Source organism: Burkholderia pseudomultivorans (genome assembly GCF_902499075.1).
In the GTDB taxonomy this organism is placed as follows: domain Bacteria; phylum Pseudomonadota; class Gammaproteobacteria; order Burkholderiales; family Burkholderiaceae; genus Burkholderia; species Burkholderia pseudomultivorans.
On the sequence record NZ_CABVPP010000001.1, the window covers coordinates 1 to 229,452 of the forward strand.

The following is a 229,452-nucleotide window of genomic DNA, read 5'->3' on the forward strand; positions in this document are numbered from 1 at the left end:
GTTAGCGAAACAACGATGAGGTTAACAGAGCGTGCAGCGGGTTAACAGCCCTCGTAACTCTTTTTGTTAGAGCTTTTAAGAGCCATTCGATACGGAGATTCGGCCATGTCCGCCCCTCTTCTTCCCGTGCGGCTCGTGCTCAGCGACGACGGTCCGTTCGTCGCCGCGGCCGTGCTCACGCAGCGCGACGCGCGTACGACCGCGCCGCACGCGCATGCGCGCGGACAACTCGTCGGCGCGCTGAGCGGGCTGCTGTCGATCGGGCTCGACGATCAGGACTGGGTCGTGCCGGCGATCCATGCGATCTGGATTCCGCCACACTGCCGGCACGGGCTGCAGTCGTTCGGGCCGTTTTCGGGATGGTCGGTGTTCGTGGCCGAGGCGCGCTGCGGCGCCTTGCCGTCGGAACCGCGCGCGATCCGCACGACGCCGTTGCTGCGGGAAGCCGTGCGGCGCGCGGCGAGCTGGGATGGATCCGAGCTCGACGCCGCACAGACGCGAATCGCCGAAGTGATCGTCGACGAAATCGCCGCGTCGGAGGCACAGTCGCTCGGCCTCGTGCGGCCGCGCGACCCGCGGCTCGTCCGGATCACCGATGCGCTCGCGGCCGATCTGGCCGACAACCGCCGGCTCGAAGACTGGGCGCGCTGGGCCGGGATCGGCGCGCGCACGCTGAGCCGGCGCTTTGTCGCGGAGACGGGGCTGACGTTCGCGCAGTGGCGTCAGCAGGCGCGGCTGATGCGCGCGCTCGAGAAACTGGCCGACGGCGTGCCGGTCACGACGATCGCGCTCGATCTCGGCTACGACAACGTGAGCGCGTTCATCGACATGTTTCGGCGTGCGCTAGGGACGACGCCGGGGAAGTATGGGGAGCTTGCGCGACTTGAAACCAGGAAGGACGGAAGTTCGTCATGATCCGCGTGCAGCGCGGGGGGGCGATCGGATCGACGTCGCCGACTCGGTCCGTTCAATACGTCCCGTTTCCCTTCTCCACGACCTCACCCTCCTTCCTCTTGAACCGCGCCGCCAACCGCTCCGAGCTCCTTGCCAGCAGCGTTGTATCGACACCGACCTCGACATACAACTCCGGCGCCTTCCTCGCCGCCTGATCGCCCGAATCGCGCCATCGATCGCCGCCTGCAGCGCATATTGGCCGAACTCCGCCAAGGAACCGCCGCATCCCAATCGTGCATCATCAGGAATTGCAGCAAGTCGAAAGTCTCTGGTCAGCCGACACAAGGCCCTCAGTGACTACAGTATGCTGCCGGCGCCAACCCTTGAAAGCATTCTTGGAAGCGTAGCGCGGTTCAGTCTCCGATTTCCACAGACATACTACCGATTAGGGTGCACCCACATTCGGTCCGATGACCATGTAGTGCCACGCGTCGACCATCGATGGTGAAGGTTGGGTGTGAACCGCCCCGGGAATCGTGGAGGCTGGTTGGTTTAAGTTAATACGGGTTCAGCGGCAGCTGTTTCAAGTTGCCGATAGTAGTTTGCCTCAGCTTCGGCGGGCGGGATATAGCCGAGAGGTTCCATCAATCGATGATGATTGAACCAGACCACCCACTCCAGCGTTGCCAGTTCAACGGATTCCCGCGTTTTCCAGGTGCGGCGATGAATCAGTTCGGCCTTGTACAAGCCGTTGATGGTTTCAGCCAAGGCGTTGTCATAGCTGTCGCCCCGGCTGCCGACCGACGGTTCGATGCCCGCTTCGGCCAGCCGTTCGCTATAGCGAATGCTGACGTATTGGGACCCTCTGTCCGAATGGTGGATCAAGGTCCCGTCGTCGCCCGGGCGTCGCGCGTAAAGCGCCTGTTCAAGTGCATCCAGAACGAAGTCCGTGGTCATCGAGGTGCTGACGCGCCAGCCGACAATACGGCGAGCAAACACGTCGATCACGAAGGCTACGTACAGCCAGCCCTGCCACGTCGAAACGTAGGTGAAATCCGAAACCCAGAGCTGGTTCGGCCGTGCCGCCTTGAACTGGCGATTGACCCGATCCAGTGGGCGCGGGGCTATGGCATCAGGAACAGTCGTGCGAACACGCTTGCCTCGCATCACGCCGCGCAAACCCAGTTGCTTCATCAACCGTTCGACCGTGCAGCGCGCCACCGCGATACGCTCCCGGTTCATCTGCTTCCAGACTTTATCGGCGCCGTAGACCTGCATGTTGGCCCGCCACACGCGCTCGATCTCCGGCCGCAGACGTTCATCGCGGATTGCGCGAACAGAGCGCCGCGACGGATCACGAAGCTGCGCGGCATGGCGTCGGTAGCCCGACGGGGCAATCCGCAAGACCTTGCAGATCGGCTCGACCCCGAAAGTGTCGCGATGCTGATCGATAAAGGCCTTCAGGACTTGAAACGGCGGTCGAGCTCCGCCTGGGCGAAAAACGCGCTCGCGACCTTGAGAATCTCGTTGGCACGACGCAACTCCTTGACTTCGCGCTCCAGGGCCTTGAGGCGCTCGCGCTCGTCTGAGGTCACGCCATCGCGCTCACCGTGGTCGATCTGGTCGCGCTTGACCCACTCGTGCAGTGTCTGCGGTGTGCAGCCGATCATCGGCGCAATCGATTCGACCGCCGCCCACATCGACGGATGTTCGCTACGCTGCTCGCGCACCAGACGCACTGCGCGCTCCCGGACTTCCGGCGAAAACTTGGTTCCCTTCTTGTTCATGGCTCCATTCTCTCAAGAGTTGGAGCCTCCACAAAATCCGGGGCGGTTCAACCAGTTTGCTATCCTGTTCGGAGAGCGATTTACGCAGGCGCGTGGATAACGCGTTGTTCAACCGCCTCGCCCACAAAAATGCGGACAGGTTCTGGGTATCCGACACACAAATTTACGCGAGCGTATCGTCCGCAGACCAACGGTAAAGCTGAACGCTTCATCCAGTCGGCTTTACGTGAGTGGGCCTATGCATGGACGTACCAAAGCTCGGCTCATCGCATCGAAGCCTTGGCGTGGCAGCATCACGACAACTGGCATCGAGCTCATAGCGCCATCGGCGGCGTTGCGCCGATGGCGAGACTTCCTGCGTCGAGAAACAACCTCTTGACGCTTCACAACTAGCGCATGCCTCCCTTCGGCAGCCGCCCGCATCTAGCGCTCGACGAGAGAGATCGTATCGGTCATCGCGGTGTGAGGCGCCACGCGCTCCAAACGGGGGGCTGGATGGCGCAACTTTGTTCGATATAAACGAAAATCGCAGCAAACGGAAATTGATGCCGCCCTTTGAACACCGACATGTCCGGTCCGTTCAATACGTCCCATCCCCCTTCTTCCCAGTATCCCCCTCCTTCCCCTTGAACTGCGCCGCCAACCGCTCCGCCCCCCTCGCCAGTAGCGTCGTATCGACGCCGACCGCCACAAACAGCGCCCCCGCTTCGAGATAACGCCGCGCGGCCGCCTCATCCGCGCTGAGAATCCCCGGCGCCTTCCCCGCCGCCTTGATCGCCCGGATCGCGCCGTCGATCGCCGCCTGCACATCCGGATGCCCGGGATGGCCGAGATGCCCGAGATCGGCCGCGAGATCCGCCGGCCCGATGAACACGCCATCCACGCCTTCGACGCGCGCGATCGCATCGACCGCATCGAGTCCCGCGCGCGTCTCGACCTGCACGAGCACCGCCATCTCTTCATTCGCGCGATGCAGGTAATCGTCCACGCGATTCCAGCGCGACGCGCGCGCGAGCGCGCTGCCGACGCCGCGAATCCCGTGCGGCGGATAACGCGTCGCCGCCACCGCCGCGCGCGCTTCGTCGGCGCTCTGCACCATCGGCACGAGCAGCGTCTGCGCACCGAGGTCGAGCACCTGCTTGACGATCACCGGATCGTTCCACGGCACGCGCACGACCGGCTGCGACGGATACGGCGCGATCGCCTGCAGTTGCGCGAGGATCGTCGGCACCGTGTTCGGCGCGTGCTCGCCGTCGATCAGCAGCCAGTCGAAACCGGCGCCCGCGACGACTTCCGCGCTGTACGCATTGGCCAGGCCGAGCCACAGCCCGATCTGCGCGTCGCCGCGCGCGAGCGCGGCCTTGAAGGCATTCGAAGGAATCTGCATCGTGGGTTCACCCGAAGTAGCACTGAATCGTCCCGAGCGGGCCGTAGTCGACGCTGAACGTATCGCCCGGCCGCGCCGCGCACGGCCGCGTAAACGATCCGCCGAGCACGATCTGGCCCGGCTCCAGCGCGACGTCGAAGCGCGACAGCCGGTTTGCGAGCCACGCGACGCCGTTCGCCGGATGGTTCAGCACGCCGGCCGCGACGCCGGTTTCCTCGACCACGCCGTTGCGCGACATGATCGCCGCGACCCAGCGCAGGTCGACGTCCTGCGGCTTCACGGGCCGTCCGCCGATCACGACGCCCGCGTTCGCCGCGTTGTCGGCGATCGTGTCGAACACCTTGCGCGGCCGCTGCGTGTCGGGGTCGATCGACTGGCTGCGCGCATCGATGATCTCGAGCGCGGGCACCACGTAGTCGACCGCGTCGTACACGTCGAAGATCGTGCAGTCCGGGCCGCTCAAGCGCTTGCCGAGCACGAACGCGAGCTCGACCTCGACGCGCGGCACGATGAAGCGGCCGGTCGGAATCGTGCCGCCGTCGTCGAAGAACATGTCGTCGAGCAGCGCGCCGTAGTCGGGCTCGTCGATCTGCGACGTGTTCTGCATCGCCTTCGACGTGAGGCCGATTTTGTGCCCCTTCAGCGTGCGCCCTTCCGCGAGCTTGAGCGCGACCCACGCGCGCTGGATCGCATACGCGTCGTCGATCGTGATGTCGGGATGGTCGAGCGAAATCTGGCGGATCTGCTTGCGCTCGCGCTCGGCGTCGTGCAGGCGCCGGGCGAGCTGGTCGATGGTGGCGGTATCGAGCATGGTCGGGTCGGAATCGGGGTCAGTCGGCCCGCTTGTAGCGGGCATGGATGTTGTTGTGCTTGTATGTGCCGCTTTCGCTGAACTCGGTCAGCTCCATCGACAGCGCAAGATAGCGCTTCGCGTACAGTTCGGCGAAATGCGTCTTGATCGCATCGAACAGCGCGTTGCACGCGGCTTTTTTCTGTGCGTCGCTGCGGCCCGAGCCGATCTTCAGCGTCACGTGGACGAACGCGTCGTCCGCGGTGCCGTCGGCGACGCAGTAGTCCTGCAGCTCGATCGCGCGCGAGCGGATGCCGCCGATCGGAAACACGCCGCCCTGCGCGATCAGCGTCGCGTTGATCGTGCGCAGCAGCGCCGGAATGCGCGCGTCGTCGCGGATGTTCGCGGTGTATTCGACGACGATATGTGGCATGGCCAATCTCCTGTCGAGGGCGCTTCAGCCCTCAGCGCAGCGGAAAAATCGCATTGATCTGCCCCGTCCCCGAACTCGCGAAGTAGTCGGTAACGATCTCGACCGGCTTGTCGTAACGGTCCCAGCCGAGCAGCCCGAGCAGCATCGCGGTGTCGTGCATCCCGCCCTCGCCGTGGCAATGCGTGTTGTACTCGGGCAGCATCGCGCAGAACGTCTTGAAATCGCCCTGCTTCCACAGCTCGACCACGCGCAGGTCGACCTGACGGAAAAATTCGCGGCTGATCTCGTGGATCGATTCCTCCGGGCTGCCGTTGTCGTTGAAGCGGTGCGACAGCGATCCGCTCGCGAGGAACGCGACGTTCGAATCGCTCTTCTCGATCGCTTCGAGCAGCGCTTCGCCGAAGCGGCGGCTTTCGTCGAGCTGATGCCACGCGCACCAGCCCGCGATCGACACGACCTTGAAGTGCTGGTCGCCGTTCATGTAGCGCATCGGCACGAGCGTGCCGTACTCGAGTTCGAGGCTGTCGATCTCGTGCGCGCGCGTCGCGATCCCGCGTTCGCTGGCCGTTTCTGCGATCAGCCGGCCGAGCGCAGGGTTGCCCGGATACGCGTACGTCATGTCGCGGATGAAATGCGGCAGCTCGTTGCTCGTGTACGTGCCCGCGAACCGCGCGTTGCAGTTCACGTGATAGCCGGCATTGACGAGCCAGTGCACGTCCGACACGACGATCGTGTCGACGCCGAGCGCGCGGCAGCGCTCGCCGATCAACTGATGGCCGCGGATCGCCGCTTCACGACAGCCATGATGCTTGCCGGGGAACTCCGACAGGTACATCGACGGCACATGCGTGATCTTCGCGGCGAGGGACAGTTTGCCCATCATGAGTCTCCTTTTGTTCTTTCGGCAGATCGCCCCGCAGCCGTCACATGCCCCAGCGCGGAATATGATGCGAGCCCATCGAGATGCAGACGTTCTTGATCTCCGCAAACACCTCGAAGCTGTACTCGCCGCCTTCGCGTCCGGTGCCCGACTCCTTCACGCCGCCGAACGGCTGGCGCAGGTCGCGCACGTTCTGGCTGTTCACGAACACCATGCCGGCCTCGATGCCGCGCGCCAGACGATGCACCTTGCCGACGTCCTGCGTCCAGATGTACGACGCGAGCCCGTAGGCCGTATCGTTCGCGAGCCGCAGCCCTTCTTCCTCGTTCTCGAACGGAATCAGGCACGCGACCGGCCCGAAGATCTCCTCCTGCGCGATGCGCATCCGGTTGTCGACGTCGGCGAATACGGTCGGCCGCACGAAGTTGCCGTTGCGCAGGTGATCGGGCAGGCCCGCCGGCTTGTCCGCGCCGCCGGCGACGATTCGCGCGCCTTCCTGCTCGCCGATGCGGATGTAGCCCGTCACCTTCTCCCAGTGCTGGCGCGTGATCATCGCGCCGAGCTGGGTCGCCGGATCGGACGGATCGCCGACCACGAGGTTGTTCGCGCGGCGCGAGAACTCCTGCACGAAGCGATCGTAGATCGTGCGCTGCACGAAGATCCGCGAACCCGCGGTGCAGCGTTCGCCGTTGATCGAGAAGATCGTGAACAGCGACGCGTCGAGCGCACGATCGAAATCGGCATCGTCGAAAATCAGCACCGGCGACTTGCCGCCGAGCTCCATCGAATACTTCTTCAGGCCCGCGCGCTCCATGATCCGCTTGCCCGTGACCGTGCCGCCGGTAAACGACACCGCACGCACATCCGGATGCCGCACCAGCGCGTCGCCGGCCGTCGCGCCGTAACCCTGCACGACGTTCAGCACGCCGCGCGGAATCCCCGCTTCGAGCGCGAGGCGGCCGAGCTGGTCGGCCGTCAGCGGCGACAGCTCGGACATCTTCAGCACGGCCGTGTTGCCGAGCGCGAGGCACGGCGCCGTTTTCCACGTCGCGGTCATGAACGGCACGTTCCACGGCGACACCAGCGCGCACACGCCGACCGGCTGGTACAGCGTGTAGTTCAGCATCTGGTCGTCGACCGGATAGGTGCGGCCGTTCATCTGCACGCAGACTTCCGCGAAGAAGTTGAAATTCTCCGACGCGCGCGGAATCAGCTGCTTGCTGGTCTGCGCGATCGGCAAGCCGGTGTCCTGCGTCTCCAGCGCCGCGAGCGCCGGCACGTTCTTCTCGATCAGCTCGCCGAGCTTGCGCATCAGCTTCGCGCGCTCCTTCGCGGGCGTATTGGCCCACTTCGGGAACGCTTCCTTCGCCGCGCGCACGGCCGCGTCGACTTCAGCCTCGCCGCCCGACGCAACCTCGGTGATCGCTTCGCCGGTCGCGGGATTCAGCGTCGTGAAGGTCTCGCGGCTGTCGACCTCGCGGCCGTCGATCCAGTGCTTGATGGTCATCTGCTCTCCTTGTGCGACGGGCTCAGCCGGCGCGATAGTAGTCGTGCTCGCCGACGATCGTGTTCACGAGCCGGCCGATTCCTTCGATCTCGGTGACGACCTCGTCGCCCGGCTTCGTATCGGCCAGCCCTTCCGGCGTGCCGGTCAGGATCAGGTCGCCCGGCGCGAGCGTCATGAAGCCGCTGATGTGCTCGATCAGCGCGGGCACGTCGAAAATCATGTCGCGCGTGCTGCCGCGCTGCGTCTCCTCGCCGTTGACCGTCGTGCGCAACGTGAGATCGTTCGCGTCGCCGATCTCGTCGCGGCTGACGAACCACGGCCCGAGCGGCGTGCAGGTGTCGCGGTTCTTCACGCGCAGGTTCGGCCGGTAGTAGTTCTCGAGATAGTCGCGGATCGCGTAGTCGTTCGCGACCGTGTAGCCGGCGACGTAGTCGAGCGCCTGCGCGCGGCGCACGTTGCGCGCGGGCCGGCCGATCACGACGGCCAGCTCGCACTCGTAGTGCATGTGCATCGCGTCCGCCGGACGCACGGTGCGCGACCGGTGGCCGATGAACGTGTTCGGCCCCTTCAGGAAGATCAGCGGCTCGCTCGGCGCCTTGAACGCGAGTTCCTTCGCGTGGTCCGCATAGTTCAGGCCGAGCGCGAAGGTCGTGCGCGGCGCGACGGGCGGCAGCCACGCGACGGCGTCCTCGGCGACCACGCGCCCGGTATCGAGACGGATCGCGCCGTCGCCGGCCGGCTCGGCCGCGTGCAATGCGCCGTTGTAGATCACGCGTGCGGTCCTCATCGTGCGCCCTCCTCGATCAGCGTGTGCCGCAGCGTGCCGATGCCGTCGGCGGCGATCTCGATCGCGCTGCCCGCGCGGGCGCGCGGCGCACCGCCGGCGACGCCGAGCAGCAGCACGTCGCCCGCGTCGAACGACATGAACGACGTGATGTCGGCGATCAGCTCGCGCACCGGGCGAATCAGCGTGGCGGTCGATGCGGATGCCGCGACTTCGCCGTCGATCCGCACGGTCAGCCCGATCGCGTCGACGTCGGCCAGCGCGGCGGCCGGCACGATGGCCGGGCCCAGCGGGCAGAAGCCGTCGCGGCACTTGAAACGCACGGCCGGACGGTAATAGTCGGGATGCGGCACCGACACGTCGCTCGCGAGCGTGAAGCCGTGCACGTAGCCGAGTGCGTGCGCGGCCGGCACGCGGGTCGCGCGGCGCGCGAACACGACGGCCACCGACGCGCCGATCTCCAGCGCGTCGACGCCGGCCGGCACGACGACGGCTGCGCCGTCGGCCGCATGCGTGTTGGCCGGCTTGATGTAAAGGATCGGCGCCTGCGGCGGACGGCCGTAAGGCGCCGCGTGGACGGCTTCGCCGAGCGCGTCGAGCGCAGCACGCTCGTTGAGCAGCGTACCGTAGACGGTACCGATCGCAACCGGAAGCGGCGGTGCCGCGGCGGTCGTGCAATACAGCTCCATGCGTCATTCCCCTGCCGCGCGTCGCGGCGCATCGTCAATAGTTAACATCTTAAGTAAACAATCGGACGCTGACAACCTCGATTACCCTGATACGCGAATCGAGCCACCGCCGGCTGCTAAGATTCAGGCATCCTCGTCTACATCCGACCCCGATGAACCGTACGCTCGACCATCGCAATCTCGCCATGCTGCTGCTCGAGGCCCGCGAAACGCTGATGGGCATGTTCCGCCCCATCCTGAAGGAATTCGCCCTGACCGAACAGCAATGGCGGATCATCCGCGTGCTGGACGGCGAACCGTCGGAAGCGCTCGAAGCCGGCCAGATCGCGCGGCGCTGCTGCATCCTGAGCCCGAGCCTCACCGGCGTGCTCGAACGCATGGAGCGCGACGGCCTGATCACGCGCACGCGCGCGCAGGAGGATCAGCGCCGGCTGCTGGTCAGCCTGACGCCGCAAAGCAGGAAGCTGGTCACGGAAATCGGTCCGCGCATCGACGAGCAGTACCGGCAGCTCGAAGCGCGTTTCGGCCAGGACGGCCTCGAGGACATCTACCGCGCGCTCGACCGGCTGATCGAACTCGGCAGTAGCGCGTGATGACGCGACGACACCTGTTCGCCCGTCGGCAAACCCGGTGCCACCGACGGGAACCGGCTTCGCGCGGCGCACGCGCTCAGTGCAGCGCGCCCCGCATCAGTTCGGTCACCGCGATCCCGCGTGACGTGCGCATGCATTCCTCGACGTAGTCGATGAACGGCAGCGGCTCGAAATCGATTTCGTCGCGCACGCGGCGGTTGTCGAACACGCGATCGACCGTCGAGAATTCCGCGAAACGGCGCAGCGCCTTGCCGATCACGCGTTCGAGCGCCGGATCGCGCCGACCGAGCACGTCGCGCACCACCAGCGGCAGATCGGCCGGCGCGCACGCCGCATAGCGCGGCGCCCCCGTCATGCCGGCCGCCTCGTCCATCGCGCGCACGATCTGCGCGACCTGCGGCGCCTCGTCGCCCGCCGACACGTGGTAGACGTCGTGCGCGAGCGTCGGCTTGACGGCCAGCAGCATCGTCGCGCGCGCGACGTCGTCCACCGACACGATATCGATGCGCGTCATCGGTCGCGCGGTGAAGCGGCGCGCCGCGTGTGCGACACGGAACATCCAGAACGAATTCGGCGCAGGCCGCGTGCCGAGCACCGTATGGCCGACGACATGCGACGGCCGCACGACGACGAGCGGCAGCCCGAGCGCGCGCAGACGCCGCTCCGTTTCGGCCTTCGCATGCAGATAGCCGGCCGCGAGCACGGCGCCCGGCAGCCGTTCGCCGTCGCCGGTCGCATCGGCCGCGACCGCATCGTCGGCCGGCTGCTCGTGCACGATCCCGCCGCGGCCCGCATGGGCGAACGCGGTGCCGACGTAGACGAAGCGCTGCAGGCGCGGCGACCGCGCGAACCGTTCGGCAAAGCGCAGCGCATCGGCGAGGTCGGCCTGCAAGTGCGCGCCGTCGGCCGGCGACGCATGGCCCGCGCAGTGGATCACGTGCGTCGCGCCCGCGAGGCGCGACGCGTCGGCCCCGTGCCAGACGTCGCCGAGCGCACCGACGATCACGTTCGCATCGCCGAGGCGCGACGCCCAGTACGGCGCGAGCCCGGCGCGCAGCGCCGCTTCGCGCAGCCGCGCGACCGCATGGCCGCGATCCTGCGCGCGCACCACGCACACGATGCGCTCGAGCAGCCCCGCGTTGACGAGCGCGGTCAGCACGGTGCTGCCGATGAAGCCGGTCGCGCCGGTCAGCACCAGCCGCTCGACGTTCGCCGCTGCGACCGGTGCGCTGGCCGGCGACACGAGGCTCGTGCGCCAGTTGAGCGACAGCGCGGTTTTCCAGATCAGCACGATAGTCTCCTTCGAAGAATCGGCCCGGCGGCACGATGAACCCGGATACGGGTTGCCCCCGCCAGTCGGCCGGGCCGGGGCGACGCGCGCCCCGGCGCTGTCCCGACCGGGCAAACGGCCCGCGATCGCGTCGATCGCGTCTCTGGCACGAGGCGGCCGCCGCCGCGGACGCGGGTCCGCAGCGCAGAATCGGGAAATTCCCAGTGTGGGGCCCGATCGAACGCAAGTCTGTCCCGAAAGTTTCGTGAAAGTGTGTGGATTTGTACGCGATTGTCGGAGTCTGTCATGTGCACCGGCGCCGACGCGCCGCGATCGATGCCGGCAACCGCGGCAGCGCGACAGATCGACGCGTCCGGGCGGGCCGGAGTCGTCGGATCTCTCGAACCGGCATCGCCGCCCACCTCACCCACCTCGCCCGCCGGCCCCATGCCCGCGCCTGTCCGCCGCCCACGGCCGCACGACCGTGTATCGTCAGACATCGTTTCATATGAAACGCCAATGAACGCGCCGCAGATTTATCGAGGATTATCACTTGCGTTTCACCGCAGTCTATCTAGACTGTTCAAGTCAAATCGATCGAGTTTGTCATTTCTTATAGGAGACGATCCAATGCGCCTCACCATTCGGATTAATGGCAGCGAATCGGCAACCCGGCAATCCTTCGCGGTACTGTGGGTCGACACCGACGAAGGACTGTGGTCGCGCGAGGCACATCAGGGCATCGATCTTCCAACCTGGGGCAAGGTCCGCGACGTCGAGGGCGCGATGGCGCTCTGCGCGGCCGATGGCGGGAACGCCGTCTGCAAGCTGCAAGGGCTGTCGTTCGATGCGACGCAGCGCGAACAGGGCACCGCGGTGCTCGCCGGCGATCATCCCGACGGCGCATGGCGGCTGCAGGAAGTCGATCGCTGCACGACCCAGCCGGAATATCACGAATTCATTTCGGTTGCCCGATAATTCCCCGACCCAATCGTCTGCGGTTTTCGGGTTTATTCCCGTATCGGAAATATTCTTTTCGATATTCGAAATAAAAAAAGCGCTCCGCGGCGGAGCGCTTTTTTATTTTTCGATTTAATTGTTATTTGGGGACGGAGATGAATCCGTTGTCGGCCGCGGAACTGCGCGCCGCGAGAATTCCCTCCGAGCCCCGCCCCATCGGGCCTCACCCCTTCGCACGGACCGCGCCGGCGATTCGCTACCCCGCCGACCGAATCGAGCCGTCCGGCACGCTTTCCGCACTTTTTCGCAACGATCGTCCGACCTGCCTCCGCACGACAATCATGCGTGCCGGAGCACACTTTCCCCACATGATGTTTACTCATTTATTACAATCGCATTATTCCGAATCAACCGCCGCCGACGGGCGGCCCGACCCGGCCATTGCATGAGCGTAAAAAAGAAGACCCACCCCGCCGATCCGTACGCAACCGCGACCAAGCATCCGATGCTCGCATCCCGCCTGCCGATGTGGCGCTCGAAGCTGATCGTGATCATCGTGTTCCTCGCGTTCGCCGCGCTGATCGCGCGCGCGTTCTGGGTGCAGGTCGCGAACCAGGATTTCTACGTCGGCCAGGGCCAGAAGCGCTACCAGCGCACGATCGAGCTCGACGCGATGCGCGGGCGCATCGTCGACCGCAACGGCGCGATGCTCGCGGTCAGCCTGTCGACCTACGAAATCTGGGCGAACCCGAAACAGGTCGCCGACACCGACTACCCGCAGATCGCGAAGCTGCTCGACATGCCGCTCGCCGAAGTGAAGCGGCGGCTCGGCAACGACAAGACCTTCGTGCTGCTCAAGCGCCAGGTCGACGCCGATACCGCGGGCCGGCTCGACAAGCTCGCGATCGACGGCATCACGCAGATCGCCGACTCGAAACGCTTCTATCCGGAAGGCGAATCGGCCGCGCACGTGGTCGGCTTCACGAACGTCGAGGACCAGGGCCAGGAAGGCGTCGAACTCGCGGCGAACCAGCGGCTGTCGGGCACGTCCGGCCAGCGCGAGGTGATCCGCGACCGGCTCGGCCGCATCGTGTCGGACACGCGCCCGCTGGTGCCCGCGCAGCACGGCGCGACGATCGAGCTGACGATCGACCGGCGCATCCAGCAGCTCGCGTTCAGCCAGCTGAAGGCGGCGGTGATCGAGAACAATGCGCTGGCCGGCAGCGTCGTCGTGCTCGATGCGCAGAACGGCGAGATCCTCGCGCTCGCGAACTACCCGACCTTCGATCCGAACGACCGTGCGCGCCTCACGGGCCAGCAGCTGCGCAATCGCGCGGTGATCGACACGTTCGAGCCCGGCTCGACGATCAAGCCGCTCGTCGTCGCGCTGTCGATCGACGAGCGCAAGGTCACGCCGAACACGATCATCAATACGTCGCCGGGCACCTACAAGATCGGGCCGGCCGTGATCCACGACACGTCGAACCACGGCTCGCTGACCGTGTCGCAGGCGCTGCAGAAGTCGAGCAACGTCGCGCTCGCGAAGCTGGCGCTGAACCTGCCGGCCGAAACGATCTGGAACAAATATCAGGAATACGGAATCGGCCGCGCGCCCGAACTGACGTTCCCCGGCGTCGCGTCGGGCCGGCTGCGCGGCTACAAGCGCTGGCGCCCGATCGAGCAGGCGACGATGGCGTACGGCTACGGGCTGTCGATGTCGCTGCTGCAGATCGCGCAGACCTACACCGCGTATGCGGGCGACGGCACGCTGCATCCGGTGTCGCTGCTGAAGAACGGCACCGACCAGCAAACGATCGACGCGCATCGCGGCCATCGCGTGACGTCGCCGCAGACGGCCGCAGCGATTCGCTCGATGCTGGAGATGGCGGTCGGCGAAGGCGGCACGGGGCGCCGCGCGCGCGTCGACGGCTACCGGATCGGCGGCAAGACCGGCACCGCGCGCAAGCAGGTCGGCGCGACGTATGCGAAGGGCAAGTACCGCGCGCTGTTCGCCGGCATGGCGCCGATGAGCAACCCGCGCCTGATCGTCGCGGTGATGATCGACGAGCCGCGCGGCAAGGGCTACTACGGCGGCACGGTGGCCGGGCCGGTGTTCTCGTCGGTCACGAGCGGCTCGCTGCAGTTGCTCGGCGTGCCGCCCGATGCGCCGGTCGAAGCCGATAAGGATGCGCCGGTCAGGAAGGGACCGGTGCCGCAGAAGACGGCCGCGGCCACGCATGCGAGGACGGCAACGACGCCGCAGGCAGGCGCTGCAGCGAAAACCGCGGGCGCCCCGAAGTCCGCCGCACCAGTCGAAACGGCCGCGCAATCCGGCACGGCCGTGCAGAAGAAAACGGCGGCCGGCTGACACCACGCCGCCTGGCACGCGGCGCGACGCCGCGCGCCGTCAATGCGACGCCGCGACCGGCTTCGCCATCCGGCCGAGCACGTGCTCGGTCATCCCGCGCGCGAGTTCGGTCTCGCTCACGAACACGGTGCCGACACCCTCGCTCGCCAGCAGCGCGGCTTCGTCGCCGCTGTTCGTGCACAGCGCGACCTCGAGTGCCGGATTGAGCGTGCGCGAGATCTCGACGATCTGCCGCACGTCGAACACGTCGGGCAACGTGACGACCAGCATGCCCGCCCGTGCGATGTGCGCCTGCACCAGCACGATCGGCTCGATCGCGTCGCCCGACACGGCCGCGACGCCGCCCGCGCGCAGCTTCTCGACGATCTCGCGGTTCTGCTCGACCACCACGTACGCGATCCCGTGCTCGTCGAGCGCATGCGCGATGCGCGTGCCGACCTTGCCGTAGCCGACGATCACGACCTGCCCCGTCAGGTGCGTGTGCGGCGTCGACATCGGCAGTGCGGCAAGCGGATCGTCGCGCGCCTCGAGCCGGCGCGCGAATGCCGAGCGCTTGCGGATCCACGCGAGCCCGGGCTCGATTGCCGCGAACGCGACCGAGTTCAGCGCGATCGAGATCAGCGCGACCGCGAGAATCAGGTTCTGCCCTTCGGACGACAGCAGGCCGAGCGAGTGCCCGAGCCCGGCGAGGATGAACGAGAATTCGCCGATCTGCGCGAGCCCCGCGCCGACGATCAGCGCGGTGTTGAGCGGATAGCGGAACGCGACCACCAGCGCGACGGCGGCGAGCGTCTTGCCGATCAGCACGATCGCCGCGACTTCGATCACGTGCAGCGGTTCGTCCAGCAGCACCTTCGGGTCGAACAGCATGCCGACCGAAATGAAGAACAGCACCGAGAATGCGTCGCGCAGCGGCAAGGTCTCGTCGGCCGCGCGCCGGCTGAACTCCGACTCGCGCATCATCATGCCGGCAAAGAACGCGCCGAGCGCGAACGAGACGTCGAACAGCTTGGCCGCGCCGAACGCGATGCCGACCGCGGCCGCGATCATGCACAGCGTGAACAGCTCGCGCGAGCCGGTGCGCGCGACGAGCCACAGAATGCGCGGAAACACGCGCTTGCCGACCACCAGCATCAGCGCGATGAACGCCGCGACCTTCAGCATCGTGATGCCGAGCGCGCTCCAGAGATTGCCGCCGGCCGCGTGCTCGCCGCCCGGCAGCGTGCCGCCGAGCAGCCCCGCGACGGGCGGCAGCAGCACCAGCACGAGCACCATCACGAGATCCTCGACGACGAGCCAGCCGACCGCGATGCGCCCGTTGACCGTCTCGACGAGCCCGCGCCCTTCGAGCGCGCGCAGCAGCACGACCGTGCTCGCGACCGACAGCGCCAGCCCGAACACGAGCGCCGCGCCGACGCTCCAGCCCCACGTGAGCGCGAGGCCGCCGCCGAGCAGCGTCGCCACGGTGATCTGCACGATCGCGCCCGGCAGCGCGATCTTGCGCACCGCGAGCAGATCGCCGAGCGAGAAATGCAGGCCGACGCCGAACATCAGCAGCATCACGCCGACCTCGGCGAGTTGCTGCGACAGCGACAGGTCGCCGACGAAGCCGGGCGTGCCCGGACCGATCACGATCCCGGCCAGCAGGTAGCCGACGAGCGGCGGCATTTTCAGCAGCGATGCGAGATAGCCGAAGATCATCGCGAGACCGAAACCGGCCGCGAGCAGTGCAATCAGGCTGACGTCATGAGGCATCCCCCCTCCCAAGGTCTTGTAACTATTTAGTAAGGTTCAAGAACGAAAGGATAAGGGATGAGGCGGGCAAATGGCACGCCACCGCGAAAAATTCACGCGGTGGCGCGATGGCCGGGGTACAACCCCGGCCGGCAGGACGGCGGCGCATCGGCGATGCGCCGCCGCGATTCGACGGTCCGGAACGGCGCGCCGATACACCGGCGCCCCGCCCGCTTCCGTCAGCGCGCGGCCTGCGGGAAGCGCGCGCCCGGCGGCGGCTCCGGCCGTGTCGACGGCACGCTCTTGCGCACCTTCGCGACCTGTGCGGCCGTCACGGTCGCCCCGGTGTTGCCCCAGCTCGTGCGCACGAAGTTCGACACGTCGGCGACTTCCTGGTCCGACAGCCGCCAGCCGAACGGCGGCATCGTGAACGTGGACGGTGCGGTGTGCGTGCCCTCCAGTGCGCTGCCCTCCAGCACGACGTGGATCAGCGAGGTCGGATCGTCGCCCTGCACGACCGGGTTGCCGGCGAGCGCCGGGAACACGCGCGTGTAGCCGTGGCCGTCGCTGCGGTGGCAGGCCATGCAGTTGTCGCGATAGACGGCCGCGCCCGGCTTGCTCGCGTCGCCGGTCTGCAGCGCCTTCGCGGCGGCCGCGTCGTACACGTGCGGCTGCTCGCCCGGCACGCGCGGCGGCAGCGTCTTCAGGTAGCGCGCGATCGCGTTCAGGTCGTCGTCGCTCATGTGCTGCATGCTGTGGCCGACCACGTCCGTCATTCCGCCGAACGCGGCCGTGCGCAGCGTGCGGCCCGTCTTCAGGAACTGCACGATCTCGGCTTCGGTCCAGGTGCCGAGCCCGGTGCGCGGCTCGCCGCGCAGGCTTGTCGGCACCCAGCCGTCGATCGCGCCGCCGCCGGCGAGGAAATCGGGGCCGTCCGCATCGGTCAGCCCGCGCTCCTGCATCGTCGGCGCGCGCGGCGTGTGGCACGCGCCGCAGTGGCCGAGCCCCTGCACCAGATACGCGCCGCGCGCGATCACCGGATCGCTGTACGGCGCCGCATCGAACGGCTTCGGCGACGGCGCGAACAGCTTGCGCCAGAACGCGAGCGGCCAGCGCATCGACAGCGGCCATACGATGTCGACCGCGCGATTCTCGTGCTCGACCGGCGCGACGCCATGCATGAAGTACGCGTACAGCGCCTTCATGTCGTCGTCGGTGAGCCGCGAATACGACGGGAACGGCATGGCCGGATACATCGTGTCGCCGTTCTTGCGCACGCCCTCGCGCACCGCACGCGTGAAGTCCTCGTACGTCCAGCCGCCCAGCCCGGTTTTCGGGTCCGGCGTGATGTTGGTCGAATAGATCGCGCCGATCGGCGTGTCGAATTTCAGCCCGCCCGCGAACGGCTTGCCGCCGCTCGCGGTATGGCACGCGATGCAGTCGCCCGCGCGCGCGAGGTATTCGCCGCGCTTGACGAGATCGGCGTCGGCAGAACGCGCCGCAGGCGCGGCCGCCGGGCCGGATGCCGGTGCAGGCGTCGTCGCCGGCTGCGCGCCGGCCGCGCCGCTCGCGAGACCGAACGCGGCCCACGCGGCGCCCGTCGCCAGTGCGCGCTGCAGCGGGGAAAGGCGGCGCGCGGCAGTGTGATTCACGGTCCTCTTCATACGGTCACCAGCGGGGCGGGGTTTTTCAGGTATTGCTCGCGGATCGCACGCGCGGACCAGTAGGCCAGCGCCGCGACGATCCCGGTCGGGTTGTAGCCGATACCCTGCGGCAACGCCGACGCGCCCATCACGAACACGTTGTGCACGTCCCAGCATTGCAGGTAGCGGTTGAGCACGCTGGTCTTCGGATCCGTGCCCATCACCGCGCCGCCGACGAGGTGGGTCGTCTGGTAGGCGCGCGAATCGAAGTGCTTGCCGAACTCGCGCGTCGATACGCTGATCGCCTTCGGCCCCATCGCCTCGGCGATCTTCTTCATCTGCCCGGTCACGTACTGCGCCATGCGGATGTCGTTGTCCTTCCAGTCGAACGTCATGCGCAGCAGCGGCTGGCCGTACGAATCGCGATAGGTCGGGTCGAGGTCGAGGTACACATCGCGGTACGACATGTTGGTGCCGTGCGCGTCCATCGACACCGTATGCGCGTAGTTGTCCTTGACCGCCTTCTTCCATGCCGAACCCCACTGCGGCGTGCCGGGCGGCGTCGCGATGCCGCTGATCGGCTTCACGCCGGCCTGGTTCACCCACAGCGGCGAGCCGCCGACGAAGCCGAGCGGACCGTGGTCGAAGTTGTCCGCGTTGAAGTCGTCGACCGCGACGCCGTTGCCGCCCGCGCCGATGAACGGGTTCGTGAAGGTGTCCTTGTCGAAGAACGCCTTGATCGTCGACAGGTTCTGGTACGCGAAATTGCGGCCCACCACGCCTTCGCCCGAGATCGGGTCGTACGGCTTGCCGATGCCCGACAGCAGCAGCAGGTGCACGTTGTGATACTGGAACGCGGCGACGATCACGAGATCGGCCGGCTGCTGCACTTCACGGCCGGCCGGGTCGACGTAGGTGACGCCGGTCGCGCGCTTCTTCGTGTCGTCGAGATCGACGCGCAGCACGTGGCACTTCGAACGCAGCTCGAAGTTCGGCGCCTGCTTCAGCGCGGGCAGGATGTTCAGGTTCGGCGACGCCTTCGAGTACATGTAGCACGCATAGCCGCTGCAGTAGCCGCAGAAGTTGCACGGCCCCATCTGCACGCCGTACGGATTCGTGTACGGGCCCGACGTGTTCGCCGACGGCAGCCGGTACGGATGCAGTCCGAGCGACTGGGCGGCGTCGAAGAAGCGCTGCGCCGAATAGGTGTTGAGCTGCGCCGGCAGCGGGAAGTGGTCGCTGCGGTTCGCCTCGAACACGTTGCCGTCGCCGACCACCTTGCCGCCGACCTTGTAGGCCTGACCCGACGTGCCGAACACCTTCTCGGCGAAGTCGAAATGCGGTTCGAGTTCGTCGTAGCTGACGCCCGTGTCCTGGATCGTCATCCCTTCGGGGATGAACTTCCTGCCGTAGCGCTCTTCATAGTGGCTGCGCAGGCGCAGCTCTTCCGGCGTGATGCGGAAATGCACGCCCGACCAGTGCAGCCCCGCGCCGCCGACGCCCTCGCCCGGCAGGAACGCCGCGAGCTGCCGATACGGCAGCGCGGTGTCGTTCACGCCGTGGCGAATCGACACGGTCGTCTTCGACAGGTCGAGGAACAGCTTCTTGCGGATGTTGTAGGTCAGCTCGTCGATCGTGTTCGGATACGCGCCGTCCGGATAGGTGTCGCGATATTCGCCGCGTTCGAGCGCGACGACCTTCAGTCCCGCTTCGGTCAGTTCCTTCGCGAGAATCGCGCCGGTCCAGCCGAAGCCGACGATCACCGCATCGACATGCGGCTTTTTCTCTGCGGCCATCAGCTGCGCTCCCCGTTGATCGAGACCGGGCCGTACGGATACGGCTTGCCGTTCTGGTTGACGAAATCCATGAAATCCGCGCGCGCGCCCGGAAAGCCGATCATCTTCCACGCGGCCATCCCGCGATTGCCGCCGTGGACCGGATCGCAGAAATAGCCTTCGCGCGTGTTCTGCAGCAGCTGGCCGAAGAACACGCCGGGCGGCACGTCGTCGATCTGCGCGGCGCCTTTCTCCAGGTCGCCGAGCACCGCGTCGCGGGTCGGCGCGTCGAGATCGGCGAACGCCTTGCCGTGCGCCTTCTCGCAATAGCGGTTGACGGCCGCGATGCCGAGCCGGTAGATGTCGCGCGGCACCAGCTTCAGCTGATAGCCGAGCTCGGGCACGCCCTGCTGGAACGGGCCCTGCATGTACCACGTCGCGCCGTGCGCGTAAGGCGTTTCCATCTGGCGATCGATGAATTCGGGCACGCCGGCTTCCAGCGCGCCGGGGCCTTCGGCATCGGCCGGAATCAGGCGGTCGGCGGCAGCCTGGACGAACGCCCATTCCTTGGCGTCGAAGAAGGTCGGCTTGTACGGCGCGCGTTCGGCATCGGCCGCCGCAGGCGCATTGCCGGCCGTCGTCGCAGACGGCGACGACGAGCGCAGGTCGCAGCCGGCGACCGACGCGATCGGCACGAGGGCGACCGACGTGCGCAGGAATCGGCGGCGCGAGTTGGGTTGGTCAGTAGACATGGTCGGATGTTGATCGTTGGGGATCGTGGTTCGCACACACGCATGCGTTGCGGTGTGTCCGGCGTGACAGCCATCGGCCGCCCTGTTCTTTCTATGTTGCGAACAACCTCGATACAGGCGCCGACCGCGATGTGCGGCGGCGCCGTCATGCAGCCGCCGTGCGCCTGATCCGGAGGCGCCGGCGGATCGACCTCTTCGCGGGCCTGGTCGTCGGACCGACCGCAGCCTGTCGGCCGAAGTCCGTCCGCTGTCGTCATGACCCTTGTTCAACTTAGACGCCGCGTTTGCCGACGGCAAGCGCAACGTGCACGACCCTCATTCCGGGTCTGGCGACAGGTGCCGCGCATTATAAATGGAACCGGTTCCATTTCGATATGACCGAGACGCAATTCATTGAATCGAAAATCGCAACAATTGGAAAACTGCGATATCAAGATACGCAAAGATGCGCAGGCTGCCGACGCAGGACGGCGGGATGGGCGCCCGCCTGCACCGGCGATTCGTCAACGCGCGTTGTCGCCGAAAGCGCGCTGCTTCGCATCGCAATGCGGCGGGCGATCAAGCCGCTACCGCGCGCCGCCCTTCACCCCGGCCAGACCATCGACGCAATGGACAGCGAAAGCGCCGCGCAAAGCGGCGAATAGCACAGCGTATCCATCCGCGCAAAGCGCGATCCGCGAATCCGCTTGAAGAAGCCGACGTAGCGGAAATCGCCGACGGCCCGCACCGCGAAGATCAGCGCGAGCATCACGACCGCCAGGCCGATCGCGCCGGGATGCAGGTCGGCGCGCAGCCAGCCGGCGCGTGCGGCGACCACGCACGCGCCGCCGAGCAATGCCGCCGCGACGGCCAGCGTGCCGGCCGCACTCGGTTTCAGCAGCGGTACGCCGTCCTGCTCGGGAATCGCCGCGCGCTTGCCCAGCCGGCCGCCGCACGCCCAGTAGACGTGCACGAGCGCAAGCACGCAAAGCGTCGGCACGCTGAAATACGCACCGGTCATGTCGATAAGGCTCCTCGGATCGTTGTTTGTCTGTCGCCGGAAGCGCGCCGGCGCGCGGCTTCGGTTCCGCGTCACGCAACACGATACCGAAACCGCGCAGCGCATGCATTGCGACGCCCTGTCGCAATCGGCCGCGCGCCGTGGTGCGGCGCAGTGAGGATCGTGCGCAGCGTGCATCCGCCGGTGTGCGCGTCCGGCTTGCGCGATCGCGCGTCGCCGCGCTGCACGGCAGCAAGCGCCGCGGCACGTTCGCGATCGTCGCGCCGCCTCGCTTGACTTCCGTTCGCGCACCACTACCCTTTTATTCCAGTGCTGCAGTCGGTGCGCCGTGCGCTCGGTCGTATCCGTCTGCCGAAGGAGTCGTCGATGAGCGAAGCCCACGAACGCCGCGCGCTGCTGCTGCATCTGGGCGACGTGCTGCGTACGGTCAGCTGCCTGCTCGAGAACGAGCGCGACGACGCGTTCGTCGGCGAGCTGGTCGCGACGCGTCCGATGCTGTCGGACCTGCCGCTGCTCGAGCACGTGTTCGCACGGATGACAGTGCGTGAATTCGCCGACGCCGTGCCGCACGCATTCTGCCTGTGGCCGCGGCTGTTGCTCGACGCACCGCTCGATCGCGACGCGCTCGCCGTGCCGGTCTGCGCGCACCTGTTCGCCGGCAATCCGCTCGGCTGGACGCGCTATGCGGCGGCGCTCGCCGGCGACGTGCCGTGGTTCGGCGCCGGCATCCGGCCTGCCGGGCCATCGTCGCCGAGCGTCTGACGCGCATGACGCGCAGCGCCGGCACACAGCACAACGATAACGAAGGCCCATGGAGGTGACTCATGCTGATCGGTGTGCCCAAGGAGATCAAGAACCACGAATACCGCGTCGGCCTCACGCCGGCCGGCGCACGCGAGCTGACGCGGCACGGCCACAAGGTGCTCGTGCAGCGCGGCGCCGGCACCGCGATCGGCCTGCTCGACGACGACTACACGGCAGCCGGCGCGGCGCTGTGCGACGGCGCCGACGAGCTGTTCGCGCGCGCCGACATGATCATCAAGGTCAAGGAGCCGCAGCCGGCCGAATGCGCGATGCTGCGGCGCGGCCAGATCCTCTATGCCTACCTGCACCTCGCACCCGATCCCGAACAGGCGGCCGCGCTCGTGAAATCCGGCGCGGTATGCATCGCGTACGAAACCGTGACGGGCTCCGGCGGCGGCCTGCCGCTGCTTGCGCCGATGAGCGAGGTGGCGGGACGCATGTCGATCCAGGTCGCGGCGACTCACCTCGAAAGCCCGCGCGGCGGCCGCGGCATGCTGATGGCCGGCGTGCCCGGCGTGCCGGCCGCACACGTGGTCGTGCTCGGCGCGGGCGTCGTCGGCACCGGCGCGCTGCAGATGGCGGTCGGCCTCGGCGCGCGCGTTACCGTACTCGACACCAACGTCGGCCGGCTGCGGCAGCTCGACCTGATCTTCGCGAACCGGATCGCGACCGTCTGCTCGAACGCGCAGACGATCGACGAAGCGGTGCGCGACGCCGACGTCGTGATCGGCGCGGTGCTGGTGCCGGGCGCGTCGGCGCCGCGGCTCGTCACGCGCGACATGATCGCGACGATGCGCGCGGGCGCCGTCGTCGTCGACGTTGCGATCGACCAGGGCGGCTGCTTCGAGACCTCGCATGCGACCACGCACGCGGCGCCGACCTATGTCGTCGACGGCGTGGTGCACTACTGCGTCGCGAACATGCCGGGCGCCGTCGCGCGCACGTCGACCTTCGCGCTGAACAACGCGACGCTCGGCCATGCGCTCGCGCTCGCCGACAAGGGCTGGAAACAGGCAATGGCCGACGATCCGCACCTGCGCGCGGGCCTGAACGTCTGCGACGGACAGATCACGTACGAAGCGGTTGCGCAGGCGCTCGGCCTGCCCTACGTGCCGGCCATCGACATGCTCGCGTAGCGCGGCCGAAAGAGGCAGCCCGCTTCACGCTCGCCGTCGCGCCGCGTTCACGCCCCCTTCTTCGGCCGCGCCCGCTTCGCTGCGCCGCTCTCGCCCATCGTGCGCGCCAGCAGCGGCCGCAGTTGCGCGAGCGTGCGCGTATTGAGCACATCCTGCCGCGTCAGCCAGCCGCGCCGCGCCTGATCGACGCCGTAAGCGAGGTTGTCGAGTTCATCCGCGCCGAGCGCATCCGAGCCGATCGCCACCGGCACACCGGCCTTCGCCGCCTCGCGGCACCAGACATCCGCGAGATCGAGCCGCTGCGGCTGCGCGTCGAGTTCGACGAAACAGCCGCGTTCGCCGGCCCGCGCGATCACGCGCGGCACGTCGAGCTCGCACGCGTCGCGTTCGCCGAGCAGGCGGCCGGTCGGATGCGCGAGGATCGTGAAATGCGGATGATCCATCGCGCGCAGCATGCGTTCGGTCTGCGCGTCCCGCGACAGGTCGAAGCCGTCGTGCACCGCGCCGACGACGAGGTCGAGCCGGCCGAGCACGTCGTCGGGCACATCGAGGCTGCCGTCCTCACGTATCGCGGCCTCGACGCCTTTCAGCAGCACGAAGTCGTCGAACGCTGCGTTGACGCGGTCGATCTCGTCGATCTGCCGCACCAGCCAGTCGAACCCGGCCGCGCGCCGCCCGCCGCTCGCCGGCACGCGATCGGTGACGGCCAGATACGCGAGCCCCCGCGAGCGTGCGGCGTCCGCCAGCGCGCGCAGACCGTCGCGACCGCCGGACGCATCGGTATGCGCGTGCAGGTCGCCATGAAGATGCTTGCGCTCGACCAGCGCCGGCAGCGTGCCGCCGCGCGACGCTTCGATCTCGCCGCGATCCTCGCGCAATTCGGGCGGCACCCAGCGCAGGCCGATCGCCTCGTAGACCGACGCCTCCGTTTCGCCGGCGATCCGCTCGTCGCCGCGAAACACGCCGTATTCGTTGATCTTCAGGCCGCCGGCCTGTGCGATCCGGCGCAACGCGATGTTGTGCGCCTTCGAGCCGGTGAAATAAACGAGCGCCGCGCCGAACGCGGCGGCATCGACGACGCGCAGGTCGACCTGCAGGCCGCTCGCCAGCACGACGCTCGAACGCGTCTTGCCGTGCGCGAGCACGCGCGCGACGTCGCGGTAGCCGACGAACGCATCGGCCACCGCAGCCGCCTCGCGCGCGGTGACGAGGATGTCGAGATCGCCGACCGTTTCGCGGCGCCGGCGAAAGCTGCCGGCCGCCACCGCATCGCCGACGCCGGCCACCGCGCGCAGGCAGTCGAGCAGTGGCATCAGCGATTGCGTCGCGGCCGGCAGCAGGAATCGCTGCGGCGTGCGCTGCAGGCGCTCGTCGAGCGCTTCGAGCAGATGGGCTTCGGTTTTCGCGCCGAAGCCGGGCAGCGCGCGCACATGCCCGTTCTTCGCTTCCGCGCGCAGCTGTTCGAGCGTATCGACGTGCAGCGCGTCGTGCAGCGCCTTCACGCGTTTCGCGCCGAGGCCCGGCACGTCGAGCAGTTCGACGATCGCGCCCGGCAGCGCGTGGCGCAGCGTCTGCTGCAGCTCGCAGGTGCCGGTCGCGGCGATCTCGCGCAGCTTCGACGCGAGATCGGGCCCGATCGATGGAATCTGGCCGAGATCGCCGCCGCTCGCGATCATCGACGGAATGTCGCGACCGTAGTCGGCGATCGTGCGCGCGGCGTTGCGATAGGCGCGCACCCGGAACGGGTTGGCGCCCTGGATTTCGAGCATGTCGGCGATTTCGGCGAACACGGCCGCGCACTCGGCATTGTGGATCGGCATGGCTCCCTTCCGCGTGGATGACGCCGCGCATCGTCCGCGTCGACGCATGTTGCCGACGCAGGACGCCCGTTCGTCATCGTACGCCCACCTTGCGACGCGCGCAGCGTCGAGGCGCCGCAACGGCCGTGCCCGGCCCCGTCACAGCGACGCGCGCGGCGTCGTCGCGTACCGGCGCTCGTAGATCGCCTGGCAATGCGTGCAGCGCTCCGCGGTCGGCCGCGCGAGCAGCCGTTCGTAGCCGACCGGCGCATCGCAGTCGATGCACTCGCCATAGCTGCCGTCGCGCATCCGCTGCTGCGCGCGCGCGATCGCGCGCAACTCGGCCAGCTTCATTCCGATCAGCGCGTGATCGACGTCGACGAACAGATCCGCGTTCGCTTCGTCGCCCTCGTCCGGCGACGCGCCGGCGAGATCCGCATAGGACTCCGACGCGCGCTGGTCCTCGCTCGTGCGAATTTCCGCACGCAGCGCGCGCTCGCTTTCGTCCAGCCGCTGCTGCAGCGTCTGCCGTTGTCGTTCGTCGAGCGCCATCGCCATCTCTCCTGTTCCGGGTTCCGCGCGAGACACAGGCGACGCGCGTCGGCCGCACCGGTGGCCGACGCGCAGGCCCGACCTGCGCCGCCGTTTCCGGATGCCCGCCCGGCTGGAAAGCGCCGGACGCATTCGACGCAGCATAAACCCAACCGCCGCGCATGTGTTGACCGGCGTCAGACGCGGCGCAACATGCGCGGCAGCGGCGAATAAACGGGGAACGGACGAGCAAAGGCTACGCGCGCTGCACACGACGGAAGGCAGCGCCCGCCGCCGTGCCGCACGCGATCAGCGCACGTCCTCGCCGAGCCACTGCTTGCTGATCGCACCGTACTCGCCGTCCTTGAACATCGTGTCGAGCGCCGCGTCGATCGCGTCGCGCAGCTTCGGGCTGTCCTTGCGCACCGCGACGCCCATCCGCTCCGGATAGAGCAGCGGCCCCGCCGGCTTCGCATCGATGTGCTTGTCGCGGATCGTCAGGATGCCCGCGATGCGATCCGTCACGAAGCCTTCGATGCGGCGATTCTGCAGGTCGATCAGGATGTCGGGCAGCCCCTTGTAGGTCTTGACCTGCACATCCGGCCGGTTCTTGCGCAGCCAGCCTTCATAGGTCTCGCCGAGCGTCACGCCGATCACCTTGCCCTTCAGCTGCGCAAGGTCCTGCACGCTGCTGCCCTTCGGCACGAACAGCTGCGCGCCGGAACGATAGTAGGCCTGCGTGAAATCGACGGCCTTCAGGCGCTCGTCGGTGATCGCGAGGCTGCCGATGATCGCGTCGTACTTGCCGGCCAGCAGCCCGCCGACGATGCCGTCCCATGCCGTCATCACCGGCACCGGCTTCGCGCCGAGCCGGCTCGCGACGCGGTTGCCGATATCGACGTCGAAGCCGCTCAGCTTGCCCGACTCGTCGATGAAGCTGAACGGCGGGTACTTGCCGGTCAGCGCGAACGTCAGCTTGCCGGTCTGCTTCACCTTGTCGAGATCGTCCGCATGCGCGGCCAGGCTGGCGGCGCCGAGCAGCGCCGCGCATATCGTCGTCATCAGTCGTTTCGTCCACTTCATCTTTCGTCTCCTGAATGGTTGATGTTCGTCGTTGACGCGCAGCACGCACGACGCGCTGCGCGAACGGCTACCGCGGCGCGACTTCGAACAGCGCGGCGGCGCCCTGCCCGCCGCCGATGCACATCGTCACGACGACGCGCCGCACGCCGCGTCGCGCGCCTTCGAGCAGCGCATGGCCGACCATGCGCGTGCCGGTCATCCCGTACGGATGGCCGAGCGCGATGCTGCCGCCGTTCACGTTGACGGTTTCGTACGACAGGCCCAGCGTGTCGACGCAGTACACGACCTGCGACGCAAACGCCTCGTTCAGTTCCCACAGATCGATGTCGGCGATCGACAGGCCGGTGCGCGCCAGCAGCCGGTGCACGGCCGGCACCGGGCCGATGCCCATTTCGTCCGGCCGGCAGCCGGCCACCGCGCACGCAATCAGGCGGCCGAGCGGCGCGACGCCCAGCGTGCGCAGCATCGCGCCCGACACCACCGCGCAGGCCGCCGATCCGTCGGCGAGCGCGCACGCGTTGCCGGCCGTCACGGTGCCGCCGTCGCGTACGGCGGCGAGCGTTGCGAGCGCATCGGCGTCGGTGCCCGGCCGCCCGCATTCGTCGGCGCTCACGCGCACCTCGCGCGGCGTGCTGTTGCCGCTCGCCTTGTCGTGTTCGAGCTTGCGCGCGTCGACCGCGACGATCTCGTCGCGCATCAGTCCGGCCTGCGCCGCTTGCGCCGCGCGCCGCTGGCTGAGCGCCGCATAGTCGTCCTGCGCGCGGCGCGACACGCGGTAGCGGCGCGCGACGAGGTCGGCGGTGTCGACCATCGGCATATACGCGTCGCCGTGCCGTTCCAGCAATTGCGCGTCCTGCTGCCGATGCCGGTTCATGTGCGCGTTCTGCACGAGGCTGATCGACTCGACGCCGCCTGCGACGATCGCGTCGGCTTCGCCGCCGGTCACGCGCGCGGCGGCCAGCACGATCGACATCAGCCCCGATGCGCATTGCCGGTCGACCGTCATGCCCGGCGTCGTCACCGGCAGGCCGGCCGTCAGCGCCGCGAGCCGGCCGATGTTGTAGTACTGCGTGCCTTCCGGCAGCGCGCAGCCCAGCATCACGTCGTCGATGCGTTCGGGATCGAGGCCGCTGCGCGCGACCGCCGCGCGCAGCGCATGCGCGGCCAGTGTCGGCGCCGTCGTGTCGTTGAACGCGCCGCGAAACGCACGGCCGATCGGCGTGCGGGCGTAGCCGACGATCCACGCGTCGGAGCTGGGATGCGTCATGCGGCCACCTCGTCGACCGTGAAATCGGCTTCGGTCAGGTTGCGGATCTCGGCGACGCTCGCTTCGCCGAGCCGCTCGACGAGCCGCAAGCCGTCGTCGCCGCAGGCGAACACCGCATGCTCGGTGATGATCGTCGCGACGCGGCGCCGCGCGGTGAGCGGCAGCGTGCACTGCGCGACGATCTTCGGCCGGCCGTTCTTGTCGACGTGCGGCATCGTCACGATCACGCGGCGCGCCTTCTGCGCGAGCTCCGCACCGCCGCCGATGCCGGCCACGAGACTGCCCGGCACGAGCCAGTTCGCGAGGTCGCCGTGCGCCGACACCTGCAGCGCGCCGAGGAACGTGATGTCGATCAGCCCGCGTCGGATCATCCCGAACGACGCGGCGCTGTCGACGATCGCGCCGCCCGGCACCACGCATACGTAGCCGCCGCCCGCGTCGATGAGCTGGCTGTCGGGCGCGTCGTCGCGCGGCAGCGCGCCGACGCCGACGATGCCGTTCTCCGAATGAATCCAGGCCGCCGACGCCGCGTCGAGGTAGGCCGGAATCAGCGTCGGCAGTCCGATGCCGAGGTTGATCAGTTGCCCGCGCGCCACCTCGCGCGCGGCGCGGCGGGCAATCACGTGGCGCGGGTCAGCGCCCGATGGGCCGGTATTCATCGTCGTCTCCGTCGATCTGGATCAGGCCGTGCACGTGGATGCCCGGCGTATGGATATGGTCGGGTGCAAGCGGCGCATCGTCGATCGCGCGCGCTTCGACCAGCACGCGATCGGCGGCCATCGCCATCAGCGGCGAGAAATTGCGCGCCGCGCCGCGATAGCGCAGGTTGCCGTACGCATCCGCGCGGTCCGCGCGCAGCAGCGCGAAATCCGCGCGCAGCGCCGGCTCGAAATACAGCGTGCGCCCCGCGACCGAAATCGTCTCGCGCGCCGCGCCGAGTTCCGGCGGCAGCTCGATGTCGGTCACCACGCCCGGCAGGCCGACGCCGGCCGAGCGGATCCGTTCGGCGAACAGCCCTTGCGAGAAGAACTCGACCTGCAGCGTGCCGGCCAGATGCGCGCGCCGCGCGGGCCCGCTCAGGCCGAGGTGGGTGGTCAGCAGGCGGCGCACGACGCCCGCCTCGATCAGCCGCGAGACGCCGTAGCCGTCCTGGTTCGCGTCGTTCTTGATGATCGTCAGGTCGCGCTTGCGCTGCCGCTGCAACTCCGCGAGCAGCGAGAACGGCGTGCCGGGCGACCCGAATCCGCCGACCATGATCGTCGCGCCGTCCGGAATCGGCGCGACCGCGTCGGCCAGTTGCATGAGCTTGCTCATCGCCGCGCGCCTCATCGGCCGATCGTGCGGAACGCGCGGTCGAGCCGCTCGACGATCTCGTCGCACTGCGCACGCGTCGTGATCAGCGGCGGTGCGATCAGCGTGTGATCGCCGGTCTCGCCCATCAGCGACTTGCGCGGGTAGACGATCACGCCTTGTTCGCGTGCCGCGCGCGTCACCTGCTCGCCGAACCGCAGCGCGGGATCGAACGGCGCCTTCGTCGCGCGATCGGCGACGTATTCCATCGCGAGCAGGAAACCGCGCCCGCGCACGTCGCCGATGAATGCGTGGCGCGTCGCGAGATCCTGCAGCAGCCCGCGCAGATAGTCGCCGGTCGTCGCCGCGTGCTCGACCAGCCCTTCGCGCTCGATCACGCCGATCACGGCCAGCGCGGTCGCGCTCGCGAGCGGGTTGCCCGCGTATGTATAGCCGTGCTGGAACCCGCCCGACGCGAGGATCGGATCGGTCAGCGCGGCGCGCGTGACGATCGCCGACGCCGGGTAATAGCCGGCGCCGAGCCCCTTCGCGACGCACAGGATGTCGGCCTCGACGTTCCAGTGCTGGAAGCCGAACCAGCGCCCGGTACGACCGATACCGGTCATCACTTCGTCAAGTATCAGCAGGATGCCGTGCCGCGAACAGATCTCGCGGATGCGCGCGAAGTACGCGTCGTGCGGCACTTCCGCGCCGGTGCTGGCGCCGCCGATCGGCTCCGCGACAAAGGCGGCCACGCGATGCGCGCCGATCTCGCGGATCGCTGCGTCGAGCTCGTCCGCGCAGTCGAGCGCATGCTCGACTGCGGTCTTGCCGGCCGGCACACGGTACTGCGTCGGCGACGCCACCTTCGGATACAGCTGGAACATCGGCTCGAACGGCTGCGTGAGCGGCGTATAGCTCGTCATCGCGAGCGCACCCATCGTCGAGCCGTGATACGACGGCTTGCGGGCGATGAACACGTTGCGTTGCGGTTCACCGCTGCACACCCAGTACTGGCGCGCGAGCTTCAGCGCGGATTCGACCGACTCGGAACCGCCGCTCGAGAAGAACACGCGATCGAAGCGTCCGCCGGCAAGCTGGACCAGCTTTTCCGCGAGATCGACCGCGGGCTGGTTCTCGAACTGCGTGCGGTACGCGAACGCGACCTTGTCGAGCTGTGCGAGCATCGCGTCGCGAATCGCGGGATGGCCATGCCCAAGCTGCGCGACGATCGCGCCCGAGCACGCGTCGATATGGCGGTTGCCGTCGGTATCCCACGCGTAGATGCCCTCGGCGCGTGCGATGGTCGGCAGGCTCACGGCCGACTGATAGAAGAGATGGTCGCTCATTGACGTCCTTTTTGGTTGTGTGCTCGGCTGATGGCCGCGCGCAGTCAGCGGATGTCGGCGAGAAACGCCTGGGTCCGCTCGTGCGACGGCTGATGAAAGATGGCCGACGGGCGGCCCGACTCGACGACGCGGCCGTCGGCCATGAATACGACGCGATCGGCCACGCGCTCCGCGAAGCGCATCTCGTGCGTGACGATCATCATCGTCATGCCGGCCTTCGCGAGCCGCTCCATCACCGCGAGCACGCCGCCGACCATTTCCGGATCGAGCGCCGACGTCGGTTCGTCGAACAGCATCGCGTCCGGCTTCAGCGCAAGCGACCGCGCAATCGCGACGCGCTGCTTCTGGCCGCCGGACAGCTTGCCGGGATAGACGTCCTGCTTGTCGAGCACGCCGACCATGTCGAGCAGCGCGCGCGCATCGTCGCGCGCCTGCGCGGCCGGCTGCCCGAGCAGCTGCATCGGCGCGAGCGTCAGGTTCTCGAGCACCGTCAGGTGCGGAAACAGGTTGAAATGCTGGAACACCATGCCGACCTTCATCCGCATCGCGTTCAGGTAGCGCTCCTGCGCGCGGTGGCTGCGGCGCGGATCGTTGACGAGGCTGCCGAGCACGCGCACCTCGCCGCGCGTCGGCGTCTCGAGCTGGTTCACGCAGCGCAGCAGCGTGCTCTTGCCCGACCCGCTCGGGCCGATCAGCACGACCACCTCGCCCTTGTGCACGTCGAGCGAAATGCCCTTCAGCACCTCGAGCGCGCCGTAGGTCTTGTGGATGTCGCGCAGTGCGATCTGCGGCTGGCCCCCGTTCATGCGCGGCCTCCCTTCAGGATCAGTCGCTGTTCGAACTGCCGCAGCAGCACGCTCGTTCCGGTCGTCAGCAACGCATAGATCATCGCGCACGCAAAGTAGAGTTCGAAGGGCCTGAAGGTCGCGCCGACCAGCTGCTGCGTGCGCATGAACAGCTCGGCGAGCGTGATCGTCGATACGAGCGACGTGTCCTTGGTCAGGATGATCAGGTTGTTGCCGAGCGGCGGCACGATCAGCTTGAGCGCCTGCGGCAGCACGACCAGCCGCATCGTGCGCGCGGCGCCGAAGCCGAGCGAACGCGACGCCTCGATCTGGCCGTGCGGAATCGCGAGGATGCCGGCGCGGATCGTCTCCGCGTTGTACGCGCCGACGTTCAGCGCGAGCCCGATCACGCCCGACGTGAACGGCGACAGCTCGACGCCGAACTGCGGCAACCCGAAATAGATGATGAACAGCTGCACCAGCAGCGGCGTCGAGCGGATCAGCCAGATGTAGGCGCCCATCGCATCGCGCAGCACGCGGTGGCGCGACAGCCGGCCGAGCGCGGCGGCAAGGCCGATGACGAGGCCCGCCACGGTGGCGAGCAGCGTGAGCTGCACCGTCACGCCGGCGGCCTCGAACAGCATCGGCAGGTACTTGAGCACGAGGTGGATATCGAACATGGCGTGTCTGGCCAGCCCGCATCGCGCGCGGCGATGCGGTGCTGAAGATGTCTCCGCAGGATAGTTGACCGATTTGATTCATCATCTGACGAACCTCCGAAAGGCCCGCAACAGAAGGAACCGGCGTGTTGTTTGACTGGCTCGCAGTCTGGCTATGAATTATTTTTCGGTCAATATATGATCTTTTTTAATCAATTGATTGACCGGAGCGAACATGCGGACCGACTTCAGCCTGCGCGACATCGAGATCTTTCATGCGATCGCGACCGCCGGCTCCACGCGACAGGCGGCCGTCCAGCTCGGCATCACGCAGTCGGCGGTCAGCCATGCGCTCGCGCGGCTGGAGGACAGCCTGCACATCCGGCTGTTCGCACGCGAGAACCAGCGGCTGCAGATTTCACCGGCCGGCCGCTACATGCTCGACGAGGCCGTGCAGTTGCTCGACCGGCTGAACCGGATCGAAGAGGAGATTTCGCTGTTGCAGGACAACGGCGTCGCGTCGCTGCGGATCGGCTGCGCGCCGGGGCTGTGCCACCGCTTCGGCCCGCGCGTCGCGCAGCAGTACGTGCACGCGCATCCGGGCACCGGCGTTGCGCTCGACGTCGCGTCGAGCGGCCGGCTGATCGCGGACGTGGAAGGCGGTCGCCTCGATCTGGCGATCGTGTCGTACGAGATTCACGAGCCGGGCCTGATCTTCGTGCCGGTATTCGGTGCGAAGATGGTTGCGCTGCTCACGCGCAGGAACCGGCTCGCCGCGCGCAAGCTGCTGACGTACGACGATCTTGCGGGCCAGCAATACATCAAGCCGATCCAGTCCGATCACCTGATCTACGACGATTCGAGCGACCGGCGCCGGCTCGGCTACGAGCTGCGCGTCAGCATGAGTTCGCTCGGCGAGGTGATCCGGCTTACCGAAGGCGTCAGCCTGCTCAATGCGCTGACCGCCGCCGATCTGTGCGCGAATCGCGACCTGGTCGCGCGCGCGTTCGACTCCAGCCAGTGGTTCAATTTCTATCTCGTGCACCAGCACGCGCTGAAGGACAATCCGGCCGTGCAGGACGTGCTCGCGATCGCGAAAGCGTGCGCGCGGGACACGGCCGACGGCACCGCCTATCCCGACGCGTTCGCGATTCGCTGACGGCGCACGGCCGCAGCGCGATCGCGCTCAGAATGCGTTGCGGCCGATGAAGCCGCGCACGATCGTCAGCAGGATGATCTTCATGTCGAACCAGAAGCTCCAGTTCTGCATGTAGAACAGGTCGAACTTCACGCGCGCGGCCATCGCCTCGACCTTGCGCGTCTCGCCGCGATAGCCGTTCACCTGAGCCCATCCGGTGATGCCGGGGCGCACGCGATAGCGATACATGTAGCAGTCGATCAGCTGCCGGTAGAAGTCGTCGTGCTCGATCGCGTGCGGCCGCGGGCCGACCACCGACATCTGCCCGAACAGCACGTTGAAGAACTGCGGCAGCTCGTCGAGCGACGTGCGCCTGAGGAAAGCGCCGACGGGCGTGATGCGCGTATCGTTGCGCGACGCCTGTCGCAATACGCCGGGCTGTTCGCGATGCACGCGCATGGTCCTGAACTTCAGGATGTCGAATTCGCGGCCGTCGACGCCCTTGCGGCGCTGCCTGAACAGCGCCGGCCCCGGCGACGACAGCTTGACCGCGATCGCCAGCGCCGCGAGCAGCGGCAGCAGCGGAATCAGCACGCCGATCGCGAACAGCCGGTCGAACGCGAACTTCGCCCACAGCTCGGGGGCCGAGCGCGGCGTCGTCGCGAGATTGATCGCCGGCATGCCGAGCACGTCGGTCGCCGAGCGATCGACGACGGCCATCTGCCGGACATCGGGCAGCAGCCGCAGCTCGACGAACTCGTCGCGCAACTCGCGCGCGATGCGCTGGATCCGCCACTCGTGCGACATCGGCAGCGTGAGCCACACCTCGTCGATCTCGCCGTCGCGAATCATCCGCCGCAATGCGTGCCAGTCGTCGATCACGGGCACGCCGCCGATGTCGGCCGCCGCACCCGGCGCAGCATCGTCGAACACGCATGCCGCCGCGTACGGGCCGTGCGGCGCGAGCCGCATCCGTTCGATCGCGACGCGCCCGTAGGCGGTCGCGCCGACCACCGCGACGCGGCGCTGCCGCGCGCGCGCATCGCCGCGCTTCACCACGATCGCGCGCAGCGCCATCCGGCCGAGCAGCAGCGCCGCGTCGCCGGCCAGCACCGTCTCGACGATCCAGCGCAGCGTGATCGTGCCGCCGCGGTTCATGATCCACATCGCGCCGGCCACCGTCAGCGCGCTCGCGCAGACCACGGCGATCGCCACGCGGGTCAGTGCATGCCCGCCTTCAGCGGCCGACGCGCCGGCCCGCAGGTCGCGCAGGCGGTGCGGCAGCAGCGCGACGGTCAGCACGCAGAGCAGCGCGATCGCCCCACGCCGCGCATCCGACAGTTCGCCCCATGCGAGCCCGGCCGCCGCCTGCGCCGCGAGCGCGCCGGCCAGCACGAGCACGACGTCGGCCGCCGCGATCGCGGCGCGCCGCATCGTACCCGTTCCTCCCGCCATCGCCCCCATCGTCACGCACCATGGGCATGGAATCCGTAACGCACCTCCGCCACGCGGGGGCGAACCGACAGGGGCCGCGCACTGTCGCGCACGCCGAGCAGCCTGCGATAGTCCGAGCGAATCATGTCGTAGCACTCGCACGCATGGTGTTCGAGGCCGTGACGGTCGAGCACCGTGATGCGCCCGCGCCGCTGCCGGATCAGCCCGGCATCCTGCAGGCTGCCGGCCGCCTCGGTCACGCCTTCGCGACGCACGCCGAGCATGTTCGCGATCGTCTGCTGCGTGACGGTCAGCTCGTCGCCGTCGATGCGGTCATGCGCGAGCAGCAGCCAGCGGCTGAGTTGTTCGCTGACCGAGTGATGCCGGTTGCACAGCGCGCTGCGGGAAATCTGCGCCATCACCGCCTGGCAGTAGTTGAGCAGCAGCCGGTAAGTCGCCGGCGAACGCTCGAACTCCGTGCGCATCACGCAGGTCGGCACGCGGTAGGCCATCCCTCCGATTCGCACCTCGATCCGGTTCGACATCGCGATGCCGCCGACCAGCGTCCCAAGACCGACCACGCCCTCCCGGCCGACGACCGCCACCTCGACCATCGCGCCGTCCTCCATCAGGTGCTGCACCGACATCATCGCGGTCGTCGGGAAATGCAGGTGGCGCATCGGCTCGCCGACGCGCTCGAGCATGCCGGGCTTGATCCTGACCAGCTCAAGATGCGGTGCGATGGCGCGAATGCTGTCCTCCGGCAGCGCGTCGAGGATGGCGTTCGCCGAGTAGCTCGATTGAAGATGAAGCATGTCTGTATCCCTCTTATTGTCCGCGCCGCGTACTGCCGGCCGGCGGAATTCGTTTTCGTCATGCGTGCCGCGGGTGACCGGCGGTTGCGGCCAACAACCCCGAACCCAGCCTGACGACAGCTTGTCAAGTCCGAGTCCGGTCGATCACACCGTTTCGACACGCCGGCCTCAATAAGCGATTTACGTGCCAATACCGGCTCGTCCTTAATATGTAAATCACCGGCGATTTAGGTCGCCAGAATGAGTCGACGCAGATCAAAAAAAGCGTCTCATTTCCGGACACTCGCCGCCGCGGCCGACACATCGGCCTATTCGACTGATCAATAAGCAAGCACCCTTAGCGAGCCGGCCATTCGACGCGACAGGCTTTTCGTTCAAATACTTACATCTGATTTTCAATCGTCTCCGTGACGTTCCGGGTCGTCGGCCGACGTGCTTCACCCTGCTCACACAGTCGTTTGAAACTGTCTCAAAACTGAATCGCGACTCTAATCCAGCAATGTGTTATCTGTCGCACAAATAACACGCAAACCATTGATTTATATGAGTAAAATTTCCACACCGACATAAATGTCAAATAATGTTTGATGTTGCTTTTTTGTTTTCCGACTATCTCGATGAGGTTCGCCGATTGATGCGCGAGCGTCGTTGAATACATTCCCATCGCGCCATTCCAAACCAGGATGATTAATTCCGCAAAACCTCGGAAACAGCATTTCTGATAACGTTTGCACGCGCACCGAAATCGTCAAACACTGTGAAATAACATAATGCGGGATTCGCGAATTTCGATGCCGTGCTAGCCTTTACGCACCACTCGCTTTCAAATATTCACGAACCACAGATCCGCACGCGCGTGCGAATTCCCGTTGCGGAATCTCGGCGCGACGCTGCGCGACTGCCACCATACGAGGATGTGTCGTGACCCTACAGGCCAATGACGCCGTCGCCCGCGCGAACGGCATGATCGAGCTGTCCCACAGCTTCGACGCCAACCGGTTCCTCGCCGCGCTCGACCGCGACGACCGTACGGCGCTGATCCCGCAACTGCAGCTCGTCCACCTGAAATCCGGTCAGGTGCTGTGCGAACCCGGCGAGTCGCTGGCCGCGGTCTACCTGCCCGTCACGACCGCGATCTCGCTGCAGTACGTGTCGTCCGGCGGGATGACGCTGGAGGTCGCCCAAATCGGCAGCGAGAGCGTCGTCTGCGACGACGTGATCGGCGGCAGCGGCCGGATGCCGTGTCGCGCGGTCGCGTGCCGGGACGGGTTCGTGTACCGCCTCGACCGGCGCGTGTTCGCCGCCGCGTTCGACGCGTCGCCGGTGATTCGCCATCTCGTGTTCGTCTGCGTGCGGCTGCTGATGGCGCAGGTGTCGCAAATCACGTTCTGCAGCCGTCATCACGTGCTCAAACATCAGTTATGCAGATGGTTCCTGCTCGCGTACGACCGTTCGCGCAGCATCGAGATCCAGGTCACACACAGCATGCTCGCGCAGATGCTCGGCGTGCGGCGCGAGACGGTCACGGACGCGGCCGGCGAAATCCAGAAGCTCGGGCTGATCCGGCAGTACCGCAGCTCGATCGTGCTCGCGGATCTCGCCGGTCTCGAGAAGATGTCGTGCGGCTGCCGCGCGATCGTGCGCGACGAGATGAAGCGCATCCTGTCGGCCGACACGGGCGTGCCGGCCGCCGCGCGCGCGTGACGCGCGCAACGCTTCGGCGCGCACGCACACGCGGGGTCAGCAGATTGTAGGGTGGCGAACAGAACGCAACGGCGGCGAATGGTCTACTGATGTCGGACTGCCGGGGGGATGTCAGCGCGTTGCGCCGTGTCTGCCCGCATCGACGCAACCACGCACGCCGGAGCAGCACGTGAAAAACGAAATCAGAACCATCCTCAAGCAGGTCGCCCATCTCGAAGCTGCGGTCGATTCGATCGGCGACGGCGACGACCTCTACGAAGCGGGCCTGTCGTCGCTCGACACGATCCAGCTGATGCTCGCGATCGAGAAGCAGTTCAACATCGAGATTCCCGACGAGATGCTGAATCGCAACCTGTTCCGCAGCATCGACGCGCTCGCGGACACGATCGCCACCCTCCAACGCACCGAGCATTCCGCATGAGCGCGCTGCTTCCGGAACTCGCGGCCGACGACGAATCCCGTCGGCTCGACGAGGCCGCGCACGCCGTCGCGCAGATCGCCGCCCGCCACGCGGACGCGGTCGACCGCGACGCGCGCTGCCCTGTCGAGGCGATCGAGGCGATGCGCGCGCGTCGCCTGCTGAGCGCGATGGTGCCGACTCGGCTGGGCGGCGCGGGCGCATCGCTTGCGGACATCGCGTCGGCATGCTCGATCCTCGGGCAGGCCTGCGCCTCGTCGGCGATGGTGTTCGCGATGCACCAGATCCAGGTCGCGTGCATCGTCGATCATGCGGCCGACCACGGCTGGCACAAGCTGTTCCTGCAACAGCTCGTGCGCCACCAGTGGCTGCTCGCGTCGGCCACGTCGGAGGATGGCGTCGGCGGCAACCTGCGCGCGAGCCAGTGCGCGCTGGAAACCGACGGCGGCGAATTCCGTCTGCACAAGTCCGCGCCGACCATCTCGTACGGCGAGTATGCGGACGGCATCCTCGCGACCGCGCGGCGCGACGCGCAGGCGCCCGCCTCCGAGCAGGTGCTCGTCACGCTGATGCGCGACGGCTATACGCTGACGCGCCGCGGTGAATGGGACACGCTCGGCATGCGCGGCACCTGCAGCAACGGCTTCACGCTCGACGCACAGGGCGCCGCCGTGCAATGCCTGCCGGTGCCGTTCGCGCAGATCGCCGAACAGACCATGGTGCCCGTGTCGCACATTCTGTGGGCCGCCGTGTGGATCGGCGTCGCGGGCGACGCGTTCCATCGCGCGCACCAGTTCTTCCGCGCGCAGGCGCGCCAGACCGACGGCGCGCCGTCGCCGGCAACGCGGCGCATCGCCGAATCGCTCGCGCTGATGCAGGCGATGCAGGCCCGCGTCGACAACGTGCTGCGCCTGTATGCGAACGCGTCCGCGCGCTCGTGGTCGGCCGGCATGGCCTGGGCCGCCGAGATCAATACGCTGAAGACCTACGTCTCGACGACTGCGCTCCAGGTCGCGCACGAGGCGATGATGATCTGCGGGATGGCCGGCTACAAGCAGGGCACGCCGTTCAGCGTCGGCCGGCATATTCGCGACCTGCACGCGGCGCCGCTGATGATCAACAACGACCGCATTGCCGCCAACACTTCGAGCCTGCTGCTCGCGCTGCGTCCCGCGACGCTGGAGAAACTCACGTGAACGACCGCCTGTCCGTGCCCCCCGCCGCTTCCGCCCCTGTCGATGCGCCGCTCGACCGCGCCGGCGTCAACCCGCTGCGCGACGAGCTGATCGACGCGGGCCTGCTGGTCTCGACCGGCATCCAGGGCCTGTTCGGCCGCAGCGCCTCGTTCGAGCGCGTGGTCGAGGCGCTCGACGCGTTCGTCACGCGCCTCGGCGCCGACCAGCAGGCCGAAGTGCTGCGCTTTCCGCCGGCCATCAGCCGCCTCGAATTCGAGCGCAGCGAATACATGAAGAGCTTCCCGCAGCTTGCCGGCAGCGTGCATTCGTTCTGCGGCGACGAGCGCCAGCACCAGCGGCTGCTGCAATGCCTCGATCGCGGCGAGGACTGGACGGAAAACCAGAAGCCGACCTATGTCGTGATGACGCCGGCCGCCTGCTATCCCGTCTATCCGGTCATCGCGCGCGAAGGCGCGCTGCCCGCCGACGGCCGCATCGTCGACGTGTTCTCGTACTGCTTCCGCCACGAGCCGTCGCTCGACCCGACCCGCATGCAGCTGTTCCGGATGCGCGAGTACGTGCGGATCGGCACCCCCGAGCAGATCGTCGCCTTCCGCCAGACCTGGATCGAGCGCGGCACGCGGATGATCGAGGCGCTGCGGCTGCCGAACGCGATCGACCTCGCGAACGACCCGTTCTTCGGGCGCGGCGGCAAGATCGTCGCGAACAGCCAGCGCGAGCAGAACCTGAAGTTCGAGCTGCTGATCCCGATCGAGCACGACGGCCGGCAGACCGCATGCCTGAGCTTCAACTACCACATGGATCATTTCGGGCTGCTGTGGAATATCCGGACCGCGACCGACGAAGTCGCGCACACCGGCTGCGTCGGCTTCGGCCTCGAGCGGCTCACGCTCGCGCTGTTCCGCCATCACGGTTTCGACATCGATGCCTGGCCGCAGGAGGTCCGCGACGTGCTGTGGGGATCGCCATGAAATTCGTTTCCCGCGACGGCGAAGACCGGTCGTTCGAGGACGTGCGCCATCGCGCACGCCACTACCGGCCGCATCCGCTGCACGGCCACGAGATGGTCTGGAAGCAGACCAACTGCTACGTCGACATGTGGCTCGAAGTGCTCCGGTGGTGGGGCTTCAATCCATACGCGGCGCTGCCGTTTACGATCGCGCTCGATTTCGAGGGCGACGAGTTCACGTTCTTCAAGTTTCCGCACGACGAACTGGAGCGGCTCTACGGCATCGTCGTGCAGGAGCACTCGATCTACGAGCCGCTCGACCGGCATGTCGAGACGCAGGTCGCGCGCGGCCATCTGATGATCGTCGAAGTCGACGCGTGGTTCCTGCCCGACACGCGCGGGATCAGCTATCGCACGCAGCACACGAAGACGACGATCGGCATCGACGCGATCGATCGCGCGCATCGCCAGCTCGGCTATTTCCACAACAGCGGCTACTACGTGGCCGAGGGCGTCGACTACGACGGGCTGGTCGGCGACGGTTCGCCGATGGCACTGCCGCCGTATGTCGAATGCGCGAAGCGGCGCTTCCCGCCGCTCGACGAGCGCACGCTGTGCGAGGTGTCGCTCGCGGCGCTGCAACGCCACCTGCGGCGCCTGCCGGTCGTCGATCCGATCGCGGCGTTCCGGCAGCAGTTGCACAGCGATGCGAGGACGCTCGCCGCTTCGCCGATCGAGCGCTTCCACGCGTATTCGTTCAATTCGGTGCGGCAGCTCGGCGCGAATTTCGAACTGTTCGGCCACTACGCGCGCTGGCTGCAGGCCAGCGGCTGCATCGGGCCGTTCGCCGAGATCCGCGCCGCGTGCGATCGCATCGCGTCCGAGGCGATGGTGCTGGAATTCCGGCTCGCACGGGCGTGCGCGCGCGGCAAGGAAGAACGCGGCGACTCGACGCTCGAGGCGATCCAGGCGGCCTATGCGGATATCGTCGCGTGTGCGCGGCAGATCGCGCCGCCGCTGCAGCACGCGGTGCCGCTTCGCCATGACGCGGCGTTCGCGCCGCTCGCGCGGTGACGCGCGCCCCTGCTGCCCCCGCCGCATCCGCGTGGTCGATGCTGGCGACGGCCGCGGGCGCCGCGCGCGCGCCGCGCGAACTGCCCGACGGCGCCGACTGGATCGCGGCCCCCGTGCCCGGCACGGTCGCACAGGCGCTGATGCTCGCGGGCCGGCTCGACGAAGCCGGCACGCTCGACGAGCGCGACCATTGGTACCGGCTCGAACTGCGCGGACACGGCGCGCGCCTGCTGCGCTTTCACGGGCTGGCGACGCTCGCCGAAGCGTGGCTCGACGACACGCCGATTCTCCGCTCGAACAGCATGTTCGTCGCACATGACGTGCCCGTGTCGCTCGACGGCACGCACCGGCTGACCCTCTGCTTCCGTGCGCTCGCGCCGCACCTGCGCGACGTGCGCGCCACGCGCCGCGCGCGCTGGCGCACGCGGCTCGCCGAACCGGCCGGGCTTCGAACCGTGCGCACGTCGCTGTTCGGCCACATGCCGGGCTGGTTTCCGCCGTACGTGCCGGCCGGCCCGTGGCGGCCCGTCGAAGTAATCGATCCGGCCGCCGGGCCCGCCGTCGTCCATTGCGACCTGCATGCGCGCGTCGACGGCGACACCGGATGGCTCGACGCGGAACTTGCGTTTGCCGCACCGCTGCCCGACGCATTCGCCGCCCGGCTGTCGTGCGGCGAGCATCACGCGACGCTCGAACGCTGCGCCGCCGACCGGCTGCGCGCGACCGTCGCGGTGCCGAACGTGCGCCGCTGGTGGCCGCACACGCATGGCGAGCCGGTGCTTTACGATGTCGCGCTGCATATCGGCGCCGAACGGCGCGCGCTCGGCGCCACCGGTTTCCGGACCATCGAAGCAGACCCGGGCGCCGACGGCAAGGGCTTCGGCCTGCGCGTCAACGGCGTGGCCGTGTTCGCGCGCGGCGCCTGCTGGAGCAGCGCCGCGCCGCTCGCGCTGCACGCCGACGACGCGGCCTACCGCCGCCTGCTCACGCACGCGCGCGACGCCGGCTTCAACATGATCCGCGTCGGCGGCACGATGAGCTACGAAGCCGACGCGTTTCATGCATGGTGCGACCGGCTCGGGCTGCTGGTCTGGCAGGACTTCATGTTCGCGAACTTCGACTACGCGCTCGACGAGCCCGCGTTCGCGGATGCGATCGACCGCGAAGCCGAACAGTTCCTGACGCGCCACCGCGCATCGCCGTCGCTCGCGGTGCTGTGCGGCGGCAGCGAGATCGCGCAGCAGGCCGCGATGTCCGGGCTCGGGCCGAAGCAGCGCTTTCTCGAACTGACCGCCGACCGGCTGGCCGGTCATGCGGCAGCGCGACGGCCCGATGCGATCTATGTGCCCGACTCGCCCGACGGCGGCGTGCTGCCGTTCCTGCCGCGCGAGCGCGTGTCGCACTACTACGGCGTCGGCGCGTATCTGCGTCCGCTCGACGACGCGCGCCGCGCGGACGTGCGTTTTGCGAGCGAATGCCTCGCATTCGCGAACGTGCCGTGCGACGCGATGCTCGACAGTCTCGGCCGGCCGGGCGTGCACGAGCCGCGCTGGAAGGCGGCGGTGCCGCGCGACCCCGGCACGTCGTGGGATTTCGAAGACGTTCGCGACCACTATCTGCACACGCTGTACGACGTGGCGCCCGACCGGCTGCGGCGCGAGGATCCGGCGCGCTACTTCGAGCTGTCGCGCGCCGCGATCGCGGACGTGATGCGCGACACGTTCTCCGAATGGCGCCGCACCGGCTCGCGCTGCGCCGGCGCGCTCGTCTGGCAGTTGCAGGACGTGATGCCCGGCGCCGGATGGGGCGTGATCGACGCGACGCACCGGCCGAAATCGGCATGGCACGCGCTGCGCCAGGTGTTGCAGCCGGTGCAGGTGCTGCTCGTCGACGAAGGCCTGAACGGCCTGGACCTGCATGTGATCAACGAGCGCCCGGCGCCGCTGTCGGCGGCCGTCGAGCTGATCGCGCTGCGCGACGGCCGCACGCCGGTCGCACGGGCCGGCTGCCCGGTCCGGATCGCCGCGCACGATGCAGTCCGGATCGGCTCGGCCGAGCTGCTCGGCCGCTTCTTCGACTGGACCTATGCGTACCGCTTCGGCCCATGCGAGCACGACACGGTCGTCGCGACGCTGCGCGCCGACGACGGCACGCTGCTGTCGCAGGCGTTTCATTTCCCGTCCCGCACGCATCCTGCGGTATTCGCGCCGCGCGAACTCGGGATCGAGGCCTGCGTGTCGCGCAGCGGCGACGTGTGGCACGTCGATATCGACACGCGTCATGTCGCGCGTCACGTGCAGATCGACGCGCCGGGCTTCGTGCCGCGCGACGACTGGTTCCATCTCGCGCCCGGCACGCCTGCGCGCGTCGCGCTGATGCCGCTGGACGACGGTGCGGCATCCGGCGCGCCGCCGGCCGTCGAGATCCGCGCGGTCAATGCCGCGCGCACCGTGCGCGCGACACAGGCCGACTGACGCCGGCCGCGCGCGGCGGGCCGCCGTCAGTCCGACGAGCCCGTGCCGCGCGGCCGCTCGATCCCGTAAGCCTCCATCCAGCGATAGAGCGTCGCGCGCGATACGCCGAGTTCGCGCGCGGACGCCGCAACGCGGCCGCGCGTGCGCAGCAGCGCGGTTTCGATCGCCTCGCGCTCGATCGACTTGCGGATGTCGGCCACCGACGGCGACGCGGCGTCGAGACAGTATTCGAGCTCGAGGTCGTGCGCGGTGATCAGGCGCCCTTCCGTCATCACGACCGCGCGGCGCACGCGGTTGATCAGCTCGCGGACGTTGCCCGGCCAGTCGTGCTTGTAGAGCGCGGTGATCGCATCCGTCGAGAAGCCGCGCACGCGATGGCGCGCATCGCCGCGAAAACGCTCGAGCATGTGGTGCGCAAGCAGTTCGATGTCCTTGCCGCGCGCGCGCAGAGGCGGCTGGTCGATGCGCATCACGCACAGCCGGTGAAACAGGTCCGCCCGAAACCGCCCTTCCTCCATCGCGTCGTGCAGGTCGACGTGCGTCGCGGACACGATCCGGACATCGACCGGCACCGGATCGCTGCCGCCCAGCCGGTGAATCGCACGCTCCTGCAGGAAGCGCAGCAGGCTCGCCTGGCTCTCGTGCGGCAGGTCGCCGATTTCGTCGAGCAGCAGCGTGCCGCCGTTGGCGGCCTCGACGTAGCCGATCTTGCGCGCATTCGCGCCGGTAAACGCGCCGCGCTCGTAGCCGAACAGTTCGGATTGCAGCAGATGCGGCGGAATCGCCGCGCAGTTGACCGCGACGAACGGCCCGTTGCGCCGCTCCGAGTGACGATGGATCGCGGCCGCGGTCAGTTCCTTGCCGGTGCCCGTTTCGCCGAACACGAACACGGGCGCGTCCGTGCGTGCGAAACGCCGCACCGTATCGAACAGCCGCAGCATCGCGCTGCAGGTGCCGACGATTCCGTGCTCGTCGGATTCGAGCCGCTCGCGATCGCGCGCGAACAGGCATTCCATGCCGTAAGCGTGGCCGACCGTATCCGCGATCCGCTGATGCGACGCGGGCAGCGTGATGTAGTCGAAGCAATAGTCGCGCAACAGCGCGCGCACGTTCGGCGACGCGGTCTGGCCCGCATCGACGAGTGCGACCCACACGACGTCGCGCATCGACGCGCAGGTGGAAGCGATGCTGCCGATCGCGTCCGCATGCCCGCCGCTGAGGTCGAGAATGCCGCAGGTGATTTCGCTGGCGGTGTCACGCAATTCGCTTGCGTGCGAGACGACCGAGACCTTCCAGTCGCGCCGAGCCAGTTCCTTGCGCAGCATGACGGATGGCGCCTGCGTCCAGTAAATCAGCGGACGCTGCCCGGCCGCACTCCCCCCGCCGGCGCTCTTATCGCGCGTTATTGGCATATTCATAACGAACCGTCACTTTCTCCGCTCCGCGAATCGCTCGCGTGCGCTGCGTGTGGCGGCGCATGGCCGCCTGTCCGCGCTGCGTTTCCGCAGCTTTGGCGAAGATCGAAAATGCACACGGCGAGAGCCCCCGGAGGTCGAGCCGGATGTCATCCGGCCTCGTTGTCATCGTACTCGAAGGAAACACGCGGCCTCGGGAGCCACGGCGTTCCGGCTTTGATGCGACGCGCAGCAGTCGCCACACGTCGGCAAACGGGATTCCGTCCGCATTTGCGTCGCGTCGTACACGACAGCCGCGCCAATACCGAACCGGACGGCCGCCGATCCGTTTCCGGAACGACGCCCTGATTTCATCCGTTTCTGAATTTACACCCCGTCTCACGATGGTTTGTTACGAAAAGCAATACATCGAATCATTCGATTACGTCGGTGGCCGATACGTGAAGCGCCCCGTTTAGCGACTCAGATTTGATTATCTACGACCATTCGCGTCAATCGGTGGCAAATACTACTTTTCCGCGCATTGGGCCGCGACGATTGCCCGCGATTCACGGCGGAATCGTGTGAAACGCCCGCCAGCCGTTCCGCAAACCGAATAATCGCATGTGTCGCGCAGGGCCGCAGACGCACCGCAGGCACCCCTGCGGCGAATGTCCGTTACATCGTCGTAACCGGCTCGGCCTCGGTGTCGGGCACCGGTCGATCGCCACTCGCCCATCGAATCGCAATGGATTGCAGGCTTCGCGGGGCGACGCGCAAGCGGCGTGCCCGGGCGCTTCGTTGCGCGATGCAGCATCGGCGTTCGTCGACAGCGACACGCGCGACCGGCGGCCGGCGAGCGGGCGGGCTATCGAGCGGCCTGGATCGGGAGGGAGCGTTCCGAACGATCGGTTCGGTACGATCGGCAGGCCGGGCACCGTGGCGCAACGCCGACGGACGGCCTGCAGGCGACGCACGCTTTCGCGATCGCAGGCTGCGCCACGTCGCGATGCACGCCGGCGCGCCGGCATCCGCATGGCGCCGCGCGGCACGCGCTGCCCGTCGTGAACGATCGCAATCTTCAAGTGCTTCCCCGGTTCGTTCATTCGTGCCCGGCGGTGGCAAACCGCGTATCGCGCCGCCCCGTCCGGATGCATTCATTATCGAAAAGTCGCGGCGGCACCGATGTGTGCTACCGCACATTGCACCATTCTCGTGAAACGCCACCGGGCGGAACCGGAGTGTGAGTAGGCTTTCGAACAGACCATCGCGCGGCAAATCCGCATCATGACCGTCGTCGCGCCGCATCTTCGCATGAAGCGGCACGCTGAAGGCATCACGCGAGGACCGCATCATGGAATGGCATTGTTGTGAATTCGAACATCTGGGCGCCGTCGATCTCTACGCGATCCTGCGCGCCCGCAATGCAGTGCTGGTGGTCGAGGATGCGCATACGCATCTCGACATCGACGGCAAGGACGCCGGCGCACTGCACGTGTACGCACGCGTGCACGACGACGATACCGTCGAAGTCGCCGCTTACGCGCGCATCCTGCCCGGCGACGACATCGATCCGGACGTCGTGATCGACAAGGTGCTGACGAGCGAGGCGTGCCGCGACGACGATACGCTCGAACGGCTGCTGGAGCGCGCGCTCGCCGCCGCGCATGTCGCGTGGCCGGACACCGCCGTGCGCACGCACGTTCCCGCATCGCGCCAGGCGTTCTACAAGCGCTTCGGATTCCGCAAGGCCTACGGCCCGTATCTCGAACAGGGCGCGCCGTTCGTCGGCATGGTCCGGCCGGTGGACCGCGCGGCAGGCGCGCTGCGCACGCTGCTGTCGCGCGTCGTGACCGTGTCCGGAACCGGCAACGCCGACCCGCATGCCGATGGCCGCGCCCCCAGCCGGCAGCCGGCCGACACCGGAGCCAACCGATGACCCGCCTCCTTCGCCCGGTCCCCGAACCGGATCTGCCGCGCATCCTGCCCGTGATTCTCGCGGGCGGCTCCGGCACGCGCCTCTGGCCGCTGTCGCGCGAACAGCATCCGAAGCAGCTGATCGAACTGATCTCGAACGAGTCGCCGCTGTCGGCGACGGCGCGCCGCCTGAACGGCATCGAGAACGCATCGCTCGACAACCGCCTGCTGCTGGTCTGCGGCGAGCAGCACCGCTTCATGAGCGCCGCGCAAGTCGCCGGCCAGGGCACCGCGCCCGCGCGCATCCTGCTCGAGCCGAGCGCGCGCAATACGGCGCCCGCCCTCACGCTGGCGGCGCTCGACGCATGCGCATTCGCCGACGACCCGGTGCTCGCGGTGATGCCGGCCGACCACGTGATCGTCGATGCCGCCGCGTTCCAGGATGCCGTCGGCCGCGCCGCGCGCTATGCGCAGGAAGGCGCGATCGTCACGCTCGGCGTGCTGCCGCGCCGCGCGGAAACGGGTTACGGCTACATCCAGGTCGGCGCACCGCGTGCGGGCCGCCGCGGCGGCCAGGGCGGCTATACGATCGGCCGCTTCGTCGAGAAGCCCGATGCCGCACTTGCCGAGCGCTATCTGCAATCGGGCGACTACTGGTGGAACAGCGGCATCTTCATCACGCGCGCGTCGGTCTGGCTGAAGGCGATCCAGGCGCTTGCGCCGGACATTCATGCAGCCTGCGACGCGGCATGGCGCGCGGGCGTCGCCGAGGATCCGTTCTTCCGGATCGACGCGGCGGCGTTCGACGCGTGCCCGTCCGATTCGATCGACTACGCGGTCATGGAACGGCTCGCGGACAGCGGCAAGCTCGGCATCGAAGGCATCGTGGTGCCGCTGGCGGCGGGCTGGTCGGACGTCGGCACCTGGGACGCGATCTGGGAAATCATGCCGAAGGACCACCAGGGCAACGTCGCGCGCGGCCCGATCGTGTTCGAGAATACGCAGGACAGTCTCGTGCGCTCCGAAGGTCGGCTCGTCGCCTGCATCGGGATGAAGGACGTGGTCGTGATCGAAACGGCCGATGCCGTGCTGGTCGCGAACAAGCACGACGTGCAGCGCGTGAAGAACATCGTCGCGCGCCTGAAGATGGACCAGCGCCCGCAGGTGCGCGAACACCGCAAGGTGCAGCGGCCGTGGGGCCACTACGATTCGATCGATGTCGGCACGCGCTTCCAGGTGAAGCGGATCGTCATCGAGCCCGGCAAGCGGCTGTCGCTGCAGATGCACTACCACCGCGCCGAGCACTGGATCGTCGTGCGCGGCACCGCGCGCGTGACGCGCGGCGACGAGACGTTCCTGCTCAGCGAAAACGAATCGACGTACATCGCGGTCGGCGAAGTGCATCGGCTCGAGAATCCCGGCCGGATTCCGCTCGAGATCATCGAGGTGCAGTCGGGCGACTACCTCGGCGAAGACGATATCGTGCGCTTCGAAGATCAGTACGGCCGCGCGGTCGAGGCGGCGCCCGCCAAGCCTGCCCCGCTCGCGGCGCGCAACGAGGAAGCGTCCGAGCCTGCCGAAGCGGCAGTGCGCGATGGCGTTCGATAAAACACAAGGCGCGGGCGGCACACGCGCGAAGACGCGACGCAACGTGCGTGCCTCCACGCACGCGTGCGTCGCATCGTCAGTCGATGCCGCGCTGCGCGCCGCGCAACTGCCTGAGCGATTCGCGTACGCGCGGCAGCTGCGTCGCGTCGACGCCGACCGCGTCGGCCGCCGACAGCTGCGTCGCCGCTTTCGCGCACGCCGCCCCGCCGCAATCTCGCGCGCCGCCGATCTGCACCGGCATCCCGCCGATGCCCGACAGGCGGTTGTCGGCCAGACGGACCGCGGATACGTTTCCCCATAGGCGAATACCGCCGAAGCGCGCATTCGACACGCGGTTGCCGATCACGGCCACGCGCGTCACCGTGCCCGACCACGTACTGATGTCGATCGCGGCCTGCCCGGTAAGCGGACGCGGATCGGTGCGGTCGGTCGCGGTCTGGATGTTCTCGATCACGTTGCCCTCGACCAGCACGCCGGACGATCCGGCGGTGTGGTTGCTGTCCTCCTGCGCGACGAGCACGCCGGCGCTTACCTGCACGTTGCGCACGATATTGTTCGCGATCGTCACGTCCGCGCCGCCGACTACCGTGATGCCGCGCCCCCAGTAGTTGCCTTCGAGTACGTTGCCGGTAATCAGCACGTTGCGGGTCAGCTCGGGTTCGTTGTCGTAGCTGACCACCGCGATCATGTCGTCGCCCACGCCGCGCACGACATTGCCGCGCACCAGCACGTTGCGCGAGCCATGCGTGATGTGGATCGCGTCCGCGAGCGTCGAGCGGACCTCGTTGCCGACGATCGCGACGTTGGTGCCGCCGAATACGAAGATGCCGCCGCAACTGCCGCCGTCGATCGTGTTGTCGAGCACCTGCACGTCGCGCCCGGTCACCTCGAGCTTCGTCGCTTCCGGTGTCGACAGACGCGTGGTGCCGGTCCCGACCAGCGTGAAACCGGCGATCGTCGTGCCGTCGCCGCGCATTTCGATCACCTGGTCTTGGTCGTCGGTCGCGATCAGCGTCGCACCGTAGCCCGACAGCACGACACGCGGCTGCCGCACGACCAGCGAACGGCCGACGACATACCGTCCGGGCGCAAACACCAGCCGCTGGCCCGGCCGCAGCGCATCCAGTGCGCGCTGCAGCGCATCGGCCTGATCGGCGCCGTCGCGGGCGGGAGACACGTGCGCGTCCGGCACACTCTGCCGACTGGCTGCGGCCTCGCCTGCGCCGGTGGCTGCCGCCGCATTCGACACCGGCAGTCCGCCGGCCGCAGCGACGCCGAACGCGACGGCGCATGCAGCGGCCAATCGGCGGATACCCGCACCGCCGCCCGCGCCCGTCATCGGTCGCCCTTGCCGGTCGCACCGGCCGGCCGATGCGTCATCATCCCCGCATAGCCGGACGCGGCCTGATGGGTCTCCGCATTCCCGTAGCCATAGCCTTGCCCCGGCCCGTGCGCGAAGTCGTTCAGGATCACGCCGCGCACCGCCACCTGCACGTCCTCCAGCCGGCGCACGCTTTCGTCGATTTCCGCCAGCGTCGTCACGCCGTTGCGCGCCACCAGGAACACGATGCCGGCCAGCCGGCCGAGCGCCAGCCCGTCGGTGACCGGCAGCAGCGGCGAGCCGTCGATCACGATCATCCGGTACTGCGACGACAGGCGCTCGATCAGCTCCGCCAGCGCGGGCTGCAGCAGCACCTCGCCCGGATCGGCGACGATGCTGCCCATCGACAGGAAATCGAGACCGGGCCGCACATCGCGCTTGAGCGCCTCGTCCAGACGATGCGTGCCCATCACCACGTCGGACAGCCCCGGCGCGCGACTGTAGCGGAAGTGATCGTGCAGCGCGCCCTTGCGCAGATCCGCGTCGATCAGCAGCACGCGCTGGCTTGCCGCGGCGGCCAGCGCAGCCAGGTTCGATGCGATGTACGACTTGCCGACGCCGGTCGTCGGGCCCGAAATCAGCACGACGCGATTCGGCGCATCCGGCAGCGACAGCTGCAGCGTGGTGCGGAAATTGCGCAGGCTTTCGATCGCCGGATCGGGCGGCCCGCCGCGCAACGCGGCCGACGACGCGTGCGGCCGGTGGTGCGCGTCCGCGTTCGCAAGCCGCGGCGACTCGCCGCGCGGCACCGTCGCGATGACCGGCAGGCCGGTCGTCCATTCGATTTCGCCGGGATCGGACACCGTGCCGACGAACCGCTGCCGCAGCACCAGGTACGCCGCCGCCGCGAGCACGCCCAGCACCAGCGCAGCGGCGACCGCCACGCCGCGGTGCGGCTGCACCGGCAGATCGGCGACCTTGGCGCGGTCGACGATCCGCACCGTGCCGGTCTTGCTCGCACGCGCCAGCAGCATCTGCTGCCGCGCATTGAGCAGGTTCGTGTACAGCGCGGTATCGACCGTCACGTCGCGCTGGAGCTGCAGCACGCCCTGTTCCACCGCCGGCAGTTTCTGGATCTGCTCGCGCACCGCGGCCAGCGAACGCTGTGCGTCCGCGAGCTGTGCGTCGACCGCGACCACCGCCGGATGCTTGTTCATGAAGCGCGTCAGCAGCTCCTGGCGCTGCTGCTGCAGCGTCAGGATGCGCGTTTCGATATCGACCGACTGCTGGCGCAATGCCAGCGCCTCGTCGCTCGTATTGACCGAGCCGTGCGACGCGCGATACGCGTTGAAGCGCCCTTCGGCAGCTTCCAGCTGCGCCTTCAGTTGCGGCAATTGCGCATCCATGAAACGGATCAGCTTGTCCGCCGCCTCCGACTTGCGCTGCGTGTTCTGCGCCAGATACGCGTCGCCGATCGCGTTCAGGATGCGGCTGATATGCTCGGCATCGCTGCCGTCGAGCGTCGCGCCGATGATGTCGGACTGCTTGCCGCGCTCCGAAATCAGCACGTTCTTCTGCAGCCACGCGGTCGTCTCGGCCTCGCCGTGGCGAGTCAGGTCGAAACGCGCGCCCGGCTCGCCGTCGATCCCGCGCACCAGCAGGTCGATGCTTCCGTCCGGCGTCTCAGCGTGCAGCGCTTCGCCGATGCGCCCCTGCCAGACCGGGCCTTTCCGGCCGAACAGGCCCGTGCGCTGCAGCGTGTACGTCCCGCCGCGTCCGACCGTCAGCGCGAACGGCCGGTCGTACAGGCGTTTCGGCACGTCGAACGCCGCCACGTCGATCCGCTCCGTGCCGTACACGTATCCGCCCGGCAGCGGCGACGACAGGCCGTCCGCGCCGTTGACCAGCCGCCAGCCGATCAGCGGCACGTAACGCGGCCGCGCCTCGATGTACAGCTTCGTGCTGTCGACCGCGCGCGCCATCACTGCGCGCGACTTCAGCACCTCGATTTCGGTCGCGGCATCGGTCTTCAGGTCGAACATCGACGACGGATCGCCGGTCGGCGAAGCCGGCTTGGTGTCGGTCGGGCTCTGCTCGACCTGGAACAGCACGTCGCTTCGATACACGGGCCGCGCGCACAGCGCATACAACGCGCCCGCCGCGACGCAGATCAGCGCGCTGCCGACGATCATTCGCCGGCCGCCGTACAGCATGCCCCAATACCGGCGGAACGGATGCGGCGGCCGGGCCGTGGGCCCGCCACGCGATTCAGGCAAGGTCAGATGGCTCATACAACAGGTTTCCGTAAGACGCGACGAGTCGCGGTGACGAGGACCGGAACGACGTTCACGGCGAGATGGCCTTGGCCGTCAACGCGCCTTGCGCGGCCGACGGAATCAGCAGGTTGACGACGCGGGACCAGCGCACCAGCGACGACGCATCGACGAACACGACGTCGTGACGCCTGAGCGGGAATTGATCGGCCAGCGCCATCGACGCCGGCGATTTCGCGTCGAGGTGATAGACCAGCGGACGGTTGCCGGGCCCGCGGCGCACCACGTAAACCTGTCGCGCATCGGCCGTGTACTGGCTGACGCCGCCCGTATCGCCGAGCGCTTCGCCGAGACTCATGCGGCCGTCGGTGAGCGTCAGCGTCGCCGGCCGCGTCACTTCGCCGAGCACGAATACCTTGCTGTCGGTCGCCGGATGGACGCGCACCAGATCGCCGTCGCGCAGCAGGATCTTCGACGGATTCAGGCCCGACGCGATCATCGCCGGCAGGTTCACCGTCACCGTTTCGTTGCCGCGCGTGACGGTCACCGTCGAACGGTCCGCCGTCGGCGTGAAGCCGCCTGCGCGATCGATCGCCTCCGGCAGCGTCATCGGCAGGTCGTTGACGATCTGCAGCCCCGGCGTGCGCACCTCGCCGTCGAGATAGACGCGCTTGCTGCGATACGCCTGGATCCGCAGCGCAAGCTGCGGCTTGCGCACGTATTCGCCGAGCCGGCGCGTCAGCGCGTCGCGCGCCTGCGCCTCGGTCAGGCCGGCGACGTGCACGAGGCCCGCATACGCGAACTGCACGAAGCCGTTCGCATCGACCGTATAACCGGTCGTGACGGTCTTGCTGCTGGTATCGGCGACGCTTTCGCCCTGCGTGCCCGGCATGTTCAGTTCCGGGTGATCCCAGACGACGATGTTCAGCACGTCGCCCGGCCCGATCACGTACGGCTTCGGCACGCCGAACAAGCGGCCGATCTCCGCATCGACCTGCCCGCCGCGCGTCATGTGCTGGCTGTCGACGAGCTCGGGCGTGATCTGGATCAACTGCTCGCTCGATACGTTCTGCACGCCGTCGAGCCCGCCGGAGCCGGCCGCGTCCGCGCCGACGCGCGCATTCGCGCCATTGTCGGCCGGCGCCTGATACGTCATCCCCGGCGCAAACGCGCACGCGCTCAGCGCGAGCGCGGCGAGCGCCATCGCCGCGCGCGACCGCCACGGCAAACGACCTGCACCGGCCGTGCCGCCCGCGGCATCGCGTGGCCCGTGCGTCGAATTGTTTTGCGTGGTTGAAACCATGACACCCTCTCGAACTGTGCGCTAACCCGCCGATCGCGACGGAATACGGCATTACTCTGTTTCCGCGGCCCGGCCCGGGTCGCCACGCCACTCTTGCTCAGCCTCGCACGGCGCACCGTGCAACCCGACATGAAACGCTACCCGTCAATCGCGTACACGCTGCTTGCAGCCCTTGCCTGTACCGGCGCTCACGCACAAAACCTCGCCGACGACACGCCGGTGCGCGCGCCCGCCATCTCCGCCGCGCCAATCGTGCCAGCAGTGCCGCCGCCCCAGCGCTCCGCGCAACCGCCGGTGCCCGGCATCCCCGGCATGGCATCGGCCGCATCGTCGGCCGATGCCGCACTCGATGCGGCAACCGACACGCGCGTCGTACCCGATCCCGATTTGCGCGCACGCCAGAAGCTGCGCCGCCCGTTGTCGCTGATTCGGCCGCAGCGGATCGACGATCTCGCGCGAACCCGGCAAAACGCCACCGGCAACGTCTGGCGCAGCGACGCGCTTTATGCGTCGCCCTATGCGACGTCGTCCGATCCGCGTTCGCCGGATGCCGCCCGGTGATATCGCCGGGCCGCGTCGCGAAAGACGATGACAAATTGGACACCGTGCGCCCCGGGCGGATTGTGAGCGACCTCACCTAACGCACATTTCGCAGTGGAATCGGGCGCGCGCCGTTACGACCCGTGCACGGACACGTTGTCGAACGACCGCCGTGCGCCGTCCGATACCGGTCCGCCGGCGATCCGGCGCCGTGCCTCGCCCGCATCGCCGCCGACTGCGCCGATGCACAGCTCGATCACCGACTCCGAGCCCGCCGTACCGAACAACGCATGATCGAGATGCGCCATCGTATGCAGGCGCACATGGCGCGAGCGGCGGAACGCACGCTCGACGGCGCCGAAGTGACGACCGACATCGTCGATGCCGGGATCGAGCGCCCCGTATACGAGCAGCGTCCACACATTGCGCTGCGCGAGATGTCGCATCAGGCCGCGCGGCGTGTCGATCGGCGGCGTCCAGCCCAGCCGCGCGGCGACTTCCATCGCCGGCACGCGCACGCGCGCGAAGCACTGGCTTGCCAGCGCACGCACGATCGGGCGCAGGTCGCGCCGCTCCGCGAACAGCCGCTTCCATCTGCGCCAGTCGCGCCCCGACACGAGATAGCCGCGCGCCGAATTGTTCCGCTGCTTCTGCACCTCGGCGAGCGTCACGCCCGTCGGCCAGATGAACCGCGCCAGGTTGATCGCGATCACGCCGGTCAGCGCGGTGCTGCGCGTCGCCGCATGCAGCGCCGCATAGGCGCCCGAGCAGATGCCGGCCGAAATCACGTTGCGGTATCCCTGCGACTGCAGCCAGTCCGCCGCGGCGGCGACGTCGTCGATCGCACGGTCCGAATAAAGGATCCCTGATTGATCGTCGGGCGCGCACGGTCCGCTGTCGCCGACGCCGTTGATGTCGAAGCGCAGCGTCGTGATGCCGACTCGCGCCATTGCGCGTGCAAGCCGCACGCCGAAGTGGCCTTCGCCGCTGCGCGGATTCGCGGACGTGTTGACGATCAGCACGACCGGGCCGTCCGATTGCGGCGCAGCGGCCACGGCGGGCGCGCACAGCACGCCGACCAGCCGGTCGCGCCCCACCGCGACGATCCGCTCGGTCATGCCGTTCATCGCGAGCGTGGGCGCCGTACGGTCGTCCCACGGTGCGGGCGCTACCGGTTGCGCGAGATGCGTCGACGCCTGCTCGCCGATCCAGCGCACCGTCGCTTCGATCGCCGCACGCGGCAGGCGCGATCGCGTGCAGTCCAGCATCGTCGTCGGCCAGTCGGAGAACGCATCGAGCGCGACATCCACGCCGCGCGACTGCAGCGCCGTGCACAACGCGGGGCCGTCGCCGTGCGCGGGTTCGATCAGCAGCATCCTGCCCGGAACGAACGCCGCATTGCGCACGACATCGCACAGGTCGATCGACTTCAGCGCATCGGCGAAATCGGCGGGGAAGCGATGTCCGAGCACGTTCAGGCACGGTTCTTCGCGCTGCGCCAGGCGGATCGCCGGCGGCGCCGTGTCGACCCACTGCCGATGCACGACCGACAGTTCGCGCAGATAGGCGCGCCCGCGAACCACCGGCGCGAGCGCGACAATCGCGTCGATGCGCGGACCGCCGCCGAGGCCGGCCTCGGCCGCCGCGAGCGTCGCGAACAGCACGCCGGCGCGAATCCCGACCAGCGTCAGCGACGTGATGCCGTCCCGCGCACGCAGCAGCTCGATCGCGCGACGAACGCTGGCGACACAGGCGTCGAACCGCCCCGCGTCGAGTTCGTCGCCGGCCGAATCGCCGGAACCGGGATAGTTGAAACGCAGCGTCGTGATGCCCTTGCCCGCGAGCTGCTCCGCAAGCGCACGCGTCAGCTTGTGCGTCCAGATGGCCTCGTGGCCCAGCGACTCGCAGATGATCACGGCATGCTCCGCATGCCCTTCATGGAGCCAGCCCATACAGCCGTCAAACGCTATCGGCTTCACTCGGTACTCCTCGGATAAGTCTTGTTATCGAATGCCGGCAAATCGCTCCGGCTGGTCCGACCGAAGCCCGGGCCGCACGCACCGATGGCGCGCCCTCCCGCGGATTTGCCGGCGCACTGCCGGTCGCCTGCGCGGCGCTGCCGGCGCAGACGCGCATCGACACGGATGTCGCACAGCCCGTGTTTTCGTTGCGTTCGTGCGACGCGAATGCCGCCGCCGAACGCTTGTGCATGCCGGTGTCGCCTGCCCGATCCGCCGGTGCTCCGGTGCAGTTCGTGCGCTGCATCGGGCAGGCGGTTCCGCGCGCTCGCGTGTGCGGCCGGACGAATACCGATGACCGATTAGAGCATTCATGCCGCTTGCGCTTCGGTGCGCCAGATGACAGACGGATTCGGTCGCGCGGCGACGCAACGCGTCGTGCACCCGCACGAACTTTCGCGACGCGCGGAGCCCTTCGTCGTCGGCCGGAAGATCGCGTCGACGCCGCACGGCCGGTAGTTCTTGCCGCACCGCGCACGCCGGATGCGCACGATTGACCGCTTTTTCCGCGCTGCCCGGCCGTCGCTCCGCAAAGATCGTATGGATCGGTAGAAACACCGATGCTGTAGTCAGACTACATTAATACCATTGGTCGCAGCAGAGAATCGCTACATCCGATTCGACATCGGCGGACGGCCCGTGCACCGCGCCCGCCGATGCCTGTCGGGCCCAACCGGCCGCAACGATTCTCCGCACGGCCTGGCATGCCGAGCCGCAGACACCCCGCATCGCCAGCCTGGTGCGTCCGGTGCGAATCCACCGGACGCGCGCAGCGCCAGACTTCATCCGAACAACCGGCAACACGATCATGGAGAGCAACATGCGGGACACACTCTGGCCGGCCGCCGTGCTGGCAGCGACCCTCTGCGCCAATGTCCATGCGGGCACGGCCGATTTCACGTCATCCGCCGACAGCGTCGATGCATTCGCATCGGCCGCCGCACAGCGGCGCGCCGATCTGCTCGTGCGCAAGATGACGCTCGACGAGAAGCTGCAGTTCATTCATTCGAAATACGAAATGTCGAGCGTGCCCGGCGGCGGCGCCGGCTATATCCAGGGCGTGCCGAGGCTCGGCATTCCCGACCTGAACATGGTCGATTCGGCGACCGGTTCCGGCAGCACGTCGCAACCCAGCACGACCTTTCCGGCGACGATCGCGGTCGCCGCGAGCTGGGACCGGCGCCTGTCCTACGACTACGGCAAGCAGGTCGCAATCCAGTTGCGCGCGCAAGGATTCGGGATGGGACTCGGCGGCGGCACCAACCTCGCGCGCGAGCCGCGCGGCGGCCGGCTGTTCGAGTATCTCGGCGAGGATCCGCTGCTCGCCGGCGACCTGCTCGCGGAGCGCACGCTTGCCACGCAGCGTCAGAAGGTCATCGCGACCATCAAGCACTACGCGGGCAACGAGCAGGAGCACGGGCGGATGGGCGGCAATACGCAGATCGACGAGCGCACGCTGCGCGAGTTGTACCTGCTGCCGTTCGAGATCGCCGCGAAGCGCGGGCAGCCCGGCAGCGTGATGTGCAGCTACAACCGGCTGAACGGCGACTATGCGTGCGAGAACGCTCACCTGCTCAACGACGTGCTGAAGAACGAATGGGGGTTCCAGGGCCAGGTGCAGTCCGACTGGGGCGCGACGCACAGCACGGCCGCCGCGATCAACGCCGGGCTCGACGAGGAAGAGGACGTCGGGCCGACCGTGTACCTGACGCCGGCCGCCGTCAAGCAGGCGATCGCAAACGGCTCGGTGTCGACCGCGCGCCTCGACGACATGGTGCGGCGCAAGCTCGCGGTGATGATTCGCGTCGGCGTGATGGACGATCCGGCCCGCGGCGGCGGCACGATCGATTTCGCGGCAGCGAACCGCTTCGCGCAGTCCGTCGCCGAACAGTCGATCGTGCTGTTGAAGAACGACGGCAACCAGTTGCCGCTCGCCGCGTCGGCGCTGTCGCGCATCGCGGTGATCGGCGGCCATGCGGACGCGGCGGTGCTGTCCGGCGGCGGCTCCGGCAATACGCGCGACCCGGTCACCGGTTCGTTCGCCGGCTGCGGCGGCCTGACCTTCGGTTCGTCGACCGGCTGCGGCTGGTGGCGCAACCCGTGGCTGAAGGTCGACGTGCCGATCGTCGCGGCGATCCGTGCGCTCGCGCCGGCCGCGCAGGTGACGTTCGCGGGCAACAGCGACCAGCAGTCGCCGTTTCGCGCGTACACGCAGCAGGAGATCGACCAGGCGGCGGCGCTCGCCGGCCGCTCCGACGTTGCGATCGTCGTGGTCGCGCAGCCGGCCGGCGAGGATTTCGGCGACCTGCAAAGCCTGAACCTCGCAAACCCGTCGAACCAGGATGCGCTGGTCGAAGCGGTCGCGCGCGCGAATCCGCATACGATCGTCGTCGTGCAGAGCGGCAATCCGGTGCTGATGCCATGGAAGGACCAGGTGTCCGCGATCGTCGAGGCGTGGTATCCGGGCGAAGGCGGCGGCAAGGCGATCGCGAACGTGCTGTTCGGCGCGGTCAATCCGTCCGGCAGGCTGCCCGTCACCTTCCCGGCCCGCGACCAGGACTCGCCGACCTGGGGTGCGAACGGCACGTTCGACAACGATCCCGTCTATGCGGAAAAGCTCGACATGGGGTATCGCTGGTACGACGCGCGCAATATCAAGCCGATGTTCGAATTCGGCTACGGGCTGTCGTATACGCACTTCGCGTACTCGGGGCTGTCGGTGTCGCGGCAAGGCGACGGCACGCTGAGCGTGTCGTTCACCGTGCGCAACGACGGGCGCGTGGCCGGCGCGGACACGCCGCAGGTCTATCTCGGCGTCCCGTATAAAGACGAACCGCCGAAGCGGCTGGTTGGCTGGGAGAAGATCCGGCTCAATCCGGGCGACGCGCGGAAGGTTCGCCTGACCGTGTCGCCGCGGATGCAGAGCGTGTGGGATACCTCGCGCAACGGCTGGCGCTATGTGCCGGGCGCCACGGTGTATGTCGGCGCGTCGTCGCGCGATATCCGGTTGCAGGGACGTTGAGCGACCGAGCCGACGAAGCGGCGCGGGCGGGTCGTGACCGCCTGCGCCGCGGAAACAGCGGCGTCACGACGTCTGGCCAGTTGTCGCTCACAGTTGCGATTCGATCGGAAACAGCCCGAGAAACCACACCTCCATCCGGCGCGGCACCGACACTTCCGGTTCGTGATCGAATTCGGTGACCGTCCCGTCCTCATCGGTCTGCACCCACTTGAGTCGCTGCGTGCCCGCCGCGTCGGTGCCCAGTTCGACGCGCCATGCGATCCGGTCGAGCCGCGACTCGACGTCCGTCGCCACCTCGGAGGCAATCGCCGGGCTCTCGCAGTACACGCCGATCTCCGTATTGAGATTCAGCGAGCGCGGATCGAGGTTCATCGAGCCGATGAAGATGCTCTGGCGATCGAACACATAGGTCTTCGCATGCAGCGACGCACGCGACGAGCCGATCAGAACCTGCTTCGAGATGCTTTTGTCGCCGGACGGCCGTCGTTCGTAAAGCCGTACGCCCGCCTCGACCAGATCGCGGCGATAGCGCCGATAGCCGGCATGCACGGCGGCCACGTCGGTCGACGCGAGCGAGTTGGTCAGCACCGTCACGCGCACGCCGCGCGCGGTCATCGCCCGCAAGCGCTCGATGAAGTTCTTCCCCGGAACGAAATACGGCGACACGATCAGCAGCTCGTGCTGCGGCTGCAGCGCAAGCGCCCGCAGCTTCGGCAGCAGATGCCCGTCGCTGTCCTTCGGCTTGCGGGAAATCTTCGCCGGATCGTCGTACAGCACGGTCGCATGCCCCCACGACAATTCCGTGCCCTGCCCGTGGATGATCTGATCGAGCCTTTGCCGGGCCTTGAGTACGTATGGATTGTCCTCCATCGCCCTCAGGTAGTCGCGCAGCCGTTCGCGCTCCTCGTCCAGACCCTCCGACGTCGCCTCGTGCCCGACCAGCGCATCGATCGGATACGCATACGGGGAATTCCAGAACGCATCGAACTCGTTGGAGATGTCGTTGACGACCGGGCCGTGAACCACGACGTCCAGATCGCCGAAATCGAGCATCGACGATGCGCCGAAGTACTCGTCGCCGATGTTGCGGCCGCCGATGATCGCGGCCTGGTTGTCCGCGACCATCGCCTTGTTGTGCATGCGCCGATTGATGCGCGCGAACTCGAACACGGCGCCGAGCTTCTTGAAGTGGCGAGTCGCGACCGGATTGAACAGCCGGATCCCGATGTTCGGATGGGCGCTGATCTCGAGCAGCTTGCGATCGTCCGCGTTCGTGCCAAGATCGTCGAGCAGCACGCGCACGCGTACGCCGCGATCGGCCGCGCGGATGATCGCATCGGCCAGCTGATGCCCGGTCAGGTCGTCGTGCCAGATGTAGTACTGCAGGTCGAGCGAACGGTCCGCGCGATCCGCAAGCAGCACGCGCGCGTCCAGCGCATCGACCGGATCGCGCAGCACGTGGAACGCATCCTCGCCCGGATGCGCCTGTGCCTGCTGCCGGAACGCGACGCCGAGGCGCGTGTTCGCGGTGTCGGTAAACGCATGTGTCGGCGTGCGGCCGGCCTGCGGCGGCAGGCTGGCACACGCGACCAGCGCCAGCAGCGAAAGAATCGCACTCCACGAACGCAGCGTCGCCATGATTGCCGCTCCCCTGTCGGGCAAAGTCTGTTTGTTCTGGTTGCCGCCGGATCGACGCGCCGGTCGTCGGCTCGCCGTCGGGTTGGACCGTATCGTACGCGGATCGCGCCGCGTCAAAGCATACTTCGATTGATGTCGGCGCGGCGAGCGCTCGGTGTTTTCCCGAGGCCGTCCGGTTCAGCGATACGCAATGCCGCCCCCCCTAGTCCGTCGGCTGCCACAGCTTCTTGTCATTCAGGCAGCGGGCAATCGGAACGAGGCGCGCATGGCTGATTTTGCTGACGTGACTGTATTCGACGGATTCGAACACCATGCACGCGCATGTCAGATAGTCCTCGTTATGGACACCGGAATACACTTCCGATGGCGTCGTATTCGGATACATGTCCGACTGGCGAATGACGGGCCAGCGCCCCGCATTCCGGTCGATCCTCCAGTTCTGCTCGCCGTCCTGAAGCAGGACCTCGTTCTCCTTCGCGCCGGCCGACGACAGATCCAGCCAGCCGCATCGATCGCCCGACGCGTGCGCGGCGGTCGGGCCCATCAATACGAGCGACGCACACGACACGGCGCACCATTGCCGTATACGAAGAACGGACCGCCATCGGCTATCGCGCATCGCCACCTCGATCAGGATTTCGGAGCGAACTTCCAGCCGCGCCCGCTGTATTCCAGCGACACGTACCGGTCCCGCCCGTTGGATTGGTCATAACCGCCGAAGAACATCAGGTTGCCGAGCCGGCGATACGGCCCATACTCGGCTGCGTCACGAACCTTGTGGCCGTGCAGCGTCATGTCGATGGCGTTGGCCCAGTCCTCGAAACCCGACGCAACCCGAATCGAATACCTGACGTCCGTCCGGTACGAACCGGTGAGATCCTTGTATACGCTCCCGTTGATCTGCGACCGGTCCGACGAGTCGCCGACAAAGAAATCGGCCTCGAGCGAAGTGAAGCCGTCGTACACATAGCGGCCGAAGCACAGCGCCTTCGGCGTCCCGCCGGCCTGGGCGCGCACATACGGTTTCGCCCGCGGAGCAAGGTCGTAGATGCGCCGTTCATGCGGATAGAACTGTACCGGCCCGACATTCGGATTCGGCACGACCTTGCGGGTGACGAAGCCGATGTCGGCCAGCGCCTCCAGCAGCGCCAGCGTATATTTGGTCTGCGTGTACACCGGCGCGTCGAAATCGTAAGTGACCGGCCAGCGGCGATATTCGTCGCACACTTCGCCGCTCGTGTAGCGCAGCGCATCCTGGCGCGCGAATGCTTCGGCCTCGGACGCCGAAGGCGGGCTCGGAAACGCCTGCGCCCGAACTTCCGAAAGCAGGCCCGGGAATCGGGACCGGCCGAAATAGGCGGCGAGCACGAACGTAATGAGCAGAACGGCCAGCAGATGTCTTTTTTTGAATTGCCTCGTCGCCATCACGATGACTCACTCGCTGCGATTTTCGAAAGGATTCGTTGGATATCGGCATGCGCCGTCGCATCCCGTCATTCCGGCGCATCGGCGATTCTACTCAATTCGCTGTCGGGTCATCGTCCGAGCACCGTTCCGGGCACGTTGCAAGGCGCGCACGCGCACCGCTGTAAAATCCCGTCGTTTGAGCGGGCGCGGTTCATTCGTCGCCGCCGCATTACCCGATTGATTTCGTTATCGTTTTTGCCGCCCGGACCATGACCTATTCGCTTGCCGCCCCCTGTATCCGGGAACTGGAAATCCGCAAGAGCCGCTTCATCGCACACGCGATCCCCGTAGAAGACCGCGACGCCGCCATGCTGGAACTGCAGCGCCTGCGCGACGCGCATCCGACGGCCACGCACGTGTGCTGGGCACTGCTCGCGGGCGGGCAATCGGGCATGTCGGACGACGGCGAGCCGTCCGGCACCGCGGGCCGGCCGATCCTCGAAGTGCTGCGCCATCACGATCTCGACGGCGTCCTCGGCGCGGTCGTGCGCTACTACGGCGGCGTCAAGCTCGGCGCAGGCGGCCTGGTGCGCGCCTATACGGATGCGATCGCGTCGGCGCTGCTCGATGCCGAGCGCGTCGAGCGCATCCGGCACACGCGATTCGCGATCGAGATCGGCTACCCCGACGAGGCGCGCGTGCGCCGCTGGATCGAACAGGCCGGTTACGAACTGGTGGACAGTGCGTACGGGATGACGGTGAAGCTCGTGATCAAGCTGCCCGAGACCGCCGAAAGCGATGCGAAATCGGCGCTGTTCGACCTGACCCAGGGGCGCTCGGGTTTCCCGGAGCTGTAACGACGGCCACGATCGCGCGCCGATGCAGACGCGACCGTGCGCCGACGCTCAGTAAACCTCGGGCACGATCATGTCGTCCGGCACGGGCCGGCGAATGTAGTCCTCGTGGTGCTCACGCTGCGGCAGGTCGATCGGTGCGCGCGGCACCTCGTGATACGGCACCTGGCCCAGCAGATGGTGGATGCAGTTCAGCCGCGCGCGCTTCTTGTCGACGGCCTGCACGACCCACCACGGCGCTTCCGGAATATGCGTCCGCTGCAGCATCTCTTCCTTCGCGGCCGTATAGGCTTCCCAGCGGCGGCGGCTCTCGAGGTCCATCGGGCTCAGCTTCCACTGCTTCAGCGGATCCTCGATCCGGCTCTGGAAACGCAGTTCCTGCTCGTGATCGGTGATCGAGAACCAGTACTTGACGATCTGGATCCCGCTGCGCGCGAGCATCTTCTCGAACTCGGGCACCGACCGGAAAAACTCCTCGTATTCGTCGTCGGTGCAGAAATTCATCACGCGTTCGACGCCCGCGCGGTTATACCAGCTCCGGTCGAACAGCACGATCTCGCCGCCGGCCGGCAGATGCGCGACATAGCGCTGGAAATACCATTGCGTGCGCTCGCGGTTGCTCGGCGCGGGCAGCGCCGCCACGCGGCACACGCGCGGGTTCAGCCGCTGCGTGATGCGCTTGATCACGCCGCCCTTGCCGGCCGCGTCGCGGCCCTCGAAGATGACGACGAGCCGGTGCCCGGTGCTCACGACCCAGTCCTGCAGCTTCACGAGTTCGCCCTGCAGCCGGAACAGCTCGCGGAAATACTGCTTGCGGGCCTCGCGGCGCTCCGGCGAGAACAGCAGATCCTCGCCGCTGTCGAAACGACGATCGTCGAGCTCCATCTCGAGCTCTTCGTCGTAGGCATCGACCAGATCCTCCTCGAAACGGCGCTGGCGCGCCTCGAGCGCCTGCATGTCGGAGCGGTCGTCGGTCTCGGTACGCGTGTCGTTGTCGCCCATGGGGCCTCCTTCCATCACAATGTCGCAGCCAAACCGCGACATTATCTCAGCCTGACGCGTCAATTTGATGAATGTCACGCACCGCGGCGGTCGCCGGGATCCGGCCGCGCGCGCCAACGGTGAAGGCAGGATCCCGGACGCCCCTCACCTTCGCGGACACCTTGCCCCGCCCCGGCCGCAGCAGGCCGCGACCGGCTGTGCGAAGTCGACGGGCATCCGCGCACCGCATCGTGCATTCACGCGTCCGCTTCAAGTTGCGCACGCAACCTTTTCGAAAAACGTCCGCGCTGCCGCCTTTCATCCCGTCGCGCCAACGCATCGCAACCGTGCATCGCCGCATCCGCCCCGCACCCATCCATCGCGCAACGACCATACCCGGACATCACACCCTTCGCCCCCGCCGCTGTCGCAACGTGCAGGGGTATACGCGATGTTGCATCCGAAAAAAACTTTGCTTAGAGTGCATCCCATCGATCCGGCGGACAAAGACGTCCCACGATCGTGCGCAACGCGTGCCTAATAGCCGCGCTTCGCCGGCCTCCGAACAGGCCCCCCGATCCGCATTTCCGTTATCCGACAGCGTTGTCGGATGAACGAACCGGCAAAGAAGCCCTTGCCTCGCTCGTCGAGGCAAGGGCTTTTTTTTGCTTTCCGAAAACGTATGCCTCACCCGTCCCAGGAGCCCACCATGCGTCATGGCGATATTTCCAGCAGCAACGACGCCGTCGGCGTCGCCGTCGTCCAGTACAAGATGCCGCGCCTGCATACGCGCGCCGACGTGATCGCAAACGCGCGCGAGATCGCAGAGCGCGTCATCGGCATCAAGCGCGGCCTGCCCGGCATGGATCTGATCGTGTTTCCCGAGTATTCGACGCACGGGATCATGTACGACGCGAAGGAGATGTACGACACCGCGTCGACGATCCCCGGCGAGGAAACCGACATCTTCGCGGCCGCGTGCCGCAAGGCCAACGTGTGGGGCGTGTTCTCGCTGACGGGCGAACGTCACGAGGAGCATCCGAACAAGGCGCCGTACAACACGCTGGTGCTGATCGACAACCACGGCGAGATCGTGCAGAAGTACCGCAAGATCATGCCGTGGGTGCCCGTCGAAGGCTGGTATCCGGGCGACTGCACGTACGTCGCCGAGGGGCCGAAGGGGTTGAAGATCAGCCTGATCATCTGCGACGACGGCAACTATCCGGAGATCTGGCGCGACTGCGTGATGCGCGGCGCCGAACTGGTCGTGCGCTGCCAGGGCTACATGTACCCGGCGAAGGACCAGCAGGTGCTCGTGTCGAAGGCGATGGCGTTCATGAACAACTGCTACGTGGCGGTCGCGAACGCGTCCGGATTCGACGGCGTGTACTCGTATTTCGGCCACTCGGCGATCGTCGGCTTCGACGGCCGCACGCTCGGCGAATGCGGCGAGGAAGAGAACGGCGTGCAGTACGCGGAGCTGTCGGTAAGCCTGATTCGCGACGCGCGCCGCAACATGCAGTCGCAAAACCACCTGTACAAGCTGCTGCATCGCGGCTACACCGGAAAGATCGGTTCCGGCGAAGCGCCGAACGGCGTCGCGCAGTGCCCGTTCGAGTTCTATGCGAACTGGGTGAACGACCCCGACGGCACGCGCCAGGCTGTCGAGCGGCTCACGCGCGCGACGCCCGGCACGCCCGAATGCCCGATCGACGGCATTCCGTCCGAAGCGCCCGCGCATCGCTGAACGCCGCCCGGCCGTTCGCGCTGCGTGCGCGAACGGCGCCGTCCCACTCCGGAGTCTTCGTCATGCTCGGTGTCGCTCTCTTCTTCATCGGCGCGGTGCTGGTCGTCAACGGCGTTGCGCTGACCGGCCGCATCGAACCGCGCGATGCGGCCGGCCTGAACCTGCTGGTCGGGCTGCTCGCGCTGCTGATCAATCTCGCGGGCCTCGCGCAGGCGTCGGCGCCGGCCCAGTATTTCTCCAGCGCCGGCGGCCTGCTGTTCGCATTCACGTACCTGTACCTGGCGGCCGTCCAGTGGCGCGGGCTGCAAGGCGCGGGGCTCGGCTGGTATTGCCTGTTCGTCGCGATCAGCGCGCTCGTCTATGCCGGCACGTCGCACGACCTGCGGTTCGGCGCGATGTGGCTGCTGTGGTCGAGCCTGTGGTTCCTGTTCTTCGTCGCGCTCGGGCTCAAACGGCGCGTGCGCTTCCTGCCCGGCTACACGATCGCGATCGGCGTCGGCACCTGCTGGCTGCCCGGGATGCTGATGATGACGGGGAGGTGGTAATGACCGCACGCGATACACCGCTCGCCGCCGATCCGCTCGCCGGCCATCGCATCGCCGATGCGCCGTTCTACCAGTCGGCCGGCGCCGACGCCGACTGGTTCGAGACGGCCTGCCGCCAGCATCTGCCGGTCCTGCTGAAAGGGCCGACCGGCTGCGGCAAGACCCGTTTCGTCGAATACATGGCATGGCGCATGGGCTTGCCGCTGATCCAGGTCGCGTGCAACGACGACACGTCGGCCGCCGACCTGACGGGCCGCCACCTGCTCGACGCCAATGGCACCTACTGGGCCGACGGGCCGCTCACGCTCGCGGCGCGGCATGGCGCGATCTGCTATCTCGACGAGATCGTCGAGGCGCGCCCCGACGCGACGGTCGTGATCCATCCGCTGACCGACTCGCGGCGCGTGCTGCCGCTCGACCGTCTCGGCGAGGTCGTGCACGCGCATCCGGATTTCCATCTGGTGATCTCGTACAACCCCGGCTATCACGGCGAACATCGGCGGCTGAAGCCGTCGACGCGGCAGCGCTTCGTCGCGATCGACTTCGGCTATCCGGATGCCGCGCACGAAGCCGACGTCGTCGTGCGCGAAAGCGGCGCCGACCGCGATACCGCGCGCCGGCTCGTCGATCTCGCGCAGCGCACGCGCGCACTGGCCGGCAACGGGCTCGACGAAGGCGCATCGACGCGCCTGCTCGTGCACGCGGCGCGGTTGATCGTCGCGGGGCTCGCGCCGCTCGATGCGTGCCGGATCGCGATCTGCGATGCTGCCACCGACGATCCCGACACGCGCGCCGCGCTGCACACGATGGCCGCCGCGCACTTCGCGACATGAGCGCATTGCAGCTTGCCCGCTTCCTGCACGGGATGACCGCGCGCGAGACCGACGTGCGACTCGACGATGCGGCGCCGCGCGCGACGCTCGGCCATGCCGCGCTGCGCGTGCCGCGCGCGTTGCCGCCCGGCGCGCGGGTCGCGGCGGCCGCCCACGGGCTCGCGCACTGGCGCCATTCGCCGTCGGGCGAGCCGATCGACACGCTGACGCCGATCGGCGTCGCGATCGCCGGTGTGATCGAGGACGCGCGCGTCGAAACGCTGCTGGCCGCCGAGTGGCCCGGGCTCGCGACCTTCTGGGCGCCCGCGTTCGCGCCGATCGATCGCGAAGGGCTCACGTTCGGCCGGCTGTGCGCGCGGCTTGCGAAGGCGCTGTTCGATCCGTCCTATCGCGACGGCAACCCGTGGGTCGACAAGGGCGCGCGGCTGTTCGACGCACGGCGCGCGGCGCTCGACGACTACCGCGCGTTTCGCTCGATCGCGTCGCGGCTCGCGAACGATCTCGGTCAGATGCGCGTGCGCTTCGAGCCCGACGACGGCAGCTGGCTGCCGTATCGCGACGACAACGCGTGGCTGTGGGCGCAGCCGGCCGATGCCGCCGAACGCGCCGGCAACGAGGGCGTCGAAACGTCGGCCGCGACCGGCAGCGCGAACGGTACGCAGGACGACGAAGCGCCGTCCGCACCCGATGCGCGGCGCTATCCGGAATGGAATTGCCACACGCAGCGCGAACGACCCGACTGGACGACGATCGTCGAACGCGCGCCGACCGAATCCGCGCCGTCGCCTGCGCTGGCCGCGCTGATCGAAGCCGACCGGCGCGCCGCGAAGCGGATCGCGAGCACCCGTGCGGCAGAACCGATGCGGCGCATCGGCCGCCAGCTCGACGGCGACGCGCTCGACGTCGATGCGGCAATCGCGGCGCGCATCGCGCGGCGCGCCGGGCAGGCGCCTGATCCGCGCGTGTTCCGCCGCCGCATGCCGCACGATGCGCGCGGGCCGGTGCTGATCCTGCTCGACCTGTCGGCGTCGACGGCCGCGCAGGTCGCCGCGCTCGAGAAGCGCGCCGCGTTCGTGCTCGGCGACCTGTTCGACCGGCAGCGCCGGCGCTGGGCCGTGCACGGCTATACGTCGGACGGCCGGCATCGCGTGTACTACGCACGCTTCAAGGATTTCGGCGACGCGTTCGACGCAGGCCGCCGCACCGCGCTGCTGGCGGCCGATGCGGGCATGAGCACACGCACCGGCGCGGCCTTGCGTCATGCGCTGGCGCTGCTGCGCCGCGAGACGGCGTCCGAGCGGGCCGCCGTGCTGATGATCGGCGACGGCGAGGCCGCCGACATCGACGTGTTCGATCCGCGCTACCTCGTCGAGGATGCACGCCGTGCCGTGCGCCAGGGCCGCCAGCGCGGCGTCGCGATCGCTGGCCTGTCGTTCGGCGCGCCGCCCGGCTTGTCTACAATACTCGGCGGCGGCCCGCACTGCGTGCATGCGGCGAATGGCGACGCGTTGCCCGCGATCGTCGCGCGAACGGCCGGGCGCTTGACCGCCTGACGGCCTCATCAGCAGAAACAGGACAGACCCGATGAAGAGTGTGAAGGTTGGCGTGTTGTTCTCGCAGAGCGGATGCACGTCGCACCTTGGCCAGAGCCAGTTGCGCGGCACGCTGCAGGCAATCGCCGAGATCAACGAGACGGACGGCGCGAACGGCTGCGAGATCGTGCCGGTCGTGCGCGACGCGTGCTCGGACCCGGCCGTCTATGCGCGGCTCGCGGAGGAACTGATCGCGACCGAGCGCGTGAACGTGCTGTTCGGCGCATACATGTCGAGCAGCCGCAAGGCGCTGATTCCGATCGTCGAGAAGTGGGACAAGCTGCTGTTCTACCCGACGCTCTACGAAGGCTTCGAGTTCTCGCCGAACGTGATCTACACGGGCGCCGCGCCGAACCAGAACAGCGTGCAGCTCGCCGCGTTCATGACCGCGCAGTTCGGCGCGCGCGTGTATCTCGTCGGCTCCGACTACATCTACCCGTACGAGTCGAACCGCATCATGATCGACCTCGTCACGCAGCATCCGGAAGGCCAGATCCTCGGCGAGGTGTACATGCCGCTCGTCGCGTCCGAGCAGGATTTCGCGCCGGTCGTCGCGGACATCCGCGCGAAGGCGCCCGACTTCGTGTTCAGCACGCTGGTCGGCGACAGCACCGCCGCGTTCTACCGCGCATATGCGCAGGCCGGCCTCGATGCGCGCAGGATGCCGATCGCGAGCCTGACCACGTCGGAGATCGAGCTGCGCCAGATGGGCGCGGCGGCGGCCGGCCATTACACGTCGTCGCCCTATTTCCAGACTGTCGATTCGGACGTGAACCGGCGCTGCATCGCGCAGCTGAAGGCGCGCTTCGGCGACGACGCCTGCGCGTCCGCGCCGTGGGAAGCCGCCTATTTCCAGGTCCACCTGTTCGCGAATGCGCTCGCGCGCGCCGGAACCGACCAGCGCGACCGGCTCGTCGAGCACCTCGCCGATGCGGAATTCGACGCGCCGCAGGGACGCGTGAAGATCGACCGGCTCACGCAGCATACGTGCCTGTATCCGCGCATCGGCTGCGCGACGGCCGACGGCGATTTCACGATCGTGCGCGAGGCGACGCGGCGCGTGCATCCCGATCCATATCTCGTCACGCACTCGCTCGGCGACCGGGTGCACACGCCCGACGAACTGAAGGCCTGACGACGATGCGCGCCCGCACCCCGATCCGCTCGACGCCGCGCCTGCTCGCCGAACTCCGTTCGCTGCGCGTAATGGTGTACTACCCGGACGACGACAACGGCCTGCTGATCGTCGAGCAGCTGTCGCGCATCGGCTGCCCGAGCGAGCAGCGCTGGCCGCCGCCCGCCGCGCTGCCGGAGAGCGTCGATCTCGTGATCCTCGCGGTGCGGCCCGACCTGCTGCACCTGTCGATCCCGTGGCTGGAGGACGACGCGCGGCCGCCGCTGATCGCCGTGACCACCTACGAAAGCCCGACCATCCTCGAACTGATGCTGCGCATCGACGCGCAGAGCGCGGTCACGACGCCGGTGCGCTCGTTCGGGCTGCTGAGCGCAATGGCGCTCGCGTGCCACCAGGGCCGCCGCCACGACGAATACCGGCGCCGCATCGCGCAGCTCGAACAGCGCGTGATGTCCGCGCGCACGCTGCAGGAAGCGAAGACGCTGCTGATGCAGCACAACGGCATCAGCGAGGAAGAGGCCTACCAGCAGATCCGCTCGCAGGCGATGGAGCGGCGCGTGTCGATCAACCAGCTCGCCGAGCAGATCGTGCATGCGCATGCACTGCTGAAGCGGTGACGAATGAAAAACGCCGGGCACCGGCCCGGCGTCCATACCAAACCGTTCACGCGATCACCTGCAGGCTCGCGCGAACGACTCCCGTCAACGGATGATCCGCGTGACGCCGCGCCCGCGCGGGTCGGCCACCGCTTCCGGCGTCTTGCCGTCGATCTTGATCACCTGGATGTCGCCGCTGAAGTCCTGCCCCTTCAGCGTATAGCCGCGCGCCTCGATCTGCTTTGCAAGCTCGCCTTCGATCGGGTGGTACGGCTCCCAGAAGATCGTGTTCGGCGGCAGCAGCTGGTGATGGAAGCGCATCGCGCCGACCGCCTCCTTCAACGGCATCTTGAAGTCGTACACGTTGTTGATCACCTGGAAGATCGACGTGAAGATCCGCGAGCCGCCCGGCGTGCCGATCACCAGCGACACCTTGCCGTCCTTCGTCATGATGGTCGGCGACATCGACGACAGCGGCCGCTTCTTCGGCTCGATCGCGTTCGCGTCGCTGCCGACCACGCCGAACATGTTCGCGACGCCCGGCTTCGCGGAGAAGTCGTCCATCTCGTCGTTCAGCACGATGCCGGTGCCGTCGGCGACCACGCCCGAGCCGAAATAGCCGTTGATCGTGTACGTGTTCGACACCGCGTTGCCCCACTTGTCGACGACCGAGAAGTGCGTCGTTTCGGCCTTTTCCGGCATCGTCGTGCCGAGGCCCGGCTGCACGCTCTTGGTGTCCGACGGCTCCTTCGGGTTCACCTCGGCCGCGCGCTTCGCGATATAGGCATCGTCGGTCAGCTGCGCGACCGGCACCTTGTAGAAGTCCGGGTCGCCGAGATACTGCGCGCGATCGGCGAACACGCGCTTCTCGATTTCGGCGATCAGGTGGATGTACTGCGGCGAATTCAGCGGCACGCCTTCGAAATCCTGCTTGAGATCGGCCTTCATCTTCAGCAACTGCACGAGGCCGATGCCGCCCGAACTCGGGGGCGGCGCGGTGATCACGTCATAGCCGTTCCATTTCGCCTGCACCGGCTGGCGCCACACCGCGCGGTACTGCGCGAGATCCTCGGTGGTGATCAGGCCGTTGCCGTCGCCGGTCTTCATCGACGCGGCGATCAGCTCGGCCGTCTTGCCCTTGTAGAAGCCTTCCGCGCCGCCGTTCGCGATGCGCGTCAGTACGTCGGCGAGATCGGGCTGCTTGAAGTTCGCGCCGGCCTTCAGGCCCGAGAAGTACTTGTCGAAGTTGGTCTTGCCGCCGAACTCCTTCGACGCGTCGACGCCGCGCTGCGCGAGCTGCTCGTCGACGATGAAGCCGTCGCGCGCATAGTGGATCGCCGGCGCGAGCACCTGCTTCCACTTCAGCCTGCCGAAGCGCTTCTGCGCTTCCCACATGCCCGCGACCGTGCCCGGCACGCCGGCCGCGCGCGGACCGTACAGGCTCATGCCCTTGATGACGTTGCCGTCCTTGTCGAGGTACATGTCCTTGGTCGCGGCGAGCGGCGCGCGCTCGCGGTAGTCGATGAAGTAAGGCTTGCCGTCCTTGTAGATCGTCATGAAGCCGCCGCCGCCGATATTGCCCGCTTCCGGGTACGTGACGGCGAGCGTGAAGGCGATCGCGACGGCCGCGTCGATCGCGTTGCCGCCCTCCTTGAAGATCCGCTCCGCGGCATCCGCGCTGTATTTGTCGGCCACCGCGACCGCGGAACTGGTCAGGACCGCCGGCTGCGGCCCTTTCGCATAGACGGGTGCGTTCGGCAGGAAACCGATGCCGGCCGCCGTCGCCAGCGCGACAGCGGATGATTTGAAGCGATTCAGCGTAGTCATTGCATGTCCCCCATATGGATCTCCTTCAGGCAGGAAAGGCACCTGATCCGCTTATGGCCGCTGGCGCGCCGACAGCCATATGCCGGTTTCGTAGTATAGGGGGACAAAAAGGGTCGAACACGCGACCCGCGATAAAAGCCGTCGATTGTGTGCGTCCGGTCACGCAGCGCCGCCGGCGCACGCATGCTGCGGCGCGCCGAAAACGGCCGACGCGGGCCACGATTGCCTCGATGCACGAAACCGAAAGTTGCAAACTGCGCGGCGGCCCCGCCGCACATGCAAAAAATCTGCGGCGAACCGCTCCGCTGCGCGCACCGATCTGAGAAGATAGCGCCCCGCTTTCGCGCCGCATCATCGTTTCGTTCACACCGCTTCACGTTTCCTCGTCCCGTTTCCTATGGCATCACACAACGCGCATCATGCGTCCGGCTTCGCGGCCGGCGTCGCCGCCGCCGTTCTCGTCGCGCATACCGGCACGACCGGCCCGTGGCATGCAGGCCTCGTCGCCGCATTCGCGGCGGGCGTCGCGGGCGGCACCGCGCCCGACTGGCTCGAACTCGCGTGGTGGAGCCGCAAGCGCCGTCTATGGATCGCGCATCGCACCGTCACGCACTGGGGGATCGGCTGGCTCGCGCTGCTCGCGTTCGCGTGGCACGGGCTCACCCATCAGCCGCATCCGCTGTGGGCTGCGCCGCTGTTCGGCTTCGCGTGCGGCGGCCTGATGCACCTGCTCGCCGACTGGCCGAACCCGCTCGGCGTGCCGTGGATCTGGCGCCGTCATTCGCTGAACCTGTGGAACAGCGGACATTGCGACCTGATCGTGGTCGCCGCCGCGTGGGGCGGCGCGCTGTGGCTCGCGCAATCGCTGTGGACGCGCGCGCCGCTGCTGGAGCACTGGCTCGGCTGGCTGCATCGCGTATGACGCCGCCCGCTGCGGCGGCGTGTCGCCGCAGCGCGTTCGCCTTTCCCGCATTCGGGACGGGCGCCGCTTCCCTTTCTCGTCGCGGATCGCATCGAAAGCGGCATTGAAAGCCGTCCGCGCGTCCTCATCTGCCGGGATGCCGCGCCTGCGCGGCGCATGCACCGCGGCCGCCGCATCGCGTCCGGCACATGCCCGCGACGTCTGGCACACTGGCGATTCGCGCGCCGCGTATCCCGCCCGCTCGCACCCCATTTCAACGAACCGATGGACGTCACCGCCACCCGCCCCGCCACTCGTGCGCTCGACGTGTTCCACCCGGCCGTCGCCGCGTGGTTCCGCCGCACGTTCGCCGCGCCGACCGGCGCGCAGGCGCTCGCGTGGCCGCACATCAAGGCCGGCCGGTCGACGCTCGTCGCCGCGCCGACCGGCTCCGGCAAGACGCTCACCGCGTTTCTCTGCGCGCTCGACGAACTCGTGCGCGATGCGCTCGCGCACGACGGCGCGCTGCCCGACGCGACGCTCGTCGTCTACGTGTCGCCGCTGAAGGCGCTGTCGAACGACATCCACGTGAACCTCGATGCACCGCTCGCCGGCATCGCCGCGTCGCTCGCGCAGCTCGGCCTGCCGGTGCCGGAGATCCGCACCGCGGTGCGCACCGGCGACACCACGCAGGCCGAACGCGCCGCCCTGCGCAAGCGCGCGCCGCACATCCTCGTGACGACGCCCGAATCGCTGTACGTGCTGCTGTCGTCGACGTCGGGACGGCAGATGCTGTCGACCGTGCGATCGGTGATCGTCGACGAGATCCATGCGCTCGCGTCGTCCAAGCGCGGCAGCCATCTCGCGCTGTCGCTCGAACGCCTCGACGCGCTGACCGGCCGCGCGCTGCCGCGCATCGGGCTGTCGGCCACGCAAAAGCCGATCGACGCGGTCGCGCGCTTCCTGGTCGGCGGCCCGGCCGACGCGCCGCGCGACTGCACGATCGTCGACACCGGCCACGCGCGCGAGCGCGATCTCGCGCTCGAACTGCCGAACGTGCCGCTCGAACCAGTGATGGCGACCGACGTATGGGAACAGGTGTACGACCGGATCGCCGCGCTCGCGGCCGCGCACCGCACGACGCTCGTGTTCGTCAACACGCGGCGCACCGCGGAGCGCATGGCGCGGCATCTCGCCGAGCGGCTCGGCAAGGACGCGATCGCCGCGCATCACGGCAGCCTCGCGAAAGAACACCGCTTCGACGCCGAGCAGCGCCTGAAGCGCGGCGAGCTGAAGCTGCTGGTCGCGACCGCGTCGCTCGAACTCGGCATCGACATCGGCGACGTCGATCTCGTCTGCCAGGTCGGTTCGCCGCGCGGGATCGCGCCGTTCCTGCAGCGCGTCGGCCGTTCGGGTCACCACGTCGGCGGCATGCCGAAAGGCCGGCTGTTTCCGCTGTCGCGCGACGAACTGGTCGAATGCGCGGCGCTGCTCGATTGCGTGCGGCGCGGCGAACTCGACACGCTGCGGATTCCGCAGGCGCCGCTCGACGTGCTCGCGCAGCAGATCGTCGCCGAAGTCGCGTGCGCCGAATGGCAGGAGGACGCGCTGTACGCGAGCTTCACGCGCGCGGCGCCGTACGCACACCTGTCGCGCGAGCGCTTCGACGAAGTGATGAAGATGCTCGCGGAAGGCTTCTCGAGCCGCCGCGGCGTGCGCGCCGCGTACCTGCACCGCGACGTGGTCGGCGGCACGGTGCGCGGCCGCCGCAGCGCGATGATGACCGCGACGACCTCCGGCGGCACGATCCCGGACATGGCCGACTACGCAGTGCTGCTGGAGCCGCAGGGCATCCAGGTCGGCACCGTCAACGAGGATTTCGCGGTCGAGAGCCTCGCCGGCGACGTGTTCCAGCTCGGCAACCAGTCGTACCGGATCATTCGCGTGGAAACCGGCCGCGTGCGCGTCGAGGACGCGCACGGCCAGTCGCCGAGCATTCCGTTCTGGCTCGGCGAGGCGCCGGGGCGCAGCGACGAACTGTCGGCGGCGGTCGGCCGGCTGCGCGCGCAGCTCGATGCGTTGTTCGCCGAAGGCGAGCGGCACGCGCATGCCGGCGCAAAGGCGGCAAGCGGAGCGAAGGCCAAGGGCGGCGTGAAATCGGCATCGCCTGCCGGAATCGGGGCCGAGGCCGCGAGCGGCGCGCAACGCAGCACGGCCGTTGCCGATCCGGCCAATAATCCCGCCGCGGAAAGCCGCCTCGCGCCGGCGCTGCACTGGCTCGTCGACGCGCTGCGCGTGTCGCCCGACGCCGCACGCCAGATCGCCGACTACCTCGTCCGCGCGCGCGCCGCGCTCGGCGCGCTGCCGACGCAGGACACGCTCGTGATGGAGCGCTTCTTCGACGAATCGGGCGGCATGCAGCTCGTCATTCACTCGCCGTACGGCAGCCGCATCAACCGCGCGTGGGGGCTTGCGCTGCGCAAACGCTTCTGCCGCAACTTCAACTTCGAGCTGCAGGCCGCCGCGACCGACGACGCGATCGTCCTGTCGCTGTCGCTCGCACACAGCTTTGCGCTCGACGAAGTGTGGCGCTACCTGCGTTCGGCCAGCGCCGAGCACGTGCTGATCCAGGCGCTGCTCGACGCGCCGCTGTTCGGCGTGCGCTGGCGCTGGAACGCGACCACGGCGCTCGCGCTGCCGCGCTTCACGGGCGGCAAGCGCACCGCGCCGCAACTGCAGCGGATGAAGAGCGACGACCTGCTCGCGACCGTGTTCCCCGATCAGGTCGCGTGCCTCGAGAACGTCGTCGGCGAACGCGAGATTCCGCATCATCCGCTCGTCGACCAGACGCTCGACGACTGCCTGCACGACGCGATGGACACCGACGGCTGGCTCGCGCTGCTGCGCCGGATCGAAAGCGGCGCGATCGAACTCGTCGCGCGCGACCTGCCGGCGCCGTCGCCGCTCGCGGCCGAGATCCTCAACGCGAAGCCCTACGCGTTCCTCGACGACGCGCCGCTCGAAGAGCGCCGCACGCAGGCCGTGCAGTCGCGCCGCTGGAGCGACCCGGAATCGGCCGACGATCTCGGCGCGCTCGACGCCGACGCGATCGACGCGGTGCGCGACGAAGCGTGGCCGCTGGTGCGCGACGCGGACGAAATGCACGACGCGCTGCTGACGCTCGCCTGCATCGCCGACGACGAAGCGCAGGCGCACGAAGGCTGGCCCGCCCGGCTCGCGGAACTGGCCGAACGCCGTCGCGCGACGAAGCTCGCGACGCCGGACGGCGCGGCGCTGTGGGTGCCGGTCGAACGGCTGGTCTGCCTGCGCGCGCTGCATCCCGACGCCCGCGTCGCGCCCGCGCTCAAGATACCGGCCGCCTGCGCCGAACCGTGGGAAGCCGATGCCGCGCTCGTCGACGTGATCCGCGCACGGCTCACCGGCTTCGGCCCGCTGCCGCTCGACGCAATCGCGAAACCGCTCGGCCTGCCGCCCGCGGCCGTCGCGACAGCGCTCGCGGCGCTCGAGCGCGAGGGCTACGTGATGCGCGGCCGCTTCACGCCCGGCACGACGAGCGACGAATGGTGCGAACGCCACCTGCTCGCCCGCATTCATCGCTACACGGTGAAGCGGCTGCGCCGCGAAATCGAACCGGTCGAGCGCGCCGACTTCATGCGCTTCCTGTTCCACTGGCAACACCTGACGCCGGATACGCGCGGCACCGGCCGCGACGCGCTCGCGGCCGTCGTCGAGCAGCTCGAAGGCTACGAGGCCGCGGCCGGTGCGTGGGAAGACGCGCTGCTGCCCGCACGGCTCACCGACTACACGGCCGGCGGCCTCGACGACCTGTGCCGCTCCGGCAAGCTGGTGTGGACCCGCATCGGCGCGCCGGCGCGCGCGGCCGGCACGCCCGTGAAGACCACGCCGATCGTGCTGCTGCCGCGCCGCCATCTCGACGCATGGCAGGCGCTGCGCGATCCCGACGCGCAGCCCGTGCTGTCCGCGCGCGCCGCGCAGGTGCGCGATGCGCTGGCCGCGCACGGCGCGATGTTCTTCGACGCGTTGCTCGACGACTTGCACATGCTGCCCGTCGAACTCGAACAGGCGCTCGGCGAACTCGTGTCGGCCGGCCTCGTGAATGCGGACAGCTTCGCGGGCCTGCGCGCGCTGCTGAAGCCGGCAGTCAAGCGCAGCGCGACCTATGCGCCGCGCACGCGGCGCGGCGGCGCCCTGATCGGCGGCATGGACGACGCCGGCCGCTGGGCGCTCGTGCAGCGCCCGGCGGCGCCGCTCGACACGGCGGCGACCAAACGCGGCGCGCTCGCCGCAACCGATCCCGACGCGCTCGAACGCATCGCGTGGACGCTGCTGCGCCGCTACGGCGTCGTGTTCTGGCGGCTGCTCGAACGCGAGGCCGACTGGCTGCCGAGCTGGCGCGAACTCGTGCGCGTGCTGCAACGCCTCGAAGCGCGCGGCGAGATTCGCGGCGGGCGCTTCGTCGCCGGGCTCGCAGGCGAGCAGTTCGCGTTGCCCGAGGCGATTCCGATTCTGCGCGAACTGCGGCGGCAACCGGGCGACGGGCAAACCGTCTGCGTGACGGGTGTCGATCCGCTCAACCTCGTCGGCACGATGCTGCCCGGCGACAAGGTGCCCGCGCTCGCCGGCAATCGCGTGCTGTTTCGCGACGGCGTGCCGATCGCGTCGCTCGTGTCGGGCGCGTTCCATTACGCGCCCGACCTGTCGCCCGCCGCGCGCGAGGATGCGCGCCTGCGGCTCGCGCGCCGCTACTGACACCGGCTGACAAGCGGCACGCCGCGGACTACTGAACGACGCACCGCGTCGCTGCCGACAGTCGGGTAGCATCGGACGATTATTCATCGCGCGCATTACCGCGCCCACGACAAGATTTCCGGAGACTGCCGCAATGTCCTCGCATGCCGATTCGCCCGCCGCCCGTCACGCCGGCTCGCTGACGATTTTCCAGGGCGCCGCGCTGTATATCGGCGCGGTGCTCGGCACCGGCGTGATCGCATTGCCCGCGCTGGCCGCCGAGGTCGCCGGCCCGGCTTCGCTGCTCGCGTGGGCCGCGCTCGTCGTGCTGTCCGGGCCGCTCGCGGCCACGTTCGCGGCGCTCGGCGCGCGCCATCCCGACGCGGGCGGCGTGTCGACCTATGCGCGTCGCGCGTTCGGGCCGAAGGCGGCCGCGATCGTCGGCTGGTGCTTCTATTTCGCGGTGCCGGCCGGCGCGCCGGCCGCCGCGATGTTCGGCGGCGCCTATGTCGCCGCCGTGACGGGCGGCGGCCACACGACGGTCATCGTCACGGCCGCCGCGCTGATCGCGATCGTCTCGGCCGCGAATGCGTTCGGCGTGACCGTGTCGGGCCGCATGCAGCTCGTGCTGTCCGCGCTGCTCGTCACACTGTTGCTGGCGGCCGTGCTCGCGTCCGCGCCGCATGCGCGCGCGGCGAACCTGCATCCGTTCGCGCCGCACGGCTGGCTCGCCGTCGGACAGGCCGCCGCGCTGCTCGTGTGGAGCTTCGCCGGATGGGAGGCGATCACGCATCTCGCCGCGGAATTCCGGCGGCCCGCGCACGACATGCCGCGCTCGGCCGGCATCGCGGTCGTCGTCGTCGGCCTGCTGTATCTGTCGGTCGCCGCTGCGAGTGTCGCGGTGCTCGGGCCGTCCGCGGGCGCGTCGGGTGCGCCGCTCGCGGAACTGATCGCGGGCGGCCTCGGCGGGCATGCGCAGGTGCTGGCTGCGGTGGCCGCGCTATTGCTCACGCTCGGCACGATGAACGCGTATTTCGCGGGCGCGGCGAAGCTGGGCGCCGCGCTCGGCCGCGACGGCGCGTTGCCGGCATGGCTCGCGCAAGGCAGCCAGGTCGGCGGCGTACCGCGGCGCAGCCTCGGCGTGATCGCCGTGCTCGCGGCCGTCGCGCTGGCCGCGACGACGATCGGCGACGTCGGGCCGAAGCCGCTCGTGCTCGTCACGTCCGGATGTTTCGTGATGGTGTACGGGCTCGGCGCCGCCGCCGCGCTGAAGTTGCTGCCGCGCGGCGGCATCGCCCGTCGTTGCGCGTGGATTTCGCTGGTCGCCGTCGCGGGGCTGTTCCTGACCACCGGATGGTATTTGCTGTGCCCGCTGCTGCTCGCGGGCGGTGCGCTGCTGTATTTGCGCATGACCGGGCCGCACGACTGAGTCGACCGGCATTCGCAGCAGCGCGTGGGCCTGCTCGCCGCCCGACGCCGGTGCCGCCTGCACCGAACCGGCTCGCACCGGACACGCGCCACGGCGGGCGGTAGCGCACCGCCCATCGGGCCAGGCCGCCCCCAATCGCCGCGACGGCCGGGCAGACCGCCCGGCGAGCGCCACGATGGCCGCACGCCGTTGCGGCGAAGCGTCAGGCCGGCACCAGTTCGAAACTCAGCCGTTTGCCGAGCGCCGCGGCGGCGCTCGCGAGCGTCGTCAGCGTGAGGCTTGTGTCGGTTTCGTCGAGCAGCCGGTTGAGCGCGGCACGACTGGTTTTCATGCGCGCGGCCATCGCCGTTTTCGTGATGTGCTGCGCCTTCATTTCCTGCCCGATCTGCCACGCGATCACGCGCTTGATCGCGGTCGCGGTCGCGGCTTCGAGATGACCGTCTTCTTCGAGGAAGGCGTCGAAATCGCTGCCGATGTGGGCGTTGTTGGTGGTCGTCATGTCGTACTCCAGTGCATGGCGTTGCCGGCCGCGTGCCGGCTCAACCGGGAAATTCAGATGGCTCGCGCCAGCGCTTTCAGGCGGGCGAGCGTGACGTCGAGATCGTCCGAAGGCGTGGCCGACGACTGCTTGATGAACCCGTGCAGCAGGACCATCGTGTCGCCGACGACCGTAAACAGCACCCGGGCAATCCGGCGCGGCAGCATGATCCGGATCTCCCACAGATCCTGCGACATCTTCCGGACCAGCGGCATGCCGAGCGGCCAGCCCAGTTGAACGGTCTTGATCTCTTCGCCGATCGCCCTTCTCTCTGCCGGCTCGAGCGCCCTGATCCATTCGCGGACGGGTTCGTTGCCCGCCGCCGTCCTGAAAAAACGCACGCCGAGCGTGACCTGAATCTGCTGTCTCGCCATCGTCTTGTCACCGATCGTATCAAAATTGATACGATATGCCAAGCATGAAAAAGCCGACAGTCGACCGAACAGCCAATCCGGATCCGGCGGATTCGCCGGATCCGCCGCGTGCGCGTCAGCGCTCGCGCCGAACCGGCTTGCGCGCGCCGCGTGACGGCCGGCGCGCACGCGCATCGCCGAAGCGCGCCCGCGCGATCTCCCGCACGGCGTCGATCAGCGTACGCGCGACCGGCGACGGCTGCGCATCGGTTCGCAGGATCAGCCCGACCGGTTCGTCGGTGCCGGCCGACGGCAGCGGCAGGCGCGCCAGCACCCCGGCCGACAGGTCGTACTCGGCCGTATACAGCGGCACGAACCAGATCGCGTCGTTCTCCAGCGCCAGCGCGCGCGCGACCGACACCGACAGCACCTCGATGAACGCATCGAGCGGCGGCGCGCCGCATGCGCCGAGCAGGTGCTCGGCCGACTGCCGGATCAGCGTGCCGTACGGCGGCAGCACGACCGGGTAGTGCGCGAGTTCGGCCGCCGGAGCGGCGCTCGCGAGCAGCGGATGTCCCGCGCGCACGACCGCGACGAGCGGCTCGTTGTACAACTGCTCGAACGCGAGCCCGATCATCCGCTCCGGCTCCGACAGGCGTCCGATCGCGCATTCGATCGCGCCCGCCTTCAGGCGTTCGAGCAGGTCGGCGTTCGCGGCGGTCGCGATCCGCACTACGGCGCGCGGCCAGCGCGCGGTCAGCGCCTTCATCAGCGGGGGCGCGAGCGACGCCGCGACGGTCGGCAGCATGCCGATTTCCAGCGTCGCCGCGGCCGCGCCGCCTTCCCGCGCGAGCAGCCCGACGCCCTGCCGCAACGCAAGCACGCACGCGTTCGCGTGCGGCATGAACAGCTGCGCTTCACGGGTGGGCTGCGCGCCCTGCCGGCCGCGCTCGAACAGCTTCACGCCGAGGATCGCCTCCAGTTCGGCGATCGTCTTCGACACGGCCGGCTGCGTGATCGACAGGCTTTCCGCCGCCTTCTGCACGCCGCCCAACTGCGCGACCGCAAGAAAGCACTGCAGGTGACGGAACTTGACGCGGCCGTCCGCGATACGGTTATTCATAACGTGCGGTTATGCAAAGGACGATGAAGCACCATTTTGCATAACTTTCCGGGCAAGCCCAAGCGTTCCGCGCAACGACGCGGCCGGCCCGGTCATGCACCGCGCCGCAACGCATGGAAACCGGTCGGCTCCCAGATTCGCTTCGCGATCAGCAATCCGGTCCCGTGCTTCTGCCCGAGCGGCGCCGACGCCGACTCCGCATGCAGCGCGGCCGCCTTGCTGCGCAGCCGGCGCAGTTCCAGTTCGAGTTCCGCGGCGGCCGCTTCGGTCAGCATCCCCTGCGAGAACGTCATCGTCTCGCCGGGGCCGTCGAAGCGGCTGTCGAGAAAATCGCCGAGCGCGTGTGCATGGAAATAGCGGCGAATCGGGCCGCCCGGCAGCCAGTCGAAGTCGCGCGCCACGCGCACGCGGATCCGGTCGCCGGGCAGCAGCGCGACGACGTTCATCCGGTCGAGCATCAGCAGGTATTTCACGCACTCGGCCTTCGTCACGCGATAGGTCGACACGATGTCCTGCACGGTCCAGTAGTTGATCGCGCAGACGGCGACCAGCAGCAGCTTCTCGTCCGATACGAGCAGCGCCTCCTGCTGCTCGCTCAGCACGTGCAGCCGCGGCGCGGACGCCGACGCCTCCTGCACGAGCTCGGCCAGCGTGTAGCCGAGCAGCTGCGCGATCTCGACGAGGCGCTCCAGCGTGAAGCGACCGCTCGCGAACAGCCGCTTCACGCTGGTCTCGGACACGTCGAGCGCGCGTGCGACGTCGCGGTAAGTCATCCCCTGCGCCTTCAGCTGGCGCTTCAGCGTATCGATAAGTTGGGCGGTCTCGGTCATTCAAGTATCGAAAAATGATGCTTCGAGTCGGATATTAGGCTACTCGTGCATGCAAATGTACGATTTTAGATACTTGTCTGCATAATTCGCCCCGTGCTGTCACTCCCCGAGACGGAGCCGAAATGTCCACCCGAACCGAAACCGCCGCGTACGACCCGCATCGCGCCACGCCGCGCGATACCCGCGACACGGATCGCACGCTGCCGCTCGCGACCGTCCGCACGCTCGCCGCCAGCGCGCATGTCGGCGATCTCGTGTTCATCCGCGCGGCGACAGGCGCCCCGCGCGACCCGGCAGGCACGGCGGGCGCATGGGCCAATCGGTTCGGGATCGTCGTCGACACGTCGGGCGACGAGCCGGTGATCGCCGAGCCCGGGCTCCCGTGGACGAAGCTCACGCCGCTCGCACGCTTCGTCGCCCGCGCCGGCGGCGGACGCATCGCGCTGGCGCGTCGCACCGCCGCGCCGACGGCCGACGCGCAGCGCCGGCTGCACGGCACCGCCGAACGGCTGATCGGCGCACTGCTCGGCTCGCATTTCAACCTGCGCGCGCGCCGCGAATTCTGCGCGCGCTACGTGAGCGAAGTGCTCGGCGCCGACGGCACCGCGACGCCCGCGGCCCTGCTGCGCAGCGGCGCGCTGTCGCTCGAATTCGACGGGATCGTGTTCGATCCCGCCCGCCAGTAACGACGGGCAGGCGCAGGGAGACCCGATAACAACAACAACGACATACCAAAAAACAGCGACGGGCTGGCTAGAGGGCCGTGCACGGGGTCGTCGACGGTGACGACGACGCGAAGCCCGATCGCTTTATCCGCCGGACAGGCATCCTGTCCGGCGGCGTCTTTATTGGCGCGGCGCCTGAAAACATAACGAACGGTTATGCGATTCGCGAAAAAAGGTCATTTTGCATAACTTTCCGGATTGGCTAAAGTCCTGCCATCCACTTCGCGAAATACCTATCAGGAGACGCCCGATGGATTCCCCCACGATCCTCACGCCGCGCGACTGGCCGTCGCATCCCGCGTATATCCATCCCGAGTACCGTTCGTCGGTGAAACGCGGCCCGACCCGGCCGCTGATCCCGCTGAAGGAAAAGCTGCGCGACCAGTACGCGCCCGTCTATGGCGCCGAGGATCTCGGCGCGCTCGACCACGACCTGACGAAGAACGCGGTGAAGAACGGCGAGCCGCTCGGCGAACGCATCGTCGTCACCGGCCGCGTGCTCGACGAAGGCGGCAAGCCCGTGCGCAACACGCTCGTCGAGGTGTGGCAGGCGAACGCCGCAGGCCGCTACGTGCACAAGGTCGACCAGCACGACGCGCCGCTCGACCCGAACTTCCTCGGCGCGGGCCGCTGCCTGACCGACGACGAAGGCCGCTACCGCTTCCTGACGATCAAGCCCGGCGCGTATCCGTGGGGCAATCATCCGAACGCGTGGCGCCCGAATCACATCCACTTCTCGCTGTTCGGCGACTACTTCGGCTCGCGCCTCGTCACGCAGATGTATTTCCCCGGCGATCCGCTGCTCGCGTACGACCCGATCTTCCAGGGCACGCCCGAGGCTGCACGCGATCGGCTGATCTCGCGCTTCTCGATGGACATCACCGAAGAAGGCTATGCGCTCGGCTACGAATTCGACATCGTGCTGCGCGGCCGCGACGCCACCCCGATGGAGCGCTGAACCATGACGACGCTGAAGCAAACCCCTTCGCAGACGGTCGGCCCGTACTTCGCATACGGCCTGTGCCCGCAGCAATACGACTACGACCTGAAGAGCCTGTTTACGCCGACGATCGCCGCGCCGCACGCCGAAGGCGAACACGTGCTGCTGGTCGGCCAGGTGTTCGACGGCGACGGCAAGGTCGTCAGCGACGCGATCCTCGAGTTCACGCAGGCGGACGGCGCGGGCCGCTACCCCGCGTCGCGCGCCGACATCGCGAACTCGGGCTTCACCGGCTTCGCGCGCGTCGGCACGGGCACCGATGCGCAGCACCGCTTCGTCGTCGAGACGGTGAAGCCGGGCCGCATCGCTGCGGACGAAGCGCCGCACATCAACGTGACCGTAATGATGCGCGGAATCCTCACGCATGCGTTCACCCGCGTGTACTTCGACGACGAAGCCGCGGCGAACGCGACCGACCCCGTGCTGAACCTGGTGCCGGCCGAGCGCCGTGCGACGCTCGTCGCGAAGCGCGATGCGCAGCCGGGCCGGCCGACCGTGTACCGCTTCGACATCCGGATGCAGGGCCCGGAAGAAACCGTGTTCTTCGACGTCTGATGCACGCGCCGGCGCAAGCCGGCGCCGCACGGACCGCAACGCCGCGTGACGCGATGCCGATCAGGCCTCGCTGTCACGCGGCGTTTTTCGTTTCCGCCGACAGCATTCGATGCTGCGCCGCATGGCGTCCGGCTGCGACCGCCGAGATCGGCGCAACGGGACTTCCGACCCTTACATCTATGCAGCGTCGAAACGCATGCTGCAAACGCACATGCTTCACCGGCTTCGCGGAATTGACTAACGCGTTACGCGACGTATTCTGTGCTATCTGAAACGACTCGATCGAATTGAATCGAATAAGGAAATAATGACCAAAAAATGCGCGACACGGCCCAGGCCGCCGGCTCGCGCATTTTTTCTGACCGGGTGCCTTTGGCGCGGCTGCGAAATTCGGCAGGCGCGCATTTTTTTGCGCGGTCGCCGCGGCGGGCATGCGCCGCCGGATCCGGCGGCTAGCGGCGAATCTCCAGATACCGGCTCGGCGTGTCGCCCAGGATGCGCCGAAACGCCGACGCAAACGCGCTGGCGCTCGCATAGCCGAGATCGAGCGCCACGCGCGTCACCGGCTGCCCGTCGCTCAGGCGGGCAATCGCCGCGAGCATGCAGACCTGCTGGCGCCACGCGGCGAAACTCACGCCCGTCTGCGCGCGGAACAGCCGCGTAAACGTGCGGCGGCTCAGGCCCGCGTCGGCAGCCACGCGGTCGAGGTCGGCCGCGATCGACGGCGACGCGAACAGGTGTCGGCAGATCCGCGCCAGACGCGCGTCGACCGGCAGCGGCGCATGCAGCGACAGACGCGGCATCGCGGCGATTTCCGCGACCAGCAGCGCCATCAGCTTGCCCGCGCGCCCGTCGACGTCGTACATCGCCGGCAAGTCGATCGCCTCGTCGATCAGCTGCCGCAGCAGCGCGGAGACGCCGTAAACGCCGCAATGCTCCGGCAAGCCGGCCGCGTGCGCGGCGTCGTCCGACACGAAGGTGTTGAGCATCGTGACCGGCCCGCTCATCGTCATTTCGTGCCGCACGCCGGCCGGCACCCAGCATGCGCGCTGCGGCGGCACCAGCCAGCGGCCGTGCGGCGTCGACACGCTGATCGTGCCGCGCGACGCGAACGCGAACTGCCCGCGCGCGTGCGCGTGCTCCGGAAACGTCGTACCCGCCGCGTAATCGTTGGCGATCACGACCACGCTGCGCGGAATGTGTTCGTAGGGATCAAGCAGCGTATTTCTCATGGCCCGAATTCCATCATGAATGACCCGATATCGAAAGCGGGTCGCCTTCGACGATCTACGATCCCAGTGACGAGATCGTCGGCCATCATCCGGTGAAGGTGCTGATCGGCGAACACGATCCGGCGTTCGACGCCGCGCTGATGGCCCGCACCTATCTGCGGCGCTACCCGCTCGCGACCGTCGACGTGCTGCGCCATGCGGGCCACTACCCGATGAACGAAACCCTGCTCGCACTGGTTGCGGCGATCGAGTCCTTCCTGCTCGCCACGGCAGCGGAACCGGCCGGTCGCGCGTGACGGGCGCGGCATGCTGTCGGCGCGCGTCATCGCAGCATGAACGACATCGCCGACAGGCTGTTCAGCGTGCGCACCACGTGCTCAACCGACGGCCCGTCGAAACGCAACGTCACCGCATCCACGCGCGTCAGCGACGGCAGCACCGCGAACAGGTCGGCGATCGCGGCCGTCTGCACCCGCAGCGTACAGGCGGCCGGCGCGGGCCGATGCGCGCCCGCGCGCCAACCCGCCGATACCGCCTGCGCCACCGTTTCGCGCGCGGCGACGGCGATCCGCGCACAGGCGGCGGCGGGCGTCAGCGTGTCGCCGCTCGACGCGCCGCCGGCCGTCTTGACCGTCTCGAAGCGCGCGTCCGGAAACAGCGGCCGCGTTTCGTCGGCGAACACGTCGTCGCCGGTCGCAAGCGCGACATGCGTGCCGTACTCGCGCGCGAGCGCGCCGTACAGCCCGGCTTCGCCGAGCTCGACGCCGTTCAGCCACACCTGCGTGAACGCGAAGCTGTTGATGGTGTGCGCAAGCACGCCGCGCGTCTGCGATTTCGCGTGATAGCCGATCATGAACACGAGATCGGGCCGCTGCTCGAGGCCCGCCATCATCCCGAGCGTGCGCGGCTTGCCGAGCACCACGCGGGCACGTGCATCGAGCCCGTCGGGCAGCAGGTTGCGAAAGCCGCCGTGCGAATCGTTGACCCACACGGCCTGCGCGCCGCCCGCGAATGCGCCTTCGATCGCGGCGTTGGCCTCGGCGGTCATCCAGCGGCGCGCGCGCTCGTACTCGGGATTGCCGGCGCGCGTCTGCTCGACGGCGAACACGCCGGCAACGCCTTCGATGTCGGTCGAAATCAGGATCTTCATGAATGGTTCGAACGGTCTGCGTGGAAGAGGCGATCGAGATCGGGCAGCGCGTCGCGCAGCGACTGCCGCAGATGACCGTCGCGCCCGGCGACCGTCACGGCCTGCAGCAGCGCATCGGCGATCGCGTGCTCGACGCTTTCGGCCGCGGCCATGAACAGCGGATCGAGCGCGGCATCGGCCAGCAGCGCCGGCAGCGCGACATGCGTGGCATCGTGCGCGATCGTGTACGCGGTCGAGAACGCGAGCGCGAGGTCGCCGCTGCCGTGCCCGTAGACGGAGCCCGTGCGTGCGAGCCCCGCACCCGCACGGCGGGCGAGCCGCGACAGTTGCCGCGCATCGAGCGGCGCATCGGTCGCGAGCAGCAGGATGATCGAACCCTGCTCGGGCGGCGCGGCCTGCGCAGCGGCGGCCGCCTGCCGCCCGGCAAGGACCTGCCCGACCGGTACGCCGCCGAGCGTCAGCATCGGCAGCCGGCCGAAATTCGCGAGCACGAGCGCGCCGACCGTATACGGCCGCGCGGCCGCGACGGCGACCCGCGACGCCGAGCCGATCCCGCCCTTCAGGTCGAAGCACGACATCCCGCGCCCGGCGCCCACCGCGCCGCGCGCAACCTCGCGCGACGCGGCGCGGCACGCAGCGTCGTAATGCGCGGCCGTCACCGCGAATGCCTGGATGTCGTTCAGATAGCCGTCGTTGCACTCGAACACGAGCGGATTGACGGTCGACCAGTCGCGGCCGATCTGCGGATTCGCGGCGATCGCCGCGCGGATCTGCGCGTGCGCGACCGCGCCGACGCCGAACGTATTGGTCAGCGCGATCGGCGTATCGAGCGTGCCGAGTTCGTCGACCTGCACGAGCCCGACGCTCTTGCCGAAGCCGTTGATCACCGCCGCGCCGGCCGGCACCTTGCTGCGATACACGTCGCCCGGATGCGGCTTCACGACCGTGACGCCGGTCTGCACCGCGCCGGCGTCGAGCGTGCAGTGGCCGACCGTCACGCCCGGCACGTCGGCGATCGTGCCGCGCGGCCCGGCCGGCAGCGTCGCGCTCCACATCGTCTGCACGGCAACCATCAGCGGCGCTCCAGTTTCGGATCGAGCGCGTCGCGCAGCCCGTCGCCGAGCAGGTTGAACGCGAGCACGGTCAGGAAGATCGCGAGGCTCGGGAAGATCGCGACGTGCGGCGCGCTCACCATGTCCGCGCGCGCCTCGTTGAGCATCGCGCCCCACTCCGGCGTCGGCGGCTGCGCGCCGAGCCCGAGGAACGACAGGCTCGCGGCCGTGATGATCGAGGTGCCGATGCGCATCGTGAAGTAGACGACCACCGACGACACGGTGCCCGGCAGAATATGCCGCATGATGATCGTCCAGTCCGACGCGCCGATGCTGCGCGCGGCCTCGACATAGGTCATGTGCTTGAGCATCAGCGTATTGCCGCGCACGAGCCGCGCGAACGCCGGGATGCTGAAGATCGCGACCGCGCAGATCACGTTGATCATGCCGTTGCCGAGGATCGCGACCACGCCGATCGCGAGCAGGATCCCCGGGAACGCGAACAGCACGTCGGCGATGCGCATCGTGATGCGGTCCCACCAGCCTTCGTAGTAGCCGGCGAGCAGCCCGAAGAACGTGCCGATCAGCGCGCCGAGCGCGACCGAGAAGAAGCCGGCCGCGAGCGAGATGCGCGTGCCGGCGACGATCCGGCTGAAGATGTCGCGGCCGAGCGAATCGACGCCGAACCAGTGCACGGCAGACGGCCCCGCGTTCAGCGCGTCGTAGTCGAAATAGTTCTCCGGATCGAACGGCACGACATGCGGGCCGACGAACGCCAGCACGACGAGCAGCAGCACGAAGCCGCCGGCGACGAGCGCCACGGTCTGCCTGCGGAACTTGCGCCAGAATTCGCGCCACGGCGTGCGGATCGCGGTCGATGCGGGGGGCGCCGCGGTCGGGACAGTCGCGTTCATGCGCACCTCACTTGAACCGGATGGTCGGGTTGATGACCGCGTACAGCACGTCGACGGTCAGGTTGATCAGGATGAATTCGAGCGAGAACAGCAGCACGATCGCCTGGATCACCGGGTAATCGCGCATCGTCACCGAATCGACCAGCAGGCGGCCGAGCCCCGGCCAGTTGAACACGGCCTCGACGACGATCGAGCCGCCGAGCAGGAAGCCGAACTGCAGCCCCATCATCGTGACGACCGGGATCATCGCGTTGCGCAGGCAGTGCTTGAGCACGACCATCGGCTCGTGCACGCCCTTCGCGCGCGCGGTGCGCACGAAGTCCTCGTTCAGCACCTCGACGAACGACGCGCGCGTGAAGCGCGCCATCACCGCCGCGACCGCCGCGCCGAGCGTCAGCGACGGCAGCACATAGCTCTTCCACGTGCCGTCCGGCACGACCGGCAGCCAGCCGAGCTTCACCGAGAAGATCTCCATCAGCAGCATGCCGAGCGCGAACGCCGGAAACGAGATGCCCGACACCGCGAGCGTCATGCCGATGCGATCCGGCCAGCGATTGCGCCACACCGCCGACGCGATGCCGATCGCCATCCCGAACAGCGTCGCCCACGCCATGCTGACGATCGTCAGCATCAGCGTCGGCATGAAGCGCTCGCCGATCTCGGTCGACACCGGCCGCTTGCTGCGCGTCGACTTGCCGAAATCGCCGTGCGCGATCTTCACGAAGAAGCTCGCGAACTGCGTCGGCAGCGGCCGGTCGAGCCCGAGATCGGCGCGCACCAGCGCGACCGTCGCGTCGTCGGCTTCGGGGCCCGCCGCGAGCCGCGCCGGGTCGCCGGGCAGCAGGTGCACGAACAAGAACACCAGCACCGCGACGATCGCGAGCGTCGGCAGCAGGCCGAATAGGCGTTTGATGATGAAATTCAGCATGAGGGCACCGGATCCTGGCGGCCCGCCGCGCGTTCGACATGCCGCGCCGGCGAGCCGCGATGCGCGCGGACGCGCTTACTTCATCGAGATGTCGTCGATGTTGAACGAAGCGTCCGGCATCACGTAGACGCCCTGCAGCCGCTTGCTGCGCGCATAGACGATGCTCTCCTGCACGAGGAAGATCCACGGCGCATCGGCCCAGACACGCTTCTGCGCATCGGCGTACAGCTCGGCCTTCTTCGCGCGGTCGACGGTCTGCAGCGCCTTCGCGAGATCGTCGTCGAAGGCCGGATTCCGGTAGTACGCGGTATTGAACAGCTTCGGCGGCGCCGACACCGTCGCGAGCAGCGGCGCGAGCGCCCAGTTCGCCTCGCCGGTCGACGCGGACCAGCCGATATAGAACATCCGCACCGGCGCGGTCGCCGGATCCGGCGCGCTCTCGACCTTCGACACGCGCTCGCCCGATTCCAGCGCCTGCACCTGCGCCTTCACGCCGACCTGCGCGAGCTGCTGCTGCAGGAACTGGATCACCTTCTGCGACGTCGTGTTGTTGTAGCCCGACCAGAGCGTCGTCTCGAAGCCGTTCGGATAGCCGGCCTCCTTCAGCAGCGCGCGCGCCTTCGCCGGATCGTACGGCCAGGGGCCTGTTTTCGTGGAGAATTCGACGCCCGGCGGCACGACGCCCGTCGACGGCGTCGCAAAGCCCGAGAACGCGACCTTCACGAGCGCGTCCTTGTTGATCGCGTAGTTCAGCGCCTGGCGCACCTTCAGGTTGTCGAACGGCTTTTGCTGCATGTTCAGCGACACGTAGCGCGCGACGATCGACGGCCGCTCGACGATATCGAGCTTCGGATTGGCCTTCAGGTCGGGCACCTGCTCGTACGGAATGCGGAACGCCATGTCCGCCTGGCCGGCCTTCATCAGCGCCGCGCGCGTGTTGTTGTCGATCACGGGCTTCCAGTCGATCCCGTCGATCTTCGGATAGCCCTTCTTCCAGTAGCCGGCGAACTTCTTCACCTTCAGGTCGTCGGTCTGCTTCCATTCGACGAACTCGAACGGTCCGGTGCCGACCGGATGCAGCGCAATGTCGCGCCCCCACTTCTTCAGCGCCGTGGGCGAGATCATCACCGCGGACGGATGCGCGAGCGTGTTGATGATCGCCGAGAACGGCTCGCGCAGCGTGATCTTCACCGTGTACGGATCGACGACTTCGGTCTTCTCGATCACGCGGAACAGGTTGTAGCGCTTCAGCTTGTTCGCCGGATCGGTCACGCGGTCGAAGTTGGCCTTCACCGCTTCCGCGTTGAAATCGGTGCCGTCGTGGAACTTCACGCCCTTGCGCAGGTGGATCGTGTAGACCTTCGCGTCCGGCGACGCTTCATACCCGGTCGCGAGCACGTTGACGACCTTCATGTCCTTGTCGAACCCGAACAGGCCTTCGTAGAACGACTTGGCCGCGGCCTGCGACACGGTGTCGTTCGCGTCGTACGGATCCATCGTCGTGAAGGTCTGGTCGACGGCGATCACCGCGGTCTGCTGCGCGAGCGCGGGCAGCGCGGCCGTCAGCGCAAACACGCTCGCGCCGGTCGCGATCAGCGTGCGCAGGCGAAACATCGGGAACGAAAGCGATTGGTTCATGCTGGCTGGCTCCTGTGCAAGGTTCTGTGACGCGTGATGAATTCGCGGGACGACGCCCCCGCTTTGGAAAAAAACGCGTCGCAACGCGTGCGCGACGGCATGGCGCTGCGTCAGTACGCGCCGCCGACGCGATGCGTCGCGACGTAATGCCCGGGCCCGACCGCGACGAGCGGCGCGACGACGGGCTCGTCGCCGACCGCGCGGATCGGGCTCGGGATCTCGTCCGCCGCGAGCTGGCGCGGCGCATGCCGGCGCGCGGGATCGGCGACCGGCACCGCGCTCATCAGCTTCTTCGTGTACGGATGCTGCGGCGCCTCGAACACCGCGCGGCGCGGGCCGATCTCGACGATCTGGCCGAGATACATCACCGCGACGCGATGGCTGATGCGCTCGACGACGGCCATGTCGTGCGAGATGAACAGGTACGCGACGCCGAGTTCGCGCTGCAGGTCGAGCATCAGGTTGACGATCTGCGCCTGCACCGACACGTCGAGCGCGGACACCGATTCGTCGGCGATCACGACCTTCGGGTTCAGCGCGAGCGCCCGCGCGATCGCGATCCGCTGGCGCTGGCCGCCGGAGAATTCATGCGGATAGCGGCGCGCCGCCTCGGGCGGCAGGCCGACCTTGTCGAGCAGCCAGTCGACGCGCGCCTGCGCGTCGCGGCCGTTCGCGACGCCGTGCACGAGCAGCGGCTCCATGATCGAGAAGCCGACCGTCAGGCGCGGGTTCAGCGACGCGAACGGATCCTGGAAGATGAACTGGATGTTCCGGCGCAACGCCTGCAGGTCCGCGCCCTTCAGCGCGCTGATGTCGCGGCCGTCGAATTCGATCGAGCCGCTCTGCGATTCGACGAGGCGCAGCAGCGAGCGGCCGGTCGTCGACTTGCCGCAGCCCGACTCGCCGACCAGCGCGAGCGTTTCGCCGGCGCGTAGTTCGAAGCTCACGCGCTCGACCGCATGCACGTATTGCGACACGCGGCCGAACAGCCCGCTCTTCACCGGAAAGCGCGTGACCAGGTCGCGCACGCGCAGCACCGGCGGCGCGCCCGGATCGACGTGCGGCTGCGCATCGCCGTGCACCGGAACGGCCGTGCCGGCGCCGTCCACTTTCAGCAGCGGGAATTTCTCGGGCGCGTCGGTGCCGTGCATCGAGCCGAGCCGCGGCACGGCCGCGAGCAGCGCGCGCGTGTAGCGATGCACGGGCGCCGCGAAGATCCGCTCCGACTCGCCCTCCTCGACCTTCTCGCCGCGATACATCACCAGCACGCGGTCGGCCACTTCGGCGACCACGCCCATGTCGTGCGTGATGAAGATCACGCCCATCTTCATCTCGTCCTGCAGCCCGCGGATCAGTTGCAGGATCTGCGCCTGGATCGTCACGTCGAGCGCGGTGGTCGGTTCGTCGGCGATCAGCAGCGCCGGCCGGCACGACAGCGCCATCGCGATCATCACGCGCTGCCGCATCCCGCCCGACAGCTGATGCGGGTAGCGCGCAAACACGCGGCGCGCCTCGGGAATGCGCACGAGGTCGAGCAGGCGCAGCGCTTCCGCGCGCGCCTGGCCCGGCGATTTCGACTGGTGCAGCGCGATCGCCTCGCTGATCTGGTCGCCGACCGTAAACACCGGATTGAGCGACGTCATCGGCTCCTGGAAGATCATCGCAATGTCCGCACCGCGGATGCCGCGCATCGTCGCGGCGCCCGCCTGCGCGAGGTCGAGCAGCGCGCCGCCGCGACGCCGCAGCACGATCCGGCCGCTGGTGATCTCGCCGCCGCCGTGCTCGACCAGCCGCATCAGCGCGAGCGACGTGACCGACTTGCCGGAGCCCGATTCGCCGACGATCGCGAGCGTCTCGCCGCGATCGACGTGAAACGACACGTTGCGCACCGCGTCGAAGGTCGCGCCTTCGCGGCGAAACGTGACCGACAGGTCGTCGACCGCAACGACGCGCTGCTCGGGCAGCACCAGGCCGGACGGATTTCGGTTCGAAGTCATGCGTGAGCCTCCTGCGGCGCTCCGGAATCAACTCGCATCGTCGTCGCGATAGATGCCGACGACCGGCGTTTCGCCGACGCGCGCGTAGCCGCGATACATCCCCTCGGTGTTGAACGGCATCGCGACGTTGCCGTGCGCGTCGACCGCGACGATGCCGCCGCGCCCCGCGAGACGCGGCAGCTTGTTCATCACGACGTCGTGCGCGGCGTCGGCGAGCGACGCGCCGCGGTAGGCGATCTGCGCGGCGACGTCGTGCGCGGTCGCGAGCCGGATGAACATCTCGCCGGTGCCGGTCGACGACACCGCGCAGGTCGCGTCGTCTGCATAGCAGCCCGCGCCGATGATCGGCGAATCGCCGACGCGCCCCGGCTGCTTGTTGGTGATGCCGCCCGTCGACGTCGCCGCCGCGACATGCCCGTGCAGGTCGCACGCGACCGCGCCGACGGTACCGTGCTTGCGATCGGGATCGAGCGGCTCGGGCGGCTGCGCCGCGCCGAACGCGAACGTCGCGGCGTCGTGATCGAGCATCGTGCCGGCCGCCGCGCGCGCCTTGAGCCACTGCGCATGGCGCGCCTCGGTGTCGAAGTAGCCGGGCTCGACGAGTTCGAGCCCCTGTGCGGCCGCGAACGCGTCGGCGCCCGCGCCCGCGAACAGCACGTGCTCGCTCGCTTCCATCACGCGCCGTGCGGCGAGCACCGGATTGCGCACGCGCGTCGCGCAGCAGACGGCGCCCGCGGCAAGCGTCGCGCCGTCCATGATCGCGGCGTCGAGCTCGTGCCCGCCTTCGGCCGTGTATACCGCGCCGCGCCCGGCGTTGAACAGCGGGCAGTCTTCGAGCATCCGCACCGCGACGGTCACGGCGTCGAGCGCGCTGCCGCCGTCGGCCAGCACCTGCTGCGCGGCCTGCAGGATCGCGGTCAGCTCGGCGCGGTACTGCCGTTCGGTGTCGGTGTCCATCGCATTGCGCAGGATCGTGCCTGCGCCGCCGTGAATCGCGACGATCGCGGTCGAAGTCATGGTTTTTTCGGGCGAGGAATGGAAAGGTTGGCGGCCGGCACCGCCGCTTGCGGCTGCACGAGCCAGGGCAGCAGGAATTCGGTCATCTCGGCGGCGGACTTCGCGGAGCGGTGCGTGCGCAGCGCGACCGCATCGATCAGCGCCTCGATCGTCGCGAGCACGGCCGCCTCCGACGTCGCCGCGAAGCGCCGTTCGGCCTTCACGTACAGGTTCAGCGACGCGATCGGCGCGAGCGGCGAGCCGGGCCCGTCGGAAATGCCGAGCACGCGCGCGCCGCGCGCCGCCGCCCGTCGCGCCAGCTCGATCGTGTCCTTCACGTAGCGCGGAAACGCGAGCGCGATCACGAGATCGCGCGCATCGGCCGTATACAGCCGCCGCGCCGCGTGCGACGGGCCGCCGAGCAGCGCGAGCGACTGCACATTGTCGTGACACACCGACAAGCCGTGCTCCATCAGCCCCGCGAGAAACGCGCTCGAGCCCGCGCCGAGGATCAGCACGCGCCGCGCGCCGACGATCGCCTCGACCGCGGCCTCGACATCGGCCGCGTCGAGCTGCGCGCGGGTGCTCTCGATGTTCGCGACCGCCTGGTCGAACACTGCGTCGATCCAGACGGCGCCGCGCACGCCGGCCTCCTGCTCCTGCGCCGAACGCAGCCGCTCGACCGGCCCGAGCGTCGCCTCGAAACCGCGCACCAGCGCCGCGCGCATCGCCGGATAGCCGTCGAAGCCGAGCGCCTTCGCGAAACGGTTCGCGGTCGCGATCGACGCGTTCACCGCGAGCGCCAGTTCGTCGATCCGCATCGTCGCCGCGCGAAACGGGTTCGCCAGCACGAACTCGCCCATGCGCCGGTGGATCGGCGTCATCGACGGCATCGCCGACGCGATGCGTTCGGCGATCACGGGTTCGTCGTGGGTGACGTCGTGCTGAACGTGGGTCGTCATGAGCAGCGAGCGGTGCAAGATGGATGAAAATCAATTTACACAATTCACGGCGAAGAAAAAATTAATTTTCATCAGGGTTGTCACGCCCCTCGCCGCCGCAGCCGCGCTGCGCGGCCGTCGTCGAGCACCGCGGAGCCCCGACGCACGGGGGTTCGACACGAAATGGGCACGCGCGCCGCGCGCGACGTCGCGGCTCATGCGGGTTTTCCCGAACACGCCGATACCTTACAATCTGTCAGCCTGATCGCTGCACAACCCTTCTTGCAGTCCTGACACCGGGGTACACTCGACGCACGCCGTATCAGGGTCCGACGCGCGCCTTGCGCGGCCGGGCGGCGTTGCGCTTCGTTGCACCCACAACTGGATGCCAGCCATGCCAGATTCCCGTCCCTCGCCCCGCACGACGTTCAAGCCGCAGGTCGTCGTGCCGTCGCTGGCGCTCATCGGCGCACTGCTCGTCGTCTGCGCGCTGCTCCCGAACGAGGCCGGCGCGCTGTTCACCGCCGGTCAGCAATGGGTCGTCGCGCGCTTCGACTGGTTCTACGTGCTTGCCGTCACCGCGTTCCTCGTGTTCCTCGTGCTGATCGCCGCGAGCGACTTCGGCAACATCCGGCTCGGCCCCGACGACGCCGAGCCCGAATTCAGCTTCGTGTCGTGGACCGCGATGCTGTTCGCGGCCGGCATGGGCATCGGCCTGATGTACTTCGGCGTCGGCGAGCCGATGCAGCACTTCCTGAAGCCGCCCACCGTCGATCCCGCGACGCCCGCCGCCGCGCGCGAAGCGATGCTGATGACGTTCTTTCACTGGGGCTTCCATGCATGGGCGATATACGGGCTGATGGGGCTCGTGCTCGCGTACTTCGGCTTCCGCTACAACCTGCCGCTGACGCTGCGCTCCGGGCTGTATCCGGTGCTGCGCGAGCGCGTGAATGGCTGGATCGGCCACGCGGTCGATGCGTTCGCGCTCGTCGGCACGGTCGCCGGCATCGCCACGACGCTCGGCTACGGCGTGATGCAGATCAGCGCGGGCCTGCACACGGTCGCGGGCTGGGACACCGGCGGCAACGCGTTTCGCATCGGGCTCGTCGTCATGGTCGTGATCCTGGCGGGTGCGTCCGCCGCCAGCGGCCTCGACAAGGGCGTGCGCCGGCTGTCCGAGCTGAACCTGCTGCTGGCGTTCCTGCTGCTCGCGTTCGTGGCCGTCGCGGGGCCGACCACGTTCCTGCTGCGTGCGCTCGGCGACAACATCGGCCAGTATCTGTCGAGCCTCGTCGCGCTGTCGTTCCGCACCTATGCCTATGCGCCGCCGCGGGAGGAAGGCTGGTTCGGCGGCTGGACGATCCTCTACTGGGCGTGGTGGGTGTCGTGGTCGCCGTTCGTCGGCATGTTCATCGCGCGCATCTCGCGCGGCCGCACGATCCGCCAGTTCGTGATCGGCGTGCTGCTCGTGCCGACCGCGTTCAACCTCGTCTGGATGACCGTGTTCGGCAACAGCGCGATCTGGCTCGACACGCACGGCGCGGCCGGCGCACTCGCGCAGACGGCCACCAACGTCGACGCGCTGCTGTTCCGCTTCTTCGATTTCCTGCCGCTGTCGCAGCTGCTGTCGATCGTCGCGATCGTGCTGATCGCGGTGTTCTTCGTGACCTCGGCCGATTCGGGCGCGTTCGTGGTCGACCAGATCGCCACGCGCGGCGCCGCGCACTCGCCCGTGTGGCAACGGCTGTTCTGGGCCGCGCTGCTCGGCGTGACGGCGGCCGTGCTGCTCGTCGCGGGCGGGCTCGGCGCGCTGCAGGCGATGACGCTGATCGCCGCGCTGCCGGTCGCCGTCATCATGCTCGCGCTCTGCTACAGCCTGTGGCGCGGGCTCGCGGCCGACCGCGCGCACTATTCGCAGGACGTCGCGCCGGCAACCAGCTTCTGGACCGGCCAGCACTGGCGCCATCGCCTGACGCACATCCTGCGGCAGACGACCGAGGCCGACGCGCGCCTGTTCGTCGCCGAGACCGTCGCGCCCGCGCTGCGCAAGGTCGCCGACGAGCTGCGCGCCGGCGGCGTCGATGCGCACGTGCAGCGCGACAGCGACGACGCGGTGCGGCTCACCGTGCCAACCGCCGAACAGCGCGACTTCGTGTACGGCGTGCGCGTGACCGCGAAATCCGCGCCCGCGTTCCTGATGCGCGAGGCGGCGGAGCCGGAATCGGCCCGGCCGCACGTGTACGGGATCATCACGTTCTTCGAGGATGGACGACTCGGCTACGACATCGAATACCTGCGCGGCGACGAAGTGATCGCCGACGTGCTGCGTCAGTACGAGCGCTATGTGTCGCTCGCGGCCGACAAGCGCACGCACCTGCTGAGCCGCGCGCCGGGGCACGCGACGGAGGCGGAATGAACGCGCGCGCGATCGCGGCCGCGCGGCACGCGCCCGCAGTGCGCGCAGGATCCGTGCGATGAGCGGCATCCTGCACGATCGCACCGCCGACTTCGTCGCGCTCGGCACGCTCGTCGTGCTGTATCTCGGCGGCTTCGGCCTCGCGGTCTGGCGCATCCGCGCCGCTGCGCCGCGCGGCAAGCTCTACTGGATCGCCTGCCTGGCGCTGCTGGCCGGCGGCGCGTTCGCGGTCGCCGGCAACCTGACGCCGGTGCCGAACAGCGGCGCGATGCCGCCGGGCTTCGCGCTCGGCGTCGAGGCGATCCTGCTCGGACTCGTGCTCGTCGCCGCAGGCTGCGCGTGGCTGATGCTGCGCGCGCGGCGCGGCTGAGCCGCGTGCGCCGTCGGCCGTCTCGACATCGCGCCCGAACGGCGCGCACGTCATGCGCGCGGCCGCCCGGCCTGCCCCTTACCTCACCGCCGACGGCACGCGTGCCGTAACCAGCCAGCACGCCGCGTCGAACCGCACGTCGGCGCCCTGCACGTAAGGCTCGAACGCCGTGCGGACGGTTTCGACCACGCGGCGTCGCGTCGCATCGTCCACCTGCTGCAGCGCGAGGCCGACCGGCCCCAGTCGCGCGATGTAGTCGTTCGGCGCGGGCTCCGGCAGCGCGCATGCGATGTCGACCGGCTCGATCGCGATGTCGGCCCAGCCGCTGCCGGACAGCACCGAGGCGATCCGCTGCCGGTCGCCGAACGCGAACTGCCCGGGCGCGCCGGGCCGCCGCGGCGGCAGGTCCGGCAGCAGCGGCGCCGCGGCCCGCTCGGCGGTCGTCATGAACAGATTGTCGAGCGCGCTGCGCCACGCGACGAATCTCAGCTCCGCATCGATGCGCGCCGCGCGCCGCAGATTCGCGAACGCTCGGACCGGATCGTCGAAAAACATCACGCCGAAGCGCGACACAATCAGGTCGACGCTGGCGGGCGCGAACGCATGCGTCTGCGCATCCGCACATACGAAGCGCACACGCAGGCCGCTGCGTTGCGCACGCGCGTGCGCCGCGTCGATCATCCGCGCCGAGATGTCGACGCCCGTGCACTGCGCATCCGCGCCGAGCCGCCGCGCGATCGCGAGCGTGACCGCGCCCGTCCCGCAGCCGACGTCGAGCACGCTGCGCGCGGACGATGCGGCGGCCGTATCCGCGAGCAGCGTGCCGACCGGTTCGAACATCCGGTCGAGCGGCGCCTGTATGTCGACCCACGCGCGTCCCGACGGGCCGTTCCACAGCGCGGACTGTTCTTCGTTGGGCTGCGCCTGTTCCATCTCCGATTCCCCTTGCCTGCTGCGTTGATCGTGAATCAGACTGTGCCGCCTCAAGCCGGCTTGAAGTCAAGACTGTCGCGACGCTCGTTCCGGCAAGCATCGCCTCGCCTTCTTTTCATATTTCTTACATTCGCGCTGCGTATCGTTGACGACTTTTCCACGGTGCCTCCCATGCGACGACTCTTCCCGCGCGCGTTGCTCGCGCGCTGCGCGGCCCTTGCGGCCCTCGCCTCGCTATCCGCGTGTTCGAACCACATCGATGCACCGGCCGATCCGGCCAGCGCCGCGATCAACGTGCAGGCCGCGTGGGTCGAGATCGGCGACGCGAACCAGGCGATCGCGCGCGCGATCACGACTTACCAGCCCGCGTCGTCCGGCGATCCGCTGTGTCCGCAACTGGCCGTCGACGGGAAACTGTCGCGCATGACGCTGCGCGCGGGCGCCGCGACCGTGCCGCAGCGACCGACCGCCAGCGATCCGGCCGATTCGAAGCCGTCGAGCTTTCCGGTTTCCGTTTGCGAAGCGACGCTGCCGTCCGACGCGCAGTCGGCGAGCGTCGCGGGCCGCGCGCTGCCGCTGCCGAAAGCGCAGCCGCAGCGCATTGCGATCATCGCCGACACCGGCTGCCGGATGAAGAAGGCCGACAACGCGTGGCAGGCCTGCAACGACGCAACGGTCTGGCCGTTCGACACGATCGCGGCGAGCGTCGCGAAGCTGTCGCCGGATCTGGTCATGCATATCGGCGACTATCACTACCGCGAGAACGCGTGCCCGCCGGACATCGCCGGCTGCAAGGACAGCCCATGGGGCTACGGCTGGGATACGTGGCAGGCCGACCTGTTCCGGCCGGCCGCGCCGCTGTTCGCGAAGGCGCCGTGGATCGTCGTGCGCGGCAATCACGAGGAATGCGCACGCGCCGGCCAGGGCTGGTTCCGCTTCCTCGATCCGCACCCGTACGCGGCCGCCCGTTCGTGCGACGACCCGGCCAACGACAACGACGCGAACTACTCGGAGCCGTATGCGGTGTCGCTCGGCGGCGGCACGCAGGTGATCGTGTTCGACACCGCGAAGGTCGGCCGCAATCCGCTGAAGCCGACCGACGCGCAGTTCGGGATCTATCGGAAGCAGTTCCAGACCGTCGCGGCGCTCGCGTCGAAGGCCGGCATGACGACGACGATCTTCACGAACCATCATCCGATCCTCGCGTTCGCGCCGATCGCGGGCAGCACGCCCGCGCCGGGCAACCTCGCGCTGCAGTCGGTGATGTCGAGCCTCAACGCGCAGGCGTACTACCCGCCCGGCGTGCATGTCGCGCTGCACGGCCACGTGCACGATTTCCAGGCGATCAACTTCTCGTCCGGGCATCCGGCGACGATCGTGTCCGGCAACGGCGGCGACAATCTCGACGTCGCGCTGCCCGATCCGTTCCCGGCCGACCTGACGCCCGCGCCGGGCGCCGTGATCGAACGGCTGTCGCACAACAACAGCTTCGGCTTCCTGATCATGGAACGGCGCGCGGCGCCGGCGACGGGCTGGGTATTCCACGCGTATTCGGCGGCGGGCAAGCTGCTCGCGTCGTGCGACCAGTCGGGCACGACGCTCGCATGCGACAAGACGGGGTTCATTGCGCCGTGATCGACGAGGTTCGATACGCGCGTCGTTCGGCGCGCTCGCGCGATCGGTGCGCGGTCGTGACGAAGTCGCACACGGCGTCGGGACAGGTTTCCGCTGCGGCTGCGGGCGCGGTTCCTTTCGAAGTGCTCGCTCCGGCTGCCGTTTCGACTGCTTCGGTAAATTGGGCCGCAGCGCCGGGCCGGACTTCCGTCTCCGCGCTCGCCCGCCGAAAACGCATGCTGCTGGCATGCGCGGCCGCGACGCTTGCCGGGCTGGCGCTTACGGCAAGCGCCGCGCCGCCTTCGGAAACGGTGCTGCTGCCCGGCGCGCCGCCGTCGCGCGTGGTCGACATCGTCGGCAACGGCACACCGCAGGTCGCCGGCAAGATCGACGCGGCAACCGCGCGTTTCGCCCCCGACCCGACGCTCGTCGCGCTCGGCCGCCGGATCTTCTTCGACACGCGGCTGTCCGAGCCGCGCGGGATGTCGTGCGCCGGCTGTCACGATCCGGGCCGCGCATTCGCGCCGACGCTGTCGGCGGCTTCGCTCGCGGGGCCCAGCGTGCCGCAAGGCAGCCGGCCCGGGCACTTCAGCGCGCGCAACGCGCCGTCGCTGCTGTACGTGCGCTATGTGCCGCGCCGCCACTTCTATCAGGACGACGATGCGCCGGCGCCGTCGCCGTTCGGCGGACTGTTCGCCGACGGCCGCGCGGACACGCTCGCCGAGCAGATCCGCGGGCCGCTGCTCGATCCGGACGAGATGAACAACCGCTCGCCGGCCGCGCTGCTGCGCAAGGTCGACGCGACCGAACTCGCTCCCGATCTCGCCGCGCGCTTCGGCGCATCGGTGCGGCGCGATCCCGCGCAGCTCGTCCGCGCGCTGGGGCTGGCCGTCGAAGCGTATCTGCAAAGCGACGAGATGGCGCCGTTCACGTCGCGGTTCGACGCGTACCTGCGCACGCGCACGCCGCTCGCGCCGGCCGAAATGCGCGGTCTCGCACTGTTCCGGAATCCCGACAAGGGCAATTGCATGACCTGCCACACGCTGTCGGACACGTCGAGCCGCCCGGAACGCTCGCTGTTCACCGATTTCGGCTACGACGCGATCGCGGTGCCGCGCAATCGCGCGCTGCCCGCGAACCGCGACCCGCGCCGCTTCGACAACGGGCTGTGCGACACCGCGCGCCGTCTGCGCTGGCCGGACCCGACGCAATGGTGCGGCTACCTGCGCACGCCGGGGCTGCGCAACGTCGCCGTGAAACAGACCTTCATGCACAACGGCGTGTTCACGACGCTGCGCGACGCGGTCGCGTTCTACAACACGCGCTCGACCGACCCGCGCCGCTGGTATCACGGCGCGACGACGTTCGACGACGTGCCGGCCGCCTATCGCGGCAACATCAACGTCAACTCGACCCCGATGAACCGCCGGCCCGGCACGCCGCCCGCGCTGACCGACGCGGAAATCGACGACATCGTCGCCTTCCTCGGCACGCTGACCGACGCGCGCTACGCGCAGGTCGCCGCTGCCACGCCCGCCGGCGGGACGCCGGCCACACCGGGCGTCCCGCTCTCCCGCACCGCCGCCTCGGCGCGCTGACCCTGGCCGAACGGCCAGCGGCCCGTGCGCCGCTTGCGGCCGCCCCGAACACTGGTTATATTTACAGTACTGTATCGATGAACAGTGGAGTGTGCGATGGAACATCTGGTCCGTATCGTCAACGACACCGATCGCCAAGTGCTGGCATGGCTGCGTGCCCAGGTCGGCGACGCCCGCGTCGAGCGCGCGGCCCGTCAACTCGGGCATACACGCAAGCCGTTCCCGTCCGCCGTGTGCCGGTATCTGGGCATGAACGCGCCGGCCACGCTGCGTCACGCAAGCTTGCCGCGCGTCGCGCGCGACTTCTCGGTGGGCGATCGCTATCTGTCCCTGATTCGTGAACACCTCGCCGCGCATACGGCCGGGCGCTGAGAATGCGGCCGCCTGCGCCCGGCGGTTCGAGCGGGCCGGTCGAACGCCGATGCGGGCGAGCCGTCGCCCGTCGGCAGTTGCCCGATTCAGGCCGCCGCGACCGCTTCGCGCGCGAGGCGGCCGAGCGTTTCGATCGCCGCTTCTTGCGTGGCGTCGAACGTCTGCGGGCATCCGATGCGGATATACGCATCGAAGCGGTCGGAATTCGAGAAGATCGAACCGGGCGCAATCCGCACGCCATGCGCCAGCGCGGCGTCGAACAATGCATCCGAATGCACGCCGTCGGGCAGCGCGATCCACAGCAGCATTCCGCCCGGCGGCCGATTCATCCGTGTGCCGGCCGGAAAATGGCGCGCAATCGCATCGATCGTCGCGTCGCGCTGCACCCGCAGTTGTTCGCGGAACCGATGCAGATGGCGGTCGAACGCGCCCGAGCCGACAAATTCGGCCGCCACGGCCTGAAGCAGCGCGGCGTTGTGCCGGCTTTGCGCGAACTTCAGCATCTTCGCGCGCGCGTGCCAGCGCCCCGCGCTCATCCAGCCGAGCCGCATGCCGGGGGCGAGCACCTTGTTGAACGACGGGCAGTAGATCACCGTGCCGTCGCGATCCCACGCCTTGACGGGCTTTACGGTTTGCGGCGCTTCGACGAGTTCGCGGTAAGGCTCGTCCTCGATCACGGCCACGCCCCGGCTCGCGCACAACGCGACGAGTGCGGCCTTGCGCTCGTCGGGCATCACGCTGCCAAGCGGGTTCTGCAGGTTCGGCACGACGACCACCGCGCGAATGTCCGGATACGCGGTCAGCGCCACTTCGAGCGCCTCGACCGACAAACCGGTGGTCGGGCTGGCCGGAATCTCGAGCGCACGCAGTCCGAGACTTTCGAGCAACTGGATCAGCCCGAAGAACGCCGGCGATTCGATCGCGATCGTGTCGCCGGGCCGCGCGACTGCGCGCAGCGCGAGATTCACGGCGTCGACGCCGCCGCTCGTCGACAGCACGTCGTCCGGCGACACGGCCACGCCGTACGACAGCGCGCGCTTCGCCATCGCCTGCCGAAACTCGAGCGAGCCGCCGACGCGCCCCGCATCGGTCAGCAGCGTCGGCTGGCGGCGCAGCAACCGGATCGCCAGCGCCTGCAGGCGTTCGGTCGGATACAGCGCGGCCGACGCGGACGCGCCGCCGAGATTCAGTGCATCGACCGCCGCATTCCCGCGGTCGATCACGCGCGACACGCGCTCGTGCAGGCCCGCGAACGGCGGCTCGACCGACAGCGGCGGCCCGTCGGTTTCGGGCAGCGCGTCGAGCGCAAGCGACGCGCGGCTGCGCACGAAGTAGCCCGAACGCGGCTTCGCCTCGCACCAGCCGGTGTCTTCGAGCCGACGGAACGTCTGGATCGCCGTCGACAGGCTCACGCCGTGCTGCGACATGAACGCGCGCACCGACGGCATCCGGTCGCCGGGCAACAGCGTGCCGGCCGAGATGATGCGGCGGTAGTGCTCGGCGAGCCGTTCGTACAACGGCTCGCCGGCCATCGGCAACAGGCCGCGGGATGCGTCGGTAAAAGATGTCATGCGGGCCATCGTGCCCGCGCAGCGCCATGCCCGCCAGATACAGATTCGGGGGAAACCCGCCGATACAGCGACGCAAAACCGCCGGCTGCATCGCAACAGATTCCCGTCCCCTGAATCTGTCGCGTCCGCGTCCGTTTCCGTAACCTGACTCCAGGTTGCCGCCTCGCCGTCGCGGGGCCGCGCGACCGGAACAATCGGAACGGGATCCGCCATGCGAACGCAAGACATCCGGCTCGACGCCGGGCAAAGCCACATTGCGTGGTTCGACAAGGGTAGTCAGGTGGTCGTGCTGGACGGCGCGCTCGCCGTCACGTTGCGTCACGGCGGGCTCGACTGGCTGCCGGACGCGCCCGCGGGCCTCCGGCGCGTGCTGGCCGAAGGCGAATGCCTGACGATCGAGGCCGACGGTCATGTGACGCTGGCCGCCAATGGCGCCGGCACGGTCCGTGCGACGGTGGCGGCGGCGTCTGCCGATCGCCATCGCCCGCTCGGCCGGTGGCTGGCGATCCTGCGCGGGCTGCCCGCACAACTGCTCGGCAGCCTGCGGGTGCGCGCACGCCGCTGACGTCGCGGCCGGTCGCGTCGCGCGAACGTCAGCCGCTTTGCCGACGCCCGCGGCGCGCCGTCCCGCGCTGGAGCGGCCATTCGAACAACGCCATCCCGGCCAGCATTGCGCCGACGAACGCGATGCCCTTGACCGATCCCAGGCCGATCGACACGATCGCCGGCCCCGGGCAGAACCCCGCGAGCCCCCAGCCGACGCCGAATGCCGCGCTGCCGGCCACGAGGCGCACCGTAATCGCGCGCGCCGTCGGCATCTGCATCGGCAGACCGAGCCACGAACGCGGCCGGCGCTTCGCCCATGCGAATGCGAACACGGCGACACCGGTCGCTCCCGCCATCACGAATGCGAGCGACGGATCCCAGCGGCCTGCGAGATCGAGGAAGCCGAGCACTTTCTGCGGATTGGCCATCCCCGACACGATGAGGCCGATCCCGAACAGCAACCCGGAGACAAAAGCGAAGGCGGCCGGCATGTCACCCTCCGATCACGTGACGTCGCACAAACACGGTCACGAATCCCGCAAGCATGAAGGTCGCCGTCGCGACCACCGACCGCACCGCGCCGCGCGACAGCCCGCACACGCCGTGGCCGCTCGTGCACCCGCCCGCATAGCGCGTGCCGATCCCGACCAGCAGGCCGGCCGCGAGCAGTTCGGGCCAGCCGGTGTCGACCTGCGGCGTCACGGCTTCGCCTGCGATGCGCATCGCCAGCGGCGCGGCGATCAAGCCGGCGACGAACGCCGCCCGCCAGCCGCGCTCCGCAAAGCCCGACGCGAGCAGGCCGCCGACGATGCCGCTGATCCCGGCGATCCGTCCGTTGAACGCCACCAGCCACGCAACGGCGAACCCGATCAGCACGCCGCCGGCCAGCGACAGCCACGGCGTGAAATGAAGCGCATCAAGCTGCATCGCGCTCCCCTTTCGCGGCCGGGCCGCAGAACTGCTCGTACAGCACGCCCATCACCGCGATCGCGGCGGGGCTGTCGAGCGTGTAATGAATGTTCTTGCCTTCGCGGCGCGTACGGACCAGCGCGTGGTCGCGCAGCACGCCGAGCTGCTGCGACAGCGTCGGCTGGCGGATGTCCAGCCGCGCCTCGAGCTGGCTCACGCAGCGTTCGCCCTGCGACAGCTCGCAGAGCAGCAGCAGCCGGTCGGGATTCGACAGAACCTTGAGCAGCGCGCACGCGGATTCGGCGGCCGCCCGCATTCGATCGGGGTCGGGAAAATCGGCGGAGAATTCGACGGTCATCGGCGGGCGAAACAACAATTGCGAAACAAACATTATATAGATTCATATAACATCCGACCTCGCGGCTCTTCCGAACCATATCTGAACCCGCCTGAACGCCCGGCTCCGCTCAAACCTGCTCGCCCGCGATGGCGTCCGCCACCGACGCCCGCTTCGCGCCCGCGCCGAGCGCGAACACCGCGATCCCGGCGATCACGCACGGCGCCGCGACGACCGCGAACGCGGTCGGCAACGGCAGCCCCATCGCCAGCATCGCGCCGCCCGCCATCGACCCGACCACCGATCCGCCGCGGCCGATCCCGTTCGCCCAGCTCACGCCCGTGGTTCGGCACTCGGTCGGATAGAACGCGGCCGACAGCGCATTCGCGCCGACCTGCGAGCCCGACACGCAGAAGCCGGCCGCGAACACGGCCAGCGCGGCGCCCCAAGGCGATGCTGCGCAGACGCCGATCGCCGCGACGAACGCGCCGGCGGCCGCATAGCTGCACGCGAGCACGCGATGCGGATCGAAGCGGTCCATCAGCCAGCCGAGCACGATCGCGCCGAGCGTGCCGCCGATCTGGAACATCGCGGTCACGCGCGCGGCCGTCTGCAGCGTCGCGCCGGTCGTGCGCAGCAGCGTCGGCAGCCAGCTCGACAACAGGTAGATCACCAGCAGGCTCATGAAGAACGCGAGCCACAGCAGCAGCGTGCCGCGCAGCAGATCCGGCCCGAACAGGCGGCCCAGCGGCGACCCCGCCGGCTTGCCGCGCGGCGCGACGAACGACGCGTGCGCGAGGTGCGGGTCCGGCTCGATGCGGGCCAGCATCGCCGCGATCCGTTCGCGCGCCGCGCCCGCGTTGACGAGGTAGCGCACCGATTCCGGCAGCCGCCACGCGAGCACCGGCAGCAGCAGCAGCGGCGCGGCGCCGCCGACCAGCAGCACCGCGCGCCAGCCGTCGCGTTCGATCAGCGACGCGGCCGCGAGCCCGCCGAGCGCGGAGCCGATCGTGAAGCCGCAGAACATCGTCGTCACGAGCAGCGAGCGGCGCCGCGCCGGACAGTATTCGGAGGTCAGCGTGATCGCGTTCGGCATCGCGCCGCCCAGCCCGAGGCCGGTCGCGAAACGCCACGCGATCAGCTCGGTCAGCCCGCCCGCGCTCGCCGACGCGGCGCTCGCGATGCCGAAGCACGCAACGCATGCGAGCAGCAGGCGCTTGCGTCCGAACCGGTCGCCGAACGGCCCGAACACGAGCGCGCCGGCCATCAGCCCGGCGAGCCCCGCGCCGAACACGGGCGCGAGCTGCGCGGGCGACAGCCCCCATTCCGCGCGTATCACCGGCGCGATGAAGCCGATCGACGCGGTGTCGAAGCCGTCGATCGCGACGATCAAAAAGCACAGCACGACGATCGCGGCCTGAAACGGCGCAACGCGATGACGATCGATCCATTCGCTGACGTCGATGGACAGCGTATTGGTCATGATGGTGTCTCCTCCAGGATGGCGGGCGCGCGACACCGCCGGCAGCGCGCGGCGCGTGCGTTACACGGCGGACTTCAGGCAGTCCTCCGCGCGCCAGCCGTGCAGCCAGTCGAGCGCGTCGTAGAACTGCGCCTGCGTGCGTCCGACCCACAGCGCATTGCGCACCTGCCGCTCGACGCCCTTCGCGTGATAGATCCGCCCCATCTCGCGCGCCGAATACAGCACGCGCGCGGTACGCGGAATCCGCACGCGTTCGTACAGCCCAAACGCCGCCTCGAAATCGCCGTCGGCCTGCGTGACGGCCGCGCCGAGCGTCACCGCGTCCTCGAGCGCCTGGCACGCGCCCTGCGCGATGTACTGCGTCATCGGATGCGCGGCGTCGCCGAGCACGGTCGCGCGGCCCACGCTCCAGCGCTCGACCGGATCGCGGTCGGCGGTCGCCCAGCGCTTCCACGATGTCGGCCGGTCGAGCATCTGCTTCGGCAGCGGATGAATCCCGTCGAAATACGACAGCACCTCCTCCTTGCTGCCCTCGCGCACGCCCCAGGTTTCCTGCTCGCGACTGTGGAACGTGACGACGAGGTTGTACTGCCGCCCGCCGCGCAGCGGGTAGTGGACGAGATGGCAATGCGGGCCGGCCCACACGACCGGCGCATTGATCTGCAGATCCTTCGGCATGTTGTCGACGTCGACCACCGCGCGATACACGACATGCCCCGTCACGCGATGCGCGTCGCCGATCAGCGCTTGACGGATCGCGGATTTCACGCCGTCGCAGCCGATCACCGCGTCGGCGCGATAGCGTTCGCCGTGCTGGTCGGTCACGGTCACGCCGCTGTCGTCCTGCTCGAATGCGCACACCTGCGTGCTGGTGCGGAATTCGATCAGCGGATGATCCCGGACCGCCTCGTAGATCGACAGATGGATGTCCGCGCGATGAATCACCGCATACGGATTGCCGAACCGCTCGCGATACGCGGCACCCGTATCGATGCGCGCGACCTCCTGCGCGTCGACCGCGTCCATCAGCTGCAGCCAGTCGGTAAACACCGCACGGCTGCGCGCCGCCTCGCCGACGCCGAGCGCATCGAGCGCATTGAACGCGTTCGCGGCGAGCTGGATGCCCGCACCGATCTCGCCGATCTCCGGGGCCTGTTCGAGCAGCTTCACGCGAATGCCCTGGCGCGCGAGTACGAGCGCCGCCGCCAGCCCGCCGATGCCGCCGCCGATCACGAGCACGTGCCGGCCCTTGTCTCCTGTCTGATTCATGTCTGTCTCCGAAATCGCCTCAGGCGACGTAATCCGGTTGGCGCTGCGGCTGGGCGGCCACGAAGGCCGGCTCGCGCTGCGCGTGTTCGTACACCGCGAGGCTGCGCGGATACGGGCTCAGGTCGCAATCCATCCGCAGCGCATTCGCGACCTGCGGCACCAGGCACACGTCGGCCAGCGTCGGCGCATCGCCGAAACACCACGGGCCCGTGTCCGCGCGCGCGAGCAGCCGCTCGACGCCGGCCATCCCTTCGGCGATCCAGTGCCGGTACCACGCGCTTTTCTGCTGCGGCGCGACCTTCAGTTCGGTATCGAGATAGCGCAGCACGCGCAGGTTGTTGACTGGATGGATGTCGCAGGCGATCAGCGTCGCGAGTTCCAGCACGCGGGCGCGCTGCCGCGGCTCGAGCGGAATCAGCCGCGGCTGCGGATGCAGTTGGTCGAGGTAGTCGAGGATCGCAAGCGACTGGCCGAGACGGAAATCGCCGTCGATCAGCGCGGGCACCGACGCCGACGGGTTCACGCGTTCGACGTAGCCGGCGTCGCGGTGCTCGCCGGTGCGGATGTTTACCGGCAGCGTGTCGTACGGCAAACCCTTCAGCGCGAGCGCGATGCGCACCCGATAGGAGGTCGAACTGTTGAAGAAGCTGTGCAGTTTCACGATGGCACCTTTCCGGAACGCGCGTCAGACCACGCGCACGGTCAGCTCGCCGAGTCGCTCGACGCCGACCCGCATCACATCGCCTGCGACTACCGCGCCGACGCCCTCCGGCGTGCCCGTGAAGATCACGTCGCCCGGTTCGAGGCGGAAAAACTTCGACAGGTCCGCGACCGTCTCCGCGACCGACCAGATCAGGTGCGACACGTCGCTCTTCTGCCTGGTCGCACCGTTGACGGTCAGCCACAGGCCGCCCTGCTCGAAATGGCCGACTTCGCTCGCCGGATGCACCGGGCCGATCGGCGCCGAACGGTCGAACGCCTTGCCGATTTCCCACGGCCGGCCCATCTCGCGCATCTTCATCTGCAGGTCGCGGCGCGTCATGTCGAGACCGACCGCATAGCCCCACACGTGGTCGAGCGCGCTGTCGAGCGGAATGTCCGCACCGCCCTTGCCGATCACCGCGACAAGCTCGGCCTCGTAGTGATAGTTCTGCGTCTGCGACGGATACGCGAGATCGAGCGTCTCGCCGTACGCGACCGGCACGACCGAATCGGCCGGCTTGCAGAAGAAGAACGGCGGCTCGCGATCGGGATCGAAGCCCATTTCGCGCGCATGGGCGGCATAGTTGCGGCCGACGCAGTACACGCGGCGCACCGCGAACCGGGCGTCGCTGCCGGCGACGGAAAGGACGACCGGGGCTTCGGGCGGGAAAACGAAAGTCATGATCGGAACGGCTCCAGCTTGAACAACGAGTGAGGAGTACGCGCCGCTTGCGCGGCGCACGAAACGGATCGCCGCGACGCGGCGGCCGGCGGTGTCAGTCGCGCGCTTCGCGCAGCAGGTTCAGCGCGGACAGCACGGGCCGGTCGGAATAGCTGAACAGCACGCTGTCGGACGACGCCGACAGCCGCACCGGCACCCACGACGGCGCGACGAAGATGTCGTGCGGCTCGAACGCGAACGCGTCGCCGCCGATATGCGCGGTGCCGCTGCCTTCGACGACGCAGTAGATCGTCGCGTCGGTGCTGCGATATGTGCGGCCGTCGAAGCCGGCCGGCAGGAACTGCATGAAGGTCGCAATGGTCGGCATCGGCCAGCCGCCCGTCGCCGGGTTCACGTAGCGCAGCTTCACGCCGTCCCACGCGTCGAACTCGCCGTTCCGGTACAGCGCGTCGAGCGCCTCGCGGCTGCGCGCATACGGATAGCTGAAGATCGGCGAGGTCGGATCGGTCGCGCGATGCCGCACCGGCAGCATGTTGTGGCCGTAGCGCGCGAAGCTGTCGCCTTCGGGCCGGCTGACGGGCTGCACGGCTTCCGGGTAGTTCTCCGCGAAGCCCGCGTCGAGATGCGCGACGAGCGGGATGTCGAGCCCGTCGAGCCACACGACCGGCTCGCCGCCGGCCTCTACCGACGGATTGCCGTGGTCGTGCCAGGTCCACGACGGCGTGATGATGAAGTCGCCCGGATGCATCGTCGTGCGCTCGCCGTTCACCGCGGTCCACGCGCCGCGCCCTTCGACGATGAAGCGCAGCGCCGACTGCGTATGGCGATGGCTCGGCGCGATCTCGCCCGGCAGGATCAGTTGCAGGCCCGCATACAGGTTCGGCGTCATGCTCGACTTGCCCGGCAGCCCGGGATTCTCCAGCACCAGCACGCGGCGCACGGCCTCTTCCGCGCTGATCACGTCGCCGGCCTGCATCACCAGGTCGCGCACCTGCGCGTACTTCCAGATCGCGGCCTGCGCGGCCGGCTGCGGCGTCTTCGGCACGAGGCTGTGCAGCGATTCCCACAGCGGCGTCAGGCGCTGCTCGGCGATCCGTGCGTAGTAGGCGGCGCGCGACGCATCCGGATGTCGGGTGGTCATGGTGTCTCCTTGATGTCGGCCGATCGGGCATCGGCGCTGTGTCGGGGCGGGACCGCGTCCATCAGTCCGTTGACACATTTATATTCGACGAAGGCATACCCGGTAAAATGGTCAAATCATCTAATCCATATTGTTTTGGATATATCTTCCGATACGAGGTGTGCGATGGACTGGACTTACCGGCTGCGGCTGCGGCATCTGCAGGTGCTGCTGAGCGTGGCCAGCACAGGCAATCTGAGCCAGTCGGCGGCGGCGCTCGCGACTACGCAGCCGGCGCTGTCGAAATGGCTGAAAGAGCTGGAGGAGGATGTCGGGCTGCCGCTGTTCGAACGGCACGCGCGCGGGCTGCGGCCGACGCCGTACGGCGAGGCGCTGATCGAGCACGCGCGGCGGGTCGACGCGCAGCTCGACATCGCGCGCGACGACATGGCCGCGCTGCGCGAAGGCGGCAGCGGCCTCGTGACGATCGGCACGTCGGGCGTCGCCGCAGCCGACACGGTGCCGCTCGCGGTGTCGCAGCTGCTGAAACGGATGCCGCGCGCCCAGGTGCGGCTCACCGAAAGCACGATGGTCCAGTTGATGCCGCAATTGGCGCGCGGCGAACTGGACATCGTGGTCGGGCGTTCCGGTTCCGCGTCCGTCGATCCGCTGCTGCAGGTCGAGGCGCTGTATGTCGATCCGGTCGTGTTCGTCGCGCGGCGCGATCATCCGCTCGCCGAAGCCGCGTCGGTCGGCTGGGACGACGTGTTCGCGTACCCGTGGATCGTCTGGCCGGCCGGCACGCCCGTGCACAATGCGCTGGAGGCCGCGCTGACGGCGGCCGGCCGCACGCAGCCGCCGCACTGCGTCGAATCGAACTCGTCGATCCTCAACATCACGCTGCTGAACAATACGTCGCTGCTCGGCGTCGCGTCGCAACGCGCCGCGACGCGCTTCGCGCAGATGAACGCGCTGCGCATCCTGCCGATGCAGCTCGAAGGCCAGGGCGCGGTGTCGATGTACTGGCATCCCGACAGCGAGAATCGCGCGGCGGTGGCGACCGCGATCGAATGCCTGCGGGCGTGTGCGACGCCGCAGGCCGGCGAAACGGCAACCACGGCGACGGATTGAATCGGCGGCCCGGCGCAACCGGGGCCGCTTCGGCGTCAGACGCCGCGGGTCAAGAGCGGGGCCTGTTCATGCGCGTGCTCCGCACCGGGATTTGCCCCGGCAGCGAAACACATGCTAGCCATCACGCGCCGTCGCAGCGCGCGTCGCATTCGAGCGTCAGCGTGCCGATCCGCGCCGGCACGAGCGGCGTGCGCGGCACCGGCGGCGTCCAGCCGAACAGCGCCTGCGCGGCCGCCCCGCACACCCTGCCCTGGCACGCACCCATCCCGCAACGCGATTGCAGCTTCGCGGCGGTCCAGCCCGGCGCACCCGCGACCGCGTCGAAGCGCACGTCCTCGCAGCGGCACAGCAGCGTATCGGGCCGCGCGAGCCGGCGGATCGGCTCGCGGATCGCGAAGCGTTCCCGCACCGCGTCGGCAAACGCCTGCCAGTGCGCGCGCCGCGCGACCAGCGCGGCCAGCGGCGCGGTCTGCCCGGTCGCCGCATGGCCGGCAATCTCGCCTTCGATCATCGCCAGCTCGCTGCCGCCGACGCCGGTACACTCGCCCGCCGCGAAATGCCCGTCGCGGCTCGTGCGCTGGTGCGCATCGACCGCCACCGCGCCGTCTTCGATCCGGCAGCCGAGATGGCTCGGCAGCACGGTGTTGGGCACGAGGCCGAAACCGCAGGCAAGCCGGTCGCATTCGACGTCGAACTCGCGCCCGCCTTGCCGGATCCGCACGCCCTCGAGCCGCTTGTCGCCGAACGCCGCGACCACATGCGCGTCCGGTCGATACGCGGCCGTGACGAGCTTCGCCGCCTGCGCGAGCTTCGACGGCCAGCGCCACAGCCCCGCGCCGAAGCGCGCGACGTCGTCCCATGCCGCCTGTTCGAGCACGTGCGACACGCGCGCGCCGGCCTGGCGGGCGGTTGCCGCGCTCGCCAGCAACAGCGGCCCGCTGCCCGCGATCACCGTGCGCTGCCCGCGCACGTCGAGGCCGTACTTGATCAGCGCCTGCAAGCCGCCCGCGCCGGTGACGCCCGGCAGCGTCCAGCCCGGAAACGGCAGCAGCAGCTCGCGCGCACCGCAGCACAGGATCAGCGTCCGGTAGTCGAGCAGCAGCCCGCGCTCGTCGTCCTCGAGCAGCAGCGTGCCCGGTTGCGTTTCGGCGACGATGCGCGTCGCCGCGAGATGCGTGACGTTCGGCTGCCGCAGCACCGCAAGGCGCTCGGCCGCAGCCGGCACCGGCGACGCGGCCGCCGGCTGTCGCCAGATCTGTCCGCCCGCGCGCGGATTGTCGTCGACGATCGCGATCGTCGCGCCGCTTTGCGCAGCTGCGCGCGCGGCCGACAGCCCGGCCGGCCCCGCACCGACGATCGCGACGTCGACGCTCAGTCGTTGCTGTTTCATCGCGTCCGCTCCACCTGCATGCCGTCGCGGCACAGCGTCTGGCACGCGAGCCGGCGGCGGCCGTCGATCGTCATCCGGCATTCCTGGCAGATGCCCATCCCGCAAAAGGGCGCGCGCGGCGCGCCGGTGCACGACACGCGCGTCGTGTCGTCGTCGCTCGCCGCGACGGCGGCCGCGACGGTCGCACCGTCGGCCACCGTCAGCGCGCGGCCGTCCAGGTGAATGATCATGAAAGCGCTCCGGCTACAGGGGACGTGGTCAGGAAACGTCCCGGCAAATACGGTTCGATGTCGATGGGCGGCCGTTCGCCGGCCATCAGCGCGGCGACGAGCCGCGCACTGCCCGGTGCGGTCGTCACGCCGAGCCCTTCGTGCCCGACCGCGAGCCATACGCCCGGCCGCGCCGGGTGCTCGCCGAGCAGCGGCAGGCCGTCGGGGCTCGCCGAACGGAATCCCGTCCATGCGCGGATCCCGTTCAGCTCGGCCAGGTCCGGCAGATAGCCGACCGCGCGGCGCAGCATGCGCGCGAGCACGGGCGGCTCGATGCGCGCATCCTCGGTGTCGAACTGGCGCGACGAGCCGATCAGCAGCTGGCCGGTCGGCCGCGGCTGCACGTTGAACGCGACCGACGTGCCGTCGCTCGCATGCGCGCTCGCCGCATAGCCGAGTTCGACGAGCTGGTGCGCGACGCGCCCCGGATAGCGATCGGTGATCAGCAGGTGACCCTTTTTCGGGCGCAGCGGCAGTTCGGGCAGCAGCGTGCGCGCGGCGACGCCGTTCGCGACGACCACGCGCTGCGCGCGCAGCACGTCGCCGCTCGCGAGCGTCACGCTCGCGCCGTCGACGCCGACGGCCCGCTCGCGCCGCAGCGTGATGCCCGGCACGCGCTGCAGCAGCCAGTTCGCCGTCGCCGGCGCATACAGGATGCCGTCGCTGGGAATCTTCAGCGCGCCGCCGAGGCCCGGACGCAGCATCGGTTCCAGTCGCGCGAGCGTCGCCGCGTCGATCAGCTCGCCGGCCACGCCGTGCGCGGCCAGCGTCGCCTGCTTCGCGCGCGCCAGGTCCATCTCGTGCGCGTCGGCCGCGAGCCACAGCGTGCCGCAGTTGCGATACGCGCACCCTTCCGGCATCTCGCCGCTCAACGCACGCCACAGCTCGATCGAGTAATGACTCAGCGCAAGCTCGGCCGCGTTGTCGTCCATCGCGACGAGGTGGCCCATGCCCGCGCCGGTCGCGCCGCCGCTCGCATCGTCGACGACGATCACGCGCAGCCCGCGCTGCGCGAACTCGTGCGCGCACGCCGCGCCGACGATGCCGGCGCCGATCACGACGACATCGGTCCCCGCTGCGCTCACGACGCGATGCCCCAGCCGAACGGATCGTCGTCCTCGATCAGCAGCGTCGCTTCCGCGCTCAGGTGCGCGCTGCCGCGAATCGTCGGCACGATGCCGCCGTCGGTTTGCGCATAGCTCGCGTGGAACACGCTGCCGATCACGCTCGCCTGCCGCCACACGACGCCCGGCGCGAGCTTGCCGTCGGCCGCGAGGCACGCGAGCTTCGCGCTGGTGCCGGTGCCGCACGGCGAACGGTCGTACGCGAGGCCCGGGCACAGCACGAAGCTGCGGCTGTCGTGCTCGGGATCGTCGGCAAACAGTTCGATGTGGTCGATCTCGCCGCCGTTCGCGCCCGTGATGCCCGCGCGTTCGAGCCCTTCGCGCACCGCGGACGCATACGCGGTCAGCGCCGCGACGTTGTCGCCGGCGACGCGCTGGCCGTGATCGCTGATCAGGAAGAACCAGTTGCCGCCCCAGGCGATGTCGCCGGTGACGGGGCCATAGCCCGGCACGTCGACGGCGACGCCCTTTGCGTGGCGATACGCTGGCACGTTGCGCACGCTGACCGAAAGATCGTCGTGCAGCGTCGCCTCGACGGTGCCGACCGGCGTCTCGATCCGGTGAACGCCCGGCGCGATGCGGCCCATGTGATGCAGCGTGCGCACGACGCCGATCGTGCCGTGCCCGCACATCCCGAGATACCCGCTGTTGTTGAAGAAGATCACGCCGGCCGCCGCGTCGGCCGACACCGGCTCGCACAGCAGCGCGCCGACGAGCACGTCGCTGCCGCGCGGTTCGAGAATGCAGGCGGTGCGATAGCGATCGTGCTCGCGTGCGAGCCGGTCGCGCCGCTCGGCCATCGTGCCGTTGCCGAGCGACGGAAAGCCGGACACGACGAGCCGCGTGGGTTCGCCGCCCGTGTGCGAATCGATGATCTGGATGCGCTTCATCATGCGTCGTCCGAAAGTGGGGAAAGGGGCATAGCTTCCTCCGTCGCGCGTCCGGCCGCTTGTGGGTTTTCGATAAGGACGACGACGAAATCGGCATAGTGCGAAGCGGTCTTGTCCGAGCCGCGACGGCTATGCCGATTTCGTCATTCTGCTCCGGGAAATGACTCAAGCGCGATGAGGGTTTGCGCGGCGATACTGGGTTCCGTTCCCCTGACGACGGCGCGCAGGCTTCCCCCCGCGCAATCGTCTCCGGTCCGGCATGGCCCACGGGCCCGCCCCGGTCGTTCGAACCGGGCAACGCCGGCCGGCAGGCGTGCGCCGCTGCTCCGTCGGAGCGCGGCGCGCACGACGCCTGTGCCGACATTCCCATAGGAGACACGCCCATGCCAGGCCAAGGCAACGCTCAATCGACCGCCCCGCTTTCCCGTTCCGCGCACCCCGACGCGGGCCAGGGCAAATTCAAGAAACAGCTGTCGCTGACCGATCTCACGTTCATCGGTCTCGGCGCCATTTTCGGTTCGGGGTGGCTGTTCGCCGCCAGTCACGTATCGACGATCGCCGGCCCGGCCGGCATCTTCTCGTGGCTGCTCGGCGGTTTCGCGGTGCTGCTGCTCGGCATCGTCTACTGCGAGCTGGGCGCCGCGCTGCCGCGCGCGGGCGGCGTGGTCCGCTACCCGGTGTTCTCGCACGGCCCGCTGCTCGGCTACCTGATGGGCTTCATCACGCTGATCGCGTTCTCGAGCCTGATCGCGATCGAAGTCGTCGCCGCGCGCCAGTATGCGGCCGCGTGGTTTCCGGGCCTGACGATCGAAGGATCGAGCGACCCGACCACGCTCGGCTGGATCGTGCAGGCCGCGCTGCTCTGTTTCTTCTTCTACCTGAACTATTCGAGCGTGAAGACGTTCGCGAAGGCGAACAACATCATCAGCGTCTTCAAGTTCGTCGTGCCGCTGTCGGTGATCGCGGTGCTGTTCACGTTCTTCAAGCCCGCAAACCTGACGATCCAGGGCTTCGCGCCGTTCGGCATCTCCGGCATCGAAATGGCGGTGGCCGGCGGCGGCGTCATCTTCGCGTATCTCGGCCTCACGCCGATCGTGTCGGTCGCCAGCGAGGTGCGCAACCCGCAGCGCACGATTCCGATCGCGCTGATCCTGTCGATCCTGCTGTCGACGCTGATCTACGTGCTGCTGCAGCTCGCGTTCATCGGCAGCGTGCCGACCGAGCTGATCGCGGCCGGCTGGCACGACGTCAGCAAGGCGTTCTCGCTGCCGTACCGCGACATCGCGCTCGCGCTCGGCGTCGGCTGGCTCGCGTACATGGTCGTCGCGGACGCGATCATCTCGCCGAGCGGCTGCGGCAACATCTACATGAACGCGACGCCGCGCGTCGTCTACGGCTGGGCGAAGACCGGCACCTTCTTCAAGGTGTTCACGCGCGTCGACGAAGCGTCGGGCATCCCGCGCGCGGGCCTGTGGCTCACCTTCGGCCTGTCGATCTTCTGGACGCTGCCGTTCCCGTCGTGGGAAGCGCTGATCAACATCGTGTCGGCCGCGCTGGTGCTCAGCTACGCGGTCGCGCCCGTGTCGGTCGCCGCGCTGCGCCGCAACGCGCCCGACCTGCCGCGGCCGTTCCGTGCGAGCGCGTTCGCGATCACCGGCCCCGCGTCGTTCGTGATCGCCGCGCTGATCGTCTACTGGTCGGGCTGGCACACGGTGTCCTGGCTGCTCGGCCTGCAGATCGCGATGTACGCGGTCTATCTCGCCTGCCGCCGCTGGGTGCCGACCGCGCACCTGAGCCTGCGCGAACAGGTCCGCTCGTCCGCGTGGCTCGTCGCGTTCTACGCGGCGATGATCGTGCTGTCGTATTTCGGCGGCTTCGGCGGCACCGGCCAGCTCGCGCATCCGTACGACACGGTCGTGGTCGCGGCCGTCGCGCTCGTCATCTACTACTGGGGCGCGAATACCGGCGTGCGGACGGAGAAGCTCCAGCTCGACGACGACGAAAACTGACGCCCGCTCACTGCACCACCCGGCCGGGCACGCAATGCCCGGCCCTGCTTTTTTCGAGGAAAACCATGCAACTCACAGGTCAGTTGTTGATCGGCCAGTCCGGCGTCGCCGGACAGAACGGCACCCTCCACGCGATCGCCGCCGCGACCGGCGAAGCGCTCGAACCCGCATTCGGCGGCGCAAGCCTGCACGACCTCGAAACGGCCTGCGCGCTCGCCGACGAAGCGTTCGACGCGTATCGCGAAACCGGCCCCGACGCGCGCGCCGCGTTTCTCGACGCGATCGGCCGCAACATCATGGCGCTCGGCGACGCGCTGATCGAGCGCTGTGTCGTCGAAACCGGCCTGCCGCGCGCGCGCATCGAAGGCGAGCGCGGCCGCACGGTCGGCCAGCTCGCGCTGTTCGCGTCGATCGTGCGCGACGGCGCTTTCGTCGATGCGCGGATCGATCCGGCCCGCCCCGAGCGCAAGCCGCTGCCGCGCGTCGACCTGCGCCTGCGCAACGTCGCAATCGGCCCGGTCGCCGTGTTCGGCGCGAGCAATTTCCCGCTGGCGTTCTCGGTCGCGGGCGGCGATACCGCGTCGGCGCTCGCGGCCGGCTGCCCGGTAATCGTGAAGGCGCATTCCGCGCATCCCGGCACGTCCGAACTCGTCGGCCGCGCGATCCAGCAGGCCGTGCGCGAATGCGGGCTGCCGGCCGGCGTGTTCTCGCTGCTGTTCGACACGTCGCGCGAGATCGGCCAGGCGCTCGTCGCCGATCCGCGCATCAAGGCGGTCGGCTTCACGGGCTCGCGCCGCGGCGGCGTCGCGCTGATGCATGTCGCGGCCGCGCGCCACGAGCCGATTCCCGTCTATGCGGAAATGAGCTCGATCAATCCGGTGCTGCTGCTTCCCGCCGCGCTCGACGCGCGCCACGACGCGATCGCGCAGCAGTTCGTCGCATCGCTGACGCTCGGCGCCGGCCAGTTCTGCACGAACCCGGGCCTCGTGCTGGCCGTCGACGGCCCCGCGCTGCGCGCGTTCGAAGCGACGGCCGCCGAAGCCGTGCGCGCAGCCGCCGCGCAGACGATGCTGACGCCGCACATCCACGCGAGCTACGCACAAGGCGTCGCATCGCTGCGCGCGCACGAGGCGGTCGAATCGCTTGCGGAAGGCGTCGAAGGCGGCCGCTACCAGGCGCGCGCGGCGCTGTTCGCGACGTCGGCCGATGCGTTCGTCGCGCGTTCGGAGCTGCGCGACGAAGTGTTCGGCCCCGCGTCGCTGATCGTGCGCTGCCCGGATGCCGACACGCTGCATCGCGTGCTGAAGTCGCTCGAAGGCCAGTTGACGATCGCCGCGCATCTCGCCGACGGCGACGCGGCACTGTTCGCCGCGCTGCGGCCGACGCTCGAGCGCAAGGCCGGCCGCATTCTCGTCAACGGTTTCGGCACCGGCGTCGAGGTCGGCCATGCGATGGTGCACGGCGGCCCGTTCCCGGCAACGTCGGACACGCGCACGACGTCGGTCGGTGCGCGCGCGATCGAGCGCTTCCTGCGCCCCGTGTCGTACCAGGACGTGCCGGACGCGCTGCTGCCCGACGCGATCCGCGACGGCAATCCGCTGAACCTGCCGCAACGCATCGACGGCGTGCCCGCGCCGCGGAAGGCCGGCCGTGACTGAGTCCGTCGACGAAATCATCCTGTCGCTCGATGAAGTCCACGCGCTCGCGCTGCGCGTGCTGACGCACAACGGGATGTCCGACGCGCATGCGCGCGCGATCGCGAACGTGATCACGCAGGGCCAGCGCGACGAATGTCATTCGCACGGCATGTACCGGCTGCTCGTCTGCGTGCGTTCGCTGCGCAAGGGCAAGGTCGATCCGCAGGCGGTGCCGACGCTGCGCCGGCTGTCGTCGTCGATCGTCGCGGTCGACGCGCATCGCGGCTTCTCGCTGCTGAGCTTCGAGACGGGCCTGCCGGTGCTGGTCGAGATGGCGAAGCAGCACGGGATCGCTGCGATGACGATCAACCGCTGCTACCACTTCTCCGCGCTGTGGCCCGAGGTCGAGGCAATCGCGGCGGAAGGGCTGGTCGGCATCGCGATGAATCCGAGTCACAGCTGGGTCGCGCCGGAAGGCGGCAAGGAGCCCGTGTTCGGCACGAACCCGATCGCGTTCGCGTGGCCGCGGCCGGGTGGCCTGCCGTTCGTGTTCGATTTCGCGACCAGCGCGATCGCGCGCGGCGACATCGAGCTGCACGCGAAGCAAGGCAAGCCGATTCCGCCGGAGTGGGCGATCGACGCCGACGGGCGGCCGACCACCGATCCGAAGGCCGCGCTGCAGGGCGCGATGCGCACGTTCGGCGGCCACAAGGGCTCGGCGCTCGCGGCGATGGTCGAGCTGCTCGGCGGCGCGCTGATCGGCGACATGACGAGCCGCGAGTCGATGGACTTCGACGACGGCGTCGGCGCGACGCCGTGCCACGGCGAGCTCGTGATCGCGTTCGATCCGAAGGTGTTCCTCGGCGACGACCTCGACGCGGGGCTCGCGCGCGGCGAACGGATGTTCGAATCGATCGTCGCGCAAGGCGCGCGGCTGCCGTCGCAACGGCGCTTCGACGCCCGCGCGCGCAGCATCGCGAACGGCGTGCGGATCGGCAACGCGCTTTACGACGAGATCCTGGCGCTGCTCGACTGACGGCAGCATGCTGGACGGCGGTGCGCCGCCGTCCAGCCCGCCAGCTCCGGCCCGGCCCGCTCCGGTCCCAGGACGCTACCGCGCGTCGCGCCGTCCCGCCGGCACGACATCCGGCACGATGCCGCCGCCCGCACACCCGGCGGCGCCACGCCCGCACCGCCTGTGGGATAATCGCGAAGTTTGCCCAGGGCGCAGCTCAAGAGGTTGTTCGCACGGGCGCGCGAGGGGCCTTATTCCCGTGCCCCCAACCCTTTTCCGCGATCTTTCTTCAGCAACCACAATGCCCACATACCGTTCCAAAACTTCCACCGCCGGTCGCAACATGGCAGGCGCGCGCTCGCTGTGGCGCGCCACCGGCATGAAAGACGACGATTTCTCGAAGCCGATCATCGCGGTCGTCAACTCGTTTACGCAATTCGTGCCCGGGCACGTGCACCTGAAGGATCTCGGCCAGCTCGTCGCGCGCGAGATCGAGGCCGCCGGCGGCGTCGCGAAGGAATTCAACACGATCGCGGTCGACGACGGCATCGCGATGGGCCACGACGGCATGCTGTATTCGCTGCCGAGCCGCGACATCATCGCGGATTCGGTCGAGTACATGGTCAACGCGCACTGCGCGGACGCGATGGTCTGCATCTCGAACTGCGACAAGATCACGCCGGGGATGCTGATGGCCGCGATGCGCCTGAACATCCCGGTGATCTTCGTGTCGGGCGGCCCGATGGAAGCGGGCAAGACGCGCCTCGCGAACCCGGTCACCAAGACCGTCGAACTGAAGAAGCTCGACCTCGTCGACGCGATGGTGATCGCGGCCGACCAGTCGTACTCGGACGCCGAGGTCGCCGAAGTCGAGCGCTCGGCGTGCCCGACCTGCGGGTCGTGCTCGGGCATGTTCACCGCGAACTCGATGAACTGCCTGACCGAAGCGCTCGGCCTGTCGCTGCCCGGCAACGGCACGGTGGTCGCGACGCACGCGGATCGCGAGCAGCTGTTCAAGCGCGCCGGCCGCCGCATCGTCGAGCTGACCCGCCAGCACTACGAGCAGGACGACGCGCGCGTGCTGCCGCGCTCGGTCGGCTTCAAGGCGTTCGAGAACGCGATGACGCTCGACATCGCGATGGGCGGCTCGACCAACACGATCCTGCACCTGCTCGCGATCGCGCAGGAAGCCGGCATCGACTTCACGATGAAGGACATCGACCGCCTGTCGCGCGTCGTGCCGCAGCTGTGCAAGGTCGCGCCGAACACGAACAAGTACCACATCGAGGACGTGCACCGCGCCGGCGGCATCATGGCGATCCTCGGCGAGCTCGACCGCGCCGGCAAGCTGCACACCGACGTGCCGACCGTGCACGCGCCGACGCTGAAGGACGCGCTCGACCAGTGGGACATCGTCCGCACGCAGGACGAAGCGGTCCGCACGTTCTACCAGGCCGGCCCGGCCGGCATCCCGACGCAGGTCGCGTTCAGCCAGAACACGCGCTGGCCGAGCCTCGACCTCGATCGCGCCGAAGGCTGCATCCGCTCGTACGAGCACGCGTTCTCGAAGGAAGGCGGCCTCGCGGTGCTGACGGGCAATATCGCGCTCGACGGCTGTGTGGTGAAGACGGCGGGCGTCGACGAGAGCATCCTCGTGTTCGAAGGCACCGCGCACGTGACCGAGTCGCAGGACGAGGCGGTCGAGAACATCCTGAACGACAAGGTCAAGGCCGGCGACGTGGTGATCGTGCGCTACGAAGGCCCGAAGGGCGGCCCCGGCATGCAGGAAATGCTCTACCCGACCAGCTACATCAAGTCGAAGGGCCTCGGCAAGGCATGCGCGCTGCTGACGGACGGCCGCTTCTCGGGCGGCACGTCGGGCTTGTCGATCGGCCATTGCTCGCCGGAAGCGGCAGCGGGCGGCGCGATCGGCCTCGTGCGCGACGGCGACAAGATCCGCATCGACATTCCGAATCGCAAGATCGACGTGCTGGTGTCGGACGACGAGCTCGCGCGGCGCCGCGAAGAGCAGAACGCGAAGGGCTGGAAGCCCGCGCAGCCGCGTCCGCGCAAGGTGTCGGCGGCGCTCAAGGCCTACGCGAAACTCGTGATGTCGGCCGACAAGGGTGCGGTGCGCGACCTGTCGCTGCTGGACGACTGAGGCAAGGAGCTAACGGCGACGGGCTACCGGCGACGGGCTGCCCGCGCCGGACAGCTCCGATCTGCTCGGAAAACCGCTCTTCGAGCGGTTTTTTTCGTCGGGCGTGCGGTCGGCGTCAGTGACGGAACTCGTCGCCGCGGCCGCCGCCTCCGCCGTCCCCGCCATGATTCCCGCCGCCGTTCCCGCCCTGCGGCCGGCCGCCGCCGCCACCCTGATGCGCAGGCGGCGGCATCGTATGGGGCGCGGCAGGCGGATGCATGACGGCCGGCGGCGCCGGCGCGTGCATCTCGGCACCCCGCCCCGGCATCGGCGCGGGTCCGCCCTGCGGCTGCGGCGCCGGCGCGCGAATCGAGCCGTTCCAGCCGCCGCGCGCGGCCGACGGCCGTGCGTCATGCACCGCGCCGCCCGGCGCCGGTACGCCCGGTGCCGGTATGCCCGCTGCCGGTACGCCCGGTTGCGGATGCCCGTGTCCCGGCGGGATACCGCCCGGGCCGAGTCGCGGTTCCGGGCGATGCGCCCAGCGGTCGCGGTCGTGATACCACGGCCGGTTGCGGTAATAGCGGTCCCAGTACGCACCGATCGCGAATCCGGTGATCGGTATCCCGACGATCGCGCCATATTCGAGCAGCGGCACGTCGTTGCCCTGGTACGGATAATTGAGCAGCTGCGCATCGATCCAGCCGCGTACGCCCGGCACCCCGACGTCGCACCAGGTGTAGTCGCTGAGGCAGCCGTAGACGTCCAGCGTCGTGCCGGGCGCCAGCTGCGCCACCACCGGATAGTCGGGCGCCGGCCCGGCGAATAGTTCGGCCGGCGCGTTCGTGTAGGCGTCGCTCTGTGCATCGGCGACGCCCGGCAGGGCCGCCGCGCCGAACAGGACCAGGCACAGGCTTCGAATGATCGTGCGTCTCATGATGTTCTCCCTCGCGGTGCCGCGGTGCGCCGGTCAGTGTCGATGACCGCCGCCCCAGTGGCCGCCGCCCCACGGGCGGCCCCAGCGTCCGCCGTGCCCGCGCCAGTATCCGCCGCCCCAGCCTCCCCAGAAACCGAAGCCGATCGCGACCGGCGGCCCGTACCAGCCCGGGTAATACGCGGGATAGTAGTACGGATACGGCGGCGGATAGGCCGGCGCGACATAGACGGGCGCCGGAGCGACGTCGGCATCGGCCGGCGCCGTGCCCGACGCCGCGTTCGGCGAAGCAACGGCCGGGCCCGGCGTTGCCGGCGAAACTGCGGTTTCGCGCTGCGTCACCGTGGCGGGCACCGACGTGTAATACGGTGCATACCCATACGGGCTCGTGTAATAGCAGCCGCCGAGCGTCAGCGCGGCCAGCGCGATGACGCCGGATCTCGCGGCGTGAATCGGGTTCATTTCTTGCTCCGGCAGGAATCCGCGCGTCGCCGCAGGGCGCGCGCCTGCCTCTAGCTTACGTCCCCTGCAGATTTCCGCGGGTATGATCGGTTACTGTTTGTTTCACGCACCTGCCGATTGCACCGGCGCCCCTACGCCCGCCGGCCCCGTTTTTACCCACCGCCGTCACCTTCCGCCGCCCGCAGGCACGCTGCGTGCTCGGGCGTCTCCGGCGCCGCGGTTGAACTCGGCGCGAATGCCCTCAACTTGAATCTACTCAGGTCGACCGGCGCGAACGAGCAGGCGTTCGCGAACACGCGGCGGCCGAAAACCCGCGGGCTGCGCCCCGCACAGCCAGGAACGCGGCTCGCGCCGCCATCGACATGACTACGCCACGCCCCACTCCCCGGGCGGACACGCCGCTCGATCCGATCATCCAGTTGCTCGCGCTTGCCGGCGAGCAGGGTTATCTGACGCACGCCGACCTCGTCGACGCGCTGCCGCCCGAAAGCGACAGCCCCGACGCGCTCGACGTCGTGCGCGCGGCGCTCGCGGACATCGGCATCGCCGTGCTCGACGAGCCGGTCGCGTCGCAGCCGTTCGCGGCCGCGCCTGCCGCCGACGTCGATCGCGATGCGCTCGACGAAGGCCGCACGCTGCTCGGCGATCTCGCGCGCGGCGCGAGCGCGTCGACCGACCCGCTCGCGCTCTATATGCGTCGCATGCACGCGGTCCCGCTGCTCACGCGCGAAGACGAAATCGTGCTCGCGCGCGAGATCGAAACCGGCCGCCATCAGATGCTGCATGCGCTCGCCGGCTGTCCGGCAGCGATCGATGCGCTGCTGGCACGCCGCAGCGCGGGCACGACGAACGCAGCCGACGACGATGAAGACGGCGACGATGGCGACCGCGCCTGCACGCCTGCCGGCGACGACGCATTGCGCGAAGCCGTCGCGGAACTGCGGCGCGCGCTGCACGCGCGCGGCTGCCGCTCCGACAGCTACCGCGACGCACGCAACCGGCTTGCCGCCCTGCTCGGCTCGATCGCCTGGGTCGGCCCGGCCGTCGACGACGCGTGCCGCGTCGTGCGCGCGCTTGCATCCGCGCCGGCCGGCGACACGGCGCTCGCGATCGCCGGCGCGGACGCCGCGCGCTTCGACCTGCTCGCGCGGCGCGCGCTCGTCGCCGCGCTGAACGACGGCCAGCAGAAAGTGCACGACGCGACGCGCGCGATGCTCGAAGCGAACCTGCGGCTCGTGCTGTCGATCGCGCGCAAGTACGCGAACCGCGGCATCGACCTGTCCGACCTGGTGCAGGACGGCTGCATCGGCCTGATGCGCGCGATCGAGAAGTTCGAATACCGGCGCGGCTTCAAGTTCTCGACGTATGCGACGTGGTGGATACGCCAGGCGATTGCGCGCGCGGTCGCGGACCGCGCCCGCACGATCCGCGTGCCGGTGCATGTCGGCGACCAGTATCAGCGCGTGCGGCGGCAGGCGCTGCGCTTTCACCAGCGCACCGGCCGCCAGCCGACGCCGGCCGAACTCGCGGCCGAAACGGGGCTCGACGAAGCGAGGCTGCGCGCGGTGCTCGCGCTGCCCGCCGAACCGGTGTCGCTCGACACGCCGCTGCCCGACGCGGACACCGGCCTCGTGGACCTGATCGAGGACCGGTCCTCGGCCAGTCCGTTCGAGCGGCTCGCCGACACGCGCATGCGCGAATGCGTGACATCGCTGCTGCGCTCGGTCACGCCGGCCGAGGCCGACGTGCTGCGTCGGCGGTTCGGCCTCGGCGGCACCGAGCCGGACACGTACGACGCGATCGCGAAGGATGCCGGGATGTCGCGCGAGCGCGTGCGGCAGATCGAGAAACGCGCGCTTGCCGCGCTGCGAACGATTGCCGAAGCGGAGGACGCCCACTCGTTCCTCGACGCGTGACGATCGACGGCCGCGCGGGCTGCGCGTTCGTGCCGCCGGCCGGCACGAACGCGCCCGCCTGTACAACGTTTGCCATTGACATGCGTCAAATTTTCTTCAATTTGCCCCGCGACAATCATCAATAAAGGCCGACCGGCGCATTGCCTGCCGTGTCCATCTTGTTGCACATCGGAAGGTCCCTCGCCATGTCGACGAGTGCCAGCCAGACACACGAGGAAAACCGGCAGATCGCGGATTGCCTGCGCGAGACCGCGCAGCGGCTCGCCGATCAGGGTGCGAATCCGTATCGCGTCGCCGCGTATCGCGCGTCGGCCGACACCGTCGACGCGCTGGACGGCAGCGTGCGCGCGCTGTTCGATGCGGGCGGCGTCGACGCGCTCGGCGCGCTGCCCGAGATCGGCGCGGGCGTTGCGCAGGCGATCGCCGAACTGCTCGTCACCGGGCGCTGGCGCCAGCTCGAACGGCTGCGCGGCGACGCCGGACGCGCGTCCGCCTTCGAGGCGGTGCCCGGCATCGGCCGCTCGCTGGCGCTGCGGATTCACGATCTGCTGCATATCGACACGCTGGAGGATCTCGAACGTGTGGTCCGCAGCGGCCAGCTCGAAGCGATTGCGGGCGTCGGCCCGCGCCGCGCGGCCGGCATCCGCGCCGCGCTCGACGATGTGCTGGACCGGCGCCGGCGCTGGCAAGGCAGCGCGCGCGACAGCGGTCCCGGCGCGGAGCCGCCCGTCGAACTGCTGCTCTACATCGATCGCCTGTACCGCCGCCAGGCCGCCGCCGGCATGCTGCCGACGCTTGCGCCGAAACGCCCGGTCACCGACGGCCACGCGTGGTCGCCGGTGATGCACATGACCAAGGGCGGCTGGCATTTCACCGCGCTGTGCCCGCCCGACGCGCGCACGCCCGCCGCCGGCCGCACGACCAACTGGGTCGCGCTGTACTTCTACGACGCGTCGCAGCGCGAACAGCAGCGCACCGTCGTCACCGAAACGCTCGGCACGCTCGTCGGCAAGCGCATCGTGCGCGGACGCGAGATGGAGTGCCGCGCGTACTACGCGGGCTGAGCGCGCCGCCCGCACGGACCGACCGCCTACGCGCGTTCCGACTTCGCGCGCCGCGCCGGATGCCGATGGGCGACGATGCGCAACAGCTTGCGGAACGACGGACACTCGAGATGACTCGGCGCCGGGCACGCGGCCGCGTGCCGCAGTGCGTCGCGCACGGCGCCGAGCCGATGGATCGTGCGGTCGAGCGCGTCGGCCTTCTCGTCGAGTTTCGCGCGATCGATCGCGGGCCGGCCGTCCGCGCCGAACATCGCGCCGATCTCGTCGAGCGAAAACCCGGCCTCGCGGCCGAGCGCGATCAGCGCCAGACGCTCCAGCACCGCTTCGTCGTACTGCCGCCGCAGCCCGCGACGGCCGTTCGGCGCGATCAGCCCCTTCTCCTCGTAGTAGCGCAGCGTCGTCGCGCATCTGTCGTACGAGTAGGACTCTATCTGGCGGCGCTCGCACTGGCCGGATGAGCACGCGATGCGCCGTTTCCTGCCGAGCGCAGGCTCACGCGGCGGCGAACGAGCGGATCACTCCCCGCCGCAATCGATCAGGTTGTGACGCACGCGCGCGAGCAGCCGCACCAGCGTGTCGCGCTCTTCGCGCGTAAAGCCGCGCAGCCCGTCGTCGGCGACGGTATCGCCGACTTCGAGCATCTGCGGAAAGATCTCGCGCGACTTGTCGGTCAGGCGGATCACGAACGCGCGGCGATCGTCGTCGCTCGCGATGCGCTCGATCCAGCCGAGGCTTTCCATCCGGTCGAGCAGCCGCGTCAGCGAAATCGGCGTGATCTCGAGCCATTCCGCGAGCCGCGCCTGGTTCATCTCGCCCTTCCACGTCAGGTACGCGAGCACGCGGCTTTGCGCGCGCGTCAGCCCGATGCGCTTTGCGCGCCGGTCGTACAGGCGTCCGTGCAGGCGGGCCACGTCGGAAAGCAGGTAGCCGAACCGGTTCTCGTAGGTCTTGTCCATGCGGCGATTATAGGGTCAAGCCGTTGACGCCCTCGTTTCGGCCAGGGAGATGAGCGCAGATATAATAAGCGTGCTTATAATTCACGTCATACCAGATCGCCCCCTACGGCGACCGCCTCCCGGAGACAACGCTTGAACCCCGCCGCCGCCGCATCGCCGCCCGCCCTGAACCGGCCGATGCTGACCCTGTCGATCATGCTCGCCACGCTGATCCAGACCCTCGACAGCACGATCGCGAACGTCGCGCTGCCGCATATGCAAGGCAGCCTGTCCGCGTCGCAGGACGAGATCACCTGGGTGCTGACGTCCTACATCGTCGCCGCGGCGATCGCGACGCCGCTGACCGGCTGGCTGTCCGACCGGCTCAGCGTGAAGCGGCTGCTGACGATCTCGATCGCGGGCTTCACGATCGCGTCCGCGCTGTGCGGGCTGTCCGAATCGCTGGTGCAGATCGTCGGCGCGCGGCTGCTGCAGGGCATATTCGGCGCGGCGCTGGTGCCGCTGTCGCAATCGATCCTGCTCGACATCAATCCGCGCGAAAAGCAGGGCCAGGCGATGGCGATCTGGGGGATGGGCGTGATGGTCGGCCCGATCCTCGGCCCGACGCTCGGCGGCTGGCTCACCGACAGCTACAACTGGCGCTGGGTGTTCTTCATCAACGTGCCGATCGGCGCATTCGCGCTCGCCGGCGTGCTGACCTTCCTGCCCGCGCGCGCGCCGCGCCCGCATGTGAAGTTCGACGCGTTCGGCTTCGCGACGCTGGCGCTCGCGATCGGTGCGTTCCAGGCGATGCTCGACCGCGGCGAGCAGCTCGACTGGTTCGGCTCGACCGAAATCCGCATCGAAGCGCTGGTCGCGGCGCTCAGCTTCGCGTTCTTCCTCGCGCACACGGCGACCGTCGGCAAGGCGTCGTTCTTCAAGTCGGAACTGCTGCGCGACCCGAACTTCGCAACCGGCACGCTGTTCATCTTCGTGGTCGGCGCGGTGCTGTACGCGACGCGCGCGCTGCTGCCGCCGATGCTGCAGAACCTGATGGGCTACCCGGTCGCGACCACCGGCCTCGTCACGGCGCCCAGCGGCGCCGGCACGATGATCGCGATGCTGTTCGTCGGACGGCTGTTGAAATACGTCGACGCGCGGCTGCTGCTGCTCGCCGGGCTGTCGATCTCCGCGCTCGCGCTGTGGCAGATGATGCAGTACACGGTCGTGCTGTCCGAGTCGGACATCGTGTGGCCGGGCGTGGTCCAGGGTTTCGGGCTGGGGCTCGTGTTCGTGCCGCTCAGCGCGCTGTCGTTCTCGACGCTGCCGCCCGAGCTGCGCGCCGACGGCACGGCCACCTACAGCCTGATGCGCAACATCGGCAGCAGCATCGGCATCTCGATCGTGCAGACGCTGATGACGCGCAACACGCAGGTCGCGCACGCCGATCTCGCGACCCACATCACGCCGTTCAACCCGGCCGTGCAGGCCATGGCCGGCAGCCACCTCGACATCGCGCTGCTGGACCGCACGATCAACCAGCAGGCGACGATGATCGCGTACCTGAACGACTTCAAGCTGATGTTCGTCGCGACGCTGCTGATGATTCCGCTGCTGATGCTGATCCGGCCGCCGCAGAAAGCGGCCAGCGTCGACGTCGCGCATGCGGCGATGGACTGACGAAAGCCGACGCGCGCGCCGGCGCCGTCGGCATGGCATGCCCGCGTACCGAACGCGCGGCATGCGTACCGCATCAGACCTTCATCGTCCCCGTGCGCACGAAGCGCTCGTGCCACGACAGCGACTCGGCGAGCAGATGCGGCGTGTGCTTGCCGAAGCTCTCGCGCGACGCGCGCTCGATGTAGTCTTCCAGCATCGGCCGGTAGTCCGGGTGCGCGCAGCTCGCGATGATCTTGCGCGCGCGCTGCTTCGGCGACAGCCCGCGCAGATCGGCGAGGCCCTGCTCGGTGACGACCACCGCGACATCGTGCTCGGTATGGTCGACGTGGCTCGCCATCGGCACGATCCGCGAAATCGCGCCGCCCTTCGCGGTGCTCGCCGACATGAAGCACGACAGATAGCCGTTGCGCGCGAAATCGCCGGAGCCGCCGATGCCGTTCTGGATCTTCGTGCCCATCACGTGCGTCGAGTTCACGTTGCCGTAGATGTCGGCCTCGATCATCCCGTTCATCGCGATGCAGCCGAGGCGGCGCACGAGTTCCGGATGGTTGCTGATCTCCTGCGGACGCAGCAGGATCTTCTCGCGGAACAGCGCGATTTCGTCGGCGAAGCGCTGCACGGCGGCCGGGCTCAGCGACAGCGCGGTCGCCGACGCGAAGCGCAGCGTGCCGTCCTGCAGCAGGTCGAGCATGCCGTCCTGGATCACTTCCGTGTAGGCGGTCAGGTCCGAGAAGCCGGCCGAGCTGAGTTCCGCCAGCACCGCATTGGTGATGTTGCCGACGCCGGACTGCAGCGGCAGCAGGTTCGCCGGCAAACGGCCGCGCTTCACCTCGTGGCGCAGGAAGTCGATCAGCCGCTGCGCGATCTGCTTGGACGTGTCGTCCGGCGCGGAGAACGCGTTGCTGCGATCCGGCGCATCGGTCTCGACGATCGCGACGATCTTGTCGGCCGGACAGCGCAGGTACGGCTCGCCGATGCGGTCGTCGCTTTTCGTCAGCGGAATCGGCTTGCGGTTCGGCGGCAGCGCGGTGCCGTAGTAGATGTCGTGCATCCCGTCGAGGCCGAGCGGCTGGCGCGTGTTGACTTCGAGGATCACGTGCTTCGCCTGCTCGAGCCAGGTCTTGTTGTTGCCGACCGACGCGGACGGAATCAGCAGCCCGTCCTCGCGAATGCCCGCGACTTCGACGATCGCGACGTCCAGCTCGCCGAACAGGCCGAACCATGCGTATTGCGCGACGTGGCTCAGGTGGATGTCCTGGTAGTCGACTTCGCCGGCGTTGATCTTGTCGCGCAGCGTCGGGTCGGACTGGTACGGCAGCCGCATCGAGATGCCGTTGGTGCGGGCCAGCGCGCCGTCGAGTTCCGGCGCGGTCGACGCGCCCGTCAGCACGTTGATCCGGAAGTCCTCGCCGCGCGCGTGCGCCGCTTCGATATGGGCGGCCAGCGCAGCCGGCACGGCCTTCGGGTAGCCGGAGCCGGTGAAGCCGCTCATGGCGACGGTCATGCCGGGACGGATCAGCGCGGCGGCTTCGTCGGCGGTGCGGACGAGCGAACGCAGGGCGGGAGCGAGGATGCGTGATGAAGACATGGCTGAATTTCTGACGCGTTTTGGTCTGTCGTTGACGTCGCGGGGGGTGTCTCCTGAGCGACGCGAAGCCCTTGGGGCCGCGATGGGCGGCCGGCACCACAGGCACGTCCGGAGTATCGCAGACGCGATCGCCGCGAAAAATCGCCGCCGGATGAAAAAGACCCTTCCTGAATTTGCCGGGTATCGGGTGACGGATCTGTGACAGGCGCACCATCGCGGCCGACGAGCAACGGGGACGCAGCCTGCTCTTCGAGACCGGACATTACAAACCTGAAGGAATCAATCGGGCGGTGCGGCCGTCATTCACGCTCGATTTCCAACGATCCGCGGCAAATGACGACCGCGGCCGATTGTCGCCCGAGGCCTCCTTTTCGGGACTGATGCATGTCAAGCATCGCGCCGTCGGCGTGACCGCCGGCTCCGTAGCGGATCGCCGCCGGAGGCGGCCGGGCGGGCGCGGCCGCCCGGCGCACGGCGGTATCACTGCTCGATGTCAGGGCATTGAACGAAGAAAAAGCAACAAATTACAATTCCGTATATATTTCGCCGATGGACCAAAGAAAAACCGCCACACGTTCCGAACCCCCGCTGCCACGCACCTGGGATGCGCGGCTCGCGCGCTCGCTCGTCCGCCCGCTGATCGACACGCCCGTCACCCCGAATCACCTGACCACCGTCCGCCTGCTGATCGGCCTCGCCGGCGCGTGGTGCCTCGCGCAAGGCGGCTTCGCATGGAGCAACGCCGGCGCGTTCCTGATCGTGCTGTCGAACTTCGTCGATCACACCGACGGCGAACTCGCGCGGATCAGCGGCAAATCCAGCAAGATCGGTCATTTTTACGACCTCGCGGCCGATGCGCTCGTGACGATCGCGCTGTTCGTCTGCATGGGCGTCGGCATCGTCGCGCAGGGCGGCCGGATGGTCGCGTCGCCGGTGCTGCTCGGCGCGGCGGCCGGCGCGGCCGTCGCGCTGATCTTCTTCCTGCGGATGCGGATCGAATCGATCGCGGGCAAGGCCGGCACCAAGCAGGCGTTCGCCGGCGGCTTCGAGACCGAGGACGTGCTGTACCTGCTGCCGCTCGTGACGCTGTTCGACGGCGTCGAACCGTTTCTGCTCGCGGCGTCGATCGGCGCCCCGCTGTTCGCCGCCTGGGTCGTGATCGACTGGTGGCGCATCGTCCGGCGCGGCCACGCTGCGCAGAATCCAACCGAAATCCAGGCTTCCAAATGACTGCTAGCACGCGCGACGAATCCGTGCTGACCCCGGCACGCCCCGCGCCTGCGCGCGCGGCCGAGTCCGCCCCCGATCGCACCGTGGCCGACTGCGTCGGCCGTCTCGACCTCGACCGCCTGCGCAACGATTACACGCGCCAGGGCTCGTTCCTGTATCTCGACGCGTTCCTGCCCGCCGACGCGCATGCGAAGCTCGCCGACGCCGCGCGCCGGCTGCAGCCCGTGCTGAACCGCAATTACCTGCCCGGCCACAAGCAGGGCGGCAGCGTCAGCCGGCATACGATCGACGAGCACGCGCCCTACATCGCCGAGCTGTATCGCTCGAAGGCGCTGATCGCGTTCCTCGAGAAGATGACCGGCGACAAGCTGATGCTGTCGCCGGACGACGATCCGCACGCCTACGCGCTGTATTACTACACGAAGCCCGGCGACCACATCGGCTGGCACTACGATACGTCGTACTACGACGGCCGCCGCTATACGCTGCTGATCGGCGTGATCGACGAGTCGTCGTGCCGGCTCGACTACGAACTGCACACGCGCAATCCGGACCTGCCGGACGAACCGGGCTCCGTGCAGATCGCCGACGGCGGCATCGTGCTGTTCGACGGCGACAAGCTGCGCCACCGCGTCACGCCGCTCGGCCAGAACGAGATACGCGTGTCGCTGACCTTCGAATACGTGACCAATCCCGGCATGCGGCCGTGGAAGCGCTTCATCTCGAACATGAAGGACGCGATCGCGTATTTCGGTTTCCGCCAGGTGTTCCGGCAACTGGCCGCGCGGCGCTCGAGCGGGTCATGACACGCGCGGGCCTGATCCTGCTGTCCCTCGGGACGGCGCTGTTCGTGGCGCTGCTCGCGTGGCAGGGCGTCGGCGCGGTCGCGTCGACGTTCCTCGCGGCCGGCTGGGGCCTCGCGCTCGTCGCGGCGTTCCACGTCGTGCCGCTCGTGATCGACGCCGGTGCGATTGCGGTGATGTTCCGCCGCGGCCAGCCCGGCGCCGAACTGCGCCGGGCGCTGCGCGCGCGCTGGGTCGGCGAATCGGTGAACAGCCTGCTGCCCGCCGGGCAGATCGGCGGTCCCGTGCTGATGGTGCGCTACCTCGCGCAGCGCGGCACGCGGATGGCCGACGCGGCCGCCGCCGTCACCGTCAGCACGACGATGCAGGCGCTCGCGCAGATGGCGTTCGCGCTGATCGGCATCGCCGCGTTCAGCCTCTATGCGACCCACGATTCGGTCGCGCATCTGCGCACGCCTGCGCTGATCGCCACGGGCGTGCTCGGCGGCCTCGCCGCGCTGTTCTACGCGGCGCAGCAACGCGGGCTGTTCGGCCGCGGGATGCGCCTCGCGTCGAAGCTGCTCGGCCCGCGCGACTGGTCGTCGCTGGCGACGCGCGCGGATGCGATCGACGACGCGGTCGGCGCGCTGTACCGCGATCGCGCGAAGGTCGCGAAGACCTTCGCGCTGAGCCTGGTCGGCTGGCTCGTCGGCACCGCGGAAGTGTGGCTCGCGCTGCACTTCCTCGGCCACCCGGTGAGCTGGCTCGACGCGCTGCTGCTCGAAAGCGTCGGCCAGGCGATCCGCGGCGCGGCCTTCGCGATTCCGGGCTCGCTCGGCGCGCAGGAAGGCGGCTACCTGCTGCTCGCGCCGCTGGTCGGCCTGCCGCCCGACGCGGCGCTCGCGCTGTCGCTCGCGAAGCGCGCGCGCGAACTCGCGCTCGGCCTGCCCGGCCTGCTCTATCTGCATTTCAGTGAAAGAAACTGGCAGCGGCGCCGTGCGCCGCAGCCGCTCGCCGACTGACCGGTCACGAACCGATCCGCCGGCTTTTTGGTTGGAGAACCCATGCGAGCCATCATCCTTGCGGCAGGCCTCGGCTTGCGCCTGCAACAACCGCCCGAGGCACAGTTTCCGAAGTGCCTGCTGCGCTTCGACGACGTGTCGCTGCTCGAGCGCCATCTGCGCCTGCTCGACGCGGTCGGTGTCGACGAGATCGTGCTCGGGCTCGGCTTCCAGTCCGAGAAGGTCGAGCAAGAATTGGAGCGCCTCGGCCGCCGCGCCGAGATCGTGCTGAACGACCGTTACGACCTCGGCAGCGTGCTGACCGTGCATACGGTCGCCGATGCGATGACGCGCGGCGGCGACGTGCTGCTGATGGACGCCGACGTGCTGTACGACGACAGCATCCTGCATGCGCTCGTCGCCAATCCTGACCAGGCGGTCGACCGCCTGCTGATCGACCGCGACTTCGAGGCGGGCGACGAGCCCGTCAAGCTGTGCCTGAAGAACGGCGTGCCGGTCGAACTGCGCAAGCAGCTCGCGGTCGACCTCGACTACGACACGATCGGCGAGTCGGTCGGCTTCTTCCGCTTCACCGAAGGCACCGCGCGCCGGCTCGCGACGATCGTCGCGGGCTACGTCGACAGCGGCCGCGCCAACATGCCGCACGAGGAAGCCGTGCGCGACCTGCTGCTCGAAGGCGGCCACTCGTTCGACGTCGCCGACGTCACGGGTGCGCCGTGGATCGAGATCGATTTCCCGAACGACGTCGCGCGCGCCGCGCAGGACGTCCTCCCCCTGATTCAACGCACCACTGCGGGAGCCGCACGATGAACGCACGCGAACCCAACTTCACCGAATCGCGCAGCGCACGCCTGCGCCGGATGCTCGTCAGCGACGAGCTCGAATTCCTGATGGAAGCGCACAACGGCCTGTCCGCGCGGATCGTGCGCGAAGCCGGTTTCAAGGGGATCTGGGCGTCGGGCCTCGCGATCTCCGCACAGTTCGGCGTGCGCGACAACAACGAAGCAAGCTGGACTCAGGTCGTCGACGTGCTCGAATTCATGGCCGACGCGAGCGACCTGCCGATCCTGCTCGACGGCGACACCGGCTACGGCAACTTCAACAACGTGCGCCGCCTCGTGAGGAAACTCGAGCAGCGCGGCATCGCCGGCGTGTGCATCGAGGACAAGCAGTTCCCGAAGACCAACAGCTTCATCGACGGCGAGCGCCAGCCGCTCGCCGAGATCGACGAATTCTGCGGCAAGATCAAGGCCGGCAAGGATTCGCAGAGCGATCCCGACTTCTCGATCGTCGCGCGCGTCGAGGCGCTGATCGCGGGCTGGGGGATGGACGAGGCGCTGCGCCGCGCGAACGCGTATGCGGAAGCCGGCGCCGATGCGATCCTGATCCACAGCAAGCTGTCGCGCCCCGACGAGATCCTGCAGTTCGCGCGCGAATGGAGCGGCAAGGCGCCGCTCGTGATCGTGCCGACCAAGTACTACAGCACGCCGACCGACGTGTTCCGCCAGGCCGGCATCAGCACCGTGATCTGGGCGAACCACCTGATCCGCGCATCGGCGTCGGCGATGCAGTCGGTCGCACGCGAAATCCACGAGAACCAGACGCTGATCAACGTCGAGGACCGCGTCGCGTCGGTCAACGAGATCTTCCGCCTGCAGGACGCCGACGAATACTCGGCGGCCGAGCGCATCTACCTGTCGTCGTCGTCGCGTGCGTCGAACGCGGCGATCGTGCTCGCCGCGAGCCGCGGCAAGGGGCTCGAGGCCGTCACCGAGGACAAGCCGAAGGTGATGCTGCCGGTCGCCGGCAAGCCGCTGCTGCGCTGGCTCGTCGACGGCTTCAAGAAGCATGGCGTGAACGACATCACCGTGGTCGGCGGCTATCGCGCGGACGCGATCGACACGTCGGGCATCAAGCTCGTCGTCAACGAACGCCATGCGTCGACCGGCGAGCTCGCGTCGCTCGCCTGCGCGGCCGAACGCCTGACCGGCGACACCGTGATCTCGTACGGCGACCTGCTGTTCCGCAGCTACATCCTGCGCGACCTCGCGGAGAGCGAGGCCGAGTTCAGCGTCGTCGTCGATTCGTCGCTGACCGAGCCGACCAACCAGAGCGTGCGCGATTTCGCGCTGTGCTCGGCCGCCGACGATCGCGGCCTGTTCGGCCAGAAGACGTATCTGCAGCGCGTATCGAGCGACGTCGCCGCGGGCACGCCGCACGGCCGCTGGATCGGCCTGCTGAACGTGCGCGGCGCCGGCGTCGAACGCCTGAAGGCGATGCTCGCGACGCTGCAGGCGCGTCCTGATTGCGACACGCTCGACATTCCGTCGCTGCTCAACGAACTGATCGCCGCCGGCGAGAAGATCGAGGTGCAGTACGTGCACGGCCACTGGCGCGGCGTCAACGATCTCGAAGACTTCCGCCGCGCGGGCGACTTCGCGCACGGCCAGACGCCGCTGTCCGAGCCGGGCGCCGGCAACGGGGGCGCACAATGATCGAGGCGGCCCAGTTCGTCGAGGCCGCGCGCACGCGCGGTTTCGACTGGTACGCGGGTGTGCCCTGCTCGTACCTGACGCCGTTCATCAACTACGTGCTGCAGGACCCGACGCTGCATTACCTGTCGGCCGCGAACGAAGGCGATGCGGTCGCGCTGATCGCCGGCGCGACGCTCGGCGGCAAGCGCGGAATCGCGATGATGCAGAACTCGGGGCTCGGCAACGCGGTGAGCCCGCTCACGTCGCTGACCTGGACCTTCCGCCTGCCGCAGCTGCTGATCGTCACGTGGCGCGGCCAGCCGGGCGTCGCCGACGAGCCGCAGCATGCGCTGATGGGGCCGATCACGCCCGCGATGCTCGACACGATGGAGATCCCGTGGGAGACGTTCCCGACCGATCCCGAACAGGTCGGCCCGGCACTCGACCGCGCGATCGCGCACATGGACGCGACGGGCCGCCCATACGCGCTCGTGATGCAGAAAGGCAGTGTCGCGCCGTACGAGCTGAAGGCGAACCCGTCGGCCGCGCCGCGCGCGCAGGTCGCCGCGCAATCGTCGTCGCGCGCCGCATCGGCCGCTGCCTGGCCGACCCGCCAGGACGCACTGCAGCGCGTGATCGCGCACACGCCGGTCGATTCGACCGTCGTGCTCGCGTCGACCGGCTTCTGCGGCCGCGAGCTGTACGCGCTCGACGACCGTCCGAACCAGTTGTACATGGTCGGCTCGATGGGCTGCGTGACGCCGCTCGCGCTCGGCCTCGCGCTCGCGCGTCCCGACCTGCGCGTGGTGGCCGTCGACGGCGACGGCGCCGCGCTGATGCGCATGGGCGCATTCGCGACGCTCGGCACCTACGGCCCGGCCAATCTCACGCACGTGCTGCTCGACAACGGCGCGCACGAATCGACCGGCGGCCAGGCAACCGTATCGCAGCATGTGTCATTCGCGGGCGTCGCGGCCGCGTGCGGCTATGCGTCGGCGGTCGAAGGCGACACGCTCGACGTGCTCGATGCGGCGCTGGCCGCGTCGGACGACGCGAGCGGCGCACGCTTCGCGCGGCTCGCGATCCGCACCGGCGTGCCCGACGGCCTGCCCCGCCCGACCGTGACGCCGGTCGAGGTCAAGACCCGTCTGATGCGGCACATCGGCGCCGCGCAGACCGAAGCCCACGCTGAAGGAGCCCATTGATGCTGCTGCTGAACCCCGGCCCGGTCACGCTCACCGAACGCGTGCGCCGCAGCCTGCTGCAACCGGATCTGTGCCATCGCGAAAGCGAATTTTTCGATCTGCAGGACGAGGCACGCACGCGCCTCGTCGCCGCATACGAACTCGATCCGGCCGAATGGACCGCCGTGCTGATGACCGGCTCGGGCACGGCCGCCGTCGAAAGCATGATCGCGGCGCTGGTGCCGCAGGACGGCAAGCTGCTCGTGATCGAGAACGGCGTGTACGGCGAGCGCATCACGCAGATCGCGACGCAGTACGGGATCGCGCACGACGTGCTGAAGCACGAATGGATGCAGGCGCCCGATCTCGCGCAGATCGGTGCGAAGCTCGACGCGGGCGGGTACTCGCATGTCGCCGTGATTCATCATGAAACGACGACGGGCCGCCTGAACGATCTCGGCGCGATCGCCGACGTGTGCCGCGCGCGCGGCGTGAAGCTGCTCGTCGACGGCGTCAGCAGCTTCGGCGCGGAAGCGATCGATTTTGCCGGCGGCGACATCGACGCGGTCGCCGCGACCGCGAACAAGTGCCTGCACGGCGTGCCGGGCGCGGCGTTCGTGATCGTGCGCCGCAGCGCGCTCGCGAAGGCCGCGAGCCGCACGTACTACCTCGACCTCGGCCGTCTCGCGAAGCTGCAGGACCAGCGCAACACGCCGTTCACGCCGTCCGTGCACGCGTATTACGCGCTCGTCGAGGCGCTGCGCGAATTCGACGAAGCGGGCGGCTGGCGTGCGCGCCATGCGCGCTACAAGGCGCTCGCCGATCAGGCGCAGGCCGGCCTCGCCGCACGCGGGATGCCGCTGGTGCTGCCGGAAGGCGCGTCGTCGGTCGTGCTGCGCGCGTACCGGCTGCCGCAAGGCGTCACGTACGAGACGCTGCACAACGGGCTGAAGGCGCGCGGCTTCGTGATCTACGCGGGGCAAGGCGGACTGTCGAAGGAACTGTTCCGCATCTCGACGATGGGCGCGATCGAAGCGGCCGACGTCGAGCGGCTGCTGGACGGATTCACGGCACTCACGCGCTGAATGCCGATCGGTTCATGACAAAAGGCCCGCGAGGGCCTTTTTTGTCGATCGAGAATCCCGGGAACCGCTTCAGAGAATACGATCCAGCGCGCCGGCGAACCGCGCGACCGCGCCGTCGACGTCGTGCAGCTTGTCGAGGCCGAACAGGCCGATGCGGAAAGTCTTGAAGTCCTCCGGCTCGTCGCATTGCAGCGGCACGCCGGGCGCGATCTGCACGCCCGCATCGGCGAATTTCTTGCCGGACCGGATACCGTCGTCGTCGGTGTAGCAGACCACGACGCCCGGCGCCTCGAAGCCTTCGGCCGCCACGCTCCTGAATCCCTTGTCGGCCAGCAGCGCACGGATGCGCTTGCCGAGTTCGAGCTGCTCCGCCCTCACCTTGTCGAAGCCGTACGCGTCGGTTTCCTTCATCACGTCGCGCAGCGTCACGAGGCTGTCCGTCGGCATCGTCGCGTGATACGCGAAGCCGCCGTTCTCGTAGGCTTCCATGATCTGCAGCCATTTGCGCAGGTCGCACGCGAAGCTGGTGCTGGTCGTCGCGTCGATGCGCTCGCGCGCAAGCGGGCTCAGCATCACCAACCCGCAGCACGGCGATGCGCTCCAGCCTTTCTGCGGCGCGCTGATCAGCACGTCGACGCCGGTTGCCTGCATGTCGACCCAGATCGTGCCGGACGCGATGCAGTCGAGCACGAACATCCCGCCGACCGCATGCACGGCGTCGGCGACCGCGCGCAGATAGCCGTCGGGCAACATCATCCCCGATGCGGTTTCGACGTGCGGCGCGAATACCAGATCCGGCTTGTCGGCCTTGATCGCCGCGACCACCTCGTCGATCGGCGCCGGCGCATAGGCGGCCTGCCGGCCGGCTTCGACCGGACGCGCCTTCAGCACCGTCGACTCCGACGGAATGCTGCCCATGTCGAAAATCTGCGACCAGCGGAAACTGAACCAGCCGTTGCGGATGACGAGGCATTTCCGGTTCGTTGCGAACTGCCGGGCCACGGCCTCCATGCCGAACGTGCCGCTGCCCGGGACGACGATGGCCGCCTTCGCGTTATAGACTTTTTTCAGCGAGGCGGAAATATCGCGCATGACGCCCTGAAAAAGCTGCGACATGTGATTGATCGATCGGTCGGTGTAGACCACCGAATATTCGAGGAGCCCCTCGCGGTCGACATCGGGAAGTAATCCTGGCACGCTCGCCTCCGGTAAGTGATGACCCATGTAATCGGCGCAGCCCGTATCGGCGAATCGATACTGCGGTGCACCCATCCGGGTCTGCCTGTTGCGTCGATGAAAGCAGATTCTAACGAAAGCGGCTCGCTTGGGGAGATTTCGGTCGCGCGCGCACATCGAGACAAGCCGGCGCAAGAACGGCGATTATTCGATAAGCACCGGCAAGCGCAGCGCGCGTCCTGCAAGACTTCGCCGAACCGCCCGCCTACTCCACCACCTTCGCCCCGATCGCATCGGCCGGCACGGGCATCCGCGGCGCGTCGTCCCGAACGTGTCGCGCCTCGCGCGCCGCGAAGCGGTCCTTCAGCCGCAGACACGGCTTCTCGACGACGAAGTAGCTGGCGGTCGCCGCGATCAGCGCCCACACGATCCCGAGCGGAAACGCATGCGCGACAGGCAGGTCGGGATTCGCGAACGGCTGCTGCCACAGATACAGGCTGAACGAAATCGTGCCGACGAACACGACCGGCCCGGCCCGCAGCCACCGCGCGCACCAGAAGTCGCTGCGGAAGTTCAGCACGACGATCACGATCGCGATCAGCGCGGCTTCGAGCGTGACGCCGTAGGTCGCGTTCCAGAACCCGCCGAACCGATGCTCGGCCGCGGGCATCCCGAGCAGCACGACGAACACCAGCGCGGTCGCGATCCGCGACTCGCCGCGCCACGAGCGAATCCACGCTTCGAGCCGCGCCTGGTTGAGCGCCGCATAGCAGCCGATCAGGATCGGATCGATGCCGGTGTGCAGCATCATCCCCAACTGCCCGCGCAGCGACGGCGCCGCGAAATAGGTCGCCGCGCGCACCAGCGGCACGAGCAGGATCAGCGCGGCCAGCCAGCGCGTGCCGCGACGACGCGCGCCGAACACGAACAGCAGCGGCCAGAACCAGTAGAACTGCTCTTCGAGCGCGAGCGACCAGAAGTGGCCGAGATACCACGCGCCGTCCGGATGCAGCGCGTTGTCGCCGGTCAGCCCGAACCACGCCGAGTAGTTCCACAGATGCAGAGCCGCATACAGCCACTGACGGCGATCGACGTCGAGCCACCCGGCGACGGCCAGCACCGCGACGGTCGCGAGATACGCGTAGCAGGCCGGCCAGATCCGCAGCGCGCGGCGCACGTAGAACGACGTCAGCGCGATGCCGCCGGTGCGCGCCAGTTCGGCGCGCAGCACGTTGGTGATCAGGAAGCCGCTGAGGACGAAGAAGATCAGCACGCCGAGCCGGCCGTCGGCGATCAGCCGCAGCGGCGCGAACCAGCCGCGATAGCCGCCCGGCAGCACATGCTCGGCATGGCCGACGACGACCATCGTCACCGCGACGGCGCGCAACCCGGTCAGCTGCTTGACGCGAGGGTTCATCGGCTGGTTCCCGTTGGCACGGCAAGTGGGCAAGGGGCGTCCGGACATCCGCAATCGGCGGGCCGGAAACGCCGTCGCGATTTTGTCTGAAAAATATCGGAATGAAATTCCGTCAAAAATCTCCCGATGCCGCCGCAACCGCCCCGCCCTGGCCCGCCGACGGACTGCGCGGCGAATCGGCATAATGACGGGCGTTGGCCGCCACGGCCGGCCGATGCGCCCACAACGAACCTCTGCGGCACCGCAGCATCGTTTGCGGCCCATCTGCCGGCCTCTCCCGATCACGCCACCCTCATTCGGAGTCTGCCTCGTGTATCCACCGATCGAACCCTACGCTCACGGCCATCTCGACACCGGCGACGGCCACCGCATCTACTGGGAGCGCTGCGGCAACCCGGCCGGCAAGCCGGCCGTATTCCTGCACGGCGGCCCCGGCGCGGGCTGCAGCCCCGAGCACCGCCGGCTGTTCGATCCGCAGCGCTACGACATCCTGTTGTTCGACCAGCGCGGCTGCGGGCGCTCGACGCCGCACGCGAGCCTCGACAACAACACCACATGGCACCTGGTCGCCGACATCGAGCGCCTGCGCGAGATGGTCGGTGCGGAACAATGGCTCGTGTTCGGCGGCTCGTGGGGCAGCGCACTCGCCCTCGCGTATGCGGAGACGCATCCGCAGCGCGTAAGCGCGCTGATCGTGCGCGGCATCTTCACGATGCGTCGCGACGAATTGCTGTGGTACTACCAGGAAGGCGCGTCGTGGCTGTTCCCCGATCTGTGGGACGCATTTCTCGCACCGATTCCGGAGGCCGAGCGCGGCGACCTGATGGCCGCCTACCATCGACGGCTGACGGGCGACGACGAAGCCGCGAAGCTCGAGGCCGCACGCGCATGGAGCGTATGGGAAGGCCGCACGATTACGCTGCTGCCCGATCCCGAACTCGCCGCGCACTTCGCGGACGGCCACTACGCGCTCGCGTTCGCGCGAATCGAGAACCACTACTTCGTGAATCGCGGCTTCGTCGACGAAGGCCAGTTGCTGCGCGACGCGCATCGCCTGGCCGGCATTCCCGGCGCGATCGTGCAGGGCCGCTACGATGTCGCGACGCCGGCGCGCACCGCGTGGGACCTGTCGAAGGCGTGGCCCGAAGCGACCTTCGAGATCGTGCCCGACGCCGGACATGCCTACAACGAACCGGGCATCCTGAAGGCCTTGCTCGCCGCGACGGACCGCTTTGCCGGCTAGGTTCGCCGCACGGCGACGTCGGGCCGCACGGCGGCGCAACCGCGATCACGCGCGATCGCCGCTCAGGTAAGATGAGCGCGTTCCCGCCACGGTGGCGGGAATCCGGGACCGCTCGCAACGACGGCGGCCCACGAAGAAAAAACAATAGAGGGCCGAGAGATATGTCTGGCAATTCCGCCGCAGACTTCGCCGTCTGGCGGGCGATCCTGTCCGTTGCGCGCCATGCGCCGTCGCCTCACAACGTGCAGCCGTGGCGCGTGCAGCTGATTTCCGCCGATCGCGCGGAACTGTTCGTCGACGGGGCGCGCACGCTGCCGAAAGAAGACACGACCGGTGCGTTCCTGTTGTCCGCGATGGGCATGTTCATCGAGGCGATCGCGCTGCTCGCGGCGCCGCACGGGCTGCGCGTCGAATCGCAGCTCCATCGCCCGGTCGACGCATTCGCCGAGATGCTGTCGCGCCCCACGCCGCCCGGCCTGATTCCGTTCGCTTCGTTGCGGCTCGTGCCGGCTGCCGCCGACGCGCCGCGCGACGATCCGTCCGAACTGATGATGGCGCGCCGCACGTCGCGGCTGTCGATGGACCCGACGCCGGTGCCGGAGGCGGCGGTCACGCAGCTCGCGGCGCTGGCCGACGAATGGGGGCATCGCTACACGCACCTGTCGGGCGCGGAGCGCATCGAGCCGATCATTGCAACCAACATCGACGCCGTGTTCCACGACATGAACGTCGCGCACTATCACGACGAAATCACCGCGTGGTTCCGTTACAGCGAACGCACGACGCGCCGCCATCGCGACGGCCTCGACTGGCGCTGCATGAACCTGTCGCGCGGCGAGTTCTGGCTGTCTGCGCATCTGTCGAAAATCCTGCTGTTCGCGCCGACGCGCTTCTATTTCAAGCGCCGGTATCGCCGGCAACTGGGTCACGTGCCCGCGATCGGCGTGCTGAGCGGCGACTTCTTCAACCCCGCGAACGCGATCGACTCGGGCCGTTTCCTGCTGCGCTTCTGGCTCGCGTTGACGAGCCTGGGGCTGTACCTGCATCCGTACGGCAACCTCGTCACGAACCCCGATGCGGCCGCATGGTTCAGCGCGCAGACGCAGATCGACCGCGCATGGCTGATCTTCAAGATCGGCTACTCGCGCACGCCGCCGCAAAGCCAGCGCCGCACGCTCGCCGACATCCTCGTCGACACCCCGTCCCTCTCGCCGATGCCCGCATGAACACGCTCTATCGTCTCTGTCTCGACGCCGTCCTGTGGACGCTGTGGTTCCTTCGCCGACTGATCAGCCTCGACGGACGCCTGTACGTATTCCTCAACGCGCCGGTATTCCAGCCGTTCCTCGCCCACGTCGGCCGTATGCGCGCCCGCATGGCCTTCCTGAAGGCGAGCGCGGTATGCCCGGCGTACATCGCGTTCCTCGAGGCCGAGGGCTACGACGCGCGCGGCAAATGGCGGCTGTCGGACGTGCCGGTGATGACCAAGGAAAACTACATCAAGCGCTACTCGATCGAGCAGCGCTGCTACGGCGGCGCGATTCCGAAGTCGGGCGTCGTCATCGACGAATCGTCGGGATCGACCGGCCAGCCCAACAACTGGGTGCGCAGTGCGGCCGAACGCAGCGACGTCAAGCGCATCCTGCAGCTGAACTATCAGCTCGTGTTTCGCGACTCCGGCAAGATCCTGCTGAACTGCTTCGCGCTCGGACCGTGGGCAACCGGCATGAACGTATCGATGTCGCTCGTCGACGTCGGCATCATGAAGTCGATCGGGCCGGACCGGCTCAAGCTGATCAACACGCTGAAGCTGTTCGGGCCGAAATATCAATACCTGATCTTCGGCTACCCGCCGTTCATCCGTTCGGTGGTCGACGAATGCGATATCGACCTGAGCGCGTATCACATCGATTTCATCGTCGGCGGCGAAGGGCTGTCGGAAGCGCTGCGCGATCATCTGCTGCGCAAGGCGAACACGGTGATTTCGTCGTACGGCGCGTCGGACCTCGAAATCAACATCGGCGTCGAGACGCCGACGACGATCGGCCTGCGCCGCCTGCTGTCGGGTCGCCCCGAGCTGTGCCGCGAACTGTTCGGCCGCGATACGCCGCCGATGATCTTCCAGTACAACGCGCTCGACTACGTGATCGAGACGAATGCCGACGGCGAACTGCTCGTCACCATCGGCCGGCAGTCCGGCGCGGCGCCGAAGATCCGCTACAACATTCGCGATTCCGGCGGCACCTATGCGTTCCGCGCGCTGAACGAACGCCTGTCGAAACACGGGCTGCGGCTGACCGACTTCGCGCCGCGGACCAGCTATTTCCCGTTCCTGTTCGTGTATGGCCGCAACGATTCGAGCGTGCCTTTCTACGGCTCGAAGGTGTTCCCGTCCGACATCGAGCAGATCCTGTCCGCATCGCCCGCGCTGCACGAGGCCTTCAGCACGTTCCAGCTCGCGACGAGCGAGGACGCGCAGCTGACGAGCTTCCTGCATGTCCACCTCGAACGTGCGTCGGGCGACGCGCGCATGCCGTTCGACGATGCACGGCTGCATGCCGAGCTGTTCGACGGCCTGAAGCGCGTGAATCAGGATTTTCGCGAGGTGTCGAGGCTGTTCGATCCGGCGCAGCTGGTCGTGCATCTGCACGACCACGATACGGGCCCGTTCCGCGGGCGCGACATCCGCATCAAGAACAAGTACATCGCGTGACGCGAAGGTGCGCGGCGCATCACAGCGCGGCTTCGACGATCGTGCGGCCGCGAATCGCGCGCTCGACGAGCTGCTCGTCGCCCACCTTGCGGATCGCCTCGTCGAGCAGCCCTTCCGGCTCTTCCGTCGCCACCTTCAGCAAGCCGGACAGCCCGCGCGCATCGAGCACGACCAGCGTCTCCATCGAATCCGCGCGGCTGACGAGCACGCGGCGCAGCGCCGGCCCCGCGCCGAAACTCGCGCACAGCGCGATCGTTTCGTTGTCGAGCGTGTAGTCGAAATGCTTGATCATGGTTGCCGCCGTAGCAAGGAAATGACGAGGCGCGGCGCCGGACCGCGGTCCGGTCCGTTCGCCTGCCTCATCATGCTAGGCCGGCAGTATTAACGAAGACTTAAACGGCGAATGCTGACGGCCACGCCGCATTACGCGGCGTCGAGCGGCTCGACCGTCACGCCGACCTTCAGTTCCTGGTCCGCGCCGCCGCCGCGAATCACGCCGCGCAGCGGCGTCACGTCCGCATAGTCGCGGCCGATCGACAGCATCACGTAGTCGTCGCCCGGCGCGCGGTCGTTGGTCGGATCGAGCTGCAGCCAGCCGCCGTCCTCGGGCCACGCCGGATCGTAGACCTCGACCCATGCATGCGACGCATCCGCGCCGATCAGCCGCGGCTGCCCCGGTGGCGGCTGCGTGAGCAGATAGCCGCTCACGTAGCGCGCGGCCAGCCCGAGCGAGCGCAGCGAGCCGATCATCACGTGCGCGAAATCCTGGCAGACGCCCTGGCGCAGGCGCAGCGCATCGAGCGCCGTCGTCGTGATGTCGGTGCTGTTCGGCGTATACGCGAAATCGGCGTGAATCCGACGCATCAGGTCCCATGCGGCCTGCACGAGCGGCCGCTGCGGCGTGAAGCTGGCCGCCGCGTACGCGGCGAGTTCGGGATCGCACGCGACGTGCGGCGACGTGAACACGAATTCGCTCGCGGCGTCGTACGGCTGCCCCGCGCGAAACCGGAGCCGGTCGCGCACGGCTTCCCACGCGGTCGCGCGGGCGGCGTCGGGCCGCGCGATCGCCGGCGGCGGCGCGCCGCGCGCGCCGAGCGACCATGCGGGCGGCGTCACGCGCACCGTACTGCGGCTGCGCACGAGCAGCGCGTCGTGCGGCTGGTTCAGCGCGAACGACGCGCGCGCATTGCCGAACGCGTCGAGCTCGGTGCCGACCGATGCCGGCGCAGGCTCGATGTCGAGCGCGAACGACAGCACCTGCTGGCGCGGCGTCGCGAGCGGCTGCAGGCGCGCCTGGTGCTGCGCCGATTCGACGCGCGCCGCGTATCGGTATTCGGTATCGTGCGTGACGCGCAGCAACCGGCCCGGCCCGGCGGACGGCGATGCGGCAATTGATGCGGCTGATCCGGTTGATGCAGCGCCCGACCGGCCGTCGCCGACACCAGGCGGCGTCTTCGCTGCGGCTTTCGTCGTCACCATAGCGTCCTGCCCGCCTCGCGCACGTGGCTGAAATAGCGTTCGCCGATCCGGTTCGACAGCTCCCACACCGCCTTCGCGGCCGTGTCGAGCGCGGCGAGCAGCTTGTCGTGCCGGCCGTCCTCGCCGGTCTCGCACAGCTCGTGCAGCGACCACGACGGCACGTCCGGAATCGTCTCGGCGAGCTCGGACAGCGCATAGCCTTCGCTGCGCTCGACCTTCGTCAGCCGCCCGCGCAGCGCCTGCACGACCCATCCGAGCGAGCGCGGGTTGTCGGTATCGAGCACCACGAGCGACAGCAGCGGCGCGACGTCGAAGCCGCGCTGGAACCGCGAGCGGAACGTGATCGTGCTGTCGAACAGTTCCAGCACGAGCTCGAAGCCGTCCTGCCGGTGCACGGCGCCCTCGTCGAACGCGAACTTCAGCACGCTGCACAGAAAATCCATCCGGTCGATCTGCCGGCCGATCGACAGCAGCCGCCAGCCGTCGTCGCGCGTCATGTTGTCGGTCTGCGCGCCAGTGATCGCGCCGAGCAGCAGGCCGAGGCGCTCCAGCAGCTGCAGCGCCTCGTTGCCGATCTGCTCCTCGGCTTCCGGATGATCGGCGCTGTCCGCGAACAACTGCGTCGCATCGTCGATCAGCCGCCACTGCTCGGTCGACAGGCGCTCGCGGATCGCCGCAGCGGCCGCCCGCATCCCGAACAGGCACGATGCAATTCCCGACGTGCGGTCGGCGCCGCGCGTCAGCGACGTCGCGAGCGCATGCTGGAACGCGCGCGGCGCATCGACGGCGTTCGGCGCGTCAGCGCTCAGCAGTCCGGTATCGCGGCACAGCACGTCGATCAGCTCCAGGTGCGCGGGACTGTCGACGTCGTCCTCGCCGCGCAGCCGTTCGAGCGCGGCCCGCGCGAGCCGCATCAGGTTGGTCGCGCGCTCGGTGTAGCGGCCGAGCCAGAACAGGTTCTCCGCCGCGCGGCTCGCGATCGCGCGCGGCGGGCCGACCAGATCGTCCGGGCCGAGATGGGTCTGCAGCAGCGTCGTCGAATCGACGATGCCTTCGGTCATCACCCAGGTGTCGACGGTGCTGCCGCCGCGCGGCATCGGCGCGTTGAACAGCGCGTCGCGCGTGCCGACCCGCGACAGCCCGCCCGGCAGCAGGCGCCAGCGCTGTGCGCCGTCGGCAAGCGCGAACACGCGCAGCAGCAGCGGCTTCGGCACGATGCGCGCGCCGCCGTCGCCGTCCGGCGAGTCGCGCCCCGGCCAGGTCGGCGCCTGCGACAGCGGCAGGTCGGCCTGCACCGTATAGTGCTCGGGGCGCGCGAGAATCCGCGCACGCCATTCGGCGAGCTGCGCCGGCGCGAGCCGCGAGCCGATCACCGGCTCGAACGGGCCGCCGTCCTGCACCTCGGGCGGATACGCGGCCTTCACGATGCCGCGCGCGAGCTGCGGCAGCGCGTCGTCGCACGCGGCGGCCTCGCCGCACCACCACGAGTGCACGGCGGGCAGCGTCAGCGTTTCGCCGAGCAGGCTCTCGGCGAGGCGCGGCATGAAGCCGAGCACGCCCGGCGATTCGAGGAAGCCCGAGCCCGGCGCGTTCGCGAGCAGCACATTGCCCGCGCGCACGGCCTGCAGCAGCCCCGGCACGCCGAGCAGCGAATCGGGGCGCAGTTCGAGCGGATCGAGCCACGCGTCGTCGACGCGCCGCAGGATCCCGTGCACCGGTTCGAGCCCGCGCAGCGTCTTCAGGAACACGTGGTTGTCGCGCGCAGTCAGGTCGCCGCCCTCGACGAGCGTCAGGCCGAGGTAGCGCGCGAGATAGGCATGCTCGAAATAAGCCGCGCTGTGCGGCCCGGGCGTCAGCAGCACGATCCGCGAATTCCGGCGGGTCGGGCTGAGCGCCTGCAGGCTCTCCAGCAGCGCACGGTACGCGGCCGCGAGCCGCTGCACGCGCAGCCCGCGAAAGCCGCGCGGGAACAGCCGCGACACGATCAGCCGGTTTTCCAGCAGATAGCCGAGCCCGGCCGCGCCCTGCGTGTGCTGCGCGACGATCCGCCACTGCCCGTCGGGGCCGCGCGCCAGGTCGAACGCGATCACGTGCAGCCACGTGTCGCCCGGCACGCGTGCGCCGCGCATCGCGCGCAGGTAGCCCGGATGCCCGGTGACGAGCGCGGGCGGCAGCAGCCCGCGCTGCAGGATCGTCTGCGGCCCGTACAGGTCGACCATCGTCGCGTTGAGCAGCCGCGCGCGCTGCAGCACGCCGCGCTCGATCGCGACCCAGTCCTCGGGCGTCACGATCAGCGGCAGCAGGTCGAGCGACCACGGTCCGGCCGCGCCGTCGCCGGCGCGCTGCTCGTGCAGCTGGTAGAACAAGCCGTTGTCGCGCATGCGCCGGTGCAGCGCGTCCGCGCGGCGGTCGAGATCGGCGACGCCGTCGCTGCCGATCGACGTGAAGAAGCTGCGCCACGCAGGCGCGAGCGCGGGCGCGTGCAGGCCGGCGACGCTGCCGCGCAGTTCGTCGTAGCGGCCGGCGGCCGCCGGCGCGGCAAGCGCGGCGGCCAGCTCGGCCGCGTCCGGCTGCGCGCCGGTATCGAAGAGCGTGGGCATCGCGTCGGTGTCGGCGAGATCGTCGGGGTGAATGGGCGGCACGATAGCGTTCCGTCGTCAGAGGGCGATCGCCCGCGCGCGCGGCTGCACCGGCGGCCCGCCGCCGCGCACGCGGGCGGTCTGCCGGCATCCTAGCACTCCGGCGAGGCAGCCACCGACTGGCAGGCGGAAAGATCGAGCGCCGCGCATCGCGATCGCGCCCGTCACCCGGGTCGCCGCAGGTCGAGCGTGAACGGAAATTCGCGGCTCGGCGCGGCCGCCACGACCTCCATCCGTCCCGGCGTGTGCCCCATCGCGACGAATCGCGCGAGCCGGCGGCTCTCGGCCTCGTACGCATTCACCGGGAAGGTCGCGTAGTTGCGCCCGCCCGGGTGCGCGACGTGATACCGGCAACCGCCCAACGAGCGCGCGAGCCACGTATCGACGACATCGAAGGTCAGCGGCGCGTGCACGCCGATCGTCGGGTGCAGCGCGGACGGCGGCGACCACGCCTTGTAGCGCACGCCCGCGACGTATTCGCCAACGGTGCCGGTCGGCTGCAGCGGCAGCGCGCGGCCGTTGACGGTCACGACGTGCCGGTTGTCGTTCAAGCCGGTCACGCGCACCTCGAGCCTTTCCACCGACGAATCGACGTAGCGCACCGTGCCGCCGACCGCGCCCTCCTCGCCCATCACGTGCCACGGCTCCAGCGCGCCGCGCAGCGTCAGCGCCATCCCGCTCACCGCGATCTGCCCGAACAGCGGAAAACGGAATTCGAAGTGCGGCGCGAACCACGCGGGATCGAAGCCGAACCCGGCGTCGCGCAGCTCGGCCAGCACGTCGTCGAAATCCATCTTCAGGAAGGCCGGCAGCATGAAGCGGTCGTGCAGCGCAGTGCCCCAGCGCGTCAGCGGCGTCGTGTACGGCGCGTGCCAGAAGCGCGCGACCAGCGCGCGCAGCAGCAGTTGCTGCACGACGCTCATCCGTGCATGCGGCGGCATCTCGAACGCGCGCAGTTCGAGCAGGCCGAGCCGGCCGGTCGGCGAGTCGGGCGAATACAGCTTGTCGATGCAGAATTCGCTGCGGTGCGTATTGCCGGTCACGTCGATCAGCAGGTTGCGCAGCACGCGATCGACGAGCCAGGGCGGCATGTCCTGCCCGTACAGCAGCTTGTTGCGCTGGATCTCCGCGAACGCGATGTCGAGTTCGTACAGCTGATCGTTGCGCGCCTCGTCGACGCGCGGCGCCTGGCTGGTCGGCCCGATGAACAGCCCCGAGAACAGGTACGACAGCGACGGATGGTTATGCCAGTACGCGATCAGGCTCGCGAGCAGGTCCGGGCGGCGCAGGAACGGGCTGTCGGCGGGCGTCGCGCCGCCGAGCACGAAGTGGTTGCCGCCGCCGGTACCGACGTGACGGCCGTCGACCATGAATTTCTCGCTGCACAGCCGCGACTGCCAGGCGGCGTCGTACAGGAATTCGGTCTGGTCGACGAGTTCGTCGAAACTCGATGCCGGATGGATGTTCACCTCGATCACGCCGGGATCGGGCGTCACCTGCAGCACCTTCAGCCGCGCGTCGCGCGGCGGCGGATAGCCTTCGAGCACGAGCTTCACGCCGAGCGCGTGCGCGGTCAGCTCGATCGCGCCGAGCAGCTCGAGATAGTCGTCGAGCGCGGCAAGCGGCGGCATGAACAGGTACAGCACGCCGTTACGGGCCTCGACGCACAGCGCGGTGCGCGTGATCCACGCGGCCGACTCGAAGCGCTCGGGCCGGCGCCGCGCATCCTCGGCGGCCGGCCGCCCGTCGCCGCCGGCGGCGCCGTCGTCGCGCCACTGCATCACGGTCTGCGCGGCCGCCTCGCGATGCACGCCGGTCAGATAGCGCGGCGCGTCGGCCGCGCCCGCATAGCGCGCGCGGAACGCGGCCGCATCGGGCAGCGCATCGCGCGGCGCGAACGGATCGCGTTCGACCAGATACGGATAGTCGCCGCGCGCGACCCACGGCAGCGAATCGAGCGGCAGCCGATAGCCCATCGGCGAATCGCCGGGCACGAGGTACATGCGCTCGTCGCGGAAGAACCACGGGCCCGTCTGCCAGCGCGGGCCGTCGAGTGCGGGTCGAGCGCCGCCCGAACCGTCTTCGACGCGCTTGATCGGCAGCACGTAGCCGACCACGCTGTCGAGCCGCTGTTCGAACACCTTGCGCAGCCGCGCGCGTTCGAGCTCGTCGTCCAGGCGCGAATCGAACGGATCGACGTTGACCGGCAGCCGGCGCTCGCGCCACAGGTAGTACCACACGTCCTCGTAGCCGGGCCGGATGAATTCGTCGGTCAGGTTCAGGCGCGCCGCCAGCGCGTCGATGAAGCGCTTCGCGTCGTCGGTCGTATGGGCGGACGGCTCGCGCTCGTCCGCGAACAGCGACGGATCGTTCCATGCGGGCTGGCCGTCCGCGCGCCAGAAGATCGACAGCGCCCAGCGCGGCAGCTGCTCGCCCGGATACCACTTGCCCTGCCCGAAATGCAGGAAGCCGCCGTCGCCGTATTCGGCGCGCAGGCGCTGCACGAGTTCGGTCGCGTAGCCGCGCTTGGTCGGGCCGAGCGCATCGGTGTTCCACTCCGCGCCGTCGCGATCGTCGATCGACACGAAGGTCGGCTCGCCGCCCTGCGTGAGACGCACGTCGCCGGCCGCCAGCGCGCGATCGACCTGCGTGCCGAGCGCGCGCACGGTGTCCCACTGCGCATCGGTATACGGCTTCGTCACGCGCGGCGATTCGTACACGCGCGTGACCGTCATCTCGTGCTCGAACGCGACCTCGCATTCGTCGATCAGCCCTTCGACGGGCGCCGCGCTGGTCGGCTGCGGCGTGCATGCGAGCGGGATATGCCCTTCGCCGGCCAGCAGGCCCGAGGTCGGATCGAAGCCGATCCAGCCCGCGCCGGGCAGGTAGACCTCGCACCACGCGTGCAGGTCGGTGAAATCGACCGACGTGCCGCTCGGGCCGTCGAGCGATTTCACGTCGGGCGTCAGCTGGATCAGGTAGCCCGACACGAAGCGCGCGGCGATGCCCAGATGCCGGCACAGCTGCACGAGCAGCCAGCCGCTGTCGCGGCACGATCCCGACGCGAGTTCGAGCGTCTGCTCGGGCGTCTGCACGCCGGGCTCCATCCGCACCAGATAGCGGATGTCGTGCTGCAGCTGCCGGTTCAGCGCGACCAGGAAATCCACGGTGCCGGCCGGCGTGCGATCGACGCCGTCGAGATACGCGCGAAATGCCGGCGACGCGCTGGTCGCCGGATCGCAGGCGAGATACGGCGCAAGCTCGGTCTTCAGCGCCTCGTCGTACTGGAACGGATAGCGTTCGGCGCTGCTTTCCAGGAAGAAGTCGAACGGGTTGTACACCGACATCTCGGCGACCAGATCGACCGTGATCTCGAAGTGCCGCGTGCGCTCCGGAAACACCAGGCGCGCGAGATAGTTCGAGAACGGGTCCTGCTGCCAGTTGACGAAATGCTGCGCCGGCTCGACCGTCATCGAATACGCGACGATCGGCGTACGGCAGTGCGGCGCGGGGCGCAGCCGCACGATCTGCGGACCGAGGTTGACGAGCCGGTCGTAGCGGTAGCGGGTGGTGTGATGCAGCGCGACGTGAATGGGCATGGGAGAGCCGCTCGGTTCGGGTTGGGCCGGCCGCGCGTGCCGCGTCGTCGGGACGAACGCGGCGGCGCGGCGAATTCGGCGAAGGGGCGCGTCAGACCAGTTCGGGCGACTGCACGACGCTGATCTCGACGCCGACCGCGCTCGCGCCGAGCCCCGTCACGGGCTGCGCGTCGCGGTAATCGAGGCCGACCGCGATGCGCACGTAGCGCTCGTCCGGGCAGCGGTTCATGAACGGATCGAAGCCGACCCAGCCGAGCCCTTCGACATAGGCCTCGGCCCACGCGTGGCCGGCCGGCTGCTGCGCCAGCGCGGCGGCCTGCGGCTGCGCACCGAGCGCGGCCGGCGGCAGTCCTTGCGACTGCGACTGCGACTGCGCGGCATGCGACGCGCCGAGCGCCTGCTGCATGCCGTCGCCGATCTGCAGCGCGAGCGCCGCCTCTGCGTCGTCGCCCGCCTGCTGCTTCGCGTCGGCGATGCGCTGCATCGCGCTGTCGGCCAGCACGTAGCCCGACACATAGCGCGACGGAATCTTCAGCACGCGCGCGGCCGCGATGAACGCATGCGCATGGTCGCGGCTGGTGCCCTCGCCGCTTTGCAGCGCGGTTTCCGCATCGACGGGCGCGTCGGCCGCAGTGTGCGGCGCATACGCGATGCGGCCGTGCACTTCCGTCATCAGCCAGTGCAGCGCGTCGAGGCTGTGCGGCGGGATCGGCAGCGCGTCGGCCAGCGCGCGCACGGTGTCGCCCGCTTTCGTGAGCGCCGTCTCGCGCTCGAAGATCCACGGCGGCGCATAGCCTTCGGGATGGCCGACGATGCCGGCGCGATCCTGCGTCTCGACGACGCCGGCCGCGACCACGACGATATCGGCCTTCGCGCCGCGATCGTGACGCACCAGATCGATCCGGTTGCCGAACCCGTCGGCATACGACAGCGCCGGCTCGACGCCGTCGATCGTGACCTGCCACGCGCGCACCGTCTGTCCGGGGCCCGACTGCGGGCGCAGCCGCAGCCGCTGCAGCGCATGGGCCGCCTGATCGTCGAACTGGTAACGCGAGATGTGTCGGATGGCGAGTCGCATGGCGGGCCTCAGTCGAAGTTGTATGCCTGGGCGATTTCGAGCCCGAGGCTGTTGTTGCGGCCGATGAAGTCGGTCAGGAATTCGTGCAGGCCGCTCTTGAAGATCCGCTCGACCGTGTTGTCGGACAGCATCTGCAGGATCTTCGCGGCCGTGTCGTGACACGGATGTGTCACGCCGTAATCCTTCGCGAGCAGGCTCAGGCTCGACACGACGCGCCCGTAGCAATAACGCAGCGAACGCGGCATGCGGCCGTTCAGGATCAGGTAGTCGGCGATGTTCAGCGGCTTGTACTGCACGTCGTACACCCAGCGGTACGAACGGTGCGCGGCCACGCAGCGCAGGATCGTCTCCCACTGGTAGTTGTCGAGGATGGTGCCGACGTGCGACACCGACGGCAGCAGCAGGTGGTATTTGACGTCGATGATGCGCGCGGTATTGTCGGCCCGCTCGATGAATGCGCCGATCTGCGCGAAATCGAAGATCTCGTTGCGCAGCATGGTGCTGTAGAAGCTGCCGAGGATCAGCGCGGTTTCGCGCTTCACCTGGTCGAGCACCGCCGGCAGATCGCCCTCCGGCACCGGCTGCGCGAACGCGCGCCGCAGCGCGAGCCATGCGCCGTTCACGCTCTCCCACGCCTCGCGCGTCAGCGCGGTACGCACCATCCGTGCGTTCGAGCGCGCGGCCTCGATGCACGACAGCACGCTCGACGGATTGTCGAGATCGCGCAGCAGATAGTCGGTCACGGTGTCGGCCGCGTAGGCGTCGTACTTTTGCCGGTAGCCGTCGTCGGCACCCGAGCTGACCAGTACCGACGACCATTCGGCCGGCGCGTCGGCCGTGCGCGTCAGCGCCATGCGCAGCCCGGCATCGACGATGCGCGCGATGTTTTCCGCGCGTTCGATATAGCGGTACATCCAGTAGAGACCGCTCGCAGTGCGTCCCAGAAGCATCTCGTGTCCACTCCGTGTTGGTTCGGTTCGCGCGCCGCGGACGGCGCGCGCAGTCGCCTCCGGCTCAGTCGGCCAGCACCCAGGTGTCCTTGGTGCCGCCGCCCTGGCTCGAGTTGACGACGAGCGATCCTTCCTTCAGCGCGACGCGCGTGAGCCCGCCCGGCGTGATGCGGATCCGGTCCGACACCAGCACGAACGGCCGCAAGTCGACGTGGCGCGGCGCGAGGCCGGCTTCGGTCAGGATCGGCGTCGTGGACAACGCCAGCGTGGGTTGCGCGATGTAGTTCGCGGGACGCGCACGCAGCTTCGCGGCGAACGCGTCGATCTCGGCCTTCGACGCGCACGGCCCGACCAGCATTCCGTAGCCGCCCGAGCCGTGCACTTCCTTCACGACGAGTTCGTCGAGATGGTCGAGCACGTACTTCAGGCTGTCGGCCTCGCCGCAGCGCCAGGTCGGCACGTTCTCGAGCAGCGCCTTGCGGCCCGTGTAGAACTCGACGATCTCCGGCATGTACGAATAGATCGCCTTGTCGTCGGCGATGCCGGTGCCGGGCGCGTTCGCGATCGTGATGTTGCCCGCGCGGTACACGTCCATGATCCCCGCGACGCCGAGCACCGAATCGGCGCGGAACGTGAGCGGATCGAGGAACGCGTCGTCGACGCGGCGATACAGCACGTCGATCGGCCGGAAGCCTTCGGTCGTGCGCATCGCGACGCGGCCGTCGATCACCTGCAGGTCGCTGCCCTCGACGAGATGCACGCCCATCTGGTCGGCGAGGAACGAATGCTCGTAGTACGCCGAATTGTGGATGCCGGGCGTCAGCACCGCGACGGTCGGGTTGTCCGCGTTGCCGCCCGGCGGGCACACGGCCGCGAGCGACTGGCGCAGCATCTGCGGATAGGTCTCGACCGGGCGCACCTTCACCTGCTGGAACAGCTCGGGGAAGAGCTGCATCATCGTCTCGCGGTTTTCCAGCATGTACGACACGCCGGACGGCGTGCGCGCGTTGTCTTCGAGCACGTAGAACTCGTTCTCGCCGGTGCGCACGATGTCGACGCCGATGATGTGCGTGTACACGTTGCCCGGCGGCCGGAAATCGATCATCTCCGGGATGAACGCGTCGTTGTGCGCGATCAGGTGCTTCGGCACGATCCCCGCGCGCACGATTTCCTGGCGGTGGTAGATGTCGTCGAGGAACGCGTTGAGCGCCATCACGCGCTGCTCGATGCCGAGCGACAACCGGCTCCATTCGGCGCCGGAGATGATGCGCGGCACGATGTCGAACGGGATCAGCCGTTCGGCCGCCTGCGCGTCGCCGTACACGGCGAACGTGATGCCCGTCCTGCGGAACACGCCTTCCGCGTCGTGGGCCTTCTGGGCGAGGCTCGCGGGATTCTGCGTATCGAGCCACTGTTTGAGACGCGCATAAGGCGCCCTCACACTCTCGCCGGATTGCAACATTTCATCGAATGGCTTCATCGATCTTTTCTCCATCGATCGTTTTCCCCGGCATTGCGCATGCCGGACCGGCGTAACGACTGCCAAGCAAGTAGCGTGCCTTTCGATACCCCCGTCTCGGGCCGTGGCGGGCCCGTCACATCGCACCACGACGGTGCAGCGCGCGACGCCGATCGCGGCAGCGATGCCCCGCGATCGCGCACGGCCGTTGCTACGCCGCGCTTGTCGAGCATAGTTCTCCCGCGTGTCACGAATATGCAATCTGCACTGCACCAAATCCGCGCCGCGCCGTCGCTGCGATCGGTCGTTCCGCGCGCCGTGCATCCCGACGCGGCCTTTGCTCCGCGCGGGTCGCTGCGCGGCATCGCCGCTTCGAGACGCACGTGTCCGACGCGTGGGACATGTCGAAAGGACGGCGGTCGACGCAACGCACCCGGCCGCGTTCGGGACACGCGTCGCCCTCGTGTTAACCCGGCCATGCGATCGAATGCGGGTTAGTCCGGGTTGCCGGATAAACGCAGTCGATGCCGTGCAATACGCCTCTGCGCCGGCACGATCGATTGCTTGCGCCACGCGTGTTCATCACACGTAACGCGTTCGTTCGACCGTGCGCTGCGCGCTCGAACGTATGCCCGTGTCGTCACTCGCCACCGTCCGCAATGCCCGTCATCGCATGCGTTCCGCGATCGCGCCGCACCCGCGATCGATATCATCGAACAAACAAACGTTTGCGAGTCCGAATCGTACTCGTTACTCGTTTCGCCTCGACCCCGAATAATCGTTCTGCTTTGAAAAAAGAAATACCCTGTTACAGAACAAAATAAAAGTTTCCATTTACTTGTAACCGACATATATGACCAAAACTTCGCACCCTCTTTTTTAAATCGATCCAACTGCAACCTGCATCCTATAATTGCGTGCGAGCACAGAGGCAAAAAATTCATTTCCTCAGTCGTTATTTTCGGCACGAATGTAGATACCACTGCCGTCAAATATTACGTACAGGATCATCGCTACCGGCCCGCGCGCTCCGATGTCGGCAATATCGACTTTCTTCAGCATTAAAGACAAACAACAGACCTTTCATAATCCTATTTAAATAGGATCTTTTGTGGCGTCCCACTCATGCCACACGCGGTTGTTTGTTCAAAATCCATCGTGTATCAATAGCGTGTCTCGAAGAAGCACGACGGTAAATTCCGAAGCGGAATAAATATTGCGAATGATTTCATTTTGGACGGAGGCTGGAATGTCATCTTCGTTTAGAACGCAGACGCGCCCGTTTTTAGGCATTGCCCTGTCCGCGCTGTGCGTGAATGCGGCTGCACAGACGCCTGTGCGGGCACCCGCATCCGATGCGAATACGGGTCGCTACGTGATCTCGTACGTCTGCGGCGACGCGCAGATCGACGGCACCGCACCGCTTCCGCCCGACGGGCGCCCATACAACCTCGGCGTGTCGTTTGCGTCGGCCAAGACCGGCCAGCCGATTGCGAACGTGCAGGTGCGCCTGCGACGCCACGGCCGCGTGCTCGTCGAATTCAACGCGTCCGGATCGCGCTGCCTGTTCAGCGTCCCCGAGGCGAGCTACCGGATCGAGGGCACCTATCAGGGTGCCGAACAGTTCGCGATCGTCGAAACCGGCGCACTGACCACGCAGCTGCGATGGTGAGTCCCGCCTGAAGCCGAGCGTCGGGCGCGCCCGATCGCACCGCCCACCGCAAGCTCATCGAAGCGAGGAACCTTGAATGACTCGTGCAGAACGACCTGACGACAACCCCATGCGCCAGCCGAAGCCCTCATGGGGTCCGGGAAAGAATGCGGCACTCAGCTTCGTCGCGTTTGCCGCGATCTTCGGCGTCTTCGCGTATGTCGAGCGAGACGTGGGTGTCGGCCATGGCGACGTGACGCACGATCTGTCCAGGTTGATCGGGAACACGATCGGGCAATACCGCCACGCGATCGTGACGGCCGCCTCCGGCGCCTCCGACGCGATCGGCACCGCCACGCGCAGCGAGCCGCCGGCAACGGTGCCGCAGGCCGCGCCGCCCGCGGCCGCGGTGTCGCCGACGCCGACCGTATCGTCGTACGCATCGGCGGCGGCGACCTCGGCCGCACCGCCGGCCACGCTCGCGGCCAATCCGGAACCCCCGTATCACGCCACCGCGAAGCACGCGCGGGCGTCGCATGCGCGGCCGCTGACGACGGCCGCCGATACGCATTCGACACCGGCCCACGGCCGCGTCCGTGCGCGGCCGGACGACACGCATCGCACGTCGCGTCCGGCGGCGTTCGCAAGCGCCAGAAAACCTCCGGATGTCACGCCGAGGCCGCAGCCGTTCAACGACGACGCACCCCGCTTGCAGACGGCCAGCGTCACCCGCGAGGAACTGGAAGGCGCCCGGGCACTGGCGAAAGCACGCTGGTGCGCACAGATCAGCGAATGGAGCTGTGTCGAACAGAACGCGAGCCGGGCGCTCGCCATCGACCCGAGGAACAGCGAATCGCGTGCGCTGCTGGGGCAGGCGATCCGCAATCGCCTGTAAAGCGACCGGGCGCGCCGGGCCTTTTTCCCGGACCGGCGCCGATCGGCGGCGAACCTCTTCGGGTGTGCACCGAGGTGATCGTTTCTAACCGAGGTGATCGTTTCACCAAGTGAGGACACACCGTGGCTAACAATCGTGAACAACAATGCACCACCGTCGCGCCGCCCACCCGGCGGATCCTCCTGCATGCGCCGCTCGTCTTGCTGCTCGTCGCATCGGGCTCCTGCTTCGCCGCCGACGGCGACACCGAATCGGGCGGTGCAAGCGAGATCGCCGGAACGAACGGCGCACCGGATGCCAAGCCTTCGGACACGCCGACCGCAGGCGCCCCGACGCAGCTTGCCGCGCTCGCCGACGCTCAGCCGCCGAACGCCCCGACGCTGATTGCGCAGGCATCGGGCGCCGCGACGCCCGCTCCGTCGGTGCCCGCTCCGACGATGCCCGCGGTGCCCGCGCCGGGCGCCGCGATGCCGGGCACGCCGCCGTCGACGACGCCGATGCCCGGCTCGCCGCCGTCGAGTGCGCAGCAGCCCGAAGCGCAAACCCCGAACGCGCAGGCGCCGAACCTGCGCACCGCCGATCGCGAGACCATCCGCAACGACGTGTTCGGCCTTGCCGCGAGCGGCGGCGCGATCAAGGCGCTCGACGAAGCGAAGGCGCGACCCGACGCGTTCTCGGCCGTCGATCTCGCGCAACTGGAAGAACTGTCGATTCGCCAGCAAGTGCGCGGCGGCCGCGACAAGTCGCGCTCGATGACGAGCGCCGATCGCTTCGACGGCCTCGACAGCGCGCTGCGCGCCGCCGACGACCTCGACCGGCGCATGCCGGCCACGCCCGAGTATTCGGCGGTCAGGACCTCGCTCGCCGGAGACCGGACGGTCGCCTACGCCGCGCGCGGCGACATGAACAAGGCTGTCGCGACGTTCGAAACGATTCCGCCGGATGCGGAGATTTCGGTCGATGCGCTGGCGGCCGTCGGCGACGCCTATCTGTATCTGAACGAACCGGGGAAAGCCAACGTCGTCTATCAGCGCGCACTGACGCAGGCGACCGCGTCGCCGACCGATCACGCGACGCGCGGTTTCCAGTACGGCGCGCGCACGCGCCCGATCGAGCTGCGCGAAGGCCTGTTCTGGTCGTATATCGACCAGGGCCGCGCGAGCGACGCCGGCAAGGTGCTCGACGACATGGGCAAGTCGCTGCCGGCGGCCGGCCAGGTGAACACCTGGGGGCCGGCGAACGACGACTACCTGCGCTACTACCGGCTGCGCGCGCAGTACCTGATCAATACCGGCCACGTCGACGAAGGCATCGCCGCGCTGGAACAGCTCGAAAAGCAGGTGCCGTTCAACGCCGAGGTCCGCGCCGCGCACGCCGACGCGGTTTCGGGCCAGTCGCATCCGCGTCAGGCGATTGCGATGTACCGCGCGTCGCTGACCGATCACCCCGACAGCGTTGAGATGCTCGCCGGGCTCGGCCGCGCGTCGCTCGCGGCGGACGACTACGCGACCGCACGCAGCGTCAACCAGACCTTCGACAACACGTTTCCCGACAGCGGCGCGGTGCGCCAGTTCAAGCGCGACTACAACGCGTACCGCAGCCCCGTGTTCACGACCGACCTCAGCTACGAACACGGCAACAGCGCATTGGCCGACAACGCGTTCACGTCGGACAGCTACGTGTTTTCGCAACCGTTCGGCGACAACTGGCGGGTCTTTTCGCACACGTTCTACGGCCATGCGCAAACCGACAGCGGCGACGTCAGTCGGACGCGCACCGGCGTCGGCGGCGACTACCGGCACGGGCCGCTGACCATCATGGGCGAGGTCACGCGCTCGTTCGGCTCGGACCGGCGCACCGGCGGCCGCGGTTCGATCGCCTACGCGCTCAACGACTACTGGACGGTGAGCGGCTCGCTCGACACCAACGACAACTCGCTGCCATGGAAAGCCTATGCCGCGCATGTATGGGGCCGCACCGCGAACGTCGAGGTCGTGTACCGCCAGAACGACCGGCGCGAGGTCAAGCTGAGCTACGGCGTGAGCCGCTACAGCGATTCGAACCTGCATCAGGAGATTGCCGCGACCGCCACGCAGCGCGTGTACACGTCCGCGAACCAGCTCGTCAACGTATCGCTGGATCTCGGCACCGACAGCAACACGCGCAACGACGTGTCCTACTTCAGCCCGGGCCGCGACTATGCCGCCGCGGCGACCGTGATGCACCAGCTGACGATGTGGAAGAAGGGCGACATGTCGCTGCAGCAGCGCATCTCGGTGTCCGGTGGTGCATACAACGAGCGCGGCTTCGGCACCAGCGCGCTGTGGAGCGCGCGCCTCGAGCACGCGTGGACCTTCAAGCACGACATCACGCTGAGCTACGGCGTCGAAGTCGGCAGCCACGCGTACGACGGCCAGCGCGAACGCTCCGAAACCGGCTTCATGTCGGTCAACCTGCCGTTCTAGCAACAGGAGTTCACTTCATGCAATCCAGACGGACCTTCATGTGCGGATGCCTCGGCGCGTTTGCCGCCTGTTCGCTGTTTCCGGGTGTGACGAAGGCCAGGATGATCGATCTGCTGCCGCCGTCCGACCCGGCCGACGGCAAGACGTTTCGCGTGATCTGCATGCACGACGTGCGCGACAACCTGCTGGCGAGCTTCTCGAACAACGCGATGGTCGACCCGTATGCAGTGGACACCGGCACGCTGACCGCGATCTTCTCGTGGCTGCAGACGAACAACTACCACACCGTCACGGTCAAGCAGATCGAGGCGTCGCGGCACGGCGGCAAGCCGCTGCCGCCGCGTTCGGTGCTGCTCACGTTCGACGACGGCTATCGCAGTCACTACACGAAAGTCCTGCCGCTGCTCGAGCGCTTCCAGTATCCGGCCGTGATGGGCATCGTCACCGCGTGGATCGACGCGCCGCCGAATGCGCCGATCCGCATCAGCGACAAGATCGAGATGCCGCGCGACTACTTCATGTCGTGGGACGAGGTGAAGAAGATCGGCTCGTCGAATCTGGTCGAGCTTGCCTGCCACACGCACAACCTCCATCACGGCGCGGTCGCGAACCCGCAGGGCAACGAGCTGCCGGCCACCACCTCCCATCTGTATCTGGAGGATGAAAAGCGCTACGAGACCGATGCGGAGTTCGAGGCGCGCGTGCACAACGACCTGCAAACCTGCATCCAGCAGATTCGCGACCGCACCGGCATCGTCGCGCGCTCGATGGTCTGGCCGTACGGCGCGGAAAACCAGCCCGTACGCAAGATCTCGACGTCGCTCGGCATGGACATCCAGTTCAGCCTCGACGCCGGCCCGAACACGCCCGACGTGCCGCTCGATCGCCTGCGGCGAATCCTGATGATGTACGACGTCGACATCGGCGGCTTCGAGCGGTCGATGCGCGAGCCGGCGACCAACCGCGGCGACGTCGACGTGCCCGAGCGCGTCGTGCAGGTGGATCTCGACCAGGTCTACGATCCGAACCCCGCACAACAGGAAAAGAACCTCGGCGGCCTGATCGAGCGCATCTACCGGATGCAGCCGAAATCCGTGTACCTGCAGGCGTTCGCCGATCCGAAAGGCACCGGCGTCGCGGAGGCGCTGTATTTTCCGAACCGCCACCTGCCGATGCGCGCCGACCTGTTCTCGCGCGCCGCATGGCAGCTCAGCACGCGCGCCAACGTGCAGGTCTACGCATGGATGCCGGTGCTCGCGTTCCGGCCGCCGCCGGACAAGCACCGCGGGCTCGAAGCCGTCAGCGCGTACGGCGGCGCGCCCGCGCGCGAGAACGGCACGCGCGTGTTCCGCCTGAGCCCGTTCGATCCGGATGCGCGCCTGGTGATCGAACAGATCTACGAGGATCTCGGCAAGTACGCGTCGTTCGGCGGCATCCTGTTCAGCGACGATGCGGTGCTCGACGACTACGAGGACGCCGGCCGCCATGCGCTGCGCGCGTATGCGCAGTGGGGGCTGCCGGCCGACATCGGCAAGATTCGCGCGACCCCGGACCTGATGAGCCGCTGGACGCGGCAGAAGACGCGCTACCTGATCAACCTGACACGGCAGCTCGAACAGATCGTGCTGGCGAACCAGAACGCCGGCGACGTGCTGACCGCGCGCAACATGTTCGCGCTGCCGGTGCTGAAGCCCGAATCCGAAGCGTGGTACGCGCAGAACTACGACGATTTCCTCGCGGCCTACGACTTCGTCGCGCTGATGGCGATGCCCTACATGGAGCAGGCGTCGGACCCCGACCGCTGGCTCGACCGGCTCGTCGAAGTCGTCAAGAGCAAACCGCGCGGCTTCTCGCGCACCGTGTTCGAGCTGCAGGCGTACGACTGGCATGCGCGCAAGGAGGTGCCGGCCAGCACGCTGCTCGCGCAGATGCGGCGGCTGCGCAGCCTCGGCGCGGTGAACTTCGGCTACTACCCGGACAACTACCTGCACGACCAGCCGACCCTCGATGCGATGCGCGACGTGATGTCGCTGAAGTCGCGACTCGATCCGACCTCGATCAACGCGCTGATGCAGATGCATCGCCAGCAGGGGACGAAGACGCCATGACCACCCATACGATCATCACGCGCCTGCAGGACTTCGTCTTCTACTACCCGTTCTTCATGTCGTACCTGTGGATGATCGGCGGCGTCGTGCACTACTTCCTGCTCGAGGAAGGCCGCGAGCTGTCGGCGCGGACCATCGCGGCGAGCGGCATCCCGAAGATCTCGATCGTCGTGCCCTGCTTCAACGAGGAGGCCAACGCGCGCAGCGTGATCGGCCACCTGAACGGGATGGACTATCCGAACTACGACATCATCGCGGTCAACGACGGCAGCAAGGATCGCACCGGCGAGATCCTCAACGAGCTGGCCGCCGAGATTCCGCGGCTGCTCGTGATCCACCACGCGCGCAACGAAGGCAAGGCGGTCGGGCTCACCACCGCGGCGGCGGTATCGAATGCGGAATTCCTGCTCTGCATCGACGGCGATTCGCTGCTCGCGCACGACGCGGTCGGCTGGATGCTCGAGCATTTCCTGACCGACCCGGGCGTCGGCGCCGTCACCGGCAACCCGCGCATCCGTACGCGCACGTCGCTGCTCGGCCGCATGCAGGTCGGCGAATTCTCGTCGATCGTCGGGCTGATCAAGCGCACGCAGCAGGTGTACGGCCGCATCTTCACGGTGTCGGGCGTCGTCACGATGTTCCGCAAGACCGCGCTCGCCGACGTCGGCTACTGGAGCTCGGACATGCTGACCGAGGACATCGACATCAGCTGGAAGCTGCAGTGCCGCGACTGGCGCGTGGTCTACGAGCCGCACGCATTGAGCTGGATCCTGATGCCCGAGACGCTGAAGGGGCTCTACCGGCAGCGGCTGCGCTGGGCGAAAGGCGGCATCCAGGTGCTGCTCAAGTATGCCGGCACGCTTGCGCGTCCCACGCAGATGATGATGTGGCCGCTGTTCGTCGAATACCTGATCGGCATCGCATGGGCATACGCGATGTCGTTCATCCTGCTGCTCGCGCTGATCGGCGTCATCTATCCGCTGCCGAAGAACTGGCACGTGTCCGTCGTGCCGCACTGGCACGGGATGCTGCTGGTCGCGACCTGCATCCTGCAACTGATCATCGGCAGCATGATCGATCGCCGCTACGACGAAAAACTGCTGATGTATTTCCTGGATACCGTCTGGTATCCCGTCGCTTTCTGGCTGATCAGCATGATCACCACCGTCATCGCGCTGCCCGCCGTGATGCTGCGGGGGCGTGGCAAGCGGGCCGTATGGGTCAGTCCCGACCGAGGCATCCAACATGAAGAACGCACCGATTATTGACCTGTCCCTGCGCACGCCGCGCGAAATGATGGCCGAACGCGGCGGGATCGCCGGGTTCGTGCTCGTCGCCTGGTTCCGCTTCGTGCGACCTGCGCTGGTCGGCGCCGTCTGGGCGTCGATCTGCATCTACACGTATCGCTACCTGCTGCCGTTCAACCAGGCGGAAATGCCGATCGAGCAACTGGTGTTCTACGTGACCTGCATTGCGCTGATCGCGGGTTTGCTGGTCACGTGGCTGATCGCCGGCCGCGTCGTGCACCCGCTCGCCTATCGGCTGCGCGTATCGAAAATGCTGCGGCGCTCGGCCAGCGTGAAGGTGCGCTCGGTGCCGGCGAGCCTGCAGAGCACGCGGCGGCGCAGCGCCGCGCGTGCGACGCGGATACTCGTCGCGTCGCACGACGCGAACGGATCGATTTGCGGCATCGAATGGATCGCCCATGCGGAGCCGCAGCCCCGCGACTGGACGACCGGCGAAACGGGACACAACGCATGAGACGGCATCCGCATCGCACGGCGCGCAGTCCGACGCCCTGCTGCCGCGCGAGGCGGGCAACCCGGCATTTTCTTCTGGACGAGGTGACATATGTGCGGAATCGTCGGAGCAAGCGGCATGAACAATCAGGTGCCGCAACTGGTCAACGCGCTGAGCAGGCTCGAATATCGCGGCTACGACTCGTGCGGCATCGCGGTGCAGCGCGACGGCCGGCTGCGCAGCGAGCGTACGCTGCGACGCGTGGCGGACCTGCAGGATCGCGTGCTGACGCTGGGCCTCGAAGCGCAGACCTGCATTGCGCATACACGCTGGGCGACCCATGGCGCGCCGTCGGAGATGAATGCGCATCCGATCATGTCGGGCGACACGATCGCGGTCGTGCACAACGGGATCATCGAGAACCACGACACGCTGCGCTCGGAGCTGCGGCAGCGCGGCTACACGTTCCGCGGCGAGACGGATACCGAAGTGATCGCGCATCTGATCCACAGCGTCTATCGCGACGACCTGTTCGACGCCGTCACGCACGCGGTCAAGCGCCTGCACGGCGCATACGCGATCGCCGTGCTGAGCGCGCGCGAGCCGCAGCGACTGGTCGCCGCGCGCGCGGGCTCGCCGCTGGTGATCGGCATCGGCGCGACGCAGAACTATCTTGCGTCCGACTGCGCGGCGCTCGCCGACCTGACCGACCGTTTCGTCTACCTCGAGGATGGCGACGTCGCGCTGATCACGCCGGAGCGGATCGCTGTCGTCGACGCGCTCGGGCATGAAGCGCGGCGGCCGCTCTGCGAAGTCCGCACGCGCGACGGCGATGCCGCGCTCGGGCCCTACCAGCATTTCATGCAGAAGGAAATCTTCGAGCAGCCGAAGGCAATCGACAACACGCTCGACGGCATCGATACCATCTCGCCGGCGCTGTTCGGCGAGCAGGCCGACACGCGCGCGCTGCTGTCGAAGGTGAAAAGCGTGCTGCTGCTCGGCTGCGGCACCAGCTATTACGCGGGGCTGACCGCGAAATACTGGCTCGAGTCGATCGCCGGCATGCCCGCGCAGGTCGAGATCGCGAGCGAATTCCGCTATCGCGATACCGTCGCCGATCCGCGCACGCTCGTCGTCGGCATCTCGCAGTCCGGCGAGACCGCCGACACGATCGGCGCGCTCGACCGTGCACGCGAGATGGGCCAGGATCTGTCGATGGCGATCTGCAACGTCGCGACCAGCACGATCGCGCGCAACGCGCCGCTGCGCTTCCTGACCCGCGCCGGCATCGAGCTCGGCGTCGCGTCGACCAAGGCGTTCACGACGCAGCTGGTCGCGCTGTTCCTGCTGACGCTGACGCTCGCGCAACAGCGCGGCCGGCTCGACGCCGCGCAGACGGCCGCGCATCTGCAGCAGCTGCGCGCGCTGCCGGAACGCATCGGTCATGCGCTGGCGCTCGAAACGCAGATCATGGGCTGGACCGCGAAGTTCGCGAAGAACGAGAACGCGCTGTTCCTCGGGCGCGGGATTCATTTCCCGATCGCGATGGAAGGCGCACTGAAGCTCAAGGAAGTGTCGTATATCCATGCGGAAGGCTATCCGGCCGGCGAGCTGAAGCACGGCCCGCTCGCGCTGGTGACGAGCGCGATGCCGGTCGTGACGATCGCGCCCGACGACCGGCTGTTCCAGAAGCTGAAATCCAACATGGCCGAGGTGCGTGCGCGCGGCGGACGGCTCTACGTGCTCGCGGGCCATCAGCTCGAGATCGACGCCGACCGCGATACGCACGTGATCCGCGTGCGCGAGTCGGGCGATGCGCTGTCGCCGATCGTCAACGTGATTCCGCTGCAACTGCTCGCGTACCACGTCGGCTGCACGCGCGGCGCCGACGTCGACAAGCCGCGCAATCTCGCGAAGTCGGTGACCGTCGAATGACGCCGTCGCCCGGCCCGCGGCAGGCTGCCGCGCAGCCGCGCGCGACTGGGCGTGCGGCTGCGCGCTGCGTCGCAGCGCTCTGCGGCGCCTGCATCGTCGCCGCTCAACCGGCCGCGTTCGCGGGCGCGCCGGTCGTGCATACGGTCACGGTGCAGTCGCTCGCCGTGCAACAGGAAACCGGCGACCCGCGGCGCTTCATGCACGGCATCGGCGTGGCCGATGCCGGAGGCGGCCGGCGCTGGATCTTCTTCAGCAGTTCGGGCATCGTGCCGCGCGGCGCGCTGCGCAACGGCAACTGGCCGCACGACGTGTATGTCGGCGAATGGCAGCCGGGCAATCCGCACATGCTGCGCGTGCATACCTTCATCAGCCGCCCGGAAGCGCAGGAGCCCGTATCGATCGCACAGAACGGGCGCGGCGACATCTTCGTCACGTTCGAGGACGGCTGGAACGCACCGCAGCAGGTCAGCCAGCGCTACGGCATCTACCGGCGCGACCTGAAGCCGGTCAAGCCGTACCCGAACGACGTCGAGTCGGGCGGCCATTCGGGGCACGTCGCGGCCGTCGGCGAACGCTTCGTCGTGTTCTACTCGGCCGACTGGGTGGACGGCGGCGGCGTCGACAATCTCGGCACCGGCAACGGCGTCTACCTGAAAACCTACGATGCGGCCGGCCACGTGCTGAACCACGTGGCCGTCGCGCCGCACCGCCGCGAATGGTGGCCGATGATCGCGGGTTCGCCGCACAAGGCGCTGCTGGTCTGGCAGAAATTCATCGAAGGCAGCACCGACGCGACGCTCGACTACGCGATGTTCGACCCCGTCACTGCGAAGCTCGACAAGCTCGGCACGCTGAACGACGCGATCCAGTACTACGTGTATTCGACGGCCTACGTGCCGGACATCGACCGCTTCATCGTCGTCACGACGACGGCGAACGGCCGCGGCGTCGCGATGCTGATCGATCCGGACGGCCATCGCACCGCCACGCTCGACTGCCTGCCGGCGTCGGTGCGCGAATCCGGCATCGGCGTGGCCGGCTCGCTCGCGTATGTGCCGACGCGCGACGGACGCCTGCTGACGCTCGCGCTGTCGCCTGCGCGGATCGCCGTGCGCGGCGTGCAGCGGTCGCCGATTCCATGGAGCCCGACCGGCATCGCCGGCTTTCCCGCGCGCGACGACACGATGCATTTCGTGTCGCTGACGCCGGCCGGCGCGCGCGAAGCCGACTTCGATCCACAGCAGGAAACGCGCGCGTCCGACCTCGGCAACGCGTGCCCGAACGGGTCGTGAAGCGGCAGCGTCGCGCCGCCTGACCTCCTGGCCGGCATCGCGCACACGCGATTCCCCCGCCCGCTTTTCCGGTCGCGAGCTCGCCGCACCGGATAGACTGTCGCCCGATACACTCATCGGCCGCGACGCCCCTGCCTGCCGTCGCCGCCGGAACGCCCCCTTCCACGGAGAACGCATGCTGAAGCGCAGGTTGTTTTCGCTGTTGCTGCTGACGGTTTGCCTGATCGGACAGCGCGCGTCGGCGCAGTCCACGCTCGAACTCGCGACCGGCGGCACGCCCCGCTCTTTCACGCCGCAGGCGCTGCTCGCGCGCGCCGACGCCGTCGAAATCCACGTGCCGCGCGACATCGCGTACGGCAAGCCGATGAGCTTCCGCGCGGTGCCGCTGGCCGACCTGTTGGGCGATACGCCGCTGCCGGAGGACGGCGTGCTCGAAACGCGAGCGGCCGACGGCTTCGCCGCGCAATTGCCGACGCATCTCGTGCGCAGCCGCGCGTCGGCCGACGCCGTCGCGTGGCTCGCGATCGAAGACCCCGCGCACCCGTGGCCGGCATTGCCGGGCAAGACGGTCAGCGCGGGGCCGTTCTATCTCGTATGGCTCGGCCCGAAGGCGTCGGCGGTGCGCGGCGAACAATGGCCTTATCAGATCGTGCGCATCACGATCGAGGCGTCGCCGGTCGCGCGCTGGCCTTCGCTCGCCGTCGATTCGGCGCTGCCCGCCGACGACCCGGCGCGCGCGGGCCAGCGCCTGTTCGTCACGCAATGCCTCGCATGCCACCGCATCGACGGCGCGGGCAGCAGCGATGTCGGCCCCGACCTGAACACGCCGATGAATCCGGTCGAATACTTCCAGCCTGCCGCGCTGCGCCGCTATATCCGCAACCCCGCATCGGTGCGCGACTGGCCGGGCCGCGTCATGCCGGCGTTTCCGCCGGAACAGCTGAGCGACGTCGAGCTCGACCGGATCGTCGCGTATCTCGCGTATATGGCGCGGCGCAAGGCGGGACGCTGATCGAAATATTTCGACGGACGACGTTGTCGACTACCCGAGCGACGATCTCGCCGCGATGCTGGACTCGCACGGCAGATGGGGATACGCGCACAAGGACGGCCGTCCAACCGGCCGTCCGCTACCGGCCCCCCGCTTCGTCACGCGTCGGCTTCCTGCGCGCTGCGCAGCACCGCGTGCAGCAGCACGTCGGCGCCGGCCGCCGCCCATTCGGGCGTGATCGCCTCGGCCTCGTTGTGGCTCAGCCCGTCGACGCACGGCACGAAGATCATTCCCGTCGGCGCAACGCGCGCGACATAGCACGCATCGTGGCCCGCACCCGACACGATGTCCATGTGCGACAGCCCGAGCGCTTGCGCCGCGTCGCGCACCGCGTCGATGCAGCGCGGCGCGAACGGCACCGGCGGATACCTGAAGATCTGCTCGATCTGCGCGCCGAGGCCGGCCTCGGCCGCCACCTTCGCGAGTTCGGCGCGCAGTTCCGCATCGAGTGCGTCGAGCACCGCATCGTCCGGATGACGGAACTCGACCGTGAAGAAGCAGCCGCCCGGCACCGTGTTGCGCGAATTCGGGCGCGCCTCGATCATGCCGACCGTCGCGCGCGCATGCGGCGCATGCCGGCGGCCAAGCGCGTCGACGAACGTGATCATCCGCGCCGCACCCACCAGCGTGTCGCGACGGAATTCCATCGGCGTCGTGCCCGCGTGCGCATCGACGCCCGTCAGCGTCACCTCGTACCAGCGCTGCCCCTGTCCGGCCGTCACGACGCCGATGGTCCGGCCGGCCCGCTCCAAGATCGCGCCCTGCTCGATATGCAGTTCGTAGGCGGCATGCACCGGATAGCCGCCGACGGGCTCGGGCCCGGCGTAGCCGATCCGTTCGAGTTCTTCGCCGATCGTCCTGCCCGCGCTATCGGTGCGCGACAGTCCGTATTCGAGCGTATAGACGCCCGAGAACACGCCGGCCGACACCATCGCCGGCGCAAAGCGCGAGCCTTCCTCGTTGGTCCAGATCACGACGTCGATCGGCCGTTCGGTCTCGATGCCCGCGTCGTTCAGCGCGCGCACGACTTCGAGGCCGCCGAGCACGCCGTAGATGCCGTCGTAGCGGCCGCCGGTCGGCTGCGAGTCGGCGTGCGAGCCGGTCATCACCGGCGCGGCATCGGGATTGCGGCCCGCGCGGCGCGCGAACACGTTGCCCATCCGGTCGACCCGTACCGTGCAGCCGGCGTCGCGCGCCCACTGCACGAACAGGTCGCGCGACTCGCGATCGAGGTCGGTCAGCGCGAGACGGCAGACGCCGCCCTTCGGCGTCGCGCCGATCTGCGCCATCCGTTCGAGCGACGCCCACAGGCGCTCGCCGTTCACGCGCGGCGCGCCGGCCTGCACGGTTGCGTGGTCGTCATGCATTGCCGTCCTCCGGCGCGGCGTCGCGCGACGTGCGTTGCAATGCGTAGCGGAAGTCGCAGCGCTTGCCGCCCTTCATGATCGTGCTGGTGCGCGTCAGCGCGATGCGTGGATCGTAGCCTTCGATGAAATAGCTGTCGCGTGCGCAACTCAGCAGGTGGCCGATCTCGCCGAGTCCCATCGCGTGGTACATCTCCGCGTAGCTGCAGCGATGCACGTCGTAGTCGTAGTATGCGTCGTCGGCGCGTCGCACTTCGACGTCGAGCGCATCGTCCTTCTCCCACAGCACCTGCAGCGCGATGAACGACTGCACGCTCGTGCCGTCGGGCTCCTGCGCGGCGAACGTGCGGCCGGCCTCGACGGCCGCGCCGCGTACGGCTTCCGCGATCACGGCCTGCGCGCGCTCGGTGCCGAATTCGCGCTTCATGATCTCGTAGATCGGCTTGATGATTTCCGCTTCGATGCGGCGCCGCGCGAGGATGCCGAGGCGCGTGTCTTCGGGGGTGGTCGGGGTCTTGGTGGGTTCGGTCATGGAATTGTCTCGATTGTCGGTCCGAGTTAGCGCTTTAGCGCTTACTTGGACCCCATGCAAAGCTGTCGGCTCAAGTCAGCGCTTCAGCGCTTGCTTGGACCCCATGCAAAGCTGTCGTCTGTTACTTCGCCGCAGTCCGCGCGCCGCCGAGCACATCGACGACAGTCCACTTCCCGCCGCGCACCTGATAAATCGTGAAAGCCGGATTCTTCAGATTGCCTTCCTTGTCGAACGCGATCTCGCCCGTCACACCCGGCCGGTCGATCGCGCGAACCGCGGCAACCAGCTTCGCCGGCTGCGTCGTGCCGGCCTTCTGCGCAGCCGCGATCAGCGTGGCGGCCGCGTCGTACGCGAACGGCGCATGCAGTTCGATCGGCGCGTGGAAACGCGCCTGGTACTGCGCGTCGAACGCCTTGCCGCCCGGCATCCGGTCGAGCGGCAGGCCCGGTTCGAGCGCGGTCACGCCGTCGCCGTCCTTGCCCGCGAGCGACAGGAAGGTCTGGCTCACGAAACCGCCCGCGCCGAGCAGCGGCGCGTTCACGCCGAGCTGGCGCATCCGGCGCGCGATCGGCGCGGCCTGCGCATCGAGCCCGCCGAAGAACACCAGATCCGCACGCTTGCCCTTGATCGCGGTCAGCACGCCGCTGAAGTCGGTCGTCTTGTCGTTCACGTACTGGCGATCGACGATCGTGCCGCCGTTCGCCTGCACGCCCTTGATGAACTGGTCGGCCAGCCCCGCGCCGAACGACGTGCGATCGTCGATCACCGCGATGCGCTTCGCCTTCAGCGTCTTCACCGCGTAGGCGCCCGTGAAGTTGCCGCCCGCATCGTCGTGACCCATGATGCGGAAGGCCGTCGCGTAGCCCTGCTGCGTGTACTGATGGCCCGTCGACGCCGGCGCGATCTGCGGAATGCCCGCATCGCGATAGACGCGCGACGCCGGCACGCTGCAGCCCGTGTTCCAGTGGCCGACGACGCCGATCACGTGCCGGTCGACGAGCTGCTGTGCGACCGCGACGGCCGTGCGCGGGTCGGACTGGTCGTCGGCCGCGACGAGCTTGTACACGACGGGCTTGCCGCCAATGCTCGGATGCTTCGCGTTCGCATCGTCGATCGCGAGTTGCGCGCCGTTCTGCAAGTCCTTGCCGATCCGCGCCGACGGGCCGGTCAGCGGCGCGGCCAGGCCGATCAGGATCGTCTGGGGCGCGGATTGCGCGAACGCGGGAACGGAGGCGATCAGGGCAGCCGCGGAAAATGCGACGCCGGCGGAGAAGAAAGCGATTTTCATGTGCAGGGATCGGTCGGTCGGATCAAAACATGAAAAATATTAAAGAATTGGCATCCACACCCCAAATACTCAATTGTTGGATGCTTATGCCGTTCTCGGCACAATAAACCAACCACATGAAAACACGATACTTTTTCTTCTTGTCGCTTACCCTGATTTTTCTATAAAATTCGACACATGAAAAATATCGAACAATTGCGTCACGATCCGCCGCTGCGCGCGGTCCGCGCGTTCGAGGCATTCGCGCGTCTCGGGTCGGTCACGGCGGCGGCGAGCGAACTCGACATCACGCCGTCCGCGGTCAGCCATCAGCTGCAACTGCTCGACGCGTTCATCCAGACGCCGCTGACGGTTCGCGAAGGCCGGCTGCTCGCGCTGACCGACGAAGGGCGCGACTACTACCGGTCGATCAGCGCCGCGTTCTCGGTGCTGCGCAGCGCGACGCGCTTCGTGCGCGATCGCTCGTCGCTGCGGCAGATCACGATCAGCCTGATACCGCTGTTCGGCATCGGCTGGTTCATTCCGCGCCTGCATGCGTTTCTCGCCGACAACACCGACGTCGACGTGACCGTGCTGTATGCGCACCACCGCAACTATCGCAGCGATGCATCGGACCTATCGATCCGCTTCGGCACCGGCGACTGGCCCGGCTATCGCTGCGAGCGGCTGGTGCCGGGCGCGATGGTGCCGATGTGCAGCCCGTCGTTCCTGCAGCGTCACGGGCCGTTCCGCACGCCGGCCGATCTCGCGCAGGCGCCGCTGGTGCACGACGAGGATCGCAGCGCCTGGGTCAATTGGCTGCAGGGCGCCGGCGTGCGGCACGTGTCGCACGCGGTCGGACCGATGTTCGAGGACGGGCAACTCACGCTGAGCGCGGCGCGCGCGGATCTCGGCGTCGCGCTGCTGCGCGCGCCGCTGGTCGAGCGCGAACTCGCGAGCGGCGAACTCGTGAAGCTGTTCGATCATGCGCTCGACGACGGGCGCGATTACTACCTGTGTACGCGCGAGGACGCGGACATGCCGGACGGCGCGAGGCGGCTGGCGGAATGGTTGAGGGAGATGGCGGGGGTGTGAGATTGACATGGCCGTTCGCCTTGCCGCAGCATGCCTGCTCACCGCAACGGGCAACACGCCCTATCGCGCTCTACGAGCGTCCTACAGTCGGAGGGTGACAATGCGTCGCATCTCAATCAATCTGCCCGCAACGGCCGTCGCCGAGCTGACGCGGATTGCCGAATCGGAACACCGTCCGCTCGATGCCGTCGTTCGCGACGTCATCAGCGCCCACGTCGCCAGGATCGGCGACGCCCGCAGCGCCGACGTGTTCGGTCTATGGAGACATCGTGCGCGGTCCGGCAGCGACTACCAGGAAAATGCGCGCGCGCAATGGTCGCGCGAAGCGCGGCACGCCGACGGCCGAGCCACGCCGGAAGCGGCAGCGGACGCATCGGTCGATCGACAGCCGCGCCTCTCGTCCGCACCCCACATAGAATTTCCCGATGCCTCGGATTAAAACAAGCAATTTCACAAGCTCGGGGTGAACCCGGATACTGGCAACACTCCATTCACACCTGACGCAAAGGAAATCACACGATGCCGATCATCAACACCCAAATCAAACCGTTCAAGGCAACCGCATACCACAACGGCGATTTCGTGACCGTGACCGAAGAGAACCTCAAGGGCAAATGGTCCGTCGTCGTGTTCTACCCGGCCGACTTCACGTTCGTCTGCCCGACCGAGCTGGGCGACCTCGCCGACCGCTACGCGGAATTCCAGAAACTGGGTGTCGAAATCTACGGCGTGTCGACCGACACGCACTTCACGCACAAGGCATGGCACGACACGTCGGACACGATCGGCAAGATCAAGTATCCGCTGATCGGCGACCCGACGCTCACGCTGTCGCGCAACTTCGACGTGCTGATCGAGGAAGAAGGAATGGCGCTGCGCGGCACGTTCGTGATCAACCCGGAAGGCGAGATCAAGCTGTGCGAAATCCACGACAACGGCATCGGCCGCGATGCGGGCGAACTGCTGCGCAAGGTGCAGGCCGCGCAATACATCGCCGCTCACCCGGGTGAAGTGTGCCCGGCCAAGTGGACGCCGGGCGCGGAAACGCTGACCCCGTCGCTCGACCTGATCGGCAAGATCTGACGATCGTCCGGCGCGCAATGCGCGCCGTCGCGGGCCGCCGTATCGCGCGGCCCGCGCCCTCCTCCGGCACGACGTGCCCGACCATAACAATCGATACGGAATCCGAATCGCCATGCTCGACGCCAATCTCAAGAACCAACTGAAAGCGTACCTCGACAAGATCACGCGCCCGATCGAACTCGTCGCGTCGCTCGACGACAGCGCGAAGTCGCAGGAGCTGCTGGCGCTGCTCGACGAGATCGCGTCGCTGACGACGCGCGTGACCGTGATCGAACGCCGCGACGACGATGCGCGCAAGCCGTCGTTCTCGATCGGCGAGCCCGGCAAGCCGGCCGGCATCCGCTTCGCCGGCATCCCGATGGGCCATGAATTCACGTCGCTCGTGCTCGCGCTGCTGCAGACCGGCGGCCACCCGATCAAGCTCGACGACGACGTGATCGAACAGATCCGCGCGCTCGACGGCGACTATGCGTTCGAAACGTATTTCTCGCTGTCGTGCCAGAACTGCCCGGAAGTCGTGCAGGCGCTGAACGTGATGTCGCTGATCAACCCGCGCATCCGCCACGTCGCGATCGACGGCGCGCTGTTCCAGGATGAAGTCGAGGCGCGCCGGATCATGGCCGTGCCGACGATGTTCCTGAACGGCGAATCGTTCGGCCAGGGCCGCAGCAGCGTGAAGGAAATCCTCGCGAAGCTCGATACCGGTGCCGGCGCGCGCGCCGCGAAGTCGCTCGAAAGCAAACCCGTGTTCGACACGCTGATCGTCGGCGGCGGCCCCGCCGGCGCCGCGGCCGCGATCTACTCGGCGCGCAAGGGCATCGCGACGGGCGTGGTGGCCGAGCGCTTCGGCGGCCAGGTGCTCGACACGATGGCGATCGAGAACTTCGTGTCGGTGCAGGAAACCGAAGGACCGAAGTTCGCGACCGCGCTCGAACAGCACGTGAAGCAGTACGAAGTCGACGTCATGGACGTGCAGCGCGCGGACGCGCTGATTCCCGGCGACGTGCACCAGGTCCGCCTCGCGAACGGCGCGGTGCTGAAGGCGAAGACGATCGTGCTCGCGACCGGTGCACGCTGGCGCGAAATCGGCGTGCCGGGCGAGCGCGAATACCGCAATCGCGGCGTCGCGTACTGCCCGCACTGCGACGGCCCGTTGTTCAAGGGCAAGCGCGTCGCAGTGGTCGGCGGCGGCAACTCGGGCGTCGAGGCCGCGATCGATCTCGCGGGCATCGTGAAGGAAGTCACGCTGATCGAATACGGTTCGCAACTGCGCGCGGACGAAGTGCTGCAGCGCAAGCTGCGCAGCCTGTCGAACGTGACGATCGTCACCGACGCGCAGACGACCGAGCTGACCGGCGACGGCAGCAAGCTGAACGGAATCGTCTACCAGGATCGTCGCTCGGGCGACGTGAAGCGGATCGACCTCGAAGGCGTGTTCGTGCAGATCGGCCTCGTGCCGAACACCGAATGGCTGAAGGGCACGGTCGAGCTGTCGAAGCATGGCGAGATCGTCGTCGACGCGCGCGGTGCGACGTCGGTGCCCGGCGTGTTCGCGGCCGGCGACGTGACGACGGTGCCGTTCAAGCAGATCGTGATCGCGGTCGGCGAAGGGGCGAAGGCATCGCTCGGCGCATTCGACTACCTGATCCGTCAGGACGCGACGCCGGCGGCAGTGGCAGCCACGCAGCAGCAGGCCGAGGAAGCGATCGCCGCGTAACGCGCACGCAGCAAGGGATCTCTCTTGGCCCCGCATGCCCTGGTCGGCGTGCGGGGTCTTTTTTCGTTCGGAACGGATCGCGCGATCGCTCGTCGCCGTGCGCGACCGCATCGCACGAGCGGGATCGCCGCGATCGTTATTTGGCTGTCGTCGGACCGCCGTTCGCAGGCGTCTGCGACTTGATGCTGCTCGACTCCCTCACCAGTTGCTCGGTCATCGCCGCGGCGACCGGATTCGCGCCCGACGACGAGCCCTGCCGATACGTTCCGGCGCCGGCACCGGCGCCCGTGCCCGCACCCGCATAGGCCGACATCGGCGGCGGCGGCAGCGACGGATCGAGCTTCGCCGATTCGCGGACCAGCGCAGCCGTTTCAGGCGTTTCGGATTTCTGGATCGCAGACGGCGGATTCGCTGCCGCGTGACGTTCAAGGCCCTCGCGGCGGCGCGACGCGTGCTGCGTCGGTTGTGGTGTCGGCGGTGTCGATTGCGCCTGCTGCACCGCGGGCGCCGGCGCCGCCGGGACTGCCGGTTTCGGGGCCGCCGGGGTCGAATCCTGCGCGTCGACCGTCACGACCTTGACGGTCGGCCGCACAACCGGCGTCGCAGGCGGCTGCGGCTTGTCGCTAGCGATATGACCGACAACAGCCGACGCAGGCGCCACGCTCGCGGCAGCAGGTGCGGCCGGCTGCTGCGTCGCTCCGGCGCGCGGCGGCGCGATCGCGCCCTGTGCCGTGTGATCGTCGTTCGCCGGCGCGGCGGCCGCCGGTGCGGCGGAATCGCCGATGCCGGCCTCCTCGATCGCGCGGTGGTCTGCACGCAGCAGCATCACGTAGCCGGTGCCTGCCGCGGCCACCAGCAGCGCGCCGGCGATCATCAGTGTCTTGCGGGTACTCGTCATGCGTGGCTCACTCTTATCGACGTGAACAAGCCATGATACGCGTCCGCCGCCGCGCGATCCCGCATGAATACATTTGGTTGCATTGTGGCGGCAGGCCAATCGTCCGACCTATCCGTCCCCCGCTTCGCGCACGGCGGCGTCAGATCCAGAAGATCGCGACCGCGATCCCGCCGAACAGCGCCCACTTGACGATGTAGTAGACGGTGCGATTCCACGCCTTCAGCCGCTTGCCGGCACGCCGAATCGCGTACAGATACCGGAACGCTCGATTGAGCCCGCCGGTGCGATCGCCGGTTTCGTTCGGCGACGCGGCCGCGCGCATCAGCAGTTGCCCGAACGCGTCGTTGATGCGCTGCGCCCAGCGATATTTCATCGGCCGGTCGATGTCGCAGAACAGGATGATGCGATCGCGCCCGGTGCGGTTCTCGGCCCAGTGCAGATAGGTCTCGTCGAACATCACGGCCTCGCCGTCGCGCCACGCATACGACTCGCCGTCGACGACGATCCGGCACGCGGCGTCGTTCGGCGTGTCGAGCCCGAGGTGATAACGCAGCGAGCCCGCATACGGATCGCGATGCAGCCCGAGCTTGCCGCCCGGCGGCAGCGACGCGAACATCGCGGCCTTGATCGACGGAATCCGCGACAGGATCTCGACCGAGCGCGGACACAGCGCCTGCGCCGACGGATGCGGCGCGTCGTACCACTTCAGGTAGAAGCGCTTCCAGCCGTTGCGGAAAAACGAGTTGAAGCCGATGTCGTTGTACGTGTCCGACGCCTTGATCCGGTTCGCCTCGCGCAGCGCGAGCGCTTCGTCGCGGAAGGTGCGCCATTCGCGCTGCAGCGCCGCCAGTTCCGGGAAGTCGCGCGTGTCGAGAAACGGCGTCGTCGGCACCGACGACAATGCATACGAGAAGCAGTTCAGCGGCGCGGTAAAGGTCGAATGATCGGAGAGCTGCCGGAAAAACCGGTGCCGCACCCTGCCGCGTCGATGCGTGTAGACGACGCACGCAATGAAGACGATCAACAGGACCCAACGCATTTTTATTTCCCCCGTAAGCTGTTTGACGGGATTCTAAATACGGGGAAATTTTTCTGCGCTGTGACGAACGTGCGTGATTGCGCCGGCCGACGAGCGGCCGCGCGACGCTGCGGAGACAGCAAAATACGGCGGAAAGCCCGTATCCACGGGCCTTGCGCGCGCATGCGCAGCGATGCGCCGCGCAGCCGAATGAACGCGCGGCCGGCGATTATTCCGGAAACGGCAAATCAGTTTGTCCGTCTGCGCGCATACCGAACGTATTGAGCGTCATCGCGACGAGCGCGTAATAGCCGAGCAGCGCGACGAGGTTGACGACGACCTCGTGGCCGAAGCGCGCCTCGGCCCGCGCGAACGTCGCGTCGCTGACGCGCCGCGTGTCGTACAGCTCGGTCGCGAACGCATGGATCAGTGCGTCGTCGTCCGACTCGAACGCGGGCGCGACACCGCGCCGGATCGCGTCGGCCGTCGCGGCCGGCACGCCCGCGTCGAGCGCGATCGGATGATGGATATGCCACTCGGCCTGCGAGCGCCAGCGTGCGGCCGTCACGAGAATCGCGAGTTCCGACAGCCGCAGCGGCAGACCCGTGCGATACCGGCAGAACGCGCCGAGCCGCTGTGCATGCTGTGCGAGTTCGGGGCTCGCGATCCAGCCGAGGAACGGCCCGTTCAGGTTGCCGCGCGGGCCGCTGAGGATCTCGGCCAGCACGGCCTTCTGCGCGTCGGTGGCCGACGCGGGATCGAATGGAGGCAGTCTGTCTGTCATGGCGATGAGTCGTTGAAGTCGTGGCTGATGCGATCCGGACGGCAGTCGTGCCGGCCGAATCCGTTATGCGCCGACCGACGCGAGCGCCGCGCCGATCGCATCCGACAGCCGCTCGACGATCGTGTCGATCTGCTGCGCGGTACAGATGAACGGCGGCGCGACGAGGATGTGGTCGCCGTGCACGCCGTCGATCGTGCCGCCCATCGGATACACCATCAGGCCGCGCTGCATCGACTCGCGCTTGACCGCCGCATGCAGCTTCAGCGCGGGATCGAACGTCGCCTTGCTGTCGCGGTCGCGCACGAGCTCGACGCCGACGAACAGGCCGCGCCCGCGCACGTCGCCGACATGCGGATGCGCGGCATGACGCTCGCGCAGCGCCGCGCGCAACTGCTCGCCGCGCGCCTTCACGTTGTCGAGCAGGCGCTCTTCCGCGATCACGCGCTGCACTTCGAGCGCAGCCGCGCAGGCGGTCGCGTGGCCGAGATAGGTATGGCCGTGCTGGAAGAAGCCGGAGCCGTCGACGATCGTCCGGTAGATGCGATCGCTGACGAGCGTCGCGCCGATCGGCTGATAGCCGGCGCCGAGCCCCTTCGCGATCGTCAGCAGGTCCGGCGCGACGCCGTCTTCTTCGCAGGCGAACAGGTAGCCGGTGCGCCCCATCCCCGACATGATCTCGTCGAGGATCAGCAGCACGCCATACTTGTCGCACACCGCGCGGATCTTCTTCAGGTACGTGCGCACCGGCGGCACCGCGCCGGCCGTCGCGCCGACCACCGTTTCCGCGACGAACGCCGCGACGCTTTCCGCGCCGAGCTCGACGATCTTCCGTTCGAGTTCGTCGGCGAGGCGCTGCGCGAACGCCTCCTCGGTTTCGTCCGCGCGCTGTTCGCGATACGCGTAGCACGGACTCACATGATGCGCTTCGATCAGCAGCGGCAGGAACGGTTCGCGCCGCCATGCGTTGCCGCCGATCGCGAGCGCGCCGAGCGTGTTGCCGTGATAGCTCTGCCGGCGCGCGATGAAATGACGGCGCTGCGGCTCGCCCTTCTCGACGAAATACTGCCGCGCCAGCTTCAGCGCGGCCTCGATCGCCTCCGAGCCGCCCGACACGAAATACACGTGCTCGAGCCCGGCCGGCGCGGCGTCGACGAGCCGGTCGGCCAGTTCCTCGGCCGCCTCGGTCGTGAAGAACGACGTATGCGCGTACGGCAGCTGCTGCGCCTGCCGCTTGATCGCGTCGATCACGCGCTGGTTGCTGTGACCGAGACACGACACGGCCGCGCCGCCGCACGCGTCGATATAGCGTTTGCCGGTCGAGTCGATGATCTCGATGCCGTCGCCGGCGACGGCGACGGGCAAGGTGGCGCGGGGCGCGCGATGGAAAACGGTCGTCATGCGTTGCCTCATGGATCAGGTCGCGCCGTGCGCGCGTGCGTCCGGCACGATCCGCGTCGCAAAACGCGCGGTGCCGTGTTGATGAATCGTGAAATCGATCGCCGCTGCGTGTATCGCGAATGCCGCGGTCGCCAGCGTGTTCTCGTCGTCGGGATCGGCCGGGTCGTCGCGATAGATCGGCAGCCCTTCCGGCGCGCGGTCGCCGAGCACGCGCCGCAGCGCGGCTTCGTCGATCGTGTCGAGGCCCGGCGTCAGCGCGTCGACGCGCCGCTGGCGATCGGCCGACGATTGCGTGACGATCTGCGCCTCCGCTTCGCTGCCCGGATGCACCAGATGATTCGCATGGCCGGCGAGCCGCGCGACGTCGACGATCGAACAGCGCGCGACGCTCGCCTCGACGCTCAGCAGCCGCGCATCGCCGGTCGCGCCGAGCGTGTGATGAAAGCCGCTCGCGCGCTCATGTGTGCGCAGCACGTCGAGCGCCGCGTCGAGCGAGGTCGCGTCGAGCACCGCGCGCGCGAGGATCATTCGCGGCACGCCGGCCGCCGGCGTGCGGATCCGCAGATTGTTGATCGCCTGCGCAATGCCCGCGTAATTCGCGGCGAACGTATGGCCCGGCAGCGAGCCCGGGTAATAGAAACTGATGAAGCCCGGCTTGCCGTGCGGGCGGACCTCGACGAGCAGGCAGCGCTCGCGCAGGAACGGATCGCCGTCCTCGTTGTGCGCGATCCAGCGCGTGCCGTCGGCGTCGCGCGCGGCAAGCGTCGTGCAGCCGTCCGGCGCGTTGTGGATCAGCTCGCCGCGGCAATTCCACAGAAAGATGTCGTCGGCGGGCCAGCCGATGCCGGCCGCGATCCCGTCCAGTTCCGCGACCAGATCGGGGTATGCCGCCAGCGCGGCCTCGCGCAGCGCCGCGACGAACGGATGGCCGCGCCAGCGGCTGACGGCCTGCCACGCGCTGCTCTGCTGCATGTACGCGTCGAATACCGGGCGCGCGAGTTCGCCGAGGCGCACGCCGATGTCGAACGGCGCGCCGGCGATGACGGGAGAAAGGGAAAGCGGCATGTCGGACGTTGGGGTCGAATTCCGTTGGCGTGCGGGCGGCCGGCACCGGCGCGCTCCGTCAGATCATGCCGGAAAGCCCGCCGCCGGTCGCATACAACACGCGATGACGAATTAGACGGCGTCGCAACATATGTTGTCAATAGCGCCGCGATGACAACACCGGCGGCATTCGGGCCGCCGGGCGAACAGGAAACGAAGATTGTCCGCTACAGCAACTGGCGCCAGGCGATCGATGTGGCAGTTCGCCGGCACATGGTTGCGTCCGCATCCAATGCCACGCTCTTACGGCGCGCGGGCAACGCGGCCGGCAAGTGACGCGCCGGCCCCGCTTCTTATACTTCGCTTACGGCGCTGCGAAGAACAACCCGACGACGCAGACCATCCCCGCGAACCACACGAGCGAGCGCAGCGACGCCCAGTTCAGCAGGTACATCAGCGCATAGACGATGCGGATCGCGACGAACGCGATCGCGAGCTGGTCGACGCGATGCGGATTCGCGCCGTTGTGCCACGCGACGACCAGTGCGGCCGTGAACAGCGCGAGCGCCTCCCAGGCGTTCTGGTGCGCGGCCTGCGCGCGTGCGCGCCAGCCTTCGAGCCTCGCGAGATAGTCGCGCGGCATGCGATTGTCGTAGCCCTTGCGGGCCTTCGCGAGAAACGTCATCGGGAACGGCAACAGCGCCACGATGAACAGGCACAGCTGGGATGTGGTCATCAGCGTCTCCTCCTTATGATTACATTGTTCGATGTCAAGATCGCCGTGAGCTTAGCATTGCGGGATGCCGTTCGTGCACCGGTTTTCTAGAAGACCGACTCGGCGCGTAGCGCGCACCCAAACATCCACCAAATCGTCGCCAAAAACGTTAATTAAAACTGGTCGAACACCAATAAGATAGCGTTCGATACTGGCTCGACGCGTTGTCGCGCCAGCTTGCCGATCCGCGCCCCGGCGCGCCCCCACGAACGACTCCGACACGAGCCATCGCCATGCCCCGTCCCATCGTCGCCCATATCCGCCCCGACGCGATCCGCCACAACCTCGATTTCATCCGTCGCACCGCCGCGCAATCGCGCGTGTGGGCCGTGATCAAGGCCGACGCGTACGGTCACGGGATCGAACGGATCTATCCGGGCCTCGCGGCCGCCGACGGCATCGCGCTGCTGGATCTCGCCGAAGCCGTGCGCGTGCGCGAGCTCGGCTGGGACAAGCCGGTGCTGCTGCTCGAAGGGATCTTCGAGCCGGCCGACATCGAGCTGGTCGAGCGCCATCGGCTGACGGTGTCCGTCCACTGCGACGAGCAGCTCGACATGCTGATCGCCGCGAAGCCGCAGCAGCCGATCGACATCCAGCTCAAGATGAACTCCGGGATGAACCGGCTCGGCTACCGGCCCGACGCGTTCCGCGCCGCGTGGGAGCGCGCGGCGAGCGCGCCGTCGATCGGCAGGATCACGCTGATGATGCACTTCGCGAATGCCGACGACGGCGAGGTCGACTGGCAGCTCGATACGTTCGACGCGGCCACGGCCGGCATTCCGGGCGAGCGCTCGGTGTCGAACTCGGCGGCCGTGCTGTGGCATCCGCGCGCGCATCGCGACTGGGTGCGGCCCGGCACGATCCTGTACGGCGCATCGCCGACCGGCGCGTCGCGGCATATCGCCGACATGCCGCTGATGGCCGCGATGACGCTGACCAGCAAGATCATCGGCGTGCAGACGCTCGCGCCGGAAGAAACCGTCGGCTACGGCCGCCGCTTCACGGCCGACCGGCCGATGCGGATCGGCGTCGTCGCATGCGGCTATGCGGACGGCTATCCGCGCCACGCGCCGACCGGCACGCCGATCGCGGTGGACGGCGTGATGACGCGTGTCGTCGGCCGCGTGTCGATGGACATGCTGACGGTCGACCTGACGCCGTGCCCGAACGCGGGCATCGGCTCGAGCGTCGAGCTGTGGGGCGATCAGGTGAAGGTCGACGACGTCGCGGAAGCAAGCGGCACGATCGGCTACGAGCTGATGTGCGCGCTCGCGCGGCGCGTGCCGGTCGTGATCGTACCGCCGGGCGCATCGACCGTGCAACCCGCGCTGCGCACCGGCAGCTACGGGCGGTAAGCGGCAAGCGCGGCGGCGAACTGCCGCCGCCCCTTCTCACGCAACTACGTGCGCCACGTCGGCGCCCGCTTCTCCAGGAATGCGTCGATGCCTTCGCCGGCATCCTCTTCCATCATGTTGCGCGCCATCACGTCGCCCGCATACGCATACGCGTCGTCGAGCGACAACTCGCGCTGCCGGTAGAACATCTGCTTGCCGTACCGCACCGCGGCCGGACTCTTCGCGACGATCTCCGCGACCGTGCGCGCGACCGCCGCGTCGAGCGCATCCTCGGGCACGGCTTCGTTGACGAGCCCCCACGCCGCAGCCGTCGCCGCGTCGACGAAGCGACCGGTCACGAGCATGTCGAATGCGCGCTTGGCCGTCACGTTGCGGCTCAGCGCCACGGCCGGCGTCGAACAGAACAGGCCGACGTTGATGCCCGACACCGCGAAGCGCGCGGTATCGGCCGCGATCGCGAGGTCGCACGCGGCAACGAGCTGGCAGCCGGCCGCCGTCGCGATGCCGTGCACGCGCGCGATCACCGGCACCGGCAGCGCGCGCATTGCAAGCATCACGCGGCTGCATTGCGCGAACAGCGCGCGGTAGTAGTCGAGCCCGGGCTTGCTGCGCATCTCGCGCAGGTCGTGTCCCGCGCAGAACGCGCGGCCTTCGGCGGCCAGCACGACGCAGCGCAGGTGCGGATCGGCGGCCAGCGAAACGAATGCGTCGTGCAGGCTCGCCAGCATCGCCTCGGACAACGCGTTGAACTGCTGCGGGCGGTTCAGCCGCAGCGTGACGACGCCGTCGCGCGCGTCGCGCAACAGGATCGGATCGGCAGTCTCGTGATGGGATTCCATGATGTTCCGCTCGACGGGGTTCGCAGGATGCGGTTCGGCGCGAACGGACCATAATCGCGCGCGTTCACCGCAGGTCGGTGAAATGGTCCTCCACAATCCGCGCGGCGTCCAGCCGCGCACCGCCATCGTTTTTCAAACAGCGATCGAACCCGGTTCGCCGCTCGCGACGCGCGCGATCGTCTGCCGCAGCCACTGGTGCGCGGCATCGCCGTGCCGGCGCGCATGCCAGTGCTGCGCGAACTCGAACGAATCGATCGGGAACGGCGGCTCGAACACGCGCAGGCGCGGGTCGTCGCGCACGCGGTCGAGGTTGCGGCGCGCGACGGTCAACACCAGGTCGGTGCCGGCGATCAAGTCGTTCGCGACGCTCCAGAACGGCAGGATCACCGCGATGCGCCGCTCGCGGCGCAGCCGCGCGAGCGCGCGATCGACCTCGTTGTCCATCCCGTCGCGCATCGCGACGAGCGCATGCGGCCGCGCGAGCCATGCATCGAGCGCGAGTGCGCCGCGACGCGGCATGCGGCGCGCATCGGCCATGCACGCGAACGATTCGACGAACAGCGGCTGCGCATGCAGTTCGCGCTGCAACGCGGGCAGCACGCCGAGCGCGAGATCGACCTCGCCGTCCATCAGCTGCATCCGCATCGCCTCGCGCGTCGCCTGCGACACGATCAGCTCGATGCCCGGCGCGTCGGCGCGCAGCGTCTTGACGAGCGCCGGCAGCACGATGCGCGCGCCGTAGTCGGACATCGCGATGCGAAACACGCGCGCGGCCGCCGACGGATCGAACGCGGGCGGCTCGATCAGCGCACCGAGCCGGCCCAGCACGTCGTTCAGCGGCTCGACGAGTTCGTTCGCGCGCGCGGTCAGTTCGAGACGGCCGGCGCGCCGCACCAGCAGCGGATCGCCGAAGATCTCGCGCAATCGCGCGAGCGCATGGCTGACCGCCGGCTGGCTGCGGTGCAGCCGCACGGCGGCACGCGAGATGTGTCGTTCGCTCAGCAGCGCATGCAGCGTCACGAGCAGGTTCAGATCGATGCGCGCGGGATTATTCATGGCACGAATATGAAGCATCCGAAGGACGAATTTCCATTCGCGATCTTAATGGACGACAATCATTTCGACACCTTTTCATAAGCGACCACGATGTCGACTTCCGTTTCCCTCGCCACCCTTCCGCTCGCCGTCGCGGCGTTCGTCGCCGGCGCGCTCGTGCCGCTGCAGGGCGGCAGCAATGCCGCACTCGGGCGGGCGCTCGGCCATCCGCTGTGGGCGAGCGTCGCGTCGCTGACGGTCAGCCTGCTCGCGGTGCTGCCCGTGCTGCTGGCCACGCGCGCGCACGCGCCGCTCGTCGGCGAGGCGCTGCAGCGCCCCGCGTGGGTGTGGCTCGGCGGGCTTGCGGGCGTGATCTACATCACGCTCGCGCTGATCCTGACGCCGCGGCTCGGCGCGACGACCTTCATCGTCTGCGTCGTCGCCGGGCAGATGCTCGCGTCGCTGCTGATCGACCACCACGGGCTGATGGGCTTGCCGCAGCGGCTGGCGACACCGGGCCGCATCGCCGGCGTCGCGCTGATCTTCGCCGGGATGCTGGTCGTGCAGTGGCAGACGCGCGCGCCGGATCGCGTGACCGCCGATCCCGCGCGCGCGTCGGTGCGTTGACGGCGGCGACGCCGTCTCGGGCGACCTGCGCCGCGCATGCGCCCGCCTTCGGATACCGCCCGGCCCGCGTGCCGCGTTACCCGGCCAGCTTCTTCAGCGCGTCGAGCACCGCGTCGCCCTTGAACGGCTTCACGATCCAGCCCTTCACGCCGGCGGCCTTGCCGCGCTCCTTCATTGCCGGGCTGCTTTCGGTCGTCAGCATCACGACGTTGACCGACGCGTTCGCCAGTTCGCCGCGAATCTTCTCGACCATCGTCAGGCCGTCCATGTTCGGCATGTTCACATCGCTGATCACGAGGCGCACGCCGGGCGTCGCCTTCAGCTTCGCGAGCCCGTCCTTGCCGTCGACCGCCGTCGCGACGTCGAGCCCGTGATTGCGCAGAAAGCCTGCGACCTCGTCGCGCACCGTGCCCGAATCGTCGACCACCAGAATCTTTGCCATGCGTTGCTCCTTTCCGTTGTTCCAGACTTCAATATTCAAAACAGTTCGAGTTCGCCCGATTCGACCATCGGTCCCACGTCCTGCACCGACTCGCGGAAATCTTCCGGCGACCAGCTCAGGCTGAACACGAAACGCTGATCGATGCACACCGACCGCCCCGACGCCGGATCGGTCATCCGGTACTTGAAGCAGAGCTGCGGACAGTCGCCGCCGAACGAGATGAACTTCTGCTTGTGATTGACGACGAGCGGCACCTGCACCGGATGGCGTGCCAGCGCTTCGGCATCGCCGAGATAGCGGTTCTTGAACGCGCCCCACACGAGATTGGTCAGCTCGCCGAGCACGCCGTTGACGTCGCGAAAATCCGGCGCGCGGCCGTCGGCGTGCGTGCCGCCGATCATGTCGAGCAGCGGCTGCTCGCTCATCTGCAGCAGCATGTAGCCGCGGCACCATGCGCTTTCGAGCGCGATCAGGCTGAACACTTCGCCGAAGATGATCTGGTCGCGCACGATGCACGGCGTGTCGCGCTCGATCGTCATCCCCGGGAACAGGCTGTCGAGCCGCGCTTCGGTGATCTCCGAGATGCCGCGCACCAGCGCGTTCGGATAGTCGCGGCTGAACAGGTACTCGTCGACTGCGCGCCGCAGCGGCGTCATGTCGTCCGCGGCGTAGGCCGCGCAGGCGACGCGCGCGAGCGCGTCGGGCAGCCCGTCGCGCGACGCGAGCGACGTGCGGCGCAGGATGATCGGCAGCTCGGGGCGCAGCGCGTCGATCTGCGTCGCGACGATCGCGCTCTCGGCCGGCGAGCCGCCGTAGTCCTCGGCGAGCAGGATCGCGCCGAGATCGATGTTCGAGCGCAGCACCTTCAGCAGCCGGCTGCGCCGCACGGTCAGTCCGACCAGGTTGTGTTCGTCGCAGAAGCGCTTGATCGCGTCCGCGTGCGTGCGGCTGTCGTCGAGCACGAGCACCTTGCTGACGGGTTGGTCTACGGTCATCTCGAAGGATTCCTGGGTTTCGGTTGCAGGTCGGTCAGAACAGTTCGAGCTCGCCGCCCGTATCCGGCGCGGCCGTCTCGGGCACGTGGAAATCGACCGGCGCGTTCGCGCATATGCACAGCGTCGCGCCGATCCGCACGTCGCCGTCGAGCGTCAGGTCGTACGCGGCGACATGGTCCGGCGCGAGCGCGGGCAGATAGTCGACGCTCGCGCCGCTCAGCAGGTAAGGCGTCGACATCCCGAGATCGGGAAACGGCACGGTCAGCGCCTGGTTGATCGCGCCGCAGCACAGGTTCGCAACTTCCATGAACGCTTCGGGCAGCGGCCGCTGCGCGGCGCCGGCCGGCATCGCCGCGGCGAAATGGCGGCGCGTCGCGTCGTCGTCGCTGAAGCGCAGCGCGAGCAGCAGCCGGAAATGCAGCGCCGAGATCGTCAGCACCGCGACATGCTCGGCCGCCTTCGCGCCCGCCCGCGCACGCGACTTCGCGTGCGCGGCATCCGGCACATCGGTCGCGGCCGGTCGGATATCGCATGTGCCGCTACCCGACGCGAGCCGCGTGCGCGCCGCGTCGAAGAAGATCCGCTCGAAGCCGCCCTTCGCCTGCTCGCTGATCACGCCGCCGCTCCTTCGAGCCGCGCGTGCAGCTGGCCGGCCAGCGTCTCGACGGTCGCGAGCGCGGCCGTGATCATCTTGCCGCCCGCCTGGATATCCTGGAACGTTGCGGCGGTCACGAGATCGTTGCGGTTCAGGCTGTCGCGATAGCTGTTCGACAATTGCTGCGAGCGCGCGGCCAGCCCGCGCACCTCGCTCGCGACGATCGAGAAGCCGCGGCCCGCGGTGCCGGCGCGCGCAGCCTCGATCGACGCATTCAGCGACACGATCGACACGTGCGCGACGATCGCCGACAGCTCCTGGTTCTTCGCGCGCATGTCCTGGTTCTGCGTCGTCAACGAGATCATCTGCTCGTGCCAGCGCTCGAACGTGCCGGCCAGCCCGCGCAGCCGTGCGGCTTCGTCGGCGATCTTCAGCGCATGCTGCGCGAGCGCGGCGCGCTCGGCCGACAGCGCGTCGAGCGCATCGCGCTGCGTGTCGCGCCCGGCCTGCTCGTGCGCGAGCGCCTGTTCGAGCTGCGCTTCACGCTGCGCCCACGCGTCGGCCGCGTCGGCCTGCGCGGACGCCGCTTCGGCAGCGCGTGCGTCGGCAGCTTCCAGCGCTGCGCGCAACGCGTGCTCCGCATCGGTCGCCGCCGCGACCAGCCGCGCGCGCATCGCGCGCAACACGATCGCCGCCAGCGCCGCGACGACGAGGCCGCCCGCCAGCGCAGCGGCGATCTGGGTCATCCATGCTTGCACGATCATTCCACCGCGTCGAGGTCCGTCACACTCGTGCGAGCCTGCGCTCGCTCCGCCGTCGCATGACCATGGCCATGGTGCGCGTCCGCCGCGAAGCGGGCCGGCAGCGACACGATCGTCTCGAATGCGCGATACGGCGCGCCGACGCGATCGTCGGTGAAGCGCAGCGCGATGTCGCCGCCGTCGCGCTTCAGGAAATTGCGCACCGCGTCCATGCCGACGCCGCGCCCCGACACCTCGGTCACCGCATCCGCAGTCGAAAAGCCCGGCCGGAAAATCAGCTCGGCGACCGCATCGTCGGGCAGTAGGTGGGCCTGGTCCGCGTCGATCCAGCCGCGCTCGCGCGCGATCCCGCGAATTCGGTCGAGCGCGAGGCCGCGGCCGTCGTCGCTCAGCACGAACCGCAGCTCGGCGCGGTCCATGCCGACCGCGATGTCGATCGTGCCGGCGGCCGGCTTGCCGGCCGCGCGACGTGCTTCGGACGTCTCGATCCCGTGATCGACCGCATTGCGCAGCAGATGCATGAACACGTTCTTCAGCGTCGCGACGATTTCACTGCGCACGCGATGGCCGTGGCTGTCGATATGCACGACCGGCGCCGGCTTGCCGAGCTCGGCCGCGAGCGACGGCAGCGACTCGATCACGCTGCCGAGCGCATCGCCGATCCCCTGCGTGCCGAACTGGCTCAGCATGCGCCGCACCGCGTCGCGCGCCGCGTGCCAGTCCGACGCATTCGCCGGGTCCGCGCCGTCGAGCATCCGCAGGCTCTCGCTGATATGCGCGCGATCGACCATCAGGTAGCCGGCCGCGTCGGCCCCTGCCGGTGCGCCGCTGCGGCCGAGCGTCTCCGCGTTGATCGTCGCGTAGTGGTCGACGGCGTCGCGCACGCGCGCGAGGTCGTCCATCAGCGCGTCGCGGTCCCATGCCGGGCCGCCTTCCGCACGGCGCAGCGACTCGTACGCCTGCTCGGCCTCGTGCACGATATTGGTCAGATGCTGAAGGCTGTACGTGCGCGCGTTGCCCTTGATCGTGTGCATGTTGCGGAACAGCGCGGCGACGACCGAGTGGTCCGCGTTGTCGTGCTGGCGGATCATTCGCTCGTTCTCGCTGAGGAAGCCCTTCGCGCTGTGCACGAAATCGTGGAACTTGTCCTGGCTGATCGCGAGAATCTCGCCGATCATCTCGAGGCGGCGCTGCTGCTCGCCGGCCTGCGCGGTCAGCTCGCGGATCTCGGTCACGTCGCGCACGCACAGCATCAGGCGCGCGACGGTGTCGGTCTCGTCGGTGATCGCCGACCAGCTCAGGTCGAGCCATTTCTCGCGGCCGTCCGGCATCCGCTTCGCGACTTCGTTGACGAGCAGGTGCGCGTTGAACTCGAAGTTCATGCTGTCTTCGCCGAGGCACGCGTGCACGGCCGCGTCGACCTGCGAGCGCGCGTCGGAGCCGAGGTTCGAATCGTCGAACACGAGCGCCATCAGGTCGCGGCCCGCGATGTCGTTCGTCTCGAAGATGGTTTCGAGGTACGCCGAGTACTCGGCATGCACGACGCCGCCGTCGACCACCGTCAGGATCCCCTGCTGCATGTTCTGCAGCATCGCCTGGATGTCCGCGGTCTTCTGCTTGAGCTGCGCGGCGTTCTGCTGGATCTTCTCGATCATCCCGTTGAACGCGACGATCGAATGGCCGATCTCGTCCATCCGGCCCACCGGCACGCGACGCGTGAAATCCTGGCTCGTCGCGATCTCGCTCATCATCGTCTGCATGCGGCTCAGCGGACGCGTGATCTGGCGGTACAGCACGAAGCCGAGCGCGGTCAGCAGCACGATCACGGTGCCGGCGACGCCCGCGATCGCGGTCGCCGTGGTCGACAGCATGCCGTTCAGCGCGAGGATCGCGTCGTCCTTCTGGCGATTCTTCTCGACGCGCAGCGTGTCGACGATGCTTTCCAGCTCGTCGCGATACTGCGCGACGTTCGCGAACAGGAAGGCCTGCGCCATCTCGGCCTTGCCTTCGGTCTTCATCTTCACGGTGTCGTCGATCGCCGCGAAGTAGTTCGCGACGCTGTCCTTCGCCTGCGCGACGAGGCCCTGCTGCGCGCGGCCGACGGCCGACTGCGCCTGCGCGTCGAGCGCCGCGCGCAACGCGGCCTGCTTCGCCTTCAGTTCGTCGCGCGCCTGCGACGCGGTGTTCGCGTCGGGCGCGTAGACGAGCGTCATCGTCGCGATCTGGATGTTCTTCACATCGGCGACGAGATCCGCGGACGCGAGCGCGCTCGGCACGATTCCCTGCGTGACCTGACGCACTTCGGACGCGCTCTTGCGCGTCTGGTACACGGCGTAAACGCCGATCGCCGACAACGCGACGAAGGTCAGGACAACCAGCAACGTAATGCGATGACGGATGGTCATGTGTACAGCTCCCCGCGGCAATCCGGTTTCGATCGCCCGTTGATCCATTGAAAGAATGTGAGCGGCGAATTATCAGGGATGGTGTATGACGGTCCGATGACTACAAATCAATCGATCATCGATGAAATGGAAATGATTATTTGCCGAAGAAAAATCCTAAAGTTTCTCCGGAAACTGCCGTTAACCTCACACCATCTTCACCGGCGTGGCATCTGGGCAGGCGCGCATCGCGCCGCGCGCGGATATTCATTCTTTTATTTTTTAATCCGCGACGTAAATCAGGTCGAATACCGAAAACGTTTGCGCATTATCGTCGATTCACGTTTGTTTCGCGCGCTTTTAAAAGGTGCGTGGTTCGGCGCATGAATGTTTTCCCGGCCTTCATGCGCCGGACATCCGCGTCCGGTCACGGATCGAGCGCACCGCCCGACCATCCCGCCGACGGACGCGAGCCGGTCAGCTTCAGCGCGACGTCGCCCTGCGCGACCAGCCGTTCGCGATTGCGCGTGACGATGCGCCCGGCCTGCGGCGCGACCAGCACATGCTCGCTGCCCGGCACGCCCGGATGCGCGACGATGCGTGCGATCCGTTCGCCGGCTTCGACCGTCGCGCCGAGTTCGCGCTCGTAGACCAGCACGCCCGACACCGGCGCGATCACCGTCTCCATGTGCGCGATCGGCACGGCCTCGCCATGCCAGTCGGGCGTGCCCGGCGGCTCGGCGATCACGCCGCGGCCGCGCAGGAACGCGAGCACGCCGTCGGCGTCGCGCTCGGCCAGCGCATCGGACACGTCGGACTGCCCGCGCAGCTCGACGGTCGCGACGAGCTTGTCGCGCAGCGCGCCGTCGCGCAGCCAGTGCGCGACGACGGCGCCCTCGAACGCGCCGTCGTCATCCTCGTCCCACAGAATCGCGACATCGGCGCCGAGCGCGGCGGCGAGATCGCGGCCGGCCGGCCACAGGTCGCGATGCAGGTACAGGTACGGCAGCGCTTCGGAATCGGTATGCAGGTCGAGCACGATGTCGGCATCGCAGGCCGCGCCGAGCAGCGTGCGCTGCCATGCGGCGAAGGTCGTCGCGGGCCGGCGCGTCGCTGCCGATTCATGGAAATGCCGGTTGAAGTTGCGATGCGTCGTTTCGTGGAACCGGCCGAGCAGCCGCCCCTGCCGGAATTGCGCGAGTCCGAGCGGATTGGCCTGCGGCACGATCGTCACCGTGCCGCGCAGCACGCCGCGGTCGTGCGCCGCGCACAGTTGCGGCAGCAGCCGATGCAGCACCAGCATCCCGGCGATCTCGTCCGCATGCACGCCGGCCTGCAGATGCACGCGCGGGCCGTCGCCGCCCGACAGCCGCCACGCACGGATCGCGAGCGGCTGCCCGTGGTCGCCGGGCACCTGCCATGTCAGCGTTTCGATCATCGTGTTGCCTCCTTCACAGTCGCCGGACGCGTCACGACGCCGAACCGGCGCCAAGGCTGGCGACGTATGCCGCGATCCGCTCGCACGCATCGGCCAGCTGCGCGTCGTCGACGACGAAGCCGAAGCGCACGAAGCCCGATGCGGTATCGCCGAACGCGCTCGCGTCGAGCAGCGCGACCTGCTTCGCGCGGAACAGCCCCCACGTGAACGCATGCGCGTCGAGCCCCGTGCCGCGCACGTCGACCATCATGAACATCCCTGCTTCCGGCAGCAGGCAGCGCAGCCCCGGCACGTCGCGCAGGCGGCCGTAGGCGAGGTCGCGGCGGCGCCGGTAGAGTTCGCGCATGTCCGCGATGATCGCCGCACGGTTGTCGAGCGCGGTGACCGCCGCCTGCTGGATGAAACCCGGCAGCCCGTACAGCATGCACAGCGCGAGCCGCTCCGCATGCTCGATCAGTTCGACCGGGCCGACGGCCCAGCCGACCCGCCAGCCCGGCATCGCATGCGACTTCGACAGGCTGCCGATCGTCACGGTGCGCGCGGCCATGCCCGGCAGCGACGCGATGCTCACCATGTCGCGCTCGAACGTCAACGCCGCATACACCTCGTCGGACACGACCCACAGGTCGCGCTCGCACGCGAGCCGCGCGATCCGCTCGAGATCGGCGCGCGGCATCACAACGCCGGTCGGATTGCACGGCGTCGCGAAGAAGATCGCCTTGGTGCGCGGCGTCACGGCCGCTTCGAGCGCGTCGCAGTCGAGATGGAAGCCGCGCGACGCATCGACCGGCACCGGCACGAGCGTCGCGCCCGACGCGCGAATGCTCGCCTCGTAGGTCAGATACATCGGCTCCGGCACGATCACTTCGTCGCCCGCTTCGCACAGGCACAGCGCCATCGCGAACAGCGCGTTCTGCGCGCCGGCCGTCACGATCACGTGTTCGGGCCCGACCGGCTGGCCGCTGCCGGCCGCATGCTCGCGCGCGATCGCCGCCCTCAGTTCGGCGCGGCCGCGCACTTCGCTGTAATGCGTGTCGCCGCCGCGCAGCGCGGCGACCGCGCGTTCGACGATCACGTCCGGCGTCGAAAAATCCGGATCGCCGACGCTCAGGATGATCGCCGGCTCGCCGGCCGCGACCGCCTGCTGTGCTGCGTAGTGGATGTCCCATGCGGTCGTACGCTTGCCCTGCAAGCGCTCGACCAGCTTCGAATAATTCATGCGTCCTCCATCGCGCGGCGCCCGGCGGCCCGCCGCATCGTCAGTGGTTGTCGTCAGCGCGGCATGCGCACCGGCACGCGCCGCTCGAGCCGGCCGAACACGCGCTCGATCAGGAACGCGAGCACGACGTAGATCACGGCGATCGCGAGCAGCGGCTCGTAGGTGCGCAGCGTCTGCGCGCGGATATAGTTCGCGGCGCCGAGCACGTCCATCACCGCGACCGTCGACGCGAGCGCGGTCGACTTCAGCAGCATCACGGTCTCGCCCGCAAGCGTCGGCAGCAGGATCTGGATCGCGCGCGGCAGCCATACGCGCCGCGCGATCATCGACGGCCGCATCCCCATCGCGCGCGCGGCCTCGATCTCGCCCTTCGGCACGCCTCGCAGCCCCGCGCGCAGCACCTCGCCGACATACGCGCCGACGCTGACCACGAGCGCGAACGCGACATACCAGAAGCCGTCACGCAGGAACGGCCACAGCACGCTGTCGCGCAGCGCGGGCCAGCCCGCGAACAGCGAGCCGATGCCGTAGTAGATCAGGTAGATCTGCACGAGCAGCGGCGTGCCGCGAATCACCTCGGTGAACGCCTTGCTGCCGCGCGCGACGAACGGATTCGGCGACAACCGCGCGAACGCGACGGCGATCGCGAGCGCGAAGCCGAACACGGCCGAGATGACGAGCAGCTTGACGGTGGTCAGCACGCCGAGCAGCAGCAGCGACCCGTATGACGACAATACGCTCAGATCCATGAGGTCGACCCGATTCGATGACGAGGAAGAGAGGCGATGCCGGTCACGACGCGGGCATCCAGCGTCCGAAGCGCCGTTCGATCTCGCGGAACAGCAGCCCGGACAGCGACGTGATCGCGAAATAGACGACCGCGACCATCAGGTAGTAGCGCATGTATTCGCGCGTCGAGCCGGCCGCCTGCTTCGCGGTGTACAGCAGCTCGTTGTAGCCGACCACGCTGATCAGCGCGCTGTCCTTCACGAGGATCAGCCACAGGTTCGCGAAGCCCGCGAGCGCGTACGGCGCCATCGCCGGCAGCGTGACGCGCCGGAACACGAGGCCGGGCGACGCGCCGAACGCGCGGCCGGCCTCGATCTGCCCGAACGGGATCGCGAGGATCGCACCGCGGATGATCTCCGCCGCGTACGCGCCCTGCACGATGCCGAGCACGATCACCGCGGCCGCGAAGCCGTTGACCGCGACCGGCCCGACGCCGATCGCCGTCATCACGAGATTGATCGCGTCGGTGCCCGCGTAGTAGAGCAGCAGGATCAGCAGCAGCTCGGGCACCGCGCGGCACAGCGTCGTGTAGCCCTGCGCGATGCGTTCGAGCACGCGCACGCCTGACAGCTTGGCCGCCGCGCCCAGCAGGCCGAGCGCGATGCCGACGACGAACGCGCCGAGCGAAATCTCGAGCGTCACGCCCGCGCCCTGCAGCAGCGCGACGCCCCAGCCGTCCGGGTCCATGCCCAGGTAGCTCACCCATCCCCAACCGTCCATGCTGCCTCCTCGTGCGTGCGTCGCGCCGGTGTGCGCCGGTGTGCCGTGGTCCGCGCGATCAGTGCGGCCAGAGGTCGATCGGGAAATACTTCTTCGCGATCTGCGCGTACTTGCCCGACGCGTGCAACTGTTCGAGCGCCTGGTCCATCTGCTGCTTCAGCGGCGCATCGGCCTTGCGCATCCCCGCGCCGACGCCGTAGCCGAAGATCGCCGGATCCATCTTCACGCTGCCCGGGCCCTTCAGCTCGAACGCCGAACCGTCCTTTGTCTTCAGGAAGTCGAGGATGCCGAGCTGGTCGAGGTACATCGTGTCGATCCGGCCCGCGACCAGATCGGCGTTGCAGTCGTCCTGCGTGTTGTACAGGCGGACCGTCGCGGTCTTGCCGTACGCCATCTTGATGAACTCGGCGTTCGCGGTCGAGCCCTGCACGCCGATCACCTTGCCCTTCAGGCCGTCCGGCGTCAGCGTCAGCTTCGTGTTCTTCGCGCCGACGAAGGTGCCCGGCGTCTCGTAGTACGGCCGCGAGAACGCGATCACCTTCTGCCGTTCCGGCGTGATCGACATCGAGTTGAAGATCACGTCGATCTTGTCGCTGAGCAGCGCCGGGATGATCCCGTCCCACGACACTTCCTTGATTTCGCACTTCGCCTTCATCTGCTCGCACAGCGCGCGGATCAGGTCGGCCTCGAAGCCGCTCCACTGCCCGGTCGGGCTCTTCATCAGGAACGGCGGGTACGGCTCGGCGGCCACGCCGAAGCGCAGCACGCCGGACGACGCATGCGCGGCGCCGAGCGGCGCAAGCGCCGCGACAACGAGACTGAACAGGCAAAGCAGAGTGCGTAAGACGCGCTTCATGTTCCAACTCCTTGCAGGAAAGATGGGGGACGGGGCGACCGGCATCGGGCGACCGGCATCGGCGCGGCCGGCTCGGTTGCGAGCCGTAATGGCGCGGCCCGGTGGTTCAGTGACGCTGCCGGTGCGCGTTGACGAACTGGCGGCAGCGCTCGCCCTGCGGCGCATCGAAGATCTCGGCCGGCGTGCCGCTCTCCTCGACGCGGCCCTGGTGCAGGAACAGCACCCGGCTCGACACGTCGCGCGCGAACGCCATCTCGTGCGTGACGAGTATCATCGTGCGGCCTTCGCAGGCCAGATCGCGGATCACCTTCAGCACTTCGCCGACGCGCTCGGGATCGAGCGCCGACGTCGGTTCGTCGAACAGCATGACCTTCGGCCGCATCGCGAGCGCACGCGCGATCGCGACGCGCTGCTGCTGGCCGCCGGACAGGAAGGCGGGATAGACGTTGCGCTTGTCGGCGAGGCCGACGCGCTCGAGCAGCTGCTCGGCGCGCGCGATCGCTTCGGCGCGCGATTCGCGCAACACGTGAACGGGCATCTCGATCACGTTTTCGAGCACCGTGCGATGCGCCCACAGATTGAAACTCTGGAACACCATGCCGAGCCGCGTGCGGATCCGCTCGACCTGGCGCGGATCGGTCGGCACCGTGCGCCCCTTGCGATCGACCTTCAGGCCGATCTCCTCGCCGTCGACGACGATGCGCCCCTGCGTCGGCGTCTCGAGCAGGTTGATGCAGCGGAGCAGCGTGCTCTTGCCCGAGCCGCTCGCCCCGATCAGCGAGATCACTTCGCCTTCGCGCGCGCTCAGCGACACGCCCTTCAACACCTCCAGCTCGCCGAACCGCTTGTGCAGATCGACCACCTGCACGCGCTCCTCGGTCGCCGCCTTCACGCTCTCCACCCGCGCCAACATGCTGTCTCCCGTGTCGAATTCTCACGCCCGTCCCGTGCGGGATCGCGGCGTCTTGTTGAATGGCCGACCAACCTCATGCGGAATCGAGTATAGGCTCTGTTGAACATCGGTTCAACAGTTTTCAATATTCCGGAAGCAAGGGTTTTCGCGGGTTCCGGAACGCTTTCGAGATCGTAATTGAACAAGCGTCCGACACTCCCCTATAATCGGCTCCATGACGATTCCGTAAGGTCACCACGTGAAAAAGACTCCTGACACGGCACCGGTTCAGACGCGCAGCCGCGGCATCCGAGAAACGCCCGCGGTGCGTCAGCAATCGATCATCGACGCGACGATGCGCTGCATCGCGCGCTACAGCTATTCGGAAACCACGATCGACCGCATCTGCTCGGAGGCGAAGGTCTCGCGCGGCCTGATCAACCATCACTTCCAGTCGAAAGACGAGCTGATGGCGCAGACCTACAAGCGGCTCGCGGCCGACCTGCTCGACGTGTCGCGCGCGGCGGCCGCGAACGCGACCGGCCCCGAGGAAAAGCTCGACGCGATCATCAAGGTGTGTTTCGCCGCGCCCGTGTTCGCGCCGAAGAACGTGAAGGTGTGGCTCGGCTTCTGGAGCGTCGCGCACAGCGACCCGGTGATCCGCAAGGCGCACAAGGAGCTGTACAGCGGCTACCGGCAGGCGTTGAAGAAGCTGTTCGACCAGATCGCCGAAGTGCGCGGCGGCACCGTCGACAGCGAGCTGGCCGCGCTGACGCTGACCGCCGTGATCGACGGCTTCTGGCTGGAGCTGGCGCGCGACCCGACGTCGTTTACGGCAGAAGACGCGCTGACCAGCTGCCTGCGCGTCGTCGATACGTTCCTGCCGCCGCCGAAAACGGCCCGCAAGCGCGCGTAACGGCGCGGACCGCCGCCCGTCCCGCAACGCAAACGAACGGCCTCGCCCGCGCCCGCCGGCGCCGCGCGAGGCCGTTCGTGCGTTCAGGCCGCGCGGATCTCGATCAGATACGGCGTGTCGTGCGCGGCCGCCTCGCTCAGCGCACCGGCCAGCGGCGTGCCCTCGTCGATGCGTTGCGCGCCCCACCCGTACGCGCGCGCGATCGCGACGAAATCCGGCGTATGCAGGTCCACGCCGACCGGCTCGACGCCGCCGTCGACCATCGCCCGCTTGATCTCCCCGTATCCGCCGTTGTTCAGCAGCACGACGATCAGGCGTGCACCGTGCTGCACCGCGGTGCCGAGTTCCGCGAGCGTGTACTGGAAACCGCCGTCGCCGGCAATGCACACGACCGGCCGCGACGGATCGCCGAGACTGGCGCCGACGGCCGCCGGCAACCCGTAGCCGAGCGAGCCGAACCCGACCGACGCGTTGAACCAGCTGCGCGGCCGCGATGCCGCGAAGCCGACGTTGCCCGCATAGACGATGCGCGTCGAGTCGCCGACGATCGCCGCATCGGGCAGCGCGTCGCGCACGCTGTCGAGCAGCGCGAGGTCGCGCCGCATCTCGTCGTTCAGTTCCTGCTGCGCGGCCACGCGGCACGTCGCGGCGCGTTCGATGCCGTCGCCTTCGGTGCGTGCCGCCGCCTCGGCCGGCCAGACGCGCCGCAGCGCACGCAGCGTCTCGCCAACGTCGCCGAGCAGCGGCAGCGCCGGAACCGCGTTGCGGCACAGCTGCTGCGGATCGATGTCGATCCGCACGAGCGGCACGGGCATCGCAAAGCTGCGCGTCGCATAGAGGTCGTAGTCGGTCGGCCCCAGCTCGGTGCCGAGCGCGACGATCAGGTCGCTGTCGCGCATCAGCGCGCGCACCGCGTCGCTCGACGCCGACCATGCGATGCCGAGCGGATGCGCGGGCGGCAGCACGCCGCGCCCGTTGATCGTCATCACGACCGGTGCGTCGAGCGTTTCGGCGAGCCAGCGCACGTCGTCGGCCGCGTCGAGCGCGCCGCCGCCCGCGAGGATCAGCGGCGCGCGTGCGGCCGCCGCGCGGGCCCGCAGCGCGTCGATGCCGGCGGCCGATGCGGGACCGGCCGCGATGCGCGGCGGTGCGGTCGGCACCGGCGGCAGCGTATCGGCCGGCGCGGCCAGCACGTCGAGCGGGATCGCGATGTGCACCGGGCGCGGCCGGCCGCCGGACAACACCGCGAACGCGCGCGCGATTGCCTGCGGCAGCGCGTCGGCGCACGGCACCGTGTAGCTGAACGCGGCGACGTTCGCCGCGAATGCGTGCTGGTCGGGCAGTTCGTGAAGATGGCCGTTGCCGGAACCGATGTCGCCCGACGCGTTGATACTCGAGATCACCAGCATCGGAATCGAATCCGCGTACGCCTGCGCCATCGACGTCGCGATGTTCGTCATGCCGGGCCCGGTGATCACGAAGCACACGCCGGGCTTGCCGGTCGCGCGCGCATAGCCGTCCGCCATGAAGCCGAGCCCCTGCTCGTGGCGCGCGCTCACGTGGCGCAGCGCGCTGCCGGCCAGGCCGCGGTACAGCTCGATCGTATGCACGCCGGGAATGCCGAACACCGTGTCGACGCCGTACGCGGCGAGCAGTTCGACGAGGTACATGCCTGCTGTTTTCATAAGGATTCCATCGTTCGTCAAAGGTTGCGGACGCGCGCGGCGGCCGCCGTCAATGCGCGAGCCCCGGCAGCAGTTCGCGCACGCCCTGCGCGAGCATCTGGAACGCGATCGCGGTCAGCACGATGCCCGACAGCCGCTCGACGAGCGTGCGGCCGATCTCGCCGAACCGCCGGCACCACGACGCCGAACACGCATAGGTGAGGCCGATCACGGCCGCATGCAGCACGCAGGCCGCGCTCAGCGCGAGCAGGTCGGCCGGCGTATGAAAGCGCGTTGCGGTCGTGATCACCAGCGACATCACCGCGCTGCCGATCGACAGCGGAAAGATCAGCGGCACCGCGATGTAGTTGCGCCACTGCGCGTATTCGAGCCGCGTGTCGCCGCCGCTGCGCTCGTCGTTCGCCGTGCCGCGCATCATCGGGATCGACCACAGGCACAGCACGAGGCCGCCCGTCAGCGTCAGTGCGCCGAGCGTCAGGCCGAGCATGCGCAGCAGGAACTGGCCGCTCCACACCGCGCCGACCATCAGCGCCGCGATCCACGCGAACAGCCGGATCGCGATCTGCCGCTGCGTCGCGTCCGGGAAATGCCCGGTCACCGCCGCATACATCGGGATCGCGACCGGCGGGCAGAACAGCGTCAGCAGGCCGGTCAGGAACAGCAGCACGTCGTTCGACGTCAGCGTCATCGCTCGGGCTCGCGTCGTCGGTCAATCCTGCGCGGCTTCGTGCACCGCCCGCTCGCGCGGCCGCATCTCGCCGTCGAAATCGTCGAGCGTCGGGAACGCCATCGGCGCGAGCCGGTCGAGCTGCGTCAGGTATGCGCCGTACCGATCGAGCACGGCCGCGCGTTCGGCGTCGCCGATATACGGCACGTGATAGCCGACGAACGACGGCAGCACGTCGAAACCCGCATAGCCGAGCGTGCCGCGCAGCACGTGGCGCAGCATCAGATCCATCTCGCCGTGCACGCCGTCGGCGCCGAACATGTAGTCGCGCCCGCCGCACGTATACGCGAGCAGCGCGCGCTTGCCGCGCATCCCGCCGCGATCGTAGAAACGCACGCCGCCGTAGACCTTGCCCGACACGAGCACGCGGTCGAGCCAGCCCTTCATGATCGCGGGCATCGAACACCAGAACAGCGGGAAGCTCAGGATCAGCAGGTCGCATTCGAGCAGCTTGTCGAGCTCGGCGGCGATGTCCGGCGCGATCGTGTGCGCGGCCACGTTCTCGCGCTGTTCCAGCGCATAGACGAGGTAGTCGGGATTTTTCCGCACGCCGAAATCGGCTGCGCTCGCGACCGGATTCCACTGCATCGCATACAGGTCGGACACCGTCACGGTATGCCCCTGCGCTTCGAGCGTGCGAACCGCGCGATGCAGCATCGACGTCGTGAACGACTGCGGTTCCGGATGGGCGTGAACGATCAGGACTTTCATGGTGTGACTTTTCTCCGGTTGAAATCAGACGGACCCGGCCGCGCGCCTGCGCAGCAGCGACAGGCCGATCGCGATGCAGGTCGCGGCAAGCAGCAGCGTGGACACCGACGCGATCGCCGGATCGACGTTCTCGCGCATCCCGTCCCACATGCGGCGCGGCAGCGTGTAGACGTTGCGGCTCGAAATGAACAGCGTGACGACGAGCTCGTCCCACGACAGGATGAACGCGAATACCGCGGCCGACAGCACGCCGGGCCGGATCGACGGCAGGATCACGTAGCGCAGCGTCTGCGCGAGGTTCGCGCCGAGGCTGCGCGACGCCTGCTCGATCCGCAGGCCGACCGTCGCGAGCGACGCCGACACCGCGACGACCACATACGGCACCGACAGCACGACATGCGAAAGAATCGCGGCCGGATAGCTGTCGAGCATCCCGAGCTCGCCCCACAGCCGGTAGAACGCGAGCGCCGACACGATCGGCGGCACGATCAGCGGAAACAGGATCACGCCGCGCACGAGCTCGCCGCGCCGCGATGCGACCTTCCACAGGCCGATCGCGCACAGCGTGCCGAGCGTCACCGAGATCGCGGCAGACACCAGCGCGATCAGCCCGCTCTGCAGGAAGCTCGACACCCAGCCGTCGTCGTCGAGCAGCACGCGGTAGTGCTGCAGCGACAGCGTGCCGTCCGGCATCGACAGGTAGTCGTTCGGCGTCAGCGAGACCGGCACCGACACCAGCAGCGGCAGCATCAGGAACAGGATCGCGGCCCATGCGACGCCGATTACCAGCGCGCGCCCTGCGGTCACTCGGGTTTTCATCGGATGGTTCTCCGGTCAGGTCAGCGCGCGCCGAACAGTTCGCGCAGGTCGACGAAGCGCGCGAGCAGCGCGAGCGCGGCCAGGATCGACGCAAGCAGCAGCGACGCAAGCGCGGCGCCGCTGCCCCAGTTCACCAGTTGCAGGATCTGCGTGCTGATGTACTCGGCGATCATCACCGTGCGGCCGCCGCCGAGGATCACCGGCGTCACGTAGAAGCCGAGCGAGAAGATGAACACGAGGATCGCCGCGCCGACGATGCCCGGCCGCGTCTGCGGGAAATACACCTTGCGGAACGTGACGGACGCGCGCGCGCCGAGCCCCTGCGACGCGCGTGCGAGCTGCGGGTCGATGCCCTTCATGTTCGCGTACAGCGGCAGTACCGCATACGGAATCATGAAATGGATCATGCCGATCACGACGCCGACCTCGTTGCGCATCAGCGGCAGCGGCGCGTCGATCAGGCCGATGCGCATCAGCAGCGTATTGACGAGCCCCTGCTCGCCGAGCAGGAACAGCCACGAGAACGCGCGCACCAGCACCGACGCCCAGAACGGCACCAGCAGCCCGAACATCAGCGCCATCCGCTGGCGCGGGCCGACATGCGCCATCGCATACGCAATCGCGTAGCCAAGCGCCACCGAGCAGACGGTCGTGACCGCGCATACGCGCAGCGTGGTCCACAGCACGCGGTGCACGCCGTGGTTCGCGACCAGCCGCGCATAGTTCTGCAGCCCCGGCTCGGGCACGGTGAAGCCGAGCCACAGCACGCGCACGAGCGGATAGACGTACAGCACGATCAGCACCGCGAGCAGCGGCACGACGAGCAGCCAGTAGCGGTCGGCTTTCGCCCGACCGGCCGGCGCGGCGCCCGCGACGGGAGTAGACAGCGTATTCATGGCGTCACGCTCCGTGGCCGCGGCTCAGGACGACATCAGGTCGGTGTATTGCGCGAGCGTCGCTTCGTAATGCTGCGCCCACCACTCGGGATTCACCTTGCACTGCTTCGCCCAGTTCTCCGGTGTGCCGGGATTGTCGGCGCGCAGCGCCTGCGGCACGGCGGCCGTCGCGGCCGGCGTCACCGGCCCGTTGCCGAGCAGCGACAGCAGGCGCACCTGCGGCTCGACGCCCTGCACGAACTTGATGAACTGCCACACCGCATCGCCGGACGGATTGTTCTTCGGCACGCCCCACACGTCGCACGACGCGAGCCCCTGCTCCCACGTATAGCGGAACCGTCCGCCGGTTTCGCGCTGGATCACGTTCGCGCGCGTGTGCCAGATGCAGGCCATGCTGACTTCGCCGTTGCGCAGCAGTTGCAGGCTGTCCGCGCCCGAATCCCACAGCAGCACGTTCGACTTCAGTTCCTTCAGCTTCTTCAGCGCGCGCGGCACGTCGATCGGATAGACCTTGTCCTTGTCGACGCCGTCGGCCATCAGCGCGGCCTCCAGCGCGCCGCCCATCCATTTCCACAGCCCGCGCTTGCCCGGAAACTTGCCGACGTTCCAGAAATCGGCCCAGTTCTTCGGCGGGTTCGCGCCGAACTTGCGCGCGTCGTATGCCAGCACGTAGCTCAGCAGATACGACGGCGCGCCGAAATCCGACGCGAGTCCCGGCAGCGCGTTGCGGCCCACGATCGAATAGTCGATCGGCCGCAGGAAGCCTTGCTTGCCGAGCTTGATTGCCGCAAAGCCGTCGAGGTCCATCACGTCCCAGATCACGTTCCGGTTCTCGACCATCGCCTTGATCTTGCCGTCCTCCGGCGACGAGTCGTAACCCATCCGGATGCCGCTCGCCTTGGTGAACGGATCCATATATGCGGTGCGAAACGCCGAGCGCGCCTCGCCGCCCCATGCGCTCAGCACGATTTCCTTCAGGTTCGCGGCCTGCGCGTGCTTCGCGCCGAGCGACAGCAGCGTCGGCGCGATGCCGGCGGCCGCGCACAGCCGCAGGAAGTCGCGGCGGCGCTGCGAGGTCGCGGGTTGCAATTCGCGTGCTTGGTCGAGCAGGTCCTGCAGATGGCGGTTCGTCATGGTGTCTCCTCCTGGCTGGGCAGCGCCCGCCCGCGTCTCGTCGGTTCCGGGCGCCGTGAATCGACCGGCGACGGCGGCACATGCCGTCGCGCGGCATACGTCGCGCGCCGCGTCAGTCGGACGCGATCCGGCAGGTCGCGTCGCGCTCCCACTGCACGAACACGTCCATCCCCGTGCGCGGCGATGCGAGCCCGCGCCATGCCGGCACGTCGGCCGTCACGCGACCGAGCGCAGCCGTCTCGATCTCGAAGCGGTACGACGAGCCGAAGTAACTCCAGTGGCGGATGCGGCCGGCCACTTCGTTGTGCGCGCCGCCGCACGATGCGGCCGCGACGCCGATCTTCTCCGGCCGCAGCGCGAACAGCAGCGCGTCGTCCGGCCGCGCGCCGCACGCACGCGCGACGAAGCGCGCATCGCCGACGCGATAGTGCGTCGTCTCGGCATCGCCGCCGAGCGCCACGCCTTCGATGAAGTTGCTCTTGCCGAGGAAGTCGGCGACGAAGCGGTTTGCCGGCTGTTCGTACAGCCCGTCCGGCGTGCCGATCTGTTCGAGCCGGCCGTCGCGCATGATCGCGATCCGGTCCGACATCGACAGCGCCTCCTCCTGGTCGTGCGTGACGAACAGGAAGGTCGCGCCGAGCCGCTCATGCAGCGCCTTCAGTTCGACCTGCACTTCGCCGCGCAGCTTGCGGTCGAGCGCGCCGAGCGGTTCGTCGAGCAGCACCAGGTCGGGATCGAACACCAGCGCGCGCGCGATCGCGACGCGCTGCTGCTGGCCGCCCGACAACTGGCGCGGCAGGCGGTCCGCGAGATGGCCGAGCCGGACGAGTTCGAGCGCGGCCTTCACGCGCTTCACCGCGTCGGGCCCTTTCTGCCTGCGCACCATCAGCGGATACGCGACGTTCTGCTCGACCGTCATGTGCGGAAACAGCGCATAGCCCTGGAACACCATCCCGAAATTGCGCTTCTCGGGCGGCAGCGCGACGATGCTGCGGCCGCCGACGCGCAGGTCGCCGGTGGTCGGCTGCTCGAAACCGGCGACGATCGTCAGCAGCGTCGTCTTGCCGGAACCGGACGGCCCGAGGATCGTCAGGAACTCGCCGCACGGAATGTCGATCGTGGTCTCCCGCAGCGCGTGCACGTTGCCGTAGCGCTTCGACACGCGATCGATCTGCAGGCCCGCGCCGCCCGCCGTGCGCCCCGCCGCTGCCGCGTCCGCCGCGGGCCGCGCGACCGGCTTTGCCTGCCCTACACCTGCCGACGTCTCCATCACCGCGCTCATCGTCCGTCTCCCGGTCATCTCAGAATTGGGTTGAACGTTCATTTAACAGAACTTATACTATGCCGAAATGCGGTCCGCAAGTAGCGGCGACCCTTGCCGGCTCTGACACACCCCGATACAAAACACCCAGGAGACAGTGATCAGCATGAGCGTTGAGGACATCCAAATCGAACGGCACGACGGCGTCGTGACCCTTCGCCTGAACCGGCCCGCGAAGCGCAATTCGCTCGCGCGACCGCATCTCGACTTCCTGCGCGAGACGCTCGACGCGCTCGCCGGCGATCCGGCCGTGCGCTGCGTCGTGCTGACCGGCACCGGCAGCGCGTTCTGTGCGGGCGCGGACGTCGACGAATGGGCCGAGGCCGAGCGCAACGGCGAACTCGACACCTACGGCTGGACCGAGCGCGCGCACCGCTTCGTGCAGGCGCTCGCCGCGTTCCCGCGCCCGACGATCGCCGCGCTGAACGGCTCGACGGTCGGCGCGGGCACCGACATCGGCTTCGCATGCGACTTCCGCATCGCGAGCACGGCCGCGACGCTGCGCTGCGGCTACACGGGCATGGGCTACAGCCCCGACATGGGCGGCAGCTGGTTCCTGCCGCGTCTCGCACGACCCGACGTCGTGCGCCGCTTCATCTTCCTGAACGAGCGCTGGAACGCGCAGGACGCGCTCGCGGCCGGCCTCGTGACCGAAGTCGTCGATGCGGACGACTTCGCGCAACACGTCGCCGCATTCGCCGCTCGCCTCGCGCAAGGCCCGAGCGTCGCATTCGAGCACACCAAGGCGCTGCTCGCGCAGTCGCTCACGCACACCCTCGCCGAGCAGCTGCGCGGCGAACTGGCGGCCGGCGTCGCGTGCGGTCACAGCGAGGACGGCCAGGAAGCGCTTCGTGCGTCGGTCGAGGGCCGCGCACCTCTTTTTGTCGGGAGATGATTCATGGATTTTTCGCTGACCCACGAGCAGGAAATGCTGGTTTCGTCGCTGCGCCAGTTCGTCGAAAAGGAACTGCAGCCCCATGAATTCGCCGTCGACCGCGCGGACGACGTGCCGCCCGACCTCGCCGACTCGATCCGGCGCAAGTCGATCGAACTCGGCTTCTACGCGTTCAACATGCCCGAAAGCGCCGGCGGCCCGGGCCTCGACTACGTGACGCAGGCGCTCGTCGAACGCGAGCTCGGCCGCACCAGCTGGGCGCTGCACGTGTTCGTCGCGCGGCCGAGCAAGATCCTGATGGCCTGCAAGGGCGACCAGATCGAGCGCTACCTGAAGCCGACCGTGCGCGGCGAACGCGTCGACTGCTTCGCGCTGACCGAGCCGGGCGCCGGCTCCGACGCGATGGGCATCCGCACGCGCGCGGTGCGCGACGGCGACGACTACGTGATCAACGGCAGCAAGCACTTCATCAGCCACGCGGACACGGCCGACTTCGTGATCCTGTTCGCCGTCACCGGCGAGGAGGAAGTGCGCGGCCAGAAGCGCAAGCGCGTGACCTGCTTCCTGATCGACAAGGACACGCCGGGCATGACGGTCCGGCGCGGCCCGCACTGCACGAGCCTGCGCGGCTATCACCAGTCGGAGATCTTCCTGACCGACTGCCGCGTGAGCGCCGCGCAGATTCTCGGCGAAGAGCATCGCGGCTTCGAGCTCGCGAACGACTGGCTGACCGCCGGCCGCGTGATGGTCGCCGCGAACAACATCGGCCGCGCGCAGCGCGCGTTCGAGATGGCCGCCGAATGGGCCGCGACGCGTCACCAGTTCGGCAAGCGCATCGGCGAATTCCAGGGCACGTCGTTCAAGCTCGCGGACATGCAGACGGAGATCCGCGCGGCCGAGCTCGTCACGCTCTACACCGCGCAGAAGCTCGACCAGGGCACGATGACCGACGGCGACGCCGCGCTCGCGAAGCTGCTCGCGACCGAGACGCTCGGCCGCGTGACCGATCACGCGGTGCAGATCTACGGCGGCATGGGGCTGATGGACGAGCTGCCGATCGAGCGTTTCTGGCGCGATGCGCGCATCGAGCGCATCTGGGAAGGCACGTCCGAGATCCAGCGGCACATCCTGTCCAAGGAAATCCTCCGACGCTACAGCTGACATGAGCCCCCGCGCCGGCGCGAAGCCGGCGCGCGTTCAGAAAGGACCATCATGACCTCCACTCCCGAAGTCAGGGATCGCCGCGCCGCCGCCGCGGCCCGTCTGCACCGGCTGCTCGAGCCGGCCAGCATCGCGTTCGTCGGCGGACGCGGGATCGCGGGCGCCGTGCGGCGCTGCCGCGACTACGGCTTTGCCGGCGACATCTGGCTCGTCAACCCGAACCATGCCGATCTCGACGGCGTGCGCTGCCACGCGAGCATCGACGAGTTGCCCGCCCCGCCCGACGCGGTGTTCGTCGCCGTGCCCGCGCGGCAGGCGATCGACGTCGTGCGCGCGCTCGCCGCGCGCGGCGCCGGCGGCGCGATCGTGTACGCGTCGGGTTTCTCCGAAACGGGCGCCGACGGCGCCCGGCTGCAACAGACGCTGGTCGAAGCGGCCGGCGACATGGCCGTGCTCGGCCCGAACTGCTACGGGCTGATCAACGGCCTGAACGGCAGCGCGCTGTGGCCGGTCGCGCATTGCGCGCCGCGCGTCGAATCGGGCGTCGCAGTGATCACGCAAAGCGGCAATCTCGCGTACAACCTGTCGATGAGCGCACGCTCGGTGCCGTTCGCGTATCTCGCGAGCGTCGGCAATCAGGCGTCGGTCGATATCGCACGCCTCGTCGATGCGTTCGTCGACGACCCGCGCATCCGCGCGATCGGCGTGCATCTCGAAGGGCTGAAGGACGTGCGCGCATTCAGCGAGGCCGCCGCTCGCGCGCTCGCGCGCGGCGTGCCGATCGTCGCGCTGAAGAGCGGCACGTCGACGCTCGGCGCGCAGCTCGCGATGAGCCACACCAGTTCGCTCGCCGGTTCCGATGCGCTGTACGACGCGCTGTTCCGGCGGCTCGGCGTGATCCGCGCGAAGGATCCGGTCGGCCTCGTCGAAACGCTGAAGCTGCTCGCGATCGCGGGCGTGCCCGAGCGCCGCACGCTGGCCGCGCTCGCGACGTCCGGCGGCGATGCGGGGCTCGTCGCCGATCTCGGCGAGGCGCGCGGCATTGCGTTTCCGCCGGTCGGCGATGCGGGCCGCGACGCACTCGGCCAGGTGCTGCCCGCGTACGCGACGATCGCGAACCCGCTCGATTTCACGACGACGCCGTGGGGCGATCCCGACAAGATGCGCGCGTGCTGCGACGCGCTGCTTGCCGATCGCCCGGGCGCCGCCGCAATGATCCTCGACTACCCGCAGGAAGCGACCGGCGAGCGGCCGCTGTGCGACATCGCGGCCAACGCATTTGCGGCGTCCGCGCGCCAGCACGGCGTGGTCGGCGCGGTGATCTCGGTGTTTCCGGACCTGACGCCGCCCGATCACGCGGCGCGCATGGCCGCGGCCGGCATCGCGCCGCTGCAGGGGCTCGCCGACGGCATCGACGCGCTCGGCGCGGCGATGACCTACGGCGACACGCGCCGGCGCGTGCTCGACGCCGATGCGCTCGGCGCGCTGCCCGTGCTGCGCGCCGGCAACAGCAATGGCGACGACGGCAGCCCGGCGATCCTTCACGACGAATGGGCGAGCAAGCGGATGCTGGCCGCGCACGGGCTCGCGGTGCCGCCGGCCGAATGCGTCGCGCCCGCCGAGGCGCCGGCCGCCGCGCAGCGGCTCGGCTTTCCGGTTTGCGTGAAGGTCGTCAGCGACCGGCTGCCGCACAAGACCGAGGCCGGTGCGGTCGCGTTGAAGCTCGCGTCGCCCGAAGCCGTCGCCGAGGCCGTCGCACGGATGACCGCGCAGGTCGCGCGCTACGCGCCCGACGTGCGTGTCGAACGGATCCTCGTCGAGAAGATGGCCGACGCGCCGCTGCTCGAACTGATCGTCGGCGTGAAGCGCGAACCGAATTTCGGTCTCGCGCTCGTGCTCGGCACCGGCGGCGTGCTGGTCGAGCTGATCCGCGACACCGCGACGCTGCTGCTGCCGGTGCGCGAAAGCGACGTGCGCGACGCGCTGCTCGGGCTCAAGCTCGGCCCGCTGCTGACCGGCTATCGCGGCCGGCCGCCGGCCGACCTCGATGCGGTGGTCGCGAACGTGATGGCAATCGCGCGCTTCGCGCAGGCGCATGCGGACACGCTCGTCGAGCTCGACGTCAATCCGCTGCTGGTAATGGAACGCGGCGCGCTGGCCGTCGACGCGCTGGTGCGGCTCGACGCGTAGCGCGCCCGATGGCGCACGCCGGCCCGCTTGTGCAGCGGCCGGCGTGCGCGGACTCAGATCATCTTGCCGGGATTGAGCAGGCCGAGCGGATCGAACGCATGCTTGAGCCGGCGCATCGCGGCGATCTCGGCATCGCTGCGCGAGCAGCCTAGCCAGTCGCGCTTGTAGCGCCCGATCCCGTGTTCGGCCGATACGGAACCGCCCGCGTCGCGCACGAGCGGATACAGCACCGCGTCGATGTCGTGCGCGCTTTCGCCGGCCGCATACGGCGCCGACACGCACACGTGCAGGTTGCTGTCGCCGAGATGACCGAAGAAGAACACGTGCGCGCCGGGCCAGCGCGTCTTCAGCGCGTGGTCGCACGCGTCGATGAATTCGGCCGTCCGGCGCGACGGAATGCCGACGTCGAAATTCACGAGACCGGGCAGGTCGTCGATCGCGAGCCCTTCGCGCAGCGTCCAGAACGCCTGCGCATCCGCCGCGTTCTGCGCGAGCGCCGCGTCGTCGATCAGCCCGCGTTCGAGCCAGTCGGCCAGCACGGCCTCGAACCGCGCGGCCGTCTGCGCGGCGTCGCCGCTCGCGCATTCGACCAGCACCTTGACGCCGCCGTCGGCCGGCAGCGGCGCGCGCAGGCCCGGCGTGTGTTCGGCGACGTAGCCGTAGAACGCCGGCCACATCGCCTCGAAGCTCAGCAGGTCGGCGCAGGCCGCGCGCGCGTCGCGCAGCAGCGCGAGCGCCGCGGCCGTGTCGCGCACCGCGCACAGCGCGGTCGACGGCGCGGCGAGCCGCGGATGCAGCCGCAGCACGACGCGCGTGACGACGCCGAGCGTGCCTTCGCTGCCGACGAAAATCTGCCGCAGGTCGTATCCCGCGTTGTTCTTCAGCATCTTGTTCAGCGAACTCAGCACGGTGCCGTCGGCCAGCACGACCTCGAGGCCGAGCACCTGCTCGCGCGTCGTCCCGTAGCGGATCACGCGATTGCCGCCCGCATTGGTCGCGACATTGCCGCCGATCTGGCACGAGCCGCGCGCGCCGAGATCGATGCCGAGCGCGAATCCCGCGTCGTCCGCCGCCTGCTGCAGGTCCTGCAGCGTCGTGCCGGCCCAGGCGGTGAGCGTGGCCGCGTCCGCGTCGATCTCGACGATGCCCTTCAGCCGGTCGAGCGACAGCACGAGGTCGTGCGCGCCCGGCGCGGCGCCGGCGGCGAGCCCGGTCATGCCGCCCTGCGGCACGACCGTTTGCCGGTGTGCGGTGCAGATCGCCAGCGCGCGGCTCATGTCGTCGACGCTGCGCGGGCGCAGCAGCGCGCGCGGCCGCACGCCCGGCGCTTCTCCGTAGTTGGTGAAATGGCGTTCGCCGATCGCGTCGCCGGTGCTCACGCAGTCGTCGCCGAGCGCGTCGCGCAGCGCGGCGACGACGTCGCCGTTCGAGGAAGGATCGGACATGGTCGACAGGGCCGGTCGCAGCCGGCCCGTTCAGGGAAAAGGATCAGAAATTATGCCGCATGCCGATGCGCGCCGCGGCCTGCGTGCGGCTCGTCGACGGCGTGAAGCTGTAGCCGATCACCGCATCGACGCCCTGCGACGCCCGCATCCAGTCGACCGCCGCATACACGTCGGTGCGCTTCGACAATGCGTAGTGCGCGCCGAGCGCGACCTCGTGCCAGTGATGGCCTTCGAACGTCGTGTACTGATAGCCCGCGACGAGCGACAGCGGCACGGTCGCCTGGTACAGGCCGCCGGCCTCGTACACGCGCATCGTCGACGACTGCCCGTAGCCCTTGAACGTCGTGTTGCTGAAATCGGCGTTCAGCGTCAGCTTGCCGAACACGTACGACGCGCCGATCCCGAAGATCGACTGCGAGTCGATCGAGAACGGCGTCGAGTCGTGCAGGTCGGTAACGGCGCCCGTCGCCGGATCGACGCTCGCGACCGTCTGCCCGAGCATCGTCCTCACGCCCATCTGCGCATACGGATCGAGCGCCGCGAGCCCGCGCGGCGAATTGAGCCGCGTGTAGTTGCCGCCGGCCGAGAAGTCGCCCTGCGTGTAGCTCGCGCCGACGCTCCACGCGCTGCCGTCGTGGAAGCTGCCCGCATCGTTGCTGAACGCGTACATGCCGCCGACGACCAGCCCGTGGAAGCTGTTGCTGACGAACTTCACCGCGTTCTGCAGCCGGTCGCCGCTCTGGCGGTCGAAATCGCCGAGGTGAACGCCGTAGCCGCTGCCGAACGCGCTGACGTTGTAGTTCGCGGTGAAGTCGAACGCGAAGTCGTACTGGTTGCCGAAGGTCAGCGTGCCCCAGTCGTTGCCGAGACCGACGTAGGCCTGGCGGCCGAACATCGCGCCGCCCTGGTTCAGCTTGCCGGTGCCGAGCCGGAAGCCGTTCTCGAGCTTGAACACCGCCTTGTTGCCGCCGCCGAGATCCTCGGTGCCCATCAGGCCGACGCGGTTGCCGTACGACACGCCGTCGTCGAACAGGTACGCATGCGCGCCGCCCGTATTGTTCACGTAGGTAATGCCGCCGTCGATGATCCCGTACAGCGACACGCTGCTCTGTGCATGCGCGTGACCCTGAACCATCACCGACATCATGCCGGCCAGCAGGAAGCGTTTGTTCATTTACGGTGTCTCCAGTCTCCGCGGAGCGGATCGATTGTGATTGTTCGAGGAAGGCCGCCCGCCGGCTTCGCTTCGGCATCGCGGCGCTGGCGAGTATAGGTTTCGTTGAATGAATGTTCAATCCATTGATGCCGCAATCGGCACCGGTGTTTACACCCATCGGCGATTTCTTTATTGAAAAAACGTTCAACCCGTCATACCATCGGCGGGCAGTCCGCGTGGACGATTGCGCGGGCGTTCCTTCCCGAACCTCGGAGTGCATCGGATGACGACCCACCCCAGCCCCGCCGCCGACCCGCGCCTGCGCTCGGCCTACGAAGGACAGAAGTCGCGCCCGTACGATCCGGACGCGCCGATCGCGACGCCGCTCGAACTGCACCGCTGCGTCGTGCGGCCCGAATGGGTCGACTACAACGGCCACATGAGCGAATCGTGCTACCTGTTTGTGTTCGGCGACAGCAGCGATGCGTTCTTCCGCTACTTCGGCATCGACGACGACTATCGCGACGCCGGCCGCTCGATCTTTTCGGCGGAAACCCATATTCGCCATCTCGGCGAAGCGATGCTCGGCGATCCGCTCAGGCTCACGCTGCGGCTGCTCGACGTCGACGACCGGCGCCTGCACGTCTTCCATTCGATGCACCACGCGACGACCGGCGCCCAGCTCGCAACCGGCGAACAACTGCTGACCCACGTCGACCTGCACGCGAAGCGCTCGACGCCGTTTCCCGACGCGATCCGCCGGCATCTCGACGCGATTCACGCCGCACATGCGCGCGCGCCGCGCGAGCCGCACGCGGGTCGCGCGATCGCGATCCGCCGCCCTGCCCCCGCTTCCCGCTGACGACATCGATGAACGACGGAGCCCCCATGCAGACGAACGACGCCTGGCGCACGCGCGCCAGCCATCTCGAGATCGAATCCCGCGCCTTTGTCGACGGCGCCTTCCGCGACGCGCACGACGGCGCGACTTTCGCCTGCACGAGCCCGATCGACGGCCGCGTGCTCGCGCAGGTCGCGCATTGCCGGGCTGCCGACGCGGATCGAGCCGTCGCAGCCGCGCGGCGCACGTTCGAGCAACGCGCTTGGCGCGGCGCGACGCCGCGCGAGCGCAAGCGCGTGCTGCTGCGCTGGGCCGCATTGATCCGCGCGCACGCGGACGAGCTCGCGCTGCTCGAAACGCTCGACACCGGCAAGCCGATCGGCGACACCACCGCGATCGACATCCCGTCCACCGCGTACTGCGTCGAATGGTTCGCGGAAGCGATCGACAAGGTCGGCGGCGAAGTCGCGCCGACCGATCATCATCTGCTCGGCCTCGTCACGCGCGAGCCGGTCGGCGTGGTCGCGGCGGTCGTGCCGTGGAATTTCCCCGCGATGATCGCGATGTGGAAATGCGCGCCTGCGCTCGCGGCCGGCAACAGCGTCGTGCTGAAGCCTTCGGAGAAGTCGCCGCTGAGCGCGCTGCGGCTCGCCGCGCTGGCGGCGCAGGCCGGGCTGCCGGCCGGCGTGCTCAACGTGCTGCCGGGCTTCGGCGACGTGGGCGAAGCGCTCGCGCGGCATCCGGATGTCGACTGCATCGCATTTACGGGCTCGACTGCGGTCGGCCACAAGGTCGCACGCGGTGCGGCCGATTCGAACCTGAAGCGCGTGTGGCTCGAACTCGGCGGCAAGTCGCCGCAGATCGTGCTGCCCGACTGCGCCGATCTCGACCGCGCGGCGCGCACCGTCGCGCATGCGGTGTTCTACAACACGGGGCAGATGTGCACGGCCGGCTCGCGCCTGCTGGTCCATCGCGCGATCCGCGACGCGTTCGTCGCGCGCGTGCTCGCGATCGCGCCCGAGTATGCGCCCGGCGATCCGCTGTCGCCCGACACGCGGATGGGCAGCCTGATCGACGCGGCCCAGGTCGAGCGCGTGCTCGGCTATGTCGACGCGGGGCGCGACGAGGCGACGCTGCTCGCCGGCGGCCGGCGCGCGCGGGCCGACAGCGGCGGCCAGTACGTCGAGCCGACCGTGTTCGACTGCCCGCGCGCCGATGCGCGGATCGTGCGCGAGGAGATCTTCGGGCCGGTGCTTGCGGTGACCACGTTCGACGATCTCGATACGGCCGTCGCGCTCGCGAACGATACGCGCTACGGACTCGCGGCGTCGGTGTGGACCGCGGACCTGGCGACCGCACATGAAACCGCGCGGCGCTTGCGCGCAGGCACGGTGTGGGTGAACGGCTACGAGGAAACCGACGACATGAACTTCCCGTTCGGCGGCTTCAAGGAATCGGGCAACGGGCGCGACAACTCGCTGCATGCGCTGGAGAAATACACGGAGTTGAAGTCGACGATCGTCCGGTTGCGGTGACACACGCGAATCCGGTCTTCGACCGCGCGGACCGATCGACGGTCCGCGCCGTCCTCGCCCCCGTGTATCGGGGTTAGTCAGTACGCAATTTTTCGACAGTCCGCAATAACCGGATATCTCCGCGCGACGCCGCTCGCTACCATCCATCGAACCGATACCGCCCTGTTCATGCAGTGAGCAGCACGCTCGCGCGGCAGGCGCGGCAACACGCGCCTTTGCCGTGACAATCAGATGGAGCGACGACTTCCGGGAGACATTCATGCAACGCTACAAGGCGCTGACCGCAGCGCTGTTGGTCGTTTCGGCCATTGCCGCCGGCCTCGCGGCCTGCGGCGGCCATGTCGACGACGGCGCCGCCGCGACGGTTCTCGCCGCGAACGATCTGCCCGAAACCGGGCTGCAGGGGCAAGTCCCGATCGCCGACCAGAACAGCGGCCGCTCGACCGCCGGCTATCGCAAGGGGATGACGCTCGTCGGCCAGTCGACGCTGATGGATCGCGGCGGCAACATGCAACTGGCGTGGTACAAGAACTGCGCGTATGTCGACAACGGCTCGGCGGGCGACCACCCGCTGGAGGGGCTGGCCGTCGTCGACGTCAGCGACCCTGCCAAGCCTTCGCTGGTCAGGATCGTCTCCAGCCCGACCGGACACAACAGTTGGGAAGGCCTGGAGGTCGGTTCGGCAACCGGCGTGATGGTGGCGTTCGCAACCTCGCGCACGAACCCGCTGTATACGACACTGTTCGGCGCCGACAACCCGAACAACGACGGTATCGCGGCAAACGCGCTCGACGTCTACGACCTGTCGCAGGACTGCCGCAACCCGGTGCGCGCGGCCACGCTGAATACGCGCGACCTGTTCCCCGGCGGCATCCACGGGCTGAAGATCTCGCCGGACGGCAAGACTGCCTACATCTCGACGATCAAGGCGTTCGCGGCGCCGGCCTCGCAGGCCACGCTCGCCGCCGTCGACATCTCGGTGCCGTCCGCGCCGAAGGTCATCGCAACCTGGAACTGGAACGACGATCCGCAGAACACCGGCGCCGAGGCTTGGCACGACGGCGATATCAGCGACGACGGCAATACGCTCTACTGGGGCACCGTCGCGAGCTTCGCGAACGAGCCGGTCAAGCACACCGGCGTGCGCGCATTCGACGTGTCGTCGATCCGGAACCGGTCGGCCAATGCGTCGTTCAGGCTGCTCGGGAAAGTCGACTGGACCGACTGCGGCGATTCGCAGGGGCATACGGTCCAGTTCGCGAAGATCAATGGCGCACCGTACGTATTCGCCGGCGCCGAATGCGCGGGTGTGCAGTATCACGTGATTCCGGTCGGCGATCCGGCACACATGACGGTGGCCGCGACCTATACGACCGAGGCCAGCGACCCGAAGAACGCCGCCGCGGTGGCAAACGACAACGTGACCTACTGGGGGCACTACACCGGCGTCGACAATGTCGCGAACGCCACCACGCTGTTCGTCACGTGGTACGGCTCCGGCCTGCGCCTGCTCGACATCCGCGATCCGCTGCACATCAGGGAATTTGCGTACTACAACCCGCCCGCGCATCCGAACAACGTGTTCTGCGGCTTCATGTGCGCGACCAAGAACGAGGTGCTGATGAGCGACGTTCATTACGACAGGGGTTCGGGAAACATCTGGTTCGCCGGCGTGAACGGCGGCTTCTACGTTGCGCACATTACGGCGTCCGCCGGTCCGAACGGGCTGACCGTACAGTGATCCGATGACTGCGACGTCGCCATCGCAAATGCGGCCGCATCGTTCACGCCGATACGCGACGGGCTTCGTCGTGCTCGCGTGCGCCGCCCCTGCGGCCGCTCATGCTCATGCATTCGGCGCGATCTATACGCTGCCGCTGCCGCTGTGGCTGTACCTGTACGGCTGCGTCGCCGCGCTCGTTGCATCGTTTGCCGTGGCGATCGTCGTCGGCCGCGACGGGCGCTGGCTCGGCATCCAGGTTCAACGGCAGCGCGGCACACCCGAAGCGGACGAGCGCCGGCTCGATCGTCTTTGCAGCCGATGGTGGCTTCGCGCCGCCGGCGTCGCCGTGCTGGCGATCGGCACGATATGCGCACTGGTCGGCTCGCCCGTGGCCAGCGCGAATCCGAGCATGACGCTGTTTTGGGTCCTGTTCGTGCTGGGCTTCCAGTATCTTTGCGCGTGCTTCGGCAATCTCTACCGCGCGGTCAACCCGTGGCGGACGACGGCGCAACTCGCCGGTATCGGAACAGGCCGCGGCAACACGATGCGACACGGCGATGCGCGCGGCTACTACGTCGCGTTCGCATTCCTGTACGGATTGATCTGCCTCGAGTTGTTCGGCAGCGGCAGCCCGCGCGAACTCGGCATGGCCTTGCTCGCGTACACGGCGATCAATCTGGCGGGCGCATGCGCGCTAGGCTCGCGCGTGTGGTTCGGCAGCTTCGATGCATTCTCCGTGCTGTTCGACATCGTCGGCTCGCTGTCGCTGCTGCGCCCGACGCAACGCCATCTGACGATCGTCGAGCCGGTCATCGTGCCGTGCGCCGACGGCGGCACGCTGCGAGCGCCGCCGACCGGACTGATGCTGTGCATCCTGTTCCTGCTGTCGTCGACGGCGTTCGACGGTTTCCGCGACACGCGCGTCTTCGTCGATCTTTACTGGGTGCACGCGTACCGGTTCCTCACGCCGTGGACAGGATCGGACATCACGCGCTCGTTTCCGCTGCTGCAGTCGGGCTACCACGCGCTGCAGTACGTCGCGCTGCTCCTGTCGCCGCTACCGTTCGCAGGCGTGCTGTGGCTGGCCTGCCAGTGCGGCAAGGCGCTGTTGCGCACGCGCATTTCGTCGGTCACGCTCGCGCACGCGTTCTCTCCGGCCGTCATTCCAGTGGCCGTCGGATACAACGTCGCGCATTACTTCACGCTGCTCGCGTCGCAAGGGCCGGATATCGTCAGACTGATTTCGGATCCGCTCGGAAAGGGCTGGAATCTATTCGGAACCGCGTTTCATCACCCGGGCACGCCGATCCTGCCAGCCGACCTGGTCTGGCATATCCAGGTCGCAGCGATCCTGGGTGGGCACGTGATCGGCATCCTGGCCGCACACCGGATCGCCCTTCGCATTTTCGGCACCGGCAAGACGGCCGCGCTCAGCCAGTTCCCGACGCTCGTCGTGATGCTGCTCTATACGACCGCCGGGCTCTGGATCCTGTCGGCGCCGTTCGCCGGCGACGGGATGGCCGTGGTGCGATAAAAGCGAGACCCGGTTTCCGGCCGTGCACGAACCCGGATTCATTCCCGCCAGGAAACAATCAATCGCATCGCGGCGATTCCCCTCCCGTCCGGCACGCTCTAGACTGTCGGATCTTCCCTTCCGGACCCACGCGATGACCGACGTCCTGACGCTGACCACCGATCCCGATTCGGGCCTCCAGTACCTGCTGCGCCCGGCCGCCGGCCCGGCCGTCGCACGCCTGTTGCTGCTGCACGGCGTCGGCGGCAACGAAACCAACCTGCTCCACGTCGCCGGCGCGCTCGATCCGCGCATCGAAATCGCGTTCCTGCGCGGCCCGCTCACGTTCGGCCCCGGCCAGCACGCGTGGTTTCCGGTGCGCTTCGGCCCGAACGGCCCCGAAATCGACGCGGCCCGCGCGGACGAGAGCCGCATCAAGCTGATCGCGCTGCTGCGCGCGTGGCGCGCACGGGACGATGCGTCGCCCGTCTTGCCGACCGTGATCGCCGGCTTCAGCCAGGGCGGCATCATGAGCGCGAGCGTCGGCCTCACGTCGCCGGGCGACGTCGCCGCGTTCGCGGTGCTGTGCGGGCGCATCCTGCCGGAGATCGATCCGCTGATCGCGCCGCGCGACGCGCTTCGCCCGTTGCACGCGCTGATCATGCACGGCCAGTTCGACGACAAGCTGCCCGTCGCATGGGCCGAAACCGCCGATGCGAAGCTGGCCGCGCTCGGCGTCGCGCACGACACGCGGCTGTATCCGGTCGGGCACGAACTCGACGCGCAGATGGCCCGCGACTTCGGTCGCTGGGTCGGCGAACGCGTCGGGCTGGGCTGAGCCGAGCACGTCGCGCGTCGATCGCGCGAACCAGCACGAACCGCCGGCCCGCGCCCGCCGCGCAGCGTGCAACGCGTCAGTTGCGCACCGGTTCGCCGATCGTGTGCGTCGCCGCCGCGCGCTCGCGCGCCGCGCCGCGTCGGGCCAACATCCAGCCGATCGTCAGCGCGAGCACGACCAGCGGAATCGTCGCGATGGTCCACGTGCCGCCCGGGTAGTCGAACGCCATCAGCACCAGCACGCCGAGCAGGAACGCGAGCGTCAGCCACGACGTGAACGGCGCGCCGGGCATCCGGAACGACACCGCGCTCAGCTCGCCGCGCTTGACCTTGCGGCGGAACAGGATCTGGCACATCACGATGAAGCCCCAGGTCGTGATGATCCCGAGCGACGCCATGTTCAGCACGATCTCGAACGCCTGCGCCGGCACGATGTAGTTCAGCGGCACGCCGATCGCATTGATCGCGACCGTGATCAGGATCCCGCCGTACGGCACGCCGCGCGCATTCATTCGCGACACGAAGCGCGGCGCGGAACCGCCCATCGCGAGCGAGCGCAGCACGCGCCCCGTCGAATAGAGGCCCGAATTCAGGCTCGACAGCGCGGCGGTCAGCACCACCACGTTCATCACCGTGCCGACGTACGGCACGCCGAGCTTGCCGAAGAAGGTCACGAACGGACTTTCGTGCGCGCTGTACGCGGTCCACGGCAGCAGCAGCGTCAGCAGCACGACCGAACCGACGTAGAACAATGCAATACGCCACATCACGCTGTTGATCGCCTTCGGCAGCACCTTGCGCGCATCGGCGGTCTCGCCCGCCGCGACGCCGACCAGCTCGATGCTCGCATACGCGAACACGACGCCCTGCACGATCAGCACGGCCGGCAGCACGCCGTGCGGAAAGATCCCGCCGTGATCCGCGATCAGGTGCAGCCCCGGCATCTGGCCGGCGACCGGATGGCCGCTCGCGAGAAATATCGCGCCGACCGCGAGGAAGACGCCGAGCGTGCCGACCTTCACCAGCGAGAACCAGAACTCCATTTCGCCGAACACCTTCACGCCGATCATGTTCATCACCGACACGATCGCCAGCGCGCCGAGCGCGAATACCCATTGCGGCACGTCGGAGAACACGGCCCAGTACTTCATGTAGATCGCGACCGCGGTGATGTCGACGATGCCGGTCGTCGCCCAGTTCAGGTAGTACATCCAGCCCGCGACGAACGAGGCGCGCTCGCCCATGAATTCCCGCGCGTAGGACACGAAGCTGCCGCTGGTCGGCCGGTGCATCACGAGCTCGCCGAGCGCGCGCATGATCAGGAACGCGAACACGCCGCACACGAGATAGACGAGCGCCAGCGCGGGGCCGGCGTGCTGCAGGCGGCCGCCCGCGCCGAGAAAGAGGCCCGTTCCGATCGCCCCGCCCATCGCGATCATCTGCACGTGCCGGGGCTTCAACTGCTTCGCATAGCCGGCTTCGTGCGACGCGAACATCGCGTCGCGGTCGGCCTGGCGGGAATCCGCGCCGCCGGCCGGGTGGGCCGGGCGCTCGCTGGCGTGCTTCATGGTGTGTCTCCGTTTGATTGTGTCGCGCTCCATGTAGGGGCGCTGCTGGGACGGCGTCGTGCGAACGCCGGCGGATCGCGCCGGCGCCGCGCGGCCGGATTAGTACACGCGCGGCCGGATCAGCGCCTCGGGCTGCAACGCCTCGTCGAGCTGCGCGTCGGTCATCAACTGGCGATCCAGCACGATCTCGCGGATCGACTTGCCGCTCGCATGCGCGTCGGCCGCCACGGCTGTCGCGTTCTTGTAGCCGATGTACGGATTCAGCGCGGTCGCCAGCGCCACCGAGCGCTCCATCGTTTCGCGCAGCCGCTCGGGATTCGCGGTGATGCCGCTCACGCACCGGTCCGCGAGCGTCGTGCACGCGGCCGTCAGGTGGCTGAAGCTGCGGAACAGCGCGCTCGCGATCACCGGTTCGAACGCGTTCAGCTGAAGCTGCCCGGCCTCGGCCGCGAAGGTCACCGTCAGGTCGTTGCCGAACACCTCGAACGCGACCTGGTTGACGACTTCCGGGATCACCGGATTGACCTTGCCGGGCATAATCGACGAGCCGGCCTGCACGGGCGGCAGGTTGATCTCGCCGAAGCCCGCGCGCGGGCCGCTCGACAGCAGGCGCAGGTCGTTGCAGATCTTCGACAGCTTGACCGCGATCCGCTTGAGCACGCCCGAGATCTGCACGAACGCGCCGCAATCCTGCGTGGCTTCGATCAGGTTCGGCGACGTGCTCAGGTCGAGCCCGGTGATGCGCCGCAGCGCATCCAGCGCCTTTGCCGCGTACTGCGGATGCGCGGTGATGCCGGTGCCGATCGCGGTCGCGCCGAGATTGATCTCGCGAATCAGCCAGCCGGCTTCCTGCAGCCGCGCGATGTCTTCCGTCAGCATCACCGCGTAGGTCGAGAACTCCTGGCCGAGCGTCATCGGCACCGCGTCCTGCAGTTGCGTGCGCCCGAGCTTCAGCAGGCCTGCGAACGCATCGGCCTTCTCGGCGAACGCGTCGCGCAGGCGCGCCATCGCTTCGAGCAGATGCTCGACCGCGAAACAGGTCGCGACGCGGATCGCGGTCGGATACACGTCGTTGGTGCTCTGCGCGAGATTCACGTGCTCGTTCGGATGCAGATACTCGTACTGGCCGCGCGCATGCCCCATCAGTTCGAGCGCGCGGTTGCAGATCACCTCGTTCGCGTTCATGTTGGTCGAGGTGCCCGCGCCGCCCTGGATCACGTCGACGATGAACTGGTCGTGCAGGCGGCCTTCGCGAATCTCGACGCACGCGGCGGCGATCGCGTCGCGGTACGGCCTCGGCAGCAGCCCGAGTTCGCAGTTGGCGTCGGCCGCGGCTTCCTTCACGGCCGCGAGCGCCATCACGAAATATGGCAGCGAGGCGATCGTGCGGCCCGAAATGTCGAAGTTCTCTCTCGCGCGCAGCGTATGAACGCCGTAGTAGGCGCTCTCCGGAATGCTTCGCTTACCTAAAAGATCCGCTTCGACGCGGAAACCCTTGTCTGCCATCGTGCTCCTCCTGAGTGTCTCGTTCCGCCGCCCGCGTGTCGCGCATCGCGATGCCCGTCCGGACATCGTTCGCCGCTTCCCGGCGCGACGGGTTCGCATTCTATGCCTTTGCATAAAGAAGCTCGCCTCTGTATTATCGAAAGCGGTTTTGCGTGGGACGCAACAGCGAGAATCGAATGAAGAAAGGCGTGAAGGAGACCGGCATCGACCATCTGGGGGCGATGCGCGCGTTCGTGAGAGTGGTCGAAACCGGGAGTTTTTCGGCGGTCGCCAAGGAGATGCACGTGTCGACGTCGACCGTCGCGCGCCGCGTGACGGCCATCGAGGAGACGCTCGGCGTGCCGCTGCTGCATCGCTCGACGCACAGCGTCACGCTGACCGAGGCCGGCAACATCTATCTGGAGCGCGCGGTCACGCTGATTGCCGATCTCGACGACACCCTGCGCGTCGTCGCCGAACTGAATGCGCAGCCGAGCGGCCCGCTGAAGCTGACCGCGCCGGTCGCGTTCGGCCGCCGCCATCTGGCGCCGCTGGTCGCGCCGTTTCTCGCGCGCTACCCGACGATCCAGCTCGACGTGCGGCTCACCGACAATCACAACGACCTCGTGGCCGGCGGCTTCGACCTCGACATCCACGAAGGCGAGAACTACCTCGACAACCTCGTCGTGCACCGGCTGTCGCGCAACGACAGCATCCTGTGCGCGGCGCCCGGCTATCTCGATCGCTGCGGACGCCCGGCGTCGCCGGACGACCTGACGCAGCACAACTGCCTGCGCTACGTGCACCCGGAAGGCGATCCGCGCTGGGAGCTCGTCGACGGCGACACGCGGCACAGCGTGCTGCCGGCCGGCAATCTCGTCACCGATCATTCGGAGCTGCTGCTCGAAGCAACCTGCGCAGGGCTCGGCATCGCCGAGTTCGAGATCTGGCTGGTGCGCGACCTGCTCGCGAGCGGCCGGCTCGAAGCCGTGCTGCCGCGCTGGCGGCTGCACAACAAGCTGACCGGCGAATTCATCTACATCGCGTATCTGGCGAACCGGCGCAGCTCGGCGAAGCTGCGCGTGCTGAAGGACTTTCTCGCGGAACAGCTCGCCGATATCGGCGAGTTGTCGGAAGCGGAGTTGCGCAGGATCCGCGGCGCGCACGCGTAGCGGTGGCGTGCGGCCGCGTGCGGCCGCGTGCGGACGCGCGGCATGCCAATGCCGATGCGCGCGGCCCGAATCGCGACTCGGCGGCAACGGCGACGCCGCGCCGCTCAGCTTTGCTGCAATTCGAACGGGAACGCCGCGCGCCCGATCTCGACGCCCTGCGTATTGCGCATCGGCGGCCGATGGAAGCCGGCCAGCTGCGCGCGCTGCGCCGCCGTGCCGATCTGCAGCCGCTCGAGGATCTCGCTGACGACCATGTACAGCACGTCGATATTGCCGTCCTCGATCTTGACCGAGATGCCGAGCGCGCCGTCGGCGCCGAGTGCGCGCGTACGCGCCGACGCGCGGATGCCGAGCCCGTAGCACGCATCCGCGCCGAGCTTGCCGACGACCTGCCCATCGAACGCACGCATCAGCACCGTGCAATAGCGGCCGTCGCCGGCCACCAGTTCCGGATAGCCCGTCATCGCGCGATGAATGCGCGCCAGTGCGCGAACGCGCGCGGTAAGCGCGTCGCCGCCGGCTTCCGCCGCGTCCGCGCCGTCGGCCAGCGACGCGTACAGGCGCGCGAGGCGGTCGAGCGAAAACGCCGGCGTCGGCAGGTTGCAGCCGTCGATCGCCCAGTCGACCTCGTCGTCGCGCAAACCGCACGCATCGGCCACGACCTGCTTCACGCGCACCTGCATCGGATGATCCGGCAGATGGTAGTCGGTCAGCGCGGCGCCGATCGCGCGCGCGCCGGCCAGCATCCCGACGTGCTTGCCCGAACAGTTGCTGCACACGCCGGTCGGCGTGTAGTCGCGCTTGATCCACGACCGGTAGACCGCGTCGGACAACGGCGGATGCCCGCCGCAGCGCAGATCCGACTCCTGCGCATCGACCTTCGACAGCATCGCGCGCGTGCGCGCAATATGCCGCTCTTCGCTGCTGTGCGACGCGCACATCAAAGCGATGTCCGCGTCGTCGAACCCGAACCGGTCGGGCCCGCCCGTCTCGATCACCGACAACGCCTGCGCCGGCTTCGCCGCCGAACGCGCGAGCGTCATCCGAAACGGGTCGCCGAACCGCAGCAGCAGCCTGCCGCGGGCATCGACCACCGCCACATGGGCGGCATGCGTGTTCTCGATCGCGTTGTCGCGGTACGTGACGACCGCTGCGCGTGAGGTGTCCATCGTGTCCTGTCTCCTTCCTCGGGCCTGCTTGCCGGGGCCCGTCCAACCGGTACGGCAGTGTATCGATTCGCCGGCGCGGCGCGCGACGCGGCCGACGAAAAGCGGTGTTGCATCGGACGCAAAGCCATCCGGCCGGCCGGAAACCTGACTGAATTAGTACAAAAACCATTCAATTGTTTACTAATTTAGGACCGGTCCGTACAATTGCGACCGCAAACGCGAATCATACGCATTTAGATTGACGTTTTCCGGTGTCATGCGCAGCGCCGCCCGCATCGAGAAAACGCACCGTTTACCGATACTTCCGCTGCTTTCCGATATGCCTGCCCAGTTCAAGACGAGGCCCCGCGCCCTCGCATCGGCGCTGACCTGCTCCGTATTCCTGACGCCGCTGCTCGCTTCCGCCGAAACCGTTCCGTCTTCCGCTTCCGCCACCGATCGCACGCCCGCGCCGCAACAGGCGGCCGCCGTCGACGCGTCGGGCACGCTGCCGACGATCGCGATCCAGTCGTCCGCGCTATCGGACATGCAGGTGAAGCGCTCGCCGTCGTACAAGTTCACCGCGCCGCTGCTCGACACGCCGCGCTCGATCACGGTGATTCCCGAGCAGTTGATCAAGGAAAAGAACGTCACGTCGTTCGCGGACGCGCTGCGCTCGGTGCCGGGCATCACGTTCCTCGGCGGCGATGCGGCCGCGAACCCGTCGGCCGACCGTCCGGTGATCCGCGGCTTCGAATCGCGCAACTCGATCTTCGTCGACGGCATGCGCGACTCGGGGCTGCAGAACCGCGAGACCTTCGCGGTCGAGCAGATCAGCGTGGTCAAGGGCCCCGACTCGGTCTATGCGGGCCGCGGCTCGGTCGGCGGCAGCGTCGACATCGTCACGAAGACGCCGCAGAACGACAACTTCATCAACAGCAGCATCGGCTTCGGCACCGACGGCTACAAGCGCGCGACGATCGACGCGAACCGCAAGATCGACGACACGACCGCCGTGCGGCTGAACGTGATGGGCCACGACGCGAACCAGGCCGGCCGCAACGACGTGTACAACAAGCGCTGGGGCGTCGCGCCGTCGATCGTGTTCGGGCTGAACACGCCGACCACGGTCACGCTCAGCTACTACCACATGAACTCGTACGACATGCCGGACTTCAGCGTGCCGTTCCGTTCGACGGGCGGCACGCCGGTGCCGACCGATCGCGGCCAGTTCTTCGGGCTGAACACGCGCGACTACCGCTACGGGCAGACCGATACCGGCGAAGTGCGGGTCGAGCACCGCTTCAACGACGACTGGAAGCTGAAGAACACGACGATGTTCGGGCGCTCGACGCTCGATTACGTGGCGACGAATCCGCAGATCTCGACGAAGTATCCGGACCAGCTCGGCATGCAGGCCAAGAGCGGCAAGTACGCGACCAACGGCATCGCGAACCAGACCGAGGTGACCGGCCGCGCGAACCTGTTCGGCATGCAGCACACGATGACGGCCGGCGTCGAGTTCGGCCTCGAACAGAATCGCTACGAAGGCTATCTCGTATCGGATTCGGCCGGCACGAACCTGCGAAGCGGCGACATCTGCGTGACGTCTCCCTCGTTCTGCGCGCCGATCGCCGGCGGCTGGAACCCGAACATGCCGTGGACCGGCAACATCGTGCTGAACGGCGATACAGGCTTCCCCGGCGCAACGACCAACACGCGCACGACCACTGCGTCGGCATACATCTTCGACACGGTGAAGCTGACCGAGCAGTGGCTGTTCAACGCAGGGCTGCGGTTCGACCGCTACGACATCACGGCCAAGCAGGCCGGCGTCGCGGACCTGTCGAACACGTCGAACCTGTTCAGCTACCAGTTCGGCCTCGTGTTCAAGCCGGTGCGCACGGTGAGCCTGTATGCGTCGTACGGCACGTCGTCGAATCCGCCCGGCTCGAACGGCGGCCTCGGCGGCGGTACCGACCAGATCACCGCGAACAACCAGAGCCTGTCGCCGGAACGCTCGCGCAACATCGAGGTCGGCGCGAAGTGGGACGTGATCGACGGGCAGCTGTCGCTGACGTCCGCGCTGTTCGACACCGAGAAAACCAACGCGCAGGTGAACGATGGCCTCGGCCATACGATCAACGCAGGCAAGCAGCGCGTGCGCGGCGCCGAACTCGGCTTCGCGGGCAACCTGACCGGCAAGTGGCACGTGTTCGGCGGCTACTCGTACCTGAACGCGGTCACGGTCGACGCGGGCCCCGGCAATCCGGGCGGCTCGGGCCTGCCGATGGTGATGGTGCCGAAGCACAACTTCACGCTGTGGACCAGCTACGACGTGCTGCCGAAGCTCACGCTCGGCGCGGGCGCGACCGTGATGAGCAAGACCTACGCATCGGTCTCGCAGACGGTGAAGAAGTGGACGCCCGGCTATGCACGCTTCGACGCGGCCGCGACGTGGCGCGTGAACAAGACGATGGACGTGCAGCTGAACGTGCAGAACCTGTTCGACAAGAAGTACTACGCGAGCGCGTATCCGATCTACGCGACGTGGGCGCCGGGCCGCTCGGCGATGGTCACGCTCAACTTCTATCAGTAACGCCGGGTGCGGCGGGAAGGCGCGCGGCGCCCTTCCCGCCTGCGCTCACCACGGCAGCGAATACGTCTTCACGTTCGTGAAGCTCTTCATCGCTTCCTGCACGCCTTCCTTGTACCCGAGCCCCGAATCCTTGACGCCGCCGAACGGCGTCAGCTCGAGTCGGTAGCCCGGCACTTCGCGCACGTTCACGCTGCCGACTTCCAGCTCGGTGATGAAGCGCGTGATCGCATCGAAGCGGTTCGTGCAGATCGACGACGACAACGCATAGTCGGTACTGTTCGACATCCTGATCGCTTCGTCGATATCGCGAAAACGCATGATCGGCGACACCGGCCCGAACGTCTCGTACTTCACCAGCGGCATGTCGGGCGTCACGCGATCGACGACCGTCGGCGAATACAGCGCACCCTCTCGCACGTTGCCGACCAGCAGCCGCGCGCCGCGCGCGATCGCGTCGTTGACCTGCTGCTCGCATAACTTCGCGGCCGCCTCGTCGATCACCGTGCCCATGTCGACCGACGGATCGGCCGGGTTCCCGTACGACCACGCGCGCGTCTTCTCCACCACCAGCTCGGTGAAGCGGTCGGCGACCGCTTCGTGCACCAGCATCCGCTTGATCGCGGTACAGCGCTGCCCGGAGTTCTTGTACGAGCCCGACACCGCGAGCGTGCTCGCCTCGTCGAGATCGGCGTCGTCCATCACGATGATCGGATCGTTGCCGCCGAGTTCGAGCACCGCGCGGCGGTAGCCCATCCGCGACGCGATCGACTTGCCGATCGCCACGCCGCCGGTGAACGTGATCAGGTCGATCGCCGGGTTCGTGACGAGTTCGTCCGCGATCTCGCGCGGGTCGCCAGTCAGCACCTGCAGCATCTGCGGCGGCAGGCCCGCTTCATACAGGATGTCGGCGAACAGGTAGCACGACAGCGGCACCTTCTCCGACGGCTTCACGACGATCCGGTTGTTGGTCGCAACCGACGGCACGACCTTGTGCGCGACCTGGTTCATCGGATGGTTGAACGGCGTGATTGCGGAGATCGCGCCGAGCAGCGGCTCGCGCTGCGTATACACGCGGCGTTTCTTGCCGTGCGGCGTCAGATCGCACGAGAAGATCTGCCCGTCGTCCTTCAGCACTTCGCCGGCGCCGAACGTCAGCACGTCGGCGACGCGCCCTGCTTCGTACGTCGAATCCTTGACGCACAGCCCGGCCTCGGCGGTGATCAGCGCCGCGATGTCGGCGGTGCGCGCGCGCACGATCTCGGCCGCACGGCGCAGGATCGCCGCGCGCTCGTGGCGCGTGAGCGACGGCCGGTAGGCCCGTGCGACCGAGAATGCACGCCGCACGTCGTCGAGCGTCGCCTTCGGCACCGTGCCGACGAGTGCGCCGTCGTACGGGTTGCGCACTTCGATCGCCGCATCGCGCCACACGCGTTGCCCGTCGATGCGCAATGCTTCGTGCCGCACGTCGGATGCGGGAATCGGCTTCAGGACCGTACTCATTTCGTCTCCGTTCTTGCGTTCTTGCGTTTTTATCCGCTTGCGTTGCGTGCCGATCGCCACCACGCCGACACGCACGCGCGACAACGCTGCACGTCCGCTACCCGGCCACGACCAGCCCTTCGTGCGCAAGGCAGCGGCACAGCGTCGCCCACGCCGGCGAATCGGGCCAGGCACGCGCGGCGGCGTCGATGCGAATCGGCTGCCCGAACGCGCGCGACGCGCACGCGAGCAGCGTGTGCGCGATGCCGCTGCGCCGATAGGCCGGCTCGACATATAGCCGCGCGAGCATCGGCAGCGGCGCGCGATCGTCGATGTTCAGTTCGCCGATCGCCGCGTCGTTTCGATACGCGACGGCCGTCGCATGCGCGTCGTCGAACACGATGCGGATCACGCGTTCGCAGCGATCGCGGAATACAAAAACGTGCATGGCGCCCCTCCCCGATCGACGATGCCGGCAAACGCGGCGCGTGCGCCGTCCCGCGCCCGCGTACCGGGGAGTTATCCCAATCGTCCGGGTGCGACGAGTTGAGTATCGTCTTGCCACGTCGGCGCGCACTAGTACCAGACCGCGCCTTTCATTGAGTCCACATCCGCGGCGCGGCACGCGTATCGCGCGATTCCGCGCCCCCTTTGCAGAATCGCGCGCGCCGAGCGCGCCGCTTCGCGCGTCCCGCATCGTTCACAGGAGGAAGCATGTCGAGTCGCACCCCGACCGCGTTATGGGCCCAGCAGTTCCGGCGGTCGTCGGCATCGAAGACAAGCCTGCAGGATCAGATCCGCCGCATGCTGGTGGCTGCGATCCTCGACGGCCAGCTTCCGCCGGACGCCGCGCTGCCGTCGAGCCGCGAGCTCGCCGACCAGCTCGGCGTCGCGCGCAACACGGTCGTGCTCGCGTACCAGATGCTCGTCGAGGAGGGTTACCTGATTTCGCGCGAGCGCAGCGGGCACTTCGTGAACCCGAAGATGCTCGAGGGGATACCGGGCTTCGCGGCCGCGCCGCCCGGCATGA

Annotated in this window: 197 protein-coding genes, 3 pseudogenes and 1 other annotated feature (1 of these 201 only partly in view); of the genes and pseudogenes, 87 read left to right on the plus strand and 113 right to left on the minus strand. The window is 68.4% G+C overall.

Going from position 1 to position 229,452, the window contains the following annotated elements:
• Positions 1-105 precede the first annotated feature (105 nt).
• Complete coding sequence (locus tag BST28156_RS00005) at positions 106-915, plus strand: AraC family transcriptional regulator (protein WP_174901060.1); 810 nt, start codon at positions 106-108, stop codon at positions 913-915.
• A 392-nt stretch (positions 916-1,307) separates the two neighbouring features.
• On the opposite strand, the pseudogene BST28156_RS00010 reads toward BST28156_RS00005, so the two are convergent.
• Positions 1,308-1,415: pseudogene (locus BST28156_RS00010) on the minus strand (PAAR domain-containing protein); the annotation flags it as partial.
• A 31-nt stretch (positions 1,416-1,446) separates the two neighbouring features.
• A protein-coding gene (locus BST28156_RS00015; RefSeq protein ID WP_174901061.1) for an IS3 family transposase occupies positions 1,447-2,681 on the minus strand; the annotation gives its coding sequence in 2 pieces (ribosomal slippage) (positions 1,447-2,390 and positions 2,390-2,681; 1,236 coding nt in all).
• Positions 2,284-2,400: a sequence feature (AL1L pseudoknot), on the minus strand. (Overlaps the previous gene by 117 nt.)
• A gap of 156 nt (positions 2,682-2,837) precedes the next feature.
• On the opposite strand from BST28156_RS00015, the pseudogene BST28156_RS00020 reads away from it, so the two are divergent.
• Positions 2,838-3,074: pseudogene (locus BST28156_RS00020) on the plus strand (integrase core domain-containing protein); the annotation flags it as partial.
• A gap of 187 nt (positions 3,075-3,261) precedes the next feature.
• Here the strand turns inward: BST28156_RS00020 and hpaI are convergent.
• From hpaI to BST28156_RS00055, 7 genes are read right to left on the minus strand one after another with little or no spacing between them, the layout of a single operon-like run.
• Complete coding sequence (gene hpaI, locus BST28156_RS00025; RefSeq protein WP_174901062.1) at positions 3,262-4,068, minus strand: 4-hydroxy-2-oxoheptanedioate aldolase; 807 nt, start codon at positions 4,066-4,068, stop codon at positions 3,262-3,264.
• Positions 4,069-4,075: 7 nt separating this feature from the next.
• On the minus strand, positions 4,076-4,879 hold the full coding sequence (hpaH, locus tag BST28156_RS00030; protein ID WP_060238346.1) for a 2-oxo-hept-4-ene-1,7-dioate hydratase: 804 nt from the start codon (positions 4,877-4,879) through the stop codon (positions 4,076-4,078).
• Positions 4,880-4,898: 19 nt separating this feature from the next.
• Positions 4,899-5,291, minus strand: a complete 393-nt coding sequence (locus BST28156_RS00035) for a 5-carboxymethyl-2-hydroxymuconate Delta-isomerase (RefSeq protein ID WP_174901063.1) — start codon at positions 5,289-5,291, stop codon at positions 4,899-4,901.
• A gap of 31 nt (positions 5,292-5,322) precedes the next feature.
• Positions 5,323-6,171, minus strand: coding sequence for a 3,4-dihydroxyphenylacetate 2,3-dioxygenase (gene hpaD, locus BST28156_RS00040; protein ID WP_174901064.1), 849 nt, complete (start codon positions 6,169-6,171; stop codon positions 5,323-5,325).
• 43 nt (positions 6,172-6,214) lie between these two features.
• The gene (hpaE, locus tag BST28156_RS00045; protein WP_174901065.1) at positions 6,215-7,678 is read right to left on the minus strand and encodes a 5-carboxymethyl-2-hydroxymuconate semialdehyde dehydrogenase; all 1,464 of its coding nucleotides are present in this window, start codon (positions 7,676-7,678) and stop codon (positions 6,215-6,217) included.
• Between the two features lie 22 nt (positions 7,679-7,700).
• Positions 7,701-8,465, minus strand: coding sequence for a fumarylacetoacetate hydrolase family protein (locus BST28156_RS00050; protein ID WP_174901066.1), 765 nt, complete (start codon positions 8,463-8,465; stop codon positions 7,701-7,703).
• On the minus strand, positions 8,462-9,151 hold the full coding sequence (locus BST28156_RS00055) for a fumarylacetoacetate hydrolase family protein (protein ID WP_174901067.1): 690 nt from the start codon (positions 9,149-9,151) through the stop codon (positions 8,462-8,464). The genes BST28156_RS00050 and BST28156_RS00055 overlap by 4 nt, the downstream gene beginning before the upstream one ends.
• A gap of 152 nt (positions 9,152-9,303) precedes the next feature.
• Between BST28156_RS00055 and hpaR the strand changes: the two genes are divergently transcribed.
• Positions 9,304-9,744 (plus strand): homoprotocatechuate degradation operon regulator HpaR, encoded by a 441-nt coding sequence (gene hpaR, locus BST28156_RS00060; protein WP_060238364.1) that lies wholly within the window; start codon positions 9,304-9,306, stop codon positions 9,742-9,744.
• A gap of 76 nt (positions 9,745-9,820) precedes the next feature.
• Here hpaR and BST28156_RS00065 read toward each other — a convergent pair whose 3' ends face one another.
• Complete coding sequence (locus BST28156_RS00065; protein WP_060238368.1) at positions 9,821-11,035, minus strand: SDR family oxidoreductase; 1,215 nt, start codon at positions 11,033-11,035, stop codon at positions 9,821-9,823.
• Positions 11,036-11,644: 609 nt separating this feature from the next.
• Here BST28156_RS00065 and BST28156_RS00070 point away from each other — a divergent pair.
• From BST28156_RS00070 to BST28156_RS00080, 3 genes are all read left to right on the plus strand, one after another.
• Positions 11,645-11,992, plus strand: coding sequence for a DUF3564 family protein (locus BST28156_RS00070; protein WP_060238373.1), 348 nt, complete (start codon positions 11,645-11,647; stop codon positions 11,990-11,992).
• A gap of 137 nt (positions 11,993-12,129) precedes the next feature.
• Positions 12,130-12,423: a hypothetical protein gene (locus BST28156_RS00075; protein WP_174901068.1), complete on the plus strand. Its 294-nt coding sequence runs from the start codon at positions 12,130-12,132 to the stop codon at positions 12,421-12,423.
• Positions 12,420-14,342 carry a peptidoglycan D,D-transpeptidase FtsI family protein gene (locus BST28156_RS00080; RefSeq protein ID WP_174901069.1) on the plus strand — a complete coding sequence of 641 codons (1,923 nt, stop codon included), beginning with the start codon at positions 12,420-12,422 and terminating at the stop codon, positions 14,340-14,342. Before BST28156_RS00075 ends, BST28156_RS00080 begins: the two co-directional genes overlap by 4 nt.
• 39 nt (positions 14,343-14,381) lie before the next feature.
• Here BST28156_RS00080 and BST28156_RS00085 read toward each other — a convergent pair whose 3' ends face one another.
• From BST28156_RS00085 to BST28156_RS00105, 5 genes are all read right to left on the minus strand, one after another.
• Complete coding sequence (locus BST28156_RS00085) at positions 14,382-16,097, minus strand: cation:proton antiporter domain-containing protein (protein ID WP_174901070.1); 1,716 nt, start codon at positions 16,095-16,097, stop codon at positions 14,382-14,384.
• 218 nt (positions 16,098-16,315) lie between these two features.
• On the minus strand, positions 16,316-17,740 hold the full coding sequence (locus tag BST28156_RS00090; protein WP_174901071.1) for a cytochrome c: 1,425 nt from the start codon (positions 17,738-17,740) through the stop codon (positions 16,316-16,318).
• Positions 17,737-19,515, minus strand: a complete 1,779-nt coding sequence (locus BST28156_RS00095; protein ID WP_174901072.1) for a GMC family oxidoreductase — start codon at positions 19,513-19,515, stop codon at positions 17,737-17,739. The genes BST28156_RS00090 and BST28156_RS00095 overlap by 4 nt, the downstream gene beginning before the upstream one ends.
• On the minus strand, positions 19,515-20,246 hold the full coding sequence (locus tag BST28156_RS00100) for a gluconate 2-dehydrogenase subunit 3 family protein (RefSeq protein ID WP_174901073.1): 732 nt from the start codon (positions 20,244-20,246) through the stop codon (positions 19,515-19,517). The genes BST28156_RS00095 and BST28156_RS00100 overlap by 1 nt, the downstream gene beginning before the upstream one ends.
• 583 nt (positions 20,247-20,829) lie before the next feature.
• Complete coding sequence (locus tag BST28156_RS00105; protein ID WP_174901074.1) at positions 20,830-21,246, minus strand: DUF3995 domain-containing protein; 417 nt, start codon at positions 21,244-21,246, stop codon at positions 20,830-20,832.
• 366 nt (positions 21,247-21,612) lie between these two features.
• Here BST28156_RS00105 and BST28156_RS00110 point away from each other — a divergent pair, with 366 nt between their 5' ends.
• Entirely contained in the window at positions 21,613-22,008 is a 396-nt protein-coding gene (locus tag BST28156_RS00110) for a hypothetical protein (RefSeq protein WP_174901075.1), read from the plus strand.
• A gap of 62 nt (positions 22,009-22,070) precedes the next feature.
• A complete protein-coding gene (gene ald, locus BST28156_RS00115) occupies positions 22,071-23,186 on the plus strand; it encodes an alanine dehydrogenase (protein ID WP_174901076.1) in 1,116 nt (371 codons plus the stop codon).
• Between the two features lie 47 nt (positions 23,187-23,233).
• Here ald and polX read toward each other — a convergent pair whose 3' ends face one another.
• The 9 genes from polX to BST28156_RS00160 all read right to left on the minus strand — a co-directional run bounded on the left by polX (position 23,234) and on the right by BST28156_RS00160 (position 31,970).
• Positions 23,234-25,006 (minus strand): DNA polymerase/3'-5' exonuclease PolX, encoded by a 1,773-nt coding sequence (gene polX, locus BST28156_RS00120; RefSeq protein ID WP_174901077.1) that lies wholly within the window; start codon positions 25,004-25,006, stop codon positions 23,234-23,236.
• Between the two features lie 138 nt (positions 25,007-25,144).
• Positions 25,145-25,537 carry a TraR/DksA family transcriptional regulator gene (locus BST28156_RS00125; protein WP_060239095.1) on the minus strand — a complete coding sequence of 131 codons (393 nt, stop codon included), beginning with the start codon at positions 25,535-25,537 and terminating at the stop codon, positions 25,145-25,147.
• 288 nt (positions 25,538-25,825) lie between these two features.
• The gene (locus BST28156_RS00130; protein ID WP_174901078.1) at positions 25,826-26,599 is read right to left on the minus strand and encodes a transporter substrate-binding domain-containing protein; all 774 of its coding nucleotides are present in this window, start codon (positions 26,597-26,599) and stop codon (positions 25,826-25,828) included.
• A gap of 67 nt (positions 26,600-26,666) precedes the next feature.
• On the minus strand, positions 26,667-27,866 hold the full coding sequence (locus BST28156_RS00135) for an acetyl-CoA C-acyltransferase (RefSeq protein ID WP_174901079.1): 1,200 nt from the start codon (positions 27,864-27,866) through the stop codon (positions 26,667-26,669).
• Positions 27,863-28,525 (minus strand): 3-oxoacid CoA-transferase subunit B, encoded by a 663-nt coding sequence (locus tag BST28156_RS00140; RefSeq protein ID WP_174901080.1) that lies wholly within the window; start codon positions 28,523-28,525, stop codon positions 27,863-27,865. Before BST28156_RS00140 ends, BST28156_RS00135 begins: the two co-directional genes overlap by 4 nt.
• Positions 28,500-29,180 (minus strand): CoA transferase subunit A, encoded by a 681-nt coding sequence (locus BST28156_RS00145; protein ID WP_060239098.1) that lies wholly within the window; start codon positions 29,178-29,180, stop codon positions 28,500-28,502. The genes BST28156_RS00140 and BST28156_RS00145 overlap by 26 nt, the downstream gene beginning before the upstream one ends.
• An 11-nt stretch (positions 29,181-29,191) precedes the next feature.
• Entirely contained in the window at positions 29,192-30,505 is a 1,314-nt protein-coding gene (locus BST28156_RS00150; RefSeq protein ID WP_174901081.1) for an aminotransferase family protein, read from the minus strand.
• Between the two features lie 44 nt (positions 30,506-30,549).
• Complete coding sequence (locus tag BST28156_RS00155; protein ID WP_174901082.1) at positions 30,550-31,311, minus strand: amino acid ABC transporter ATP-binding protein; 762 nt, start codon at positions 31,309-31,311, stop codon at positions 30,550-30,552.
• Complete coding sequence (locus BST28156_RS00160; RefSeq protein ID WP_174901083.1) at positions 31,308-31,970, minus strand: amino acid ABC transporter permease; 663 nt, start codon at positions 31,968-31,970, stop codon at positions 31,308-31,310. Before BST28156_RS00160 ends, BST28156_RS00155 begins: the two co-directional genes overlap by 4 nt.
• A gap of 214 nt (positions 31,971-32,184) precedes the next feature.
• Here BST28156_RS00160 and BST28156_RS00165 point away from each other — a divergent pair, with 214 nt between their 5' ends.
• A complete protein-coding gene (locus BST28156_RS00165; protein WP_060238437.1) occupies positions 32,185-33,108 on the plus strand; it encodes a LysR family transcriptional regulator in 924 nt (307 codons plus the stop codon).
• 27 nt (positions 33,109-33,135) lie between these two features.
• Here BST28156_RS00165 and BST28156_RS00170 read toward each other — a convergent pair whose 3' ends face one another.
• Positions 33,136-34,542, minus strand: coding sequence for an undecaprenyl-phosphate glucose phosphotransferase (locus tag BST28156_RS00170; RefSeq protein WP_174901084.1), 1,407 nt, complete (start codon positions 34,540-34,542; stop codon positions 33,136-33,138).
• Positions 34,543-34,553: 11 nt separating this feature from the next.
• Positions 34,554-35,336, minus strand: coding sequence for a Crp/Fnr family transcriptional regulator (locus BST28156_RS00175; protein ID WP_060238439.1), 783 nt, complete (start codon positions 35,334-35,336; stop codon positions 34,554-34,556).
• 921 nt (positions 35,337-36,257) lie between these two features.
• Between BST28156_RS00175 and BST28156_RS00180 the strand changes: the two genes are divergently transcribed.
• The 6 genes from BST28156_RS00180 (at position 36,258) to BST28156_RS00205 (ending at position 43,151) form a co-directional block, all read left to right on the plus strand.
• The gene (locus BST28156_RS00180) at positions 36,258-37,040 is read left to right on the plus strand and encodes a Crp/Fnr family transcriptional regulator (RefSeq protein ID WP_174901085.1); all 783 of its coding nucleotides are present in this window, start codon (positions 36,258-36,260) and stop codon (positions 37,038-37,040) included.
• Positions 37,041-37,209: 169 nt separating this feature from the next.
• Positions 37,210-37,461: an acyl carrier protein gene (locus BST28156_RS00185; protein ID WP_060238443.1), complete on the plus strand. Its 252-nt coding sequence runs from the start codon at positions 37,210-37,212 to the stop codon at positions 37,459-37,461.
• Positions 37,458-38,654, plus strand: a complete 1,197-nt coding sequence (locus BST28156_RS00190; protein ID WP_174901086.1) for an acyl-CoA dehydrogenase family protein — start codon at positions 37,458-37,460, stop codon at positions 38,652-38,654. Before BST28156_RS00185 ends, BST28156_RS00190 begins: the two co-directional genes overlap by 4 nt.
• Positions 38,651-39,625 carry an amino acid--[acyl-carrier-protein] ligase gene (locus tag BST28156_RS00195; protein WP_174901087.1) on the plus strand — a complete coding sequence of 325 codons (975 nt, stop codon included), beginning with the start codon at positions 38,651-38,653 and terminating at the stop codon, positions 39,623-39,625. The genes BST28156_RS00190 and BST28156_RS00195 overlap by 4 nt, the downstream gene beginning before the upstream one ends.
• A complete protein-coding gene (locus tag BST28156_RS00200; protein WP_174901088.1) occupies positions 39,622-40,677 on the plus strand; it encodes a DUF1839 family protein in 1,056 nt (351 codons plus the stop codon). Before BST28156_RS00195 ends, BST28156_RS00200 begins: the two co-directional genes overlap by 4 nt.
• Positions 40,674-43,151, plus strand: a complete 2,478-nt coding sequence (locus BST28156_RS00205; RefSeq protein WP_174901089.1) for a glycoside hydrolase family 2 protein — start codon at positions 40,674-40,676, stop codon at positions 43,149-43,151. The genes BST28156_RS00200 and BST28156_RS00205 overlap by 4 nt, the downstream gene beginning before the upstream one ends.
• Before the next feature lie 26 nt (positions 43,152-43,177).
• On the opposite strand, the gene BST28156_RS00210 is transcribed toward BST28156_RS00205, so the two are convergent.
• On the minus strand, positions 43,178-44,569 hold the full coding sequence (locus BST28156_RS00210; protein ID WP_174901090.1) for a sigma-54 dependent transcriptional regulator: 1,392 nt from the start codon (positions 44,567-44,569) through the stop codon (positions 43,178-43,180).
• 1,330 nt (positions 44,570-45,899) lie between these two features.
• Here BST28156_RS00210 and BST28156_RS00215 point away from each other — a divergent pair.
• The gene (locus BST28156_RS00215; RefSeq protein ID WP_060238457.1) at positions 45,900-46,484 is read left to right on the plus strand and encodes a GNAT family protein; all 585 of its coding nucleotides are present in this window, start codon (positions 45,900-45,902) and stop codon (positions 46,482-46,484) included.
• Positions 46,481-48,070, plus strand: a complete 1,590-nt coding sequence (locus BST28156_RS00220) for a mannose-1-phosphate guanylyltransferase/mannose-6-phosphate isomerase (RefSeq protein ID WP_060238460.1) — start codon at positions 46,481-46,483, stop codon at positions 48,068-48,070. Before BST28156_RS00215 ends, BST28156_RS00220 begins: the two co-directional genes overlap by 4 nt.
• A 76-nt stretch (positions 48,071-48,146) precedes the next feature.
• On the opposite strand, the gene BST28156_RS00225 is transcribed toward BST28156_RS00220, so the two are convergent.
• The 3 genes from BST28156_RS00225 to BST28156_RS00235 are packed head-to-tail and all read right to left on the minus strand — an operon-like array spanning position 48,147 to position 52,967.
• Positions 48,147-49,409, minus strand: a complete 1,263-nt coding sequence (locus BST28156_RS00225; RefSeq protein ID WP_174901091.1) for a right-handed parallel beta-helix repeat-containing protein — start codon at positions 49,407-49,409, stop codon at positions 48,147-48,149.
• Positions 49,406-51,682, minus strand: a complete 2,277-nt coding sequence (locus BST28156_RS00230; protein ID WP_174901092.1) for a GNVR domain-containing protein — start codon at positions 51,680-51,682, stop codon at positions 49,406-49,408. Before BST28156_RS00230 ends, BST28156_RS00225 begins: the two co-directional genes overlap by 4 nt.
• A 55-nt stretch (positions 51,683-51,737) precedes the next feature.
• The gene (locus BST28156_RS00235) at positions 51,738-52,967 is read right to left on the minus strand and encodes a polysaccharide biosynthesis/export family protein (protein ID WP_174901093.1); all 1,230 of its coding nucleotides are present in this window, start codon (positions 52,965-52,967) and stop codon (positions 51,738-51,740) included.
• Between the two features lie 129 nt (positions 52,968-53,096).
• On the opposite strand from BST28156_RS00235, the gene BST28156_RS00240 reads away from it, so the two are divergent.
• Positions 53,097-53,528 carry a hypothetical protein gene (locus tag BST28156_RS00240; RefSeq protein WP_174901094.1) on the plus strand — a complete coding sequence of 144 codons (432 nt, stop codon included), beginning with the start codon at positions 53,097-53,099 and terminating at the stop codon, positions 53,526-53,528.
• A gap of 113 nt (positions 53,529-53,641) precedes the next feature.
• Here BST28156_RS00240 and BST28156_RS00245 read toward each other — a convergent pair whose 3' ends face one another.
• Entirely contained in the window at positions 53,642-55,459 is a 1,818-nt protein-coding gene (locus BST28156_RS00245; protein ID WP_254596329.1) for a serine aminopeptidase domain-containing protein, read from the minus strand.
• An 886-nt stretch (positions 55,460-56,345) separates the two neighbouring features.
• Between BST28156_RS00245 and BST28156_RS00250 the strand changes: the two genes are divergently transcribed.
• Positions 56,346-58,547: a glycoside hydrolase family 3 C-terminal domain-containing protein gene (locus BST28156_RS00250; RefSeq protein WP_174901096.1), complete on the plus strand. Its 2,202-nt coding sequence runs from the start codon at positions 56,346-56,348 to the stop codon at positions 58,545-58,547.
• 87 nt (positions 58,548-58,634) lie between these two features.
• Here BST28156_RS00250 and BST28156_RS00255 read toward each other — a convergent pair whose 3' ends face one another.
• From BST28156_RS00255 to BST28156_RS00265, 3 genes are all read right to left on the minus strand, one after another.
• On the minus strand, positions 58,635-60,185 hold the full coding sequence (locus BST28156_RS00255) for a phospholipase D family protein (protein ID WP_174901097.1): 1,551 nt from the start codon (positions 60,183-60,185) through the stop codon (positions 58,635-58,637).
• Positions 60,186-60,387: 202 nt separating this feature from the next.
• Positions 60,388-60,729, minus strand: a complete 342-nt coding sequence (locus BST28156_RS00260) for a DUF4087 domain-containing protein (protein WP_174901098.1) — start codon at positions 60,727-60,729, stop codon at positions 60,388-60,390.
• A gap of 86 nt (positions 60,730-60,815) precedes the next feature.
• Positions 60,816-61,610, minus strand: a complete 795-nt coding sequence (locus BST28156_RS00265; protein WP_174901099.1) for a hypothetical protein — start codon at positions 61,608-61,610, stop codon at positions 60,816-60,818.
• Between the two features lie 251 nt (positions 61,611-61,861).
• On the opposite strand from BST28156_RS00265, the gene BST28156_RS00270 reads away from it, so the two are divergent.
• On the plus strand, positions 61,862-62,449 hold the full coding sequence (locus tag BST28156_RS00270) for an IMPACT family protein (protein ID WP_174901100.1): 588 nt from the start codon (positions 61,862-61,864) through the stop codon (positions 62,447-62,449).
• 48 nt (positions 62,450-62,497) lie between these two features.
• Here the strand turns inward: BST28156_RS00270 and ppk2 are convergent, their stop codons facing one another.
• A complete protein-coding gene (gene ppk2, locus BST28156_RS00275) occupies positions 62,498-63,448 on the minus strand; it encodes a polyphosphate kinase 2 (protein WP_060238494.1) in 951 nt (316 codons plus the stop codon).
• 688 nt (positions 63,449-64,136) lie between these two features.
• On the opposite strand from ppk2, the gene BST28156_RS00280 reads away from it, so the two are divergent.
• The 6 genes from BST28156_RS00280 to BST28156_RS00305 all read left to right on the plus strand — a co-directional run bounded on the left by BST28156_RS00280 (position 64,137) and on the right by BST28156_RS00305 (position 69,896).
• Positions 64,137-65,174 (plus strand): aliphatic amidase, encoded by a 1,038-nt coding sequence (locus BST28156_RS00280; RefSeq protein ID WP_174901101.1) that lies wholly within the window; start codon positions 64,137-64,139, stop codon positions 65,172-65,174.
• Between the two features lie 62 nt (positions 65,175-65,236).
• Complete coding sequence (locus BST28156_RS00285) at positions 65,237-65,719, plus strand: AmiS/UreI family transporter (RefSeq protein ID WP_174901102.1); 483 nt, start codon at positions 65,237-65,239, stop codon at positions 65,717-65,719.
• The gene (locus BST28156_RS00290; RefSeq protein ID WP_174901103.1) at positions 65,719-66,552 is read left to right on the plus strand and encodes a CbbQ/NirQ/NorQ/GpvN family protein; all 834 of its coding nucleotides are present in this window, start codon (positions 65,719-65,721) and stop codon (positions 66,550-66,552) included. The genes BST28156_RS00285 and BST28156_RS00290 overlap by 1 nt, the downstream gene beginning before the upstream one ends.
• A complete protein-coding gene (locus BST28156_RS00295; protein ID WP_174901104.1) occupies positions 66,549-68,105 on the plus strand; it encodes a nitric oxide reductase activation protein in 1,557 nt (518 codons plus the stop codon). Before BST28156_RS00290 ends, BST28156_RS00295 begins: the two co-directional genes overlap by 4 nt.
• 31 nt (positions 68,106-68,136) lie before the next feature.
• Positions 68,137-69,279, plus strand: coding sequence for a transporter substrate-binding domain-containing protein (locus BST28156_RS00300; RefSeq protein ID WP_060238517.1), 1,143 nt, complete (start codon positions 68,137-68,139; stop codon positions 69,277-69,279).
• A 5-nt stretch (positions 69,280-69,284) separates the two neighbouring features.
• Positions 69,285-69,896 carry an ANTAR domain-containing response regulator gene (locus tag BST28156_RS00305; RefSeq protein WP_060238522.1) on the plus strand — a complete coding sequence of 204 codons (612 nt, stop codon included), beginning with the start codon at positions 69,285-69,287 and terminating at the stop codon, positions 69,894-69,896.
• 84 nt (positions 69,897-69,980) lie between these two features.
• Here the strand turns inward: BST28156_RS00305 and ggt are convergent, their stop codons facing one another.
• The gene (gene ggt / locus BST28156_RS00310; RefSeq protein ID WP_174901105.1) at positions 69,981-71,702 is read right to left on the minus strand and encodes a gamma-glutamyltransferase; all 1,722 of its coding nucleotides are present in this window, start codon (positions 71,700-71,702) and stop codon (positions 69,981-69,983) included.
• A 397-nt stretch (positions 71,703-72,099) separates the two neighbouring features.
• On the opposite strand from ggt, the gene BST28156_RS00315 reads away from it, so the two are divergent.
• From BST28156_RS00315 to BST28156_RS00325, 3 genes are all read left to right on the plus strand, one after another.
• Positions 72,100-72,624 (plus strand): metal-dependent hydrolase, encoded by a 525-nt coding sequence (locus BST28156_RS00315; RefSeq protein WP_009694477.1) that lies wholly within the window; start codon positions 72,100-72,102, stop codon positions 72,622-72,624.
• Positions 72,625-72,888: 264 nt separating this feature from the next.
• Complete coding sequence (locus tag BST28156_RS00320; RefSeq protein ID WP_174901106.1) at positions 72,889-77,394, plus strand: DEAD/DEAH box helicase; 4,506 nt, start codon at positions 72,889-72,891, stop codon at positions 77,392-77,394.
• 133 nt (positions 77,395-77,527) lie between these two features.
• On the plus strand, positions 77,528-78,802 hold the full coding sequence (locus BST28156_RS00325) for an APC family permease (RefSeq protein ID WP_174901107.1): 1,275 nt from the start codon (positions 77,528-77,530) through the stop codon (positions 78,800-78,802).
• Positions 78,803-79,004: 202 nt separating this feature from the next.
• On the opposite strand, the gene BST28156_RS00330 is transcribed toward BST28156_RS00325, so the two are convergent.
• From BST28156_RS00330 to BST28156_RS00345, 4 genes are all read right to left on the minus strand, one after another.
• Entirely contained in the window at positions 79,005-79,301 is a 297-nt protein-coding gene (locus BST28156_RS00330; RefSeq protein WP_009694624.1) for an XRE family transcriptional regulator, read from the minus strand.
• 53 nt (positions 79,302-79,354) lie between these two features.
• A complete protein-coding gene (locus tag BST28156_RS00335) occupies positions 79,355-79,714 on the minus strand; it encodes a type II toxin-antitoxin system RelE/ParE family toxin (protein ID WP_060239109.1) in 360 nt (119 codons plus the stop codon).
• Positions 79,715-79,829: 115 nt separating this feature from the next.
• Positions 79,830-80,816, minus strand: coding sequence for a pca operon transcription factor PcaQ (gene pcaQ, locus BST28156_RS00340; RefSeq protein WP_174901108.1), 987 nt, complete (start codon positions 80,814-80,816; stop codon positions 79,830-79,832).
• A 92-nt stretch (positions 80,817-80,908) separates the two neighbouring features.
• Positions 80,909-81,646, minus strand: a complete 738-nt coding sequence (locus BST28156_RS00345; RefSeq protein ID WP_060238539.1) for a helix-turn-helix domain-containing protein — start codon at positions 81,644-81,646, stop codon at positions 80,909-80,911.
• Positions 81,647-81,768: 122 nt separating this feature from the next.
• Between BST28156_RS00345 and BST28156_RS00350 the strand changes: the two genes are divergently transcribed.
• The 3 genes from BST28156_RS00350 to pcaG all read left to right on the plus strand — a co-directional run bounded on the left by BST28156_RS00350 (position 81,769) and on the right by pcaG (position 83,926).
• Positions 81,769-82,332, plus strand: a complete 564-nt coding sequence (locus BST28156_RS00350) for a YiiX/YebB-like N1pC/P60 family cysteine hydrolase (protein ID WP_174901109.1) — start codon at positions 81,769-81,771, stop codon at positions 82,330-82,332.
• A 289-nt stretch (positions 82,333-82,621) separates the two neighbouring features.
• Positions 82,622-83,329: a protocatechuate 3,4-dioxygenase subunit beta gene (gene pcaH / locus BST28156_RS00355; RefSeq protein WP_009688951.1), complete on the plus strand. Its 708-nt coding sequence runs from the start codon at positions 82,622-82,624 to the stop codon at positions 83,327-83,329.
• A 3-nt stretch (positions 83,330-83,332) separates the two neighbouring features.
• Positions 83,333-83,926, plus strand: coding sequence for a protocatechuate 3,4-dioxygenase subunit alpha (gene pcaG / locus BST28156_RS00360; RefSeq protein ID WP_174901110.1), 594 nt, complete (start codon positions 83,333-83,335; stop codon positions 83,924-83,926).
• 452 nt (positions 83,927-84,378) lie between these two features.
• Here the strand turns inward: pcaG and BST28156_RS00365 are convergent, their stop codons facing one another.
• Positions 84,379-85,158, minus strand: a complete 780-nt coding sequence (locus tag BST28156_RS00365; protein ID WP_174901111.1) for an AraC family transcriptional regulator — start codon at positions 85,156-85,158, stop codon at positions 84,379-84,381.
• Positions 85,159-85,217: 59 nt separating this feature from the next.
• On the opposite strand from BST28156_RS00365, the pseudogene BST28156_RS00370 reads away from it, so the two are divergent.
• Positions 85,218-85,454, plus strand: a pseudogene (locus BST28156_RS00370) (alpha/beta fold hydrolase); the annotation flags it as partial.
• Positions 85,455-85,480: 26 nt separating this feature from the next.
• Here the strand turns inward: BST28156_RS00370 and BST28156_RS00375 are convergent.
• The 8 genes from BST28156_RS00375 to BST28156_RS00410 all read right to left on the minus strand — a co-directional run bounded on the left by BST28156_RS00375 (position 85,481) and on the right by BST28156_RS00410 (position 94,795).
• A complete protein-coding gene (locus BST28156_RS00375; protein WP_060238555.1) occupies positions 85,481-86,308 on the minus strand; it encodes a M55 family metallopeptidase in 828 nt (275 codons plus the stop codon).
• Positions 86,305-87,381: a DmpA family aminopeptidase gene (locus tag BST28156_RS00380; protein WP_174901112.1), complete on the minus strand. Its 1,077-nt coding sequence runs from the start codon at positions 87,379-87,381 to the stop codon at positions 86,305-86,307. Before BST28156_RS00380 ends, BST28156_RS00375 begins: the two co-directional genes overlap by 4 nt.
• Positions 87,381-88,274 carry a glutathione ABC transporter permease GsiD gene (gene gsiD / locus BST28156_RS00385; protein WP_060238562.1) on the minus strand — a complete coding sequence of 298 codons (894 nt, stop codon included), beginning with the start codon at positions 88,272-88,274 and terminating at the stop codon, positions 87,381-87,383. The genes BST28156_RS00380 and gsiD overlap by 1 nt, the downstream gene beginning before the upstream one ends.
• A gap of 7 nt (positions 88,275-88,281) precedes the next feature.
• Positions 88,282-89,202, minus strand: coding sequence for a glutathione ABC transporter permease GsiC (gene gsiC, locus BST28156_RS00390; protein ID WP_060238567.1), 921 nt, complete (start codon positions 89,200-89,202; stop codon positions 88,282-88,284).
• A 75-nt stretch (positions 89,203-89,277) separates the two neighbouring features.
• Positions 89,278-90,840 carry a glutathione ABC transporter substrate-binding protein GsiB gene (gsiB, locus tag BST28156_RS00395; RefSeq protein WP_174901113.1) on the minus strand — a complete coding sequence of 521 codons (1,563 nt, stop codon included), beginning with the start codon at positions 90,838-90,840 and terminating at the stop codon, positions 89,278-89,280.
• A 110-nt stretch (positions 90,841-90,950) separates the two neighbouring features.
• Positions 90,951-92,837, minus strand: coding sequence for a dipeptide ABC transporter ATP-binding protein (locus BST28156_RS00400; RefSeq protein WP_174901114.1), 1,887 nt, complete (start codon positions 92,835-92,837; stop codon positions 90,951-90,953).
• A gap of 27 nt (positions 92,838-92,864) precedes the next feature.
• The gene (locus BST28156_RS00405; RefSeq protein WP_174901115.1) at positions 92,865-93,854 is read right to left on the minus strand and encodes an isoaspartyl peptidase/L-asparaginase family protein; all 990 of its coding nucleotides are present in this window, start codon (positions 93,852-93,854) and stop codon (positions 92,865-92,867) included.
• Positions 93,851-94,795: a MurR/RpiR family transcriptional regulator gene (locus BST28156_RS00410; protein ID WP_174901116.1), complete on the minus strand. Its 945-nt coding sequence runs from the start codon at positions 94,793-94,795 to the stop codon at positions 93,851-93,853. The genes BST28156_RS00405 and BST28156_RS00410 overlap by 4 nt, the downstream gene beginning before the upstream one ends.
• 19 nt (positions 94,796-94,814) lie before the next feature.
• Here BST28156_RS00410 and BST28156_RS00415 point away from each other — a divergent pair, with 19 nt between their 5' ends.
• The 3 genes from BST28156_RS00415 (at position 94,815) to BST28156_RS00425 (ending at position 97,560) form a co-directional block, all read left to right on the plus strand.
• Positions 94,815-95,039 (plus strand): hypothetical protein, encoded by a 225-nt coding sequence (locus BST28156_RS00415; RefSeq protein ID WP_174901117.1) that lies wholly within the window; start codon positions 94,815-94,817, stop codon positions 95,037-95,039.
• 129 nt (positions 95,040-95,168) lie between these two features.
• The gene (locus tag BST28156_RS00420; protein ID WP_059478356.1) at positions 95,169-97,190 is read left to right on the plus strand and encodes a BCCT family transporter; all 2,022 of its coding nucleotides are present in this window, start codon (positions 95,169-95,171) and stop codon (positions 97,188-97,190) included.
• A 58-nt stretch (positions 97,191-97,248) separates the two neighbouring features.
• Positions 97,249-97,560, plus strand: a complete 312-nt coding sequence (locus tag BST28156_RS00425; RefSeq protein WP_174901118.1) for a hypothetical protein — start codon at positions 97,249-97,251, stop codon at positions 97,558-97,560.
• 78 nt (positions 97,561-97,638) lie between these two features.
• On the opposite strand, the gene BST28156_RS00430 is transcribed toward BST28156_RS00425, so the two are convergent.
• Positions 97,639-98,493 carry a class I SAM-dependent methyltransferase gene (locus BST28156_RS00430; protein WP_174901119.1) on the minus strand — a complete coding sequence of 285 codons (855 nt, stop codon included), beginning with the start codon at positions 98,491-98,493 and terminating at the stop codon, positions 97,639-97,641.
• 171 nt (positions 98,494-98,664) lie between these two features.
• Between BST28156_RS00430 and BST28156_RS00435 the strand changes: the two genes are divergently transcribed.
• The 3 genes from BST28156_RS00435 (at position 98,665) to BST28156_RS00445 (ending at position 102,077) form a co-directional block, all read left to right on the plus strand.
• Positions 98,665-100,128: a metallophosphoesterase family protein gene (locus BST28156_RS00435; protein ID WP_174901120.1), complete on the plus strand. Its 1,464-nt coding sequence runs from the start codon at positions 98,665-98,667 to the stop codon at positions 100,126-100,128.
• Entirely contained in the window at positions 100,125-101,705 is a 1,581-nt protein-coding gene (locus BST28156_RS00440) for a cytochrome-c peroxidase (protein WP_437341279.1), read from the plus strand. Before BST28156_RS00435 ends, BST28156_RS00440 begins: the two co-directional genes overlap by 4 nt.
• Positions 101,706-101,801: 96 nt before the next feature.
• Positions 101,802-102,077 (plus strand): CppA family protein, encoded by a 276-nt coding sequence (locus tag BST28156_RS00445; protein ID WP_174901122.1) that lies wholly within the window; start codon positions 101,802-101,804, stop codon positions 102,075-102,077.
• Between the two features lie 86 nt (positions 102,078-102,163).
• Here BST28156_RS00445 and BST28156_RS00450 read toward each other — a convergent pair whose 3' ends face one another.
• Positions 102,164-103,657, minus strand: a complete 1,494-nt coding sequence (locus BST28156_RS00450; protein ID WP_174901123.1) for an aminotransferase-like domain-containing protein — start codon at positions 103,655-103,657, stop codon at positions 102,164-102,166.
• A 202-nt stretch (positions 103,658-103,859) separates the two neighbouring features.
• Between BST28156_RS00450 and BST28156_RS00455 the strand changes: the two genes are divergently transcribed.
• Positions 103,860-104,213, plus strand: a complete 354-nt coding sequence (locus BST28156_RS00455; protein WP_060238602.1) for a hypothetical protein — start codon at positions 103,860-103,862, stop codon at positions 104,211-104,213.
• Between the two features lie 28 nt (positions 104,214-104,241).
• Here BST28156_RS00455 and BST28156_RS00460 read toward each other — a convergent pair whose 3' ends face one another.
• From BST28156_RS00460 to gtdA, 8 genes are all read right to left on the minus strand, one after another.
• Positions 104,242-104,685, minus strand: a complete 444-nt coding sequence (locus BST28156_RS00460) for a DUF6691 family protein (protein ID WP_174901124.1) — start codon at positions 104,683-104,685, stop codon at positions 104,242-104,244.
• A gap of 1 nt (position 104,686) precedes the next feature.
• Positions 104,687-105,121 carry a YeeE/YedE family protein gene (locus BST28156_RS00465; protein ID WP_060238611.1) on the minus strand — a complete coding sequence of 145 codons (435 nt, stop codon included), beginning with the start codon at positions 105,119-105,121 and terminating at the stop codon, positions 104,687-104,689.
• Complete coding sequence (locus tag BST28156_RS00470; RefSeq protein WP_437341277.1) at positions 105,111-105,461, minus strand: ArsR/SmtB family transcription factor; 351 nt, start codon at positions 105,459-105,461, stop codon at positions 105,111-105,113. Before BST28156_RS00470 ends, BST28156_RS00465 begins: the two co-directional genes overlap by 11 nt.
• A 109-nt stretch (positions 105,462-105,570) precedes the next feature.
• The gene (locus tag BST28156_RS00475; RefSeq protein WP_174901125.1) at positions 105,571-106,923 is read right to left on the minus strand and encodes an MFS transporter; all 1,353 of its coding nucleotides are present in this window, start codon (positions 106,921-106,923) and stop codon (positions 105,571-105,573) included.
• 60 nt (positions 106,924-106,983) lie between these two features.
• Positions 106,984-108,192, minus strand: coding sequence for a 3-hydroxybenzoate 6-monooxygenase (locus tag BST28156_RS00480; protein WP_174901126.1), 1,209 nt, complete (start codon positions 108,190-108,192; stop codon positions 106,984-106,986).
• Positions 108,193-108,211: 19 nt separating this feature from the next.
• Positions 108,212-108,853 (minus strand): maleylacetoacetate isomerase, encoded by a 642-nt coding sequence (maiA, locus tag BST28156_RS00485; protein ID WP_060238624.1) that lies wholly within the window; start codon positions 108,851-108,853, stop codon positions 108,212-108,214.
• Positions 108,854-108,877: 24 nt separating this feature from the next.
• Positions 108,878-109,576 (minus strand): fumarylacetoacetate hydrolase family protein, encoded by a 699-nt coding sequence (locus BST28156_RS00490; protein WP_174901127.1) that lies wholly within the window; start codon positions 109,574-109,576, stop codon positions 108,878-108,880.
• 94 nt (positions 109,577-109,670) lie between these two features.
• On the minus strand, positions 109,671-110,717 hold the full coding sequence (gtdA, locus tag BST28156_RS00495) for a gentisate 1,2-dioxygenase (RefSeq protein WP_174901128.1): 1,047 nt from the start codon (positions 110,715-110,717) through the stop codon (positions 109,671-109,673).
• Between the two features lie 165 nt (positions 110,718-110,882).
• Between gtdA and BST28156_RS00500 the strand changes: the two genes are divergently transcribed.
• Entirely contained in the window at positions 110,883-111,827 is a 945-nt protein-coding gene (locus BST28156_RS00500) for a LysR substrate-binding domain-containing protein (RefSeq protein WP_060238633.1), read from the plus strand.
• 121 nt (positions 111,828-111,948) lie between these two features.
• Here the strand turns inward: BST28156_RS00500 and BST28156_RS00505 are convergent, their stop codons facing one another.
• The 4 genes from BST28156_RS00505 to BST28156_RS00520 are packed head-to-tail and all read right to left on the minus strand — an operon-like array spanning position 111,949 to position 115,500.
• Positions 111,949-113,217 (minus strand): NAD(P)/FAD-dependent oxidoreductase, encoded by a 1,269-nt coding sequence (locus BST28156_RS00505; RefSeq protein WP_174901129.1) that lies wholly within the window; start codon positions 113,215-113,217, stop codon positions 111,949-111,951.
• The gene (locus BST28156_RS00510; protein WP_060238640.1) at positions 113,214-113,447 is read right to left on the minus strand and encodes a 2Fe-2S iron-sulfur cluster-binding protein; all 234 of its coding nucleotides are present in this window, start codon (positions 113,445-113,447) and stop codon (positions 113,214-113,216) included. The genes BST28156_RS00505 and BST28156_RS00510 overlap by 4 nt, the downstream gene beginning before the upstream one ends.
• Entirely contained in the window at positions 113,444-114,571 is a 1,128-nt protein-coding gene (locus BST28156_RS00515; protein WP_174901130.1) for an NAD(P)/FAD-dependent oxidoreductase, read from the minus strand. The genes BST28156_RS00510 and BST28156_RS00515 overlap by 4 nt, the downstream gene beginning before the upstream one ends.
• The gene (locus BST28156_RS00520) at positions 114,568-115,500 is read right to left on the minus strand and encodes a 4-hydroxyproline epimerase (RefSeq protein WP_174901363.1); all 933 of its coding nucleotides are present in this window, start codon (positions 115,498-115,500) and stop codon (positions 114,568-114,570) included. Before BST28156_RS00520 ends, BST28156_RS00515 begins: the two co-directional genes overlap by 4 nt.
• Positions 115,501-115,883: 383 nt before the next feature.
• Here BST28156_RS00520 and BST28156_RS00525 point away from each other — a divergent pair, with 383 nt between their 5' ends.
• From BST28156_RS00525 to ilvD, 4 genes are all read left to right on the plus strand, one after another.
• Entirely contained in the window at positions 115,884-117,509 is a 1,626-nt protein-coding gene (locus BST28156_RS00525; RefSeq protein WP_174901131.1) for an APC family permease, read from the plus strand.
• Between the two features lie 65 nt (positions 117,510-117,574).
• Positions 117,575-119,167 (plus strand): aldehyde dehydrogenase (NADP(+)), encoded by a 1,593-nt coding sequence (locus tag BST28156_RS00530; RefSeq protein ID WP_174901132.1) that lies wholly within the window; start codon positions 117,575-117,577, stop codon positions 119,165-119,167.
• A complete protein-coding gene (locus BST28156_RS00535) occupies positions 119,160-120,182 on the plus strand; it encodes an Ldh family oxidoreductase (RefSeq protein ID WP_174901133.1) in 1,023 nt (340 codons plus the stop codon). The genes BST28156_RS00530 and BST28156_RS00535 overlap by 8 nt, the downstream gene beginning before the upstream one ends.
• Before the next feature lie 280 nt (positions 120,183-120,462).
• Positions 120,463-122,322 (plus strand): dihydroxy-acid dehydratase, encoded by a 1,860-nt coding sequence (gene ilvD, locus BST28156_RS00540; RefSeq protein WP_174901134.1) that lies wholly within the window; start codon positions 120,463-120,465, stop codon positions 122,320-122,322.
• 115 nt (positions 122,323-122,437) lie between these two features.
• Here the strand turns inward: ilvD and BST28156_RS00545 are convergent, their stop codons facing one another.
• Together BST28156_RS00545 and BST28156_RS00550 are read right to left on the minus strand one after the other, a co-directional pair.
• Complete coding sequence (locus BST28156_RS00545) at positions 122,438-123,235, minus strand: SH3 domain-containing protein (RefSeq protein WP_174901135.1); 798 nt, start codon at positions 123,233-123,235, stop codon at positions 122,438-122,440.
• Positions 123,236-123,268: 33 nt separating this feature from the next.
• Positions 123,269-123,694, minus strand: coding sequence for a hypothetical protein (locus BST28156_RS00550; RefSeq protein ID WP_174901136.1), 426 nt, complete (start codon positions 123,692-123,694; stop codon positions 123,269-123,271).
• A 362-nt stretch (positions 123,695-124,056) separates the two neighbouring features.
• Here BST28156_RS00550 and BST28156_RS00555 point away from each other — a divergent pair, with 362 nt between their 5' ends.
• Together BST28156_RS00555 and BST28156_RS00560 are read left to right on the plus strand one after the other, a co-directional pair.
• A complete protein-coding gene (locus BST28156_RS00555; protein ID WP_174901137.1) occupies positions 124,057-125,610 on the plus strand; it encodes a sigma-70 family RNA polymerase sigma factor in 1,554 nt (517 codons plus the stop codon).
• A 185-nt stretch (positions 125,611-125,795) separates the two neighbouring features.
• Positions 125,796-126,674, plus strand: a complete 879-nt coding sequence (locus BST28156_RS00560) for a helix-hairpin-helix domain-containing protein (RefSeq protein ID WP_174901138.1) — start codon at positions 125,796-125,798, stop codon at positions 126,672-126,674.
• 26 nt (positions 126,675-126,700) lie between these two features.
• On the opposite strand, the gene BST28156_RS00565 is transcribed toward BST28156_RS00560, so the two are convergent.
• Together BST28156_RS00565 and BST28156_RS00570 are read right to left on the minus strand one after the other, a co-directional pair.
• Complete coding sequence (locus BST28156_RS00565) at positions 126,701-127,105, minus strand: helix-turn-helix domain-containing protein (protein WP_174901364.1); 405 nt, start codon at positions 127,103-127,105, stop codon at positions 126,701-126,703.
• An 84-nt stretch (positions 127,106-127,189) separates the two neighbouring features.
• Entirely contained in the window at positions 127,190-127,630 is a 441-nt protein-coding gene (locus tag BST28156_RS00570) for a MarR family winged helix-turn-helix transcriptional regulator (RefSeq protein WP_174901139.1), read from the minus strand.
• 132 nt (positions 127,631-127,762) lie between these two features.
• Here BST28156_RS00570 and BST28156_RS00575 point away from each other — a divergent pair, with 132 nt between their 5' ends.
• A complete protein-coding gene (locus BST28156_RS00575; RefSeq protein WP_060238678.1) occupies positions 127,763-129,289 on the plus strand; it encodes a DHA2 family efflux MFS transporter permease subunit in 1,527 nt (508 codons plus the stop codon).
• Positions 129,290-129,362: 73 nt separating this feature from the next.
• Here BST28156_RS00575 and scpC read toward each other — a convergent pair whose 3' ends face one another.
• Positions 129,363-130,877, minus strand: a complete 1,515-nt coding sequence (gene scpC, locus BST28156_RS00580; RefSeq protein ID WP_174901140.1) for a succinyl-CoA:acetate CoA-transferase ScpC — start codon at positions 130,875-130,877, stop codon at positions 129,363-129,365.
• Between scpC and BST28156_RS00585 the strand changes: the two genes are divergently transcribed.
• From BST28156_RS00585 to BST28156_RS00620, 8 genes are all read left to right on the plus strand, one after another.
• Complete coding sequence (locus BST28156_RS00585) at positions 130,861-131,079, plus strand: hypothetical protein (RefSeq protein WP_174901141.1); 219 nt, start codon at positions 130,861-130,863, stop codon at positions 131,077-131,079. The genes scpC and BST28156_RS00585 overlap by 17 nt on opposite strands.
• A 347-nt stretch (positions 131,080-131,426) precedes the next feature.
• Positions 131,427-132,107 carry a CDP-alcohol phosphatidyltransferase family protein gene (locus BST28156_RS00590; RefSeq protein WP_174901142.1) on the plus strand — a complete coding sequence of 227 codons (681 nt, stop codon included), beginning with the start codon at positions 131,427-131,429 and terminating at the stop codon, positions 132,105-132,107.
• Positions 132,104-132,913 (plus strand): HalD/BesD family halogenase, encoded by an 810-nt coding sequence (locus tag BST28156_RS00595; protein WP_174901143.1) that lies wholly within the window; start codon positions 132,104-132,106, stop codon positions 132,911-132,913. Before BST28156_RS00590 ends, BST28156_RS00595 begins: the two co-directional genes overlap by 4 nt.
• Positions 132,910-133,911, plus strand: coding sequence for an HpnL family protein (locus BST28156_RS00600; protein WP_174901144.1), 1,002 nt, complete (start codon positions 132,910-132,912; stop codon positions 133,909-133,911). Before BST28156_RS00595 ends, BST28156_RS00600 begins: the two co-directional genes overlap by 4 nt.
• 42 nt (positions 133,912-133,953) lie before the next feature.
• Positions 133,954-134,721 (plus strand): phosphocholine cytidylyltransferase family protein, encoded by a 768-nt coding sequence (locus BST28156_RS00605; protein ID WP_060238693.1) that lies wholly within the window; start codon positions 133,954-133,956, stop codon positions 134,719-134,721.
• Positions 134,718-136,406, plus strand: coding sequence for a phosphoenolpyruvate mutase (gene aepX, locus BST28156_RS00610; protein ID WP_174901145.1), 1,689 nt, complete (start codon positions 134,718-134,720; stop codon positions 136,404-136,406). Before BST28156_RS00605 ends, aepX begins: the two co-directional genes overlap by 4 nt.
• Complete coding sequence (gene aepY / locus BST28156_RS00615; protein WP_174901146.1) at positions 136,403-137,590, plus strand: phosphonopyruvate decarboxylase; 1,188 nt, start codon at positions 136,403-136,405, stop codon at positions 137,588-137,590. Before aepX ends, aepY begins: the two co-directional genes overlap by 4 nt.
• A complete protein-coding gene (locus BST28156_RS00620; RefSeq protein WP_174901147.1) occupies positions 137,590-138,654 on the plus strand; it encodes a 2-aminoethylphosphonate aminotransferase in 1,065 nt (354 codons plus the stop codon). Before aepY ends, BST28156_RS00620 begins: the two co-directional genes overlap by 1 nt.
• Before the next feature lie 69 nt (positions 138,655-138,723).
• Here the strand turns inward: BST28156_RS00620 and BST28156_RS00625 are convergent, their stop codons facing one another.
• Both BST28156_RS00625 and BST28156_RS00630 read right to left on the minus strand, forming a co-directional pair.
• Positions 138,724-139,851, minus strand: a complete 1,128-nt coding sequence (locus tag BST28156_RS00625; RefSeq protein ID WP_174901148.1) for an aminotransferase class V-fold PLP-dependent enzyme — start codon at positions 139,849-139,851, stop codon at positions 138,724-138,726.
• Positions 139,852-140,095: 244 nt separating this feature from the next.
• Positions 140,096-141,247 (minus strand): acyltransferase family protein, encoded by a 1,152-nt coding sequence (locus BST28156_RS00630; RefSeq protein WP_174901149.1) that lies wholly within the window; start codon positions 141,245-141,247, stop codon positions 140,096-140,098.
• Between the two features lie 310 nt (positions 141,248-141,557).
• Here BST28156_RS00630 and pip point away from each other — a divergent pair, with 310 nt between their 5' ends.
• The 3 genes from pip (at position 141,558) to BST28156_RS34615 (ending at position 145,203) form a co-directional block, all read left to right on the plus strand.
• Positions 141,558-142,490, plus strand: a complete 933-nt coding sequence (gene pip / locus BST28156_RS00635; protein WP_174901150.1) for a prolyl aminopeptidase — start codon at positions 141,558-141,560, stop codon at positions 142,488-142,490.
• Positions 142,491-142,651: 161 nt separating this feature from the next.
• On the plus strand, positions 142,652-143,716 hold the full coding sequence (locus BST28156_RS00640; protein WP_174901151.1) for a nitroreductase family protein: 1,065 nt from the start codon (positions 142,652-142,654) through the stop codon (positions 143,714-143,716).
• Positions 143,713-145,203 (plus strand): phenylacetate--CoA ligase family protein, encoded by a 1,491-nt coding sequence (locus BST28156_RS34615; protein WP_052102297.1) that lies wholly within the window; start codon positions 143,713-143,715, stop codon positions 145,201-145,203. The genes BST28156_RS00640 and BST28156_RS34615 overlap by 4 nt, the downstream gene beginning before the upstream one ends.
• A 19-nt stretch (positions 145,204-145,222) precedes the next feature.
• Here the strand turns inward: BST28156_RS34615 and BST28156_RS00650 are convergent, their stop codons facing one another.
• The 7 genes from BST28156_RS00650 to BST28156_RS00680 all read right to left on the minus strand — a co-directional run bounded on the left by BST28156_RS00650 (position 145,223) and on the right by BST28156_RS00680 (position 156,428).
• Positions 145,223-145,495: a hypothetical protein gene (locus BST28156_RS00650; RefSeq protein ID WP_174901152.1), complete on the minus strand. Its 273-nt coding sequence runs from the start codon at positions 145,493-145,495 to the stop codon at positions 145,223-145,225.
• 131 nt (positions 145,496-145,626) lie between these two features.
• Positions 145,627-146,682 (minus strand): transglutaminase family protein, encoded by a 1,056-nt coding sequence (locus BST28156_RS00655; RefSeq protein WP_174901153.1) that lies wholly within the window; start codon positions 146,680-146,682, stop codon positions 145,627-145,629.
• Positions 146,676-149,282, minus strand: coding sequence for a circularly permuted type 2 ATP-grasp protein (locus BST28156_RS00660; RefSeq protein ID WP_174901365.1), 2,607 nt, complete (start codon positions 149,280-149,282; stop codon positions 146,676-146,678). The genes BST28156_RS00655 and BST28156_RS00660 overlap by 7 nt, the downstream gene beginning before the upstream one ends.
• Before the next feature lie 203 nt (positions 149,283-149,485).
• Positions 149,486-152,920: a transglutaminase family protein gene (locus BST28156_RS00665; RefSeq protein WP_174901154.1), complete on the minus strand. Its 3,435-nt coding sequence runs from the start codon at positions 152,918-152,920 to the stop codon at positions 149,486-149,488.
• Positions 152,921-153,011: 91 nt separating this feature from the next.
• Complete coding sequence (locus BST28156_RS00670) at positions 153,012-153,998, minus strand: transglutaminase family protein (protein ID WP_174901155.1); 987 nt, start codon at positions 153,996-153,998, stop codon at positions 153,012-153,014.
• Positions 153,999-154,006: 8 nt separating this feature from the next.
• A complete protein-coding gene (locus BST28156_RS00675) occupies positions 154,007-154,948 on the minus strand; it encodes an alpha-E domain-containing protein (RefSeq protein WP_060238739.1) in 942 nt (313 codons plus the stop codon).
• A gap of 64 nt (positions 154,949-155,012) precedes the next feature.
• Entirely contained in the window at positions 155,013-156,428 is a 1,416-nt protein-coding gene (locus BST28156_RS00680) for a circularly permuted type 2 ATP-grasp protein (RefSeq protein ID WP_060238743.1), read from the minus strand.
• A 1,228-nt stretch (positions 156,429-157,656) separates the two neighbouring features.
• On the opposite strand from BST28156_RS00680, the gene BST28156_RS00685 reads away from it, so the two are divergent.
• The 9 genes from BST28156_RS00685 (at position 157,657) to BST28156_RS00725 (ending at position 169,505) form a co-directional block, all read left to right on the plus strand.
• On the plus strand, positions 157,657-158,079 hold the full coding sequence (locus BST28156_RS00685) for a hypothetical protein (RefSeq protein WP_174901156.1): 423 nt from the start codon (positions 157,657-157,659) through the stop codon (positions 158,077-158,079).
• Between the two features lie 76 nt (positions 158,080-158,155).
• The gene (locus tag BST28156_RS00690; protein WP_060238748.1) at positions 158,156-158,953 is read left to right on the plus strand and encodes a hypothetical protein; all 798 of its coding nucleotides are present in this window, start codon (positions 158,156-158,158) and stop codon (positions 158,951-158,953) included.
• Positions 158,954-159,075: 122 nt separating this feature from the next.
• Positions 159,076-161,418, plus strand: a complete 2,343-nt coding sequence (gene pgaA / locus BST28156_RS00695; protein ID WP_174901157.1) for a poly-beta-1,6 N-acetyl-D-glucosamine export porin PgaA — start codon at positions 159,076-159,078, stop codon at positions 161,416-161,418.
• A 17-nt stretch (positions 161,419-161,435) separates the two neighbouring features.
• Positions 161,436-163,526 (plus strand): poly-beta-1,6-N-acetyl-D-glucosamine N-deacetylase PgaB, encoded by a 2,091-nt coding sequence (gene pgaB / locus BST28156_RS00700; protein WP_174901158.1) that lies wholly within the window; start codon positions 161,436-161,438, stop codon positions 163,524-163,526.
• A complete protein-coding gene (pgaC, locus tag BST28156_RS00705; protein ID WP_060238761.1) occupies positions 163,523-164,794 on the plus strand; it encodes a poly-beta-1,6-N-acetyl-D-glucosamine synthase in 1,272 nt (423 codons plus the stop codon). Before pgaB ends, pgaC begins: the two co-directional genes overlap by 4 nt.
• A complete protein-coding gene (locus tag BST28156_RS00710; RefSeq protein WP_174901159.1) occupies positions 164,772-165,287 on the plus strand; it encodes a Biofilm PGA synthesis auxiliary protein PgaD in 516 nt (171 codons plus the stop codon). The genes pgaC and BST28156_RS00710 overlap by 23 nt, the downstream gene beginning before the upstream one ends.
• A 90-nt stretch (positions 165,288-165,377) precedes the next feature.
• Positions 165,378-167,201, plus strand: a complete 1,824-nt coding sequence (gene glmS / locus BST28156_RS00715; protein WP_060238766.1) for a glutamine--fructose-6-phosphate transaminase (isomerizing) — start codon at positions 165,378-165,380, stop codon at positions 167,199-167,201.
• Entirely contained in the window at positions 167,198-168,493 is a 1,296-nt protein-coding gene (locus tag BST28156_RS00720; RefSeq protein WP_174901160.1) for a hypothetical protein, read from the plus strand. The genes glmS and BST28156_RS00720 overlap by 4 nt, the downstream gene beginning before the upstream one ends.
• Before the next feature lie 175 nt (positions 168,494-168,668).
• Entirely contained in the window at positions 168,669-169,505 is an 837-nt protein-coding gene (locus BST28156_RS00725; RefSeq protein ID WP_174901161.1) for a c-type cytochrome, read from the plus strand.
• Between the two features lie 137 nt (positions 169,506-169,642).
• Here the strand turns inward: BST28156_RS00725 and BST28156_RS00730 are convergent, their stop codons facing one another.
• The 3 genes from BST28156_RS00730 to BST28156_RS00740 all read right to left on the minus strand — a co-directional run bounded on the left by BST28156_RS00730 (position 169,643) and on the right by BST28156_RS00740 (position 172,728).
• Complete coding sequence (locus BST28156_RS00730) at positions 169,643-170,911, minus strand: Zn-dependent hydrolase (protein WP_174901162.1); 1,269 nt, start codon at positions 170,909-170,911, stop codon at positions 169,643-169,645.
• Positions 170,904-171,440 carry an L-2-amino-thiazoline-4-carboxylic acid hydrolase gene (locus BST28156_RS00735; RefSeq protein WP_174901163.1) on the minus strand — a complete coding sequence of 179 codons (537 nt, stop codon included), beginning with the start codon at positions 171,438-171,440 and terminating at the stop codon, positions 170,904-170,906. Before BST28156_RS00735 ends, BST28156_RS00730 begins: the two co-directional genes overlap by 8 nt.
• Positions 171,441-171,561: 121 nt before the next feature.
• Positions 171,562-172,728: a branched-chain amino acid ABC transporter substrate-binding protein gene (locus BST28156_RS00740; protein WP_174901164.1), complete on the minus strand. Its 1,167-nt coding sequence runs from the start codon at positions 172,726-172,728 to the stop codon at positions 171,562-171,564.
• A 177-nt stretch (positions 172,729-172,905) separates the two neighbouring features.
• Here BST28156_RS00740 and BST28156_RS00745 point away from each other — a divergent pair, with 177 nt between their 5' ends.
• The 4 genes from BST28156_RS00745 (at position 172,906) to ahpF (ending at position 176,602) form a co-directional block, all read left to right on the plus strand.
• A complete protein-coding gene (locus tag BST28156_RS00745) occupies positions 172,906-173,802 on the plus strand; it encodes a LysR substrate-binding domain-containing protein (protein WP_174901165.1) in 897 nt (298 codons plus the stop codon).
• Positions 173,803-173,902: 100 nt separating this feature from the next.
• The gene (locus BST28156_RS00750) at positions 173,903-174,241 is read left to right on the plus strand and encodes a CopG family transcriptional regulator (protein WP_254596330.1); all 339 of its coding nucleotides are present in this window, start codon (positions 173,903-173,905) and stop codon (positions 174,239-174,241) included.
• An 80-nt stretch (positions 174,242-174,321) separates the two neighbouring features.
• Entirely contained in the window at positions 174,322-174,885 is a 564-nt protein-coding gene (gene ahpC, locus BST28156_RS00755) for an alkyl hydroperoxide reductase subunit C (RefSeq protein ID WP_174901166.1), read from the plus strand.
• Between the two features lie 112 nt (positions 174,886-174,997).
• Positions 174,998-176,602 carry an alkyl hydroperoxide reductase subunit F gene (gene ahpF, locus BST28156_RS00760; RefSeq protein WP_174901167.1) on the plus strand — a complete coding sequence of 535 codons (1,605 nt, stop codon included), beginning with the start codon at positions 174,998-175,000 and terminating at the stop codon, positions 176,600-176,602.
• A gap of 136 nt (positions 176,603-176,738) precedes the next feature.
• Here ahpF and BST28156_RS00765 read toward each other — a convergent pair whose 3' ends face one another.
• From BST28156_RS00765 to BST28156_RS00790, 6 genes are all read right to left on the minus strand, one after another.
• Positions 176,739-177,500: an extensin gene (locus tag BST28156_RS00765; RefSeq protein ID WP_174901168.1), complete on the minus strand. Its 762-nt coding sequence runs from the start codon at positions 177,498-177,500 to the stop codon at positions 176,739-176,741.
• A 139-nt stretch (positions 177,501-177,639) separates the two neighbouring features.
• On the minus strand, positions 177,640-178,539 hold the full coding sequence (lpxO, locus tag BST28156_RS00770) for a lipid A hydroxylase LpxO (protein WP_174901169.1): 900 nt from the start codon (positions 178,537-178,539) through the stop codon (positions 177,640-177,642).
• Between the two features lie 208 nt (positions 178,540-178,747).
• A complete protein-coding gene (locus BST28156_RS00775; protein ID WP_060238794.1) occupies positions 178,748-179,302 on the minus strand; it encodes a carboxymuconolactone decarboxylase family protein in 555 nt (184 codons plus the stop codon).
• Positions 179,303-179,365: 63 nt separating this feature from the next.
• Positions 179,366-180,700, minus strand: coding sequence for an aspartate aminotransferase family protein (locus BST28156_RS00780; RefSeq protein ID WP_174901170.1), 1,335 nt, complete (start codon positions 180,698-180,700; stop codon positions 179,366-179,368).
• A gap of 15 nt (positions 180,701-180,715) precedes the next feature.
• On the minus strand, positions 180,716-181,765 hold the full coding sequence (locus BST28156_RS00785) for a C45 family autoproteolytic acyltransferase/hydrolase (protein WP_174901171.1): 1,050 nt from the start codon (positions 181,763-181,765) through the stop codon (positions 180,716-180,718).
• A 343-nt stretch (positions 181,766-182,108) separates the two neighbouring features.
• Positions 182,109-182,480 (minus strand): MAPEG family protein, encoded by a 372-nt coding sequence (locus tag BST28156_RS00790; RefSeq protein WP_060238801.1) that lies wholly within the window; start codon positions 182,478-182,480, stop codon positions 182,109-182,111.
• 272 nt (positions 182,481-182,752) lie between these two features.
• On the opposite strand from BST28156_RS00790, the gene alr reads away from it, so the two are divergent.
• Positions 182,753-183,874 (plus strand): alanine racemase, encoded by a 1,122-nt coding sequence (alr, locus tag BST28156_RS00795; protein ID WP_174901172.1) that lies wholly within the window; start codon positions 182,753-182,755, stop codon positions 183,872-183,874.
• Positions 183,875-183,918: 44 nt separating this feature from the next.
• Here the strand turns inward: alr and BST28156_RS00800 are convergent, their stop codons facing one another.
• Positions 183,919-184,713, minus strand: a complete 795-nt coding sequence (locus BST28156_RS00800; protein ID WP_174901173.1) for an enoyl-CoA hydratase — start codon at positions 184,711-184,713, stop codon at positions 183,919-183,921.
• A 132-nt stretch (positions 184,714-184,845) separates the two neighbouring features.
• Positions 184,846-185,769, minus strand: a complete 924-nt coding sequence (locus BST28156_RS00805; RefSeq protein ID WP_174901174.1) for a LysR family transcriptional regulator — start codon at positions 185,767-185,769, stop codon at positions 184,846-184,848.
• A 90-nt stretch (positions 185,770-185,859) separates the two neighbouring features.
• On the opposite strand from BST28156_RS00805, the gene BST28156_RS00810 reads away from it, so the two are divergent.
• Positions 185,860-186,375: a DMT family transporter gene (locus BST28156_RS00810; protein ID WP_174901175.1), complete on the plus strand. Its 516-nt coding sequence runs from the start codon at positions 185,860-185,862 to the stop codon at positions 186,373-186,375.
• A 76-nt stretch (positions 186,376-186,451) separates the two neighbouring features.
• Here the strand turns inward: BST28156_RS00810 and BST28156_RS00815 are convergent, their stop codons facing one another.
• From BST28156_RS00815 to BST28156_RS00835, 5 genes are read right to left on the minus strand one after another with little or no spacing between them, the layout of a single operon-like run.
• On the minus strand, positions 186,452-186,817 hold the full coding sequence (locus BST28156_RS00815) for a response regulator (RefSeq protein ID WP_060238818.1): 366 nt from the start codon (positions 186,815-186,817) through the stop codon (positions 186,452-186,454).
• A gap of 35 nt (positions 186,818-186,852) precedes the next feature.
• Positions 186,853-187,812 (minus strand): chemotaxis protein CheX, encoded by a 960-nt coding sequence (locus BST28156_RS00820; RefSeq protein WP_174901176.1) that lies wholly within the window; start codon positions 187,810-187,812, stop codon positions 186,853-186,855.
• A gap of 34 nt (positions 187,813-187,846) precedes the next feature.
• Complete coding sequence (locus tag BST28156_RS00825; RefSeq protein WP_174901177.1) at positions 187,847-188,428, minus strand: hypothetical protein; 582 nt, start codon at positions 188,426-188,428, stop codon at positions 187,847-187,849.
• On the minus strand, positions 188,425-189,171 hold the full coding sequence (locus BST28156_RS34935; RefSeq protein ID WP_174901178.1) for a methyl-accepting chemotaxis protein: 747 nt from the start codon (positions 189,169-189,171) through the stop codon (positions 188,425-188,427). Before BST28156_RS34935 ends, BST28156_RS00825 begins: the two co-directional genes overlap by 4 nt.
• Complete coding sequence (locus BST28156_RS00835) at positions 189,168-191,573, minus strand: MCP four helix bundle domain-containing protein (protein WP_174901179.1); 2,406 nt, start codon at positions 191,571-191,573, stop codon at positions 189,168-189,170. The genes BST28156_RS34935 and BST28156_RS00835 overlap by 4 nt, the downstream gene beginning before the upstream one ends.
• 96 nt (positions 191,574-191,669) lie before the next feature.
• On the opposite strand from BST28156_RS00835, the gene BST28156_RS00840 reads away from it, so the two are divergent.
• Entirely contained in the window at positions 191,670-191,939 is a 270-nt protein-coding gene (locus tag BST28156_RS00840) for a hypothetical protein (RefSeq protein ID WP_174901180.1), read from the plus strand.
• A 40-nt stretch (positions 191,940-191,979) separates the two neighbouring features.
• Here the strand turns inward: BST28156_RS00840 and BST28156_RS00845 are convergent, their stop codons facing one another.
• From BST28156_RS00845 to BST28156_RS00870, 6 genes are all read right to left on the minus strand, one after another.
• Positions 191,980-192,990: a succinylglutamate desuccinylase/aspartoacylase domain-containing protein gene (locus BST28156_RS00845; protein ID WP_174901181.1), complete on the minus strand. Its 1,011-nt coding sequence runs from the start codon at positions 192,988-192,990 to the stop codon at positions 191,980-191,982.
• Positions 192,991-193,021: 31 nt separating this feature from the next.
• Positions 193,022-194,209, minus strand: coding sequence for a pyridoxal phosphate-dependent aminotransferase (locus BST28156_RS00850; RefSeq protein WP_174901182.1), 1,188 nt, complete (start codon positions 194,207-194,209; stop codon positions 193,022-193,024).
• A 53-nt stretch (positions 194,210-194,262) separates the two neighbouring features.
• Positions 194,263-194,958 (minus strand): ABC transporter permease, encoded by a 696-nt coding sequence (locus BST28156_RS00855; protein ID WP_174901183.1) that lies wholly within the window; start codon positions 194,956-194,958, stop codon positions 194,263-194,265.
• Between the two features lie 43 nt (positions 194,959-195,001).
• Complete coding sequence (locus BST28156_RS00860; protein ID WP_060238859.1) at positions 195,002-195,718, minus strand: ABC transporter permease; 717 nt, start codon at positions 195,716-195,718, stop codon at positions 195,002-195,004.
• A gap of 58 nt (positions 195,719-195,776) precedes the next feature.
• Positions 195,777-196,574: a transporter substrate-binding domain-containing protein gene (locus BST28156_RS00865; protein WP_174901184.1), complete on the minus strand. Its 798-nt coding sequence runs from the start codon at positions 196,572-196,574 to the stop codon at positions 195,777-195,779.
• Positions 196,575-196,680: 106 nt separating this feature from the next.
• Positions 196,681-197,487, minus strand: coding sequence for an ABC transporter ATP-binding protein (locus BST28156_RS00870; protein WP_174901185.1), 807 nt, complete (start codon positions 197,485-197,487; stop codon positions 196,681-196,683).
• Positions 197,488-197,725: 238 nt separating this feature from the next.
• Here BST28156_RS00870 and BST28156_RS00875 point away from each other — a divergent pair, with 238 nt between their 5' ends.
• Entirely contained in the window at positions 197,726-198,382 is a 657-nt protein-coding gene (locus BST28156_RS00875) for a TetR family transcriptional regulator C-terminal domain-containing protein (protein WP_230960394.1), read from the plus strand.
• 83 nt (positions 198,383-198,465) lie between these two features.
• On the opposite strand, the gene BST28156_RS00880 is transcribed toward BST28156_RS00875, so the two are convergent.
• From BST28156_RS00880 to BST28156_RS00910, 7 genes are all read right to left on the minus strand, one after another.
• Positions 198,466-200,067 carry a 5-guanidino-2-oxopentanoate decarboxylase gene (locus tag BST28156_RS00880; RefSeq protein WP_174901186.1) on the minus strand — a complete coding sequence of 534 codons (1,602 nt, stop codon included), beginning with the start codon at positions 200,065-200,067 and terminating at the stop codon, positions 198,466-198,468.
• A gap of 49 nt (positions 200,068-200,116) precedes the next feature.
• Positions 200,117-200,755: a MarC family protein gene (locus tag BST28156_RS00885; protein ID WP_174901187.1), complete on the minus strand. Its 639-nt coding sequence runs from the start codon at positions 200,753-200,755 to the stop codon at positions 200,117-200,119.
• Between the two features lie 21 nt (positions 200,756-200,776).
• Positions 200,777-201,505 (minus strand): NAD(P)H-dependent oxidoreductase, encoded by a 729-nt coding sequence (locus tag BST28156_RS00890; protein ID WP_060238876.1) that lies wholly within the window; start codon positions 201,503-201,505, stop codon positions 200,777-200,779.
• A 24-nt stretch (positions 201,506-201,529) separates the two neighbouring features.
• Positions 201,530-202,324, minus strand: coding sequence for an ABC transporter permease (locus BST28156_RS00895; protein ID WP_060238879.1), 795 nt, complete (start codon positions 202,322-202,324; stop codon positions 201,530-201,532).
• A 20-nt stretch (positions 202,325-202,344) separates the two neighbouring features.
• Complete coding sequence (locus BST28156_RS00900; protein WP_174901188.1) at positions 202,345-203,220, minus strand: ABC transporter permease; 876 nt, start codon at positions 203,218-203,220, stop codon at positions 202,345-202,347.
• Between the two features lie 24 nt (positions 203,221-203,244).
• Complete coding sequence (locus BST28156_RS00905) at positions 203,245-204,354, minus strand: ABC transporter substrate-binding protein (RefSeq protein WP_174901189.1); 1,110 nt, start codon at positions 204,352-204,354, stop codon at positions 203,245-203,247.
• Between the two features lie 112 nt (positions 204,355-204,466).
• The gene (locus BST28156_RS00910; protein ID WP_174901190.1) at positions 204,467-205,636 is read right to left on the minus strand and encodes an ABC transporter ATP-binding protein; all 1,170 of its coding nucleotides are present in this window, start codon (positions 205,634-205,636) and stop codon (positions 204,467-204,469) included.
• 145 nt (positions 205,637-205,781) lie between these two features.
• On the opposite strand from BST28156_RS00910, the gene BST28156_RS00915 reads away from it, so the two are divergent.
• The 3 genes from BST28156_RS00915 to BST28156_RS00925 are packed head-to-tail and all read left to right on the plus strand — an operon-like array spanning position 205,782 to position 209,921.
• On the plus strand, positions 205,782-206,570 hold the full coding sequence (locus BST28156_RS00915) for an enoyl-CoA hydratase/isomerase family protein (protein ID WP_059514212.1): 789 nt from the start codon (positions 205,782-205,784) through the stop codon (positions 206,568-206,570).
• 3 nt (positions 206,571-206,573) lie between these two features.
• Entirely contained in the window at positions 206,574-207,731 is a 1,158-nt protein-coding gene (locus tag BST28156_RS00920; RefSeq protein WP_060238901.1) for an acyl-CoA dehydrogenase family protein, read from the plus strand.
• Between the two features lie 51 nt (positions 207,732-207,782).
• A complete protein-coding gene (locus BST28156_RS00925; protein WP_174901191.1) occupies positions 207,783-209,921 on the plus strand; it encodes an acetate--CoA ligase family protein in 2,139 nt (712 codons plus the stop codon).
• 53 nt (positions 209,922-209,974) lie between these two features.
• Here BST28156_RS00925 and BST28156_RS00930 read toward each other — a convergent pair whose 3' ends face one another.
• The gene (locus tag BST28156_RS00930) at positions 209,975-211,366 is read right to left on the minus strand and encodes an FAD-binding oxidoreductase (RefSeq protein WP_174901192.1); all 1,392 of its coding nucleotides are present in this window, start codon (positions 211,364-211,366) and stop codon (positions 209,975-209,977) included.
• A gap of 43 nt (positions 211,367-211,409) precedes the next feature.
• Positions 211,410-212,540, minus strand: a complete 1,131-nt coding sequence (locus BST28156_RS00935) for a porin (RefSeq protein WP_174901193.1) — start codon at positions 212,538-212,540, stop codon at positions 211,410-211,412.
• 265 nt (positions 212,541-212,805) lie between these two features.
• On the opposite strand from BST28156_RS00935, the gene BST28156_RS00940 reads away from it, so the two are divergent.
• The 5 genes from BST28156_RS00940 to BST28156_RS00960 all read left to right on the plus strand — a co-directional run bounded on the left by BST28156_RS00940 (position 212,806) and on the right by BST28156_RS00960 (position 218,972).
• Entirely contained in the window at positions 212,806-213,384 is a 579-nt protein-coding gene (locus BST28156_RS00940; protein ID WP_060238918.1) for a thioesterase family protein, read from the plus strand.
• 26 nt (positions 213,385-213,410) lie between these two features.
• Positions 213,411-214,898 carry an aldehyde dehydrogenase family protein gene (locus BST28156_RS00945; protein WP_174901194.1) on the plus strand — a complete coding sequence of 496 codons (1,488 nt, stop codon included), beginning with the start codon at positions 213,411-213,413 and terminating at the stop codon, positions 214,896-214,898.
• A 259-nt stretch (positions 214,899-215,157) separates the two neighbouring features.
• Positions 215,158-216,639 carry an LVIVD repeat-containing protein gene (locus BST28156_RS00950; RefSeq protein WP_174901195.1) on the plus strand — a complete coding sequence of 494 codons (1,482 nt, stop codon included), beginning with the start codon at positions 215,158-215,160 and terminating at the stop codon, positions 216,637-216,639.
• Positions 216,640-216,667: 28 nt separating this feature from the next.
• The gene (locus BST28156_RS00955; protein WP_174901196.1) at positions 216,668-218,155 is read left to right on the plus strand and encodes a hypothetical protein; all 1,488 of its coding nucleotides are present in this window, start codon (positions 216,668-216,670) and stop codon (positions 218,153-218,155) included.
• A gap of 133 nt (positions 218,156-218,288) precedes the next feature.
• Positions 218,289-218,972: an alpha/beta hydrolase gene (locus BST28156_RS00960; protein ID WP_174901197.1), complete on the plus strand. Its 684-nt coding sequence runs from the start codon at positions 218,289-218,291 to the stop codon at positions 218,970-218,972.
• A 76-nt stretch (positions 218,973-219,048) separates the two neighbouring features.
• Here BST28156_RS00960 and BST28156_RS00965 read toward each other — a convergent pair whose 3' ends face one another.
• A complete protein-coding gene (locus tag BST28156_RS00965; RefSeq protein ID WP_174901198.1) occupies positions 219,049-220,539 on the minus strand; it encodes an amino acid permease in 1,491 nt (496 codons plus the stop codon).
• Between the two features lie 99 nt (positions 220,540-220,638).
• Entirely contained in the window at positions 220,639-222,045 is a 1,407-nt protein-coding gene (locus BST28156_RS00970; RefSeq protein WP_174901199.1) for an aspartate ammonia-lyase, read from the minus strand.
• Positions 222,046-222,221: 176 nt separating this feature from the next.
• Between BST28156_RS00970 and BST28156_RS00975 the strand changes: the two genes are divergently transcribed.
• A complete protein-coding gene (locus BST28156_RS00975) occupies positions 222,222-223,196 on the plus strand; it encodes a LysR family transcriptional regulator (RefSeq protein ID WP_174901200.1) in 975 nt (324 codons plus the stop codon).
• Positions 223,197-223,300: 104 nt separating this feature from the next.
• On the opposite strand, the gene BST28156_RS00980 is transcribed toward BST28156_RS00975, so the two are convergent.
• Complete coding sequence (locus BST28156_RS00980; RefSeq protein WP_174901201.1) at positions 223,301-224,365, minus strand: asparaginase; 1,065 nt, start codon at positions 224,363-224,365, stop codon at positions 223,301-223,303.
• A gap of 319 nt (positions 224,366-224,684) precedes the next feature.
• Here BST28156_RS00980 and BST28156_RS00985 point away from each other — a divergent pair, with 319 nt between their 5' ends.
• Positions 224,685-226,943, plus strand: a complete 2,259-nt coding sequence (locus tag BST28156_RS00985; protein ID WP_174901202.1) for a TonB-dependent receptor — start codon at positions 224,685-224,687, stop codon at positions 226,941-226,943.
• Between the two features lie 45 nt (positions 226,944-226,988).
• On the opposite strand, the gene phnY is transcribed toward BST28156_RS00985, so the two are convergent.
• A complete protein-coding gene (phnY, locus tag BST28156_RS00990) occupies positions 226,989-228,443 on the minus strand; it encodes a phosphonoacetaldehyde dehydrogenase (RefSeq protein WP_174901203.1) in 1,455 nt (484 codons plus the stop codon).
• 97 nt (positions 228,444-228,540) lie between these two features.
• A complete protein-coding gene (locus tag BST28156_RS00995; protein WP_174901204.1) occupies positions 228,541-228,870 on the minus strand; it encodes a GNAT family N-acetyltransferase in 330 nt (109 codons plus the stop codon).
• Positions 228,871-229,136: 266 nt separating this feature from the next.
• On the opposite strand from BST28156_RS00995, the gene pdxR reads away from it, so the two are divergent.
• Positions 229,137-229,452, plus strand: the 5' end (the start) of a protein-coding gene (gene pdxR, locus BST28156_RS01000; protein ID WP_174901205.1) for a MocR-like pyridoxine biosynthesis transcription factor PdxR. Its footprint extends 1,214 nt past the window's final position; 316 of the gene's 1,530 nt are visible here — the first part of the coding sequence; its start codon is at positions 229,137-229,139; the stop codon falls past the right edge of the window.

Coding starts and splice junctions, on each gene's coding strand:
- BST28156_RS00080 (WP_174901069.1), top strand. CDS start 12,420: ATGAGCGTAAAAAAGAAGACCCACCCCGCCGATCCGTACGCAACCGCG.
- pgaB (WP_174901158.1), top strand. CDS start 161,436: ATGCAATCCAGACGGACCTTCATGTGCGGATGCCTCGGCGCGTTTGCC.
- BST28156_RS00735 (WP_174901163.1), bottom strand. CDS start 171,440: ATGACCGAACCCACCAAGACCCCGACCACCCCCGAAGACACGCGCCTC.
- aepY (WP_174901146.1), top strand. CDS start 136,403: ATGATCGAGGCGGCCCAGTTCGTCGAGGCCGCGCGCACGCGCGGTTTC.
- phnY (WP_174901203.1), bottom strand. CDS start 228,443: ATGAGTACGGTCCTGAAGCCGATTCCCGCATCCGACGTGCGGCACGAA.
- BST28156_RS00915 (WP_059514212.1), top strand. CDS start 205,782: ATGAGCGTTGAGGACATCCAAATCGAACGGCACGACGGCGTCGTGACC.
- BST28156_RS00965 (WP_174901198.1), bottom strand. CDS start 220,539: ATGAAGCACGCCAGCGAGCGCCCGGCCCACCCGGCCGGCGGCGCGGAT.
- hpaD (WP_174901064.1), bottom strand. CDS start 6,171: ATGGGCAAACTGTCCCTCGCCGCGAAGATCACGCATGTGCCGTCGATG.
- BST28156_RS00290 (WP_174901103.1), top strand. CDS start 65,719: ATGACCGCACGCGATACACCGCTCGCCGCCGATCCGCTCGCCGGCCAT.
- BST28156_RS00220 (WP_060238460.1), top strand. CDS start 46,481: ATGACCCGCCTCCTTCGCCCGGTCCCCGAACCGGATCTGCCGCGCATC.
- BST28156_RS00175 (WP_060238439.1), bottom strand. CDS start 35,336: ATGCTTCATCTTCAATCGAGCTACTCGGCGAACGCCATCCTCGACGCG.
- BST28156_RS00375 (WP_060238555.1), bottom strand. CDS start 86,308: ATGAAGATCCTGATTTCGACCGACATCGAAGGCGTTGCCGGCGTGTTC.
- BST28156_RS00505 (WP_174901129.1), bottom strand. CDS start 113,217: ATGAAACAGCAACGACTGAGCGTCGACGTCGCGATCGTCGGTGCGGGG.
- BST28156_RS00300 (WP_060238517.1), top strand. CDS start 68,137: ATGAAGAGTGTGAAGGTTGGCGTGTTGTTCTCGCAGAGCGGATGCACG.
- BST28156_RS00445 (WP_174901122.1), top strand. CDS start 101,802: ATGGAACATCTGGTCCGTATCGTCAACGACACCGATCGCCAAGTGCTG.
- BST28156_RS00140 (WP_174901080.1), bottom strand. CDS start 28,525: ATGAATACCGGCCCATCGGGCGCTGACCCGCGCCACGTGATTGCCCGC.
- BST28156_RS00320 (WP_174901106.1), top strand. CDS start 72,889: ATGGACGTCACCGCCACCCGCCCCGCCACTCGTGCGCTCGACGTGTTC.
- alr (WP_174901172.1), top strand. CDS start 182,753: ATGCCCCGTCCCATCGTCGCCCATATCCGCCCCGACGCGATCCGCCAC.
- BST28156_RS00365 (WP_174901111.1), bottom strand. CDS start 85,158: ATGAGAAATACGCTGCTTGATCCCTACGAACACATTCCGCGCAGCGTG.
- BST28156_RS00075 (WP_174901068.1), top strand. CDS start 12,130: ATGAATCCGTTGTCGGCCGCGGAACTGCGCGCCGCGAGAATTCCCTCC.
- ald (WP_174901076.1), top strand. CDS start 22,071: ATGCTGATCGGTGTGCCCAAGGAGATCAAGAACCACGAATACCGCGTC.
- BST28156_RS00660 (WP_174901365.1), bottom strand. CDS start 149,282: ATGCCCACGCTCTTCGATACCGGCGCGCAGCCGGACGCGGCCGAGCTG.
- pcaQ (WP_174901108.1), bottom strand. CDS start 80,816: ATGAATAACCGTATCGCGGACGGCCGCGTCAAGTTCCGTCACCTGCAG.
- BST28156_RS00725 (WP_174901161.1), top strand. CDS start 168,669: ATGCTGAAGCGCAGGTTGTTTTCGCTGTTGCTGCTGACGGTTTGCCTG.
- scpC (WP_174901140.1), bottom strand. CDS start 130,877: ATGTCTTCATCACGCATCCTCGCTCCCGCCCTGCGTTCGCTCGTCCGC.
- BST28156_RS00135 (WP_174901079.1), bottom strand. CDS start 27,866: ATGACGCATCCCAGCTCCGACGCGTGGATCGTCGGCTACGCCCGCACG.
- BST28156_RS00410 (WP_174901116.1), bottom strand. CDS start 94,795: ATGACGACCCACGTTCAGCACGACGTCACCCACGACGAACCCGTGATC.
- BST28156_RS00305 (WP_060238522.1), top strand. CDS start 69,285: ATGCGCGCCCGCACCCCGATCCGCTCGACGCCGCGCCTGCTCGCCGAA.
- BST28156_RS00600 (WP_174901144.1), top strand. CDS start 132,910: ATGACACGCGCGGGCCTGATCCTGCTGTCCCTCGGGACGGCGCTGTTC.
- BST28156_RS00160 (WP_174901083.1), bottom strand. CDS start 31,970: ATGTTCGATATCCACCTCGTGCTCAAGTACCTGCCGATGCTGTTCGAG.
- BST28156_RS00425 (WP_174901118.1), top strand. CDS start 97,249: ATGAGCGGCATCCTGCACGATCGCACCGCCGACTTCGTCGCGCTCGGC.
- BST28156_RS00105 (WP_174901074.1), bottom strand. CDS start 21,246: ATGACCGGTGCGTATTTCAGCGTGCCGACGCTTTGCGTGCTTGCGCTC.
- gsiD (WP_060238562.1), bottom strand. CDS start 88,274: ATGAACGCGACTGTCCCGACCGCGGCGCCCCCCGCATCGACCGCGATC.
- BST28156_RS00225 (WP_174901091.1), bottom strand. CDS start 49,409: ATGACGGGCGCGGGCGGCGGTGCGGGTATCCGCCGATTGGCCGCTGCA.
- BST28156_RS00815 (WP_060238818.1), bottom strand. CDS start 186,817: ATGGCAAAGATTCTGGTGGTCGACGATTCGGGCACGGTGCGCGACGAG.
- BST28156_RS00500 (WP_060238633.1), top strand. CDS start 110,883: ATGGACTGGACTTACCGGCTGCGGCTGCGGCATCTGCAGGTGCTGCTG.
- BST28156_RS00545 (WP_174901135.1), bottom strand. CDS start 123,235: ATGAGACGCACGATCATTCGAAGCCTGTGCCTGGTCCTGTTCGGCGCG.
- BST28156_RS00085 (WP_174901070.1), bottom strand. CDS start 16,097: ATGCCTCATGACGTCAGCCTGATTGCACTGCTCGCGGCCGGTTTCGGT.
- BST28156_RS00710 (WP_174901159.1), top strand. CDS start 164,772: ATGAAGAACGCACCGATTATTGACCTGTCCCTGCGCACGCCGCGCGAA.
- BST28156_RS00975 (WP_174901200.1), top strand. CDS start 222,222: ATGAAGAAAGGCGTGAAGGAGACCGGCATCGACCATCTGGGGGCGATG.
- BST28156_RS00905 (WP_174901189.1), bottom strand. CDS start 204,354: ATGACGAACCGCCATCTGCAGGACCTGCTCGACCAAGCACGCGAATTG.
- BST28156_RS00665 (WP_174901154.1), bottom strand. CDS start 152,920: ATGCCCATTCACGTCGCGCTGCATCACACCACCCGCTACCGCTACGAC.
- BST28156_RS00585 (WP_174901141.1), top strand. CDS start 130,861: ATGCGTGATGAAGACATGGCTGAATTTCTGACGCGTTTTGGTCTGTCG.
- BST28156_RS00835 (WP_174901179.1), bottom strand. CDS start 191,573: ATGACCATCCGTCATCGCATTACGTTGCTGGTTGTCCTGACCTTCGTC.
- ahpF (WP_174901167.1), top strand. CDS start 174,998: ATGCTCGACGCCAATCTCAAGAACCAACTGAAAGCGTACCTCGACAAG.
- BST28156_RS00900 (WP_174901188.1), bottom strand. CDS start 203,220: ATGAATACGCTGTCTACTCCCGTCGCGGGCGCCGCGCCGGCCGGTCGG.
- BST28156_RS00130 (WP_174901078.1), bottom strand. CDS start 26,599: ATGAAGTGGACGAAACGACTGATGACGACGATATGCGCGGCGCTGCTC.
- BST28156_RS00970 (WP_174901199.1), bottom strand. CDS start 222,045: ATGGCAGACAAGGGTTTCCGCGTCGAAGCGGATCTTTTAGGTAAGCGA.
- BST28156_RS00460 (WP_174901124.1), bottom strand. CDS start 104,685: ATGCCGGCCGCCTTCGCTTTTGTCTCCGGGTTGCTGTTCGGGATCGGC.
- BST28156_RS00230 (WP_174901092.1), bottom strand. CDS start 51,682: ATGAGCCATCTGACCTTGCCTGAATCGCGTGGCGGGCCCACGGCCCGG.
- BST28156_RS00640 (WP_174901151.1), top strand. CDS start 142,652: ATGTCTGGCAATTCCGCCGCAGACTTCGCCGTCTGGCGGGCGATCCTG.
- BST28156_RS00245 (WP_254596329.1), bottom strand. CDS start 55,459: ATGGGCTGGCTCCATGAAGGGCATGCGGAGCATGCCGTGATCATCTGC.
- BST28156_RS00675 (WP_060238739.1), bottom strand. CDS start 154,948: ATGCTTCTGGGACGCACTGCGAGCGGTCTCTACTGGATGTACCGCTAT.
- BST28156_RS00870 (WP_174901185.1), bottom strand. CDS start 197,487: ATGTTGGCGCGGGTGGAGAGCGTGAAGGCGGCGACCGAGGAGCGCGTG.
- BST28156_RS00845 (WP_174901181.1), bottom strand. CDS start 192,990: ATGATCGAAACGCTGACATGGCAGGTGCCCGGCGACCACGGGCAGCCG.
- BST28156_RS00005 (WP_174901060.1), top strand. CDS start 106: ATGTCCGCCCCTCTTCTTCCCGTGCGGCTCGTGCTCAGCGACGACGGT.
- BST28156_RS00100 (WP_174901073.1), bottom strand. CDS start 20,246: ATGTCTACTGACCAACCCAACTCGCGCCGCCGATTCCTGCGCACGTCG.
- BST28156_RS00670 (WP_174901155.1), bottom strand. CDS start 153,998: ATGCGACTCGCCATCCGACACATCTCGCGTTACCAGTTCGACGATCAG.
- BST28156_RS00605 (WP_060238693.1), top strand. CDS start 133,954: ATGCGAGCCATCATCCTTGCGGCAGGCCTCGGCTTGCGCCTGCAACAA.
- BST28156_RS00190 (WP_174901086.1), top strand. CDS start 37,458: ATGAGCGCGCTGCTTCCGGAACTCGCGGCCGACGACGAATCCCGTCGG.
- BST28156_RS00550 (WP_174901136.1), bottom strand. CDS start 123,694: ATGAACCCGATTCACGCCGCGAGATCCGGCGTCATCGCGCTGGCCGCG.
- BST28156_RS00125 (WP_060239095.1), bottom strand. CDS start 25,537: ATGGCGCTCGACGAACGACAACGGCAGACGCTGCAGCAGCGGCTGGAC.
- BST28156_RS00560 (WP_174901138.1), top strand. CDS start 125,796: ATGTCGACGAGTGCCAGCCAGACACACGAGGAAAACCGGCAGATCGCG.
- BST28156_RS00240 (WP_174901094.1), top strand. CDS start 53,097: ATGAAACGCTACCCGTCAATCGCGTACACGCTGCTTGCAGCCCTTGCC.
- BST28156_RS00765 (WP_174901168.1), bottom strand. CDS start 177,500: ATGACGAGTACCCGCAAGACACTGATGATCGCCGGCGCGCTGCTGGTG.
- BST28156_RS00680 (WP_060238743.1), bottom strand. CDS start 156,428: ATGAAGCCATTCGATGAAATGTTGCAATCCGGCGAGAGTGTGAGGGCG.
- BST28156_RS00470 (WP_437341277.1), bottom strand. CDS start 105,461: ATGACCGTCGAATTCTCCGCCGATTTTCCCGACCCCGATCGAATGCGG.
- BST28156_RS00720 (WP_174901160.1), top strand. CDS start 167,198: ATGACGCCGTCGCCCGGCCCGCGGCAGGCTGCCGCGCAGCCGCGCGCG.
- ppk2 (WP_060238494.1), bottom strand. CDS start 63,448: ATGGGCGACAACGACACGCGTACCGAGACCGACGACCGCTCCGACATG.
- BST28156_RS00335 (WP_060239109.1), bottom strand. CDS start 79,714: ATGGCGAGACAGCAGATTCAGGTCACGCTCGGCGTGCGTTTTTTCAGG.
- BST28156_RS00555 (WP_174901137.1), top strand. CDS start 124,057: ATGACTACGCCACGCCCCACTCCCCGGGCGGACACGCCGCTCGATCCG.
- BST28156_RS00790 (WP_060238801.1), bottom strand. CDS start 182,480: ATGACCACATCCCAGCTGTGCCTGTTCATCGTGGCGCTGTTGCCGTTC.
- BST28156_RS00250 (WP_174901096.1), top strand. CDS start 56,346: ATGCGGGACACACTCTGGCCGGCCGCCGTGCTGGCAGCGACCCTCTGC.
- BST28156_RS00840 (WP_174901180.1), top strand. CDS start 191,670: ATGACTACAAATCAATCGATCATCGATGAAATGGAAATGATTATTTGC.
- BST28156_RS00455 (WP_060238602.1), top strand. CDS start 103,860: ATGCGAACGCAAGACATCCGGCTCGACGCCGGGCAAAGCCACATTGCG.
- BST28156_RS00270 (WP_174901100.1), top strand. CDS start 61,862: ATGACCTATTCGCTTGCCGCCCCCTGTATCCGGGAACTGGAAATCCGC.
- BST28156_RS00955 (WP_174901196.1), top strand. CDS start 216,668: ATGCGGCCGCATCGTTCACGCCGATACGCGACGGGCTTCGTCGTGCTC.
- BST28156_RS00400 (WP_174901114.1), bottom strand. CDS start 92,837: ATGACTTCGAACCGAAATCCGTCCGGCCTGGTGCTGCCCGAGCAGCGC.
- BST28156_RS00530 (WP_174901132.1), top strand. CDS start 117,575: ATGCAACTCACAGGTCAGTTGTTGATCGGCCAGTCCGGCGTCGCCGGA.
- BST28156_RS00520 (WP_174901363.1), bottom strand. CDS start 115,500: ATGAAGCGCATCCAGATCATCGATTCGCACACGGGCGGCGAACCCACG.
- aepX (WP_174901145.1), top strand. CDS start 134,718: ATGAACGCACGCGAACCCAACTTCACCGAATCGCGCAGCGCACGCCTG.
- BST28156_RS00855 (WP_174901183.1), bottom strand. CDS start 194,958: ATGGATCTGAGCGTATTGTCGTCATACGGGTCGCTGCTGCTGCTCGGC.
- BST28156_RS00880 (WP_174901186.1), bottom strand. CDS start 200,067: ATGAAAACAGCAGGCATGTACCTCGTCGAACTGCTCGCCGCGTACGGC.
- BST28156_RS00750 (WP_254596330.1), top strand. CDS start 173,903: ATGCGTCGCATCTCAATCAATCTGCCCGCAACGGCCGTCGCCGAGCTG.
- BST28156_RS00785 (WP_174901171.1), bottom strand. CDS start 181,765: ATGCCGCTTTCCCTTTCTCCCGTCATCGCCGGCGCGCCGTTCGACATC.
- BST28156_RS00405 (WP_174901115.1), bottom strand. CDS start 93,854: ATGACTTCGACCGCGATCGTCGCGATTCACGGCGGCGCAGGCACGATC.
- BST28156_RS00960 (WP_174901197.1), top strand. CDS start 218,289: ATGACCGACGTCCTGACGCTGACCACCGATCCCGATTCGGGCCTCCAG.
- BST28156_RS00890 (WP_060238876.1), bottom strand. CDS start 201,505: ATGAAAGTCCTGATCGTTCACGCCCATCCGGAACCGCAGTCGTTCACG.
- hpaH (WP_060238346.1), bottom strand. CDS start 4,879: ATGCTCGATACCGCCACCATCGACCAGCTCGCCCGGCGCCTGCACGAC.
- BST28156_RS00215 (WP_060238457.1), top strand. CDS start 45,900: ATGGAATGGCATTGTTGTGAATTCGAACATCTGGGCGCCGTCGATCTC.
- BST28156_RS00480 (WP_174901126.1), bottom strand. CDS start 108,192: ATGAATCAGACAGGAGACAAGGGCCGGCACGTGCTCGTGATCGGCGGC.
- BST28156_RS00345 (WP_060238539.1), bottom strand. CDS start 81,646: ATGACCGAGACCGCCCAACTTATCGATACGCTGAAGCGCCAGCTGAAG.
- BST28156_RS00110 (WP_174901075.1), top strand. CDS start 21,613: ATGAGCGAAGCCCACGAACGCCGCGCGCTGCTGCTGCATCTGGGCGAC.
- BST28156_RS00285 (WP_174901102.1), top strand. CDS start 65,237: ATGCTCGGTGTCGCTCTCTTCTTCATCGGCGCGGTGCTGGTCGTCAAC.
- BST28156_RS00590 (WP_174901142.1), top strand. CDS start 131,427: ATGGACCAAAGAAAAACCGCCACACGTTCCGAACCCCCGCTGCCACGC.
- BST28156_RS00885 (WP_174901187.1), bottom strand. CDS start 200,755: ATGACGCTGACGTCGAACGACGTGCTGCTGTTCCTGACCGGCCTGCTG.
- BST28156_RS00690 (WP_060238748.1), top strand. CDS start 158,156: ATGACTCGTGCAGAACGACCTGACGACAACCCCATGCGCCAGCCGAAG.
- BST28156_RS34935 (WP_174901178.1), bottom strand. CDS start 189,171: ATGATCGTGCAAGCATGGATGACCCAGATCGCCGCTGCGCTGGCGGGC.
- BST28156_RS00820 (WP_174901176.1), bottom strand. CDS start 187,812: ATGACCGTAGACCAACCCGTCAGCAAGGTGCTCGTGCTCGACGACAGC.
- BST28156_RS00150 (WP_174901081.1), bottom strand. CDS start 30,505: ATGAGCGACCATCTCTTCTATCAGTCGGCCGTGAGCCTGCCGACCATC.
- BST28156_RS00325 (WP_174901107.1), top strand. CDS start 77,528: ATGTCCTCGCATGCCGATTCGCCCGCCGCCCGTCACGCCGGCTCGCTG.
- BST28156_RS00265 (WP_174901099.1), bottom strand. CDS start 61,610: ATGGCGACGAGGCAATTCAAAAAAAGACATCTGCTGGCCGTTCTGCTC.
- BST28156_RS00685 (WP_174901156.1), top strand. CDS start 157,657: ATGTCATCTTCGTTTAGAACGCAGACGCGCCCGTTTTTAGGCATTGCC.
- BST28156_RS00740 (WP_174901164.1), bottom strand. CDS start 172,728: ATGAAAATCGCTTTCTTCTCCGCCGGCGTCGCATTTTCCGCGGCTGCC.
- gsiC (WP_060238567.1), bottom strand. CDS start 89,202: ATGCTGAATTTCATCATCAAACGCCTATTCGGCCTGCTGCCGACGCTC.
- BST28156_RS00330 (WP_009694624.1), bottom strand. CDS start 79,301: ATGACGACCACCAACAACGCCCACATCGGCAGCGATTTCGACGCCTTC.
- BST28156_RS00510 (WP_060238640.1), bottom strand. CDS start 113,447: ATGATCATTCACCTGGACGGCCGCGCGCTGACGGTGGCCGACGGTGCG.
- BST28156_RS00655 (WP_174901153.1), bottom strand. CDS start 146,682: ATGGTGACGACGAAAGCCGCAGCGAAGACGCCGCCTGGTGTCGGCGAC.
- BST28156_RS00985 (WP_174901202.1), top strand. CDS start 224,685: ATGCCTGCCCAGTTCAAGACGAGGCCCCGCGCCCTCGCATCGGCGCTG.
- BST28156_RS00940 (WP_060238918.1), top strand. CDS start 212,806: ATGACGACCCACCCCAGCCCCGCCGCCGACCCGCGCCTGCGCTCGGCC.
- BST28156_RS00055 (WP_174901067.1), bottom strand. CDS start 9,151: ATGGAGCTGTATTGCACGACCGCCGCGGCACCGCCGCTTCCGGTTGCG.
- BST28156_RS00620 (WP_174901147.1), top strand. CDS start 137,590: ATGCTGCTGCTGAACCCCGGCCCGGTCACGCTCACCGAACGCGTGCGC.
- BST28156_RS00200 (WP_174901088.1), top strand. CDS start 39,622: ATGAAATTCGTTTCCCGCGACGGCGAAGACCGGTCGTTCGAGGACGTG.
- BST28156_RS00070 (WP_060238373.1), top strand. CDS start 11,645: ATGCGCCTCACCATTCGGATTAATGGCAGCGAATCGGCAACCCGGCAA.
- BST28156_RS00490 (WP_174901127.1), bottom strand. CDS start 109,576: ATGACTTTCGTTTTCCCGCCCGAAGCCCCGGTCGTCCTTTCCGTCGCC.
- BST28156_RS00435 (WP_174901120.1), top strand. CDS start 98,665: ATGCGACGACTCTTCCCGCGCGCGTTGCTCGCGCGCTGCGCGGCCCTT.
- BST28156_RS00920 (WP_060238901.1), top strand. CDS start 206,574: ATGGATTTTTCGCTGACCCACGAGCAGGAAATGCTGGTTTCGTCGCTG.
- BST28156_RS00420 (WP_059478356.1), top strand. CDS start 95,169: ATGCCAGATTCCCGTCCCTCGCCCCGCACGACGTTCAAGCCGCAGGTC.
- BST28156_RS00145 (WP_060239098.1), bottom strand. CDS start 29,180: ATGAGCAAGCTCATGCAACTGGCCGACGCGGTCGCGCCGATTCCGGAC.
- BST28156_RS00805 (WP_174901174.1), bottom strand. CDS start 185,769: ATGAATAATCCCGCGCGCATCGATCTGAACCTGCTCGTGACGCTGCAT.
- BST28156_RS34615 (WP_052102297.1), top strand. CDS start 143,713: ATGAACACGCTCTATCGTCTCTGTCTCGACGCCGTCCTGTGGACGCTG.
- BST28156_RS00095 (WP_174901072.1), bottom strand. CDS start 19,515: ATGGCCGCAGAGAAAAAGCCGCATGTCGATGCGGTGATCGTCGGCTTC.
- BST28156_RS00780 (WP_174901170.1), bottom strand. CDS start 180,700: ATGACGACCGTTTTCCATCGCGCGCCCCGCGCCACCTTGCCCGTCGCC.
- BST28156_RS00210 (WP_174901090.1), bottom strand. CDS start 44,569: ATGAATATGCCAATAACGCGCGATAAGAGCGCCGGCGGGGGGAGTGCG.
- BST28156_RS00380 (WP_174901112.1), bottom strand. CDS start 87,381: ATGGTTGCCGTGCAGACGATGTGGAGCGCGACGCTGCCGGCCGGGCCG.
- gtdA (WP_174901128.1), bottom strand. CDS start 110,717: ATGACCACCCGACATCCGGATGCGTCGCGCGCCGCCTACTACGCACGG.
- BST28156_RS00860 (WP_060238859.1), bottom strand. CDS start 195,718: ATGGACGGTTGGGGATGGGTGAGCTACCTGGGCATGGACCCGGACGGC.
- pcaH (WP_009688951.1), top strand. CDS start 82,622: ATGGATTCCCCCACGATCCTCACGCCGCGCGACTGGCCGTCGCATCCC.
- ahpC (WP_174901166.1), top strand. CDS start 174,322: ATGCCGATCATCAACACCCAAATCAAACCGTTCAAGGCAACCGCATAC.
- BST28156_RS00850 (WP_174901182.1), bottom strand. CDS start 194,209: ATGAATTATTCGAAGCTGGTCGAGCGCTTGCAGGGCAAGCGTACGACC.
- BST28156_RS00570 (WP_174901139.1), bottom strand. CDS start 127,630: ATGGACAAGACCTACGAGAACCGGTTCGGCTACCTGCTTTCCGACGTG.
- hpaE (WP_174901065.1), bottom strand. CDS start 7,678: ATGACCATCAAGCACTGGATCGACGGCCGCGAGGTCGACAGCCGCGAG.
- BST28156_RS00090 (WP_174901071.1), bottom strand. CDS start 17,740: ATGAAGAGGACCGTGAATCACACTGCCGCGCGCCGCCTTTCCCCGCTG.
- BST28156_RS00450 (WP_174901123.1), bottom strand. CDS start 103,657: ATGGCCCGCATGACATCTTTTACCGACGCATCCCGCGGCCTGTTGCCG.
- glmS (WP_060238766.1), top strand. CDS start 165,378: ATGTGCGGAATCGTCGGAGCAAGCGGCATGAACAATCAGGTGCCGCAA.
- BST28156_RS00165 (WP_060238437.1), top strand. CDS start 32,185: ATGCGGACCGACTTCAGCCTGCGCGACATCGAGATCTTTCATGCGATC.
- BST28156_RS00050 (WP_174901066.1), bottom strand. CDS start 8,465: ATGAGGACCGCACGCGTGATCTACAACGGCGCATTGCACGCGGCCGAG.
- BST28156_RS00810 (WP_174901175.1), top strand. CDS start 185,860: ATGTCGACTTCCGTTTCCCTCGCCACCCTTCCGCTCGCCGTCGCGGCG.
- gsiB (WP_174901113.1), bottom strand. CDS start 90,840: ATGAACCAATCGCTTTCGTTCCCGATGTTTCGCCTGCGCACGCTGATC.
- ggt (WP_174901105.1), bottom strand. CDS start 71,702: ATGACTACGCTGAATCGCTTCAAATCATCCGCTGTCGCGCTGGCGACG.
- pgaC (WP_060238761.1), top strand. CDS start 163,523: ATGACCACCCATACGATCATCACGCGCCTGCAGGACTTCGTCTTCTAC.
- BST28156_RS00525 (WP_174901131.1), top strand. CDS start 115,884: ATGCCAGGCCAAGGCAACGCTCAATCGACCGCCCCGCTTTCCCGTTCC.
- BST28156_RS00930 (WP_174901192.1), bottom strand. CDS start 211,366: ATGTCCGATCCTTCCTCGAACGGCGACGTCGTCGCCGCGCTGCGCGAC.
- polX (WP_174901077.1), bottom strand. CDS start 25,006: ATGCCGATCCACAATGCCGAGTGCGCGGCCGTGTTCGCCGAAATCGCC.
- BST28156_RS00235 (WP_174901093.1), bottom strand. CDS start 52,967: ATGGTTTCAACCACGCAAAACAATTCGACGCACGGGCCACGCGATGCC.
- BST28156_RS00865 (WP_174901184.1), bottom strand. CDS start 196,574: ATGAAGCGCGTCTTACGCACTCTGCTTTGCCTGTTCAGTCTCGTTGTC.
- BST28156_RS00465 (WP_060238611.1), bottom strand. CDS start 105,121: ATGCAGCTTGATGCGCTTCATTTCACGCCGTGGCTGTCGCTGGCCGGC.
- BST28156_RS00995 (WP_174901204.1), bottom strand. CDS start 228,870: ATGCACGTTTTTGTATTCCGCGATCGCTGCGAACGCGTGATCCGCATC.
- BST28156_RS00255 (WP_174901097.1), bottom strand. CDS start 60,185: ATGGCGACGCTGCGTTCGTGGAGTGCGATTCTTTCGCTGCTGGCGCTG.
- hpaI (WP_174901062.1), bottom strand. CDS start 4,068: ATGCAGATTCCTTCGAATGCCTTCAAGGCCGCGCTCGCGCGCGGCGAC.
- BST28156_RS00280 (WP_174901101.1), top strand. CDS start 64,137: ATGCGTCATGGCGATATTTCCAGCAGCAACGACGCCGTCGGCGTCGCC.
- BST28156_RS00800 (WP_174901173.1), bottom strand. CDS start 184,713: ATGGAATCCCATCACGAGACTGCCGATCCGATCCTGTTGCGCGACGCG.
- ilvD (WP_174901134.1), top strand. CDS start 120,463: ATGCCCACATACCGTTCCAAAACTTCCACCGCCGGTCGCAACATGGCA.
- BST28156_RS00980 (WP_174901201.1), bottom strand. CDS start 224,365: ATGGACACCTCACGCGCAGCGGTCGTCACGTACCGCGACAACGCGATC.
- hpaR (WP_060238364.1), top strand. CDS start 9,304: ATGAACCGTACGCTCGACCATCGCAATCTCGCCATGCTGCTGCTCGAG.
- BST28156_RS00745 (WP_174901165.1), top strand. CDS start 172,906: ATGAAAAATATCGAACAATTGCGTCACGATCCGCCGCTGCGCGCGGTC.
- BST28156_RS00430 (WP_174901119.1), bottom strand. CDS start 98,493: ATGGAACAGGCGCAGCCCAACGAAGAACAGTCCGCGCTGTGGAACGGC.
- BST28156_RS00950 (WP_174901195.1), top strand. CDS start 215,158: ATGCAACGCTACAAGGCGCTGACCGCAGCGCTGTTGGTCGTTTCGGCC.
- BST28156_RS00650 (WP_174901152.1), bottom strand. CDS start 145,495: ATGATCAAGCATTTCGACTACACGCTCGACAACGAAACGATCGCGCTG.
- BST28156_RS00170 (WP_174901084.1), bottom strand. CDS start 34,542: ATGGCGGGAGGAACGGGTACGATGCGGCGCGCCGCGATCGCGGCGGCC.
- BST28156_RS00595 (WP_174901143.1), top strand. CDS start 132,104: ATGACTGCTAGCACGCGCGACGAATCCGTGCTGACCCCGGCACGCCCC.
- BST28156_RS00260 (WP_174901098.1), bottom strand. CDS start 60,729: ATGGGCCCGACCGCCGCGCACGCGTCGGGCGATCGATGCGGCTGGCTG.
- BST28156_RS00775 (WP_060238794.1), bottom strand. CDS start 179,302: ATGACAGACAGACTGCCTCCATTCGATCCCGCGTCGGCCACCGACGCG.
- BST28156_RS00935 (WP_174901193.1), bottom strand. CDS start 212,540: ATGAACAAACGCTTCCTGCTGGCCGGCATGATGTCGGTGATGGTTCAG.
- BST28156_RS00155 (WP_174901082.1), bottom strand. CDS start 31,311: ATGAACGGGGGCCAGCCGCAGATCGCACTGCGCGACATCCACAAGACC.
- BST28156_RS00910 (WP_174901190.1), bottom strand. CDS start 205,636: ATGAGCGCGGTGATGGAGACGTCGGCAGGTGTAGGGCAGGCAAAGCCG.
- BST28156_RS00475 (WP_174901125.1), bottom strand. CDS start 106,923: ATGACCAATACGCTGTCCATCGACGTCAGCGAATGGATCGATCGTCAT.
- BST28156_RS00925 (WP_174901191.1), top strand. CDS start 207,783: ATGACCTCCACTCCCGAAGTCAGGGATCGCCGCGCCGCCGCCGCGGCC.
- BST28156_RS00295 (WP_174901104.1), top strand. CDS start 66,549: ATGAGCGCATTGCAGCTTGCCCGCTTCCTGCACGGGATGACCGCGCGC.
- pcaG (WP_174901110.1), top strand. CDS start 83,333: ATGACGACGCTGAAGCAAACCCCTTCGCAGACGGTCGGCCCGTACTTC.
- BST28156_RS00035 (WP_174901063.1), bottom strand. CDS start 5,291: ATGCCACATATCGTCGTCGAATACACCGCGAACATCCGCGACGACGCG.
- BST28156_RS00415 (WP_174901117.1), top strand. CDS start 94,815: ATGGATGAAAATCAATTTACACAATTCACGGCGAAGAAAAAATTAATT.
- BST28156_RS00315 (WP_009694477.1), top strand. CDS start 72,100: ATGGCATCACACAACGCGCATCATGCGTCCGGCTTCGCGGCCGGCGTC.
- BST28156_RS00630 (WP_174901149.1), bottom strand. CDS start 141,247: ATGAACCCTCGCGTCAAGCAGCTGACCGGGTTGCGCGCCGTCGCGGTG.
- BST28156_RS00350 (WP_174901109.1), top strand. CDS start 81,769: ATGTCCACCCGAACCGAAACCGCCGCGTACGACCCGCATCGCGCCACG.
- BST28156_RS00945 (WP_174901194.1), top strand. CDS start 213,411: ATGCAGACGAACGACGCCTGGCGCACGCGCGCCAGCCATCTCGAGATC.
- BST28156_RS00895 (WP_060238879.1), bottom strand. CDS start 202,324: ATGAAAACCCGAGTGACCGCAGGGCGCGCGCTGGTAATCGGCGTCGCA.
- BST28156_RS00730 (WP_174901162.1), bottom strand. CDS start 170,911: ATGCATGACGACCACGCAACCGTGCAGGCCGGCGCGCCGCGCGTGAAC.
- lpxO (WP_174901169.1), bottom strand. CDS start 178,539: ATGCGTTGGGTCCTGTTGATCGTCTTCATTGCGTGCGTCGTCTACACG.